Origin of the sequence: Streptomyces diastatochromogenes (assembly GCF_002242805.1) — a bacterium.
GTDB lineage: Bacteria > Actinomycetota > Actinomycetes > Streptomycetales > Streptomycetaceae > Streptomyces > Streptomyces diastatochromogenes.
This window is the reverse complement of the sequence record NZ_MCGQ01000012.1, coordinates 56,620-283,696: the sequence shown is the minus strand read 5'-3', so window position 1 is coordinate 283,696 and position 227,077 is coordinate 56,620. Positions and strand designations below refer to the sequence as shown.

Annotated in this window: 203 protein-coding genes, 1 tRNA gene and 5 pseudogenes (2 of these 209 running past the window's edge); 86 read left to right on the top strand and 123 right to left on the bottom strand. The window is 71.4% G+C overall.

Annotation, left to right across the window (positions count from 1 at the left end):
* From BEK98_RS14315 to infC, 10 genes are all read right to left on the bottom strand, one after another.
* Positions 1 to 129, bottom strand: partial view of an NUDIX hydrolase gene (locus BEK98_RS14315; protein ID WP_208643101.1) — the start only. 408 nt of this gene lie to the left of the window's left edge; only the first 129 of its 537 coding nucleotides appear in the window; its start codon is at positions 127 to 129; its stop codon lies beyond the left edge, outside the window.
* Between the two features lie 65 nt (positions 130 to 194).
* Positions 195 to 1,535 carry an NsdA family TPR-like regulatory protein gene (locus BEK98_RS14310; RefSeq protein ID WP_094216874.1) on the bottom strand — a complete coding sequence of 447 codons (1,341 nt, stop codon included), beginning with the start codon at positions 1,533 to 1,535 and terminating at the stop codon, positions 195 to 197.
* Positions 1,536 to 1,700: 165 nt separating this feature from the next.
* Positions 1,701 to 2,744 (bottom strand): PP2C family protein-serine/threonine phosphatase, encoded by a 1,044-nt coding sequence (locus BEK98_RS14305; RefSeq protein ID WP_094216873.1) that lies wholly within the window; start codon positions 2,742 to 2,744, stop codon positions 1,701 to 1,703.
* Between the two features lie 274 nt (positions 2,745 to 3,018).
* Positions 3,019 to 5,532: a phenylalanine--tRNA ligase subunit beta gene (pheT, locus tag BEK98_RS14300; protein ID WP_094216872.1), complete on the bottom strand. Its 2,514-nt coding sequence runs from the start codon at positions 5,530 to 5,532 to the stop codon at positions 3,019 to 3,021.
* On the bottom strand, positions 5,532 to 6,653 hold the full coding sequence (gene pheS, locus BEK98_RS14295) for a phenylalanine--tRNA ligase subunit alpha (protein ID WP_094216871.1): 1,122 nt from the start codon (positions 6,651 to 6,653) through the stop codon (positions 5,532 to 5,534). Before pheS ends, pheT begins: the two co-directional genes overlap by 1 nt.
* 128 nt (positions 6,654 to 6,781) lie before the next feature.
* Positions 6,782 to 7,927, bottom strand: a complete 1,146-nt coding sequence (locus BEK98_RS14290; protein ID WP_094216870.1) for a sensor histidine kinase — start codon at positions 7,925 to 7,927, stop codon at positions 6,782 to 6,784.
* A gap of 50 nt (positions 7,928 to 7,977) precedes the next feature.
* The gene (locus BEK98_RS14285) at positions 7,978 to 8,838 is read right to left on the bottom strand and encodes a TrmH family RNA methyltransferase (protein WP_094216869.1); all 861 of its coding nucleotides are present in this window, start codon (positions 8,836 to 8,838) and stop codon (positions 7,978 to 7,980) included.
* A 173-nt stretch (positions 8,839 to 9,011) separates the two neighbouring features.
* The gene (gene rplT, locus BEK98_RS14280; RefSeq protein ID WP_018549117.1) at positions 9,012 to 9,395 is read right to left on the bottom strand and encodes a 50S ribosomal protein L20; all 384 of its coding nucleotides are present in this window, start codon (positions 9,393 to 9,395) and stop codon (positions 9,012 to 9,014) included.
* Between the two features lie 98 nt (positions 9,396 to 9,493).
* Complete coding sequence (rpmI, locus tag BEK98_RS14275; RefSeq protein ID WP_004933563.1) at positions 9,494 to 9,688, bottom strand: 50S ribosomal protein L35; 195 nt, start codon at positions 9,686 to 9,688, stop codon at positions 9,494 to 9,496.
* 110 nt (positions 9,689 to 9,798) lie between these two features.
* Positions 9,799 to 10,482, bottom strand: a complete 684-nt coding sequence (infC, locus tag BEK98_RS14270; protein ID WP_094216868.1) for a translation initiation factor IF-3 — start codon at positions 10,480 to 10,482, stop codon at positions 9,799 to 9,801.
* Positions 10,483 to 10,866: 384 nt separating this feature from the next.
* Here infC and BEK98_RS14260 point away from each other — a divergent pair, with 384 nt between their 5' ends.
* A complete protein-coding gene (locus BEK98_RS14260) occupies positions 10,867 to 11,223 on the top strand; it encodes a DUF1844 domain-containing protein (RefSeq protein ID WP_094216867.1) in 357 nt (118 codons plus the stop codon).
* 15 nt (positions 11,224 to 11,238) lie between these two features.
* Here the strand turns inward: BEK98_RS14260 and BEK98_RS14255 are convergent, their stop codons facing one another.
* Positions 11,239 to 11,970 carry an SseB family protein gene (locus BEK98_RS14255; RefSeq protein ID WP_094216866.1) on the bottom strand — a complete coding sequence of 244 codons (732 nt, stop codon included), beginning with the start codon at positions 11,968 to 11,970 and terminating at the stop codon, positions 11,239 to 11,241.
* 150 nt (positions 11,971 to 12,120) lie between these two features.
* On the opposite strand from BEK98_RS14255, the gene BEK98_RS14250 reads away from it, so the two are divergent.
* Positions 12,121 to 13,071: a serine hydrolase gene (locus tag BEK98_RS14250; RefSeq protein WP_094216865.1), complete on the top strand. Its 951-nt coding sequence runs from the start codon at positions 12,121 to 12,123 to the stop codon at positions 13,069 to 13,071.
* Here BEK98_RS14250 and mycP read toward each other — a convergent pair.
* Positions 13,068 to 14,219: a type VII secretion-associated serine protease mycosin gene (mycP, locus tag BEK98_RS14245; protein ID WP_094216864.1), complete on the bottom strand. Its 1,152-nt coding sequence runs from the start codon at positions 14,217 to 14,219 to the stop codon at positions 13,068 to 13,070. The two genes, BEK98_RS14250 and mycP, sit on opposite strands and share 4 nt — an antisense overlap.
* 5 nt (positions 14,220 to 14,224) lie before the next feature.
* Entirely contained in the window at positions 14,225 to 15,106 is an 882-nt protein-coding gene (locus BEK98_RS14240; RefSeq protein WP_244201856.1) for a hypothetical protein, read from the bottom strand.
* A gap of 1,494 nt (positions 15,107 to 16,600) precedes the next feature.
* Between BEK98_RS14240 and BEK98_RS14235 the strand changes: the two genes are divergently transcribed.
* Positions 16,601 to 17,803, top strand: coding sequence for an amino acid deaminase/aldolase (locus BEK98_RS14235; RefSeq protein WP_094216863.1), 1,203 nt, complete (start codon positions 16,601 to 16,603; stop codon positions 17,801 to 17,803).
* Between the two features lie 7 nt (positions 17,804 to 17,810).
* Here the strand turns inward: BEK98_RS14235 and BEK98_RS14230 are convergent, their stop codons facing one another.
* The 4 genes from BEK98_RS14230 to BEK98_RS14215 are packed head-to-tail and all read right to left on the bottom strand — an operon-like array spanning position 17,811 to position 22,588.
* On the bottom strand, positions 17,811 to 19,043 hold the full coding sequence (locus BEK98_RS14230; protein WP_094216862.1) for an HAD family hydrolase: 1,233 nt from the start codon (positions 19,041 to 19,043) through the stop codon (positions 17,811 to 17,813).
* A 25-nt stretch (positions 19,044 to 19,068) separates the two neighbouring features.
* Positions 19,069 to 19,851 (bottom strand): 3-oxoacyl-ACP reductase, encoded by a 783-nt coding sequence (locus tag BEK98_RS14225; protein ID WP_094216861.1) that lies wholly within the window; start codon positions 19,849 to 19,851, stop codon positions 19,069 to 19,071.
* On the bottom strand, positions 19,848 to 21,221 hold the full coding sequence (locus tag BEK98_RS14220) for an aldehyde dehydrogenase family protein (RefSeq protein WP_094216860.1): 1,374 nt from the start codon (positions 21,219 to 21,221) through the stop codon (positions 19,848 to 19,850). The genes BEK98_RS14225 and BEK98_RS14220 overlap by 4 nt, the downstream gene beginning before the upstream one ends.
* Before the next feature lie 8 nt (positions 21,222 to 21,229).
* Positions 21,230 to 22,588 carry a glutamine synthetase family protein gene (locus tag BEK98_RS14215; RefSeq protein WP_094216859.1) on the bottom strand — a complete coding sequence of 453 codons (1,359 nt, stop codon included), beginning with the start codon at positions 22,586 to 22,588 and terminating at the stop codon, positions 21,230 to 21,232.
* 95 nt (positions 22,589 to 22,683) lie between these two features.
* Between BEK98_RS14215 and BEK98_RS14210 the strand changes: the two genes are divergently transcribed.
* Positions 22,684 to 23,421, top strand: coding sequence for a FadR/GntR family transcriptional regulator (locus BEK98_RS14210; protein ID WP_094216858.1), 738 nt, complete (start codon positions 22,684 to 22,686; stop codon positions 23,419 to 23,421).
* 52 nt (positions 23,422 to 23,473) lie between these two features.
* The gene (locus BEK98_RS14205) at positions 23,474 to 24,160 is read left to right on the top strand and encodes a gamma-glutamyl-gamma-aminobutyrate hydrolase family protein (RefSeq protein ID WP_094216857.1); all 687 of its coding nucleotides are present in this window, start codon (positions 23,474 to 23,476) and stop codon (positions 24,158 to 24,160) included.
* A gap of 2 nt (positions 24,161 to 24,162) precedes the next feature.
* On the opposite strand, the gene BEK98_RS14200 is transcribed toward BEK98_RS14205, so the two are convergent.
* Positions 24,163 to 25,092 carry a LysR family transcriptional regulator gene (locus BEK98_RS14200; protein WP_094216856.1) on the bottom strand — a complete coding sequence of 310 codons (930 nt, stop codon included), beginning with the start codon at positions 25,090 to 25,092 and terminating at the stop codon, positions 24,163 to 24,165.
* A gap of 70 nt (positions 25,093 to 25,162) precedes the next feature.
* On the opposite strand from BEK98_RS14200, the gene BEK98_RS14195 reads away from it, so the two are divergent.
* Complete coding sequence (locus BEK98_RS14195) at positions 25,163 to 26,320, top strand: TDT family transporter (protein ID WP_094216949.1); 1,158 nt, start codon at positions 25,163 to 25,165, stop codon at positions 26,318 to 26,320.
* Here BEK98_RS14195 and BEK98_RS14190 read toward each other — a convergent pair.
* The 4 genes from BEK98_RS14190 to BEK98_RS14175 form a co-directional block, all read right to left on the bottom strand.
* Positions 26,232 to 26,951, bottom strand: coding sequence for a helical backbone metal receptor (locus tag BEK98_RS14190; RefSeq protein ID WP_094216855.1), 720 nt, complete (start codon positions 26,949 to 26,951; stop codon positions 26,232 to 26,234). The genes BEK98_RS14195 and BEK98_RS14190 overlap by 89 nt on opposite strands.
* A gap of 6 nt (positions 26,952 to 26,957) precedes the next feature.
* Positions 26,958 to 27,530, bottom strand: a complete 573-nt coding sequence (locus BEK98_RS14185; protein WP_094216854.1) for a helix-turn-helix domain-containing protein — start codon at positions 27,528 to 27,530, stop codon at positions 26,958 to 26,960.
* Between the two features lie 413 nt (positions 27,531 to 27,943).
* Complete coding sequence (locus tag BEK98_RS14180) at positions 27,944 to 29,758, bottom strand: ABC transporter permease/substrate binding protein (protein ID WP_094216853.1); 1,815 nt, start codon at positions 29,756 to 29,758, stop codon at positions 27,944 to 27,946.
* Positions 29,751 to 30,827 carry a quaternary amine ABC transporter ATP-binding protein gene (locus BEK98_RS14175; RefSeq protein WP_094216852.1) on the bottom strand — a complete coding sequence of 359 codons (1,077 nt, stop codon included), beginning with the start codon at positions 30,825 to 30,827 and terminating at the stop codon, positions 29,751 to 29,753. The genes BEK98_RS14180 and BEK98_RS14175 overlap by 8 nt, the downstream gene beginning before the upstream one ends.
* 139 nt (positions 30,828 to 30,966) lie before the next feature.
* Between BEK98_RS14175 and BEK98_RS14170 the strand changes: the two genes are divergently transcribed.
* From BEK98_RS14170 to BEK98_RS14160, 3 genes are all read left to right on the top strand, one after another.
* Entirely contained in the window at positions 30,967 to 31,887 is a 921-nt protein-coding gene (locus BEK98_RS14170; protein WP_094216851.1) for a 5'-3' exonuclease, read from the top strand.
* Positions 31,888 to 31,999: 112 nt separating this feature from the next.
* Positions 32,000 to 32,848, top strand: a complete 849-nt coding sequence (locus tag BEK98_RS14165; protein WP_094216850.1) for a siderophore-interacting protein — start codon at positions 32,000 to 32,002, stop codon at positions 32,846 to 32,848.
* Positions 32,849 to 33,038: 190 nt separating this feature from the next.
* The gene (locus BEK98_RS14160) at positions 33,039 to 34,562 is read left to right on the top strand and encodes an amino acid permease (protein WP_244201855.1); all 1,524 of its coding nucleotides are present in this window, start codon (positions 33,039 to 33,041) and stop codon (positions 34,560 to 34,562) included.
* Between the two features lie 6 nt (positions 34,563 to 34,568).
* Here the strand turns inward: BEK98_RS14160 and BEK98_RS14155 are convergent, their stop codons facing one another.
* Positions 34,569 to 35,240 carry an HAD family hydrolase gene (locus tag BEK98_RS14155; protein WP_094216849.1) on the bottom strand — a complete coding sequence of 224 codons (672 nt, stop codon included), beginning with the start codon at positions 35,238 to 35,240 and terminating at the stop codon, positions 34,569 to 34,571.
* Between the two features lie 53 nt (positions 35,241 to 35,293).
* Between BEK98_RS14155 and BEK98_RS14150 the strand changes: the two genes are divergently transcribed.
* A complete protein-coding gene (locus BEK98_RS14150) occupies positions 35,294 to 36,250 on the top strand; it encodes a pseudouridine synthase (protein WP_094216848.1) in 957 nt (318 codons plus the stop codon).
* A 15-nt stretch (positions 36,251 to 36,265) separates the two neighbouring features.
* On the opposite strand, the gene BEK98_RS14145 is transcribed toward BEK98_RS14150, so the two are convergent.
* The 6 genes from BEK98_RS14145 to BEK98_RS14120 all read right to left on the bottom strand — a co-directional run bounded on the left by BEK98_RS14145 (position 36,266) and on the right by BEK98_RS14120 (position 41,810).
* A complete protein-coding gene (locus tag BEK98_RS14145) occupies positions 36,266 to 37,750 on the bottom strand; it encodes a cytochrome P450 (protein WP_094216847.1) in 1,485 nt (494 codons plus the stop codon).
* A gap of 46 nt (positions 37,751 to 37,796) precedes the next feature.
* On the bottom strand, positions 37,797 to 38,417 hold the full coding sequence (locus BEK98_RS14140; protein WP_094216846.1) for a GTP-binding protein: 621 nt from the start codon (positions 38,415 to 38,417) through the stop codon (positions 37,797 to 37,799).
* Positions 38,398 to 38,814 (bottom strand): DUF742 domain-containing protein, encoded by a 417-nt coding sequence (locus tag BEK98_RS14135; protein WP_094216845.1) that lies wholly within the window; start codon positions 38,812 to 38,814, stop codon positions 38,398 to 38,400. The genes BEK98_RS14140 and BEK98_RS14135 overlap by 20 nt, the downstream gene beginning before the upstream one ends.
* Complete coding sequence (locus tag BEK98_RS14130) at positions 38,811 to 39,215, bottom strand: roadblock/LC7 domain-containing protein (RefSeq protein WP_094216844.1); 405 nt, start codon at positions 39,213 to 39,215, stop codon at positions 38,811 to 38,813. The genes BEK98_RS14135 and BEK98_RS14130 overlap by 4 nt, the downstream gene beginning before the upstream one ends.
* Complete coding sequence (locus tag BEK98_RS14125; RefSeq protein WP_107428272.1) at positions 39,212 to 40,873, bottom strand: ATP-binding protein; 1,662 nt, start codon at positions 40,871 to 40,873, stop codon at positions 39,212 to 39,214. Before BEK98_RS14125 ends, BEK98_RS14130 begins: the two co-directional genes overlap by 4 nt.
* A gap of 301 nt (positions 40,874 to 41,174) precedes the next feature.
* Positions 41,175 to 41,810, bottom strand: coding sequence for a TetR/AcrR family transcriptional regulator (locus BEK98_RS14120; RefSeq protein ID WP_094216843.1), 636 nt, complete (start codon positions 41,808 to 41,810; stop codon positions 41,175 to 41,177).
* A 159-nt stretch (positions 41,811 to 41,969) separates the two neighbouring features.
* Here BEK98_RS14120 and BEK98_RS14115 point away from each other — a divergent pair, with 159 nt between their 5' ends.
* The 4 genes from BEK98_RS14115 to atzF are packed head-to-tail and all read left to right on the top strand — an operon-like array spanning position 41,970 to position 48,599.
* On the top strand, positions 41,970 to 42,794 hold the full coding sequence (locus tag BEK98_RS14115) for an urea amidolyase associated protein UAAP1 (protein ID WP_094216842.1): 825 nt from the start codon (positions 41,970 to 41,972) through the stop codon (positions 42,792 to 42,794).
* Entirely contained in the window at positions 42,791 to 43,405 is a 615-nt protein-coding gene (locus BEK98_RS14110) for an urea amidolyase associated protein UAAP2 (RefSeq protein ID WP_094216841.1), read from the top strand. Before BEK98_RS14115 ends, BEK98_RS14110 begins: the two co-directional genes overlap by 4 nt.
* The gene (locus tag BEK98_RS14105; protein ID WP_094216840.1) at positions 43,402 to 46,950 is read left to right on the top strand and encodes a 5-oxoprolinase/urea amidolyase family protein; all 3,549 of its coding nucleotides are present in this window, start codon (positions 43,402 to 43,404) and stop codon (positions 46,948 to 46,950) included. The genes BEK98_RS14110 and BEK98_RS14105 overlap by 4 nt, the downstream gene beginning before the upstream one ends.
* Positions 46,947 to 48,599: an allophanate hydrolase gene (gene atzF / locus BEK98_RS14100; protein WP_094216839.1), complete on the top strand. Its 1,653-nt coding sequence runs from the start codon at positions 46,947 to 46,949 to the stop codon at positions 48,597 to 48,599. The genes BEK98_RS14105 and atzF overlap by 4 nt, the downstream gene beginning before the upstream one ends.
* 106 nt (positions 48,600 to 48,705) lie before the next feature.
* Here the strand turns inward: atzF and BEK98_RS14095 are convergent, their stop codons facing one another.
* The 11 genes from BEK98_RS14095 to BEK98_RS14045 all read right to left on the bottom strand — a co-directional run bounded on the left by BEK98_RS14095 (position 48,706) and on the right by BEK98_RS14045 (position 60,083).
* The gene (locus BEK98_RS14095; RefSeq protein WP_094216838.1) at positions 48,706 to 51,558 is read right to left on the bottom strand and encodes a DEAD/DEAH box helicase; all 2,853 of its coding nucleotides are present in this window, start codon (positions 51,556 to 51,558) and stop codon (positions 48,706 to 48,708) included.
* A gap of 84 nt (positions 51,559 to 51,642) precedes the next feature.
* Entirely contained in the window at positions 51,643 to 52,593 is a 951-nt protein-coding gene (gene tatC, locus BEK98_RS14090; protein ID WP_094216837.1) for a twin-arginine translocase subunit TatC, read from the bottom strand.
* A gap of 47 nt (positions 52,594 to 52,640) precedes the next feature.
* Entirely contained in the window at positions 52,641 to 52,919 is a 279-nt protein-coding gene (gene tatA / locus BEK98_RS14085; protein WP_094216836.1) for a Sec-independent protein translocase subunit TatA, read from the bottom strand.
* 257 nt (positions 52,920 to 53,176) lie between these two features.
* Positions 53,177 to 53,371 (bottom strand): hypothetical protein, encoded by a 195-nt coding sequence (locus BEK98_RS14080; RefSeq protein ID WP_094216835.1) that lies wholly within the window; start codon positions 53,369 to 53,371, stop codon positions 53,177 to 53,179.
* A 20-nt stretch (positions 53,372 to 53,391) separates the two neighbouring features.
* Positions 53,392 to 53,652, bottom strand: a complete 261-nt coding sequence (locus BEK98_RS14075) for a hypothetical protein (protein ID WP_094216946.1) — start codon at positions 53,650 to 53,652, stop codon at positions 53,392 to 53,394.
* A 29-nt stretch (positions 53,653 to 53,681) separates the two neighbouring features.
* On the bottom strand, positions 53,682 to 54,722 hold the full coding sequence (locus BEK98_RS14070; protein ID WP_094216834.1) for a helix-turn-helix transcriptional regulator: 1,041 nt from the start codon (positions 54,720 to 54,722) through the stop codon (positions 53,682 to 53,684).
* An 18-nt stretch (positions 54,723 to 54,740) separates the two neighbouring features.
* Positions 54,741 to 55,694 carry a helix-turn-helix transcriptional regulator gene (locus tag BEK98_RS14065; protein ID WP_094216833.1) on the bottom strand — a complete coding sequence of 318 codons (954 nt, stop codon included), beginning with the start codon at positions 55,692 to 55,694 and terminating at the stop codon, positions 54,741 to 54,743.
* Positions 55,695 to 55,840: 146 nt separating this feature from the next.
* Positions 55,841 to 56,212 carry an FKBP-type peptidyl-prolyl cis-trans isomerase gene (locus tag BEK98_RS14060; protein WP_094216832.1) on the bottom strand — a complete coding sequence of 124 codons (372 nt, stop codon included), beginning with the start codon at positions 56,210 to 56,212 and terminating at the stop codon, positions 55,841 to 55,843.
* 95 nt (positions 56,213 to 56,307) lie between these two features.
* A complete protein-coding gene (locus BEK98_RS14055; RefSeq protein ID WP_094216831.1) occupies positions 56,308 to 57,309 on the bottom strand; it encodes an FKBP-type peptidyl-prolyl cis-trans isomerase in 1,002 nt (333 codons plus the stop codon).
* Positions 57,310 to 57,452: 143 nt separating this feature from the next.
* Complete coding sequence (pafA, locus tag BEK98_RS14050) at positions 57,453 to 58,814, bottom strand: Pup--protein ligase (RefSeq protein ID WP_094216830.1); 1,362 nt, start codon at positions 58,812 to 58,814, stop codon at positions 57,453 to 57,455.
* 9 nt (positions 58,815 to 58,823) lie between these two features.
* Positions 58,824 to 60,083, bottom strand: a complete 1,260-nt coding sequence (locus BEK98_RS14045) for an MFS transporter (protein ID WP_094216829.1) — start codon at positions 60,081 to 60,083, stop codon at positions 58,824 to 58,826.
* An 88-nt stretch (positions 60,084 to 60,171) separates the two neighbouring features.
* Here BEK98_RS14045 and BEK98_RS14040 point away from each other — a divergent pair, with 88 nt between their 5' ends.
* On the top strand, positions 60,172 to 61,188 hold the full coding sequence (locus BEK98_RS14040; RefSeq protein ID WP_167444157.1) for a LacI family DNA-binding transcriptional regulator: 1,017 nt from the start codon (positions 60,172 to 60,174) through the stop codon (positions 61,186 to 61,188).
* A 60-nt stretch (positions 61,189 to 61,248) separates the two neighbouring features.
* Here BEK98_RS14040 and prcA read toward each other — a convergent pair whose 3' ends face one another.
* From prcA to arc, 6 genes and pseudogenes are all read right to left on the bottom strand, one after another.
* Complete coding sequence (gene prcA, locus BEK98_RS14035) at positions 61,249 to 62,001, bottom strand: proteasome subunit alpha (protein ID WP_094216827.1); 753 nt, start codon at positions 61,999 to 62,001, stop codon at positions 61,249 to 61,251.
* 60 nt (positions 62,002 to 62,061) lie between these two features.
* On the bottom strand, positions 62,062 to 62,907 hold the full coding sequence (gene prcB, locus BEK98_RS14030; RefSeq protein WP_094216826.1) for a proteasome subunit beta: 846 nt from the start codon (positions 62,905 to 62,907) through the stop codon (positions 62,062 to 62,064).
* Positions 62,859 to 63,047: pseudogene (locus BEK98_RS14025) on the bottom strand (endonuclease domain-containing protein); the annotation flags it as partial. The gene prcB and the pseudogene BEK98_RS14025, both read right to left, overlap by 49 nt.
* A gap of 148 nt (positions 63,048 to 63,195) precedes the next feature.
* Positions 63,196 to 63,414, bottom strand: a complete 219-nt coding sequence (locus BEK98_RS14020; RefSeq protein ID WP_020939002.1) for a ubiquitin-like protein Pup — start codon at positions 63,412 to 63,414, stop codon at positions 63,196 to 63,198.
* Between the two features lie 172 nt (positions 63,415 to 63,586).
* Complete coding sequence (dop, locus tag BEK98_RS14015; RefSeq protein WP_341868971.1) at positions 63,587 to 65,098, bottom strand: depupylase/deamidase Dop; 1,512 nt, start codon at positions 65,096 to 65,098, stop codon at positions 63,587 to 63,589.
* A 232-nt stretch (positions 65,099 to 65,330) separates the two neighbouring features.
* Entirely contained in the window at positions 65,331 to 67,097 is a 1,767-nt protein-coding gene (arc, locus tag BEK98_RS14010) for a proteasome ATPase (RefSeq protein WP_094216824.1), read from the bottom strand.
* Positions 67,098 to 67,615: 518 nt separating this feature from the next.
* Here arc and BEK98_RS14000 point away from each other — a divergent pair.
* The gene (locus BEK98_RS14000) at positions 67,616 to 67,918 is read left to right on the top strand and encodes a ferredoxin (RefSeq protein WP_094216823.1); all 303 of its coding nucleotides are present in this window, start codon (positions 67,616 to 67,618) and stop codon (positions 67,916 to 67,918) included.
* 18 nt (positions 67,919 to 67,936) lie between these two features.
* Here BEK98_RS14000 and BEK98_RS13995 read toward each other — a convergent pair whose 3' ends face one another.
* The 3 genes from BEK98_RS13995 to BEK98_RS13985 all read right to left on the bottom strand — a co-directional run bounded on the left by BEK98_RS13995 (position 67,937) and on the right by BEK98_RS13985 (position 71,211).
* Positions 67,937 to 68,518, bottom strand: coding sequence for a hypothetical protein (locus BEK98_RS13995; protein WP_094216822.1), 582 nt, complete (start codon positions 68,516 to 68,518; stop codon positions 67,937 to 67,939).
* A gap of 234 nt (positions 68,519 to 68,752) precedes the next feature.
* The gene (locus BEK98_RS13990) at positions 68,753 to 69,655 is read right to left on the bottom strand and encodes a tRNA (adenine-N1)-methyltransferase (RefSeq protein ID WP_067031713.1); all 903 of its coding nucleotides are present in this window, start codon (positions 69,653 to 69,655) and stop codon (positions 68,753 to 68,755) included.
* 38 nt (positions 69,656 to 69,693) lie between these two features.
* Positions 69,694 to 71,211 (bottom strand): site-2 protease family protein, encoded by a 1,518-nt coding sequence (locus BEK98_RS13985; protein ID WP_094216821.1) that lies wholly within the window; start codon positions 71,209 to 71,211, stop codon positions 69,694 to 69,696.
* A 177-nt stretch (positions 71,212 to 71,388) separates the two neighbouring features.
* Between BEK98_RS13985 and BEK98_RS13980 the strand changes: the two genes are divergently transcribed.
* Together BEK98_RS13980 and BEK98_RS13975 are read left to right on the top strand one after the other, a co-directional pair.
* Positions 71,389 to 72,321, top strand: coding sequence for a RecB family exonuclease (locus BEK98_RS13980; protein WP_094216820.1), 933 nt, complete (start codon positions 71,389 to 71,391; stop codon positions 72,319 to 72,321).
* 65 nt (positions 72,322 to 72,386) lie between these two features.
* Entirely contained in the window at positions 72,387 to 73,058 is a 672-nt protein-coding gene (locus BEK98_RS13975) for a response regulator (protein ID WP_094216819.1), read from the top strand.
* 72 nt (positions 73,059 to 73,130) lie between these two features.
* Here BEK98_RS13975 and BEK98_RS13970 read toward each other — a convergent pair whose 3' ends face one another.
* The 4 genes from BEK98_RS13970 to metH form a co-directional block, all read right to left on the bottom strand.
* Positions 73,131 to 74,711, bottom strand: a complete 1,581-nt coding sequence (locus tag BEK98_RS13970; protein ID WP_094216818.1) for an ABC transporter substrate-binding protein — start codon at positions 74,709 to 74,711, stop codon at positions 73,131 to 73,133.
* 66 nt (positions 74,712 to 74,777) lie between these two features.
* Positions 74,778 to 76,382 (bottom strand): ABC transporter substrate-binding protein, encoded by a 1,605-nt coding sequence (locus BEK98_RS13965; protein WP_094216817.1) that lies wholly within the window; start codon positions 76,380 to 76,382, stop codon positions 74,778 to 74,780.
* A 432-nt stretch (positions 76,383 to 76,814) separates the two neighbouring features.
* Positions 76,815 to 77,516, bottom strand: a complete 702-nt coding sequence (locus tag BEK98_RS13960) for an HAD family hydrolase (protein WP_094216816.1) — start codon at positions 77,514 to 77,516, stop codon at positions 76,815 to 76,817.
* 129 nt (positions 77,517 to 77,645) lie between these two features.
* Entirely contained in the window at positions 77,646 to 81,161 is a 3,516-nt protein-coding gene (gene metH / locus BEK98_RS13955) for a methionine synthase (protein WP_094216815.1), read from the bottom strand.
* 297 nt (positions 81,162 to 81,458) lie between these two features.
* Between metH and BEK98_RS13950 the strand changes: the two genes are divergently transcribed.
* The 4 genes from BEK98_RS13950 (at position 81,459) to BEK98_RS13935 (ending at position 86,656) form a co-directional block, all read left to right on the top strand.
* Positions 81,459 to 82,223: an IclR family transcriptional regulator gene (locus BEK98_RS13950; RefSeq protein ID WP_094216814.1), complete on the top strand. Its 765-nt coding sequence runs from the start codon at positions 81,459 to 81,461 to the stop codon at positions 82,221 to 82,223.
* Between the two features lie 366 nt (positions 82,224 to 82,589).
* Entirely contained in the window at positions 82,590 to 83,384 is a 795-nt protein-coding gene (locus BEK98_RS13945; protein ID WP_094216813.1) for an MIP/aquaporin family protein, read from the top strand.
* A gap of 69 nt (positions 83,385 to 83,453) precedes the next feature.
* Complete coding sequence (glpK, locus tag BEK98_RS13940; protein WP_094216812.1) at positions 83,454 to 84,992, top strand: glycerol kinase GlpK; 1,539 nt, start codon at positions 83,454 to 83,456, stop codon at positions 84,990 to 84,992.
* 47 nt (positions 84,993 to 85,039) lie between these two features.
* Positions 85,040 to 86,656 carry a glycerol-3-phosphate dehydrogenase/oxidase gene (locus BEK98_RS13935; RefSeq protein WP_094216811.1) on the top strand — a complete coding sequence of 539 codons (1,617 nt, stop codon included), beginning with the start codon at positions 85,040 to 85,042 and terminating at the stop codon, positions 86,654 to 86,656.
* Between the two features lie 149 nt (positions 86,657 to 86,805).
* On the opposite strand, the gene mtnK is transcribed toward BEK98_RS13935, so the two are convergent.
* From mtnK to BEK98_RS13915, 4 genes are read right to left on the bottom strand one after another with little or no spacing between them, the layout of a single operon-like run.
* The gene (gene mtnK / locus BEK98_RS13930; RefSeq protein ID WP_094216810.1) at positions 86,806 to 87,978 is read right to left on the bottom strand and encodes an S-methyl-5-thioribose kinase; all 1,173 of its coding nucleotides are present in this window, start codon (positions 87,976 to 87,978) and stop codon (positions 86,806 to 86,808) included.
* Positions 87,979 to 87,993: 15 nt separating this feature from the next.
* The gene (locus BEK98_RS13925) at positions 87,994 to 89,040 is read right to left on the bottom strand and encodes an ABC transporter permease (RefSeq protein ID WP_094216809.1); all 1,047 of its coding nucleotides are present in this window, start codon (positions 89,038 to 89,040) and stop codon (positions 87,994 to 87,996) included.
* A 37-nt stretch (positions 89,041 to 89,077) separates the two neighbouring features.
* Entirely contained in the window at positions 89,078 to 90,601 is a 1,524-nt protein-coding gene (locus tag BEK98_RS13920) for a sugar ABC transporter ATP-binding protein (protein WP_094216808.1), read from the bottom strand.
* Positions 90,588 to 91,685, bottom strand: coding sequence for a substrate-binding domain-containing protein (locus BEK98_RS13915; protein WP_094216807.1), 1,098 nt, complete (start codon positions 91,683 to 91,685; stop codon positions 90,588 to 90,590). Before BEK98_RS13915 ends, BEK98_RS13920 begins: the two co-directional genes overlap by 14 nt.
* A 523-nt stretch (positions 91,686 to 92,208) precedes the next feature.
* On the opposite strand from BEK98_RS13915, the gene BEK98_RS13910 reads away from it, so the two are divergent.
* The 4 genes from BEK98_RS13910 to BEK98_RS13895 all read left to right on the top strand — a co-directional run bounded on the left by BEK98_RS13910 (position 92,209) and on the right by BEK98_RS13895 (position 94,675).
* A complete protein-coding gene (locus BEK98_RS13910; protein ID WP_094216806.1) occupies positions 92,209 to 92,808 on the top strand; it encodes a 1,2-dihydroxy-3-keto-5-methylthiopentene dioxygenase in 600 nt (199 codons plus the stop codon).
* Positions 92,805 to 93,524 (top strand): acireductone synthase, encoded by a 720-nt coding sequence (gene mtnC / locus BEK98_RS13905; protein ID WP_094216805.1) that lies wholly within the window; start codon positions 92,805 to 92,807, stop codon positions 93,522 to 93,524. Before BEK98_RS13910 ends, mtnC begins: the two co-directional genes overlap by 4 nt.
* Positions 93,521 to 94,129, top strand: coding sequence for a methylthioribulose 1-phosphate dehydratase (gene mtnB / locus BEK98_RS13900; RefSeq protein ID WP_094216804.1), 609 nt, complete (start codon positions 93,521 to 93,523; stop codon positions 94,127 to 94,129). Before mtnC ends, mtnB begins: the two co-directional genes overlap by 4 nt.
* Positions 94,130 to 94,222: 93 nt before the next feature.
* Positions 94,223 to 94,675 carry a phospholipase gene (locus BEK98_RS13895; RefSeq protein WP_094216803.1) on the top strand — a complete coding sequence of 151 codons (453 nt, stop codon included), beginning with the start codon at positions 94,223 to 94,225 and terminating at the stop codon, positions 94,673 to 94,675.
* Positions 94,676 to 94,748: 73 nt separating this feature from the next.
* Here BEK98_RS13895 and mtnA read toward each other — a convergent pair whose 3' ends face one another.
* A complete protein-coding gene (gene mtnA / locus BEK98_RS13890; protein WP_094216802.1) occupies positions 94,749 to 95,780 on the bottom strand; it encodes an S-methyl-5-thioribose-1-phosphate isomerase in 1,032 nt (343 codons plus the stop codon).
* A gap of 333 nt (positions 95,781 to 96,113) precedes the next feature.
* Here mtnA and BEK98_RS13885 point away from each other — a divergent pair, with 333 nt between their 5' ends.
* From BEK98_RS13885 to BEK98_RS13850, 8 genes are all read left to right on the top strand, one after another.
* Complete coding sequence (locus BEK98_RS13885; protein ID WP_094216801.1) at positions 96,114 to 97,166, top strand: BMP family ABC transporter substrate-binding protein; 1,053 nt, start codon at positions 96,114 to 96,116, stop codon at positions 97,164 to 97,166.
* Entirely contained in the window at positions 97,147 to 98,670 is a 1,524-nt protein-coding gene (locus tag BEK98_RS13880) for an ABC transporter ATP-binding protein (protein ID WP_094216800.1), read from the top strand. The genes BEK98_RS13885 and BEK98_RS13880 overlap by 20 nt, the downstream gene beginning before the upstream one ends.
* Position 98,671: 1 nt before the next feature.
* Positions 98,672 to 99,712, top strand: coding sequence for an ABC transporter permease (locus tag BEK98_RS13875; protein WP_094216799.1), 1,041 nt, complete (start codon positions 98,672 to 98,674; stop codon positions 99,710 to 99,712).
* Positions 99,712 to 100,581, top strand: a complete 870-nt coding sequence (locus BEK98_RS13870) for an ABC transporter permease (protein ID WP_094216798.1) — start codon at positions 99,712 to 99,714, stop codon at positions 100,579 to 100,581. Before BEK98_RS13875 ends, BEK98_RS13870 begins: the two co-directional genes overlap by 1 nt.
* Positions 100,578 to 101,339: a phosphorylase family protein gene (locus BEK98_RS13865; RefSeq protein ID WP_094216797.1), complete on the top strand. Its 762-nt coding sequence runs from the start codon at positions 100,578 to 100,580 to the stop codon at positions 101,337 to 101,339. The genes BEK98_RS13870 and BEK98_RS13865 overlap by 4 nt, the downstream gene beginning before the upstream one ends.
* Positions 101,336 to 102,655 (top strand): amidohydrolase, encoded by a 1,320-nt coding sequence (locus tag BEK98_RS13860; protein ID WP_094216796.1) that lies wholly within the window; start codon positions 101,336 to 101,338, stop codon positions 102,653 to 102,655. Before BEK98_RS13865 ends, BEK98_RS13860 begins: the two co-directional genes overlap by 4 nt.
* Before the next feature lie 55 nt (positions 102,656 to 102,710).
* Positions 102,711 to 103,382 (top strand): FadR/GntR family transcriptional regulator, encoded by a 672-nt coding sequence (locus tag BEK98_RS13855; protein WP_094216795.1) that lies wholly within the window; start codon positions 102,711 to 102,713, stop codon positions 103,380 to 103,382.
* 245 nt (positions 103,383 to 103,627) lie between these two features.
* Positions 103,628 to 104,692: a PAC2 family protein gene (locus BEK98_RS13850; RefSeq protein ID WP_094216794.1), complete on the top strand. Its 1,065-nt coding sequence runs from the start codon at positions 103,628 to 103,630 to the stop codon at positions 104,690 to 104,692.
* A 100-nt stretch (positions 104,693 to 104,792) separates the two neighbouring features.
* Here BEK98_RS13850 and mshC read toward each other — a convergent pair whose 3' ends face one another.
* The 4 genes from mshC to BEK98_RS13830 all read right to left on the bottom strand — a co-directional run bounded on the left by mshC (position 104,793) and on the right by BEK98_RS13830 (position 108,266).
* Positions 104,793 to 106,022, bottom strand: a complete 1,230-nt coding sequence (mshC, locus tag BEK98_RS13845; protein ID WP_094216945.1) for a cysteine--1-D-myo-inosityl 2-amino-2-deoxy-alpha-D-glucopyranoside ligase — start codon at positions 106,020 to 106,022, stop codon at positions 104,793 to 104,795.
* A gap of 93 nt (positions 106,023 to 106,115) precedes the next feature.
* The gene (locus tag BEK98_RS13840) at positions 106,116 to 106,934 is read right to left on the bottom strand and encodes an SCO1664 family protein (protein WP_094216793.1); all 819 of its coding nucleotides are present in this window, start codon (positions 106,932 to 106,934) and stop codon (positions 106,116 to 106,118) included.
* Positions 106,898 to 107,488: a DUF3090 domain-containing protein gene (locus tag BEK98_RS13835; protein WP_094216792.1), complete on the bottom strand. Its 591-nt coding sequence runs from the start codon at positions 107,486 to 107,488 to the stop codon at positions 106,898 to 106,900. The genes BEK98_RS13840 and BEK98_RS13835 overlap by 37 nt, the downstream gene beginning before the upstream one ends.
* Positions 107,489 to 107,579: 91 nt before the next feature.
* On the bottom strand, positions 107,580 to 108,266 hold the full coding sequence (locus BEK98_RS13830; RefSeq protein WP_094216791.1) for a histidine phosphatase family protein: 687 nt from the start codon (positions 108,264 to 108,266) through the stop codon (positions 107,580 to 107,582).
* 62 nt (positions 108,267 to 108,328) lie between these two features.
* Between BEK98_RS13830 and corA the strand changes: the two genes are divergently transcribed.
* Entirely contained in the window at positions 108,329 to 109,324 is a 996-nt protein-coding gene (gene corA, locus BEK98_RS13825) for a magnesium/cobalt transporter CorA (protein WP_167444156.1), read from the top strand.
* A 7-nt stretch (positions 109,325 to 109,331) separates the two neighbouring features.
* On the opposite strand, the gene BEK98_RS13820 is transcribed toward corA, so the two are convergent.
* Complete coding sequence (locus BEK98_RS13820) at positions 109,332 to 110,120, bottom strand: hypothetical protein (protein ID WP_094216789.1); 789 nt, start codon at positions 110,118 to 110,120, stop codon at positions 109,332 to 109,334.
* A gap of 237 nt (positions 110,121 to 110,357) precedes the next feature.
* The gene (locus BEK98_RS13815) at positions 110,358 to 111,413 is read right to left on the bottom strand and encodes an LLM class F420-dependent oxidoreductase (RefSeq protein ID WP_094216788.1); all 1,056 of its coding nucleotides are present in this window, start codon (positions 111,411 to 111,413) and stop codon (positions 110,358 to 110,360) included.
* 197 nt (positions 111,414 to 111,610) lie between these two features.
* On the opposite strand from BEK98_RS13815, the gene BEK98_RS13810 reads away from it, so the two are divergent.
* Complete coding sequence (locus tag BEK98_RS13810; protein ID WP_094216787.1) at positions 111,611 to 112,594, top strand: aldo/keto reductase; 984 nt, start codon at positions 111,611 to 111,613, stop codon at positions 112,592 to 112,594.
* Positions 112,591 to 114,867 (top strand): helix-hairpin-helix domain-containing protein, encoded by a 2,277-nt coding sequence (locus BEK98_RS13805; protein ID WP_107428271.1) that lies wholly within the window; start codon positions 112,591 to 112,593, stop codon positions 114,865 to 114,867. The genes BEK98_RS13810 and BEK98_RS13805 overlap by 4 nt, the downstream gene beginning before the upstream one ends.
* A gap of 67 nt (positions 114,868 to 114,934) precedes the next feature.
* Here BEK98_RS13805 and BEK98_RS13800 read toward each other — a convergent pair whose 3' ends face one another.
* The gene (locus BEK98_RS13800; protein WP_094216786.1) at positions 114,935 to 115,645 is read right to left on the bottom strand and encodes a hypothetical protein; all 711 of its coding nucleotides are present in this window, start codon (positions 115,643 to 115,645) and stop codon (positions 114,935 to 114,937) included.
* 47 nt (positions 115,646 to 115,692) lie between these two features.
* On the opposite strand from BEK98_RS13800, the gene BEK98_RS13795 reads away from it, so the two are divergent.
* On the top strand, positions 115,693 to 115,881 hold the full coding sequence (locus BEK98_RS13795) for a DUF5703 family protein (protein WP_014671721.1): 189 nt from the start codon (positions 115,693 to 115,695) through the stop codon (positions 115,879 to 115,881).
* 69 nt (positions 115,882 to 115,950) lie between these two features.
* Here the strand turns inward: BEK98_RS13795 and BEK98_RS13790 are convergent, their stop codons facing one another.
* From BEK98_RS13790 to BEK98_RS13780, 3 genes are all read right to left on the bottom strand, one after another.
* Positions 115,951 to 116,796 carry a chaplin family protein gene (locus BEK98_RS13790; RefSeq protein ID WP_094216785.1) on the bottom strand — a complete coding sequence of 282 codons (846 nt, stop codon included), beginning with the start codon at positions 116,794 to 116,796 and terminating at the stop codon, positions 115,951 to 115,953.
* Between the two features lie 141 nt (positions 116,797 to 116,937).
* The gene (chpH, locus tag BEK98_RS13785) at positions 116,938 to 117,171 is read right to left on the bottom strand and encodes a chaplin ChpH (protein ID WP_094216784.1); all 234 of its coding nucleotides are present in this window, start codon (positions 117,169 to 117,171) and stop codon (positions 116,938 to 116,940) included.
* Positions 117,172 to 117,318: 147 nt separating this feature from the next.
* Positions 117,319 to 118,644 carry a M20/M25/M40 family metallo-hydrolase gene (locus BEK98_RS13780; RefSeq protein WP_094216783.1) on the bottom strand — a complete coding sequence of 442 codons (1,326 nt, stop codon included), beginning with the start codon at positions 118,642 to 118,644 and terminating at the stop codon, positions 117,319 to 117,321.
* Between the two features lie 197 nt (positions 118,645 to 118,841).
* On the opposite strand from BEK98_RS13780, the gene BEK98_RS13775 reads away from it, so the two are divergent.
* The 3 genes from BEK98_RS13775 to BEK98_RS13765 all read left to right on the top strand — a co-directional run bounded on the left by BEK98_RS13775 (position 118,842) and on the right by BEK98_RS13765 (position 124,529).
* A tRNA-Leu gene (locus tag BEK98_RS13775) sits at positions 118,842 to 118,929 on the top strand.
* A 321-nt stretch (positions 118,930 to 119,250) separates the two neighbouring features.
* Positions 119,251 to 123,111, top strand: a complete 3,861-nt coding sequence (locus tag BEK98_RS13770) for a Pls/PosA family non-ribosomal peptide synthetase (protein ID WP_094216782.1) — start codon at positions 119,251 to 119,253, stop codon at positions 123,109 to 123,111.
* Positions 123,112 to 123,185: 74 nt separating this feature from the next.
* On the top strand, positions 123,186 to 124,529 hold the full coding sequence (locus tag BEK98_RS13765) for a M1 family metallopeptidase (protein ID WP_094216781.1): 1,344 nt from the start codon (positions 123,186 to 123,188) through the stop codon (positions 124,527 to 124,529).
* Here the strand turns inward: BEK98_RS13765 and BEK98_RS13760 are convergent.
* From BEK98_RS13760 to BEK98_RS13745, 4 genes are read right to left on the bottom strand one after another with little or no spacing between them, the layout of a single operon-like run.
* A complete protein-coding gene (locus tag BEK98_RS13760; protein ID WP_094216780.1) occupies positions 124,526 to 125,551 on the bottom strand; it encodes an L-idonate 5-dehydrogenase in 1,026 nt (341 codons plus the stop codon). The two genes, BEK98_RS13765 and BEK98_RS13760, sit on opposite strands and share 4 nt — an antisense overlap.
* Before the next feature lie 14 nt (positions 125,552 to 125,565).
* Positions 125,566 to 126,330, bottom strand: coding sequence for a glucose 1-dehydrogenase (locus BEK98_RS13755; RefSeq protein WP_094216779.1), 765 nt, complete (start codon positions 126,328 to 126,330; stop codon positions 125,566 to 125,568).
* Between the two features lie 13 nt (positions 126,331 to 126,343).
* Positions 126,344 to 127,741, bottom strand: a complete 1,398-nt coding sequence (locus tag BEK98_RS13750; RefSeq protein WP_094216778.1) for a GntP family permease — start codon at positions 127,739 to 127,741, stop codon at positions 126,344 to 126,346.
* A gap of 39 nt (positions 127,742 to 127,780) precedes the next feature.
* The gene (locus tag BEK98_RS13745; RefSeq protein ID WP_094216777.1) at positions 127,781 to 128,299 is read right to left on the bottom strand and encodes a gluconokinase; all 519 of its coding nucleotides are present in this window, start codon (positions 128,297 to 128,299) and stop codon (positions 127,781 to 127,783) included.
* Positions 128,300 to 128,441: 142 nt separating this feature from the next.
* Between BEK98_RS13745 and BEK98_RS13740 the strand changes: the two genes are divergently transcribed.
* On the top strand, positions 128,442 to 129,143 hold the full coding sequence (locus BEK98_RS13740) for a FadR/GntR family transcriptional regulator (protein WP_094216776.1): 702 nt from the start codon (positions 128,442 to 128,444) through the stop codon (positions 129,141 to 129,143).
* A 32-nt stretch (positions 129,144 to 129,175) separates the two neighbouring features.
* Here BEK98_RS13740 and BEK98_RS13735 read toward each other — a convergent pair whose 3' ends face one another.
* Positions 129,176 to 129,550, bottom strand: a complete 375-nt coding sequence (locus BEK98_RS13735) for a YchJ family protein (protein ID WP_094216775.1) — start codon at positions 129,548 to 129,550, stop codon at positions 129,176 to 129,178.
* A 114-nt stretch (positions 129,551 to 129,664) separates the two neighbouring features.
* Between BEK98_RS13735 and BEK98_RS13730 the strand changes: the two genes are divergently transcribed.
* Genes BEK98_RS13730 through BEK98_RS13720 form a run of 3 tightly spaced genes read left to right on the top strand, consistent with a single transcriptional unit; the run spans position 129,665 to position 132,418 of the window.
* Entirely contained in the window at positions 129,665 to 129,976 is a 312-nt protein-coding gene (locus BEK98_RS13730) for a dsRBD fold-containing protein (protein ID WP_094216774.1), read from the top strand.
* A 12-nt stretch (positions 129,977 to 129,988) separates the two neighbouring features.
* Positions 129,989 to 131,293 carry a phosphoribosyltransferase gene (locus BEK98_RS13725; protein ID WP_094216773.1) on the top strand — a complete coding sequence of 435 codons (1,305 nt, stop codon included), beginning with the start codon at positions 129,989 to 129,991 and terminating at the stop codon, positions 131,291 to 131,293.
* A 9-nt stretch (positions 131,294 to 131,302) separates the two neighbouring features.
* Positions 131,303 to 132,418 (top strand): CapA family protein, encoded by a 1,116-nt coding sequence (locus BEK98_RS13720; protein WP_094216772.1) that lies wholly within the window; start codon positions 131,303 to 131,305, stop codon positions 132,416 to 132,418.
* A gap of 36 nt (positions 132,419 to 132,454) precedes the next feature.
* On the opposite strand, the gene polX is transcribed toward BEK98_RS13720, so the two are convergent.
* The 4 genes from polX to BEK98_RS13700 all read right to left on the bottom strand — a co-directional run bounded on the left by polX (position 132,455) and on the right by BEK98_RS13700 (position 136,659).
* Complete coding sequence (gene polX / locus BEK98_RS13715) at positions 132,455 to 134,182, bottom strand: DNA polymerase/3'-5' exonuclease PolX (RefSeq protein ID WP_094216771.1); 1,728 nt, start codon at positions 134,180 to 134,182, stop codon at positions 132,455 to 132,457.
* Positions 134,183 to 134,225: 43 nt separating this feature from the next.
* Positions 134,226 to 134,852 (bottom strand): cytochrome b/b6 domain-containing protein, encoded by a 627-nt coding sequence (locus BEK98_RS13710; RefSeq protein WP_094216770.1) that lies wholly within the window; start codon positions 134,850 to 134,852, stop codon positions 134,226 to 134,228.
* Entirely contained in the window at positions 134,836 to 135,564 is a 729-nt protein-coding gene (locus tag BEK98_RS13705) for a molybdopterin-dependent oxidoreductase (RefSeq protein ID WP_094216769.1), read from the bottom strand. The genes BEK98_RS13710 and BEK98_RS13705 overlap by 17 nt, the downstream gene beginning before the upstream one ends.
* A gap of 93 nt (positions 135,565 to 135,657) precedes the next feature.
* On the bottom strand, positions 135,658 to 136,659 hold the full coding sequence (locus BEK98_RS13700; protein WP_094216768.1) for a hypothetical protein: 1,002 nt from the start codon (positions 136,657 to 136,659) through the stop codon (positions 135,658 to 135,660).
* A gap of 271 nt (positions 136,660 to 136,930) precedes the next feature.
* Between BEK98_RS13700 and BEK98_RS13695 the strand changes: the two genes are divergently transcribed.
* Genes BEK98_RS13695 through BEK98_RS13680 form a run of 4 tightly spaced genes read left to right on the top strand, consistent with a single transcriptional unit; the run spans position 136,931 to position 139,113 of the window.
* Positions 136,931 to 137,839, top strand: coding sequence for a DMT family transporter (locus BEK98_RS13695; RefSeq protein WP_208643100.1), 909 nt, complete (start codon positions 136,931 to 136,933; stop codon positions 137,837 to 137,839).
* A gap of 33 nt (positions 137,840 to 137,872) precedes the next feature.
* Entirely contained in the window at positions 137,873 to 138,388 is a 516-nt protein-coding gene (locus BEK98_RS13690) for an NUDIX hydrolase (RefSeq protein WP_094216767.1), read from the top strand.
* Between the two features lie 21 nt (positions 138,389 to 138,409).
* Positions 138,410 to 138,802 carry a YidH family protein gene (locus BEK98_RS13685; protein WP_094216766.1) on the top strand — a complete coding sequence of 131 codons (393 nt, stop codon included), beginning with the start codon at positions 138,410 to 138,412 and terminating at the stop codon, positions 138,800 to 138,802.
* Positions 138,790 to 139,113 carry a DUF202 domain-containing protein gene (locus BEK98_RS13680; protein ID WP_094216765.1) on the top strand — a complete coding sequence of 108 codons (324 nt, stop codon included), beginning with the start codon at positions 138,790 to 138,792 and terminating at the stop codon, positions 139,111 to 139,113. Before BEK98_RS13685 ends, BEK98_RS13680 begins: the two co-directional genes overlap by 13 nt.
* Before the next feature lie 19 nt (positions 139,114 to 139,132).
* Here BEK98_RS13680 and BEK98_RS13675 read toward each other — a convergent pair whose 3' ends face one another.
* The gene (locus BEK98_RS13675) at positions 139,133 to 140,083 is read right to left on the bottom strand and encodes an NADP-dependent oxidoreductase (protein ID WP_094216764.1); all 951 of its coding nucleotides are present in this window, start codon (positions 140,081 to 140,083) and stop codon (positions 139,133 to 139,135) included.
* Positions 140,084 to 140,197: 114 nt separating this feature from the next.
* Here BEK98_RS13675 and BEK98_RS13670 point away from each other — a divergent pair, with 114 nt between their 5' ends.
* From BEK98_RS13670 to BEK98_RS13660, 3 genes are all read left to right on the top strand, one after another.
* Positions 140,198 to 140,497 carry a hypothetical protein gene (locus BEK98_RS13670; RefSeq protein WP_094216763.1) on the top strand — a complete coding sequence of 100 codons (300 nt, stop codon included), beginning with the start codon at positions 140,198 to 140,200 and terminating at the stop codon, positions 140,495 to 140,497.
* Positions 140,498 to 140,665: 168 nt separating this feature from the next.
* On the top strand, positions 140,666 to 141,688 hold the full coding sequence (locus BEK98_RS13665; protein ID WP_094216762.1) for a phosphotransferase family protein: 1,023 nt from the start codon (positions 140,666 to 140,668) through the stop codon (positions 141,686 to 141,688).
* A 6-nt stretch (positions 141,689 to 141,694) separates the two neighbouring features.
* Positions 141,695 to 142,909, top strand: a complete 1,215-nt coding sequence (locus BEK98_RS13660; protein ID WP_094216761.1) for an acyl-CoA dehydrogenase family protein — start codon at positions 141,695 to 141,697, stop codon at positions 142,907 to 142,909.
* Between the two features lie 58 nt (positions 142,910 to 142,967).
* On the opposite strand, the gene BEK98_RS13655 is transcribed toward BEK98_RS13660, so the two are convergent.
* From BEK98_RS13655 to BEK98_RS13645, 3 genes are read right to left on the bottom strand one after another with little or no spacing between them, the layout of a single operon-like run.
* Entirely contained in the window at positions 142,968 to 143,561 is a 594-nt protein-coding gene (locus tag BEK98_RS13655; protein WP_094216942.1) for a TetR/AcrR family transcriptional regulator, read from the bottom strand.
* Between the two features lie 23 nt (positions 143,562 to 143,584).
* Complete coding sequence (locus tag BEK98_RS13650; RefSeq protein WP_094216760.1) at positions 143,585 to 145,270, bottom strand: class I adenylate-forming enzyme family protein; 1,686 nt, start codon at positions 145,268 to 145,270, stop codon at positions 143,585 to 143,587.
* Complete coding sequence (locus tag BEK98_RS13645; protein ID WP_094216759.1) at positions 145,267 to 146,040, bottom strand: SDR family oxidoreductase; 774 nt, start codon at positions 146,038 to 146,040, stop codon at positions 145,267 to 145,269. The genes BEK98_RS13650 and BEK98_RS13645 overlap by 4 nt, the downstream gene beginning before the upstream one ends.
* A 158-nt stretch (positions 146,041 to 146,198) precedes the next feature.
* Here BEK98_RS13645 and BEK98_RS13640 point away from each other — a divergent pair, with 158 nt between their 5' ends.
* Both BEK98_RS13640 and BEK98_RS13635 read left to right on the top strand, forming a co-directional pair.
* Positions 146,199 to 147,419 carry an exo-beta-N-acetylmuramidase NamZ family protein gene (locus BEK98_RS13640; RefSeq protein ID WP_094216758.1) on the top strand — a complete coding sequence of 407 codons (1,221 nt, stop codon included), beginning with the start codon at positions 146,199 to 146,201 and terminating at the stop codon, positions 147,417 to 147,419.
* 80 nt (positions 147,420 to 147,499) lie between these two features.
* Positions 147,500 to 148,774 carry a serine-threonine protein kinase gene (locus tag BEK98_RS13635; protein ID WP_167444155.1) on the top strand — a complete coding sequence of 425 codons (1,275 nt, stop codon included), beginning with the start codon at positions 147,500 to 147,502 and terminating at the stop codon, positions 148,772 to 148,774.
* Between the two features lie 32 nt (positions 148,775 to 148,806).
* Here the strand turns inward: BEK98_RS13635 and BEK98_RS13630 are convergent, their stop codons facing one another.
* Complete coding sequence (locus BEK98_RS13630; RefSeq protein ID WP_094216757.1) at positions 148,807 to 151,596, bottom strand: penicillin acylase family protein; 2,790 nt, start codon at positions 151,594 to 151,596, stop codon at positions 148,807 to 148,809.
* Positions 151,597 to 151,852: 256 nt separating this feature from the next.
* Between BEK98_RS13630 and BEK98_RS13625 the strand changes: the two genes are divergently transcribed.
* On the top strand, positions 151,853 to 152,455 hold the full coding sequence (locus BEK98_RS13625) for a hypothetical protein (protein ID WP_094216756.1): 603 nt from the start codon (positions 151,853 to 151,855) through the stop codon (positions 152,453 to 152,455).
* A gap of 122 nt (positions 152,456 to 152,577) precedes the next feature.
* Complete coding sequence (locus BEK98_RS13620; RefSeq protein WP_167444154.1) at positions 152,578 to 153,312, top strand: 3-keto-5-aminohexanoate cleavage protein; 735 nt, start codon at positions 152,578 to 152,580, stop codon at positions 153,310 to 153,312.
* Here the strand turns inward: BEK98_RS13620 and BEK98_RS13615 are convergent.
* Positions 153,258 to 153,839, bottom strand: coding sequence for a hypothetical protein (locus BEK98_RS13615; protein ID WP_094216755.1), 582 nt, complete (start codon positions 153,837 to 153,839; stop codon positions 153,258 to 153,260). The two genes, BEK98_RS13620 and BEK98_RS13615, sit on opposite strands and share 55 nt — an antisense overlap.
* Positions 153,840 to 153,990: 151 nt before the next feature.
* On the opposite strand from BEK98_RS13615, the gene BEK98_RS13610 reads away from it, so the two are divergent.
* On the top strand, positions 153,991 to 155,058 hold the full coding sequence (locus tag BEK98_RS13610) for an RNA ligase (ATP) (protein ID WP_094216754.1): 1,068 nt from the start codon (positions 153,991 to 153,993) through the stop codon (positions 155,056 to 155,058).
* 265 nt (positions 155,059 to 155,323) lie between these two features.
* Here the strand turns inward: BEK98_RS13610 and soxR are convergent, their stop codons facing one another.
* The gene (soxR, locus tag BEK98_RS13605; RefSeq protein WP_094216753.1) at positions 155,324 to 155,782 is read right to left on the bottom strand and encodes a redox-sensitive transcriptional activator SoxR; all 459 of its coding nucleotides are present in this window, start codon (positions 155,780 to 155,782) and stop codon (positions 155,324 to 155,326) included.
* A gap of 118 nt (positions 155,783 to 155,900) precedes the next feature.
* Between soxR and BEK98_RS13600 the strand changes: the two genes are divergently transcribed.
* A complete protein-coding gene (locus BEK98_RS13600) occupies positions 155,901 to 156,362 on the top strand; it encodes a MaoC family dehydratase (protein WP_094216752.1) in 462 nt (153 codons plus the stop codon).
* 13 nt (positions 156,363 to 156,375) lie between these two features.
* On the opposite strand, the gene BEK98_RS13595 is transcribed toward BEK98_RS13600, so the two are convergent.
* From BEK98_RS13595 to BEK98_RS13585, 3 genes are all read right to left on the bottom strand, one after another.
* Positions 156,376 to 156,999 carry a TetR/AcrR family transcriptional regulator gene (locus BEK98_RS13595; protein ID WP_094216751.1) on the bottom strand — a complete coding sequence of 208 codons (624 nt, stop codon included), beginning with the start codon at positions 156,997 to 156,999 and terminating at the stop codon, positions 156,376 to 156,378.
* Positions 157,000 to 157,092: 93 nt separating this feature from the next.
* Positions 157,093 to 157,380 carry a YiaA/YiaB family inner membrane protein gene (locus tag BEK98_RS13590; RefSeq protein WP_094216750.1) on the bottom strand — a complete coding sequence of 96 codons (288 nt, stop codon included), beginning with the start codon at positions 157,378 to 157,380 and terminating at the stop codon, positions 157,093 to 157,095.
* Positions 157,381 to 157,440: 60 nt separating this feature from the next.
* Complete coding sequence (locus BEK98_RS13585) at positions 157,441 to 158,592, bottom strand: acyl-CoA dehydrogenase family protein (RefSeq protein ID WP_094216939.1); 1,152 nt, start codon at positions 158,590 to 158,592, stop codon at positions 157,441 to 157,443.
* A gap of 90 nt (positions 158,593 to 158,682) precedes the next feature.
* Between BEK98_RS13585 and BEK98_RS13580 the strand changes: the two genes are divergently transcribed.
* Positions 158,683 to 159,324, top strand: a complete 642-nt coding sequence (locus BEK98_RS13580; RefSeq protein WP_094216749.1) for a TetR/AcrR family transcriptional regulator — start codon at positions 158,683 to 158,685, stop codon at positions 159,322 to 159,324.
* A gap of 46 nt (positions 159,325 to 159,370) precedes the next feature.
* A complete protein-coding gene (locus BEK98_RS13575) occupies positions 159,371 to 160,084 on the top strand; it encodes an ArsR/SmtB family transcription factor (RefSeq protein ID WP_094216748.1) in 714 nt (237 codons plus the stop codon).
* Between the two features lie 155 nt (positions 160,085 to 160,239).
* Here BEK98_RS13575 and BEK98_RS13570 read toward each other — a convergent pair whose 3' ends face one another.
* From BEK98_RS13570 to BEK98_RS13520, 11 genes are all read right to left on the bottom strand, one after another.
* Positions 160,240 to 161,322, bottom strand: coding sequence for a Zn-dependent alcohol dehydrogenase (locus tag BEK98_RS13570; protein ID WP_094216747.1), 1,083 nt, complete (start codon positions 161,320 to 161,322; stop codon positions 160,240 to 160,242).
* Positions 161,323 to 161,337: 15 nt separating this feature from the next.
* A complete protein-coding gene (locus BEK98_RS13565) occupies positions 161,338 to 162,726 on the bottom strand; it encodes an aldehyde dehydrogenase family protein (protein WP_094216746.1) in 1,389 nt (462 codons plus the stop codon).
* A 92-nt stretch (positions 162,727 to 162,818) separates the two neighbouring features.
* On the bottom strand, positions 162,819 to 163,268 hold the full coding sequence (locus BEK98_RS13560) for a DUF3574 domain-containing protein (protein ID WP_094216745.1): 450 nt from the start codon (positions 163,266 to 163,268) through the stop codon (positions 162,819 to 162,821).
* Positions 163,269 to 163,286: 18 nt separating this feature from the next.
* Complete coding sequence (locus BEK98_RS13555) at positions 163,287 to 164,627, bottom strand: ABC transporter ATP-binding protein (RefSeq protein ID WP_094216744.1); 1,341 nt, start codon at positions 164,625 to 164,627, stop codon at positions 163,287 to 163,289.
* Between the two features lie 237 nt (positions 164,628 to 164,864).
* Entirely contained in the window at positions 164,865 to 165,566 is a 702-nt protein-coding gene (locus tag BEK98_RS13550; RefSeq protein WP_094216743.1) for a class F sortase, read from the bottom strand.
* On the bottom strand, positions 165,553 to 166,302 hold the full coding sequence (locus BEK98_RS13545; RefSeq protein ID WP_094216742.1) for a hypothetical protein: 750 nt from the start codon (positions 166,300 to 166,302) through the stop codon (positions 165,553 to 165,555). The genes BEK98_RS13550 and BEK98_RS13545 overlap by 14 nt, the downstream gene beginning before the upstream one ends.
* A 102-nt stretch (positions 166,303 to 166,404) precedes the next feature.
* Positions 166,405 to 167,649 (bottom strand): MFS transporter, encoded by a 1,245-nt coding sequence (locus BEK98_RS13540; protein ID WP_094216741.1) that lies wholly within the window; start codon positions 167,647 to 167,649, stop codon positions 166,405 to 166,407.
* 21 nt (positions 167,650 to 167,670) lie between these two features.
* Positions 167,671 to 169,059, bottom strand: coding sequence for a CitMHS family transporter (locus BEK98_RS13535; protein WP_094216740.1), 1,389 nt, complete (start codon positions 169,057 to 169,059; stop codon positions 167,671 to 167,673).
* Positions 169,060 to 169,182: 123 nt separating this feature from the next.
* On the bottom strand, positions 169,183 to 171,423 hold the full coding sequence (locus BEK98_RS13530; RefSeq protein WP_094216739.1) for a molybdopterin oxidoreductase family protein: 2,241 nt from the start codon (positions 171,421 to 171,423) through the stop codon (positions 169,183 to 169,185).
* A 115-nt stretch (positions 171,424 to 171,538) separates the two neighbouring features.
* Positions 171,539 to 172,156 carry a TetR/AcrR family transcriptional regulator gene (locus BEK98_RS13525; RefSeq protein ID WP_094216738.1) on the bottom strand — a complete coding sequence of 206 codons (618 nt, stop codon included), beginning with the start codon at positions 172,154 to 172,156 and terminating at the stop codon, positions 171,539 to 171,541.
* Positions 172,157 to 172,237: 81 nt separating this feature from the next.
* The gene (locus BEK98_RS13520; protein ID WP_094216737.1) at positions 172,238 to 172,753 is read right to left on the bottom strand and encodes a hypothetical protein; all 516 of its coding nucleotides are present in this window, start codon (positions 172,751 to 172,753) and stop codon (positions 172,238 to 172,240) included.
* A gap of 178 nt (positions 172,754 to 172,931) precedes the next feature.
* Here BEK98_RS13520 and hmgA point away from each other — a divergent pair, with 178 nt between their 5' ends.
* From hmgA to BEK98_RS13505, 3 genes are all read left to right on the top strand, one after another.
* On the top strand, positions 172,932 to 174,245 hold the full coding sequence (gene hmgA, locus BEK98_RS13515; protein WP_094216736.1) for a homogentisate 1,2-dioxygenase: 1,314 nt from the start codon (positions 172,932 to 172,934) through the stop codon (positions 174,243 to 174,245).
* A gap of 45 nt (positions 174,246 to 174,290) precedes the next feature.
* The gene (locus BEK98_RS13510; RefSeq protein WP_094216735.1) at positions 174,291 to 175,037 is read left to right on the top strand and encodes a GntR family transcriptional regulator; all 747 of its coding nucleotides are present in this window, start codon (positions 174,291 to 174,293) and stop codon (positions 175,035 to 175,037) included.
* A gap of 144 nt (positions 175,038 to 175,181) precedes the next feature.
* Positions 175,182 to 176,336: a type ISP restriction/modification enzyme gene (locus BEK98_RS13505; protein ID WP_167444153.1), complete on the top strand. Its 1,155-nt coding sequence runs from the start codon at positions 175,182 to 175,184 to the stop codon at positions 176,334 to 176,336.
* Positions 176,337 to 176,385: 49 nt separating this feature from the next.
* On the opposite strand, the gene BEK98_RS13500 is transcribed toward BEK98_RS13505, so the two are convergent.
* Positions 176,386 to 177,096: a TetR/AcrR family transcriptional regulator C-terminal domain-containing protein gene (locus BEK98_RS13500; RefSeq protein ID WP_094216734.1), complete on the bottom strand. Its 711-nt coding sequence runs from the start codon at positions 177,094 to 177,096 to the stop codon at positions 176,386 to 176,388.
* A gap of 63 nt (positions 177,097 to 177,159) precedes the next feature.
* Between BEK98_RS13500 and BEK98_RS13495 the strand changes: the two genes are divergently transcribed.
* Genes BEK98_RS13495 through BEK98_RS13485 form a run of 3 tightly spaced genes read left to right on the top strand, consistent with a single transcriptional unit; the run spans position 177,160 to position 180,136 of the window.
* Positions 177,160 to 178,116, top strand: a complete 957-nt coding sequence (locus BEK98_RS13495; RefSeq protein ID WP_094216733.1) for an ATP-binding cassette domain-containing protein — start codon at positions 177,160 to 177,162, stop codon at positions 178,114 to 178,116.
* Positions 178,113 to 178,895: an ABC transporter permease gene (locus BEK98_RS13490; protein ID WP_094216732.1), complete on the top strand. Its 783-nt coding sequence runs from the start codon at positions 178,113 to 178,115 to the stop codon at positions 178,893 to 178,895. Before BEK98_RS13495 ends, BEK98_RS13490 begins: the two co-directional genes overlap by 4 nt.
* A 44-nt stretch (positions 178,896 to 178,939) precedes the next feature.
* Entirely contained in the window at positions 178,940 to 180,136 is a 1,197-nt protein-coding gene (locus BEK98_RS13485) for a CaiB/BaiF CoA transferase family protein (RefSeq protein WP_094216731.1), read from the top strand.
* A gap of 53 nt (positions 180,137 to 180,189) precedes the next feature.
* Here BEK98_RS13485 and BEK98_RS13480 read toward each other — a convergent pair whose 3' ends face one another.
* From BEK98_RS13480 to BEK98_RS13470, 3 genes are all read right to left on the bottom strand, one after another.
* Positions 180,190 to 180,459, bottom strand: a complete 270-nt coding sequence (locus BEK98_RS13480; RefSeq protein ID WP_094216730.1) for a hypothetical protein — start codon at positions 180,457 to 180,459, stop codon at positions 180,190 to 180,192.
* A gap of 126 nt (positions 180,460 to 180,585) precedes the next feature.
* On the bottom strand, positions 180,586 to 181,404 hold the full coding sequence (locus BEK98_RS13475) for an anti-sigma factor (RefSeq protein ID WP_094216729.1): 819 nt from the start codon (positions 181,402 to 181,404) through the stop codon (positions 180,586 to 180,588).
* On the bottom strand, positions 181,401 to 181,943 hold the full coding sequence (locus tag BEK98_RS13470) for a sigma-70 family RNA polymerase sigma factor (RefSeq protein ID WP_094216728.1): 543 nt from the start codon (positions 181,941 to 181,943) through the stop codon (positions 181,401 to 181,403). The genes BEK98_RS13475 and BEK98_RS13470 overlap by 4 nt, the downstream gene beginning before the upstream one ends.
* Before the next feature lie 211 nt (positions 181,944 to 182,154).
* Here BEK98_RS13470 and BEK98_RS13465 point away from each other — a divergent pair, with 211 nt between their 5' ends.
* The 4 genes from BEK98_RS13465 to BEK98_RS13450 all read left to right on the top strand — a co-directional run bounded on the left by BEK98_RS13465 (position 182,155) and on the right by BEK98_RS13450 (position 188,770).
* A complete protein-coding gene (locus BEK98_RS13465) occupies positions 182,155 to 183,696 on the top strand; it encodes a DUF4331 domain-containing protein (protein ID WP_094216727.1) in 1,542 nt (513 codons plus the stop codon).
* Between the two features lie 98 nt (positions 183,697 to 183,794).
* Entirely contained in the window at positions 183,795 to 185,450 is a 1,656-nt protein-coding gene (locus BEK98_RS13460) for a tetratricopeptide repeat protein (RefSeq protein ID WP_094216726.1), read from the top strand.
* Complete coding sequence (locus BEK98_RS13455) at positions 185,447 to 187,123, top strand: HoxN/HupN/NixA family nickel/cobalt transporter (protein ID WP_094216725.1); 1,677 nt, start codon at positions 185,447 to 185,449, stop codon at positions 187,121 to 187,123. The genes BEK98_RS13460 and BEK98_RS13455 overlap by 4 nt, the downstream gene beginning before the upstream one ends.
* A 27-nt stretch (positions 187,124 to 187,150) precedes the next feature.
* Positions 187,151 to 188,770, top strand: coding sequence for a serine/threonine-protein kinase (locus tag BEK98_RS13450; protein ID WP_094216724.1), 1,620 nt, complete (start codon positions 187,151 to 187,153; stop codon positions 188,768 to 188,770).
* 3 nt (positions 188,771 to 188,773) lie between these two features.
* On the opposite strand, the gene BEK98_RS13445 is transcribed toward BEK98_RS13450, so the two are convergent.
* Positions 188,774 to 189,580: an SGNH/GDSL hydrolase family protein gene (locus BEK98_RS13445; protein WP_094216723.1), complete on the bottom strand. Its 807-nt coding sequence runs from the start codon at positions 189,578 to 189,580 to the stop codon at positions 188,774 to 188,776.
* A 326-nt stretch (positions 189,581 to 189,906) separates the two neighbouring features.
* On the opposite strand from BEK98_RS13445, the gene BEK98_RS13440 reads away from it, so the two are divergent.
* From BEK98_RS13440 to BEK98_RS13415, 6 genes and pseudogenes are all read left to right on the top strand, one after another.
* Positions 189,907 to 191,115, top strand: a complete 1,209-nt coding sequence (locus BEK98_RS13440; RefSeq protein WP_094216722.1) for a S8 family peptidase — start codon at positions 189,907 to 189,909, stop codon at positions 191,113 to 191,115.
* An 84-nt stretch (positions 191,116 to 191,199) separates the two neighbouring features.
* Positions 191,200 to 191,703: a hypothetical protein gene (locus BEK98_RS13435; RefSeq protein ID WP_244201854.1), complete on the top strand. Its 504-nt coding sequence runs from the start codon at positions 191,200 to 191,202 to the stop codon at positions 191,701 to 191,703.
* Between the two features lie 389 nt (positions 191,704 to 192,092).
* The gene (locus BEK98_RS13430) at positions 192,093 to 192,914 is read left to right on the top strand and encodes a glycosyltransferase family 2 protein (protein ID WP_094216721.1); all 822 of its coding nucleotides are present in this window, start codon (positions 192,093 to 192,095) and stop codon (positions 192,912 to 192,914) included.
* A pseudogene (locus BEK98_RS13425) lies at positions 192,911 to 193,888 on the top strand (glycosyltransferase family 2 protein); the annotation flags it as partial. The gene BEK98_RS13430 and the pseudogene BEK98_RS13425, both read left to right, overlap by 4 nt.
* 549 nt (positions 193,889 to 194,437) lie before the next feature.
* Positions 194,438 to 195,238, top strand: coding sequence for a polysaccharide deacetylase family protein (locus BEK98_RS13420; protein ID WP_094216720.1), 801 nt, complete (start codon positions 194,438 to 194,440; stop codon positions 195,236 to 195,238).
* Positions 195,231 to 198,998 (top strand): lipopolysaccharide biosynthesis protein, encoded by a 3,768-nt coding sequence (locus BEK98_RS13415; RefSeq protein WP_094216719.1) that lies wholly within the window; start codon positions 195,231 to 195,233, stop codon positions 198,996 to 198,998. Before BEK98_RS13420 ends, BEK98_RS13415 begins: the two co-directional genes overlap by 8 nt.
* A 19-nt stretch (positions 198,999 to 199,017) precedes the next feature.
* Here the strand turns inward: BEK98_RS13415 and BEK98_RS13410 are convergent, their stop codons facing one another.
* Positions 199,018 to 200,436 carry a GH39 family glycosyl hydrolase gene (locus tag BEK98_RS13410; RefSeq protein WP_094216718.1) on the bottom strand — a complete coding sequence of 473 codons (1,419 nt, stop codon included), beginning with the start codon at positions 200,434 to 200,436 and terminating at the stop codon, positions 199,018 to 199,020.
* A 110-nt stretch (positions 200,437 to 200,546) separates the two neighbouring features.
* Between BEK98_RS13410 and BEK98_RS13405 the strand changes: the two genes are divergently transcribed.
* Entirely contained in the window at positions 200,547 to 201,656 is a 1,110-nt protein-coding gene (locus tag BEK98_RS13405; protein ID WP_094216717.1) for a DUF5925 domain-containing protein, read from the top strand.
* Positions 201,657 to 201,729: 73 nt separating this feature from the next.
* Positions 201,730 to 202,503 (top strand): DUF72 domain-containing protein, encoded by a 774-nt coding sequence (locus BEK98_RS13400; protein WP_094216716.1) that lies wholly within the window; start codon positions 201,730 to 201,732, stop codon positions 202,501 to 202,503.
* 7 nt (positions 202,504 to 202,510) lie between these two features.
* Here BEK98_RS13400 and BEK98_RS13395 read toward each other — a convergent pair whose 3' ends face one another.
* On the bottom strand, positions 202,511 to 202,879 hold the full coding sequence (locus BEK98_RS13395) for a GntR family transcriptional regulator (RefSeq protein ID WP_094216715.1): 369 nt from the start codon (positions 202,877 to 202,879) through the stop codon (positions 202,511 to 202,513).
* A gap of 72 nt (positions 202,880 to 202,951) precedes the next feature.
* On the opposite strand from BEK98_RS13395, the gene BEK98_RS13390 reads away from it, so the two are divergent.
* Both BEK98_RS13390 and BEK98_RS13385 read left to right on the top strand, forming a co-directional pair.
* Positions 202,952 to 203,881 (top strand): GNAT family N-acetyltransferase, encoded by a 930-nt coding sequence (locus BEK98_RS13390; protein WP_094216714.1) that lies wholly within the window; start codon positions 202,952 to 202,954, stop codon positions 203,879 to 203,881.
* Positions 203,862 to 204,362, top strand: coding sequence for a ribonuclease FAU-1 family protein (locus BEK98_RS13385; protein WP_094216713.1), 501 nt, complete (start codon positions 203,862 to 203,864; stop codon positions 204,360 to 204,362). The genes BEK98_RS13390 and BEK98_RS13385 overlap by 20 nt, the downstream gene beginning before the upstream one ends.
* A gap of 20 nt (positions 204,363 to 204,382) precedes the next feature.
* Here the strand turns inward: BEK98_RS13385 and BEK98_RS13380 are convergent, their stop codons facing one another.
* Entirely contained in the window at positions 204,383 to 205,003 is a 621-nt protein-coding gene (locus tag BEK98_RS13380) for a class I SAM-dependent methyltransferase (RefSeq protein ID WP_094216712.1), read from the bottom strand.
* 138 nt (positions 205,004 to 205,141) lie between these two features.
* Between BEK98_RS13380 and BEK98_RS50845 the strand changes: the two genes are divergently transcribed.
* Complete coding sequence (locus BEK98_RS50845; protein ID WP_094216711.1) at positions 205,142 to 205,276, top strand: hypothetical protein; 135 nt, start codon at positions 205,142 to 205,144, stop codon at positions 205,274 to 205,276.
* 21 nt (positions 205,277 to 205,297) lie between these two features.
* On the opposite strand, the gene BEK98_RS13370 is transcribed toward BEK98_RS50845, so the two are convergent.
* The 5 genes and pseudogenes from BEK98_RS13370 to BEK98_RS13350 form a co-directional block, all read right to left on the bottom strand.
* Positions 205,298 to 205,747, bottom strand: a complete 450-nt coding sequence (locus BEK98_RS13370; RefSeq protein WP_094216710.1) for a GNAT family N-acetyltransferase — start codon at positions 205,745 to 205,747, stop codon at positions 205,298 to 205,300.
* A gap of 233 nt (positions 205,748 to 205,980) precedes the next feature.
* Positions 205,981 to 206,229, bottom strand: a pseudogene (locus BEK98_RS13365) (DUF3626 domain-containing protein); the annotation flags it as partial.
* Between the two features lie 497 nt (positions 206,230 to 206,726).
* Positions 206,727 to 207,068: a hypothetical protein gene (locus BEK98_RS13360; RefSeq protein ID WP_341868968.1), complete on the bottom strand. Its 342-nt coding sequence runs from the start codon at positions 207,066 to 207,068 to the stop codon at positions 206,727 to 206,729.
* A gap of 58 nt (positions 207,069 to 207,126) precedes the next feature.
* Positions 207,127 to 207,309, bottom strand: a pseudogene (locus BEK98_RS51580) (tyrosine-type recombinase/integrase); the annotation flags it as partial.
* A gap of 86 nt (positions 207,310 to 207,395) precedes the next feature.
* Positions 207,396 to 209,402, bottom strand: a complete 2,007-nt coding sequence (locus BEK98_RS13350; RefSeq protein ID WP_341868967.1) for a YncE family protein — start codon at positions 209,400 to 209,402, stop codon at positions 207,396 to 207,398.
* A 478-nt stretch (positions 209,403 to 209,880) separates the two neighbouring features.
* On the opposite strand from BEK98_RS13350, the gene BEK98_RS13345 reads away from it, so the two are divergent.
* From BEK98_RS13345 to BEK98_RS13335, 3 genes and pseudogenes are all read left to right on the top strand, one after another.
* Entirely contained in the window at positions 209,881 to 210,156 is a 276-nt protein-coding gene (locus BEK98_RS13345; RefSeq protein ID WP_244201853.1) for a DUF4265 domain-containing protein, read from the top strand.
* Positions 210,157 to 210,639: 483 nt separating this feature from the next.
* Positions 210,640 to 210,744 (top strand): annotated as a pseudogene (locus tag BEK98_RS49955) (Ku protein); the annotation flags it as partial.
* A gap of 405 nt (positions 210,745 to 211,149) precedes the next feature.
* The gene (locus tag BEK98_RS13335; RefSeq protein ID WP_094216708.1) at positions 211,150 to 211,494 is read left to right on the top strand and encodes a hypothetical protein; all 345 of its coding nucleotides are present in this window, start codon (positions 211,150 to 211,152) and stop codon (positions 211,492 to 211,494) included.
* A 533-nt stretch (positions 211,495 to 212,027) separates the two neighbouring features.
* Here BEK98_RS13335 and BEK98_RS13325 read toward each other — a convergent pair.
* Positions 212,028 to 212,306, bottom strand: coding sequence for a hypothetical protein (locus BEK98_RS13325; RefSeq protein WP_094216706.1), 279 nt, complete (start codon positions 212,304 to 212,306; stop codon positions 212,028 to 212,030).
* A gap of 192 nt (positions 212,307 to 212,498) precedes the next feature.
* Positions 212,499 to 212,765 carry a DUF6959 family protein gene (locus tag BEK98_RS13320; RefSeq protein WP_094216705.1) on the bottom strand — a complete coding sequence of 89 codons (267 nt, stop codon included), beginning with the start codon at positions 212,763 to 212,765 and terminating at the stop codon, positions 212,499 to 212,501.
* Positions 212,766 to 213,721: 956 nt separating this feature from the next.
* Between BEK98_RS13320 and BEK98_RS13315 the strand changes: the two genes are divergently transcribed.
* On the top strand, positions 213,722 to 214,684 hold the full coding sequence (locus BEK98_RS13315) for a lytic polysaccharide monooxygenase auxiliary activity family 9 protein (RefSeq protein ID WP_094216704.1): 963 nt from the start codon (positions 213,722 to 213,724) through the stop codon (positions 214,682 to 214,684).
* Positions 214,685 to 214,739: 55 nt separating this feature from the next.
* Here BEK98_RS13315 and BEK98_RS13310 read toward each other — a convergent pair whose 3' ends face one another.
* On the bottom strand, positions 214,740 to 215,603 hold the full coding sequence (locus BEK98_RS13310; RefSeq protein ID WP_094216703.1) for an esterase/lipase family protein: 864 nt from the start codon (positions 215,601 to 215,603) through the stop codon (positions 214,740 to 214,742).
* A gap of 170 nt (positions 215,604 to 215,773) precedes the next feature.
* Complete coding sequence (locus BEK98_RS13305) at positions 215,774 to 216,220, bottom strand: MarR family winged helix-turn-helix transcriptional regulator (RefSeq protein ID WP_094216702.1); 447 nt, start codon at positions 216,218 to 216,220, stop codon at positions 215,774 to 215,776.
* Positions 216,221 to 216,304: 84 nt separating this feature from the next.
* On the opposite strand from BEK98_RS13305, the gene BEK98_RS13300 reads away from it, so the two are divergent.
* Positions 216,305 to 216,679 carry a cupin domain-containing protein gene (locus BEK98_RS13300; protein WP_094216701.1) on the top strand — a complete coding sequence of 125 codons (375 nt, stop codon included), beginning with the start codon at positions 216,305 to 216,307 and terminating at the stop codon, positions 216,677 to 216,679.
* Positions 216,680 to 216,697: 18 nt separating this feature from the next.
* Here the strand turns inward: BEK98_RS13300 and BEK98_RS13295 are convergent, their stop codons facing one another.
* The 8 genes from BEK98_RS13295 to BEK98_RS13260 all read right to left on the bottom strand — a co-directional run.
* Positions 216,698 to 217,705, bottom strand: a complete 1,008-nt coding sequence (locus tag BEK98_RS13295; RefSeq protein ID WP_094216700.1) for a DNA polymerase Y family protein — start codon at positions 217,703 to 217,705, stop codon at positions 216,698 to 216,700.
* The gene (locus tag BEK98_RS13290) at positions 217,702 to 221,142 is read right to left on the bottom strand and encodes a DNA polymerase III subunit alpha (protein ID WP_094216935.1); all 3,441 of its coding nucleotides are present in this window, start codon (positions 221,140 to 221,142) and stop codon (positions 217,702 to 217,704) included. The genes BEK98_RS13295 and BEK98_RS13290 overlap by 4 nt, the downstream gene beginning before the upstream one ends.
* A 286-nt stretch (positions 221,143 to 221,428) precedes the next feature.
* Positions 221,429 to 222,511: a S1 family peptidase gene (locus BEK98_RS13285; protein WP_094216699.1), complete on the bottom strand. Its 1,083-nt coding sequence runs from the start codon at positions 222,509 to 222,511 to the stop codon at positions 221,429 to 221,431.
* Positions 222,512 to 222,830: 319 nt separating this feature from the next.
* On the bottom strand, positions 222,831 to 223,730 hold the full coding sequence (locus BEK98_RS13280) for a S1 family peptidase (protein ID WP_094216698.1): 900 nt from the start codon (positions 223,728 to 223,730) through the stop codon (positions 222,831 to 222,833).
* Between the two features lie 201 nt (positions 223,731 to 223,931).
* The gene (locus tag BEK98_RS13275) at positions 223,932 to 224,714 is read right to left on the bottom strand and encodes a DUF1684 domain-containing protein (RefSeq protein WP_094216697.1); all 783 of its coding nucleotides are present in this window, start codon (positions 224,712 to 224,714) and stop codon (positions 223,932 to 223,934) included.
* Between the two features lie 33 nt (positions 224,715 to 224,747).
* Positions 224,748 to 225,950 (bottom strand): NtaA/DmoA family FMN-dependent monooxygenase, encoded by a 1,203-nt coding sequence (locus BEK98_RS13270; RefSeq protein WP_094216696.1) that lies wholly within the window; start codon positions 225,948 to 225,950, stop codon positions 224,748 to 224,750.
* Complete coding sequence (locus tag BEK98_RS13265) at positions 225,947 to 226,930, bottom strand: LLM class flavin-dependent oxidoreductase (RefSeq protein WP_094216695.1); 984 nt, start codon at positions 226,928 to 226,930, stop codon at positions 225,947 to 225,949. The genes BEK98_RS13270 and BEK98_RS13265 overlap by 4 nt, the downstream gene beginning before the upstream one ends.
* 53 nt (positions 226,931 to 226,983) lie before the next feature.
* Positions 226,984 to 227,077 carry the 3' portion of an amino acid ABC transporter ATP-binding protein gene (locus tag BEK98_RS13260; protein ID WP_094216694.1) on the bottom strand. 668 nt of this gene lie beyond the right edge of the window, so the window shows 94 of its 762 coding nt (coding positions 669-762); its start codon lies beyond the right edge, outside the window — the gene reads right to left on this strand; its stop codon occupies positions 226,984 to 226,986.

Genomic DNA, 227,077 nt, shown 5'->3' with positions numbered 1-227,077 from the left:
GGCGACCGGCCGCAGCCGGATCAGGAAGTGGTCGAGGTGCCGGCCGTCCGGCAGCTCGACATCTGCGAGGTTGACGCTGAACCAGCGGTTTTCATACACAGTTTGTTCGTTCTGTTTCGTCCACTGCACGGTTCTGCCACCTTCCGACGAGTAAGTGGCAATATCGCAGCAGGGACTGGGTACCCACAGTGGGTCTACAGCGGTACGCGCAGTGCTCCGTCGATGAGTTCGGCGGCTTCGGCGGTCCCGGCCGAGCCGCAGTTCACCAAGTGCTCGCGCACCGCGCGGAGTCTGTCGCGCAGCCGCTGGGACTCCATCCCGCGCGCCTGCTCGGCCATCTGCACGGCGGTGACCACCGCCTTGTCCGCATTGCCCTGGCGCAGTTCGATGGTGCTGAGCATGGCGAGCCGGTGCACCCGGCCCCGGTCGTGGGCGGGGTTGTCGACCGCGGCCGCCGCGTGCTCCCGCGCGGCGGCGAGTTCACCGAGGCTGAGCAGCGCCTCGGCCACCTGGACGTTGACCAGGCCGGGCTGGACATAGCCGGTCTCGTCGGGTTCGTACCCGCGCCGGATGCGGTCGGCGGCCGTCTCGGCCCGGCGGATGCAGGACAGGGCGCTGCTGCTGTCGCCGAGGTGGGCGTACGCCTTCGCCTGCATCGCGTACAGGTCGGAGGCGAGGGCCGGGGTGATGTGCGGGCCCGCGGCGCGCAGCGCGGCCTCGGCGAAGGCGACGGCCTGCCGGTACTCCTTCATGAACAGCGCCTGGTTGACGAGCAGCGCGATCACGTACGCGCCAAGCCCTCGGTCCCCGCTGGCCTTTGCCAGCCGGAGCGCCTGGTGGAAGTAGCGCTGGGCGAGACCGTGCGCGTCGGAGTCGTACGCGCAGATGCCCGCGATCGCCACCAACCCGCCGGTGGCCCGGTGCAGTTGGCGGCCGGTGGCGTCGGTGTAGCTGCCGCGCAGCAGCGGAGCGGCCTCGGCGTTGAGGAACCCGACGATCCGGGTGCGGGTCGCGATACCGCCCGCCTTCCGGTACATCTGCTCGTAGTGCGTCCGGGCGGCGCGCAGCATCTCGATGTCGGCCGCGGTGACCCGGTGCCGGCCGCCGCGGGAGACGTCCACGTCCTCGGGCGGGTTCTCCCACTCCCACACCGGCATCACGGCCGGGGTGCCGGTGACCGCGGGAGCGCCGAGCACATGTGGGCGCTGCTGTTCGTCGGAGCGCCACAGGGCGGTGGCCCGCTCCACGAAGCCGGAGAGCGAGCCGGTGTGCGGGGTGCTGGGCTCGCCGGGCACCCCGAGGCCGATGTCGTCCAGGGTGACCGGCCGGTGCAGCCGTCCGGCGAGCACCTCGCAGATCAGGTCGGGCACCTGGCCGCGTGGCCGCTGCCCCTTCAACCACCGTGCCACGGCGGTGTGTTCGTACCGGAGCGCGAGGCCCCGTCGCCGGCCCGCCTGGTTGACGTGGGCGGCGAGACCGGCGTGCGAGATCCCCGCCTCGTCCAGGATCGCGTCGAGCAGAGTGTTGGGCTGCATGGATTGCCCCCCGAGTGGCCTGGTGCCGTCAGCGTAGTGCGTCCGCTTTCACACGGGGTGTGAACGGAGTGCGCGCATCCGCAGCGTGTGCACGCTATTGCGGAGCGTGTTCTGCCGGTTGACTGAGAGTCCTCGCAAGAGGCCGGCCAAGCCGCCGGCTCCCCCTCAGAAAGCGGCGGCTTGGCCGTTTGCGCGCGCCCCTGAGAACTCGAATTTTCTTCGGTCGTTCCGTAGGACCAGTACCGCTACGTCGTCCGTGGGTCGGCCGGCTGTGTGGTGCAGAAGGGACGTGAAGACCGTGCGGAGGACCGTCTGGGCCGTCATCGGGTGATCGTGCACCGCCTCCCTCAGCGCTGTCGGCAGTGAGAAGAACCGGCCGTGGGCATCCCTGGCGTCCTCCGCCCCGTCTGTGAAGAGGACCAGGGAATCCCCGGGGAGCAACTGCCCGCACGAGTGCGCCTCCAGCTCCGCGGGGAGTGGGAACGGACCCAGGGGCGGAAGCGGATCGGCCGCGGTGAAGGGCTCCACCCGGGTGCCGCTGAGCAGGTACGGCCATGGGTGACCGCAGTTGAGGGCGCGCACCTCGCCGTCCCGGGCGATCTCCAGGAGCAGGACGGTGACGAACTCCTCGGCAACCGGGTGCTCGGGCTCCTGGGCACCGTTGCACGGGTGTTCGGTGCGGGCCCGCTCACGCAGGTGACGGGCGTGGGCCCGCTCCAACCGCCGGAGCACATGGGTGAGTTCGGCCTCGTCGTGGGCGGCCTCACGGAAGCTGCCGAGGACGGCGGCCACGGTGCCGAGGGCGGCGAGACCATGACCGCGTACGTCGCCCATGACCACGCGGACGCCGTGTTCGGTGGCGACGGCCTCGTAGAGATCACCGCCGACGGCCGCGCCGCGGTCGGCGGACAGCTGGGCGGCCGCCACGTTCAGCCCGTCGAGCCGGGGCGGCAGAGGCCGCAACAGCACGCTCTGGGCGGCGCCGGCGACCCGGCGGACCTGCCTCAGCTCGCGCAGCAGGGCATGGCGGACATGGAATATCAGTCCGGTGCCGACGGCGAAGAACACGGCGCTGGTGACGATGCGCGCACCGAGCCCCTCCTGCTGGGCGAGCGGGCAGCCGAACTTGTACGTGACCGCCACGGCTCCCCAGACCGTGGGCAGTACGGCTCCCCGCGCGGTGGGTGCCCGTGCCTTGATGCGGATCATGCCTCTGGTCCCCCATGTGGGCCTGACAGAGCAGACGGACCGACCCCGAAAGGCCGGTCCGATTCTGTCGAGAGGCATGGCCCGGGAGGGCCAGATCCCTCCCGATTCCCACCCGAACGAGTGAGAACTCCCAGGCCAACCCGCATTTATGCAGCTGCCGGCGGGGTCGACTCCCTCAGGGGCGCGGGGCTGTGTTCCCTATGCGGCTCCGCCGCTTGGGCGCGACCGGCCACGGCGAACCCGCAGCCGGCCGCAAACAGAACCCCAACGGCGATCAGCCCCGCAGAACCGCACCCGTACGCTCGCCCGCCAGGGCAACAGCCGCATCCCGAGCAGCCGAAGCCTCATCGACGGTCAGCGTCCGGTCCGCCGCGCGGAAGCGCAACGCGTACGCCAGCGACTTCTTGCCCTCGCCGAGCTGTGCAGCGTTCTCGTACACGTCGAACAGCCGAATGGACTCAAGCAGCTCCCCCGCACCGGAACGCAGCGCCGCCTCGACCTCAGCTGCGGGAACGGGCTTGTCGACCACGAGGGCGACATCCTGCGTGGCAACCGGGAAGGACGAGATGGACGGCGCCTGCGGCACACCGTCGCCCACCGCCTCCAGCGCATCCAGGTCCAGCTCCGTCGCGCAGGTGCGCTCGGGCAGCCCCAGGGCCTTGAGGACCCGCGGGTGGAGTTCTCCCGCATGGCCCACGACCCGCTCCGTGCCGTCGGCGACGACCACCAGCTCGGCGCAGCGGCCGGGGTGCCAGGGACCGTACTGCCCCTTGCGCACGACCAGCTCCGCACCGGCCTCACGGGCGACGGCGCGCGCCGCCTCGACCGCGTCGGCCCAGCCGGACGGACGGCCACCGCCCCACCAGCCGGCCTGCTCACGGGCCCCGGCGAGGACGACAGCCACATGGCGCGGCTGCTCGGGCAGCGCGCCGTTCAGCTCGGCGATCTCCTCGTCGGTGGGACGACGGTCGACGGACAGGTGGCCACCGGAGCGCTGCTCCTCGTGCGGCAGGAAGACCAGGCCGGTCTCGAAGAGCGCCAGGTCGTGCGAGCCACGGCCGGCGTTGCGCCGCAGGGCACCCAGCAGGCCGGGCAGCAGGGTCGTACGGAGCGCGGGCTCCTCGTCGTTGAGCGGGTTGACCAGCTTCACGACGCGGCGGGCCGGGTCGTCGGCCGCCAGGCCGAGGTGGTCGAAGACCTGCTCGCCGACGAACGGGTAGTTCGGCGCCTCGACGAAGCCCGCGCCGGCCAGGGCGCGGCCGACCCGGCGGTGCAGCCGCTGCCGGTGGGTGAGGCCGCGGCCCGAGGGGAGCTTGGGCAGTGTGGAGGGCAGGTTCTCGTAGCCCTCCAGACGGATGACCTCTTCGGCCAGGTCGTTCGCCTCGTAGAGGTCGGGCCGCCAGGACGGGACGGTGACGATCAGCTCGTCCTGCCCGTAGACGTCGCAGCCGATCTCCTGCAGGCGGCGGACGACGGTCTCGCGGCCGTAGTCGACGCCCGCGACCTTGTCCGGGTGGTTCGCCTGGACGGTGATCGTGTGCGGGGCGGAGGGTGCGACGACCTCGGTGACGCCGGCCTCGGCGGTACCGCCCGCGAGCAGCACCAGCAGGTCCACGGTCCGCTGCGCGGCGGCCGCGGCGGCCTCCGGGTCGACGCCCCGCTCGAAGCGGCGGGAGGCCTCCGAGGACAGCTTGTGGCGGCGGGCGGTACGGGCGATCGCGACCTCGTCGAAGTGGGCGGCCTCGATGACCACGTCGGACGTGGCGTTCTCGAGGTCGTCGTGGTCGGCGATTTCCGTGTTGGCGCCGCCCATGACGCCGGCGAGGCCGATCGGGCCGCGCTCGTCGGTGATGACCAGGTCCTCGGCGTGCAGCTTGCGCTCGACGCCGTCGAGGGTGACGAGCTTCTCGCCCTCCTCCGCCCGGCGCACGCCGATGGTGCCCTGGACCAGGCCGCGGTCGTAGGCGTGCAGGGGCTGGCCCAGCTCCATCATCACGTAGTTCGTGACGTCGACGGCGAGCGAGATCGGGCGCATGCCGACCTTCTGCAGCCGGCGCTGCAGCCAGATCGGGGAGCGTGCCTCGGGGCTCAGACCGGTGACGGTGCGGGCGGTGAAGCGGTCGCAGCCGGCCGGGTCGGAGACCTGCACCGGGTAGCCGAACGCGTTCGGGCCGGGTACGTCGAGCAGCGCCGGGTCGCGCAGCGGCAGGCCGTAGGCGATGGCGGTCTCGCGGGCGACGCCACGGATGGACAGGCAGTCGCCGCGGTTGGCGGTGACGGCGATGTCCAGGACCTCGTCGACCAGCTCCAGCAGCTCGATGGCGTCCTTGCCGACCTCGGTCTCCGGCGGCAGCACGATGATGCCGTGGTTGCCGTCGTCGCCCATGCCCAGCTCCTCGGTGGAGCAGATCATGCCGTGGGACGTCTTGCCGTAGGTCTTGCGGGCGGCGATGGAGAAGCCGCCCGGCAGGGTGGCGCCCGGGAGGACCACGACGACCTTGTCGCCGACCGCGAAGTTGCGGGCGCCGCAGACGATCTCCTGGGGCTCGCCGGTGCCGTTGGCCTGGCCGACGTTCACCGTGCAGAAGCGGATCGGCTTCTTGAAGCCCTCCAGCTCCTCGATGGTCAGCACCTGACCCACGACCAGCGGGCCCTTGAGGTCGGCGCCGAGGTGCTCGACGGTCTCGACCTCAAGACCTGCGGAAATGAGCTTGGCCTGGACGTCGCGGCCGGTCTCCGTCGCCGGCAGGTCGACGTACTCCCGCAGCCAAGAAAGCGGGACCCGCATCAGATCTCCATCCCGAACGGCCGGGTGAACCGGACGTCACCCTCGACCATGTCTCGCATGTCTTCGACGTTGTGGCGGAACATCAGCATCCGCTCGATGCCGAACCCGAAGGCGAAGCCGCTGTACTTCTCCGGGTCGACGCCGCAGGCGGCCAGCACCTTCGGGTTGACCATGCCGCAGCCGCCCAGCTCGATCCAGCCCTCGCTGGAGCAGGTGCGGCAGGGCCGGTCGGGGTTCCCGACGGACTCGCCCTTGCAGACGTAGCAGAGCATGTCCATCTCGGCGGACGGCTCGGTGAAGGGGAAGAAGTTCGGGCGCAGCCGGGTCTTCATGCCCTCGCCGAACAGCGCCTGGACCATGTGGTCCAGGGTGCCCTTGAGGTCCGACATGGTCAGGCCCTCGTCCACGGCGAGCAGCTCGACCTGGTGGAAGACCGGGGTGTGCGTGGCGTCCAGCTCGTCGGTGCGGTACACGCGGCCCGGGCAGATCACGTAGACCGGCAGCTCGCGGCCGAGCAGGGAGCGGATCTGGACGGGCGAGGTGTGGGTGCGCAGCACGACACCGGACTCGGTGCCGCCGTTCGGGCCTTCGACGAAGAACGTGTCGGCCTCGCCGCGGGCCGGGTGGTCCGGGCCGATGTTGAGGGCGTCGAAGTTGAACCACTCGGCCTCGACCTCGGGGCCCTCGGCGACCTCGTAGCCCATGGCCACGAAGACGTCCTCGATGCGCTCCGAGAGCGTGGTCAGCGGGTGCCGGGCCCCGGCCGGGACGCGGTCGTACGGCAGCGTGACGTCGACGTCCTCCTCGACCAGCACACGGGCGTCGCGCTCGGCCTCCAGCTCGCCCTGGCGGCCGGCGAGGGCCTTGTTCACGGCGCCGCGGGCCATGCCGACGCGCTTGCCGGCCTCGGCCTTGGCGTGCGGGGGCAGGGCGCCGATCTCGCGGTTGGCGAGGGCCAGCGGGGAGGCGGGGCCGGTGTGGGCGACCTTGGCCTCGTGGAGCGCGTCGAGGGAGCCCGCGGCGGCGAAGGCGGCGAGCGCCTCGTCCCGCATGCGCTCGATCTCTTCCGGTTTCAACGCCTCGACCTCGACAGGGTCGTACGACTTATTGGGTGCGGACATCTCTTCCCGTGCTTCCGATTGGCTGGCGGATGGTCCCCGTCACCGACTCGCGAGGGCCGCGTGAAGGACACAAAGGTGCCAAAGGCCGAGTCTAACGGGGTGGGGGTGGACGAATGGCCCGCGGGCCGCTAGGCGAGATACGCCGGGGCGGCCACGGGCAACGTAAATCGGAACTCGGCGCCGCCGCCGGTGGCGCGGCCGACCGTGATGGTGCCGCCGTGGGCCTCGACGATGCCCTTGACGATGTAGAGCCCCAGGCCCGTGCCGCCGCGCTTGCTGCCCCGCCAGAAGCGGGTGAAGACGCGGTTCATGGATTCCTCCGGGATGCCGGGCCCCTCGTCGCTCACCGTGACCGACGTGCCGGTTTCCTCGCCTTCGCGCGGGGATGCCGAGGGCGTGACATCAATGGTGACGGTTCCCTCGCCGTGCCGCACGGCATTTTCCAGCAGGTTGCTGAGCACCTGGTCGACCTTGTCGGGGTCGGCCCACAGGGCGGGCAGCGGCTGCTCGATGCGCAGCAGGAACCGGTCGGCGGGCTGTCCCGCGGCGACGTAGGCCTGGATGTGGCGTCCGACGGCCGCGCCGATGTCCACGGGCTGGCGCCTGACCTCCAGCCGCCCGCTGTCGATCCGGGAGATGTCCAGCAGCTCGGCGATGAGCCGGGTGACGCGGTCGGCGTCGGCGTCGACGGTCTCCAGCATCAGCCGCTTCTGGTCGTCGGTGAAGCGTTCCCACTTGGCGAGGAGCGTGGCGGTGAAGCCCTTCACGGACGTCAGCGGGGAGCGCAGCTCGTGGGCGACGGTGGCGATCAGCTCGGCGTGGCTGCGCTCGGTGCGGCGGCGGGCCTCGGTGTCGCGGAGCGACACGACGACCCGCCGCACGGGCCCGAGGGGCTCTCCGCGCACGTACCGGGCGGAGACCAGCACTTCCCTCCCCCCGGGCAGCAGCAGGTTGCGCTCGGGCTGCCGTACCCGGATGGCGAGGCCGCCGTAGGGGTCGGTGAGCTGCCACCAGCGCCTGCCCTCCAGGTCCTCCAGGGGCAGGGCCTTGTCCAGCTGCTGCCCGAGGGCGTCGGCGGCACGGAGGGCGGTGATGCGTTCGGCGGCGGCGTTGAAGCAGATCACGCGGCCGTGGTCGTCGGCGACCACGAGGCCGTCGGGCAGCTGGTCGGGGTCGATGCCGAGGCCGGTCTCGGCGCAGTCGCCGTGCCGGGGCGCGGGTGTGCGGCGCACGTCCCGCCCGTCCGGCGCAGTGCTGGTGCCGACCACACTCATCCCCGTACCCCACCTCTCAGACGGCGCAGGGCCCCGAGCTGGCCACCCTACTAGCTCTCGGTGACGGTTCGGCACCCTCCGGAGGCGCGCTGTGCACGAGCCGACGCATAGAGACATACGGCGGCGGCCGTGGCGAGGTTCAGGCTCTCGGCCTTCCCGTGGATGGGGACGCGTACGACGGCGTCGGCGAGGGCGCGGGTCTCCTCCGGGAGCCCCCAGGCCTCGTTGCCGAACACCCAGGCGGTCGGCCCGCCCATCGTTCCCTTGTCCAGCTCCTCGTCCAGGTCGCGGTCACCGGCCCCGTCGGCGGCGAGGATCCGCACACCGGCGTCCTTCAGCCCCTGCACGGCCCGCTCGACGGGCACGCCGACGGCCACCGGCAGATGGAACAGGGAGCCCACGGAGGCGCGTACGGCCTTGGGGTTGTACAGGTCGACCGAGGCGTCGGTGAGGACGACCGCCTCGGCGCCGGCGGCGTCCGCGCAGCGCAGCACGGTGCCGGCGTTGCCCGGGTCGCGGACGTGGGCGAGCACGGCGACGAGCTTCGGCCGGGCGGCGAGGACGTCCTCGAAGGGGGTGTCCAGGAACCGGCAGACACCGACCAGACCCTGCGGGGTGACGGTGGTGGAGATGTCGGCGATGACGTCCTCGGAGGCGAGATGCACCCGGGCGCCGGCGCTGCGGGCCTCCCCGATGATGTCGGCGTACCGCTCCGCGGCCTCCACGGTGGCGAACAGCTCGACGAGGGTCGCCTCCCCGCCCACCCGGTGCCCGGCGGCCTCCCGCACGGCCTGCGGCCCCTCGGCGAGGAACAGCCGGTCCTTGCCCCGGAAGTTCCGCTTGGCAAGCCGCCGCGCGGCGCTCACACGGGCGGAGCGGGGGGAGATCAGCTCGGGGCTGACGGGGGGCATGTCATTCACCTTCAGCAGTTCAAGTTCCGCATCTCTTTTCCGCCGCAACGGCGATCAGCCACGACGGCGGCCGTCGGCGGTGCCGAACCGAGCCGCACCGCACAACGCAACGGACCCGCAGGCACAAAGCCCACGGGTCCGCACAATCACGTCGGCCTAAGGCCAGCGCAGCGTCACGCGGCCTTCGGCGCGTTGACGTCCGCCGGCAGCGCCTTCTGCGCGACCTCGACGAGCGCCGCGAAGGCACCCGCGTCGTTGACGGCCAGCTCGGCGAGGATCTTGCGGTCGACCTCGACGTTCGCGGCCTTCAGACCCTGGATGAAGCGGTTGTACGTGATGCCGTTGGCGCGGGCAGCGGCGTTGATGCGCTGGATCCACAGCTGACGGAAGTCGCCCTTGCGCTTCTTGCGGTCGTTGTAGTTGTAGACCAGCGAGTGGGTGACCTGCTCCTTGGCCTTGCGGTACAGGCGCGAACGCTGACCGCGGTAGCCGGAGGCCGCCTCGAGGATCGCCCGGCGCTTCTTGTGGGCGTTGACTGCCCGCTTGACGCGTGCCACTTGTTAACTCCTTGTAGCGGGGTCGTGGTGGTCTTCACACGACCCGGAAACGATTGGGTCCCGGTCCAGACGTACGGCGCTCAGTTGGCGCCGCGACGTCACTTGCCGAGAAGCTTCTTGATCTTCGCGGCGTCGCCCGGGGCCATCTCGGCGTTGCCGGTGAGGCGGCGCGTCACGCGGGACGACTTGTGCTCGAGCAGGTGGCGCTTGCCGGCGCGCTCACGGAGCACCTTGCCGGAGCCGGTGACCTTGAAGCGCTTGCTGGCACCGCTGTGCGACTTGTTCTTCGGCATAGCGCCGTTCTCTCCTCGTCGGTGGCGTTCCGGTGCCCGGTCGCGAAACCGGGCACGGTGGAACGTCGCTCTTGTATCGGTTACATCCTGGGGACTCGCGTCCCCCGGGATCACGCCTCGGCGGATGCCTCGGCAGGGGCCTCGGCGGATGCCTCGACGCTGTCGGCGCCTTCGGCGTCCTCGAGGTCGAGGTCAGCGGCGTTCTGCGAACGACCGGGGTTGGCCTTCGCTTCCGCCTTCCGGGCCTCCTGCGCCTGGCGAGCCTCGGCCATCGCCTCGGTCTTCTTCTTGTGCGGACCGAGAACCATGATCATGTTGCGGCCGTCCTGCTTCGGGTTCGACTCCACGAACCCCAGCTCCTGGACGTCCTCCGCGAGGCGCTGCAGCAACCGGTAGCCCAGCTCGGGCCGGGACTGCTCGCGACCACGGAACATGATCGTGATCTTGACCTTGTCGCCCTGCTTGAGGAACCGAACGACGTGACCCTTCTTGGTGTCATAGTCGTGCGGGTCGATCTTCGGCCGGAGCTTCATCTCCTTGATGACCGTGTGCGCCTGGTTCTTGCGCGCCTCACGGGCCTTCATGGCCGACTCGTACTTGAACTTCCCGTAGTCCATGAGCTTGCAGACCGGCGGACGGGCGTTCGCCGCCACCTCGACCAGGTCGAGGTCGTACTCCTGCGCAAGCTCCAGGGCCTTGGCAAGCGGGACAATCCCGACCTGCTCGCCGCTGGGACCGACAAGTCGCACCTCGGGAACGCGAATCCGGTCGTTGATGCGGGGCTCGGTGCTGATGGATCCTCCTCGGTAGCACCATACGGCGGTCTGGCGGACAGCCGCGTACGTCTCTTTTCGTAGGACCTAACCGCACCGAAGCACAAAAAATGCCCCGGACGATCACAGGCGGGGCTCCCATAGCAACCGGAGCACCGCCGCGATGACCGCGGGGCGCTGTTCGGGCGGCTCCATCGTCCGTACGGAACGATGGTGGCCGCCTGACCGGGTGACCCGCCGTCCCGGAGGACAGTCAGGTGGGAGATCGGAGCCTCCACTTGTGGGCCGGACACAGTCATGTCCAGCCGGTCGCCCACCAGATTAGCAGGATCGCTTGACAAGGGCTAATTGAGGACGGGTGGGGCTGATTAAGGTGCCCACCCGGCCTCGCCTATCGTGTGGGGCATGAGTGAGACCCCTCCTGAGAACACCGACTTCGACGCGATGACCCGGGACATCGCCGAGGTCCCCGCCGTCGAGGTGATCGTGACGGTCGCCGTCAACCTGATGAGCGCCGCCGCCGTGAAGCTCGGGCTGACCGAGGAGGGCGACAAGTACAAGGACCTGGACGAGGCCCGCAAGCTGGTGACCGCGCTCGCCGGTCTGCTGGACGCGAGCGCGACCGAGATCAGCTCCTTCCACGCGGCCCCGCTGCGCGACGGCCTGAAGTCGCTGCAGCTGGCGTTCCGCGAGGCGTCGATCGTCCCGGACGAGCCGGGTCAGGGCCCGGGCGAGAAGTACACGGGCCCCGTCTACGGCTAGCCACGAGGGGCTTTTCTACTCCCGTACGAACAAGGGCTCGCCCGGAGGCGTGGTCCCGGCCGGCAGCAGTGCCAGGTCGAGACCGCGCACCAGGCGGGCCCGCAGTGTCTCGTCGGCGGCCAGCCGCTCGGCGACCGCGCGGGCGGCCTCGGCGGGCGGGACGGCCGGGTCGAGGACGAGGGCGAGGGTGCCGTCGGCCTGTCCGGGCCCGAGGTGCGCGCGCAGGACGGCGGGCTCGGCGGCCACGGCGGCACGGACGGCCTCGACGACGGCCGGGTCGGCGAGCGGGTCGCCGCTGGTACGTCCCTCGGCGAGGGCGAGCAGCGCGGGGCCGGTCAGCTCGAAGGGCACCGGGCCTGCCAGGTCCAGGACGACCGTGTCCGCCTTCTCGTGCGCGGCGGCCTGCAGCGCCTGGTGCAGGGGTACGGCGACGGGGCGGGCCGCCGGGTCCCAGCGGGCCAGGGAGTCGGTGGAGGTGAAGGCGGGCAGGGCGGTGCGGCCGCCGGCCTTCAGGGTCGGTACGGCCATGTCGCTGGTCTTCTCGCGGCGCAGCCCGTTCTCGTCCTCCTCGACCTCGCCGAGCAGGGCGACGACCGGGACGAGCAGGCGGGCCCCCTTCAGCGCCTCCAGGACAGGCGCCAGAGCGCCGCGGTCCTCGGCCCAGGCGGCGAGCGCGGCGCTCAGCCGGGGGTCGGCGGAGCCGTCGTCGTCGGAGAAGCCGGGGTCGGGAATGTTCTTGTTCGCCACGGTCACCGACCCTATAGGGGGGAAGCTGCTGGGCTTGTGCGGGGCCGGAAACCGGGCCGTCACCCGACTCACAGGAATCTCAGCATTCCCTGACGCAGATCTAACGTCCGTCTAACGGACCGCACAGTCCCCGCCCCGAGCATCGCGGGCATGGAGTCCTCCAGAGCCAGCCGTCGCCGCCGTTCCCGTCGCTCCCGCCGCCGCCCGCTTCTCTTCACCGCGCTCGCCGCGATCGCCGTCAGCGGGGTCACCGCGGGCGGGACGGTCTATGTGAAGGCGCGGGCGCACTCCGGTGCGCGGGCCGTGGCGTCGGCGTCGGCTCCGGCACCGGCGTCGGTCTCCCCCTCGACCACGGAGGCGTCGGTGGAGCCGGCGGCGGTGGACCGCAAGGCGCTGCTGTCCCAGGCGATGGCCTCGGTGAGCGTGCCGTCCGGCGCGAAGGTGTCGGCTGCGGTGCTCGAAGTGGACTCCGGCGAGAGCGCGGCGTACGGCGGGGCCGCCTTCGACACCGCGAGCATCGTCAAGGTCGACATCCTGGCCACGCTGCTGCTGCAGGCGCAGGACGCCGGGCGGCAGTTGACGGTGGCGGAGAAGGCGTACGCCACGAAGATGATCGAGAACAGCGACAACGCCTCTGCGACGGCCCTGTGGCACACGATCGGGCGGGCGGAGGGGCTGGACACGGCGAACGAGCGGTTCGGGCTTGCGGGGACCTCTGGTGGTTCGGGTGAGCTGTGGGGGCTCACGCAGACCACGGCGGCGGATCAACTCGCTTTGCTTCAGCAGGTGTTCGGGGAGGAGTCGCTGCTGAGCGCGGCTTCTCGGACGTACGTCCAGGGGCTGATGAAGGGGGTGGAGGCCGATCAGCAGTGGGGGGTCTCGGCGGCGGCCGTGGGGTCTTCGTGGGCTCTGAAGAACGGGTGGCTGGCGCGTAGTACGACCGGGCTGTGGGACGTGAACAGCATCGGGCGGGTGACGGTGGACGGGACCGACTACCTGGTGGCTGTGCTGTCCAAGGGGACCGCCAGTGAGGCGAAGGGGATTTCGCTGGTGGAGGACGCCGCGAAGGCGGCGGTGTCCTCGTTCGCCGCGCCCCTTTAGGTGGTTGTCCTTCGGTTTCTCCAAAGGACCAGCCCCGCCACCAGGAGCACTCCCCCCATGCTCCCTGCCAGGGGGCCCGCCCAGTCGGAGGTGGAACCGGTGGACTTGGGGGCGTCCGGGCCGGGGCCGAAGTACTTCTCGTCGTACGACGCCGGGCGCAGACCCCGTGGCTTCAGTTTGGCCGCCGCCTTGAGGGCCGCTGCCGGGTCGATCATGCCGAAGCCTCGGGAGTCGTCGCGGCCACCCACCGGGGCGTCCCTGGCCGTGTCCTCCAACAGCTTCTTGATCTGGGCCGGGGTCAGGGTGGGGTGGGCCGCCTTGATCAGGGCCGCGGCGCCCGAGACGAAGGCGGAGGCGGCCGAGGTGCCCCAGCCTTCGTAGTACTTGTGGTCGGGGTCGGCGATCACGACGTTCACGCCGGGTGCGCTGACCGCGGCGTACCAGCGGCGGGTGGAGAAGGAGGCGCGGGTGCCGTACTTGTCCACGGCGGTGGCGGCGATGACGCCCGGGTAGGCGGCCGGGTAGGAGACGTGGTCGCCCTTGTCGCCGCCGTTGCCCGCGGAGGCCACGACGACCACGCCCTTCTTCAGGGCGTACTGCACGGCCTCGTCCTCGCTCGGCTCCGGGTGCGCGGAGTTGGAGTCGTCGCCGAGGGAGAGGTTGATGACGTCGGCGCCGTGGTCGGCGGCCCAGCGGATGCCGTCGGCCAGGGCGTTGCCTCGGGTGGTGCGGGCCTTGGCGCGGGCGGAGTCGCCGTCCTCCAGGATGACCCGCACGGGCAGGATCTTCGCCTCGGGCGCGACGCCCATGACGCCCTCGGTGTCGCCGGGGCCGTGGCCGTGCCCGGCGATGATGCCGGCCATGGCGGTGCCGTGCCGGGCCCAGGCGCGGTCGCCGGGCTTGGCGCCGAAGCCGATCATGTCCTTGGTGGGCAGGACGTTGCCGGCCAGGTCCGGGTGGTCGGCCTCGACTCCGGTGTCCAGGACGGCGACGGTGACGCCCTGGCCCTTGGTGGTGCGCCAGGCCTCCTCGAGGTGGAGGGCGGACAGGCCCCACTGCTGGCCGCGGATGCTGTCGGCGTGGGCGGTGGCGGACGGCAGCAGGACGAGGGAGCCGGCGAGCAGGAGGCTCACCGCCGAGCCGGTCATTCGCTTCACGAGGGCTTCTCCGTGGCCGAGCTGACGGTCTGACGCAGTCGCCGTTCGACACGGTCGGCGAGGCCCTGGGCCTCGTTGCCGAGGCCGGCCTGGGCGGGTGCCGAGGTGGCACCGGAGCGGAGGGCGTCCGCGGCGGGCAGGGGCGCGTCGACGGTGCGGCCGTCGGCCCAGCCGGAGACCGAGTAGGCGACGACGGGGGCGTCGGTGAGGACGGAGAGGGTCCAGGTGGCGCGCTGCTTGGCGCCGAAGCCGGCCGCGGCGGTGCCCTTGGCGGCGTACGGCCGGGGCATCAGGTCGCCCCGGCGGTCCAGGTGTTCGTCGCGGAAGCGTGCGGCGAGCGCGGACATGGCGGCGGAGTCGGCCTTGGTGAACAGCAGGCCGACGGTGGTGACGTAGGTCTGGGTGGCGTCGGTGTAGGTGGCGCGCAGGAGCCGCTGGCAGCCGACGGGGGCGAGGACCTTGTGCAGCAGTGGGTCGAAGGCGTCGGCGCAGTTGGTGTCCGGGGCGACGGCGATCCGCGTCCAGGTCCGGTCGGCACCGCCGGGTCCGGCACCGGTGCCCTGGAGGGTGGGCGGGAAGAGCTGGTCGACGGGCACGCTGTGCCACAGGGTCGCGGCCGCGGTGAACCCGCTCCCGGCCGTGCCGTCCCCGCCGTCCCCGGTGAGCCAACTCCCGGTCACGGCACCGCCGATGAGGCCCAGCCCGAGGACCAGGCAGGCGGCGGCAGCGGCGGTCCGCGGACCTACCCGCACCCCCAGCGGCCGCGCCCGTGTCCGCTCGTCGTACCCCTCGGGCTCCCCGAACGACACGACGGGCCGAGCGGCCGCCCCCGCGCTCCAGGAGAACGCGGGATCCGGCGAAGCCGGCGGAGGGCTCACGGGGTGCGCGGGGTCGCTCGGACTCCAGGCGCCCCGGAGGTCTCGCGCGGGGGGCCTGGGGGGCGGCAGCGGGGAGGCCGGGCGGGTGGCGGCAGGGTCCTGCACGGAGGCCGGGCGGCCGGGGGCAGGCGTGGCCGCGGCCTCCTGACGGCCGGGAGCGGACTCCCCCGGACGGCCGACGGCCGGCGTGGCCGCAGAACCCGCACGGCCCGGAACCGACTCCCCCGGACGGCCGGCAGCCGGCGTGGCTGCCGGGCCAGGGCGCTGCGGCTCGCCCGCCGACCGAATCGGCCGCAGCGGGGCCGTCGTCTCCGAGAGGGACTCCGCGGGCGCCGCGGGGCGGGGCGGTGTACCCGCGTACGGCGTCGGCGCGGAATCCGAACGGCCGGGAGCGGACGGCCCCGGGCGGCCGACGGACGGCATGGCTGCAGAACCCGCACGGCCCGGAACGGACTCACCCGGACGACCAGCGGCCGACGTGGACGCGGAACCGGGACGGCCCGGAACCGACTCACCCGGACGACCAGCGACCGGCATGGACGCGGAACCAGGACGGCCCGGAACCGACTCACCCGGACGACCAGCGACCGGCATGGCTGCAGAATCCGAACGGCCCGGAACGGACTCCCCCGGACGACCAGCAGCCGACGCCGACGCGGAACGGCCCGGAGCAGACTCCCCCGCACGGCCCACGGTCGGCATAGCCGCCGGGCCAGGACGCTGCGGCTCGGTCGCCGGTCGGATCGGGCGGAGCCGGGTCGTCGTCTCGGTCAGGGACTCCGCAGGTGCTCCCGGGCTCGGCGGCACCTTCGTGCCGGCCCGCTCGGCGCGTGCCCTGCGGCCCGTGCTCGGTGCCGTGTCGGGGAGGCGGCCCGCGCTCGGCGGGGTGTCGGGGAAGCGGGCCGAGGCAGGGGGCGGCGGCGGGCTCACCGGGTCCGGGGCCTGGGGTACGGGGAAGGGCCGTCCCGCGGCGGACGGCTGCCCCGGCGCCCGCGTGGCGCGGGGTGCGAACACGGAGGGTTCGTCGTCGAGGTCCTCGGAGCCGGGAGTGGCCGGGATCGCCGCCGACCCTGCGGAAAACGTCCGGTACCCGGCCGGCTCGCGGGCGCCCGTGGCCGCCGACGGTCCGGGCGTCGCCGGTGACGGCGGTTCGGTGGTGGGGCCGGGAGGCGGATTCGTCGGGCGTGGCGGTACGGGGGCGCGGCGCGCTTCCGTGCTCATGCACCCCCCGTTTCCTCGTGCCCGGGCCGTTTCCTCGTACGCGGGCCGTCGTGCTCCTCGGCCGCGCCCGGTGCGGAGACCTCGTCCGGGCACGCATACCCGTACGGCTGGACAGGCATCCCGGTTCAGGTGAAGCGGCCGGGCGTGTTCCGCCGTACGTGCGCGTCACTCTACGGGTTGTCCGGGAGAGAGGGAGAACCAGTCCACGAGCCCGGGGCATCTGCCCGGAACGTCCCCCTACCCTGCGGTAATCCTGTCTGGCAGGCTTCCGTCATGACTGCGCGTGCCGCTGATCGGGCCCGTTACGACCGGGCCACTGCCCATCTCGACGCCCCTCTCGCGATCGTGGATCTGGACGCCTTCGACGCCAACGCGGACGATCTCGTCCGCCGTGCCGCCGGAAAGCCGGTCCGGGTCGCCAGCAAGTCGGTTCGCTGCCGGGCCCTGCTGGAACGCGTCCTGGCCAGGGACGGCTTCCAGGGGATCATGTCGTTCACCCTCGCCGAGTCGCTGTGGCTCGCGCGTTCCGGGTTCGACGACATCCTGTTGGCCTATCCGTCCGCCGACCGGTCCGGTTTCGCGGAGCTGGCCGCCGATCCCAAGCTCGCGGGCGCCGTCACCGTGATGATCGACGACGTCGCCCACCTCGACCTCATCGACGCGGCTCGCGACGGCGGGCGTGAAGTGGTGCGGGTCTGCCTGGAGTTGGACACCTCGCTGAAGCTGCTGGGCGGCCGGGTCCGGGTGGGGGCGCTGCGTTCGCCGCTGTACTCGCCCGCCCAACTCGCCGAGCTGGCCCGGGCCGTGGCCCGGCGACCCGGCTTCAAGCTGGTGGGGATCATGGCGTACGAGGGGCACATCGCCGGGGTCGGGGACTCCGTGGCCGGGCGGCCGCTGCGTTCGCGGGCCGTCCGGCTGATGCAGGCCGCCGCGCGGCGGGAGCTGGCCGAGCGGCGCGGTGCCGTGGTGCGGGCGGTCCGGGCCGTGGCGCCCGACCTGGAGTTCGTCAACGGCGGTGGCACGGGCAGCGTGCAGCACACCGCCGCCGAGGACGCGGTCACGGAGATCGCGGCGGGTTCGGGGCTGTATGTGCCGCGGCTCTTCGACAACTACACGTCCTTCAGCGGCCGTCCGGCCGCCCTGTTCGCGCAGCCCGTCGTACGGCGGCCGGGCGTGGGGGTCGTCACCGTGCTCGGCGGTGGCTATCCGGCCTCCGGCGCGGCCGGTCCCGACCGGCTGCCGGTGCCGTACCTGCCGGAGGGGCTCAGGTACGACCCGCAGGAGGGCCCCGGCGAGGTGCAGACCCCGCTGCTCGGCTCGCCCGCCGACGATCTGCTCATCGGCGACAAGGTGTGGTTCCGGCACGCCAAGGCGGGCGAGCTGTGCGAGCGGTTCGATGTGCTGCAGCTGGTCGAGGGGGACGCGGTGACCGCGACCGTGCCCACCTACCGGGGCGAGGGGCAGACCTTCCTCTGAGCGCCGTTCAGTAGACGGTGTCGGCTCGGTCCGGCACCACCGTGCCGTCGGCGCGCCGGAGCGGTCCGAGCATGCCGTCGGGATGGGTGCGGGCGGTGGTCGCGCACGGGTACGGCTCCGGCCTGCGCGGCAGCGGGGCGATGAACATGGGGTTCACCAGCCAGTGGCCGTCGGCGTCGTCGTAGGCCCGGCACATCAGCTCCGGCTTGTTGCGGTTGATCACGAGGTGGGCGCCGGTGGCGTCCCCGACGAAGGTGACGTCGGTGTCGGCGTCACCGGCCGCGAGCGCGGGCCGCCGTTTCCAGGGCTGCCGCTGCCAGGCGGCGGCGCCCTGGACGCCGTAGATCTCCTGGTTGATCCAGCAGCGCTTGCCGTCGATGTACGGGATCACCGCGCCCCGGGTCGCCGGGACGCCGCCGCAGCCCTCGTTCCGCACGGTGATCCGGCCCCGGCGGTCCAGGACCGGGCGGATGGCGATGGTGTGGGCCGCGTCGACGCCGACCGCCCGGGACCAGACCTCGGTGACGGGTTCCGCGCCGGCCGAGACGACGTACACCTCGAATCCGGCTCGCATCAGGGTGCGGATCAGGTCGCGCTGCTGGTCGTAGTAGCGGACGTAGGCGGGGACCGTGCGGGTGCCCAGGGTGCGGGTCGCGCCGACGGGGGCGGCCAGGGCCTCGCGGCGGGCGGAGCCGGCGTAGGAGGCCAGTTCGGCGGGGGTGCGGCCGGCGAAGAGCTGGGGGATCCAGGCGTACTGCGGGACCGTGCGGCGGTGGTTCCAGCGGCCGGCGAAGGCGGGGGCGCCGCTCGTCGTGGTGCCGGTCTCGCGGATCCGCACGATCTCGTCGGTGCAGCGGGGGCGGGTCGAGGTGCGCAGGGGTGCGCCCGCTCCGGTGCCGCAGGCTGCCGTGAGGGCGTGGTCGGCGGCGTCGGTCAGCCAGGCGCTGGTGTCCTTCCAGCGGACGGGGCGCAGGAGCCGGTCGTGGCGCAGGGCCCAGGAGAGGGTGGCATCGGTGACGTCGTTCTTGGTGACCGTGTTGTCCCAGTCGAACGTGGCCACCGCGCCCCGGTGACCGGAGCAGGTGCCATGACTGTCGATGACCTGCTGGAGGCGGGCACGGTTGTCGCCGTACCAGGTACCGGTCAGCCGAGGGCAGTTGTGAGGGGCCGCCGTCGATGCGGTGGGCGCGGCCGCCAGGGCGGCGGCCGCTGCCAGGGTCCACGCGAGATGCTGTCGCATACGCGCGGACCGTACACCTTTGTCCCTACAGGGGCGTGACGTACGCGCCCGAGATTCCGCCGTCCACCAGGAAGTCGGTGGCGTTGACGAAGGAGGAGTCGTCGCTGGCCAGGAAGGCGACGGCGGCGGCGATCTCCTCGGCCTCGGCGAACCGGCCGACGGGGATGTGGACGAGCCGGCGGGCGGCCCGCTCCGGGTCCTTGGCGAACAGCTCCTGGAGGAGCGGGGTGTTCACCGGGCCGGGGCACAGGGCGTTCACCCGGATGCCCTCGCGGGCGAACTGCACGCCCAGTTCGCGGGACATGGCCAGCACACCGCCCTTGGAGGCCGTGTACGAGATCTGCGAGGTGGCCGCGCCCATCCGGGCCACGAAGGACGCCGTGTTGATGATGGAGCCCTTGCCCTGGCGGCGCATGTACGGGATGGCGGCCTTGCAGCACAGGTAGACGGAGGTGAGGTTGACCTCCTGGACCCGCTTCCAGGCCTCCAGCCCTGTCTCCAGGATGGAGTCGTCGTCGGGCGGGGAGATGCCGGCGTTGTTGAAGGCGACGTCGACGCTGCCGTAGGTGTCGTACGCCGTCTTGAACAACGCCTCGACCTGCTCGGGGTCGGTGACGTCGACCTTGACGAAGATCCCGCCGACCTCGTCGGCGGCGGCCTTGCCGCGGGCCTCGTCGACGTCGCCGCAGACCACGTGCGCGCCCTCGGAGGCGAGGCGGCGGGCGGCGGCGAGGCCGATGCCGCTGCCGGCTCCGGTGACGACGGCGGTACGGCCGACCAGGCGGCGACAAACAGTTTCTGCGGTCACTGTGCGGGGCCCTCCGTGCTGATGAAGACGTTCTTGGTTTCGGTGAAGGCGGTCAGGGCGTCCGGGCCGAGTTCACGGCCGAGTCCGGACTGCTTGAAGCCGCCGAACGGGGTCGAGTAGCGGACGCTGGAGTGGGAGTTGACGGACAGGTTGCCCGCGCGCACGGCCTGCGAGACGCGCAGGGCACGGCCCACGTCCCGGGTCCAGATGGAGCCGGAGAGGCCGTAGGGGGTGTCGTTGGCGAGGCGGATCGCGTCCTCCTCGTCGGTGAAGGGGAGGAGGACGGCGACGGGGCCGAAGATCTCCTCGCGGGCGGCCTGGCTGTCGTGCCGCTCCCCCGTCAGGACGGTCGGCGGGAACCAGAAGCCGGGTCCGTCGGGTGCGCTGCCGCGCAGGGCCGAGGCGTCCTCGGGGACGTACGACCGGACGCGATCGAGCTGCTGACGGGAGATCAGCGGGCCCATCTGGGTCTTCTCGTCGGCCGGGTCGCCCACCACGACGCCGGCCAGCGCGTCGGCGAGGAAGTCGCGGGCCTCGTCGTACACCGACTCCTGGACGAGGATGCGGGTGCGGGCGCAGCAGTCCTGGCCGGAGTTGTCCAGGAAGGAGAAGGGGTCGAGGGCGGCCTTGAGGTCGGCGTCGGCGAAGACGACGTTGGGGCTCTTGCCGCCGAGTTCGAGGGTCAGGCGCTTGGTCTGGTCGGCGCAGAGCGCCATGATCCGCCTGCCGACCCGGGTGGAGCCGGTGAAGACGATCTTGCCGACGCGCGGGTTCAGCACGAGGGACTCGCCCGCGATGTCGCCACGGCCCGGCAGGACCTGGAACAGGTGCTCGGGCAGGCCCGCCTCCAGCGCGAGTTCGGCCAGGCGCAGGGCGGTCAACGGCGTGGTCTCGGCGGGCTTGAGCAGCACCGCGTTGCCCGCCGCGAGCGCCGGGGCCATGCCCCACGCGGCGATCGGCATCGGGAAGTTCCAGGGCGCGATGACCCCCACCACACCGAGCGGTTCGAGAAACGTGACGTCCAGCCCGCCGGCGACCGGGATCTGCCGACCGGTCAGCCGCTCCACTCCCCCAGCCGCGTAGTCCAGCAGATCGCGGACGTTGCCGGCCTCCCAGCGGGCGTTGCCGATGGTGTGGCCGGCCTCGCGCACCTCCAGCCGGGCGAGTTCCTCGATGTGGTCGTCGACGACGGCGGCGAAGCGGCGCAGCAGCCGGGCCCGGTCGACGGGCGCGAGTGCGGCCCAGGCCCGCTGGGCCCGTTCGGCTCGGTACGCGGCCGCGTCGACGTCCTGCTCGACGGCGCCGGGTACGGTCGCGATCACCTCTTCCGTCGCGGGGTTGAGGACGTCGAGTTCATACAGTTGCGACACGTCATGCCTCACAAGCGTTCGAAGGAGCGGCGCAGCTCCCAGTCGGTCACCGCCGCGTCGAAGGCCTCCAGCTCGACGCGTGCCATGTTGCGGTAGTGCGCGACGACCTCGTCGCCGAAGGCGGCCTTGGCGATCGGGCTGTTCTCCCAGAGTTCGGCGGCCTCGCGCAGGGTGGTCGGGACGTGCTCGAAGTCGGCGGTGTAGGCGTTGCCGGGGCAGGGCTCGGGGAGTTCCAGCTTCTGCTCGATGCCGTACAGGCCGGCCGCGACCAGTCCGGCGACGGCGAGGTACGGGTTGACGTCTCCGCCGGGGAGGCGGTTCTCGAAGCGCAGGGAGCGGCCGTGGCCGACCACGCGCAGGGAGCAGGTGCGGTTGTCGTGGCCCCAGGCGACGGCGGTGGGCGCGAAGGAGCCGGGCTGGAACCGCTTGTAGGAGTTGATGTTGGGGGCGTAGAGCAGGGAGAAGTCACGCAGGGCCGCGAGCTGTCCGGCGAGGAAGTGCCGCATCACGTCGGACATCCCCTCGGACCCGGCCATCGCGTTGTCGCCGTCGGCGTCCGCGAGCGAGAGGTGGATGTGGCAGGAGTTGCCCTCGCGCTCGTTGTACTTGGCCATGAAGGTGATCGAGACGCCTTCCTGGGCGGCGATCTCCTTGGCGCCGGTCTTGTAGAGGGCGTGCTGGTCGCAGGTGCGCAGGGCCTCGTCGTAGCGGAAGGCGATCTCGTGCTGGCCGGGGTTGCACTCGCCCTTGGCGGACTCGACGGTGAGGCCGGCGCCGGCCATGTCGTTGCGCAGCCGGCGCAGCAGGGGCTCGATGCGGCCGGTGCCGAGGATGGAGTAGTCGATGTTGTACTGGTTGGCCGGGGTCAGGCCGCGGTAGTTCGCGTCCCAGGCCTGCTCGTAGCTGTCCTTGAAGACGATGAACTCCAGCTCGGTGCCGACCTGGGCGGTGTAGCCGAGTTCGGCGAGCCGGTCGAGCTGGCGGCGCAGGATCTGGCGCGGGGCGGCGACGACCGGGGTGCCGTCGTTCCAGGCGAGGTCGGCGACGAGCAGGGCGGTGCCGGGGTGCCAGGGGATGCGGCGCAGGGTGGACAGGTCGGGGTGCATGGCGAAGTCGCCGTAACCGCGGTCCCAGGAGGACATCGCGTAACCGTCGACGGTGTTCATCTCGGTGTCGACGGCGAGGAGGTAGTTGCAGCCCTCGGTGCCGTGCTGCAGGACCTCGTCGAGGAAGAAGCGGGCGGCGAACCGCTTGCCCTGGAGACGCCCTTGCATGTCGGGGAAGGCCAGGACGACAGTGTCGATCTCACCACCGGCGACGAGGGCGTGCAGCTCCTCGACACTCAGCGGGGGTGTGCGGTCTGCCACGGGAGAACTCCTTCGGCTTCTTCACGCTTTTTCGGCCGGGCCGGGAGCCATAAGGTATTGCCGAGAACCATTGCTTGGGAAGGGGGTACGGCCGGATGTCGCAGGAGACGGACGCGTACAGCGTGAACGACCGGCTCACTCCGGTGTTGCGGCCGGTACGGGCCGGCAACGGCTTCGAGGAGGCGCTGGAGCAGATCCTCCAGGTCGTGCGGCTCGGTCTGGTGCCGGGCGGCGAGCGGCTGCCGGCCGAGCGGGAGCTGGCGGAGCGGCTCGGGATCAGCCGGGTGACGCTGCGCGAGGTGCTGAAGGTGCTGCAGGACCAGGGGCTGGTGGAGGCCCGGCGCGGGCGGTACGGCGGAACGTTCGTGCTGCCGCGCACGGACGCGGGCGGCGAGGACGAGCTGCGGCGGCGGATCGCCGAGGTCGACATCGAGGACGTGCTGCGCTTCCGCGAGGTGCTGGAGGTGGGCGCGGCCGGGCTGTGCGCGGCGCACGGGCTGACGGACGAGCAGGCCGGCCGGTTGCGGGAGGCGCTGGACCGGACCCATGAGGCGCCGCTCGCGGAGTACCGGCGGCTGGACACACTGCTGCATCTGACGCTGGCCGAGCTGTGCGGTTCGCCGTCGCTGACCGCGCAGTACGCGGCGGTGCGGGCGACCGTCAACGACCTGCTGGACTGCATCCCGCTGCTGGTGCGCAACCTGGAGCACTCGCAGCGGCAGCACATCGCGCTGGTGGAGGCGGTGCTGGACGGGGACGCGGACGGGGCGCGGGAGATGATGCGGGAGCACTGCGCGGGTACGGCGGCGCTGCTGCGGGGCTTCCTGGCGTGAGCCGGCTCTGCAAAGGTATGGGCATGGACCTTTGGATTCCTGGGAGGGCGGCATGACCGTACGACCGCTGATCGGTGTGAGCACGTACCTGGAGGCCGGTACGCGCTGGGGCGTGTGGGAGCTGGACGCGGCGCTGGTGCCGGCCGGTTATCCGCGGCTGGTGCAGCGGGCCGGGGGGCTCACCGCCATGCTGCCGCCGGACGCGCCCGAGCGGGCCGCGGATGCGGTGGAGCGGCTGGACGGGCTGGTGATCGCGGGCGGACCGGACGTGGATCCGTCCCGGTACGGCGCCGAGCGCTCACCGCGTACGGGACCGCCCGCGCCGGAGCGCGACGCGTGGGAACTCGCGCTGATCGAGGCCGCGTTGGCGGCTGGGGTGCCGGTGCTGGGGATCTGCCGGGGGATGCAGCTGCTGAACGTGGCTCTGGGCGGGACGCTGGTGCAGCACATGGACGGGCACGCGGAGGTGGTCGGCGTGTTCGGGAGCCATCCGGTGAAGCCGGTGCCGGGCACGCTGTACGCGGGGATCGTCCCCGAGGAGACCTCCGTGCCCACCTACCACCACCAGGCGGTGGAGCGGCTCGGTACGGGCCTGGTGCCCTCGGCTCACGCGGAGGACGGGACCGTGGAGGCGATCGAACTGCCGTCGAGCGAGGGATGGGTGCTCGGGGTGCAGTGGCATCCGGAGATGGGGAAGGATCTGCGCGTCATGCAGGCGCTCGTGCGGGCCGCATCCTGACCTCACCCCCTCGTCAAGGAAAGCAACTCCCGTGCCGGCCCCGTGGGCCGATGCCCCGTGGGCCACACCGCACGCAGGTCCCGGCGCAACGACACGCCTTCCACCGGGATACCCACCAGCCGCCGCATCGCCAGCTCCTCCCCGACCGCCAGTTCGCTGAGGACGGAGGGGCCCGCGCCGCTCACCGCCGAGGCCTTCACCGCCGTGGTGGAGGACAGTTCGATCAGGGGCCGGGCCAGGCCGCCCAACGCCGTGTCCAGGACCTGGCGGGTGCCGGAGCCCCGCTCGCGCAGGATCAGGGGTGTGGCGGCCAGCTCCTGAGCCGTCACGGGGCGCCGGCGGCGGGCCCAGGGGTGGCCGGGGGCCGTGACGACGATCAGGCGGTCGTGGGCGATCACCGCGGAGTCCAGGCCCGCCGGGACGGTGAGGCCCTCCACGAAGCCCAGGTCCGCCTCGTCGGCCAGCAGGAGTTCCGCGACCTTCGCCGAGTTGCCCGCGAGCAGGGACACCGCGGTGTCGGGGCGCTCGGCGTGCAGGGCGAGGAGCCAGCCCGGGAGCAGGTACTCCGCGATGGTCATGCTCGCCGCGACCCGCAGCCGGGAGTCCCGCCGGTCGCGCAGGGCCCGCGCGCCCGCGTCGAAGGCCGCCGCCGCCTCCACCACCCGGCGGGCCCAGTCCGTCACCAGGGCACCCGCGTCGGTGAGCCGGGAGCCGCGCGGGGAGCGGTCGACCAGGGCGACGCCCAGTTGCCGTTCCATGGACCGGATGCGGCTGCTGGCGGCCGGCTGGGTGATGCCGACCTCCCGCGCCGCCGCCCCGAGACTGCCCAGCCGCGCCACGGCCAGCAGCAGCTCCAGCGCGCCGAGGTCCGGCACCCGGTGCGCCAGCGGGCCGCCGGGGCGGCCGTCGTCCGTCGCGTACTCCTCGCTCATAAGACCAGCTTATGCCCTCATAGACGTGAACTCCCTGGTCAGCGCCGATCGGCGGCGCGAGGGTGAGGACATGGTCACCGCAGCCCATCCCCTGCCCGCCACACGCGCGATCCGCGTCCGGCACCTCGGTCCCAACTGGTACGCCTCCGTGATGGGAACCTCCATCGTCGGCACGGCCGGTGCCGCGCTCCCCCTGCACCTCCCCGGGCTCCGCGAGGTCTGCACGGCCGTCTGGGCGCTGGCCCTGCTCCTGCTGCTGACCCTGCTGACCGCCCGCGCCCGGCACTGGACCCACCACCGCGACCAGGCCCGCGCCGACCTCCTCGACCCCTCCATGGCCCCCTTCTACGGCTGCCTGTCCATGGCCCTGCTGGCGGTCGGCGGCGGCGCCCTGACCCTCGGCCGGGACTGGATCGGCACCGGTCCGGCCGTCGCGCTCGACACGGTCCTGTTCACCGCCGGTACCGCGGTCGGGCTCGCGGCCGCCGTGGCCGTGCCGTACCTGATGGGCGTACGCCACCGCGTCCAGGCCGCCCAGGCCACCCCGGTCTGGCTGCTGCCGCTCGTCGCGCCGATGGTCTCCGCCGCGCTCGGTCCGCTGCTGGTGCCCTATCTGCCGCCGGGGCAGCCCCGGGAGACCCTGCTGCTGGCGTGCTTCGCGCTGTTCGGGCTGAGCCTGCTGGCGACGCTGCTGATGCTGCCGCTGGTCTTCGCCCGGCTGATCACCTCGGGGCCGCTGCCGCTCGCCCTCACCCCGACCCTGTTCCTGGTCCTCGGCCCGCTCGGGCAGTCCACCACCGCCGTCGGCCTGATCGCGGACACGGCTCCCCGGGTCGTACCGGCCCCGTACGACCGCGGTTTCGCGGTGTTCGCGCTGCTCTACGGGGTGCCGGTCATGGGGTTCGCGCTGCTGTGGCTGGCGCTCGCGGCCGCGCACGTGGTGCGGGCCCGGCGGCACGGCATGGGCTTCACCATGACCTGGTGGGCGTTCACCTTCCCGCTGGGCACCTGTGTCACCGGCGCCGCCACCCTCGCCCGGCACACCGGGCTCGCCGGGTACGAGGTCCTGAGCGTCGGACTGTACGGCCTCCTGGTCACCGCGTGGCTCGCGGCCGCGTCGGGGACGGTACGGGGACTGCTCAGCGGTGAGCTGCTCGCAGGGCCTCGCCCAGCACCCGTGGCGCCTCGGCCAGCGACGGTCCGTACCAGGTCAGGTGCCGTCCGCTGACCAGGGCGCAGCTCAGTCCGGGAAACGCCTCGGGGCCGTCGTCGGCGGTGAACCGGTAGGGCTCGTCCGGCAGGACCACGACGTCCGGGGCCGCCGCCCGCAGCTCGTCCAAGGGCACGCGCGGGTAGCGGTCGGGGTGCGTGGCGTACAGGTGGTGCACGCCCAGCCGGGTCAGCACGTCACCCGCGAAGGTGTCCCGGCCCAGGACCATCCAGGGCCGGCGCCAGATCGGCACGACCGCCGTCGTACGCCTCTCCGGCTCGGGAAGCCCGCTCCAGACGGCCTCCGCCTCCTCCAGCCACGGCGGCCGGTCCGGCGCGCCGCACGCGGCCAGCACCCGCTCCAGCTCCCGAAAGGCCTGCGGCACGCTCCGCACCTCGGTGACCAGCACCTCCAGTCCCCCCGCGCGGAGTGCGTCCAGATCGGGGGCGCGGTTCTCCTCCTCGTTGGCGATCACCAGGTCAGGGGCGAGGCCGAGGATCCGCTGCACATCGGGGTTCTTGGTCCCCCCGATCCGGCCGACGTCCAGATCCACCGGATGGCCGCACCAGTCCGTGGCGCCGACGAGGACCCCGGGCAGCGTGACAGCCACCGCCTCGGTGAGGGAGGGAACCAGGGAGACGACGCGCACCCGTTCTCAGCGAGCCCTGTCCTGAACAGCCTCGATATGTTCGGCGACCGCCACCACGATGACCCGCGTGTCCGGAACCGTCGCCCGCCAGCGGTGCCGAACCCCGCCCGTCAGATACAGGGTGTCGCCGCGCCCGAGGCGATACGCCCGCCCCTCCGCCTCGATCTCGACCGCCCCGTCGGCGACGTACATCAGCTCGTCGTTACGGTGCTGGAACTCCCGCCCGGCGTCATGGTCGCCGGTGAACTCGGAGGCGTGCAGCTGATGGTGGCCGCGCACCAGGGAGCGGGTGCGCGGGTCGAAGTCGCCCTCGGCGACGGGCTCGGCGCGTACGACGTCCACGCTGGCCGCCGGGTCGGCGGCGGCGAGGAGCTCCACGGCCGTGGTGCGCAGGGCGTCGGCCAGCTTCTCCAGGGAGGTGCGGCTCGGGCGGGCCTTGTCGTTCTCGACCTGGCTGAGGAAGGGCACCGAGAGGCCGGTGCGCTCGGCCACGACGGCGAGGGTGAGTTCCAGCGCACGGCGACGCCGCCGGACGGCCGCGCCCACCCGCACGGCCTGTTGCTCTTTGTGGTCGCCCATCGCTCCGGCTCCCTCCTTCACTCGTCGTGCCGCCGACCGGGTGTCCGTCGCGGGACACACCTCTGATGAGTTGTCTGCACCCTACGCATGTTCGGCAAACCGTTTCATGCGGCTGTCACATCCCTGACACGCCGGTGGGCCCGCACCCCCATGGTTCGCGCCAGTGCGGCTGCTCGCCGTGCGGGACGGGTCTCCCCTGGTTCAAGGCCGAAGCGGGCCTCGGTGTTCCCGTCGGGGCAGGCCCATGGCGCTCCGTGGTTGGCCGGATCCAACCCGTAGGGGACTCCCGGGATTCGGCACCTGGATACGCCACGAGATCCGGCACCCGGATACGCACCGAGGGGTGGGCGGCGCCCCACGCCCACGGGCGTACGGCGCTGCCCACCCCTCGGGCGGCGGTCCGGGAGGTCAGGTCACCCGGCCGCCCGGCTCTTGGCGCCCTGCCGGGCCACCGGCGCCCACCGGTCGACCAGGCCCGGGTGCTGCTTCAGCCAGGTGCGCGCGGCGTCCTGTTCCCCGCCCTTGCCGGACTTCTGGATCTGCGCCTCCAGGCCGGTGAGCTGCTCCTCGGTCATCGAGAAGTTCTTCAGCCAGGTGCCGACCTCGGGGTTGTCGGCGGCGAAACCCTTGCGGGCGAGGGTGTGCACGCCGTCGCCCGCGCCCCAGGCGCCCTTCGGGTCCTTCAGCTTCTTCAGGTCGTAGTCGCTGTACGCCCAGTGCGGGGACCACAGGGTGACGACGACCGGCTGCTTCTTGGCGTAGGCGCGCTGCAGCTCGGCGAGCATCGCGGGCGTGGAGCCGTCGACGACGTCGTACGTGCCGTCGAGGCCGTACTCCTTGAGGACCTTGCTCTTGAGCAGGCCCATCATGCCCGCGCTGGGCTCGATGCCGACGATCTTCCCGCCGAACTCGGAGGCGTGGTCCTTCAGGTCCGCCAGGGAGTTCACGTCCTTGACATAGGAGGGGACGGTCAGCTCCAGGGAGGTGGGGCCGTACCACTTGCCGAGGTCGTCCAGTTGCTTGCCGTACTTCTTCCAGTACTCGGCGTGGGTGGTCGGCAGCCAGGAGTCGGTCTGGAAGTCGACCTGGCCGGTGGCAAGGCCGGTGTAGAGGGGGGCGGCGGTGTACTGGGTGGTCGTCACCTTGAAGCCGCGCTCCTCCAGCAGCTCCTTCCAGAGGTAGGTGGAGGCGATGCCCTCGTCCCAGGGGATGTAGCCGATCTTGATCTCCCGGCCCTTGCCGATGTTCGTGGCGGAGGCCCGGGAGGTGCCGGAGGAGGAGCCGAAGATCCCCATGCCTCCCGCGACGAGGGCGAGGACGACCACGCCGACGACGGCGACCGCCGGGCGCGGGCGGTACGACCACGCGGTCGTCCGGGCCTTCGCGGCGGCCCTGCGGCCCAGCGGGGAGAGCTGGGTACCGAGGGCGCTGGTCATGCGGTCCAGGTAGATGGCGAGGACGACGATGCCGACGCCCGCCTCGAAGCCGAAGCCGATGTCGAGCCGGCCGATGGCCTCGTTGACCGCGCCGCCCAGGCCGCCGGTGCCGACCATGCCGGCGATGACGACCATGGACAGGCCCAGCATGATCACCTGGTTGACGCCGGCCATGATGGTCGGCAGGGCGAGCGGCAGTTGGACGCGGAGCAGGGTGTCGCGCGGGGTGGTGCCGAACGCCTCGGCGGCCTCGACCAGTTCGGCGTCGACCTGGCGGATGCCCAGCTCGGTCATGCGGACGCCGGGGGCGAGCGCGAAGACCAGGGTGGCGATGACACCGGCGGCGGTGCCCAGGCCGAAGAAGAGGATGGCCGGGATCAGCAGGACCATCGAGGGCATCGTCTGGAGCAGGTCCAGGACGGGCCGTACGGCCGCGCTGACCGCCCGGGAGCGGGCGGCCCAGATGCCCAGCGGGATCGAGATCACCAGGGCGATGACGGTGGCGACCAGGACCAGCGCCAGGGTGGACATGGCCCGGTCCCACAGGTCGAGCGAGTCGACGAGGGCGAACCCGGCGAAGGCGAGGACGCCCGCGACCAGGCCGCGCAGCCACCAGGCGGCGACCGCGAGGATGCCCGCCAGCAGCAGGGGTTCGGGCGCGGTGAGGACCGCGTCGATGCCGTCGTACATGCCCTCCACGACCGCGCGGATCGCGTCGAACAGCCAGGAGAGGTGGGCGACCAGCCAGTCGACCCCTGAGTCGACCCAGTCGCCGAGGTGCAGCCTAGGCACGGGCGATCACCTTCTTCCCGCCGTTGTCACAGGCCGTGGGCACGGCCTGTTCGTCGCCGAGGAAGCCGACGAGGCGCTGCCGGGGTACGACGCCGACGAGCGCGCGGTCGGCGTCGAGGACGGCGACCGGGTGGGTCAGGCGGGCGCTGATCGCGCACAGCTCGGCGAAGGGCGTGGCGGGGGTGGCCGTCTCGCAGCCGCAGTCGGACTCGTCGCCGCGGAGATCGGTGTCCATGACGGCGGCGGCGGTCAGCACACGGGAGCGGTCGACGTCCTGGATGAAGGAGGCGACGTAGTCGTTCGCGGGGCGCAGCAGGATGTCCTCGGCGGTGCCGGTCTGCACGATGCGGCCGTCGCGCATGACGGCGACGCGGTCGCCGAGCCGCATGGCCTCGTTGAGGTCGTGGGTGATGAAGACGATGGTCTTCTTCAGGGTCTTCTGCAGCTCCAGGAGCTGGTCCTGCATGTCGCGGCGGATCAGCGGGTCCAGGGCGCTGAAGGACTCGTCCATGAGGAGCAGGTCGGCGTCGGTGGCGAGGGCGCGGGCGAGGCCCACGCGCTGCTGCATGCCGCCGGACAGCTCGTCGGGCCAGGAGTTCTCCCAGCCGGCCAGCCCGCACAGGGCGAGCGCCTCGTCGGCGCGGCGCTCGCGCTCGGCGCGGGGCACGCCCTGCACGGCGAGGCCGTAGGCGGCGTTGTCGCGGACGCTGCGGTGCGGGAAGAGCGCGAAGTGCTGGAAGACCATGCTGATCTTCTTCGAGCGCAGTTCGCGCAGGGCGCGGTCGGTGAGCGCGGTCAGGTCCTGGCCGTCGAAGCGGACCTGGCCGGCGGTCGGCTCCAGCAGGCCGTTGAGCATGCGCAGCAGGGTGGACTTGCCGGAGCCGGACAGGCCCATGACGACGAAGATCTCGCCGGCCTCGACCTCGAAGGAGGCGTCGATGACGGCGGCCGTGGTGCCGTCGGCGCGCAGTTCCTCCCGGTCGGCGCCCTGGCGCAGCCGTTCGACTGCCTGGTCCGGTCGTCTGCCGAACACCTTGAACAGGTGTTCCGCCTCAAGCCTGGATGACACGCGTACCTCTCGTCGCGATGGACAGATCAGAGGCCGCGCCTCCCCAGGACGGTCTTGGTCAAACTTTTAAGTGGCCCAGCTCACAGGGGTGGATCCGTGGCGGCAGATGACTGTCAGTGCCGTACGGCATGATGCGAGCGTGACCGGACGACTCATGCTTCTCGACACCGCCTCGCTGTACTTCCGCGCCTACTTCGGCGTTCCGGACTCCGTGCGGGCGCCGGACGGCACGCCGGTGAACGCCGTGCGGGGGCTGCTGGACTTCATCGACCGGCTGGTGCAGGACCACCGGCCGGCGAAGCTGGTGGCCTGCATGGACGCGGACTGGCGGCCGCAGTGGCGGGTGGACCTGATCCCCACGTACAAGGCGCACCGGGTCGCCGAGGAGCACGAGGGCGCCCCGGACGAGGAGGAGGTGCCGGACACGCTCACCCCGCAGGTGCCGGTCATCGAGGCCGTGCTGGACGCGGTCGGCATCGCCCGGGTCGGGGTCGCGCAGTACGAGGCCGACGACGTGATCGGCACGTTCACCGCGCGCGCCGACGGACCGGTGGACATCGTCACCGGCGACCGCGACCTGTATCAGCTCGTCGACGACAAGCGCGACATCCGCGTGCTGTACCCGCTGAAGGGCGTCGGCACGCTGCAGCTGACCGACGAGGCGGTACTGCGCGAGAAGTACGGGGTCGACGGGCCAGGGTACGCGGATCTGGCCCTGCTGCGGGGCGATCCGAGCGACGGCCTGCCGGGCGTGTCCGGCATCGGCGAGAAGACTGCCGCCAAGCTGCTCGCCGAGTTCGGTGACCTGGCCGGGATCATGGCCGCGGTCGACGACCCGAAGGCGAAGCTCACGCCGTCGCAGCGCAAGCGGCTGACCGAGGCCCGGCCGTATGTCGCGGTCGCGCCGAAGGTGGTGCGGGTGGCCGACGACGTCCCGCTGCCGGAGGTCGACACCACGCTGCCGCGGACCCCGCGCGATCCGGCGGGACTGGAGGCGCTGGCGGCACGCTGGGGGCTGGGCGGCTCCCTGCAGCGGCTGCTGACGACGCTGGGGGAGTGATCCCGACCGGAATATTCCGGCAAAACGCGTTCATCAAGCCCTCATGGAACCCGTGTTAACTGGAGAGAGATGCTAACTTAGGTAAACCTAACCAACGCAGCAGGAGGCCGTGATGGCAGAGCGTCCGGGACGAAAGCCGCGCAAGCCCCATACCGCCCAGGTGGTGCGCACCGAGCGGCTGACCCCGCACATGCAGCGTGTCGTGCTCGGCGGCGAGGGCCTCGCCGGTTTCGCCGCGGACACCTGCACGGACCACTATGTGAAGCTGCTGTTCGGCCCTCCTGGCGTGACCTACCCGGAGCCCTTCGACCTGGAGCGGATCCGTGCGGAGTTCCCCCGTGAGCACTGGCCGGTGACCCGGACGTACACCGTGCGCGCCTGGGACCCCGAGCACCGCGAGCTGACCCTGGACTTCGTGATCCACGGCGACGAGGGTCTGGCCGGGCCGTGGGCCACCCGCGTGCAGCCCGGTGAGAGCGTGCACTTCATGGGCCCCGGGGGTGCGTACGCGCCCGACCCGAGCGCCGACTGGCATCTGCTCGTGGGGGACGAGAGCGCGCTGCCCGCGATCGCCCGCGCCCTGGAGACGCTGCCGTCCGACGCCCGGGCGCACGCCTTCGTGGAGGTGTCCGGCCCCGAGGAGGAGCAGAAGATCGACTCCGAGGTGGAGGTCGTCTGGGTGCACCGCGGGGACCGGCCGGTGGGCACGGCCCTGCTGGAGGCCGTACACGGGCTTCGCTTCCCGGAGGGCCGGCCGCACGCGTTCGTGCACGGCGAGGCGGGCTTCGTGAAGGAGCTGCGCCGACTGCTCCGGGTCGAGCTGCAGTTCCCGCGCGAGGACCTGTCGATCTCCGGCTACTGGCGCCTCGGCCACAACGAGGACGGCTGGCAGGCCTCCAAGCGCGAGTGGAACGCCCGCATCGAGGCCGAGCAGGAGAGCGGCGGCGCGGCGGCAGCCTGAACACCTGGAAAGCGGCGGCACCCTGACGGGGTGCCGCCGCTTTCGCGTGCTCGCACCGACACCCTCCCTTGAGGGCGTGAGGACTTGGGCCCGTTACGGACACGCCCGTGTGACGCGGGGGAAACAGCGCGTCCCTAATTTCTGTCGCTCGACAGGAATTCACTCCCCGCGACCCCGGGCAGGTGCCGCCGTGACGACGACCGACGACCGCTCCCTGGAGGAGTTCGGCTACCGCCAGGAGCTGCACCGCAGCCTGGGCCGGTACGCCTCCTTCGCCGCCGGCTTCTCCTTCATCTCCGTCCTGACCACCGTCTTCCAGTTCTTCGCCTTCGGCTACTCCTTCGGCGGGCCGGTCTTCTTCTGGGCCTGGCCGGCCGTGCTGATCGGCCAGCTGGCGGTCGCCGCGTGCTTCGCGGAACTGGCCGCGCGCTACCCCATCTCCGGAGCGATCTACCAGTGGTCCTCGCGCCTGGCCACCCCCGCCTTCGGCTGGTTCGCCGGCTGGATCATGGTGATCGGGCAGATCGTGGTGGTCTCGGCGGCCGCGCTGGCCCTGCAGATGGTGCTGCCCGCGCTCTGGTCCGGCTTCCAGCTGATCGGCACCGACACCTCGCCCGCCTCCGCCGACGGCGCCGCCAACGCGGCGGTGCTCGGCGTGGCCCTGCTGGCGCTGACCACGCTGGTCAACCTCGTGGACAACCGTGTGATGTCCCTGGTCAACCGGGTCGGCGTGACTGCCGAGATCATCGGCGCGGTGCTGATCGTGGTCCTTCTGCTGACCCATTCCCGGCGCTCCCCCGGCATCACCTTCCACACCACCGGCGGCGCCGGGAGCGGCCTGTTCGGGGCGCTGCTGATCGGCTCGTTCACGGCGGCGTACGTGATGATCGGCTTCGACAGCGCGGGCGAGATGAGCGAGGAGACCCACCAGCCACGCCGTACGGCACCGCGCACCATCCTCACCGCCCTCGGTGCGGCCGGGCTGCTCGGCGGCCTCGTCGTCCTCGGCGGCATCCTCGCCGCGCCCAGCCTCACCGACGGGAAACTGGCGGTGGACGGGCTGAGTTACGTCCTCACCAGCAGCCTGGGCGACGGGGTGGGCCGGGTGCTGCTGGCCGACGTGGCGGTGGCGATCGCCGTGGCCACGCTCGCGATCCAGACGGCGGCCTGCCGCATGCTGTTCTCCATGGCCCGCGACGGCCGGCTGCCCTTCGCCCGCCATCTGGCCAGGGTCAACCCCCGCACGGGCATGCCCGGCACCCCCGCCCTGGTGGTCGGTGTCCTGGCCGCCGCCCTGCTGCTGCTCAACTTCGCCTCACCGGAGGCGTTCCTGGCCATCGGCACGACCTGCATCGTGATGCTGTACCTGGCCTACGCGATGGTGACGGGCCCGCTGCTGCTCAGCCGCCTGCGCGGCCGGTTCACCACGACGGGCACGGACGAGACGGGCGCCCCGCTCTTCTCCCTCGGCCGCTGGGGGATCCCGGTCAACGCCCTGGCCCTCCTCTACGGCCTCGCGATGACTCTCAACCTGGCCTGGCCCCGCGCGGCGGTGTACGACCCGGCGGGCGGGCACTGGTACTTCCAGTGGTTCACGGTGCTGTTCCTGCTGTTCACGCTGCTGTCCGGCTTCCTGTACCGGGCACGGAAGGCACATCAGCCGCACACCGCGCCGGAAGCATCAGCAGTGGCCGTACCCGCGGAATCCTCCTGACCGCACTCACCGGGCCACGGCATGCCCGTGCGATCCGGATGCGAAGGCCAGGATGTGCGGGACCGCCGCACTCAGGCTCCCGAAGTGGCGGTGCACGCCCTCCACCGCGGCAGCGGCGTTCACGCCCCACACCGTCATCCCGGCCCGCAGCCCGGACTCGACTCCGGACGGGGCGTCCTCGACGACCAGGCAGTCTTCCGGCTCGGCACCCAGCAGTGCGGCGGCCCGCAGATACGGCACGGGCGAGGGCTTGCCCTCCTCGACGGCGGCCGCGTCCACGATCAGGCCCGGCACCGGCAGGCCCGTCCGCAGGAAACGGCCGCGCACCCGGTGCTCGTAGTTCGAGGTCACCAGCGCCCAGGACCCCGGCGGCAGACCGTGCAGCAACTCCGACGCGCCGTCGAAGGCCGCGTAGACCCCGGACCGTACGTCCTCGTCCTCCAGCTCGTGCAGCGCGGCCAGGCACGCGTGCGGATCGCGGTCCGCGGCGACCTGGGCGAACGTCTCCATCGGCCGTGTCCGCAGGGCCACTTGGTACACCTCGTCGGCGTCCAGCCCGTATCGCTCGGCCCACGCTCGCCATACCTGGCGCTGGTTGCTCACCGCGTCCATCAGCGTGCCGTCGACATCGAACAGGACATACCTCGAACGGCCCGACTGCGCAGATTCCCTGGTCACACGTCGATCATGCCAGGCACCGCCCACAGACACCGCCCTCGTACCCTTGACCGGTGAGACGACGTACCCCGCCCCCGCCCGCCCCGCTCCCCCAGCGCGACGGTGTCGACCCGGTGCGGGTGCGGCTGCCGTTCGGCGGGGTGTGGGCGACCGTGCGGGAGTATCTCGTGGCGCGGCTGACGGGGGCCGGGCCCGGGGTGGTCGAGGCGATGTTCGGTGCCGGGCTGATCGTGGGCGCCGACGGGCGGGCGGTGGCGCCGGACGCGCCGTACGAGCCCGGGATGTTCGTGTGGTTCCAGCGGGAGCTGGCCCCCGAGGTGCCGGTGCCGTTCCCGGTGGAGGTGGTCCACCGGGACGCGCACATCGTCGTGGCCGACAAGCCGCACTTCCTCGCGACGACCCCGCGCGGCACCCATGTCGCCCAGACCGTGCTGGCCCGGCTGCGGAGCGAGCTGGGCATCCCGTCGCTGTCCGCCGCGCACCGGCTGGACCGGCTCACCGCGGGTCTCGTGCTGTTCACGGTGCGGCCCGAGGAGCGCGGCGCGTACCAGACGCTGTTCGCGGACCGGCTGGTCCGCAAGGAGTACGAGGCGATCGCGCCGTACGACGCCTCGCTCGCTCTGCCCCGGACCGTGCGCAGCCGGATCCTGAAGGAACGCGGAGTTCCGGCCGCGCGGGAGGTCGAGGGCGAGCCGAACGCCGTGACCCGGGTGGAGCTGGCCGAGCACCGGGCCGCGCTGGCCCGGTACCGGCTCGTCCCGGAGACGGGGCAGACCCACCAGCTGCGGGTGCACCTGAGCGCGCTGGGCGTGCCCATCCTCGGCGACCCGCTGTATCCGGAGGTGACCGCCCCCGTGCCGGACGACGACTTCCGGCGTCCGCTGCAACTGCTCGCGCGGAGGCTGGAGTTCACCGATCCGGTCACGGGGGCGGAGCACACGTTCGTCAGCGGACGGACGCTCCAGGCCTGGCACTCGCCCGAGCGGTGGGCCGCCGGCCAGGAGCCGTAGCCCCGTCCCCCGCGCTCACTCCCCGCGCCACCAGCGCAGCATCCGCTGCCACACGTTCTGGCGGCGGGGCTGCACCGGTGCCGCGGGGACGGGCTCGGGGGCGGGGCGGGGGATCTCCGGAGTGACGTCCGGCGCGGGCGTCGGTTCCGTGCGGACGCTGCCGACCTGCCACGTGGCCCGCTGGTTCGGGATGTGCGACGCGCTGGGCGGAAGTTCCACGTCCTGCTGGGGCTTCGGTTCGAAGCGCACCGGCAGGGCCACCAGGTGCCGGGAGGCGATGGAGGAGCGCCAGCGCAGGTCCTCCTCGGGGCAGTCCAGCTGGATGTCCGAGAGCCGCGTCAGCAGGGCGTCCACGCCGACGTCGGCGATGGCACGGCCGATGTCCTGGCCGGGGCACTCGTGCGGGCCGCCGCCGAACGCGAGGTGCGAGCGGTTGCCCTGCATGTTGGCCGACAGGTCGGGACGCACCCGCGGGTCCACGTTGCCCGGGGCGGGCGCCATGAGCAGCCCGTCGCCCTTGCGGATGCGCTGGCCGCCCAGCTCGGTGTCCTGCTTGGCGAAGTAGCCGAGAACGGTGCTGAACGGCGGCTCGTCCCACAGGGACTGCTCGATCGCCTCCGGCACGGTCATCTGGCCGCCGTTGAGCTGGGCACGGAAGCCCGGCTCGGTGAGGACCATGCGCAGCGCGTTGGCGAGCAGGTTGGCGGTGGCCTCGTAGGCCGCGAAGAGGACGAGGCGCAGGTGTTCGCGGACCTCGTCGTCGCTCAGTCCCGCGGGGTGCGTGATGAGGTGACTGGTGACGTCGTCGTCGGGCCGGGCGCGGCGGCGGGTGGTGAGCCGGCTCAGCGCGTCCATGACGTAGGTGTGGCTCTGGATGGCGGTCTCGGTGCCCTTGAGCGCGTCGCGGGCGGCCTGCACCATCCGGTCGTTGTACTCCTCGGGCATGCCGAGGATCTCGCACATGACGGCCATCGGCAGGTGCTCGGCGAACTGGGAGACCAGGTCGGCCCGGCCCCGCTCGCAGAAGTCGTTGACCAGTTCCTGGGTGTAACGGCCGATGTGGCGGCGCATGGTGCGGTGGTCGATGGTCGACATGGCGCCGGTGACCGCCGCGCGCAGCCGCTGGTGCTCGTCCCCCTCGGCGTGCGAGCAGATGGGCTGCCAGGCGATGTGCGGCATGAGCGGGTGGTCGGGTTTGACCATGCCCTCCTGCAGCGGGGTCCAGATCCGGCTGTCGCGGGCGTACTGGGAAGGGCTGCGGACCAGGTGCAGGTTCTCGGCGTGCCCGAGGACCACCCACATGGGTACGTCCTCGTGGAGCAGCACGGGCGCCACGGGGCCGTGCTCCTCCCGCAGCCGCTCGTAGAGGTCGCCCAGATCGGCCGCGTCGGGGCCGTAGAGCCGGTGCAGCCCCCCGGGGCCCAGGCCGTGCGCCGGGCAGCCCGGCGGCGGGCCGGCGGTGGGGTCGGTGCCGGTCAGGGATTGGGGTTCAGGCGTCACAGTGTCGCTCCGGAACGGAAGGTGTGGGGGTATGGACGGATACGGGTCAGGTGAGGGCGCCGGACAGGGCGATCGAGTGCAGGAAGCGCATCAGGGTCATCAGCACCTCCTTGCTGGAGGCCCGGCGGCGCACGTCGCAGTCGAGGATCGGGATCTCCGGGGCCAGGTCCAGCGCGGTGCGCAGTTCCTCGGTCGGGTAACGGGGCGCGTCGGGGAAGGAGTTGACGGCGACGACGAACGGAACGCCCCGTTCCTCCAGTCGTCCCATGACGTCGAAGCTGACCTCCAGGCGCCGGGTGTCGACCAGGACGACCGCGCCGAGCGCGCCCTCGAACAGGCCGTTCCACAGGAACCAGAAGCGCTCCTGGCCGGGGGTGCCGAAGAGGTAGAGCACCAGCTTGTCGGTGATGCTGATGCGGCCGAAGTCCATGGCCACGGTGGTGGCGGTCTTGGTCTCGGAGCCGTAGTTGTCGTCGACCCCGATACCGGCCTGGGTCATGGTCTCCTCGGTGGTCAGCGGTCTGATGTCGCTGACCGAACCGACCATGGTGGTCTTGCCGACGCCGAAACCGCCCACGATCACGATCTTCACCGCGGCCTGTGCCGTGTGCGGCAGATGGTCCTCGGTGCGTGGGCCGGGAATGGTGTCAGAGCCGTTGAAGTCCATGCATCACCGCTTCAAGGAGTGAACGGTCTGGGAGCGCCTTGCGGACGATCGGGGCGCGCGCCTGCACCAGTTCGGTCGTGATCAGCTCGGTGATCAGGACGGTCATCGCGCTGAACGGCAGATTGAGGTAGGCCGAGAGCTCGGCCACGGACAGGGGGGCGGTACAGAGCCGGAGCACTGCCGCCTCCTCCGGTGAGGCGGACGGCGGCGGCGCGGAACGCGCCACGATTAAGGTGACCAGGTCGAGTTCGGCCCGGCCGCCGTCGGCGCTGCCGGCGATGGTGTACAGCCGTTCCGGGTACCTGGGGTTCTCCTCGCCCTCCGCCGGTTTGGGGGGCGGCGGAGGCGGGGGCGGCAGTGGTTGCGGCTGGCGCCGTTTGCGTCGCGGAGGAGTCATACGGTCTGCCCGTTCCGCCGGGGCGGACTGGTGAGATGGGCGCCCATCCGAACGACGAGGTCGCGCATCATGCCGCTCATCCGGCCCGGCTCGCAGGTCACGTCGGCGAGCACGGCGAGGAAGGCGTTGGCACCGGCGTTCATGAGGTAGAAGTAGCCGCCCTCGATCTCGATGACGACGAGCTTCATCTCGCCGGCACCGGGCAGTTCCTGGATGATGGCACCGGCGAGGCTCTGTACGCCCGCGCAGGCGGCGGCCACCCGGTCGGCGGCGTCGGGGTCGCCTCCGTGGCGGGCGATACGCAGTCCGTCGGCGGAGAGGACCACGATCATCTCGATGCCTGGTACGCCGTCGTTCAGCTGCTTGAGCATCCAGTCCAAGTTGCCTCGCTGCTGGATCACTTGAGGTTCCCCTCGTCGTCGTCGGTAGCGCCCTCGGTGGCGGTGTCCGAATCGTTGAGCAGGTGCAGGTACGCGGTCGGGTTCAGCGTGAAGTCGGTCAGTTCGGCCGCGGTGGCGTCCTCGGGCATGCCCTTGCGCAGGCCGTTCCAGAAGTCGTCGACCCACATGCCCGGCGGCCGCTCCCGGAGCTTCTTCAGCTCGGGGTCCATCTCCGGCTCGGGCTCGGGCTTGGGCTGGGACCAGATGGTCGGCCGGCCCTCGCGCTCGGCGCGCTCGATGGCGGCCTGTTCGGCGTACCGCTGGCTGAGCGGGGTCTTCATCCGGCTGCGGCGCTGCGGCAGACCGCCCGCCGTCCACTCGGTGACCTCGGGGACGTCGTCCTCCATGGAGATCCCGGCCGGGATGCGGGGGCTGGTGGGGCGGCGCTTCTTGGGCGGGCGCTTGGGGCCCTCGACCGCGCCGAGTTCGGGCTTGGGCACGGCGGTGGCACCGATGCCGTGGGCGGCGCCGACACCGGGCTCGGTGGTGGTCATGACGCGCGGCACGATGAGGATCGCGCGGACGCCGCCGTAGGCGGAGGCGCGCAGCGAGACCTGCATGTCGAAGCTCTTGCAGAGGCGGCCCACGACGGCGAGGCCGAGCTGCGGGTTCGAGCCCAGGTTCTCCGCGTCGTCGCGCGCCATGGCGTCCGCGATCGCCTTTTCGATGCGGGCGCGGCCTTCGTCGCTGAGGCTGACTCCGGCGTCCTCGATCTCGATGACGACGCCGGTCTGCACCTCGGTGGCGGTGACGTGGACCTTGGTCGTCGGCGGCGAGTAGCGGGTGGCGTTGTCGAGGAGTTCGGCGGCCGCATGGATGATCGGCTCGACCGAGGTGCCCTTGATGTTGATGTTGACGATGGAGTTCAGCTCGATGCGCCGGTACTCCAGGATCCGGGACATGGCACCGCGCAGCACGCTGTACAGCGACACGGGCAGCGGCCACTGACGGCCGGGGCGGCCGCCGCCGAGCACGGAGATGGTGTCGGCGAGGCGGCCGATCAGCGCGGTGCCGTGGTCGATGCGCAGCAGGTCGTCGAAGACCTCGGGGTTGCGGCCGTGGTCCTCCTCCATCTCCCGCAGTTCGTTGGCCTGCTGGTGGACGATGGCCTGGATGCGGCGGGCGATGCTGACGAAGGAGCGCTCGGTGGCGTCGCGCATCGAGATCTCGTGGTCGGCGCCTTTCAGCGCCGTGCGCAGCAGGTGGCGCTGCGAGTCGGGGATGTTGCGCAGTTCGGGGTCGACGTCGACCGCCTTGCGCATCACCTCTCTGAGCGGTTCTCCGTGGCGCAGCCGGTGGAGCGCGGTGGGCAGGATCTCGGTGCCGAGGCGGACGATCTCCGCGTCATGGGCAGCGAGGCGGCGCTCCAGATACGCGGTGTGACGGGCGTGCTCGGCCTGCGCCGCGCGGAGTCTGCGTCCGCGGCGGACCACTTCGGTGGCCGTGGCGAGGACCAGCAGCAGGGCCACGGCCCCGCACCCGCCGACGGCGATCCGGGCCGAGGCCGGGGCCAGGGTGACCGCCGCCGCGGTCGCCGCGGCCATCGCTATGGCCGGGAGCAACAGCACGCGCGCGTAAGGACGTTCACGGCCGCCGGGAGGCTTTTGAACACTCACCATGGATGCCTTCTGAGACGAGTCGGCTGGGTGTCAGGGGAGCTTGCGTGGGGAAGGTTCATGGAACTGAAGGGGATCATCGGGAAGTTTGGGAACAGGCGCACGAATTCACCTCAACTCGGTGCGCCGCGGGCGAGCTTAGTCCGACCGGATCATCGCCGTGTCATATTCGGCAAGCACCTGAAATCGCCCACGCAACAGGAGTACGCTCGCCCCATTTACACGCTCGGCGATCATTCGAACACGACACGTGACGGCGTACGGGCGTACGAAAATCACTCATCGTGATGAGTGAAAAGGCGGGTCAGACCCCGACGATCCGCAGTGCCGCGTCGGCGGTGGCGCGGGCGAACTCCGCCACGGAGCGCTCCGGTTCGGAGCGGTGCACCAGGATGACGCCCTCGATCAGACCGAAGACCAGATCCGTGCGCAGATCCAGCTCGCTCTTGGCCAGCGCCCCGCCCGCGGCGGTGGCGGCCAGCAACTGCCGGTAGCCGTCCTTGAGTTCGGCCCGTACGGCATGGAAGCCCGCGAACCGCTCGGTGCGCACCTCGGGCAGCAGATAGAGCCCGCCGAGGTTGTGCGGCCCGCCGCACAGCAGCTCCACGTCGGTGCGGCACAGCTCCCACAGCCGGTCCTCGGCCGGGGCTGCGCCCTCGGCGTCCTCCGCGAGCAGCTCACGGGCCCGGGCCAGCGAGGGCGTGACGGTGGACTCCAGCAGGTCGGCGAGCAGTTCCTCCTTGCCGGAGACGTAGTGGTACATGGACGCCTGCCGCATGCCCGCGCGCTCGGCGACGGCCCGGGTGGTGGTGGCCGCGTAGCCACGGGTGGTGAACAGCTCGGCGGCCGCGGCGAGCAGTTCGGCGCGCGGTTCGAGGCCGCTGTCCGGCCGCTGCGCGGCCCTCGGCCGGCCCACCCGGCGACTGCTGCCCGTTCCCATGCGTTCGATCCTCGCACACCGCCTCCTCCGGCGATCTCCGCGGATCTCCGTGAGGGCTCGGTAACCGCCCGGCAACGCACCCGCAATGGCGGCGACCCGGCCCGCCCCTAATTTCTGTCGCACGACAGAAATCCACTCCTTCCGGCGAGAGGTCCCGCGATGGCGACAGCGACCACCCACGGAGCCCGTGCCCACGCCCGCGCCCAGGAGGGCAGCCGTGCCGAGGCCATGCCCGTCGTACCGGCCCGGGACTGGCCCGAACCGCCCTGCGAGGCGGGCCATCTGGTGTGGGCCGAGACGGTGGCGGGCGGCAACTACACGCACCGGGTGCTGGCCCGCGGCACGGAGCTGCGCCTGACCGATGTGCGCGGCGACGCCTGCGCGCATCTGCTGCTGTACGTGGCGGACCGCCCCTGGGAGCGGCTGAACGTCGCCGACACGGTGAAGGTGCAGTGGAACGCCTACCTCGGCGAGGGCGTACTGCTCCTGTCCGACCAGGGACGTGTCCTCGCCTCGGTGGTCGCCGACACCTCCGGACGGCACGACGCCCTGTGCGGCACCTCCACCCTCGTACGCAACACCGAGCGGTACGGCGACGGCACTCCCCAGTCCCCCTCCCCCTCCGGCCGCGAGCTGTTCAAGCTGGCAGCGGCCAAGAACGGGCTGGAGGCGCGCGATCTGCCGCCCTCCCTCTCCTTCTTCCAGGGCGTCGAGGTACGCGACGACGGCGCCGTGGAGTTCACCGGCTCGGCCGGACCCGGCGGCAGCGTCACGCTCCGCGCGGAGCAGGACGTGACCGTGCTGATCGCGAACGTGCCGCATCCGGTGGATCCACGCCCCGACTACGTCAGCACCCCCTTGGAGGTGCTCGCCTGGCGGGCCGCGCCGACCGCGCCCGGCGACCCGCTGTGGGACGCCACCCCCGAGGGCCGCCGCGCCTTCCTCAACACCGCCGAATTCCTCGCCGCGAGGGGGCTCGCATGAAGACCGTGGTTCCGGCCCGCGCCGCCTGGTCGTCCGTCGTCCGCGCCGGCGGCACGCTCACCATCACGGACCTGCACGGCAACCAGGCCGTCGACTTCCTCGTGTACGACGCCCAGGACCCGTCCGTGCGCTACAGCGCCCCCGACACCATCCAGGCGCAGGGCACCCTCTTCCTGACCACCGGCAGCGTGCTGCTGTCCAACGAGCACACCCCGCTGATGACGGTCGTCGCCGACGAGGTGGGCCGGCACGACACGGTCGGCGGCGCCTGCTCCAAGGAGTCCAACACCCTCCGCTACGGCCACCACACCTGGTCCCAGCACGCCTGCGTGGACAACTTCCTCGCGGAGGGCGCGAAGTACGGCCTGGGCAAGCGGGACCTGGTCTCCAACATCAACTGGTACATGAACGTGCCGGTCGAGAAGGACGGCACCCTCGGCATCGTCGACGGCATCTCGGCGCCCGGTCTCTCCCTGACCCTGCGGGCCGAGCGGGACGTCCTGGTGCTGGTCTCCAACTGCCCCCAGATCAACAACCCGTGCAACGGCTTCGAGCCGACGGCGGTGGAGATGACGATCACGGGGCCCGTCGGCGACGAGGGCACAGCATGAGTTTCCAGAAGGTACTGGTCGCCAACCGGGGCGAGATAGCCGTCCGGATCATCCGCACCGCCCGCGAACTGGGCCTGCGCACGGTCGCCGGGTACTCCGACCCGGACCGCTCGGCACCGCACGTCCGGCTGGCCGACGAGGCGGTGCGGCTCGGCCCGGCGCCCGCGAAGGAGTCGTACCTGGACGCGGACCTGGTGCTGAGGGCGGCCAAGGACACCGGGGCGGGCGCGATCCATCCCGGGTACGGCTTCCTGTCCGAGGACGCGGCGTTCGCGCGGCGCTGCGAGGACGCCGGGATCGTGTTCGTGGGGCCGACGCCCGGGCAGCTGGAGCTGTTCGGCGCCAAGCACACGGCCCGCGCCGCGGCCGAGGCGGCCGGTGTGCCGCTGGCGCCGGGGACCGGGCTGCTGAGCAGCCTGCCCGAGGCCCTGCGCGAGGCCGCCCGGATCGGCTATCCCGTCATGCTGAAGGCGACCGGCGGGGGCGGCGGTATCGGGATGTCGGCCTGTCGCTCCGCCGCCGAACTGACCGAGGCGTGGGAGCGGGTGCAGCGGGTGGCCGCCGCGTCCTTCGCCTCGGCCGGTGTGTTCCTGGAGCGCCTGGTCGAGCACGCCCGCCATGTCGAGGTGCAGGTCTTCGGCGACGGCGCGGGGAAGGTCGTCACCTTCGGCGACCGCGACTGTTCCCTGCAGCGCCGCAACCAGAAGGTGGTCGAGGAGGCCCCGGCCCCCGGGCTGCCCGACCACGTCCGTACCCGGCTCGCCTCGGCCGCCCGGGACCTGTGCGCCTCGGTGGGCTACCGCTCCGCCGGCACGGTCGAGTTCGTGTACGACGCGGCGCACGAGGAGGCGTACTTCCTGGAGGTCAACACGCGCCTCCAGGTGGAGCATCCGGTCACCGAGGAGGTCTACGGCGTCGATCTGGTCGCGTGGATGCTGCGCCTGGCGCGCGGCGAGCGGGACGTCGTCCGCGACCCCGGCCGGCCGCGTGGCCACGCCGTCGAGGCCCGCCTGTACGCCGAGGACCCCTCGCGCGGGCACCGGCCCAGCGCGGGCCTGCTGACCCGGGTGGAGTTCCCGGCCGGGGTGCGCGTCGACGGCTGGGTGGAGACCGGCACCGAGGTGACGACGTCGTACGACCCCCTGCTCGCCAAGGTGATCGCGTACGGCCCCGACCGCGCGCACGCGCTGCGCCGGCTGGACGAGGCGCTGGCCCGCACCCGCGTGGACGGCATCGAGACGAACCTGGGCCTGGTGCGGGCGGCGCTCACCGCACCGGAGTTCCGGGCTGCCGCCCACTCCACGGCCACCCTCACCGGCGTCACCGATCCCACCCCGCGCATCGAGGTGGTCTCCGGCGGGACGCTCACCACGGTCCAGGACTGGCCGGGCCGCACCGGCTACTGGCAGGTGGGCGTGCCGCCGTGCGGACCGATGGACGACCGCTCCTTCCGGCTGGGCAACCGGGCGCTCGGCAACCCCGAGGGCGCGCCCGGGCTCGAATGCACGCTCCAGGGGCCGGCGTTGCGGTTCAGCCACGCCACGACGGTCTGTGTGACCGGTGCACCGGCCCCGGTGACCGTGGACGGCACACCGGTCGGGCAGTGGGAGCCGGTCACGGTCCCCGCGGGCGCGGTCCTGGAGGTCGGCGCACCTCTCGAACACGGCCTGCGCACCTACGTCCTCTTCGCGGGCGGCGGGCTCGACGTGCCGCCGTTCCTGGGCAGCGCGAGCACCTTCACGCTGGGTCGGTTCGGCGGCCACGGCGGGCGGGCGCTGCGCACCGGCGACGTCCTGCACGGCGGGGCCGTCGCCCCGGGCACCCCCGTCACGGACCGCCCCGAGTTCACCGCGGTCTGGCACATCGGCGCCGTCGAAGGGCCACACGCTGCACCGGAGTTCTTCACCGAGGACGACATCCGCGACTTCTACGCGGCGGACTGGAAGGTCCACTTCAACTCGGCGCGCACCGGCGTCCGCCTGGTCGGCCCGAAGCCCCGCTGGGCCCGCTCCGACGGCGGCGAGGCGGGACTGCACCCGTCCAACATCCACGACACCCCGTACTCGGTCGGCGCGGTCGACTACACCGGTGACATGCCGGTGCTGCTCGGCCCGGACGGGCCCTCGCTCGGCGGCTTCGTGTGCCCCGCGACCGTACTGAGCGGCGAGCGATGGAAACTGGGGCAGCTGCGGCCGGGTGACACGGTCCGCTTCGTGCCCGTGGACGTGACGGGCGCGCCCCGCCCGGAGATCGCCGACGGCGGGGTACTGGCCCGCGACGGTGACGTCACCTACCGCCGCAGCGGCGACGACAACCTGCTCGTCGAGTTCGGCCCGATGCAGCTCGACCTGGCGCTGCGCATGCGGGTGCACGCCCTGATGGAGGCGGTGACGGCGGCCGACCTGCAGGGGGTCACGGACCTCACACCGGGCATCCGCTCACTCCAGATCCAAGTGGACCCGGGCGTCCTGCCCCAGCACGAACTCCTCACCGCCGTACGGCGGATCACGGCGGCCCTGCCCCCCACCGCCGCACTGACCGTCCCCTCCCGCACCGTCCACCTCCCGCTCTCCTGGGACGACCCGGCCACCCGCGAGGCCATCGCCCGCTACATGGCGGGGGTCCGCGACGACGCCCCCTGGTGCCCGTGGAACATCGAGTTCATCCGCCGGATCAACGGCCTCGCATCGGTCGAGGACGTGTACCGCACGGTCTTCGACGCGGAGTACCTCGTCCTCGGCCTGGGCGACGTGTACCTGGGCGCCCCGGTCGCCACCCCGCTGGACCCGCGCCACCGCCTGGTGACGACGAAGTACAACCCGGCGCGCACCTGGACCGCCGAGAACTCGGTCGGTATCGGCGGAGCCTACCTGTGCGTCTACGGCATGGAGGGCCCCGGCGGCTACCAGTTCGTGGGCCGTACGACCCAGGTGTGGTCGGGATGGCAGCAGCGGGGCGCGTTCGAGCCGGGCTCGCCGTGGCTGCTGCGCTTCTTCGACCGGATCAAGTGGTATCCGGTGGAACCGGACGAACTCCTGGACCTGCGGGCCGACATCACCTCCGGCCGCTTCGTCCCCCGCATCGAGGAGGGCACCTTCTCGCTCTCCGCGTACGAGGCCTTCCTGGACGAACACGCCGAGTCCGTCGCGGAGTTCCGGGCCCGGCAGCGGGCGGCCTTCGCGGCGGAACGGGACGCCTGGGAGGCGGCGGGCGAGTTCGCGCGGGCGGATGCGGCGGCCGCGCCGTCCGCACCGCCGGCCGAGGTAGTGGCACCGCCGGGCGGCCGACTGGTCGAGGCCGAGTTCGCCGCGTCCGTGTGGCAGGTGAACGTGGCCCCGGGCGACACGGTCACGGCGGGGCAGCCGCTCCTCGCCCTGGAAGCGATGAAGATGGAATCAAGGGTGCCCGCACCGGCCGACGGCCTGGTCGCGGAGGTCCTGGTGAGTCCGGGTGACCAGGTCGAGGCGGGCAGGGCCCTGATCGTCCTGGCCCCGGCCGTGAGCCGGGCCGAAGAGCGCACACTGGAGATCGAGGAGCACGCATGACCCCCACTGTGTCCCGGGTGCGCGCCGCGTACGACCGGATCGAGGCCGTCGACCGCCCCGAGATCTGGATCGACCTGCGGCCGCGCGAGGAGGTCGAAGCGGAGGCGCGGGCGCTCGACGCACGCGTGGCCGCCGGGGAGCACCTCCCCCTCGCCGGCCGGCTGCTGGCCGCGAAGGGCAACATCGACGTCCACGGACTGCCCACGACGGCGGGCTGCCCGGCGTACGCCTACGACCCCCCGGCCGATGCCCCGGTCGTCGCGCGGCTGCGCGCGGCGGGCGCGCTCGTCCTCGGGACGACCAACCTCGACCAGTTCGCCACGGGCCTGGTCGGCACCCGCTCCCCCTACGGCGCGGTACGCAACGCCCACGACCCGGCGAGGATCAGCGGCGGCTCCAGCTCCGGCTCGGCGCTCGCGGTGGCCCTCGGCATCGTGGACCTCGCGCTCGGCACGGACACCGCGGGCTCGGGCCGCGTGCCGGCCGCCTTCAACGGCATCGTCGGCATCAAGCCCACCCGTGGCCTGGTCCCGACGGAGGGCGTGGTCCCGGCCTGTGCCTCGATCGACTGCGTGACGGTGTTCGCCCGCACGCTCCCGGAGGCCGAGCAGGCCCTGTCCCTCATGGCGTCCCCGCCCGCCCGCACCCTGCCACCCCTCCCCCAGCGGGCCCCCGGCCCATGGCGCATCGCGGTCCCGTCCCGGGAGGACCTCGGCGAACTGGACGAGGGCTGGGCCGAGGCCTACGAGCGCGCCGTGGAGCGACTCCGTGAGGCGGGCGCGTCACTACGACAGATCGACCTCACGCCCTTCACGGAAGCGGCGGCAATGCTCTACGAGGGCGCTTTCGTGGCCGAGCGCTACACAGCGGTGGGCACCTTTGTCGACAAGTTGATCGCACAGGGCGGGGAAGGCCTGGACCCCACGGTCGCCGGCATCATCACCCGCGCCCGCGACATCCCGGCCCACCAGCTCTTCACCGACCAGACCCGCCTGGCGGACCTGCGCGCAAGGGCCCTCGCCGCGTTGGCCGACGCCGACGCCCTCCTGCTCCCGACCACACCGGGCCACCCCACCCTTTCCGAGGTGGCCGCGAACCCCCTGGGCGCCAACGCCCGCCTGGGCCGCTTCACCAACTCCACGAACCTCTTCGACCAAGCGGCGGTCGCCGTACCGGCGGGCGAGGTCGGGGGCCTCCCGTTCGGGGTGATGCTGATCGGCCCCGCCTTCACCGACGACCGCCTGGCCACCATCGCCCGCACCCTGGAGCCGGAAACCCACCTGGCCGTGGTCGGCGCCCACCTGACGGGCCAGCCCCTGAACCCCCAGCTCCTGGCATTGGGCGCCCGCCTGGACCGTACGACGACCACGGCGCCGGTCTACCGCCTGCACGCACTGCCCACCGACCCACCGAAGCCGGGCCTGGTGCACGTGGGCGAGGGCGGCGCCCCGATCGAAACGGAGATCTGGCGCCTCCCGGCCGAGGGCCTGGGCCACCTCCTGACCACGCTCCCGCGTCCCATGACGCTGGGGAGCGTGGAACTGGCGGACGGCAGCCGGGTGCCGGGCTTCCTGTGCGAGCCGGAGGCCCTGACACATGCGGAGGACATCACACGCTACGGCGGCTGGCGGGCATACCTGCGCCGTTGAAGCACCGGCGAGGGCAACTCCCCAGGGGCGCGGGGCTGAGTAGATATGCGGCTCCGCCGCGTGGGCGCGACAAGCCACAACGCACCCGCACCCGCCAGAGAACAGGTCACCCCACCGACGAGTAGGCCACCACACCCCGCAGCAACTGATCAACCGCCTTACGCGCAGCCTTCGCCACAGTCGACCCCTCCACAGGAGAAGCCGCCGAAATCTGCCCCAGCACATCGATCACCTGCTTACACCACCGCACAAAGTCCCCCGCAGGCATCTCCGCCTCACGCAGCACCTCATCGAGCCCCGTCCCCGAGGCCCACATGTACGCGGCCCAGGCGAAGCCGAGATCCGGCTCCCGCTGCCCGACACCCTCGGTCTGGTTGATCCGGAACTCCTCCTCCAGACCGTCGAGTCGGCCCCAGATCCGGACCATCTCACTGAGCGCGGCCTTCGCCTTGCCCGAGGGCAGCTTGGGCGCCATGGCGTCGTCGCCGACCCGTGCCTCGTACACCAACGCCGAGACGCACGCGGCGAGTTCGGCGGGAGCGAGCCCCTCCCAGACACCTTCCCGCAGGCATTCGCTGGCCAGCAGGTCGAGTTCGCCGTAGAGCCGGGCGAGCCGCTTGCCGTGCTCGGTGACCTCGTCGCCGCGCAGGTAGTCCAGTTCGGTGAGCAGCGCGACGATGCGGTCGAAGGTCCGCGCGATCGTGTTGGTGCGGCCCTCGATGCGCCGCTCCAGCTGCGAGGTGTCGCGGAGCAGCCGGTGGTACCGCTCGGCCCAACGGGCGTGGTCCTCCCGGTCGTTGCACCCATGGCACGGATGCGCCCGGATCGCCGTGCGCAGTCGGGCGATCTCGCGGTCGTCGGCGGCCTGCGACCGCTTCTTGCGGGCCCGCTCCGGCGGGATGTGCCCGGCCTTGCTGCGCAGCGCCGAGGCGAGGTCCCGACGGGACTGCGGCGAGCGCGGGTTGAAGCTCTTCGGGATCCGCATCCGGTCCAGCGGCTCGACCGGCACCGGGAAGTCCATCGCCGCCAGCCGCTTGACCTGCCGTTCGGCGGTCAGCACCAGCGGGCGCGGACCGTCGTTGTGGTCGAAGCCGCGGTGACCGTTGGAGCGACCGGCCGGAAGGCCCGGGTCCAGCACCAGGGCCAGCCCCGCGTACTTGCCGGTGGGCACGTGGATGACGTCGCCCGGCTTGAGCTTCTCCAGGGCGACGGCGGCCTCCGCGCGGCGCTCGTTCGCGCCCTGCCGGGCCAGCTCGGTCTCGCGGTCCTTCAGCTCGCGACGCAGCAGCGCGTACTCCTCGAAGTCGCCGAGGTGGCAGGTCATGGAGGCCTTGTAGCCCTCCAGGCCCTCCTCGTTGCGCTGCACCTGCCGGGAGATCCCGACGACCGACTTGTCGGCCTGGAACTGCGCGAAGGAGGTCTCCAGCAGCTCGCGCGAGCGGTGCCGGCCGAACTGCTGGACCAGGTTGACCGCCATGTTGTACGACGGCTTGAAGCTGGACCGCAGCGGGTACGTGCGGGTGCCCGCCAGACCGGCGAGGTGTTCGGGGCTCATCGCGCGCTGCCACAGCACCACGGCATGGCCCTCGACGTCGATGCCACGCCGGCCCGCACGTCCCGTCAGCTGGGTGTACTCACCGGGCGTGATGTCGGCATGCTGCTCGCCGTTCCACTTGACGAGCTTCTCCAGGACCACCGAGCGGGCGGGCATGTTGATACCCAGGGCGAGGGTCTCGGTCGCGAACACGGCCTTGACCAGTCCGCGCACGAACAGCTCCTCGACGACCTCCTTGAAGGTCGGCAGCATGCCCGCGTGGTGGGCGGCGATACCGCGCTCCAGACCCTCCAGCCACTCGTAGTAGCCGAGGACGTGCAGGTCCTCGGTCGGGATGGCGGAGGTGCGCTCCTCGACCAGCGCACGGACCTGCTCCCGCGCCTCGTCGTCGTTGAGCCGCAGGCCGGCGTACAGGCACTGCTGGACGGCGGACTCGCAGGCGGCGCGGCTGAAGATGAAGGTGATCGCGGGCAGCAGGCCCTCGGAGTCGAGGCGCTCGATGACCTCGGGCCGGCCCGGCGTCCACACGCGCGAGCGCTGTCTGCGCTCCCGCTCGCGGTCGGCCTCGCGCATCGCGCGGCCACGGCGGCGGTCCTGGTACGACGGCCGGGTCGACTCCATGCGGGCGAGGCGGGCGAGGTCGGGGTTGACGGCCTTCTTGTGGCCCTCGCCCTCCTCGAACAGGTCGTACATCCGGCGCCCGGCGAGCACGTGCTGGAACAGCGGCACGGGCCGGTGCTCGGAGACGATCACCTCGGTGTCGCCACGGACGGTGTCCAGCCAGTCACCGAACTCCTCGGCGTTGGACACGGTCGCCGACAGCGACACCAGGGTCACCGACTCGGGCAGGTGGATGATCACTTCCTCCCAGACGGCGCCACGGAAGCGGTCGGAGAGGTAGTGCACCTCGTCCATGACCACGTAGCCGAGGCCGAGGAGGGTCTGCGAGCCGGCGTACAGCATGTTCCGCAGCACCTCGGTGGTCATCACGACCACCGGGGCGTCGGAGTTGATGCTGTTGTCCCCGGTGAGGAGTCCGACCTTGCTGTCCCCGTAGCGGCGGCACAGGTCGGCGTACTTCTGGTTCGACAGCGCCTTGATGGGTGTCGTGTAGAAGCACTTCTTGCCCTGCTGGAGGGCGAGGTGGACGGCGAACTCGCCCACGATCGTCTTGCCCGAGCCGGTGGGGGCGGCCACCAGCACGCCCTTCCCCTCTTCGAGGGCCTGACAGGACTCGATCTGGAAGGGGTCGAGGCCGAAGTCGTACATCTCGCGGAAGGACGCGAGCGCGGTGGCCTGCTCGACTGCCCGCTTCCGGGCTGCCGCGTACCGCTCGGCCGGTGAGAGATCCTCTGTCATCGTGCTTTCGAGCGTACCGGGCGCCACTGACAACAGGACGATCATTATCCGGATCTTGGGTTGTTCAACAACGGCGGATGCCCCCGTCCTCGGGGACGGGGGCATCGCGTTCTGCGGCTCTGCGCGGACTCAGGTCACGTCGTCGTAGCCGTTGACCCGGTCCGTGCTCGTCTGCTCGGGCAGGGCCCGGTGCGCCGGAACGGGCTCGACCTCGCCGATGTCCTCGGGGGTGAGGTCCAGGTCGGAGGCCTCGTCGTCGTCGGGACCCTCGGCCTCACGACGGCGCTTGCGCTTGTCGTTGGCCAGGGAGAAGGCGACCGCGCCGAAGTACAGCACCCAGATCGGTCCGGCGAGGGCCAGCATCGACAGCGGGTCCGTGCTCGGGGTCGCGACGGCCGCGAAGACCGTGATGCCGAGGATCATGCCGCGCCACCAGCCGAGCATGCGCTGGCCGGTCAGTATCCCGGTGAGGTTGAGCATGATCAGCAGCAGGGGCAGCTCGAAGGAGAGCCCGAAGACGATCACCATGCGGGTGACCAGCTGGAGCAGATCGTCCAGCGGCAGCAGGTTGGTGATGCTGCCGCTCGGTGTGAAGTCGATCAGCACCTTGGCGGTGGTGGGCAGCACCGAGTACGCGAAGAACGCGCCGGCGAGGAACAGCGGGGCGCCGGTGAAGACGAAGGCGTAGGCGTACTTCTTCTCGTGCCGGTGCAGACCCGGTGCGACGAAGGCCCACAGCTGGTAGAGCCAGACCGGCGAGGCGAACACGACGCCGGCGGTCAGGGAGACCTGGAGGGCGAGCGTGAAGGGGGCGAGCAGACCGTCGATGGTGATCTGTGCGCACTTCTGCTCGTCGCTCGACCTGGCCAGCTGCGAGAACGTCTGGTGGCACCCGACCGAGTCGAGGATCGGCTTGGTCAGGAAGTTGATGATGTCGTTGTAGAAGAAGGCGGCGACGACCGTCACGACGACGATGGCCAACAGCGCCTTCGCGAGCCGGTTGCGGAGCTCACGAAGGTGATCCGCAAGGGGCATGCGCCCCTCGGGATCCTTCTCCGTCTTGCGGGCAGACTTGAGCAACCCACGTCCTCATCTCGTGCGGCAGGCCGGAGGGTTCCGGCGCTGCGTCAGCGCTGGGTGGTGTCCGTCGGCTCGTTGACCGGCCGCGAGCTGGTCACGTCGCCGGGGGCCGCCTGGATGGTGCGCTGGGACGGAGGCTGCTCGTTGGAGGTGGGAGCCTGGGCGGAGGCGTTGCCCTCCTCCTTCATCGCCTTGGCTTCGCTCTTGAGGATGCGCGCGGACTTGCCGAGCGAGCGAGCCATGTCCGGAAGCTTCTTCGCGCCGAACAGCAGCACGATGACGACGAGGATGAGAATGATCTCGGGGGCTCCGAGCCTTCCGAACATAAGTCTTTACCTTCTCACCGAGGCGACTGGATGGGGTGCTGTCCGACCAGTCGGACATGTGTCCGATGGTCGTGCTGGCAGCGATCGTAACGCTCGGGGGTGAACGTGAGGCAATCCCCGTGCGTACTCCCGGTCCGCGGCACGCGCCTCGTTCTCCGCACCGCGATCAGAGCGTACCTGTCCCGGTAGTCAGCATGACAGGGCGAAGTGACCCAAACCGCTGCCCCCGGCCGACTCACAGGTTCCGGCATCGCCCTTCACAGCGTGTCCACGGCGCGGGCCGCACTGACCGCCGCCCGCTCCAGGTCCTCGGCCGCCCTGTTGATACGGCGCGCGGAGGCCGAGACCTGCTCCCCGAGGCGCCGCGCCTCCAGGAAGACCCGGACGGCGAGCACCCCCAGGACGGCAAGACCCAGGAAACCCACGGCTACCGCGAACATCGGCCAGAACATGACGTCGAGCCTAGACGGTCCTACACGGTGGAGTGCAGCCGCAGGGTCCTGACACCGCCGCCGGTGAGCAGCTCGACGATGCGCTCCCCGGCGGGCTTGCGCACCGCGGTGCCGCAGTCGGGGCAGGTGAAGGAGTAGAACGTCGTCCGGCTGGTGGCACCGATGGCGAGGCGCAGCGCGCTCGCGGCGAGCTCGAAGCGGCCCCGGCAGTCCGGGCAGCCGGCCTTGAACACCACGGGGACCACTCTCTTCATCCCGGCGAATGCGGCCGCCACCGTCATCTCACCCGCACCGGACACCGGAGACTCGTTCAAAGCCCTCGCTCCTGCCTGTCGCACTGCCCGTCGTGATCACCGTGCACCGCCGTCGGCGGTGTGTCGTACGCCGCCAGGGCCTCGCGGGCCGCCCGGCGGGCGCTGTCGGCCAGCTCGGGTGGCGAGACGATCCTGCCGTCGCGGCCCAGGCGCAGGGCCAGCCGGCGCAGGGAGGTCGGATCGGGGGTGCGCAGAGTGATACGCAGCCCGCCGTCGGGAAGCTCATCGGCGCTGTCGTGCGGGTAGTACTCGGCCACCCAGCGGCCGCCGGGGCCGACCTCGATCACGACCTCGGGGTCCTCGGCGGCCGGCTGCACCAGGGCCTCGGAGAGGTCCCGCAGCTCGATCTCCGGCGGCGCGGAGGGCTCGTCCAGGATCCTGATCTCGGCGACCCGGTCGAGCCGGAAGGTGCGCCGGGCCTCGGAGCGGCGGCACCAGGCCTCCACATAGGTGTGGCCGACGCTGACCAGGCGGATCGGGTCGATCTCGCGCTCGGTGACCTCGTCACGTGCGGGTGAGTAGTAGCGGATCCACAGGCGGCGGCGCTCCGAGATCGCCCGGTCGACGTCGGCGAAGACGCCGCCCTCGGACTCGAAGGTCACCGAGAGACGGGAGCTGGCGCCGGCGGTCTCACCGGCCGCCGTCTCCACCTTGGCCGTCGCCCGCAGCAGGGCCTGGCGGTCGCTCTCCCGCAGGCCGGGCAGGGTCGACACCGCGCGGGCGGCCACCAGCAGGGCCGTGGCCTCGTCGGCGGCGAGCCGCAGCGGCTCGGCCGCCTCCTCGCCGAGCGCGGCCGGGTTGTGCCACCAGATGCGCTCGCCGTCGGTGTCGATGTCCAGCAGGTCGCCGCCGCGGAAGCTGGTGCCGCACATGGGCAGCAGATCGAGGTCGGAGACCAGCTCGTCCTCGGTGATGCCGAAGGCGCGCGCGACGTCGGCGATCCGGGCGCCGGGGCGCTCCCTGAGGTAGGTGACCAGGGAGAGCATCCGCCGGGTCTGGTCGATGGCGTTCACGGGCCTGGCCGGTTTGCCTGCCATGGTTCTGCTCCGATCCCCTCAGCCCTTGGCCACGGCGCGCAGCCGGTCCACCACGTCGGCCCGCAGCTCGGCCGGCTCCACCACGACCACGTCCGGCCCGAACTCCACCAGCCAGGCGTCCAGGCCGTGCCCGTACGGAATCTCCAACTCGTCCCAGCCGTCGCCGAGTTCCCGGACCTCGGTGGCCTTCGCCCGAAGGGGGTACCCGGCACCGGAACGCAGCCTGATCAGCGCCGAACGGTCGGCGATCTCGCCCGCCCAGCCGGCGACGGTCTCGCGCACGGTGACGACGTCGGGCACGGGCGCGGTGAAGCCCGTACCGCGCGAGCGGACCCGGCCGGTGATCCGGGAGAGCCGGAAGACGCGCTCGGCGCCCCGGTCGCGGTCCCAGCCGGCCAGGTACCAGTGGCCGCGCCAGCACTCCAGGGCCCACGGCTCGACGTGCCGGGGCTCGGGGTGGGCGGCGGAGGCCTTGCGGTAGTCGAAGACGACCGGGCGCCGGTCGCGGCAGGCCAGCATCAGCGGCTCGAAGGCGGCCTCGTGCACCGGGATGCGCGGCTCCAGGGCACCGTGGACCTCGTACGGGTCGACGTCCTCGGGCAGCCCCGCCGCACGCAGCTTCTGCAGGGCGCCGCTGGCCGCTCCGGCGAGGCGGGCCTGCTGCCAGACCTTCGCGGCGAGGCCGAGGGCGGCGGCCTCCTCGGCGTCCAGGGTGATGGGGGGCAGACGGTTGCTGTCGCGGCGGGCGAGGTAGCCGACCTCTCCGTCGAGGTTCTCGACGGTCTCGATGACCAGGCCCAGCTCGCGCAGATCGTCCTTGTCCCGCTCGAACATCCGGTTGAAGGAGTCGTCGGAGCCGGCTTCAAGGTAGGCCTCAATGGACTCGCGCAGCTCTCGCTTGCTGAGCGGCCGCCGCGTCCCGAGCAGACACAGCGCGAGGTTCATCAGCCGCTCGGCCTTGGCAATGGCCATCGACGCCCTTCGCCTTCTTATGGTGCTTACGGACGATGACCGTACCGCTCCCAAGGGGCCTGGCAAAGCCGAGGGCCCATGCCCGGACAGGCATGGGCCCCAGGTGATCGGGTCCGGTCGGAACCCGTAAACAGGCCGTACGACGATCAGACCGCGATCAGGTCCACCACGAAGATCAGGGTCTCGCCGGGCTTGATCGCCGGGGTCGGGCTCTGGTTGCCGTAGGCGAGGTGGGCGGGGATGGTCAGCTGGCGGCGGCCGCCGACCTTCATGCCCTGCACGCCCAGGTCCCAGCCCTGAATGACACGGCCGCCACCCAGCGGGAAGCGGAACGGGGTGCCCCGGTTCCAGCTGGCGTCGAACTCCTCGCCCGTGCTGAAGGCCACGCCGACGTAGTGGACGGTGACGGTCTGACCCGCCTGCGCCACCTCGCCGTCGCCCTCCCAGATGTCCTTGATCTCGAGGTCCGCCGGGGGCTCGCCGCCGGGGAAGTCGATCTCGGGCTTGTCGATGCTCACGTCAAAAGCTCCTGCTTGTGTACGACACGAAACACGGACAGTCTTTCATCCCGACTGGTCTGCCGCCCGCCATTGCCGGCGCAGCGCGGCGCCGGCTACATCGCGGCCAGGATGTCCACCGAGAACACCAGCGTGGAGCCCTTCTTGACGGCACCACCGCTCGGCGGGTTGTCCCCGTAGCCCAGCTCCGGCGGTACGACGACGAGCACCCGGCTGCCCACCTTCTTGCCGGTCAGCCCCTGGGCCAGGCCCTTGACGGCCTGCTGCATCTGCTCCAGCGAGAACTGGCTGAGCCGCCCAGAGCCGTACGTCTGCTGGAACGTCTTGCCGCCGTCCCAGACCACGGCCTTGAACTGGCACAGGATCGCCTGGTTCGCCTTGAGCTCGTCGCCGTCGCCCTCCAGGACGTAGTTCGACACCAGCTTCTTCGGCGGCTCGGACTTCGGAACGGTGATCGACGGCTCTTTGCCGTCGGTGTTGGTGCCGACCTTGGGCAGGGCGGCGTCGGTCTGCGGGACGGGCTTGCCCTTGACGGAGCTCTTGGAGTTGAAGGCATCGATCAGGTCGATGACGAAGACCAGGGTGTCGGTGCCCTTGATGCCCGCCTGCGGGTTGCCCGACTTGCCGTACCCCAGCTCCGGCGGGACGGAGAGCTCGATCCGGCTGCCCACCTTCTTGCCCGCGATCGCGTACCGCCAGCCGTCGATGATGCTGCCCTTGGCGAGCTGGATGAGCAGCGGGCGGTTGCGGTCGTAGGAGTTGTCGAAGACCTTGGCGGTGCTCCAGATCTGGCCCAGGTAGTTCGCCTGGATGAAGTCGTTCTCCGCGATCGTGCGGCCGTTGCCCGCGATGACCGTCTTGACCGCGAGGTTCTTCGAGGGCTCGCCCTGCCCCTTGGCGACGGTGGGCTTCTCGCCGAACTTCGTGCCCGCCGTGATCGCCGGCAGCGGCCCCTCCACGATCTTGGGCGGGGGCGTGGACGCCGAGGCCGACGGCGACGCCTTGGCCTTGCTGGAGTCGGACTTGTCGTCGCCGCACGCGGCGAGCGTGACCAGTCCTGCGGGAACGGCGGCCAGGAGGAGTGAGCGTCGGCGCACGGAGATGCCTCGTAATCGGTCGATCTTGTGGATTGGCGTGCGCGCAACTCTACGGCGTGAGAAGGGCGCCGTACGGGAAACGTACGGCGCCCGTGTGGCGTTCCGGCAATTCGGTGCGGAAACGCTTGACTCACATACCTTTGTCACATTCCGGCGATGAGCTTCTCCACCCGGTCGTCCACCGAACGGAACGGGTCCTTGCACAACACGGTGCGTTGTGCCTGGTCGTTGAGCTTCAGGTGCACCCAGTCGACCGTGAAGTCCCGGCGCTGTTCCTGCGCCCTGCGGATGAAGTCGCCGCGCAGCCGGGCCCGAGTGGTCTGCGGGGGAACCGACTTGCCCTCGAAGATCTTCAAGTCGTTGCAGATCCGGGCGGCTTGGCCCCTTTTCTCCAGCAGGTAGTACAGACCACGACGCCGGTGGATGTCGTGGTAGGCGAGGTCTATCTGGGCGACCCGCGGGTGCGACATGGTCATGTTGTGCTTGGCCCGGTACCGCTCGATGAGCTTGTACTTCATGACCCAGTCGATCTCGGTGCCGATCCGGTCGAGTTCCTCTGTCTCGATCGCGTCCAGGGTGCGGCCCCACAGCTCCAGGACCTGCGCGACCGTGCCCGTGCGGATGCCACGGCGGTCGCAGAAGTCCACGGCCTTGTCGAAGTACTCGCGCTGCACCTCCAGCGCGGAGGCCTCCCGGCCGCTGGCCAGGCGCACCTTGCGCCGGCCGGTGATGTCATGGCTGACCTCGCGGATCGCCCGGATCGGGTTCTCCAGGGTGAGGTCGCGCATCACGGTGCCCGCCTCGATCATGCGCAGCACCAGGTCGGTGGCGCCGACCTTGAGCAGCATCGTCGTCTCGGACATGTTCGAGTCGCCCACGATGACGTGCAGGCGGCGGTAGCGCTCGGCGTCCGCGTGCGGTTCGTCGCGGGTGTTGATGATGGGCCGGGAGCGGGTCGTCGCCGAGGAGACGCCCTCCCAGATGTGCTCCGCGCGCTGGCTGACGCAGTAGACGGCACCGCGCGGGGTCTGCAGGACCTTGCCCGCGCCGCACAGCAGCTGCCTGGTCACCAGGAAGGGGATGAGGATGTCCGCGAGCCGGGAGAACTCCCCGTGCCGTGCCACCAGATAGTTCTCGTGGCAGCCGTAGGAGTTGCCCGCCGAGTCGGTGTTGTTCTTGAAGAGGTAGACGTCGCCCGCGATTCCCTCCTCGTGCAGGCGTCGTTCCGCGTCCACCAGGAGTCCCTCGAGAATGCGCTCGCCGGCCTTGTCGTGGGTGACCAGTTCGGTCACGTTGTCACATTCGGGTGTCGCGTATTCCGGATGTGAGCCCACGTCGAGATAGAGCCGGGCGCCGTTTCGCAGAAAGACATTGCTGCTGCGGCCCCATGACACGACACGGCGGAAGAGGTACCGCGCCACCTCGTCAGGAGACAGGCGCCGCTGTCCCCTGAACGTGCACGTGACGCCGTACTCGTTCTCCAGCCCGAAAATGCGGCGGTCCATGACTGAACATTACGCCCGATCCCCTGAGCTGAAACGGGGTTCGGCAGCACGATTTGGATCATTTTCCGATGAAGCCGCAACAACCCCGCTCCGCACGGGAGCTGCGAGGACCCGTCCGGTGGCGAGCAGGACCAGCAGGGACACGGCCCCCGCGACGCCCGGAAGCGCGAATCCCCACAGCGCGCCACCGGCCTGGACCACCGGGCCCGCCAGCCCCGTTCCGACCGAGGCACCCACGGTGAACGTCGTCACAAGCCAGGAGAACGCCTCGGTGACGGTCCCCCTCGGGGCGTGCCGGTCGACGATGATGAACGCGCAGGCGATGCACGGGGCCAGGAACACTCCGGAGACCACCGTGAGCAGCACCATGGCCACCGCGCCGGGCATCAGCAGCAGCGGCAGGTAACACACCGCCAGAAGCGCCACCAGGATCCGCAGTCGCCGTTCGGGCGTACCGCTCCACTGGCGCGCGCCGTAGACGCTGCCGCCGACGAGAGCCCCGAGGCCCAGCGCGGCCATCAGCCAGCCGTAGACCGCGTCACCGCCGTGGGCGTCGGCGTAGGGCACCGAGGCCACGGTGATGGAGCCGAGCGCGATGCCCACGAACAGGAAGGCACCGAGCAGCACCAGCAGGCCCGGCGAGCGCAGGGCGCCCAACCAGTGTGCCTCACGCGGGGCCGAACGCCACGCGCGCGAGGGCGGCGAGACGACCACGGACAGGGCACCGAGCACCCCGACGACGTTGAGCACCAGCAGGGCCGCACGCTCCGACCACAGCGACACGCACAGGGTCACCAGCAACGGGCCCACCGTGAACATGACTTCCTGCGCGACGGCGTCCATGGCGTACGCGGTGTGCACCTGCTCCTCGCGGCGCAGCACGGACGGCCACAGGGCACGCAGGCCGCCCTCCAGGGGCGGGGTGAACAGGCCGGCCGCCGCGACAGTGCAGTACGCCACGGGCAGCGGGTCGGTGCCGGAGAAGGCGAAGGCCGTCATCGCGAGGGCGGACAGGACGGATGCGGGCAGCTGGACGCGCGGCTGCCCGTACAGGTCCACGAGACGGCCCAGCACCGGCTGGCCCACCGCGTTGGCGACGCCGTACACGGCCGCGAGGGCGCCCGCCAGGCTGTACGTGCCGCCCTCGGCGCGGACGAACAGCACCAGCGCGATAGCCGCGGTCGCGTTCGGCAGCCGGCCCACCAGGGTGCCGGTCAGCAGGCGGGCCGCGTGCCTCGCCCTGAGGATCTCCAGGTATCCCGCGGCCATGTCCCGCCTCCAAGTGTTACGTATAACGTCCCCTCTCATACGTACCATGTGCGCTGTTCACACGTCCACACGAAGGAGCAGGCCCACGGTGGCACGCAGCAGCACGCGCCCGACCAGCCGTGACGTCGCACAGGCGGCCGGCGTCTCCCAGGCGGCCGTCTCGCTCGTGCTGGGCGACAAGTGGCGCGGCCGGGTCTCCGAGACCACCGCAGAGCGCGTACGCGAGGCCGCACGCGAACTGGGCTACCGGCCCAACCTCGCCGCCCGCAACCTGCGCCTCGGCCGCACCCGCACCGTGCTGCTCGTCGTCCCCGCGCTCACCACCGAGTTCTTCGCCGGCGTCTACACGGGCGCCGCACGAGTCGCCGCCCGGCACGGCTTCGGCGTCGTCCTCTACCCCTCCCCCGAAGGCATCGGCCCCGCCCGCGACCCCTTCGCCTCCGCACAGGCCGCCCTGGACGGCGTCATCGCCTCCTCCATGGCCGCCGACGCCCTCACCGCCATCCGCGGCGACCAGCTCCCCCTGGTCATGCTCGACAGCGACCCCGAGGGCAGCCTCGGCGCGGCGACCGTGAACCTGGACATCGCCGACGGCGTCCGCCAGGTCGCCGAGCACCTGCTGGCCCTCGGCCACCGCCGCATCCTGCACCTCGCCGCCGACGTGCCCTCCTGGACGTTCGAGATGCGCGCCCGGGAACTGGCGGCACGCCTCGCCGCCGTACCCGGGACGGAGATCCGTACCGCCCCCGCACCCATCTCCATCGAGGGCGCCCTGACCGCCACCGAGGCCGCGCTCACCGCCCCCGGCCCCCGGCCGACCGCGGTGGTCTGCGACGACGACAAACTCGCCGCCGGCGCCTACAAGGCCCTGCGCCGCCTGGGCCTGCGCGTGCCGGACGACGTCTCCGTGACCGGCCTGGACGACCTGGCCCTGGCCACGGCCCTCGACCCCGAGCTGACGACGGTACGACTCGACGCCGAACTGTTCGGGGAACGCGGAATGGAGGCCCTGCTGGCCGTCCTGGAGGGCCGGGAGCCCGAGCACGGGGACATTCCGGTGGAACTGGTCGTACGGGCCTCCACGGCGCCGCCTCGCACGCCCTGAACGCCGTGTGCCCCGACCGGAGAACCGGACGGGGCACACCAGAGCGGGACGAGACGGGGCCTACTCCTCCTCGGAGCCCTCCTCCTCGGAGCTCTCCGCCTCCGTGGCCGCACCGTTCTCCTCCAGGAGGCGGCCGAGCTGGCGGCCGACGATGCGCTTGAACTTGCGCGACTGCGGGCGGGTGCGGTCCAGCACCGCGACCTCCAGCCGCTCGGCGGGGATCTCCCGCTGCGTGCCGTTCGACTCACGGGACAGCGCCTGCACAGCCAGCTTCAGCGCCTCCGCCAGGGTCATACCGTCCTGATGGCGCTGGTCCAGGTAGTTGCTGATCAGCTCCGCGTTGCCGCCCACCGCCACCGAGCCGTGCTCGTCGACGATCGAACCGTCGTGCGGCAGCCGGTAGATCTGGTCACCCTCGGGGGTCTCCCCCACCTCGGCGACGACCAGCTCCACCTCGTACGGCTTCTCGGCCGCGGAGGAGAAGATCGTGCCCAGCGTCTGGGCGTAGACGTTGGCCAGACCGCGGGCGGTCACGTCGTCCCGGTCGTAGGTGTAACCACGCAGGTCGGCGTACCGGACACCGCCGATCCGCAGGTTCTCGTACTCGTTGTACTTACCGGCGGCCGCGAAGCCGATCCGGTCGTAGATCTCGCTGAACTTGTGCAGCGCGCGGGACGGGTTCTCGCCGACGAACACAATGCCGTCGGCGTACTGCAGCACGACCAGGCTGCGACCGCGGGCGATGCCCTTCCGGGCGTACTCCGCCCGGTCGGCCATGGCCTGCTGGGGTGAGACATAGAACGGCGTCGACACCGGTTATCCGTCCCTTTCTGTCATGGTCACTGGATCACCTCGATAAGAACGGGCCCGCGCTCAGAGCAGGGCGGCCTTGGGGCCGTCCGGCTCCTCCAGGCGGTGCTGGAGCACCGCACGGGACAGCTCGGAGGCCTCGTCCTCGGAGAGCCGGCGGAAACCGTCCTCGGTGATCACCGTGATGATCGGGTAGATCCGGCGGGCGACATCGGGACCACCGGTCGCCGAGTCGTCGTCAGCCGCGTCGTACAGGGCCTGGACCACCAGGGTCGTGGCCTGCTCCTCGGTCAGGTCACCGCGGAACAGCTTCTTCATCGCACCCCGCGCGAAGATCGAGCCGGAGCCCGTCGCCGCGAAGTTGTGCTCCTCGGAACGACCGCCCGTGACGTCGTAGGAGAAGATGCGGCCCCTCTCCCGATCCAGGTCGTACCCCGCGAACAGCGGCACCACCGCCAAGCCCTGCATGGCCATGCCGAGGTTGGAACGGATCATGGTCGACAGCCGGTTCGCCTTGCCCTCCAGCGACAGCTGGGCACCCTCGACCTTCTCGAAGTGCTCCAGTTCCAGCTGGAAGAGCTTGACCATCTCGACGGCCAGACCGGCGGTGCCGGCGATACCGACGGCCGAGTACTCGTCCGCCGGGAACACCTTCTCGATGTCCCGCTGCGCGATCACGTTGCCCATCGTGGCCCGGCGGTCACCGGCGAGCACCACGCCACCGGGGAACGTCACGGCCACGATGGTCGTCCCGTGCGGCGCCTCGATCACGCCCTGCGTGGGCGGCAGCTGCCGGTTGCCGGGCAGTAGCTCCGGCTGGTGGTCCGACAGGAAGTCCATGAACGAAGAGGACCCAGGCGTCAGGAAGGCAGCTGGTAGACGCCCGGTGCTACGAGTGTTGGCTTCCACGCGTTTCCTTCCAGGTAGTCGGCAGCTCGGTGCATCGCTTCGGGATCGTCCCTCAACAGGCCGAGGCCGGAATTGCAGTTGAAGCACAGTACGCCAGGGACCCTACCCGTCATTCGGCAGTGATCCACATGCGTTGCGGGAGTCCCGGCAATGCCGCTGCAAGCCATCCGGGTTCGCAGCGCTTGCAGGCGAGCGTTGCGCGCGGCTTGTACTCACCACACCGCACGCAACGCTTCATACCCTCTTCGTTCACCAACCCGAGCGCCCCCGCAACCATCGAATCGAAGGTTACTCGCCGCCCTTCTGAACGAAACTACGAACGAAGTCCTCCGCATTCTCCTCGAGGACATCGTCGATCTCGTCCAGGACGGAGTCCACGTCATCGCTCAGCTTCTCGTGCCGCTCCTTGAGGTCCTCGGAAGCCTGCGCGTCCTGCGCCTGCTCCTCGACCTCCTCGGTGGAGCGCGTCGCCTTCTGCTGCCCGCCGCCGGTGTCCTTGGTCGCCATAACCCTCACCCCGCTCAGTTCGCCTGCCGATCGGTGATGATCAGACCCTACAAGCCGGGTCCGACATCGGCCCCGCAGTTTCGACAACGTACGGGGACCACCTCGATGATTCCCGGGCGGTGGGATTTCCACCCTGTCCGCCCGGGACGGTGCACGTGCCGGCTCCTCGCGCTCAGCCGCCTGACAGGACCCTGACCAGGTCTTCTGCCGTGCGACAGCGGTCCAGCAGCTCCTTGACGTGATTTCGCGTTCCGCGTAGCGGTTCCAGGGTTGGAACGCGCTGGAGGGAGTCCCGGCCGGGCAGGTCGAAGATGACCGAGTCCCAGCTCGCCGCGGCCACGTCGTCCGCGTACTGCTCCAGGCAGCGGCCGCGGAAGTACGCGCGGGTGTCCTCCGGCGGCTTGGTACGGGCCCTGTCGACCTCGGACTCGTCCAGCAGCCGCTTCATGCGTCCGCGGGCCGCCAGACGGTTGTAGAGGCCCTTCTCGGCGCGTACGTCGGCGTACTGGAGGTCGACCAGGTGCAGCCGGGCGGCGTCCCAGTCGAGGCCGTCGCGGCGGCGGTAGCCCTCCATCAGCTCTCGCTTGGCGACCCAGTCCAGCTCGCCGGCCAGGCTCATCGGGTCGTTCTCGAGCCGGTTCAGGGTGTCCTCCCAGCGGGAGAGGACGTCCTTGGTCTGCTCGTCGGCGTCCGCCCCGAAGCGCTCCTCGACGTACTTGCGAGACAGCTCGAAGTACTCCATCTGCAGTTGGACCGCTGTCAGGGTCCGGCCGCTACGCAGGATGACCAGTCGCTTCAGTGAGGGGTCGTGGGAGACCTGGTGGAGCGTGCGGACGGGCTGGTCCACTGCGAGGTCGACCGCGATGAAGCCGTCCTCGATCATGGACAGGACCAGGGCGGTCGTGCCCAGCTTCAGGTAGGTCGAGATCTCGGAGAGGTTGGCGTCGCCGATGATCACGTGCAGGCGGCGGTACTTCTCCGCGTCCGCGTGGGGCTCGTCGCGGGTGTTGATGATCGGGCGCTTGAGGGTGGTCTCCAGGCCCACCTCGACCTCGAAGTAGTCGGCTCGCTGGCTGAGCTGGAAGCCGTGCTCGTGGCCGTCCTGACCGATGCCGACGCGACCGGCGCCGGTGACGACCTGGCGGGAGACGAAGAAGGGCGTGAGGTGGCGCACGATGTCCGAGAAGGGGGTCTCCCGCTTCATCAGGTAGTTCTCGTGCGTGCCGTAGGAGGCGCCCTTGTTGTCGGTGTTGTTCTTGTAGAGGTGAATGGGCTGGGCGCCGGGGAGCTGGGCGGCTCGTTCGGCGGCCTCGGCCATGATCCGTTCGCCGGCCTTGTCCCAGAGGACGGCGTCGCGGGGGTTGGTGACCTCGGGGGCGCTGTATTCGGGGTGGGCGTGGTCCACGTAGAGGCGCGCACCGTTGGTGAGGATGACGTTGGCGAGGCCGATGTCCTCGTCGGTGAGCTGGCTGGCGTCGGCGGCTTCCCGGGCGAGGTCGAAGCCGCGGGCGTCTCGCAGCGGGTTTTCCTCCTCGAAGTCCCAGCGGGCCCGGCGAGCCCGGTGCATCGCCGCCGCGTAGGCGTTGACGATCTGGGATGAGGTGAGCATGGCATTGGCGTTCGGGTGGCCGGGGACGGAGATCCCGTACTCCGTCTCGATGCCCATTACTCGCCGTACGGTCATGCGGCCCTCCTTGCCCGGCGGCACCCTCGGTCGTGGGCGCCGCTCAAGTACCGCTGGAGCTCCGGTGCGTGTGCGGTGCCCGTCCCCGCACTGCGCGACTCGGCGGTAGGAAAGAGCCTAGAACGCCTTTGCGCTGGTGGGGAGATCATTTGCGTCATTGCCTGCTCCGGTCGTGGCCTGAAAAACAGTCGGCTGCGGGTACCCGTCGAGGGCACCCGCAGCCGCCCTGCCTTTACAGGTACTGACCGGTATTCGCCACCGTGTCGATGGAGCGGCCGGTGTCGGCGCCCTGCTTTCCGGTGATGAGGGTACGGATGTAGACGATCCGCTCGCCCTTCTTTCCGGAGATCCGGGCCCAGTCGTCCGGGTTGGTGGTGTTGGGCAGGTCCTCGTTCTCCTTGAACTCGTCCACGCAGGCCTGGAGCAGGTGGGAGACGCGGAGACCCTTCTGGTTCTTCTCCAGGAAGTCCTTGATCGCCATTTTCTTGGCGCGGCCCACGATGTTCTCGATCATGGCGCCGGAATTGAAGTCCTTGAAGTAGAGGACTTCCTTGTCGCCGTTGGCGTAGGTGACCTCCAGGAAGCGGTTCTCCTCGGTTTCGGCGTACATGTGCTCGACCGCCGTCTGGATCATGCTCTGGACGGTCGTCTCCTTGCTGCCGCCGTGCTCGCCGAGGTCGTCGGCGTGCAGCGGGAGCCGCTCGGTGAGGTACTTGCCGAAGATGTCCCTGGCCGCTTCGGCGTCGGGACGCTCGATCTTGATCTTCACGTCGAGCCGGCCGGGGCGCAGGATGGCGGGGTCGATCATGTCCTCGCGGTTGGAGGCGCCGATGACGACCACGTTCTGCAGGCCTTCGACGCCGTCGATCTCGGCGAGCAGCTGCGGGACGATGGTGTTCTCCACGTCCGAGCTGACGCCGGAGCCGCGGGTGCGGAAGAGCGACTCCATCTCGTCGAAGAAGACGATCACGGGGGTGCCCTCGCTGGCCTTCTCACGGGCACGCTGGAAGACGAGGCGGATCTGCCGCTCGGTCTCGCCGACGTACTTGTTGAGCAGCTCGGGGCCCTTGATGTTGAGGAAGAAGCTCTTGCCGGCGGCCTGGCCGGTCACTTCGGCGACCTTCTTGGCCAGGGAGTTGGCGACGGCCTTGGCGATGAGCGTCTTGCCGCAGCCGGGAGGTCCGTAGAGCAGGACTCCCTTCGGGGGCCGCAGCTCGTGCTCCTTGAAGAGGTCGGGGTAGAGGTACGGCAGCTCGACCGCGTCGCGGATCGCCTCGATCTGGTTGCCGAGGCCACCGATCTGCTCGTAGCCGATGTCGGGGACCTCTTCGAGGACGAGTTCCTCGACCTCGCTCTTGGGCACGACCTCGTAGACGTACCCGGAGCGGGGTTCGAGGAGCAGGGCGTCGCCGGGGCGGATGGTGACGTCCAGCAGCGGCTCGGCGAGCCGTACCACCCGCTCCTCGTCGGTGTGCCCGAGCACGAGGGCGCGCTCGCCGTCCTCGAGGATCTCCTTGAGGGTGACGATGTCGCCGACGCTCTCGTACTCCATGGCCTCGACCACGTTGAGCGCTTCGTTGAGCATGACCTCCTGGCCGCGCCTGAGGTCGTCGAGTTCGACGCTTGGGCTGACGTTCACCCGCAGTTTGCGGCCGCCGGTGAAGATGTCGGCCGTGCCGTCCTCGTTGGCCTGCAGGAAGACACCGAAGCCGGCCGGCGGCTGGGCGAGCCGGTCGACCTCTTCCTTGAGGGCCACGATCTGGTCGCGGGCCTCGCGGAGGGTGTTGGCCAGTCGCTCGTTCTGTGCGGAGACGCCGGCCAGGTTGGTCTGCAGTTCGACGATCCGCTCTTCGAGAATCCTCGTGTGCCGCGGAGAGTCGGCGAGCTTGCGTCGCAGGACGGCGATCTCCTGCTCAAGGTAGGCGATCTGCCCGGCCGGGTCGTCGGACCCTCGTCCCGGGCGGATGCCGCGGTTCATGTCGTCGTCGTGGGCTGCCACGGTCCTCACCTCCTCCAAGGGGAGCTGGACGCTTCCAGACCCTACCTGGGTGGGTGTCGATTGAAACCCCTAGATCACAAAGACTGTCAAGGTGTGTCGTCGGTCACCCGGTGCGCTCCCTCTCGCACGGAGGGAATACCCACTCAACGTGATTCGGAAGCGGCTTGTTCCTTGTCGGGGATGGTCAAAACCCTTCAGGACTGGCCGGAGTTGTCTGTTCCGGGCCGGTCGTCCGGTACGCGGGCAGGGCTGCGGACGCCCCCGTGTTCATCACGCAGAGCGACGGCTCGGACGGTCGGCGTCACCGTCGGGGTGGCTTGAAGTGTTCCCCCGGGCTCCGGGGTTCCCTTCCCCGGTCGGGCGGTCGTACCCGAGGGGGCCCGGGAGGAAACCCCGGACCCCGTCGAACGCGGCCGGAAAGCGGGCGGAGGTAGGGTCGAGGTGTTCAACAACCGCTGGAGCGGACCCGGCTGGCCTTCGCGCCTCGGGCACCGCCTGGCGAATCGACGGCAGGAGAGATGACCGTGCAGCAGGAGGCCCCGGGCGGGGAGGCGCTGGAGGTCTGGATCGACCAGGACCTGTGTACCGGCGACGGGATCTGCGCCCAGTACGCCCCCGAGGTGTTCGAGCTGGACATCGACGGGCTGGCCTATGTGAAGGGCGCGGACGACGAGCTGCTCGTGCACCAGGGGGCCACGACGCCGGTGCCGCTGCCGCTGCTCATGGACGTGGTGGACTCGGCGAAGGAGTGTCCCGGCGAGTGCATCCACGTACGCCGGGTTTCGGACAAGGTCGAGGTGTACGGGCCCGACGCGGAGTGAGTCCGGGCCCTCGCCGGGTCAGACGCTGTGGGCCCCGGCCGGGGTGGAGCGCAGGAACGCGGTGCCGTTCCAGCGCCACTTGGCCGGGGTCTTCACGTCGGGGCAGCAACTGGGTACGTCGGACGAGGAGTAGCCGAGCAGGGTGGCGCTGACGGACCGCGCGCGCAGCGCGAAGTCGGTGACGGTGAGGCGGTCCTTGGGGTCGACGAGGGTGGCGACCACGCGGGCCGTGCCGCTGTCCGTGCCCCGGGTGAGGACGTAGACGCCGTCGGGCGGGGTGCCCATGGGGGCGTCGCAGTGTACGACCGCGACGGTTTCCGGTCTGCCGTCCCCGTCCAGGTCGCCGGCGGCCTGCTTCACCACCAGCGCCTTGACCGGTCCGCAGTCGAGGGGGAAGTCCACGCCTGTCGTGCTGGGGGGTGCGACGACGGCGGGGGCGGACTTGGCCTCGGTGCCGGGGGCCGGCTGGGCGGCCGTGGCCGAGCCGGGCTGCACTACGGAGGACAGGGCGATCACACCGGCGACGGCAGTGGCGGTGGCGACCCAGTGGATGGGCCGGGTGTGCGTGTGGGCGAGCTCCGGAACGGCGGATTGCTGCACTAGCAGTGTCTCCTGTGAGGGCTGTGCCGGCGGGGGGTGGCCTGCATGGTGCCACACGTCACAGAGCGGGGGAACGGCGGGGTCGTTACGGATTTCCGCAGGCGAAGAGCACACGCGCACGTGGGCCGTACGCATCCCGGTGCCGTGTCAACGGACGGGCGCCGTGCCCGGGTTCCCGGGATCGATCGGGAACTCGGGCACGGCGCCCTTGCGTTGTGCTCGGTGCGGGGCCGGTCAGCGGCCGGAGCCGCCGTCGGCGTTGGGGCCGGCGTAGTCCTCGCCGTAGGCGCCCTTGGCGGGGCGGCGGCGGCGCATGGGCGGCTCGACGCCGTCGGCGAGGCGGCGGGCGGTGAGCAGGAAGCCGGTGTGGCCGATCATCCGGTGGTCCGGGCGGACGGCGAGACCCTCGATGTGCCAGTTGCGGATCATCGTCTCCCAGGCGGTCGGCTCGTTGAAGCAGCCGATCTCCCGGATGGACTCGACGGTCCGGGCGAGCTGGGTCGTGGTGGCCACGTAGCAGCACAGGATGCCGCCGGGGACGAGTGCCTTGGAGACGGCCTCCAGGCACTCCCAGGGGGCGAGCATGTCGAGGATGACGCGGTCGACGTCGGTGTCGGACAGGTTGTCCTGGAGGTCGCCGACGGTGAGCTGCCAGGCGGGGTGCGGGCCGCCGAAGTAGCGCTCGACGTTCTGCTGGGCGATCTCGGCGAAGTCCTCGCGGCGCTCGTAGGAGTGCAGCATGCCCTGGTCGCCGATGGCGCGCAGCAGGAAGCTGCTGAGCGAGCCGGAGCCGACGCCGGCCTCCACGACGCGGGCGCCGGGGAAGATGTCGGCGAAGGCGAGGATCTGCCCCGCGTCCTTCGGGTAGACGACGGCTGCCCCGCGGGGCATGGACAGGACGTAGTCGGGGAGCAGGGGGCGCAGCGCGAGGTAGGCGACGTTGCCGGTGGTGCGGACAACGCTGCCCTCGGGAGCGCCGATCAGTTCGTCGTGCGGGAAGGAGCCCTTGTGGGTGTGGAAGTTCTTCCCGGCTTCGAGCGTGAACGTGTAGTGGCGGCCCTTGGGGTCGGTCAGCTGAACCTGGTCCCCGACCTTGAAGGGCCCGCGCCTGCGGGCGGCACCGGTCGGTTCGGACATGTGACCAGCCTACCGGCACCTGAGGGGGCCGCCGACCACTAGGAGGCGGGGCGGGCCATGGCTTTCACGAAGGCGCGCTCGACGTCCGCGGCGGACAGGACGCCGTAGATCTCGCCGCTCTCCTCGACCACCAGGTACTCGGTCGCCGGGGTGGCCCGCAGGGCGTCCAGCAGCTCCTCCCCGGACAGCTCGGCGGAGACCCGCATGCCGTCGGTCAGGTCCTGGGCGAGGCCGCTGACGGCGACCCAGGGGCGGCGGTGCTCGGGTACGCCGACGATGGCGGCCTCGCGGACGAGGGAGAGGGGGTTGCCGTCGGCGTCGACGACGACCAGGGCGCGGGCGCCGGCGGCGTTGGCGCGGCGCAGGGCTTCGGAGAGCGGGGTGTCGGTCTGGACCGGTACGGCGCGTCGGGTCAGGGTGCGGGCGCGCAGCTCGGGGAGGTGTTCACGCAGCCGGGCCATGCGCAGGCTGTTGCCGGCTCCGGTCCAGATGATCGCGGCGAGGATGGCGGCGAGCAGGGCGTCGGTGACGGTGTCCATGCCGCTGATGTCCTCGTTGCCACCGCCGAGGGCGCCGGTCTGGTTGAGCAGCGGGAGGCCGATCAGGACCGAGATGGCGAGGGCGCGGCCGACCCAGGCGGCGGCGACGGTGCCGCTCATGGGCTTGCCGGTGATCTTCCAGACGACGGCGCGGAGCATACGGCCGCCGTCCAGGGGCAGGCCCGGCAGCAGGTTGAAGATGGCGACGATGAGGTTGGAGATCATCAGGCCGGCCAGCAGGACGCCCGGGACGGTGTCGGGCTCCACGGGCTTCATGGCCAGGTAGAACAGTCCGGCGAGGACGAGTGAGAGCAGCGGCCCGACGAAGGCGAGGACGAACTCCCGGCCCGGGGTCTCGGCCTCCTTCTCGATCTCGGAGACGCCGCCGAAGAACTGGAGCTGGATGCGGCGGACGGGGAGTTTGAAGCGGATCGCGGCGACCGTGTGGGCCAGCTCGTGGACCAGCACGGAGGCGTAGAAGGCGACGGCGAAGAACAGGGACACCAGGTAGCGGGCGGCACCGAGTTCGGGCAGTACGCGGTCGAGCTGGCCGCCGAAGACCCAGGTGATCAGCGCGGCGACCAGGAACCAGCTCGGCGCGACGTACACCGGCACACCGAAGGGGCGGCCCATGAGGATGCCGCCACCGGGTTCCTTGGCGGGCGGCTGGGGCGGCTCGCCCTTGGCGATCCCGGAGTGGGCGAGGGTCCGGTGCTCGCCGGATCCGGTACGGGGGCCGGTGGCGGGCGCCTCTTCGCGGGCCCCGTCGGTCCCGTCGGCCCCGGTGTCCCTGGCGTCCCCTGCGTCCTCGCCGGTCGCAGGGTCCGGGCTCTCGGTCGGGGTGTCTCCGGTGGTGTCCGGGTCCCGGTCCGCGGAAGGCGGGGGTGTCGGGGCGTCGTGGGGCTCGGGCCCGGGGTGGTCGGTGGGTCCGGTCGCCGGGGCCGTAGGACCTGCGGGGTGCTCGGCCGGCTCGTCGTTGCCGGACCGCGGCTGCCCGCTCCCGCCGCTCACGTCCACGCTGTCCCCTCGTTCGAAGCGTCCTCCGCGCCAACCGGCCGGAAGGGTCTGGGTCGATGGTATGCGGCCGTGGTGACACCTTCCGCCCCGGCACCCCCTGTGTTTGCCCCGCCGTGGCATGCCCGACGCCGCACACGGCTGGGTCACTGTCAGTGCCGGGCCGTATGGTCTGGGGTCATGGACAGCAGCATCGAGGACGCGGGGGCACGGCCCGGCGCGGTCCAGGACACAGAGGCAGCTGGCGGCAGCGGTGCGGCCGCCGGGTCGGTGGGTGAGCGTGCCGCCATGGCGCCGACCTCGTTGTCGCCGTCCCGCGCCAGTGACTTCATGCAGTGTCCGTTGCTGTACCGGTTCCGGGTGATCGACCGGTTGCCGGAGAAGCCGAGCGAGGCGGCGACCCGGGGCACGCTGGTGCATGCCGTGCTGGAGCGGTTGTTCGACGCGCCCGCCGGGGAGCGGACCGCGCCGCAGGCCAAGGCGCTGATCCCGGGCCAGTGGGACCGGCTGCGGGAGAGCAGGCCGGAGGTCGGTGAGCTGTTCGCCGACGATCCCGAGGGGGAACGGCTGGCGCGCTGGCTCGGTGAGGCCGAGCAGTTGGTGGAGCGCTGGTTCACGCTGGAGGACCCGTCGCGGCTGGAGCCCGCCGAGCGGGAGCTGTTCGTGGAGGCCGAGCTGGAGTCGGGACTGCGGCTGCGCGGGATCATCGACCGGGTGGACGTGGCGCCCACGGGTGAGGTGCGGATCGTCGACTACAAGACGGGCAAGGCGCCGCGACCGGAGTACGCCGAGGGCGCGCTGTTCCAGATGAAGTTCTACGCCCTGGTGGTGTGGCGGCTGAAGCGGGTGGTCCCGCGCCGGCTCCAGCTCGTCTATCTCGGCAGCGGGGACGTGCTGACGTACGACCCGGTCCTCGCCGACCTGGAGCGGGTGGAGCGCAAGCTGCTCGCCCTGTGGGAGGCCATCCGGCAGGCCACGGAGAGCGGTGAGTGGCGGCCCCGGCCGACGAAGCTGTGCGGCTGGTGCGATCACCAGGCGCACTGCCCGGAGTTCGGCGGCACTCCCCCGCCCTATCCGCTGCCGGTGCGGGCGCCGGAGTCCGGTGCGGGGTGAGCCCGGCGGCGGACCGCTGATCCTGCGCAGGGCAGAATGGGGCCGGACTAGCGAAGGAGTGTCACGTGGCCATCCGCGTCCTACTGGTCGATGACCAGCCACTGCTGCGTACCGGTTTCCGCATGATCCTGGAGGCCGAGCAGGACATCGCGGTCGTGGGCGAGGCCGGTGACGGCCTGCAGGCCCTCGACCAGGTGCGCGCCCTGCAGCCCGATGTCGTGCTCATGGACATCCGGATGCCGCGGATGGACGGGGTGGAGGCGACCCGGCAGATCTCCGGTCCGGGGCGGGACGGCCCGGCGAAGGTGCTCGTGCTGACCACGTTCGACCTGGACGAGTACGTGGTGGAGGCGCTGCGGGCCGGGGCGAGCGGCTTCCTGCTCAAGGACGCGCCCGCCAACGAGCTGGTGCAGGCGATCCGGGTCGTGGCGGCCGGTGAGGCCATGCTGGCGCCGAGCATCACCCGCCGTCTGCTGGACAAGTACGCCACGCATCTGCCCTCCGGCGAGGAGCCCGTGCCGGACACCCTGCACACGCTCACCGACCGCGAGGTGGAGGTGCTGAAGCTGGTGGCGCGGGGGCTGTCCAACGCCGAGATCGCCGCCGACCTGTTCGTCAGCGAGACCACCGTGAAGACGCACGTCGGGCACGTGCTGACCAAGCTGGGCCTCAGGGACCGGGTGCAGGCCGCGGTGTACGCGTACGAGAGCGGGCTGGTGCGCCCTGGCGCGCAGTAGGGGTCGGTACAGAGCACTGGGCGCTGTGTCCTCCTCCGGAGGAGGACACAGCGCCCTGCGCGTAGGTGCCGCTCAGCCCTTGCTCAGCTCCCAGAACCGGAACACCGTCGAGGCGTCCAGGCAGTACTCCAGGCCGTAGACGCCGTCACGGGCGAGCGCGTACTGCTTGGCCTGCCACACCGGCAGGACGGGCAGCTCGTCGGCGACGATGTCCTGGAGCTTCCCGAAGTCCCTGTCGGTGGCGGAGCGGTCGCGCTGCGCGGCCGTGCCGGGGATGAGGGAGCCGGTGATCGTGCTGTTGCTGTAGTTGTTGCCCAGCACGTTGTCCTTGCCGAAGAAGGGCGCCGTGAAGTTGTCGGCGTCCGGGTAGTCGGGCACCCAGCCCTTCACGTACACGCCGTACTTGCCCTGGGCGATGTCCTTCTCGTACTGGTCGAAGGCGACGGACTTGACGTCGGCCTGGAACAGTCCGCTCGCGTTGAGCTGGCCGGCGATGGCCTTCAGCTCGTCGTCGGTGGCGGGGCCGTAGCGGGACGGCGTGGACCACAGGGTGAGCTTCACCTTGCCGGTGATGCCCTCGGCGCGCAGCGCGGCGGCGGCCTTCGCCTTGGAGGGGCGGGCTCCGTAGGTGTCGAAGAAGGCCGTGTTGTGGCCCGCGATGCCGGCCGGGACGATCGAGTACAGCGGGGTGGCGGTGTCCTGGTAGACGTTCCTGACCAGGGCGTCGCGGTCGAGGAGGTAGGCCATGGCCTTGCGGACGCCGAGCTTGCCGGCGACCGGGTCCTTCATGTTGAAGACCAGGTGCTGGACCTCGGCGCTGTTGCCCTCGATGACGTCGATGCCCTTGCTGCCGTCCTGCTGGTCCAGGTCGGCGATGTCGCTCGCGGACAGGCCTCGGTAGGCGATGTCGACGTCGCCGCTCTCGAGGGCCTTCTTCAGGGCGGCCCGGTCGCCGTGGAAGAACTTCAGGGTGATGCCGGAGTTCTTGGCCTTGGCGGTGCCCCGGTAGTTGGAGTTGACGGAGAAGACCGCCTCCTCCTTGTCGAAGGAGTCCAGCTTGTACGGCCCGGAGCCGACGGCCTTGTCGTCGGTGCGCAGGCCGTTCGCGTCGTACTGGCGGTGGTCGACGATGGAGCCGGCGCCGGAGGCGACCTTGCTGGGGAAGGTGGCGTCCGGGACCTTGAGCCGGAAGACGACCGTCTTCGCGTCGGGTGTCTCGACCTTGTCGAGCATCGGGAACATGATCGCCGGGCCGGCTGCGTCGTCGATCTTCAGCGTGCGGTCGAAGGAGAACTTGACGTCCTCGGAGGTGAGGGCGTCACCGTTGCTGAACTTCAGCCCGTCCTTGAGTTCACACTTGTACACCATCGCCTGGGTGTCGGTGAAGGTGCACTGCTTCGCCGCCTCCGGCTCGGGCTCCGTGCCGCCCTTGGGGAAGCTGAGCAGCGACTGGAAGACGTTGTTGAACAACAGCCAGGAGCCGGGGTCGTAACCGGAGGCGGGGTCGGTGGCGAGGACGTCGTCGGACATCCCCATCACCAGGGAGGAGCCGGTGCCCCCGGATGCACCGTCCTCCGAGCCGCAGCCGGTCAACAGGCCGGAGGCCAGCCCCGCCACGATGGGCAGGACTGGCCACTGGTTGCGCAGGTTCACTGTGTGCCTTTGTCGTCGGTTCGTCGATCCGGGGCCCCCGTTTCGCGCCCCGGACAAGGAGGAACGTCAGCCGCTGACTCCGCGGCCGAGTTCCCACAGCTGAAGCGTCGAGGAGGAGTTGAGGGCGTAGGAGACGCCCGTGATGTCGTCCCGTGCGGCGACGTACTGCTTGCCCTGCCACAGGGGCAGTACGGGGACGTCCTCGGCGACGGTGTCCTGAATCTCGGTCAGGCTCTTGGTGGCGTTGAGCCGGTCGGCCTCGCGGCGGGACTCCGGGATCAGCGTGCGCTGGATGGTGCTGTTGGAGTACGGCGAGCCGAGGAAGTTGTCCTTGTCGAGGAAGGGCGCGACGTAGTTGTCCGCGTCCGGGAAGTCGGGGAACCAACCCATGCCGTAGACGTCGTACTGGCCCTTCTGCTCGGCGGGCCGGAAGGTCGCCCAGGGGTGGCCCTGGATGCTGACGTCGAACAGACCGCTGCCGTTGAGCTGCTTCTGCAGGATCTCGAACTCCTGCTTGGTGGCCGAGCCGTAGTGGTCGGTGGTGTAGTGCAGCGTCAGCTTCACCGGGGCGGTGACGCCGGCCTTGGCCAGCAGGTCCTTCGCCTTGGCGACGTTGGGGTCGCCGTACTTGTTGAAGAACGAGTTGGAGTGGCCGGTGAGGGTCGCCGGGACGAGCGAGTACAGCGGCTCGGCCTGGGTGCCGTAGACCTTGGAGACGAGTTCGCCGCGGTTGATGACCTGGGCCATGGCCTGGCGGACGGCCTTGTTCTTCACGGTCGGCGCGTTGGTGTTGAAGGCCAGGTAGCGGATCTCCAGGCCCGGCATGTCGACCAGGTCGACGTTCTTGTCGGAGCCGCTGTCCAGCTTGTCGATCTGCGCCGGCGACATGGTGCGGGTCATGACGTCGATGTCGCCCTTGTCGATGGCGGCGCCCATGGCGTCCGCGTCGTCGTAGGAGCGGATCACGACCTGGTCGTTGTTCACCTTCAGGCTGCCCTTGTAGGAGGCGTTCTTGGTGAAGGTGGCGCTGACGATCGCGTTGTCCTTGACGTCGGCCTTGAAGCTGTAGGGGCCGGAGCCGTCGACCTCGAAGCCGTCGCGCAGCTTGCCCTTGGCGTAGTCCTTGGGGTCGACGATGCCGGCGACCGGGGTGGACAGCTTGTACGGGAAGGTGGCGTCGGCCGTCTTGAGGTGGAAGATGACCTCGCGGTCGCCCTGGGTCTCGATCGTGTCGATGGTGTTCAGCAGAGCGGCGACACCGCTGTCGGCCTTGATGCGCAGGGCTCGCTCGATGGAGAACTTGACGTCCTCGGCGGTGACCTTGTCGCCGTTGGCGAACGACAGGCCGTCGCGCAGCTTGCAGGCGTAGCGCTCGTTGCCGCTGTCGGTGAAGGAGCAGCTCTCGGCCGCCTCGGGCACCGGGTCGCCTTCGCCCTTGGGCTGGGTCATCAGGGTCTGCACCGTCTGGCGCAGGATGTTCCAGGTGCCGACGTCGTAGGCGTAGGCGGGGTCGAGGGGCGCGGGCGCGTCACTCGTGACGGTGAACCGGTCCGTGGTGCCGACGACGATGGCGTTCCCGCTGTTGCTGCCACTGTCGGATCCGCCGCACGCGGCGAGAACCGGCGTGAGCAGGCCGGCGACTGCCGGCAGCACCAAAGTCTTGCGGTTCATGCGGGACTTTCTCCAGGACTGTTCGAATCCGTGTACCCGGCATGCATGGGTGGTGCGGCGGGTCACGGGGGTTGCGGCGATGTTCTCGCGACGAGATTAGACCGCGCCCGCAGGAGGGTTCACAGCCGCGTGAGTTGAGTCCCCATCACGGAGTGAAACCGGGTGTGGACACACCGAAAACCCGACAGCGGCAGGTTTGGTGCAGCGTTCCATCAATCGGGACACAAAGGCACGCCAGTCGACCCCAAACGGGGCCGATCTGCACACTCGGGCAACGTTGTCGAGCCCGTCACACGTGGGGAACGTCACACTTCCAACTGGGTTGGCGGTTACCGGAATTCGGCCGGGCGGCCCGCTTCGAATTCCATGCCGGTGTACTGCCCCGGATTTTTGTCCAACGCGTCCAATGGACTTTGCACGCTGGGTGAACGGCTAGCGCATTTCCGTCATCAGGCCGCGCAGAAATGCCAGGTCGACCTCTTCGAGCGAGCTGACGACCGTACGCCCGTCGGTCGGCGCGATGGGGGCCACCGAGGGCACGGCGACCACCCGGCAGCCCGCGGCCTCCGCGGCCTCTACGCCGGTCGCGGTGTCCTCGATCACCGCGCACCGGGCGGGCTCGGCGCCGAGCCCGGCGGCGGCGAGCAGATACGGGTCCGGGTACGGCTTGGTGCGCGACACCTCGTCGCCGGCCACGGTCAGGGCGAAGTGCTGGGGGCCGAGGGAGGCCAGCACGCGGTCGATGATGCGCCGGTGCGAGGCGGAGACCAGGGCGGTCGGGATCTCGTACTCGTACAGCTCGGCGAGCAGCCGGGCGGCACCCGGCATCAGCGGCAGGGAGCGGCCGATGCGCTCCTCGAACCCGTCGTTGAGCAGCGTGGTCAGCTCGGCGAGGGTGATGTCGGCGCCGGTGGCCTCGATCAGGAAGCCCGCGCTGCGGGTCATGGGGCCGCCGACCACGATGTGGCGCCAGGTCTCGTCGAGGGTGTGGCCCAGCGCGGCGAAGACGTCGACCTCCACGTCCCACCAGAAACCCTCGGTGTCCACCAGGGTGCCGTCCATGTCGAGGAGCACGGCCTGCAGGGCTGAGCCTTCGGCCGTACGGGTTCCGAGCGCGGGGACCGTACTGGTCATCCTGGCGCACCTCCTTGAGGGACGACCAGGCCGGTTCCCGGACAGGGAACCGGCCTGCGGTGGACCGACCAGTGTACGACTTATCCGATCAGTGTGCTGTGCGACGCGCCTCACGGGGCGCCGAGCACCTCACCGGGCGTTGAAGTACTTCGCCTCCGGGTGGTGGATCACGATCGCGTCCGTGGACTGCTCGGGGTGGAGCTGGAACTCCTCGGACAGGTGGACGCCGATCCGCTCGGGCTGGAGCAGTTCGGCGATCTTGGCGCGGTCCTCCAGGTCGGGGCAGGCGCCGTAGCCGAGGGAGAAGCGGGCGCCCCGGTACTTCAGGGCGAACATGTCCTCGATGTCGGCCGGGTCCTCGCCGGCGAAGCCGAGTTCGGCGCGGACGCGGGCGTGCCAGTACTCGGCCAGCGCCTCCGCCAACTGCACGGACAGGCCGTGGAGTTCGAGGTAGTCGCGGTAGGAGTTCGACTCGAAGAGCTTGGCCGTCTCCTCGCCGATGCGGGAGCCGACGGTGACCACCTGGAGGCCGACGACGTCCGTCTCCCCCGACTCCTCCGGGCGGAAGAAGTCGGCGAGGCACAGCCGGCGGCCGCGGCGCTGGCGCGGGAAGGTGAACCGGGTGCGCTCGTTGCCCCGCTCGTCCAGGATGATCAGGTCGTCGTCCTTGGAGACGCACGGGAAGTAGCCGTAGACCACGGCGGCCTCCAGCAGGTTCTCCGTCTGGAGCCGGTCGAGCAGGCCGCGCAGGCGGGGGCGGCCCTCGGTCTCCGCCAGTTCCTCGTACGTCGGCCCGTCCCCGGTGCGGGCCTGCTTGAGGCCCCACTGGCCCTTGAACAGCGCGCCCTCGTCCAGCCAGCTCGCGTACTCCTTGAGCTGGATGCCCTTGACGACGCGGGTGTCCCAGAACGGCGGGGCCGGCACGGGGTTGTCGGTGGCGACGTCGGAGCGGACGTGCCCCTCCTCCGGGCGTTCCTCGACCTGGAGGGCGGCCGCGGCCCGGACCCGGCGCTGCTTCAGCTCGGGCAGCTGCGCGCCGGGCACGCCCCGCTTGACGCCGATCAGGGCGTCCATCAGGCGCAGGCCCTCGAAGGCGTCGCGGGCGTAGCGGACCTCGCCCTCGTAGATCTCGTGCAGGTCCTGCTCGACGTAGGCGCGGGTGAGGGCGGCGCCGCCGAGGATGACCGGGAAGCGGGCGGCGAGGCCGCGCTGGTTCAGCTCCTCCAGGTTCTCCTTCATGATCACCGTGGACTTGACCAGCAGACCGGACATGCCGATGACGTCGGCCCGGTGCTCCTCGGCGGCCTCCAGGATCGCGGAGACCGGCTGCTTGATGCCCAGGTTGACGACGTTGTAGCCGTTGTTGGACAGGATGATGTCGACGAGGTTCTTGCCGATGTCGTGGACGTCGCCGCGCACGGTGGCCAGCACGATGGTGCCCTTGCCCTCGGCGTCCGACTTCTCCATGTGCGGTTCGAGGTAGGCGACGGCCGTCTTCATGACCTCGGCGGACTGGAGGACGAACGGCAGCTGCATCTGGCCGGAGCCGAACAGCTCGCCGACGACCTTCATGCCGTCCAGGAGGGTCTCGTTGACGATGTCCAGGGCCGGGCGGTCGGCCAGCGCGAGATCGAGGTCGGCCTCCAGGCCGTTGCGCTCGCCGTCGATGATGCGGCGCTTGAGGCGCTCCTCCAGCGGGAGGGCGGCCAGCTCCTCGGCCTTGCCGGCCTTCAGGGACTTGGCGGTGGCGCCCTCGAACAGGGCCATCAGCTTCTGGAGGGGGTCGTAGCCCTCGCTGCGGCGGTCGTAGATGAGGTCGAGGGCGGTGGTGACCTGCTCCTCGTCGAAGCGGGCGATCGGCAGGATCTTGGAGGCGTGGACGATCGCCGAGTCCAGGCCCGCCTTGACGCACTCGTCCAGGAAGACGGAGTTCAGCAGGATGCGGGCGGCCGGGTTGAGGCCGAAGGAGATGTTCGACAGGCCCAGCGTGGTCTGCACGGCCGGGTGCCGCTTCTTCAGCTCGCGGATCGCCTCGATGGTGGCGATGCCGTCCTTGCGGGACTCCTCCTGACCGGTGCAGATGGTGAAGGTCAGGGTGTCGATGAGGATGTCGTCCTCGAGGATGCCCCAGTTCCCGGTCAGGTCGTCGATCAGCCGTTCGGCGATCTCGACCTTCTTCTCGGGGGTGCGGGCCTGGCCCTCCTCGTCGATGGTCAGCGCGATCAGAGCGGCGCCGTGCTCCTGGGCCAGCCTGGTGACCTTGGCGAAGCGGGAGTCGGGGCCGTCGCCGTCCTCGTAGTTGACGGAGTTGATCACCGCGCGGCCGCCGAGCTTCTCCAGGCCCGCCTGGAGCACGTCGACCTCGGTGGAGTCGAGGACGATCGGCAGGGTGGAGGCGGTGGCGAAACGGCCGGCCAGCTCCTCCATGTCGGCGACGCCGTCGCGGCCGACGTAGTCCACGCACAGGTCGAGCATGTGCGCGCCCTCGCGGATCTGCTCGCGTGCCATCTCGACACAGTCGTCCCAGCGGGCGTCCAGCATGGCCTCGCGGAACTTCTTGGAGCCGTTGGCGTTGGTGCGCTCGCCGATGGCCAGGTAGGAGGTGTCCTGGCGGAACGGCACGCTCTGGTAGAGGGAGGCGGCGCCGGGCTCGGGCCGCGGCTGCCGCTCGGGCGGGGTGAGGCCCCGGACCCGCTCGACGACCTGGCGCAGGTGCTCGGGGGTGGTGCCGCAGCAGCCGCCGACCAGCGAGAGGCCGTACTCGCGGACGAACGTCTCCTGGGCGTCGGCCAGCTCCGGCGCGGTCAGCGGGTAGTGGGCGCCGTCCTTGCCGAGGACCGGCAGGCCCGCGTTGGGCATGCAGGACAGCGGGATACGGGCGGTGCGGGCGAGGTAGCGCAGGTGCTCGCTCATCTCGGCCGGGCCGGTGGCGCAGTTCAGGCCGATCATGTCGATGCCGAGGGGCTCCAGCGCGGTGAGGGCCGCGCCGATCTCGGAGCCGAGCAGCATGGTGCCGGTGGTCTCGACGGTCACCGACACGATCACCGGCACGTCCAGGCCGAGGGCGGCGAGGCCCCGGCGGGCGCCGAGGACGGCGGCCTTGGTCTGCAGCAGGTCCTGGGTGGTCTCCACGAGCAGCGCGTCGGCGCCCCCGGTGACCAGGCCCTCGGCGTTGCGCTGGAAGGCGTCGCGCAGGGTGGTGTAGGGGGCGTGGCCGAGGGTGGGCAGCTTGGTGCCCGGGCCGATGGAGCCGAGGACCCAGCGGGGCCGGCCGTCCTTGGCGGTGAACTCGTCGGCGACCTCGCGGGCGACGCGGGCGCCGGCCTCGGACAGCTCGTAAACGCGGTCGGCGATGTCGTACTCGCCGAGCGCGGAGTGGTTGGCACCGAAGGTGTTGGTCTCGACGCAGTCGACGCCCACGGCGAAGTACGCCTCATGGACGGAGCGGACGATGTCGGGCCGGGTGAGGTTGAGAATCTCGTTGCAGCCCTCGAGGTGCTGGAAGTCCTCGAGGGTCGGTTCCTGGGCCTGGAGCATCGTGCCCATCGCTCCGTCGGCGACCACCACGCGGGTGGCCAGTGCCTCTCGGAGTGCGGACGCACGGGTCCGGGTGTCGGCGGAAGGGGTCGTTGGCAACGAGGCCATGAAGGGGCTCCCTGGAGTGCGACGGCTGTCGGCTATGCGGTCTGCCCGGCGGGACCGGGCAAGGGGCACGGCGTCAGAGTAACCGGGAGTGGGCTTGGATGGGCAGCGGCGTCCACGAGGCGGACTCGAGTGGCCGAGCCCGGATGGCCGGGGCGCCACTTGCAGGCCACGGCAGATGTAACAGGTGTCGTCCGACCATTAGCGGGAGGCCGACATGGACCGGTAGTGTTCGACATTGCCGAACGGTGTCTTCGATGCTGTTCGGGACGGTCGAAGTGGACGGAGGGCAGGACGGCGATGGCACGGAACATCCAGTCGCTCGAACGGGCGGCCGCGATGCTGCGGCTGCTCGGGGGCGGCGAGCGACGGCTCGGCCTGTCGGACATCGCCTCGTCACTGGGCCTCGCCAAGGGCACCGCCCACGGCATCCTGCGCACCCTCCAGCAGGAGGGCTTCGTTGAACAGGACGACATCTCCGGGCGCTACCAGCTGGGCGCCGAGCTGCTGCGCCTGGGCACCACCTACCTCGACGTGCACGAGCTGCGGGCGCGGGCCCTGGTGTGGACCGACGACCTGGCCCGGGCCAGCGGGGAGAGCGTGTATCTGGGCGTCCTGCACCAGCAGGGCGTGCTGATCGTGCACCACGTCTTCCGGCCCGACGACAGCCGGCAGGTGCTGGAGATAGGGGCCATGCAGCCGCTGCACTCCACGGCACTGGGCAAGGTGCTGTCGGCTTATGACCCGGTGGCGCACAGCGAGGCGCTGGAGGCCGACCGCAAGCCCTTCACGGACCGCACGGTGTGCGAGCTGGCGGACTTCGAGCACATCCTCGACCTCACACGCGCGCGTGGGTACGCGTCGGACGTGGAGGAGACCTGGGAGGGCGTGGCCTCGGTCGCCGCGCCCATCCACGACCGGCGCCGGATGCCCGTGGGTGCCGTCGGCATCACGGGCGCCGTGGAACGGCTGGGCCTGGACGGCTCGTTGCGCCCCGACCTGATCGCGGCGGTACGGGACTGCGCCCGCGCGGTCTCCCGCGACCTGGGCGCGGGGCGGTTCTGAGCGGGCGGGCGATCCGCCGCTGACCAGCGGATAACCCCACGGGGACGACCGGGACGCGAGGCGGCGTTCCGGTTCTCGCCATACCCTGAAATGGACATAACGGGTGAGAAGGTACGTCAGCGCACGAAGAGCGATAACCAACAGCGATCAATAACGATCCTGTTTTCGATAACAGAACTCTTGACGCATGCGTAACGCCGAAGCAAGACTCCCGTCCATCGGTCGGCATTGTCGAACACCTACCGGCAATACGCGCTAGAGTGTGGCAACGCCAAGGGCCGGAATCGCTCTCACCCCCGAGGGCGCCAGAACCCCCGGTGGGACCCGGGGTTCGGCTTCCCTGGACGAAGGACAAAGGAGTCGCGGGTGTCCAGCTCCGACATCTTCATCGGCGAGACCATCGGTACCGCCATACTCATCCTGCTCGGTGGCGGCGTCTGCGCCGCCGTGACGCTGAAGGCCTCCAAGGCCCGTAACGCCGGTTGGCTCGCCATCACCTTCGGGTGGGGTTTCGCCGTTCTGACGGCCGTATACACCTCGGCGCCGCTCTCCGGCGCCCACCTGAACCCGGCCGTGACGCTCGCGCTCGCGATCAAGGACAAGGACTTCAGCAACCTGCCCGTCTACTGGGGCGGCCAGCTGCTCGGCGCCATGATCGGCGCCACCCTGGTCTGGGTCGCCTACTACGGCCAGTTCCACGCGCACCTCACCGACAAGGAGATCGTCGGCGGTCCGGGTGCGCAGGCCACGGAGGCCAAGGCCGTCGAGGCCCAGGAGACGGGCGCCGGCCCGGTCCTGGGCATCTTCTCCACCGGTCCGGAGATCCGGAACGTGGTGCAGAACCTCCTCACGGAGATCATCGGCACCGTGGTGCTGGTGCTCGCCGTCCTCACGCAGGGCCTGAACGACAAGGGCAACGGTCTCGGCACCATCGGCGCCCTGATCACCGCGCTGGTGGTCGTCGGCATCGGCCTCTCCCTCGGCGGCCCGACCGGCTACGCGATCAACCCCGCCCGTGACCTCGGTCCGCGCATCGTGCACGCCCTCCTGCCCCTGCCCAACAAGGGCGGCTCCGACTGGAGCTACGCCTGGATCCCGGTGGTCGGTCCGCTGATCGGCGCCGCTATCGCTGCAGGCATCTACAACGTCGCCTTTGCTTAAGAAGCACCGAGTCTTCCAGCACGCGCCGTACGTACAGCTTCATCACCACGGATCTTTCAGGAGCACACAGTGACCGACGCCCACACCGCAGGCCCGTTCATCGCGGCCATCGACCAGGGCACGACTTCCTCGCGCTGCATCGTCTTCGACAAGGACGGCCGGATCGTCTCCGTCGACCAGAAGGAGCACGAGCAGATCTTCCCGAAGCCGGGCTGGGTCGAGCACAACGCCAACGAGATCTGGACCAACGTCCAGGAGGTCGTCGCCGGAGCCATCCAGAAGGCCGGCATCACCCGCGACGACATCAAGGCCATCGGCATCACCAACCAGCGCGAGACCACCGTGCTGTGGGACAAGAACACCGGTGAGCCCGTCCACAACGCCCTGGTCTGGCAGGACACCCGCACCGACGCCCTGTGCCGGGAGCTCGGGCGCAACGTCGGCCAGGACCGCTTCCGCCGCGAGACCGGCCTCCCGCTGGCCTCGTACTTCTCCGGCCCCAAGGCCCGCTGGCTGCTCGACAACGTCGAGGGCCTGCGGGAGCGCGCCGAGGCGGGCGACATCCTCTTCGGCACCATGGACACCTGGGTCATCTGGAACCTGACCGGCGGTGTCAACGGCGGCCACCACGTCACCGACGTGACCAACGCCTCCCGCACCATGCTGATGAACCTGCACACCATGCAGTGGGACGAGAAGATCGCCGAGTCCATCGGTGTCCCGCTGGCGATCCTGCCGGAGATCCGCTCCTCCGCCGAGGTCTACGGCGAGGTCACCGGCGGCAAGCTGGGCGACCTGCTCGGCGGCATCCCGGTCGCCTCCGCGCTCGGCGACCAGCAGGCGGCCCTGTTCGGCCAGACCTGCTTCTCCGAGGGCGAGACCAAGTCCACCTACGGCACCGGCACCTTCATGGTGATGAACACCGGCGACAAGATCATCAACTCCTACGCGGGCCTGCTGACCACGGTCGGCTACAAGATCGGCGACCAGCCGACCGTGTACGCCCTCGAGGGTTCGATCGCCGTCACCGGCTCGCTGGTGCAGTGGATGCGGGACCAGATGGGCCTGATCTCCACCGCGGCCGAGATCGAGACGCTCGCGCTCTCGGTCGAGGACAACGGCGGCGCCTACTTCGTACCGGCCTTCTCCGGCCTGTTCGCTCCGCACTGGCGCTCCGACGCCCGCGGTGTGATCGCCGGCCTGACCCGGTACGTCACCAAGGCGCACCTCGCCCGTGCGGTCCTGGAGGCGACCGCCTGGCAGACCCGGGAGATCGCCGACGCGATGGTCAAGGACTCCGGCGACGAGCTGGTGGCCCTGAAGGTCGACGGCGGCATGACCTCCAACAACCTGCTGATGCAGACGCTCTCGGATTACCTGGACGCACCGGTGGTACGCCCGATGGTCGCCGAGACCACCTGCCTCGGCGCCGCCTACGCCGCCGGCCTGGCCGTCGGCTTCTGGTCCAGCACGGACGAACTGCGCGCCAACTGGCGCCGGGCCGCCGAGTGGACCCCCCAGATGGACGCGGACACCCGCGACCGTGAGTACAAGAACTGGCTCAAGGCCGTCGACCGGACCATGGGCTGGATCGAGGACGAGGACTGAGCGGCCCGGACCGCCCAGCCAACTCTGACTAGGAGTAAGAACCCGAAATGACCAGTCAGCCCACCCTGCAGTCCGTGCCTGCCCTGGGGACGCACCCGGCCTCCGGCTCCAACCCGAGCCGGGCCGAGACCAGGGAGCAGCTCTCCAAGGCGTCGTACGACCTTCTTGTGATCGGCGGCGGCATCCTGGGCATCTCCACCGCCTGGCACGCCGCGCAGTCCGGACTCAGGGTGGCGCTGGTCGACGCCGGCGACTTCGCCGGTGCCACCTCCTCCGCCTCCTCCAAGCTGCTCCACGGCGGTCTGCGCTACCTGCAGACCGGCGCGGTGAAGCTGGTGGCGGAGAACCACTTCGAGCGCCGTGCGGTCTCCCGCCAGGTGGCCCCCCACCTGGCGAACCCGCTCACCTTCTACCTCCCGGTGTACAAGGGCGGGCCGCACGGCGCGGCGAAGCTCGGCGCGGGCGTCTTCGCCTACTCCGCGCTCTCCGCGTTCGGTGACGGCGTGGGCCACCTGCTCTCCCCCGCCAAGGCGGCGCAGGACGTGCCCGAGCTGCGCACCGAGAACCTCAAGGCCGTGGCCGTGTACGGCGACGACCAGATGAACGACGCGCGCATGGCGCTGATGACGGTCCGCGCGGCCGTCGAGTCGGGCGCGGTCGTCCTCAACCACGCCGAGGTCACCGGCCTGCGCTTCACCAAGGGCCGGGTCACCGGCGCCGACCTCCGGGACCGCATATCCGGCGCGGAGTTCGGGGTCAACGCCCGCCTGGTGCTGAACGCGACCGGCCCCTGGGTCGACCACCTGCGCCGGATGGAGGACCCGAACGCGGCGCCGTCCATCCGCCTGTCCAAAGGCGCCCACCTGGTCCTCAAGCGCACCTCCCCCTGGAAGGCCGCGCTGGCGACCCCCATCGACAAGTACCGCATCACCTTCGCCCTCCCCTGGGAGGACATGCTGCTGCTCGGCACCACCGACGAGGAGTACGAGGGCGACCCGGCGGACGTCGCGGTCACCGAGAAGGACATCGCCCAGATTCTGGACGAGGCAGCTTTCTCGGTCCGCGACCAGCAGCTGCAGCGCGACCTGATCACCTACGCCTTCGCCGGCCTGCGCGTGCTGCCGGGCGGCCCCGGTGACACGGCCAAGGCCAAGCGCGAGACCGTCGTCACCGAGGGCAAGGCCGGCATGCTGTCCGTCGCCGGCGGCAAGTGGACCACCTTCCGGCACATCGGCCGCACGGTCATGCAGAAGCTGGAGGCGCTGCCGGGCCACCCGCTCGGCGACGACTTCGAGCCGATCTCCTCGCTGCCGAAGAAGCTCCCGCTGCCCGGTGTCGCCAACCCGCGCGCGGTCGCCCACCGTCTCCTGGTGGACCACCCGGCGCCCGGCCCGCGCATGGCCGCCGACACCGCCAAGCACCTGGCCACCCACTACGGCTCACTGGCCTTCGACATCGCCCGTATGGCGAACGAGAGCCCGGAGCTGGCCGAGCGCGTCCACCCGGACGCCCCGGAGATCTGGGCGCAGGTCGTGTGGGCCCGCGACCACGAGTGGGCCGAGACGGCCGACGACGTGCTGCGCCGCCGCACCACGCTGACCATCCGGGGCCTGGCCACGGACGAGGTCCGCGACAAGGTCCAGGACCTGCTCGACAAGAAGTAGGTCCCGGCCGGCCCCTCCCCCCTGACCGGGGCCGGAACGGATGAGGGACGGCTCCTCCCGCACGAGGAGCCGGAACAGCGAGAGGGGCGGCTCCACGCCGACGGAGCCGCCCCTTTCGCGTGCGCGGATGTCCGTGGGGGTGGCGGAGATCAGCCGAGCGAGTCCACGACCGCGCGTACGGCGTCCACGTCGGGCAACTGGGCACGGCCGACGATCAGTTCGCGGCCCAGCAGCAGCGCCCGCCGGGACGCCGGGACCGGGTCCGGGAGGGTCGTCAGGTCGGTCAGATGGGCGTAGCCGATGATGCGGCGGACGATCTCGGTGCCCGCGTAGCCGAGGGACTCGCTCCAGACGCGGTGCAGGAAGCGGTCCAGGTGGGCGTCGTCGAAGAAGGTATCGACGCGGGTGAGCCACAGCCGGCGGAACTCCGTCTCGAACGCCTCCCAGGAGAGGCGGAGTTGGTCGCCGTGGTCGATGAGGGTGCCGAGGGCGCGGGCGCGCTGCTCCGACACCAGCGTGTTGGCCCAGTACAGGCCGAGGTCGAAGCCGATGGGGCCGACGAAGGAGAACTCGGGGTCGAAGACCCGGACCACCGGGGCACCCGCGCGTGCGCCGACCATGACGCTGCCGGTGTGCAGGTCGCCGTGGAGGAGGGCCTGCGCGCTGGTCATGAAGGTGTGGCGGAGGTCGGCGACCTCGGTGCGCAGGCGGGCGTCGGCGCGGAAGGAGGCCGCCAGGTCGTCCAGGCCCGGGTGCCAGTGGTTGTGCTCGTGCTCGAGGTACGGCTCGGAGAGGACGACGTCCTCGGTGATCCCGCACAGTTCGGGGTTGACCGAGGCCGCGATCAGGGCCTTGCGTTCGGCCGACGGCAGGCCGAAGTCGCTGGTGGCGAAGGAGAGCCGGGCGACCAGTCGGCCGATGCCCGGCGAGGTGTGCGGGCCGTACGCGGCGCCCTCGTTCAGGACCGTGCGCAGCACCTCCAGGTCGGAGAGGTCCTCCATGACGAGGGCGTGGTTCTCGGCGTCGTAGCCGTGGATCGCCGGGATCTCGTCCGGTGCCACCTTGGCCAGCTGGGCGTACGCCCGGGCCTCCGCGTCGGAGCGGTCGGGACTCAACGGCCAGGAGGGGCCGGCCACCCGGACCCAGGGCAGCGCCTGCTTGAGGGCGAGGCCGCGGGTGCCGGCGGCGTTCGAGGCGAGGAAGACGCGGTTGACGTTGCCGTCGGAGACCTCGCGGACGTGGATGTCGGTCACGTCCTCCCAGTGGCCTCGCTCGTGCAGGTAGCCGGGGATGTCGTCGGTCTCCAGGATGCGGTAGCCCATCGGCTGTGAACTCCCTTATGCGGTGCGGCGCTCGGACCGGGTGAAGCTGAAGACCAGGGCGAGGATGAGCACGGCTCCCTCGACGACGTCCTGGGTGTAGTACGGCAGGCCCTTGATGGTCAGGCCGGTCGTGATGATGCCGATGAGAACGGCTCCGAGGGCCGTACCCCAGACGTTCGGGCGGCCCCGGCCGAGCACCGACGTACCGACGAGGGCCACCGCGACCGCCTCCAGCAGCTGGGAGGTGCCGGCGGAGACATCGCCCTGTCCGATCCGGGCGGCCAGGATCAGGCCGCCGACGGAGGCGAGGACGCCGGAGACGACGTACGCCAGGGCCCGGTACGCGCCGACGCGGATGCCCGCGAGCCGGGCGGCCTCGGGGTTGGCGCCGATGGCGTACAGCACCCGGCCCCAGCGGGTGCGGGCGAGGAAGACCCAGGCGGCGACGGTGAGACCGCCGAAGATCAGCACCGGGACGGGGATGCCGAGAACCGTGCCCCGGTCGATGCGCAGGAAGCCCTCGGTGAAGCGGCCCGGGGCGGTGGTGCCGTCGGAGCGGGTCATGCCGGGGGTGATGGACTGGCCGTCGACCAGGATGAGTTTGCTGCCCTGGATCACGAACATGGTGCCGAGGGTGGCGAGCATGTCGGGGATCTTCAGGACGACGATGAGGAGTGCGTTGAGCAGCCCGGCCAGGGCGCCCGCCGCCAGCACCGCGAGGATCGCGACCGTGCCGATCTGGTTGTAGATCACCATCGTCTGGGCGGCGACCGAGACACCGAGTCCGGCGACCGCGCCGACGGACATGTCCATTCCGCCGACGGCCATGGTGAGGGTGACACCGAGGCCGAGGATCGCGGCGACGGAGACGTATCTCAACGTGTCGAGGAGCGTCGCCGACTCGCGGAACGCGCCCTCGCTCAGCGCGAAGTACAGGAACAGCGCGACGGTCACGAGGATGAAGCCGTACTTGATGACGGCGTTCTGGACGCGCAGGGCGGTGGCGCCGGTGGGCGGGGTCGTCGACTTGGCCGGGGCCTCGGTGCTCTGGGTGCTGGTCATGGCGTGCTGCTTCCTTCGGCGGCCGGTGTCACGGGGCTCAGACGGACACGGCGATGGTCTGGATGACGCGGTCGCGCTGGGCGTCCTCGCCGTACGCGTCGAGGCGGACCTCGCCGGCCGCGAGGACGACGACCCGGTCGGCGACCTCCAGCACCTCGTCGACGTCGGCGGACAGGACGAGCACGGCGGCGCCCTCGGCGGCCAGGGCGCGGGCCCGGCGGCCGATGTCCCGGCGGGCGCCGATGTCCACGCCTCGGAACGGCTCGTCCAGGACGAGGACGCGCGGGGTCTCGGCGAGCCAGCGGCCGACGACGACCTTCTGCTGGTTGCCGCCGGACAGGTCCTCGACGGCGCTGTGCTCGTCGCGGGTGACGACACCGAGGGCGTCGATGGTGGCGCGGCCCAGCGCGTCCTCGCGGGAGTGGCTCACCAGCCCGGCCCGGGAGACGGACTTGAGGAAGGGCAGCGAGATGTTGCGCGCCACCGACCAGCCGGGGACCAGCGCGTCGGTGTGCCGGTCCTCGGGGACCAGATGGATGCCGGCGCGGATGGCGTCGGCGGGGCGGCGGGGCGCGTACGGCCTGCCGTCCAGTGCGAGGGTGCCGGTGCGGAACGGCTCGGCGCCGAACAGCCCGCGCGCCAGCTCGGTCTTGCCCGCGCCCAGCAGGCCGACGACGCCGGTGACTTCGCCGGCGCGCAGGTCGAGGTCGAGGGGTGTCCGGTCGTCGAAGAGCCGTACGCCCCGCAGGGAGAGGACGGCCTCGCCCTGTTCCCCTTCGCGCACCGGGCGGGCGGTCCGGGCCTCCTCGGCCTGGGCCAGCATGGCGCGCAGGGCCGCGTCCCAGTCGAAGGGCCTGGCCTGGTCCTCGGTGAGACGGCCGTCCCGCAGGACGACCAGCCGGTCGGCGAGCGCCTCGATCTCGCCGAGGCGGTGGGAGACGTAGAGGACGGCGATGCCGTCGTCACGCATCCGCTCGACCAGTGCGAACAGGCGCTCCGCCTCGGCGGCCGACAGGGCCGAGGTCGGCTCGTCGAGAATGAGCAGCCGCGGGCGGGTGGCCAGGGCGCGGGCGAGGACCAGCAGTTGCCGGTCGGAGATGCCGAGTTCGGTGACGTCCCGCTTCAGGACGGCGTCGCTCCAGTCCAGGCCGAGCGCGGCCTGGATCTCCCGGGCGCGGGCCAGGACGCGGCGGCCGTTCAGGAACGGGTTGCCGCGCTGCTGGGCGAGTTCCTCGAAGACCAGGTTCTCGGCGACGGTGAGTCCGGGCACCACGCCCTCGCCGATGCGCTGATGCACCGTCTGGATGCCGAGCCGGCGGGCGGCGAGGGGCGACTGGAGCGCGGCCGGGGAGCCGTCGACCAGGACCTCGCCGCCGTGGCCGGGGTGGACGCCGGACAGGATCTTGATCAGCGTGGACTTGCCGGCGCCGTTCGCGCCGAGCAGCGCCACCACGCTGCCCGGTGCGATGTCGAGGGACACGGAGGCGAGCACCGTCTTCCCGCCGAAGGCCATGCCGACGTCCCGCAGGCCGACCGCAGGGGTCACGTCAGTGGGCGACATTGGGGATCCAGTCCGCGGTGCTGACCTGGGAGAGGTTCAGCGCGGGCAGGGCGGCCCGCAGCTGGTCCATGTTCTGGATCTTCTTCTCGCGCAGGAAGTCCTGGGTGATGGCGACGGCGGGGAACTCCACGGAGGACTGGTGCAACTGGCCCGCCAGTTCGAGGGCTGCGGTACGGACGACGGCGGCGCCCACGGCGGACGGGTCGGTGCCGGCGGTGGCGGTCCAGGGGCTGTCCTCGGCGGTCATGTTCTGGATGTCGGCGTTGGAGACGTCGGCGCCGAACACCTTCACCCGGCCCTGGAGCTTCTTGTTCTGCACCGCGAGGACCGTGCCCTTGGCCAGCTCGTCGTAGGGGGCGAAGACGCCGGTCACGTCGGAGTGCTGGGTGAGTGCGGCGGAGACGAGGGGAACGTTGTCGGTGGCCGTGGAGTCGGTCACCTTGCCGACCTTGAAGCGCTGCTTCCAGCCCTGGGCGGCGACCTCCTTCGCCCAGACCTTGTCGCGGGCGTCGAGGGCCGCGTAGCCGGCCACGTTGACGTAGCCGACCTGGGCGTCTCTGCCGACCTCCTTGGCCATCACGTCGAGGACGGCCTGGGCCATGCTCGCGTCGTCCTGTTCCGTGTGCACGACGGACTCGTTGTCGACGTCGAGGTCGTAGGCGACGACCTTGATGCCCTTCTTGACGGCCTGGTCGATCTGCGACTTCAGGGTGGCCGGGAAGCCGTGGTCGACGACGATCGCCTGCGCGCCGGAGTTGATGGCGCTCGACAGGTCCGTGGCCTGCTTGGCGTTGTCGGCCTGGGCGTCGTACACGGTCAGGTCGATGCCGAGGGCCTTGGCCTGCGCCTTGGCTCCGTTGCCCCACTGCTCGAAGTAGTCGGCGGCGCCGCTCTGCCGGACCAGGGCGACCTTGACCGGGCCCTTGCTGAAGGGGGCGGGCTTCTTGCCGGTCGCGGCCGAGGCGGAGGCGGTGGTGTCGCCGGTCTGTCGCGAGGCGTCGGAGGACTGCGAGCAGGCGGAGAGGAGGAGGGCGGAGACGGAGGCCAGCGAGAGCGCGGCGAGGGAAGGGCGGACGCGGGGCATGAGGGCTCCAGGGTGCGGAGGGCGGAGAAGGGGAAGGGATGCGCGACCCGGAGCAGGGAGGGAGGAAACGGCGCCACGTCCGCGTGGCGAAATACCCGCCGCGGAACGGGCGGTGTGATGCTCCGGAGGAGGTCAGCGACAGCTGGCCGTGGTCGACCGGAGCAGGTCCACGTACAGCCGCCGCACGAGCAGCGGCGTCTTCATGCTCAGATCATGGGAACGTTTCCAGCCAATCGTCAAAGGCGTTGACATGGATTCTCAGTATTTGAAACAACAACCTCGTCACACTGGGTCGGCGGCAGGCCGGGAGTTACGATCGCGGGACCGGCATCCGACCCGGCACAGTGAGGCCCTGATGACGACACCCCGCGCCAAAGCGCTGCGCATGCCCCGCATGCGGCGCTGTACGGGCGCGCGCTGTCGCGGCTGAACCGCTGTTCGCCGACACGCTCTCTTCCTCTCCCTCCCGTCCGGTGCTTGTCTCGTTATCCGGACACCCCTTCCTTCTCCTGGAGTTGCTCCCATGACCCTGCTGACGACCTGGCCCGAGTCCGGCCCCGACACCGTGGTCCGGCGCACCGCCGACCCGGCCGAGATCGGCGAGGCGCTCAAGCCGCTCGGTGTGCGCTACGAGCAGTGGCCGGTCCGCGAGGACGTGCCGGCCGACGCCGACAGCGAGACCGTGTTCGCCGCGTACGGCCCGGAGATTGACCGGCTCAACGCCGAGGAGGGCTTCACCACCGTCGACGTCCTGGGCCTGCACCCCAGCGAGGACCCCGAGTACCCGGTGAAGGCGAAGGCCGCCCGCGAGAAGTTCCTGCAGGAGCACACGCACGACGACGATGACGAGGTCCGCTTCTTCGTCTCCGGCTCCGGCATCTTCTATCTGCACGTGAACGGCGAGGTGCACGCCGTCTTCTGCGAGAAGGGCGACCTGCTGGGCGTGCCGCGCGGCACCACGCACTGGTTCGACATGGGCACGCGGCCGTCGTTCACCGCGATCCGCTTCTTCCACGAGGAGGACGGCTGGATCGGCAACTTCACCGGCTCGGCCATCGCCTCCCGCTTCCCGGACTACGACACGATCGCCGCCGGGTACGAGCAGGACAAGAGCGCCGCGTGACACCGCACTTCGACGTGGACGCCGTGGTGCTCGACATCGAGGGCACCACGAGCGCCACGGGATTCGTCGTCGACGTGCTGTACCCGTACTCGCGCTCCCGTTTCGCCGCGCTGCTCACCGAGCGCGCGGGCGACCCGGAGGTGGCGCGGGCGGTGGCGCAGGTGCGGGAGCTGACGGGCGAGGCGGACGCCGACGCCGCACAGGTCGAGAAGACGCTGAACGCCTGGCTGGACGAGGACCGCAAGGCGACTCCGCTGAAGACGCTGCAGGGCGTCATCTGGTCCGAGGGCTTCGCGCGCGGAGACCTCGTCTCGCACTTCTACGAGGACGTCGTACCGGCGCTGCGGGCCTGGCACTCGGCGGGGCTGCGGCTGTACGTCTACTCGTCCGGGTCGGTCGCGGCCCAGCGGGCGTGGTTCTCCTCGACACCCGAGGGGGACCTGCTGCCGCTGGTCTCGGGCCTGTACGACACCGAGAACGCGGGGCCCAAGCAGGAGCCGGAGTCGTACCGGCGTATCGCCTCGGCGACCGGCGTCGAGCCGGGCCGCCTTCTCTTCCTGTCCGACCGTCCCGGGGAGCTGGACGCGGCCCGGGCGGCGGGCTGGCGGACCGTCGGGATCCGGCGGCCCGGAGAGCCGTACTACGAGCAGGGCGTCGGCGACCACGCGCAGGCGGGGACGTTCGACGAGATCAACGTTTCGAGGAGCACCACGTGACCGCCGACATCAGCGCACTCGACCTGGAGAAGGCGGGGGCGTCTCTCGCCGCCGAGTCCGCCCGTTTCGCCTCCTTCGGCTGGATGCGGGGCACCTCGGGCAACCTGTCCGTGGTGCTGTCCCGCGACCCGCTGCGGCTCGCGGTGACCGCGAGCGGCCACGACAAGGGCGAGCTGACGCCGGCCGATGTGGTGCTGGTGGACGGGCAGGGCGCCGCGGTGCGGGGCGGCAGGCCGTCGGCGGAGGCCGAACTGCACGCCCGGGTGGCCGCGCTGACGGGAGCCGGCGCGGTGGTGCACGTGCACACCGTGGCGTCGGTGGCGATGGGCCGCCGGGAGCCGGGCGGGATCGTCTTCCGGGACCTGGAGATGCTCAAGGGCGTCGGCCAGCCCACCCACGACGTCGAGGTGACCCTGCCGGTCATCGCCAACAGCCAGGACATGAAGGAACTCGGCGACCGGCTGGAGGCGGCGCGCGACCCGCGGATGCCGGCCGTGGTCGTGGCCGGACACGGGCTGTACGTGTGGGGCGAGACCCCCCGGCAGGCCCGGCATCACACCGAAGTGGTCGAGTGGCTGCTGGAGTTGGAGCTGACGCAGCGGTGAGAAAGAGGCGGTAGAGGCGGGGCATAGCCGCCACCTCCATGGTCATGAACCTGCGATCCGACGGGCGGACCGCAGGTCTCATGGAGGTGTGGGATGCACCGCAGACTCGCCACCGGCCTCGCCGCCTCGGCCCTGGCCCTGATCACCGTCACCGCCACCGCCACCGCGGCCACCGCGGCTCCGGCGGACAAGCCCCAGGTACTCTCCAACTTCACGCAGACCACCGCGTCCAGCTACAACGCCTGGGCCGCCGCGCGCGCCGACCAGTCGTCCTGGGCGTCCTACGGCTTCGACTGGTCGACCGACTACTGCTCCGACTCGCCGGACAACCCGCTCGGCTTCCCCTTCAAGATGTCCTGTGCCCGGCACGACTTCGGCTACCGCAACTACAAGGCGGCCGGCACGTTCAGCGCCAACAAGGCGCGTCTGGACAGCGCCCTGTACGAGGACCTCAAGCGGGTGTGCGCCGGCTACAGCGGGGCGACGAAGACCGCCTGCACCAGCACGGCGTGGACGTACTACCAGGCGGTCAAGGCCTTCGGCTGACCAGCCGACGAGCCGTTGCACGCGCGCGGGGGCCGGGGGCGGTACGTCGTCGCCACCCGGCCCGGGCCGCGGGTCAGCGCAGCCGCTCGCCGGGCAGTTCGCCCGCCGACACCTCGAGCACACCCCGCTCGGTCACCAGACCGGTCACCAGGCGCCCCGGCGTGACGTCGAACGCGGGGTTGTGGCCGCGGGACCCGGCGGGAGCCGTCCGCAGGCCCGCCCACTCCAGCACCTCGTCCTCGCCGCGCAGTTCGATGTGGATGTCGTCGCCGGTGGCCGTCGCCAGGTCCACCGTGGTCGTGGGCGCCGCCACCAGGAACGGGATCCCGGCGTCCGCGCAGGCCAGGGCGACGCCCACGGTGCCGACCTTGTTCGCGGTGTCACCGTTGGCCGCTATGCGGTCGGCGCCGACGATCGCCGCGTCCACCTCGCCGCGCAGGATCGTGCCGGCGGCGGCGCCGTCGGCCTGGACGTAGTGCGGGATGCCCTCCTGGACCAGCTCCCAGGCGGTGAGCCGGGAACCCTGGAGCAGGGGCCGCGTCTCGTCGGCGTACACGACCTCCAGGCTGCCCCGGGCGTGCAGTTCGCGTATCACCCCGAGTGCCGTGCCCCAGCCCGCCGTCGCCAGTGCGCCCGTGTTGCAGTGGGTCAGGATCCGCAGCGGGCGGTCCTGGTCGGCCTTCTTCAGCAGCCAGTCGGCGCCGTACGCGCCCATCGCGCGGTTGGCCTCGACGTCCTCCCGCTGGACCGCCGCGGCCTCCGCCAGCACCGCGTCGAGGCCTTCGGGGAGGCGGGCCGTGACCCGGTCCACGCAGACCATCAGGTTGACGGCGGTCGGACGCGCCTCGCGTACCCGGGAGATGGCCCGCAGGATCTCGCCGTCCGTCCAGTCCTCGCGCTCGCCCTGGAGCAGCGCCAGGGCGACGCCGTAGGCGCCCGCCGCCCCGATCGCGGGCGCGCCGCGCACCACGAGCCGCTGGATCGCATCCACCAGGGTGTCCACATCGCGGACATGCATCGTCTCGGTGCGATGCGGAAGCAGGGTCTGGTCGATGAGTGCGATACCGGTACCGGTCCAGTCGACGGTACGCAGTTCCTGGGACATAACGGGACACTCCTGATGTTCCGATGGTGTCCGCCACCGTACATGACCTCGTAGAACCACAGTTCGAGACGGTATGACGGGTGGCTGGAAACGGGTGTTACAGTCCAGCACCTGCATTCCGCAGGCCAACACCCGCATTCCGCTGGGCGAGACGGCGAAGGAGGACGCGTGCTGCTCACCAAACGCCGCTTCCTCGACTTCGGCCGCTGCGCCGGCGACGGCTGTCGACGCTGACCCGTCCCACCCTCAGCGTCCTTCTTCCCCTTCACCCTCACGCGCTCCAACGGCGGAGCGCGCCTTCCCGTATCCCGGAAGCATCCCCGGAAGGTCCCCATGCACCGCAGACACCGCCGCGCCCTGCGCCTCGCCGCCGCCACCGCGATCCTGGCCACCGCCGCCACCGCCTGCAACGCCGCCGCCAAGAACGACACTTCGGCGAGCGGCAAGAGCGGCAGCGGAACGTCGTTCACGCTGGTCACCCCGGACGCCGTGGGCCAGAACGAGTTCCTGAAGCTCGCGGTCACCGGCATCAAGGAAGCGGCCAAGGCGCACGACGGCACGCAGAAGGTGTACGAGTCCACCGACACCGCCTCGCAGCAGCAGAACGTGCAGGCCGCCGTCGAGGCGAAGCCGGACGTGATCGTGCTCGTCGGCTTCGAGTTCGCGGACCTGGTCGCCCAGCAGGCCAAGGCGCACCCGAAGCAGCGGTTCCTGATGATCGACGCCTGCACCACCAAGACCTTCGCCAACGTCGGTTGCGCGGTCTTCCGTGAGCACGAGGGTGTCTACCTCGCCGGCGCCGAGGCGGGCCTGCTCAGCAAGTCCGGCAAGGTCGGCGCGGTGGACGTGCTGGACACGCCCCAGTTCCGCCGCTACAGCGACCCGTTCGCGGCCGGCGCCGAGCAGGTCGCCGCCAAGACGCAGACGGCCACCCGCTTCGTCGGCGGCCAGTCCCCGTTCGACGACTCGGCCCGCGCCAAGGAGCAGGCCAACTCGCTGCTCGCCAAGGGCACCGATCAGCTCATGGCGGCCGCGGCGGCCGGCAACTACGGCGTCTTCGAGGCGGCCAAGGCCAAGGGTGCCTTCGCGTACGGCGTCGACGTCAACCAGTGCCCCTCCGCGCCCGGCACGGTCGTCGACAACGTGATCAAGCGCACGGACGTCGCCGTGCAGAAGGGCATCGACGCGGTGCTCGGCGGCAAGGCCGGCACGACCGTGTCGTACGGCCTGAAGGAGGGCGGCATCAGCCTCACCGGTCTGGAGGCCGGCGTCGACTCCTCCCAGTGCGTGATCGCCCGGCACAAGGACGTCCTGGAGAAGGTCAAGGCGCTGCGCGACCAGATCGTGGCCGGGAAGCTGAAGGTCGATGACCCCGCCGCAAGCTGAACCGGCGGTCGAGCTGCGGGGAATCACCAAGCGGTTCCCCGGCACGCTCGCCAACGACTCCGTCGACCTGACCGTCTCGGCCGGTGAGATCCACGCTCTGATGGGTGAGAACGGCGCGGGCAAGTCCACGCTCATGTCGGTGCTCTACGGCATGGAGCGCCCCGACGCCGGGACGATCCGCGTCGACGGGCGCGAGGTGTCCTTCGCCGGTCCGGCCGGCGCCATGGCCGCCGGACTCGGCATGGTCCACCAGAACTTCAAGCTGTTCGACTCGCTGACCGTCGCCGAGAACGTGGTGTACGCCGCCGAGCCGCGCCGCTTCGGCCTGGTGGACCGAGCCGCCGCCCGGCGCCGGGTGCGCGAGCTGGCCGAGGAGCACGGGCTCGCCGTCGATCCGGACGCCCGGGTCGGCGACCTGCCCGTGGGCCTGCGCCAGCGGGTGGAGATCCTGAAGCTGCTGCACCGGGGCGCGCGCACCCTCATCCTCGACGAGCCGACCGCCGTGCTCACGCCCGCCGAGGCCGACGCGCTGTTCGCGGTGCTCAAGTCCCTGGCCGCACAGGGCCGTACGGTGATCCTCGTCACGCACAAGCTGCGCGAGGTGCTGGAGGGCAGCGACCGGGTGACCGTGCTGCGCGACGGCCGGGTGGTGGCCCGGCTGGTCACGGCGGAGACGACGGCCGACGAGATCGCGGCCGCGATGACCGGCCGCGCGGTCGAGCTGGACCGCGTTCACGCCCCGGGCACCCCGGGTGACGTGGTGCTCGACCTGACGGGCCTGGCCACCGACGGCGTACGGGACCTCGAACTCGCCGTGCGCGCCGGGGAGATCGTCGGCATCGCGGGCGTCGCGGGCAACGGGCAGAGCGAACTGGTCGAGGCCCTGGCCGGACTGCGGCCGGTCACCGCGGGACGGGTCGCCCTGCGGGGGCGGGACATCACGCACGCCTCCGCCACCGAGCGCCGCGCACACGGGCTCGCGTACGTCCCCGAGGACCGCCATGCGGTCGGTACGGCGCCGGCGGCGTCGGTCGCGGACAACCTCGCGATGGGCCACCACCGTACGTCCCTCTCCTCCCGCGGCCTGCTGTCGCCCGCCGCCGTCCGCGCCCATGCGCGCCGGCTGGTCGAGCGGTTCGGCATCAAGGCCGCGACCGAGGAGGTGCCCGCCTCGGCGCTGTCCGGCGGCAACCTGCAGAAGCTGCTGATCGGCCGCGAACTCGCGCACGAGGCACCGCTGCTGCTCGTCGAGCAGCCGACCCGCGGAGTCGACATCGGCGCCGTCCAGAACATCCACGACCAGCTGATCGCCTACCGCGACGCCGGTCACGCGGTCCTGCTCGTCTCGGCCGAGCTGAGCGAGATCCGGGGCCTGGCGGACCGGGTGCTGGTCATGTACGAGGGCCGGATCACGGCGACGTACCAGAAGGACGAGGCCGACGAGCGGTCGCTGGGCCTCGCGATGGCGGGCGGCGGAACCGCGCCCGTGGAGGCCGTGGACTGACATGAACAACCGGATATCGGGAGCCCTGCGCTCCCCCGTCACCTTCTCCGTGCTCGCGGGCGTCGTCATCGGCGCGCTGTTCCTGCTCGGCACGGGCGCCGACCCGGTCACGGCGTACCAGGCCGTACTGACCGGCGCGCTCGGCGCCGACGGCATCGGCTCCACGCTGAGCACCGGCACCAGCGTGCTCGGCATGGCCCTCGCCCTGGCGATCCCGCTGCGCGCCGGGCTGATCAACCTGGGCGGCGACGGGCAGCTGGTCCTCGGCGGGATCACCGCGGCCGTGACCGGACTGTACGTCCCGCTGCCCGCCCCGCTCGCCGTCACCCTGGCACTGCTCGCCGGGATGGCGGCCGGTGCCGCCTACGCCGCGCTGGCCGCCCTGTGCGAGAACCACCTCGGGGTCCCGCTGCTGGTCAGCAGCCTGCTGCTGAGCTACCCGGCGGTCTCCCTCGCCTCCTACCTGGCCCGCTACCCGCTCAAGGAGCCCGGCTCCAGCCTCCCCCAGACCCGCGCGCTGCCCGAGGGCGTGGCGCTGCCCGCCTTCGGTGACTCGACGGTCACGGTCGGGCTGGTCCTGGTGCTGCTCGCGGCGGCCGGCTACTGGTTCACCGACCGGCGCACCGCGTTCGGCTACGAGATCCGGATGACCGGGCTCAACCCGCGCTTCTCCGCCTACGCGGGCGTCGAACGCCGGGGCCTGACGCTGAAGTTGATGGCGGTCTCGGGTGCGCTGTCCGGACTGGTCGGCGCCATCGGGGTGTTGAGCTTCCCGTACCGCTTCGTCGACGGCTCGCTGACCGCGCCCGGCTACACCTGGACGGGTCTGACGGCCGCGCTGCTGGCCGCCGCCGCTCCGCTGGGCACGGTGATCGCCTCGCTGTTCTTCGCCGTGCTCCAGGTCGGCGGGCTCGCGATGGAGCGGACCACCGAGGTGCCGCGCGAGCTGACCCAGGTGCTGCAGGCGATCGTGATCGTGTTCCTGGCGGCCCGGCTGCGCTTCCCGAGCCGGTTGTGGCGCAGGAGAAAGGAGGCGGTCTGATGTTCCTCGACTCCGACCTGCTGATGTCGGCGCTGCGCGCGCTGACCCCGATCCTGCTGGCCGCGCTGGGCGGTGCCCTGTGCGAGCGGGCGGGCGTGTTCAACATCGGGCTCGAGGGCATGATGCTGCTCGGCTGCTTCACCTCGGTGGCCACCAGCTGGTTCACCGGCAGCCCCTGGCTCGGTGTGCTCGCCGCGGCCCTCGCCGCGGCCGCGTACTCGCTGATCCTCGCGGTGGGCGCCGTGACCCTGCGCGGCGACGCGGTCGTGCTGGGCATCGCCATGAACCTGCTGGCCGTCGGCCTGACCAGCTTCCTGCTGCGGACGGTGTTCGGGGTGCAGGGCACCTTCGACGACCCGACGCTGGCCGGGCTGCCGCTGGTCGGCGGCTTCACCCCGCTCGCCTATCTGGCATGGGCGGCGGTCGCGGTGGCGGCGCTGCTGCTGTCGCGGCACGTGTGGGGGCTCAGGCTGCGCGGGGTCGGCGAGGCCCCGGACGCGGCGGCCACCCTCGGGGTGAGCCCGGCCAAGTACAAATACGGTGCCGTCCTGGTCTCCGGGGTGCTGTGCGGACTCGCCGGGGCCCAACTCGCCCTGGGGAACGTCACCTTGTTCTCCGAGAACATGACGGCCGGCCGGGGCTGGATCGCCGTCGTCGCGGTCATGCTGGGCCGTGCCGCCCCGCTCGGGGTGCTGCTCGCCGCGCTGCTGTTCGGGCTCGCCGAGGCCGCCGGCTTCCGCCTCCAGGGCGTGGGCCTGCCGCAGCAGGCGACCGACGCGGCGCCGTACGTCGTCACGCTCGCCGCCCTGTTCCTCTCGACGGCCCGCCGCCGTCGCCGCCGTACCCCTACCTCCGGAGTCGCCGCATGACGCAGGATCCGCTGCCCGTCACCCGCATACCGCGCACGGGGCTGCCGGCGCACGCGCTCGTGGTCGGGGACCCGGCCCGGGCGGCGGCCGTGGCCGCGCTGCTGGACGGCGCCGAGGAGGTGTCGTACCACCGCGAGTACCGGGTGTTCAGCGGCAGCTGGAAGGGCCTGCCGGTGGTCGTCGCCTCGCACGGGGTGGGGGCGCCGGGCGCGATCCTGCTGTTCCAGGAGCTGGCCGAGGCCGGCGTGCGGGCCTTCCTGCGGTTCGGTACGGCGGGTGCGATGAGGCCGGGGATCGCCGACGGCGACCTCGTCATCGCCGAGGCGGCCGTACGGGACGACGGGGTCACGCACCAGCTGCTGCCGCCGGAGTATCCGGCGTACGCGTCGCCCGAGGCGGTGTTCGCGCTCCAGCGGGCCGCGCGGGAGGCGGGTGCCCCGCACCACCGGGGGATCGTGTGGACGCGGGCGGCCTTCCAGCCGGGTCTGATCCCGCTGTTCTCGTACGAGGGTGCCGGGCTCGCCGCCATCGAGATGGAGCTGTCCGCGCTGCTGGTCACGGCCTCGCTGCGCGGGCTCGTCGCGGGCGGGGTGGTCGTCGTGGACGGGGCCAACGCCGACGAACTGGTCGACGCGGAGGCACCTTTCTCGACAGGTGGCTACAACCCCCACCGGGAAGTCGTCGCGGCGGGCGTCGAGCGGGGTGCGGTGGTGTCCCTGGAGGCGCTGCGGCTGCTGGCCGAGGGGACCTGGGCGTGAACATCGACCTGCTGGTCCACGGCGGTGACGTGCTGACCGTGGACGACGCCGGAACCGTCGTACGGGACGGGGCGGTCGCCGTACACGAAGGGGAGATCGTCGCCGTCGGACCCGCCGAGGAGCTGTGTACGCGGTTCACGGCGAACGAGTCCATCGACGCCGCGGGCTGTCTCGTCCTGCCCGGCCTCGTCAACACCCACACCCACCTCGCGATGACCCTGCTGCGCGGCCGCGCCGACGACGTCACGCTCCAGGGCTTCCTGGAGCGGGTGCTCAGGTGGGAGGTCGAACTGCTGTCGCCGGAGAACGTGACGGCGGCCGTACGGCTGGCCGTCGCCGAGAGCGTCCGGGCCGGGGTGACCTCGGCGCTGGACATGTACTGGTTCCACGAGGCGGCCGAGCGGGCGGCCCGGGAGGCGGGCTGGCGGCTGCACACCGGGCCGACCTTCATGGACGTACCGGAACCGGCCGACGGCATCGCGTACGAGGACCGGCTCGCCTGGGCGCGCCGGGACCTTCAGGCGCGCGGAGCGGCCCGGCCCGGACACCGTCCGGTGCTCTTCGCACACTCCGCCTACACCCTCTCCCCCGGCCAGCTCACCGAAGCCTTCGCCCTGGCCAGGGAGTTCGGGGCGCTGATCCACATCCACGCCGCGGAGAACGCCACCGAGGTCGCCACCGTCGAGGTGCGCTGCGGCAAGCGGCCCGTGGAACTCCTCGACTCGCTCGGGCTGCTCGGACCCGATGTGCTGCTCGCGCACGCCGTCGACCTGACGGGACCGGAGATCGCCGCGCTGGCCCGTACCGGTACGGCGGTCGCCCACTGCCCGGTCTCGAACCTGAAGCTGGGCTGCGGGATCGCCCCGGTACCCCGGCTGCTGAGCGCGGGCGTGACCGTGGGTCTGGGCACGGACGGGGCGGTCAGCTCCAACACGCTGGACGTGCTGGGCGCGGTGCGGCAGGCGGCGCTGGTGCACAAGGCGGGCGGCGACCCGACGGCGGTCGGCGCCGAGCAGGCCGTACGGATGGCGACGCTGGAGGGTGCGCGGGCGCTGGGTCTCGGCGAGCAGCTGGGCTCGCTGGAGGCGGGCAAGCGGGCCGACCTGATCGTGCTCGACCTGGACGCGCCGCATCTGCGGCCGGCGCACGACCCCTGGTCGACGCTCGCCTACGCCGCGCACGCGGCGGACGTACGGGACACGGTGGTCGACGGCCGGGTGCTGATGCGGGACCGGCGGCTGACCACGCTGGACGAGCGGGCGGTGCTGGACGCGTTCGCGCTCTCACCCGAACAGCCGCAGGTGGTGCCCGCATAATGTGCTGAGACATCCGATGTCTCGGCACATCGGGCGGGCGACAGGGAGGCCGGTCATGGCAGTCACCGACGAGGCGATCGAGAAGATCAAGGACATGATCGTCTCCGGTGCCCTGCGCCCGGGCGACCGGCTGCCCAAGGAGAGCGAACTCGCCGCCGACCTCGGCCTGTCCCGCAACTCCCTGCGGGAGGCCGTACGGGCCCTGTCGCTGATCCGGATCCTGGACGTGCGGCAGGGCGACGGCACCTATGTCACCAGCCTCGATCCGCAGTTGCTGCTGGAGGCGATGAGCTTCGTCGTGGACTTCCACCGCGACGACACGGTGCTGGAGTTCCTTGCGGTGCGCCGGATCCTGGAGCCGGCCGCGACGGCGATGGCGGCCTCGCGGATCAGCGAGCAGCAACTGGACGCGCTGTCGGCCCAGTTGGACGCGCTCGGCGCCGAGCCCTCGGTGGAGGAGCTGGTCGCCTGCGACCTGGAGTTCCACCGGGGCATCGTGCAGAGCGCGGGCAACTCGGTGCTGTGCTCGCTGCTGGACGGTCTGTCAGGGCCCACCACCCGGGCCCGGATCTGGCGGGGGCTCACCCAGGAGGACGCGGTCAGCCGCACCCTGCGCGAGCACCGGGCGATCCTGGCCGCGCTGCGCGACCGGGATGCGGAGGCGGCCCGTTCCTGGGCGACCGTGCACATCGCGAGCGTGGAGCAGTGGCTGCGGTCCACGCTGTGAGTTCGGCCGGGGGGGCGCCGTAGGGGTACGGGCCGGCTTGTCGGTGCCGGCTCGTTGTGGCTGGTCGCGCAGTTCCCCGCGCCCCTTGGGTTGGCCCACTCGCCCCCGTGAGAGCGCTGGGGTGTTCAAGGGTGGCGAACGGGGCAGTGATCCGTGCATCCCCCGGCCCAGGGGGCTGCGGACGCCCCCGCCGGACGCCGTAAGGTGGGGACGTCAGGCGAGGGCACGTCGGAAGGAGGCACTGGGTGATCGAGCTGGAGGGGGTTCCCGAGCTGATCGACCCAGTCATGGTGGCCGCGTTCGAGGGCTGGAACGATGCCGGCGACGCCGCCTCCACGGCGGTCGCGCATCTGGAACGCGAGTGGAAGGGCGAGGTGTTCGCGGCGCTGGACGCCGAGGACTACTACGACTTCCAGGTGAACCGCCCCACGGTGTTCATGGACGGCGGAGTGCGCAAGATCACGTGGCCGACGACAAGGTTGTCGGTAGTCCGGGTCGGCGGCGAGAAACCGCGCGACCTGGTGCTGGTCCGCGGCATCGAACCGTCCATGCGCTGGCGCTCGTTCTGCAACGAGCTGCTCGGCTTCGCGCACGAGCTGGGCGTGGAGCTGGTGGTCATCCTGGGCGCCCTGCTCGGTGACACCCCGCACACGCGCCCGGTGCCGGTCAGCGGGGTCACGTCCGACCCGGACCTGGCCCAGCGGATGGACCTGGAGGAGACCAAGTACGAGGGCCCGACGGGCATCGTCGGCGTCCTGCAGGAGGCGTGCACGCACGCGGGCGTCCCGGCGGTGTCGCTGTGGGCGGCCGTACCGCACTACGTCTCCCAGCCGCCCAACCCGAAGGCCACGCTGGCGCTGCTGAACCGCCTGGAGGACCTGCTCGACCTGCGCATCCCGCAGGGCGAGCTGCCCGAGGACGCGCGCGCCTGGCAGGTGGGCGTGGACCAGCTGGCGGCCGAGGACAGCGAGGTCGCCGAGTACGTCCAGACGCTGGAGGAGGCCCGGGACACCGCCGAGCTGCCGGAGGCGTCCGGCGAGGCGATCGCCCGGGAGTTCGAGCGGTATCTGCGGCGCCGGGACGTGAGCCCGCCGGGCGGGCACGCCACGGCGGACGGCGGGGACGCCTCGTACCTGCGGGACAGCCCCGGCGGCAAGGCCCGGCCGACCAGGCAGCCGCCGAAGCCGGGACCCTCCGGGGCGGCGGACGGCTCCTCGGAAGATTCTGCCGAGGATCCCGCCGAGGGCTCCGCCGAAGGTCCCGCCGAGGGCTCAGCCGAGGGCGGCGACGAGGACACGTCGGAGGACTGAGCCCGTCGGAGGACCGAGCCGACGGATCGGGACAACGAGTCGAGGCAACGAGAGAGGGGCGGTTCCCTTGCCGGGAACCGCCCCTCTGCCGTACCTGCGGCTACAGGGCCACGCCGAGCAGCGCGTCCACCGCCCGGGTCACGAGACCGGGCGCACCGGTGTCGGTGCCGCCCTCCGCCTCCTGACGGGCCGCCCAGCGGTCCACGGCGGCGAGCGCCGCGGGTGCGTCCAGATCGTTCGCGAGGGCCTCGCGGATCTCCTCCACCAGCGCGTCGGCGGACGGACCGTCGGGCCGGGAGACGGCCGCGCGCCAGCGGCCGAGACGGTCGACGGCGTCCTGGAGCACCTGGTCGGTCCACTCCCAGTCGGAGCGGTAGTGGTGGGCGAGCAGGGACAGCCGGATGGCGGCCGGGTCGACGCCGTCCCGGCGCAGCCGCGAGACGAAGACGAGGTTGCCCTTGGACTTGGACATCTTCTCGCCGTGCAGGGCGACCATGCCGGCGTGCACGTACGCCTTGGCCATGGGGAACTCGCCGGTGAGTACCTGGGCGTGCGAGGCGCCCATCTCGTGGTGCGGGAAGGCCAGGTCGGAGCCGCCGCCCTGGACGTCGAAGCCCATGCCGAGGTGGTCGAGGGCGATGGCGACGCACTCGATGTGCCAGCCGGGGCGGCCGCGGCCGAGCGAACCGCCGTCCCAGCTGGGCTCGCCCTCGCGGGCCGCCATCCACAGCATCGGGTCGACGGGGTTCTTCTTGCCCGGGCGGTCCGGGTCGCCGCCGCGCTCGGCGGACAGCAGCCGCATCGCGGCCGCGTCGAGGTTCGAGACCTGGCCGAAGTGCGGGTCGGACTCGACGGAGAAGTAGATGTCGCCGTCCAGCTCGTAGGCCGCACCCAGGTCGCGCAGCCGCTCCACGAGCGGGACGATGCCGGGTATCGCCTCGACGGCGCCTATGTAGTGCTTCGGGGGGAGCATCCGCAGGGCGGTCATGTCCTCGCGGAAGAGGGCCGTCTCCTTCTCGGCGAGGGCGACCCAGTCGACGCCGTCCCGCTCCGCGCGCTCCAGCAGCGGATCGTCGACGTCGGTGACGTTCTGGACGTAGTGAACCTGCCGCTTGGTGTCGAGCCACACGCGCTGAACGAGGTCGAACGCGTTGTAGGTCGCCGCGTGACCCATGTGGGTCGCGTCGTACGGCGTGATGCCGCAGACGTAGATACGGGCGACGGGACCGGGGTCGAGGGTGACCGGACCGTCGGTCGCGGTGTCGTGGATCCTCAGGTCGCGGCCCTGACCAGGCAGGGCGGGGACCTCGGAAGCGGGCCAGGCATGCATGTACATGAGCCTAACCGCCCACGAGCTGCGGATACGAACGGGATCAAGCCGGATGACCGGTTAGGCGTTCTTGTACATCGGCTGCGGATGTGCTTACACCGGTGGCCAGGGGATCGCCGGCCACTCCCCGCTCGGCTCCGGGTGCCGGCCGGAGGTGAGCAACGCCTCGACACGCGCGCGCGTGGCGTCGATTTCGGCCGTCGTGAGGTGTCCGGCCAGCCGCACGGCCAGCTCCCCGCCGTCGGAAAGGGTCTTCTTCAGCCTTGTGAGCACCTCGACGGCCTCCGGGGTGAGCGGCTCACCGGCCCAGCCCCACAGCAGCGTGCGCAGCTTGTTCTCGACGTTGAAGGCGACCCCGTGATCGATGCCGTAGAGCCGGCCGTCCGCGGTGGGCAGCAGATGGCCGCCCTTGCGGTCGGCGTTGTTGATCACCGCGTCCAGGACGGCCAGGCGGCGCAGCCGCTCGTCGTCGGCGTGCACCAGCAGCGCGGTACGGCCCTCACCGACCTCGGCGAACCCGATCGCCTTCCAGCCGGGTTCGGGCTCCTCGGCGTCGACCAGGGCGAGCAGCTCGGCCTCGGCGTTCACGTCGATCCACAGCTGGCACATGCCCTCGCCGTAGGGGCCGTCGCGCAGCACGGTCGGCGGGACGAGCCCCCAGCCGGTGGCCTCGGAGACCTCGTAGGCGGCCACCTCACGGCCGGCCAGGGTGCCGTCCGGGAAGTCCCACAGCGGGCGCTCGCCGGCGACCGGCTTGTACACGCAGGATGCTTCCTGCCCGTCGTTCGCGACCGTGCAGAACAGCGCCGCGTTGGACGCGTCACGGATGCGGCCGCGTACCTTCAGCTCACCGATGGTGAGCAGTTCGGCAGCGGTCACGCTCCGCGGCGGTATCCGTTCTGGCGCGGACATACGTGTCCTTCCGGGTCGAGCGGGAGGCTGCACAGCGGGCACGGCGGCCGCCCGGCGTTGACGACGTCCAGGGCGCGCTTGGCGAAGGCCCTGGCCTGCGCGCCGGTCAGCCGGACCCGCAGCATCGGGGGCCCGTTCTCCTCGTCCTGGAGCAGCCGCTCCTCGGCCTCGGCGAGGTCCTCCTCGGTGTCGGCGTCCAGCTCCACGAGAGCCTGCGCCTCCACGATCATGCGCTGTTCCTCGCCGTCCCAGGCCAGAGCCATGGTGCCGACCCTGAACTCCTCCTCGATGGGGGTGTCCAGCGGGCCGGTGTCGGCGATCTCCGTGGGGGCCACGGCGGGGACGGCGGCGCTGCCGCCACTGCGCCGTACGACCTCGTCCAGCAGTTCGTCCATGCGTTCGGCGAGCGCGGCGACCTGGGTCTTCTCCAGAGCCACGCTGGTCACCCGGGAGCCTGCGATGGCCTGGAGGAAGAACGTACGGCGTCCGGGCAGCCCGACCGTGCCGGCCACGAAGCGGTCCGGCGGATCGTAGAGGAACACCTGACGGGACACGTCCTGTCTCCATTGGATTCGAGAGTTGGTGCGGTGCGGGCGGTGCGTGAAGGCGACGGTGCGGACCGCTTCACCCTACTGCGCCCGACGATCACGGTGCGCCCGCACCGCCTCCGACCGGTGCGTCTTCCCCCGGGGGTTCCTCGCGCGGGGCAAGGGAGGCGAAATCGCCGGTGTCGCCGAGACGAACGAGAAACGGCCTGAGGCGGGTGTAGCGGATCGCGGTGACGGAGCACGGCTCCACGGAGATCCGCTGGAAGAGGTCGAGATGCAGTCCGAGGGCGTCCGCGACCAGGGACTTGATGATGTCGCCGTGCGAGCACATCAGGTAGACGGCGTCGGCCCCGTGGTCGCGCTCCACGCGCGCGTTCCACTCGCGTACGGCCTCGGCGGCGCGGGTCTGCATGGCCCGCATCGACTCGCCGCCGGGGAAGGCCGCGGCCGAGGGATGCGCCTGGACGACCTCCATCAGCGGCTCGTCCTTCAGCTCGGCGAGCTTGCGCCCGGACCAGTCGCCGTAGTGGCACTCCCCGATCCGTTCGTCGGTGTGGGCGCGTAGCCCGGGCCGGGCTTCCAGCAGCGGTCGTACGGTCTCCTGACAGCGCTCCAGGGGGCTGACGACGACCTCGGAGATCGGCAGGCCGTCGAGGCGGCCGGGCAGCGCGGCGGCCTGCGCGGCCCCCCGCTCGTCCAGGGTGACGCCTGGCGTCCATCCGGCGAGCACGCCCGAGGTGTTGGCGGTGGACCGTCCGTGCCTGACGAGGATCAACGTGGGCATGCGGCCCAGGGTAAGCGCTTCTCGACATGCGGCGGCGGGCGGGCGAAGGGAGAATGCGCTCCGTGATCGTGGACTGCGCCGTGTACCGGGACGGGCACCGTACCGAGGGCCCGGAGGACCTGTCCGACGCGCTGGAGGAGGCACGGGCGGCGGGCGGGTTCGTGTGGATCGGGTTGTACGAGCCGTCGGAGCGGGAGTTCGACCTGGTCACCGAGGAGTTCAGGCTGCATCCGCTGGCGGTCGAGGATGCCCTCAAGGCCCACCAGCGGCCCAAGCTGGACGTGTACGACGACTCGCTGTTCATGGTCCTGAAGCCGGTGATGTACGAGCCCGAGAGCGACGCCGTCACGGCCGGCGAAGTCATGGTCTTCATCGGCGACGGCTTCGTGGTGACCGTCCGGCACGGCGAGGTCCAGCCGCTGGCCGCCGTACGGCACCGGCTGGAGGAGGACCCGGAGATGCTGGCCAAGGGCCCCACCGCGGTGCTGTACGCGATCTCCGACGCCACCGTCGACCACTATCTGGACGTGGCGACGGAGCTGCAGACGGACCTGGAGGAGCTGGAGGCCGAGGTGTTCCAGCCGGAGCGCGGCGGCACTCGCCACACCGCGTCCCGGATCTACAACTTCAAGCGCCAGATCCTGGAGTTCCGCCGGGCCACCGTGCCCCTGACGGTGCCGCTGACCCGGCTGGGCGGTACCGGCGCGCTCGGCGTCGGGGTGCCCTTCGTGCACGAGAAGGCGCGGCCCTTCTTCCGTGACGTGTACGACCACCTCGCGCGCGTGAACGAGTCCGTGGAGGGCCTGGACCGGCTGGTGTCGGACATCCTGTCGGCGCATCTGGCGCAGATGAGCGTGCGGCAGAACGACGACATGCGGAAGATCTCCGCGTGGGCGGCGATGGCCGCGGTTCCCACGATGATCGCGGGGGTCTACGGCATGAACTTCGACCACATGCCCGAGCTGCACTGGCTGTGGTCCTATCCGGCGGTGATCGTGCTGATGGGTGCCCTGGAGGTGCTGCTGTACCGCACGTTCAAGGACCGCGGCTGGCTGTGAGCACGGCTCAGGCGAACTCGCGGGCGGGGGTGGCGGGCCCGCCGAGGGCGTTGCGGTGCTCGGGCATGCGCAGGGTCACCATGCGGTGCCAGCCGGCCAGGCGCTCGTAGGCGTACACGGCGTGGATACCGGCCGCGAGCGCCGACGACCTGGCCCGCGGCCAGTCGAGGATGCGGCCCATGTGGGCCATCACGGCGAGGCTGACGTCCCGGTAGACGCGGATCTCGGCGAGCGCGCACGCGCGCAGGGTGCGCTGGATGAGCCGGCCGTGCCCGGCGGCGGCGAAGCGGAGCAGTTCCTCGTGGGTGTAGGCGAGGTGGTTGTCCTCGTCGCCCGAGATCATCCGTACGGCCCTGCCGACCTCGGGATGGTCGCCGAAGTACCTGCGGAGCATCACCATCTGCTCGGCGGCGCGCTGTTCGGTGACCCGGCTGTGCGAGAGGTAGACGATGACGTCCCGCACGGTGAGCGGCTCGTCCCGCTTGAGCTTCTCGTGGGCGAGACCGATGCCCTCACGCTCCAGGAGCATCGTGTAGTCGGTCTCGGGCGGGACCGGGACCGGGGTGAGGCCGCGCTTCCTCAGCAGGGCGTTGAAGATGCGCCCGTGCTTGTCCTCGTCGGCTCCGTGCCGGGCGATCTTGGGGGCCATCGCCCGTTCGCTCCGCGGTACCAGCGCGGCGATCCGGCCGTTCTCCCAGCCGCCCTGGGACTCCCCGCTGGCGGCGATGGAGCAGAAGAGCCGGAAGGACTCGTCGTCGTCGAGGATCTCCTGGAACAGACTCTTGGCCGAAAGCATGGCAGACACCTCTCTGCACGATTCCGCTCTGCACGATCCGCAGGTTTCTGCAAAGAACGAGTCAATTGCGGACAGAGGGGAGCCGCAACAGCAGTGCGGGCCGACTCGGCCGAAAGGCGGAGCGCCGGGGTCGTAACCGCGCGGCGCCCGGCGCGTTGTTCCCCGTGACGGCCGTGGCGGGGAAGACCCCCGAGCCCCCACCACGGCCGCTGAAAACTCCCGCCGAGAACTCCCCTGTCAGGCGAGCCCGGCGCGCTCCATGGCCTCGGTGCCGGCCCGCAGGGAGGCGATCCGCTCGTCCAGCGTGAAGCCGGCGGGGGCGAGGGTGAGGGTGGTGACCCCGGCGGCGGCGTAGGCCTTCATCCGGTCGGCGATGCGCTCCACCGAGCCGAGCAGCGTGGTCTTGTCGATGAGGTCCTGCGGGATCGCGGCCGCGGCCCCCTCCTTGTCGCCGGACAGGTACTTGTCCTGGATCTCGGCGGCCTCCTTCTCGTACCCCATGCGCTGGGCGAGCTGGTTGTAGAAGTTCTGCTTGCGGCTGCCCATGCCGCCCACGTACAGCGCCGTGTAGGGGCGGAAGGTGTCGGCCAGCCGGGGCACGTCCTTGTCGTCGCCGACGGCGAGCGGCAGCGTCGGGCAGATGTCGAACCCGTCGAGGGTCTCGCCTGCCTTCTCCCGGCCCGCCCGCAGGTACTTGATGGCGGTGTCCTCGAGGTGCTCGGCCGAGGGGAAGATCAGCAGCGCGCCGTCGGCGATCTCACCGGTCTGCTCCAGGTTCTTGGGGCCGATGGCGGCGATGTACAGCGGGATGTGCTCGCGCTCCGGGTGCACGGTCAGCTTGATCGGCTTGCCCGGACCGCCGGGCAGCGGCAGCGTCCAGTGCTCGCCCTCGTACGACAGGCGCTCGCGGGTCATCGCCTTGCGTACGATCTCCACGTACTCGCGCGTGCGCGCCAGCGGCTTGTCGAACTTGACGCCGTACCAGCCCTCGGAGACCTGCGGCCCGGAGACGCCGAGGCCGAGCCGGAAGCGGCCCTTGGACAGCGAGTCCAGCGTCGCCGCGGTCATCGCCGTCATCGCCGGCTGCCGGGCCGGGATCTGGAAGATGGCCGAGCCGACGTCGATGCGCTCGGTCTGCGCGGCGACCCAGCTGAGCACCGTGGCCGCGTCGGAGCCGTACGCCTCGGCGGCCCAGCACACGGAGTAGCCCAGCCGCTCGGCCTCCTGCGCCACGGCCAGATTGTCCGCGTCCATCCCGGCACCCCAGTAGCCGAGGTTGATCCCGAGCTGCATGGCCGATTCCCCTTACCCATGAGTAACGTCCCTTGGCGGAGACCTTAGCGCGGGGGTGGGGCAAAGGGGCAGGGCATGCCGGGGATCGACGCCCGGAAGCCCGGTCCCTCGCCGTGAAGATGCCCGGTCCCTCCCTGTGAATCGGAGTTATCCACAGGCAACCCACGGCACCAGTTCTGGCCAGTAATCTCGCGCACATGGAGCAGAGGCATCTCGGCCGCACAGGCCTGCGCGTGTCCCGGATCGGACTCGGCACCCTCACCTGGGGCCGGGACACCGACGAGCACGACGCCGCGGACATGCTGAAGGCGTTCTGGGAAGCCGGCGGAACCCTCGTCGACACCGCGGACGTGTACGGCGACGGTGAGGCGGAGTATCTGCTCGGGCAGCTCATAGACGGCCTGGTGCCGCGCCGGGACCTGGTGATCTCGACCAAGGCGGGCAGCGTCCCCGACCCCGACCGCCGCTTCGACGGCTCCCGCGGCCATCTGCTCGCCGCCCTGGACGCCTCGCTGGCCCGGCTCGGCACCGACCACGTCGACGTCTGGCACATCCACGCCTTCGACCCCGACACCCCGTTGGAGGAGACGCTCCAGGCCCTCGACCTGGCGGTGAGCAGCGGCCGCGCCCGGTACGCCGGCGTCTCCAACTTCTGCGGCTGGCAGCTCGCCAAGGCGGCCACCTGGCAGCTCGCCGCACCGGGCACCCGCACCCGGCTGGCCAGCACACAGCTGGAGTACTCGCTGCTCCAGCGCGGCGTCGAGCGGGAGGTGCTGCCCGCCGCGCTCGACCTGGGCGTCGGCCTGCTGCCCTCCTCCCCGCTGGGCCGCGGCGTGCTGACCGGCAAGTACCGGCACACCACTCCCCCGGACTCGCGCGCCGCCTCCGAGCACCTGGCGCCGTTCGTCGCGCCGTACCTCGACGACACCGCGACGCGCATCGTGGACGCGGTGCAGACGGCCGCCGACGGGCTCGCGGTCACCCCGCTCCAGGTGGCCCTCGCCTGGGTCCGGGACCGGCCCGGAGTGGCCGCCCCGATCGTCGGCGCGCGCAACGCGCAGCAGCTCACGGCGGCGTTGTCAGTGGAGGCCCTTAGTCTTCCTGACGAGATCTGCCGGGCGCTCGACGATGTGTCGGCACCCCTGCACCGCTATCCCGATCACGACTGGAGCACGCTGTGAGCACGGAGCCGGAGACCACGGAGGACACCGGGCCGGGGACCCCGGAGGGCCTGGAGACCCCGGAGGCCCCGGAGGCCCTGGGGCAGGAGACGGCGCCCGAGGAGAGCGGTGGGGGCCGGGGCGCGGGGGTGGAGAAGAACGCGGAGGTTTCCGGGGACGCAGGGGCAGAGGACGCGGAGGTTTCCGGGGACGCGGGCGACGGGGCGGTGGAGAGCGGCGACGCCGCCGGCGGTGCTGCGGCAGCCGAGGGTGAGGGCGCGTCCCAGCTGTCCGAGGCCGAGGCCGAGCTGGCCGCGCAGCGGGTCGAGCGGGAGCGGATCGAGCGACGCAAGGCCGAGAAGAAGGGGACCGTCGAGAGCGGCGCCAAGCTGAGCGGCAAGGCGGCCGACCTGCTCGCCGCGATCCGCGCGGTGGAGAGCGGCGAGAAGCCGGCCGCCACGGTCTTCGCAGAGCCCGAGCCGGCCCCGCGCCGCCCCGCCCCGGAGCCCGTACGCCGGCCGCAGCCCGCCCCGGCCGCCCTCGCACCCGGCGCCCCCGCCGCCGAGGCCGTCGAGGCCGTCCGCCGTGTGCTGGGCGAAGGCGGCGCACCCGAGGCCCTCGCGCCCCAGGTGGCGGCGGCCCTCGGCGAGGGCGCCGACACCACGCTCCGGGAGGACCCCTGGCAGCTGCTGCGGATCGGCGGCGTACGGCCGGAGCAGGCCGACGGGTTCGCGCGGGCGCTGCTCGGCGCGGCCTGCGCTCCCGACGACGAGCGGCGGGTCCGCGCGGTGACGGTCTGGCTGCTGGAGCAGGCGGCGCTGGCCGGGCACACCGCCCTGGAACTGCCGGCGCTCACCGCGGCCCTGGCCCAGCGGGGCGTGCCCGACCCGGACGCGGCCGTGCAGGACACGATCGCCGAGGGCGAGGCGCTGGTCTTCCAGGACGCCCTGGAGGAGCCGGGCGCCCCGGCCCCGCACGAGGAGGACGGCGAGGAGGGCGAGGCGGAGCGCCCGGTCCGTGTCCTCGTCGGCCTGGAGCGGTACGCGCTCGCCGAGGAGAGCCTCGCCGACGGCCTGGCCCGCCTGGTCAACTCGCTGTCCGAGGAGGCCGCTGAGAGGTGGGAGGCGGCCTCGGCCGGGGCGACCGGCGGTGCCGCCGAGCTGGCCCGCGCGGTCGCCGGGCACGGCCTGGTGCTGCACACCGGCGCCGAGGCGGCCCGCGCCGAACCGGCCGCCCTGCTCGGCGCCGCCCGCGCCGCCGGCCTGCGGGCCTTCGCGGTCTGCCACACCCCCGACGGCCGCCGTCGCCTCGCCGCGCTGGTGGGCGAGGAGCCGGAGGCGGCCGTGGGCACCGTGGCCGGCCTGCTCTCCGGTGCCGAGGGCCCCGGCCGGGACGCGGACGGCGCCCTGGACCTCGATCTGCTGATCGTGCTGGACGCGCCCCAACTCGACGTGGAGAGCGCCGCGATGCTGGTGGAGTCGCTGCCCGACGGCGCCCGGCTGGTGCTGAGCGGCGACCCCGCGGTGCTGTGGTCGGCCGGACCCGGGCGGGTCTTCGCCGACCTGCTCGCGGCCCGCGCCTGCCCGCAGATCGCCTCCCGCACCCCCGACCCCGGCCCGCTCGGCGAGCTGGTCTCCGGCATCGGCGTCGGCGAGCTGCACCAGGTCGAGGCGCCCGGCAAGGAGATCGTCATCGTCCCGGTGCGGGACGCGGGCGAGGCCGTGCACCGGACCGTGCAGCTGGTCGCGGACTCGGTGCCGCGGGCCATCGGTGTGCCGCCGGAGCAGACCGTGGTGATCACCCCGGGCCACGGCGGCGCGGCGGGCTCCCGGGCGCTCAACTCCGCCCTGAAGGAACGCCTCAACCCCGGCCCCGGCCGCTTCGGCGGCTTCGACCCCGGCGACCGGATCGCCTACTCCCCCGCCCCGGGCCGTACCGTGCCGGGCCGAGTGGTGAACGCCGACGCCGACGGGCTGCACCTGGAGTGCGCGGGCGCCCCTGTCGTCGTACCGCGGGAGCGGGTGGAGCAGTGCGTGCGGCACGGCTGGGCGCTGACCGCGCACCAGGCGGTGGGCGGCCGCTGGCCGGCGGTCGTGGTGGTGCTGCCCGGCGACGCCGCGCAGACGCTCAGCAGACCCTGGGTGTACACGGCGTTCAGCCGAGCGGAGCGGCATCTGTCGGTCGTGCACGGCGTGGAGCAGGCCCTGCCGAAGGCGGTGGCGGAGATCCCGGCCAAGGCCCGCACGACGCGGCTGCAGACGCTGCTGCGCACCCAGGTCGCCGCAGCGGGCTGACCCTCTCTTTCGCTCGGTGGGGGCGGTGCCGTACCGGCCTCAGGCCGCACGGCACCCCCGCCTCACCTCACCGCTCGGCGTCCAGCGGCTCCAGGTCCTCGTCCTCGTCCCTGTCCTCGTCCCTGTCGAGTTCGAGGTCGTCCTCCTCGTCGATGTCGTCGGAGACGTCCTCGTCGAAGACCGCGCTGACGTCGAACCGGCACACGACCCGCTCCGGGTCGGCCTGCTCGAACGGTGCCTCCAGCCACTCCCCGGGATCGGCCGGCTCGTCCGCCGCGGTGACCCAGAGCGTGGAGTCGCCCTCCTCCAGGCCGAACTCCTTGTGCCGGGAGGCGATCTCGTCCGGTTCGAACTCGCCGAACAGGACGCCCAGCGCCCCGTGGACCGTACCGGCGCCGTCCTCGCCCGCGCCACCGCCGTTCTCGTACTCCACGGCCTCGACCCGCTGGGCCTGCGCCAGCAGCCGCTGGGGTTCCGCCACGGCGTAGTCGCGGCGGATCAGCACGCTGATCGCGTTCGGTTCCTCGGGGCCCGCGTACGGCGGCAGCGAGTCTTCCGCACCGGGGATCTCGAAGGGCGTGACCTCGTCGTAGCGGTCGTAGAGCAGCTCGTCGTACACCTCGGCGGCCGCGGCCAGCTGGTTGAACGCCTCGTAGACGGCGGGGTCGTCCTCCCCCGACCTGCGTTCGACCGCCGCCAGGTGACGGTCGAGCGCGGTCTTGACCGCCTCGACGGCGGCGCGTACCTCGGCAGCGGTGGGCTGCGCAGCATCAGACATAGTGCAGACGCTATCCGTACCGGGCACCAGCCCGCACAATAGATGCGATGCCGGAATACGAATTTGTCGACGTGTACGTACCGCGCGGGGTGTCCCGCAAGGAGGCGACACGTCTGCTGACCGACCATGCCGAGTACGGACACTGGGAGTTGGACCGACTGAGCCTGCTGCGCGACGGCAGCCGCAGGGTGCGGTTGCGCCGGCGGATCATCCGTCAGGTGCGGGCCACGTGGTGAAGCGGGACGCGTGAACGGAGCGGGCCCCGCCGTCCTGGCAGGGGCCCGCTCCGTTGTCCGGCTGCCGCGCTACGCCGAGGCCCGGGCCTTGCGGTACAGCACCGCGCCCGCGAGCAGTGCGCCCGCGCCCACCGGCAGCGCGAGGCCCAGCGGCACGTCACTGCCGGTGTGGGCGAGCTGCGCGGTGCTCAGGTAGGTGCTGGAGTGTCCGCCCTGCTGCTTGACCTGGGACGAGCCGTGGGAAGTGTGGCTCCCCGTGGTGGGCGGCGTGCCCTGGTGGCCCGGAGTTCCCGGGTGCCCCGGCGTACCAGGGTGACCAGGCGTACCCGGGTGGCCCGGCTGACCGGGCTGGCCCGGGTGGCCAGGCTGTCCCGGGTGACCAGGCTGACCGGGATGCCCCGGCTCGCCCGGGTGCCCCGGCTGTCCGGGCGGGTTGCCGTGCCCGTCGCCCGGCGGCTGGCTGTGGTGACCGCCGCCGTTGGCACAGTCGTTGCCCGTCGTGGCGTTGCCCGCCCCGACGACGTCCACGCTGTTGCCGCACACGTTCACCGGGACGTCGATCGGCACCTGGACGGTGTTGCCGGAGCCGACGCCGGGCGAGCCGCTGCTGTGGCCGCCCGCGTGCGAGCCGCCGGAGCCGCTCGAGTCGCCGTACCCCCCCGCGTCACTGCCACCGTGATTGGCGCATTTGTTGCCCACGGACGGGTTGAGGAGTCCGACGACGTTCACGGTGTTGCCGCAGACGTTCACCGGTGCGTGTACCGGCGCCTGCACCGTGTTGCCGGACAGTACGCCGGGCGAGCCGGTCGCGGAGCCGACCGCGCCCGAGTCGGCCTGGGCGTAGCCGCTCGCGGCGGCGATCACGCCGGTGGCGGCCGCCATCGTCATCAGGCCCTTGCGGGTGCCCTGTCGCATTTCTGTATTCCCCCCTGCCTTCGTTCTCCGTACATTTCCGCGAAAAGGATTTCCGCGGTATAAAGACCGGTCGGCCCCGGAGCGCATGGCGCGCGCTCCGAGGCCGACGGCTCGTAGAAGACGCCCCTCAGAAAGTCGGCGTCAGTCGTTGATGCAGGTGTTGCCGAAGGCGGGGTTCAGGAGCCCGATCACGTTGATCGTGTTGCCGCACACGTTCACCGGGACGTGCACGGGCACCTGGACGACGTTGCCGGAAATGACGCCGGGCGAGTGCACGGCGGCACCCTGGGCACCCGAGTCGGCGACGGCCAGGCCCGCGCCGGCGAGAACCAGACCACCGGTGGCAGCCGCAGCAGCGACGACCTTCTTGATCATTATTCCTCCTTGTAGGCAATGCGATCCCAAGATGCGGGGATCACATCATCAGTAACGAGGAGGGAGTAATGGAGCTACGAGCTTATGGTCGCATTCACTCTTCTCAGTCGATCTCGTACGGGCGCCCGAATACCTGGGCCCAAGACTTCACGACGCGTCGATGAATCGGTCGAGCACCCGCACGCCGAACTTCAGCCCGTCGACGGGCACCCGCTCGTCCACGCCGTGGAACATGCCGGCGAAGTCCAGCTCCGGCGGCAGCTTGAGCGGCACGAAGCCGAAGCCGCGGATGCCGAGGTCGTCGAAGGACTTGGCGTCGGTCCCGGCGGAGAGCGTGAAGGGGATCGCCTTGGCGGTCGGGTCCTCGGCCAGCAGCGAGGACTGCATGGCCTCGACGAGCGCCCCGTCGAAGGTGGTCTCGATCGCCTTGTCGGCGTGCACGTCCTCGCGGCGGATGTTGGGCCCGAGCAGCCGGTCGAGGTCGGCGAGGAACTCCTCCTCGTGGCCCGGCAGGAACCGTCCGTCGATGTGTGCGGTGGCCTCGCCGGGGATGACGTTGACCTTGTAACCGGCGTTCAGCTGGGTGGGGTTGGCGGTGTTGGACAGGGACGCGCCGATCAGCTTCGCGATCCCGCCGAGCTTGGCCAGGGTGGCCTCCATGTCCTCCGGGTCCAGCTCGGTGCCGAGCGCGTCGCCGAGTTCGTCGAGAAAGGCCCGGGTGGTCTTGGTGACCCGCACCGGGAACTTGTGCCGGCCGACCCGGGCGACCGCCTCGGACAGCTCGGTGATCGCGTTGTCCCGGTGGATCATCGACCCGTGCCCGGCAGTGCCGGCCACGGTCAGCTTCATCCAGTGCATGCCCTTCTGGGCTGTCTCGATCAGGTACAGCCGCCGCTGCTCGTTCACCGTGAAGGAGAAGCCGCCCACCTCGCTGATCGCCTCGGTGACGCCGTCGAAGAGGTCCGGGTGGTGGTCGACCAGGTGCCGGGCGCCGTACGTGCCGCCGGCCTCCTCGTCGGCGAGGAAGGCGAGCACGATGTCCCGCGGCGGCCGCCGCCCGCTGCGCAGCCGGTCGCGCACGACCGCGAGGGTCATGGCGTCCATGTCCTTCATGTCGACGGCCCCGCGCCCCCACACGCACCCGTCGGCGACCTCGCCGGAGAAGGGGTGGTGGGTCCAGTCGTCGGCGTTGGCCGGTACGACGTCCAGGTGGCCGTGGATGAGCAGCGCGGGCCGGGACGGGTCCTCGCCCTCGATCCGGGCCACGGTGGAGGCGCGTCCCGGGTGCGACTCGAAGATCTTCGGCTCCAGCCCGACCTCGGCGAGCTTCTCCGCGACGTATTCGGCGGCCTTGCGCTCGCCGGGGCCCGAGTGGTCGCCGTAGTTGCTGGTGTCGAACCGGATCAGCTCGCGGCAGAGGTCCACGACCTCGTCCTCGCCGGTGACGCCCTTGGCCGTGTCCGTCTCGCTCACGCTGCTTCCTCCCGCTGTCTGCTGGTGGTCGTCCTCATCCTCCCTCCGGCCCGGCCCGGGACCCAAGACCGGTCCCGGCCCGTCACACGCCGTTCACGCGGGATCGGAGGGCGGAACGGGGTGTGATCAGCCACCCCCGAAAGCCTGGTAATGTTTCCTTCGTCGCCGCGGGGGAAGCCCCGCACGACAGACACCTTGTCCGGGTGGCGGAATGGCAGACGCGCTAGCTTGAGGTGCTAGTGCCCTTTATCGGGCGTGGGGGTTCAAGTCCCCCCTCGGACACCAGCGAGGGCCCCTGTTCATCAGGGGCCCTCTGCTTTTCCCGCCTTGGCGAGGCTCTGGCTGCGCGAACTGCCCCTGAATGTCCGCTCCTTGGCGGTGTGTGTGGGGCATGTCTCGTCCCGCGCGAAGATCCGCAGGTCAGCAACCTCGGGCCGGTGCTCCGCGCACACCCGTACAGCCCTCCCGAGTGGCCCGACCAAGAGCGGAAGCCTAGCGTCGTACTAAGATTTCCGGTTTGTTACCGAGCTGGAGTCGGACAACCCCAGGCAGACCTGCGGGCCCGCCAGCGCCCCGGAGGCTTCCGGGATCGAGACGCGAGGACCGATGGCAGCCATAGACGAGAGCAGTGCTCTCGGCCTGCTCGACGAAGAGATCCGCACGCAGTTCGGCGACAGGGCACGCTTCTCCGCCGGGCCCGCCGCCTCGCCGCGCACGCTGGTCGACGTCTTCGACGCGTCCGTGCGGTCGTACCCGGAGGAACTCGCGCTGGACGACGGCACCCACCGTCTCACCTACCGTGGGCTGGCCGTGGAGGTGGAACGGCTGCGGCTGCGGCTCGCCGATGCGGGGGTCGGGCTCGGGGACCGGGTCGGGGTGCGGGTTCCCTCGGGGACCAATGAGCTGTACGTCGCGATTCTCGCCGTTCTCGCCGCCGGCGCCGCCTATGTCCCCGTCGACGCCGAGGACCCGGACGAGCGGGCCGAGTTGGTGTTCGGGGAGGCCGAGGTACGGGCCGTCATCGGGGCGGGACACCAGGTCACCGTCAAGGGCACCTCCGAGGCCCCGGCCGCCCGGCCCGGTGTCGAGAACGACGCCTGGATCATCTTCACCTCCGGGTCCACCGGGAAGCCGAAGGGCGTGGCCGTCACGCACCGCAGCGCCGCCGCGTTCGTCGATGCCGAGGCCGCGTTGTTCCTGGCCGAGGAGCCGATCGGGCCCGGGGACCGGGTCATGGCGGGGCTGTCCGTGGCGTTCGACGCGTCCTGCGAGGAGATGTGGCTGGCCTGGCGGTACGGCGCCTGTCTGGTGCCCGTGCCCCGGTCGCAGGTCAGGAGCGGTGCCGATCTGGGGCCGTGGCTGGTCGAGCAGGAGATCACCGTCGTCTCGACCGTGCCGACGCTGGCCGCGCTGTGGGAGCCCGAGACCCTCAACGACGTACGGCTGCTGATCTTCGGCGGCGAGGCCTGCCCGCCCGAGCTGGCGCAGCGGCTGGTCACGGAGGGGCGCGAGGTGTGGAACACCTACGGGCCGACCGAGGCGACCGTCGTGGCCTGTGCGGCGCTGATGACCGGTGAGGGGCCGGTGCGGATCGGGCTGCCGCTGAACGGCTGGGAGCTGGCCGTCGTCGACGAGGGCGGAGAGCCCGTTCCGATGGGCGACAGCGGGCAGTTGGTGATCGGCGGGGTCGGGCTCGCGCGGTATCTCGATCCCGAGAAGGACGCGGAGAAGTACGCGCCGCTGGAGTCGCTGGGCTGGGAGCGGGCGTACCGCAGCGGTGACCTGGTCAAGGCCGAGCCCGAGGGGCTGGTCTTCCTGGGGCGGGCCGACGAGCAGATCAAGCTCGGCGGGCGGCGGATCGAGCTGGGCGAGGTGGATGCCGCGCTGCAGGCGCTGCCCGGTGTGGCGGGGGCCGCGGCCGCCGTGCGGACCGCCCGCAGCGGCAACCAGCTCCTCGTCGGGTACGTCGTCACCCAGGACGGCTGGGACCACGCGGCCGCCGTCGAGAAGCTGCGCGCGGAGCTGCCGGCCGCGCTGGTGCCGCTGCTCGCGCCCGTCGCCGAGCTGCCGACCCGGACGTCCGGGAAGGTCGACCGGAACGCCCTGCCCTGGCCGCTGGAGGGCGTGGAGGCCCCCAAGGCCGACCTGTACGGCACCGAGGCCTGGCTCGCCGAGCAGTGGGCCGAGGTGCTGGGCATCCCGGTGACCAGCGCCTCCGACGACTTCTTCGCGATCGGCGGCGGCAGCCTGGCCGCCGCCCAGCTCACCACCCGGCTGCGCACCCGCTACCCGAGCGCCGCCGTCCTCGACATCTACCAGCAGCCCACGCTGCGCAAGCTGGCCCGGCGTCTGGAGGCCTCGGCGCAGGACGACGGCGCGCAGCGCACGATCGCGCCGGTGCCGGTGCGCGCGCAGGCCGTCCAGCTCCTGGTGCTCGTCCCGCTGGTCACGCTGCTCGGGGTGCGCTGGACGGTGGTCCTGGCCGCCGCCGGGAACCTGCTGCCCGGGTACGCCTGGCTGCCGACCGCCCCCTGGTGGCTGCTCGCGGCCGGTGCGCTGCTGTTCTTCAGCCCGCCCGGCCGGATCGCGCTCGCTGCGGGCGGGGCGCGGCTGCTGCTGCGGGGCCTTACGCCCGGGCGGTACCCGCGGGGCGGGAGCGTGCATCTGCGGCTGTGGACCGCCGAGCGGCTGGCCGAGTTCAGCGGGGCCACCTCGCTGACCGGATCGTGGCTGGAGCGGTACGCGCGGGCGCTGGGCGCCAAGATCGGGCCCGATGTGGACCTGCACTCGCTGCCGCCGGTCACCGGCCTTCTGCGGCTGGGGCGCGGGGCCGCCGTGGAGTCCGAGGTGGACCTGCGCGGGTACTGGCTGGACGGTGACCGGCTGGAGGTCGGTCCGGTGAAGGTCGGCGCGCACGCCGTCGTCGGGACGCGCAGCATGCTGTTTCCGGGCGCGCGCGTCGGCAAGCGGGCCGAGGTGGCGCCGGGGTCGGCGGTCACGGGGCAGGTGCCCACCGGTCAGCGGTGGGCGGGCGCACCCGCGGTCAAGCTCGGCAAGGCCAAGCGCAACTGGCCGAAGGAGCGGCCGCAGCGGGGTACGTACTGGCGGGTCATGTACGGCGTGACCGGCATCGCGCTCAGCGCCCTGCCGCTGCTCGCGGGCGTGGTCGCGCTGCTGGTCGCCCGGGTCTTCGTGACGCCCGGCAGCTCTCCGGCCCAGGCGCTGCGCGGGGCCGCGCTCGGGCTCGTCCCCGCCACGCTCGCCTACGGCCTGGTATACGCGCTGCTGATCCTGGTCGCCGTACGGTTGCTCAGCCTGGGGCTGCGCGAGGGCACGCATCCGACGCACAGCCGGGTCGGCTGGCAGGCGTGGACCGTGACGCAGCTGATGGACCGGTCCCGGGAGACGCTGTTCCCGCTGTACGCGGGCCTGGTCACGCCGGTGTGGCTGCGGCTGCTGGGGATGCGTGTCGGGCGGGGTGCCGAGGTGTCGACCGTGCTCGCGCTGCCGAGCCTGACCACCGTCGGCGACGGGGCCTTCCTGGCGGACGACACGCTGACCGCGCCGTACGAGCTGGGTGGCGGCTGGGTGCGGATCGGACACGCGGAGATCGGGCGGCGGGCCTTCCTCGGGAACTCGGGAATGACCGCGCCGGGGCGGAGCGTGCCGGACGGCGGTCTGGTCGGCGTGCTGTCGGCGACGCCGAAGAAGGCGAAGAAGGGCACCTCGTATCTGGGGCTGCCGCCGGTGAAGCTGCCGCGCAGCGCCGCCGGCGGGGACCAGAGCCGGACGTACGAGCCGCCCGCCCGGCTGCTGTGGGCGCGCGGTCTGGTGGAGCTGTGCCGGATCGTGCCGGTCTTCTGCTCGGCGGCGCTGGCCGTGCTGACGGTGGCGGCGCTGTGTGCGCTGGGGCCGTGGGTGCCGCTGCTGTCGGGGCTGGTGCTGCTCGCGGCCGGGGCCGCGGCCGCGCTCGCGTCGGTCGTGGCGAAGTGGCTGCTGGTGGGGCGGCACCGCGCCGGGGAGCATCCGCTGTGGAGTTCCTTCGTGTGGCGCAACGAGCTGGCGGACACGTTCGTCGAGGTGCTGGCGGTGCCGTGGCTGGCCGGGGCCGTGCCGGGGACGCCGGTGATGACGGCGTGGCTGCGCGGGCTCGGCGCCCGCATCGGCAAGGGCGTGTGGGTGGAGAGCTACTGGCTGCCGGAGGCCGACCTGGTGACGCTGGCGGACGGGTCCACCGTGAACCGCGGCTGCGTCCTGCAGACTCACCTCTTCCACGACCGGATCTTGCGGACGGATACTGTGGTCCTCCGTGAGGGCGCCACGCTGGGCCCTGGCGGGATCGTGCTGCCCGGCAGCACGATCGGGGCCCGTACGACCCTGGGTCCCGCGTCGCTCGTCATGGCCGCGGAGTCCGTCCCGGACGACACCCGCTGGCTGGGTAACCCGATCGAGGCGTGGCGTCCGTGAGCGCAGCCTTTTCGGGGCCGGTGGGCGGTCGACCGGCACGGAGTGGTGGCACAGCGCAGGGAGCGGACACAGCAGTGGCAGTTCAGCAGTCGGTCGGCCCGGACCCGTACTTCCCGGACAACGGTGACTCCCGCTACCGGGTGCACCGCTACGAGATCACGCTGGACTACCGCCCGGGTCCGAACCGGCTGGCGGGCACGGCTCGGATCAATGCGATCGCGGGGCGGACGGCGCTCACCGAGTTCCAGCTCAACCTGGCCGACTTCAAGATCGGCCGGGTGCGGGTGGACGGCCGGCAGCCGCACTACACGCACCGGGGCGGCAGGCTGCGCATCCGCCCGGCCAAGCCCGTGCGGGCCGGGGCCGCGTTCACGGTCGAGGTGCACTGGTCCGGCAACCCCAAGCCGGTGGCGACGCCCTGGGGCGGGATCGGCTGGGAGGAGCTGTCGGACGGGGCGCTGGTGGCGAGCCAGCCGATCGGGGCGCCGTCCTGGTACCCGTGCAACGACCGGCCGGCCGACAAGGCGTCGTACCTGATCTCGGTCACCACGCCGTCCGCGTACGCGGTGGTCGCGGGCGGGCGCCTGCTGACCCGTACGACGAAGGCCTCGACGACCACCTGGGTGTATGAGCAGGCCGCGCCCACGTCCAGTTATCTCGTCGGTCTGGCGATCGGCAAGTTCCAGACGGTGCTGCTGGGCGACCCGGGACCGGGCGGCATCCCGCAGCACGGGCACATCCCCGCGCATCTGCTGCCCGAGTTCTCCCGGGACTTCGCGCGGCAGCCCGCGATGATGGAGCTGTTCCAGGAGCTGTTCGGGCCGTACCCGTTCGACGAGTACGCGGTCGCGGTGACCGAGGAGGAACTCGATGTGCCCGTCGAGGCACAGGGGTTGTCGCTGTTCGGCTCCAACCACGTGGACGGCGCCCGGGGTTCGGAGCGGCTGGTGGCGCACGAGCTGGCGCACCAGTGGTTCGGCAACTGTGTGTCCATCGCCGACTGGCGGCACATCTGGCTGAACGAGGGCTTCGCCAAGTACGCGGAGTGGCTGTGGTCCGAGCGCTCGGGCGGCCGCAGCGCCCAGCAACTGGCCGCCGTCGCACACCGGTTGCTGTCCACGCTGCCGCAGGACCTCCGGCTGGCCGACCCGGGCCGCAAGTCGATGTTCGACGACCGGCTCTACGAGCGCGGCGGCCTGACCCTGCACGCGGTGCGCTGCGCGCTGGGCGACGACGCGTTCTTCCTCATGCTGCGCAGCTGGGTACGGCTGCACCGGAACGGGTCGGTGACGACATCGGTGTTCACCGCGCACGTGGCCCGGTTCGCGGACGAGCCGCTGGACGGGCTGTTCAAGGCGTGGGTGTACGGGGCGGTGCTGCCGCCGCTGCCGATGCTGGGCTCGCGGGCGGCCGTCTAGTCGCCGAACTCCAGCAGCACCTTGCACGACCGGCTCCGGTCGGCGGCCAGGGTGAACGCCGCCTCGGCCTCCTGTACCGGGACCACCGCGCTGATCAGCCCGTCGAACTCGGGGCGAGCCGCGAGCAGGTGCAGTGCCTCGTCGAACTCGGTGTCGAAGCGGAAGGCGCCGCGCAGCTCGATCTCCCGGCTCACCAGCAGGTTCCCGGGGAAGGGGCTCGGCCCCGGCGGCAGCATCCCGAGCTGGACGACCACACCGCCGCGCCGTACCAGCCGCAGGCAGGTGTCCAGGCCGGCCGCCGCCCCGGACGCCTCCACGGCCACGTCCGCCTCGGCCGGCCACCCGGTGTCGTCCGGGTCGTCGGCCCGTACGAGGGTGTCGGCCCCGGCGGCGGCCGCGTAGGCGAGGGCTTCGGGCAGCAGGTCGGTCGCCGTCACCCGTGCCGCGCCGGCCGCCTTGGCCGCCGCGACCACCAGGCAGCCGATCGGCCCGGCCCCGGTCACCAGCACATGCCGGCCGGACACGTCCCCGGCCCGCCGCACCGCGTGCAGGGCCACCGCGAGCGGCTCGGCGAGCGCCGCCCGCCGCAGCGCGAGCCCGTCCGGCAGTGGCCTCAACTGCCCGGCCGGTACGGCCACCTGACCGGCGAACCCGCCCTGCACATGCGGGAAACGGGCCGCGCTGCCGAGGTAGCGGGTGTCCCGGCACACGTTCGCCCGCCCGGCGCCGCACTCCGGGCAGCGCCCGCAGGGGGTCGCGGGGTGCACGGCGACCGCCGTACCCGGGGCCGGGCCGGTGGCTCCGGCGCCGTAGGCGACCACGGTGCCCACGACCTCGTGCCCGAGCACCATCGGCTCCCTGAGCCGGAAGTCGCCGACCCCGCCGTGCCGCCAGTAGTGCAGGTCGGAGCCGCACACACCGCCGTACCGGACGGCCACCAGGGCCTGGCCCGGCCCGGGTTCGGGGACCGGCAGCTCCGCCACCCGCAGCTCCCCCGCGCCGTGGATCACACAACCCAGCATGTCCGCCGCCCCTTTCAGAGCACGCTCGTCATACCGCCGTCGACGTACAGGACCTGCCCGCTGACGAAGTCGGCGGCGGGCGAGGCGAGGAAGAGCACCCCGCCCACCAGGTCCTCGGTACGCCCCCAGCGGCCGGCCGGGGTGCGGCGACGCACCCAGGCGCTGAACTCCTCGTCCTCGACGAGGGGTCTGGTCAGCTCGGTCTCGATGTAGCCGGGTCCGAGCCCGTTGACCTGGACGCCGTACGGGCCCCAGTCGGCGCACATGCCCTTGGTGAGCATCTTCAGCGCGCCCTTGGTGGCGGCGTAGGGCGCGATGCCCGGCCGTGCCACCTCGCTCTGCAGCGAGCAGATGTTGATGATCTTGCCGTGGCCGCGTTCCGTCATCCGCCGGGCGGTCTCCCGGCCGACCAGGAACGCGCTGGTGAGGTTGGTGTCCAGGATCCGGTGCCAGTCCGTGTCCGTGAACTCCAGCAGCGGGGCGCGCAGTTGCATGCCCGCGTTGTTGACGAGGATGTCGAGCGGGCCCACCCGCTCCTCGACGTCCGCGATGCCGGCGGCCACGGACGGACCGTCGGTCACGTCGAAGGCCGCCGTGTGCACCCGGTCGCCGGGCAGCGAGGCGGCCGCGTCGGCCAACCGGTCCGGGTCGCGCCCGTTGAGGACCACCGTGCAGCCGGCCTCCGCCAGGCCCCGGGCCAGCGCGAGTCCGATGCCGCGACTGGAGCCGGTGACCAGGGCCGTACGGCCGCCGATGTCGAAGAGAGGGTGAGCCGTCATCGCCGTACCGCTCCTAGATCACCAGGGACAACAGCAGGACCAGACCGCCGGCGACCACCGAGATGATCGTCTCCATCACCGACCAGGTCTTGACGGTCTGCCCGACGCTCAGCCCGAAGTACTCCTTGACCAGCCAGAAGCCGGCGTCGTTGACATGGCTGAAGAAGAGCGAGCCGGCGCCGATGGCGAGGACCAGCAGGGCGGTGTGGGTGGTCGACATGTCGGCCGCGAGCGGCGCGACCAGACCGGCCGCGGAGATCGTCGCCACCGTCGCCGAGCCGGTGGCCAGCCGGATCGCCACCGCGATGAGCCAGGCCAGCAGCAGCGCCGGGATCGACCAGTCCTTGGAGATGTCCAGGATCATCTGGCCGACGCCGGAGTCGATCAGCGTCTGCTTGAAGCCGCCGCCCGCGCCGACGATCAGCAGGATGCCCGCGATGGGCATCAGGCCCTTGTCGACCGTCTGCTGGAGCCGCTCCTTGCCGAACCCGGCGGCCCGGCCCAGTGTGAAGAAGCCGACCAGCACGGCGGCGAGCAGCGCGATCAGCGGCGAGCCGATGATGTCGAAGACCCGCTGGTTGATGTTCGTGGGGTCGTCGACGACGATGTCCACCAGGGCCTTGGACAGCATCAGCACCACCGGCAGCAGCATGGTGGCGAGCGTCGCGCCGAAGCCGGGCCGACGCTCCAGTTCCTCGGAGGCGCGCTGCGGGAGCATGCGGTCGGGGGCCGGGACGTCCACCCAGCGGGCGGCGAACCGGGAGAAGACGGGGCCGGCGATGATCACCGTGGGTATGGCGACGAGGATGCCGAGGGCCAGGGTGACGCCCAGGTTGGCGCCGACCGCGTCGATCGCGACCAGCGGGCCGGGGTGCGGCGGGATCAGGCCGTGCATCACGGACAGACCGGCCAGCGCCGGGATGCCGATGCGCATCACGGAGTAGTTGCCGCGCTTGGCGACCATCAGCACGACCGGGATCAGCAGCACGATGCCGACCTCGAAGAACAGCGGCAGGCCGACGACGGAGGCGATCAGCACCATCGCCCAGGGCATCGCACGCCCGCCCGCCTTGGCAAGGATCGTGTCGACGATCTGGTCGGCGCCGCCGGAGTCGGCGAGGAGCTTGCCCAGGATCGCCCCGAGCGCGATCAGGACGCCCACGCCGGCCACGGTGGTGCCGAGCCCGGTGGTGAAGCTGACGATGGCCTTGTCGAGCGGTGCCCCGGCGACGGCCCCGAGGACCAGCGACCCGATGGTCAGCGCCAGGAAGGCATGGAGCTTGAACTTGGTGATGAGCAGGACGATGGTGGCGATGCCCACCAGGACGGCGATGCCGAGCTGGACGTGGCCGGCCGAGGTGATGGGCTGGACGGTGTCCGCTGCCAGCATCTCGACGCTGAGTCTGGTCACGGGGGTTCCCTTGCAGGTACGGGGGACGGGGGTGAGGTGCTACGCGGGGATGTCGGGAAGCGCGTCGAGTGCCTTCACGGCTCGATCGGTGATCTCCTGGGGGCCGCCGCTGACGTCCACGGCGACTCCCCTCTCGTCCGGCTCCAGTGGCTGGAGCGTGGCGAACTGGGAGTCCAGCAGGGCGGTCGGCATGAAGTGACCCTGCCGGTGGGTCATCCGGTCCTCGATGAGCTTCCGGTCGCCCGTGAGGTGCACGAACACGATCCCGGGAGCCACGGACCGAAGCCGGTCGCGGTACGACCGCTTCAGCGCCGAGCTGCTGACCACCCCGCCGAGCCCGGCCCGCTGGTGCGCCCAGTGACCGATGGCCTCGAGCCACGGCCATCTGTCGGCGTCCTCCAGCGGGATCCCGGCCGACATCTTGTCGATGTTGGCCTGCGGGTGGAAGTCGTCACCCTCGGCGTACGGGACGCCCAGCCGGGCGGCGAGCAGAGGACCGATCGTGGTCTTGCCCGTCCCGGCGACGCCCATCACGACGACGACCTGGGGGGTGCGCATGACTGCCTCGCTGTCTTCCTCGACATCCGACGCCGACGTCCGGCGTCGCCACACTGAAACCCATTAGGTACGACGAATTCAAGAGTCTGTGACATATAAGTCTGACTTTTTGGCTCCGTGATCCACGCCGTACTCTGAGTGCATGAGCACACCGGGCCGGGGGCTGCACGGCCATGTACTGGACACCCTCGGTCCCGCGATCACTGCGGGCGAGTACCCTCCGGGCAGCGTTCTGCGCACCGACGAACTGGCCCAGCACTTCGAGGTGTCCCGTTCCGTGATGCGCGAGGCGGTCCGGGTCCTGGAGTCCATGCACCTGGTCGAGTCCCGCCGCCGGGTGGGCGTGACGGTCCGCCCCAAGGCCGAGTGGAACGTCTACGACCCGCAGGTCATCCGCTGGCGCCTCGCGGGCGCCGACCGCCCGCACCAGCTGCGCTCCCTGACCGTGCTGCGCTCGGCGGTCGAGCCGGTGGCGGCGGGCCTGACCGCGAAGAACGCCACGGCCGAGCAGTGCGCCGAACTCACGGAGTGCGCGCTGGGGATGGTGGCCACCTCACGCGGCCACCGGCTGGAGGAGTACCTCGTCCACGACGTCGCCTTCCACCGGGTCATCCTCATGGCCTCGGGCAACGAGATGTTCGCCCGGCTCGGCGACGTCGTCGCGGAGGTGCTGGCCGGGCGCACCCATCACGAGGTGATGTTCGAGGACCCCGACCCGGCGGCGGTGACCCTGCACGTCCAGGTCGCGGAGGCGGTACGCGCGGGCGACGCGGCCCGGGCCGAACAGCTGACCAGGGAGATCACCATGGGCGCCCTGGAGGAGCTGGACATCCTGGCGCCCTAGGCACGTCGGTCGCTTCAGTCGCTTCAGTCGCTTCAGTCCAGGAAGTCCCCGTCGACGTACACCCACGCCCCGTCCACCCGCTCGAACCGGCTGCGCTCGTGCAGCGAGCCGTCGCGGTAGGAGGCGCGGAAGGTCACGGTGCCGGTGGTGTGGAAGGCCGACCCGTCGGTGCTGCCGAGGATCTCCAGCCCCGTCCACTTCATGCCCGGGTCCAGGTCCAGCCGCTCGGGCCGGGTCCGGGGATGCCAGGTCCGCAGCAGATACCCCGCGTCCCCCTTGACGAACGCGCTGTACCGCGACCGCATCAGCGCCTCGGCGGTGGGCGCGGCGGCCGGGCCGGAGTGGAAGCGGCCACAGCAGGCGTCGTAGGACTCGGGACGGCCGCAGGGGCAGGTGCGCGTGGTCATGGCCCACATTCTGCCCGTACCAGGGGAGGCGCCGACCGCCGCCGCGGTGCACAGTGGAAGAGGAGACGCGCCGGTGCGTCCCGTTGCCTCGCACGCAGTGAGGAGAGACGGACGATGACTCGACCCTTGAGCAACCGTCCTCCGTCCGTCAAGGAATGGCGGCTGAACCTGTACCTGTCCGAACACGACCCGGACACCACGGCCCGGATCATCCTGGACACCGGGGACAACGTCCTGGAGAGCCACGCGGAGGCCCGCAGGAACCCCTACGACACGGCGGTGCCCGACATCGGTGACGAACTCGCGGCCGGACGTGCGCTGATCGCCATGGGCCGTCTGCTGCTGCGCGCGGCCGCGGGCGACATGAAGGAGATGGGCGCGACCGAGACGGAGACTCCCGCTCCGCTCTGGCCGGCCCAGGGATGACGGAGCCCTGCCGTGCTCTTCACCGACCGGATCGAGGCGGGGCGCCGGCTGGGCCTGCGCCTCGAGTACCTCAGGGGCCAGGACGTCGTGGTGCTCGGACTGCCGCGCGGCGGGGTGCCGGTCGGCGCGGAGGTCGCCGAGGCGCTCGACGCGCCGCTGGACGTCTGCCTGGTGCGGAAGCTGGGCGTGCCCGACCAGCCCGAGCTGGGGATGGGCGCGATCGGCGAGGGCGACGTACGGGTGATCAACCAGGAGGTGCTGCGCGGCACCGGCGTCGGCCAGGCGGCACTGGAGCGGGTCGAGCGGCACGAGCGCCAGGTGCTGGAGCAGCGGGCCGCCCGCTACCGGGGCGAACGCGCTCCCGTCAGCGTCGCCGGCCGGACCGTCGTGGTCGTCGACGACGGGGTGGCCACCGGCTCGACCGCGCGGGTGGCCTGCCGGATCGCCCGGGCCCGGGGTGCCGCGCGCATCGTGCTGGCGGTCCCCGTCGCACCACGCGACTTCGCCCGGCGGCTCGGCGGGGACGCCGACGAACTGGTCTGCCTGGACACCCCGGACGACTTCTTCGCCATCGGCCAGTTCTACGGCGACTTCACCCAGACCGGCGACGACGAGGTCACGGCCTGTCTGCGGCAGGCCGCCAGACGCCACGAACGGTTCGCCGGCACCGGCGCCGAGGACCGCGAGGTGGAGGTGGCGGCGGGTGCCGTACGGCTGCGCGGGCGGCTCACCCTGCCCGAGGGCGCGACCGGGGTCGTCGCCTTCGCCCACGGCAGCGGCAGCAGCCGGCACAGCCCGCGCAACCGGTTCGTGGCCGAGGGACTGAACGGGGCCGGTCTCGGCACCCTGCTGTTCGACCTGCTCACCGAGGACGAGGAGCGCGACCGGGCCAACGTGTTCGACATCGCGCTGCTGGCCGGGCGGCTGGCCGGTGCCACCGGCTGGCTGCGCGAGGAACCCGACGTCGAAGGGCTCGCCATCGGCTACTTCGGCGCCAGCACCGGCGCGGCCGCCGCCCTGTGGGCCGCCGCCGAACCGTCGGCCCGCCCCGCAGCGGTCGTCTCCCGCGGCGGCCGCCCCGACCTCGCCGGGCCGCGGCTGCCCGAGGTGACGGCGCCCACGCTGCTCATCGTGGGCGGCGCCGACATCCAGGTGCTGGGTCTCAACCGGGAGGCGCAGGCCCGACTGCGGTGCGAGAACCGGCTCGAGGTGGTCCCCGGCGCCACGCATCTGTTCGAGGAGCCCGGCACGCTGGAGCGGGTGACCGAGCTGGCCCGCGACTGGTTCACCGACCACATGGCACCCGCACACGTGTAGGTGGGGATCATGCCCGAGGGGCTCGTCACCCTGTTTCTCGCCGGTGACGTGATGCTCGGCCGGGGCGTCGACCAGATCCTCCCGCACCCCGGTGACCCCGCCCTGCGGGAGGGCTATGTGCACGACGCCCGCGACTATGTCGCCCTGGCGGAGGCGGCGAACGGCCCGGTACCGCGGCCGGTGGCGCCCTCCTGGCCCTGGGGCGAGGCGCTGCCGGTGCTGGAGCGTGCGGCGCCCGACGTGCGGGTGATCAATCTGGAGACGGCCGTCACCCGGGACGGCGACTTCGCGCCGGGCAAGGGAGTCCACTACCGGATGCACCCGGCCAACCTGCCCGCTCTCGCCGTGGCGCGGCCCGACGTCTGCGTTCTCGCCAACAACCATGTGCTCGACTTCGGGCCGCCGGGCCTCGCGGAGACGCTGGACTCGCTGGCGGCGGCCGGGCTGCGCGGCGCGGGTGCGGGCCGGGACGAGGCCGAGGCGTGGCGGCCGGCGACCGTGCCGCTGCGGTCGGGCGGACGGGTGCTGGTCTTCTCCTTCGGGATGCCGTCCAGCGGCATCCCGCACAGCTGGGCGGCCGACGCCGAGCGGTCCGGGGTGGCCCTGGTCGCGGCGCCGACGGAGGGCGCCGCGGCCGAATTCGCCGACCGCCTGCGGCAGTCCGGCCGGCCGGACGACATCGTGGTCGCCTCCGTGCACTGGGGTTCCAACTGGGGGTACGGCGTCTCCCGTGCCGAGGTCCGTTTCGCGCACGCGCTCGTCGACGCGGGCGTGAGCGTGGTCCACGGCCACTCCTCGCACCACCCGCGTCCGCTGGAGGTGTACCGAGACCGGCTCGTCCTGTACGGCTGCGGTGACCTCGTCGACGACTACGAGGGCATCGGCGGCTACGAGCGCTACCGGGACGATCTGCGGCTGCTGTACCTGGCCTCGCTCGAACCCGGCACCGGCCGGCTGACCGGCCTGCGGATGGTGCCGCTCCAGGCGCGCCGGATGCGTCTGGAGCACGCGTCGGCCGAGGACACCGCGTGGCTGCGCGCCACCCTCGACCGGTGCAGCCGCGCCCTCGGCACCCGGGTCGAGGACGCGGACGACGGCACGCTCACGGTGCGGGCCCTGCGGTGAGACCGGGGGGTCGAGTCCGCCCGGTGAGACTCGGGTTCAGGCCCGCCCGCTCTTGCGCAGGAACGTGCGCAGGCGGGTCAGGGGCCAGGTGTTGATCACGTCCTCCTTGGTGAGCCAGCCGCGCTGTGCGGTGCCGACGCCGTAGCGCAGCTGGTCGAGGTGGAGGACGGAGTGGGCGTCGGTGTCGACGGCGAACTTCACCCCGAACCGCCGGGCCCGCAGGATGTCCTCGTCACGCAGGTCCAGCCGGTCGGGCTGGGCGTTGACCTCCAGCGCGGTGCCGGTGCGGGCGCAGGCGGCGAACACCTCGTCCCAGTCGGCGTCGACACCCGGGCGCTTGCCGACGAGCCGGGTGGTCGGGTGGCCGATGACGTTGACGTACGGGTTCTCGCAGGCCCGCACGAGCCGCCGGGTCATCGCCCTGCGGTCCAGGTCGAAGTGGGAGTGCAGGGAGGCCACGCACAGGTCGAAACCGGCCAGGAAGTCGTCCGGCCAGTCCACGTCGCCGTCGGGGCCGATGTTCAGCTCCGTGCCGTGCAGCAGCCGCATCCTGCCCAAGGTGCCGTCCAGCGCCCGCAGTTGCTCCCGCTGGGCGAGGATCTTCTCGTCGGTCATGCGCTGCATGTACAGGTTGGGCGCGTGGTCGGTGACCGCGTAGTAGGCGTAGCCGCGTGTGGCGGCGGCCTCCAGCATCGTCTCCAGCGGTGCGAGGCCGTCGGTGAGGTCCGTGTGGGTGTGCAGGTCGCCGCGGATGTCCCGCTCGGTCAGCACCTCGGGCAGCTCGCCGTGCAGGGCGGCCTCGATCTCCCCGCGGTCCTCGCGCAGCGTCGGCGGGATCCAGGGCAGGCCGAGCCGGTCGTAGACCTCCTCCTCCGTGCGAGAGGCGAGCGACTCCCCGCTCTCGGCGTCGAACAGGCCGTACTCGGAGAGCTTGAGCCCCTGGTGGACGGCGATGGTGCGGGTGCGGATGTTGTGCCCCTTGGAGCCGGTGAAGTACTGCAGCCCGGCGCCCCACGAGGTGGGCGGCAGCACCCGCAGGTCCACCTGGACGCCCTTGTGGGTGCGGACCGACGTCTTCTTCTCGCCGTGGGCGATCACCTCCGCGGTCGACGGCAGCGAGACGAGGGCGTCCATGAAGGGCGCCGACCGGTTCGCCGCGACGAGGATGTCGATGTCGCCGATGGTCTCCCGCATGCGCCGCAGCGATCCGGCGTAGGCGCAGCGCTTGCAGCCGGTCACCGCGGACAGTTCGGCGACGATCTCCTCGGCGGTGTCGAGGGCCAGGTGGACCGGGATGCGGTCGCCCGCCTGCCGCAGGAGCTGGATCCCGTGCAGGATGTTCTCCTGCGTCTTCTCGCCGAACCCCTTCAGATCGGCCAGCGCGTCGGCCTCGATGGCCTTGGCCAGCTCGTCCACCGAGGAGATGTGCAGGTCCTCGTAGAGCCGCAGGGCCTTCTTCGGGCCGAGCGTGGGGATCGTGATCAGCTCCCGTACCCCGGCGGGGATCTTCGCCCGGCGCTCCTCGACCACGGCCATGGTGCCGGTGCGCAGGTACTCGATCACCTTCTCGGCGATCGACCTGCCCACGTTCGGGATCTCCTTCAGGCCGTCGGCGTCCAGCTGGGAGATGTCGGCGGGATGGCCGCCGATGGCACGCGCGGCCTTCTCGTAGGCGCGCGCCTTGAAGGCGTCGCCTCCCGTGATCGCGATGAGGTCCGCGTACTCCTGCAGGAGCGCCTCGACCTCCTCATTGGGCCGGGCCACCCTTCAAGTCTAGGGAGACCAGGAAGACACCGTTCGTGCGGCGTCACGGACGCCACAACGGGTGTTCCCGCTTGGCCCACTCCCTGCTCACCGACCCGGTCCGCAGTCCCCGGCGCGCCTCCGGGTCCCCCAGCGCCATGCCGATGTGGCCGGCCAGGACCACGCCGATGGTCAGGGCCAGCCAGTCGTGGACGAAGGTCGCCGAGGTGCGCCACATCAGCGGGGTGAGGTGGGTGAACCACATCATCAGGCCGGTGCCGAGCATGACCAGGGTGGCCCCGGCGATCCAGGCCGCGTAGACCTTCTGGCCGGCGTTGAACTTGCCCGCCGGGCGGGAGGAGCGGCGCTTGTCGCGGACGAGGGCCGCGCGCAGCCACATGCGGTCGTGCGGGCCGAAGCGGTTGAGGAACCGCAGGTCGGCTCGGAAGGCCCGGGAGGCCAGGCCCAGCAGGACGGGGACGGGCAGGGCCAGCCCGGCGCACTCGTGGATGCGTACGACCAGTTCGCGGCGCCCGACCAGCACGGCCAGCTGCGGGATGTAGAGGCAGGCCGCGGTGACCACGCACGCGCCCATCAGCGCGGCCGTGATGCGGTGCACCCACCGCTCGGCGTGGGTGAAGCGGTGGACGCGGGCGCTCGGCGGGGCCGGGGTCTCAGCTCGTAGGCTCATCGGTCCGTCCGTTCGAGCGGCCGACCCAGGCGTCGACGTCGTAGCCGAGCTCCTCCCAGTAGCCGGGCCTGACCTGGTCGGTCACGGTGATCCCGGAGAGCCACTTGGCCGACTTGTAGAAGTACATGGGGGCGACGTAGAGGCGGACCGGGCCGCCGTGGTCGTGGCCGATGTCCTTGTCCTGCATGCGCAGGGCGACCAGGACGTCCGGGCGGCGGGCCTGGTCGAGGGTGAGGCTCTCGGTGTAGGTGCCGTCGAAGCAGGTGAAGCGGATGGCCTTGCCGGCGGCCTGGACGCCCGCGGCGTCCAGCAGGTGGGAGAGCCGTACGCCCTCGAAGGGGGTGCCCGGCACCCGCCAGCCGGTGACGCACTGGACGTCCTTGACCAGCCGGGTCTGCGGCAGGGCGCGCAGGTCGGCGAGGGTGTAGGTGTGCGGGTGGTCGACCAGGCCGTCGACGGTGAGCCGGTAGTCGGCGGGGCCCTTGTGCGGGACGGACGCGGCGACCGAGTAGTAGCGGAAGCCGCCGCCGTTGGGCAGCAGGCCGGTCAGGCCCGTGGGGTCCTTGCCGGAGATGCTGCCGAGGAAGCCCTCCAGGCCACGTTGCAGCACCGGCGCGGCCGCGACGCCGAGGGCGCCCAGGCCGAGGGTGCCGAGGAAGACACGGCGGCCGATCGGCCTGCCCTCCGGTTCCTCGGTCGGTTCAGGTTTCACATAGTCATTCGAGCACTTCCGGCCCTTCCCGGGCCAGGGTGTACGGCAGCCGGTCAGACTTCCGTAATCACTTCTCACCCGTGTCTCAGGAAACTACGTCTCAGGCAACGCCCGGCCGAGTGCGCGGCAGCGGGCGGTGCGGAAGGCCTGCCACGCGTCGCGGTGCGGGTAGGACCAGGGGGCCCGGGTGGCGTGCCGGCCGATGCGCTGGAAGAGGGCCGCCGCCTCGGCCGGGCGGCCGGCGCAGGACATGGCGAACGCCAGGTGGTTGAGGTCGGTGTGGCGGCGGGGGTGGTCGTCGTGCTCCCACTCCAGCCACCAGTCGAAGGCCGCGCGCAGGATCCGGCGGGCCCGGGGGCCGGACCAGTGCCCGGAGCCGACCGGGTCGGCGGGGGCCGGCCCGGTGGCGGCCAGGACCCGGTAGCGCTCGGCGTACGCGACCACCGGCAGGACGGCCAGCGGGGAGTCGGCGGGGGCCTGGGCGGCGGCCAGCTCGGCGAGGTCGTACACCTCGTGGGACTCGGCCCGGCCGCCCTGGGGCCGCTCGGCGAGCCGGGCGACCAGCAGGTGGTGTCCGTGGTGGTGCTCGGGGTGGCGCGCGCGGAGTTCCGCGAACGTGCGCAGCACTTCGTTCTCCGGGCCCCGGGTGCGGGCCAGCCGGAGCAGGCCGAGCCAGGGGGTGGGGTCGGCGGGGGCGAGCGCGGCGGCGGTGCGGCAGGCCTCGCGGGCCCGGTCGGCGTCGTCCTTGCCGCGCAGCGTGCGCTGGACCAGGGCGAGGGCGTGCAGGGTGGCGGCGTCGGCGGAGCCGGGCTCGGCGAGCAGCCAGTCGTGGGCCCAGGCGGCGGCGTACGGCTCCCCGGCGAGCACGGTGGCCCGGTGACCCCGCCGGTCCCAGTCGTCGCCGGTGTGCAGCAGCAGCGAGCGGGCGACCTGCCAGCGGCCCTGGGTCAACGCGGCCCGGGCGGTGAGGAGTTCGGCGTCACCGAGCGCGTCGTCGAAGCCGTCCTCTAACGCGCTGGAGTCGTCCGGGGCGGTGTCGCCGGACTGGTCCGTGGGGGCCCGGCGAACGCCGAGCAGAGGCGGGAGTGGGGTCACCGCAGGACTTCCTGATTCTCGGGCTGCCATCGACCGATCACGCACAGCAAACCCCCAGCCAAGGTTTGCGTCAAGCGGAACCCGGGTGTTGCTGCGTTCAACCAACCTACGAGGAGGGGTACTTGAGCCAGGTGTGGCGTACGCCATGGCGCCGGAGGCTCGCTCGGCGCAGCATCGTGACCCAGTCAACTGCCCGGTTCCGGGCACTCTCCGGGGCAATGCGGCCCCGGGAGCGCTACAGTCGGCCACTACGCGTCCGTGGTCCGGCCGGATGATCGAGGTACGCAGCGTGTCCGTTCTGGTTCTCCTTCTCGCCGTGAGTGCGGCCTGCTGCGTCGGCTTCGGGTTCGTGCTCCAGCAGAACGTCGCCCAGAAGGCACCGCTCGGCGACTTCCTGTCGTTCCGGCTGCTGCTCGACCTGATGCGGGTGCCGCGCTGGCTCGGCGGCATCGCCCTGATGGTGGCCGGCATGGCGCTGGGTGCCGTCGCCCTGGGCAAGGGCGAGATCTCCCTGGTCGAGCCGCTGCTCGCGACGAACCTGCTGTTCGCGCTCGCCCTCTCCCGCCACCAGACCAGACAGCCCCTGGGCCGCCAGGGCTGGACCGGCCTCGCGCTGCTCGCGGGCGGCGTGACCGCGTTCATCGTGGCGGGCGAGCCGCGCGGCGGCAGCGCGGTCGCCGACCCGGTACGGCACTGGCTGATCATCGGCGCGATGCTCGGCGTGGCCATGGTGCTCACGACGTACGCCAAGCGGTCCCGGCTGAGCTGGGGTCCGGTGCTGCTGGCCACCGCCGCCGGGCTGCTGTACGGCGTGCAGGACGCGCTGACCCGGGTGAGCGGCACCCGCTTCGCCGAGGGCGGCTTCGCGGAGCTGTTCACCGGCTGGCAGCCGTACGGGGTGCTCGCCCTGGGCGTCACCGGCCTCGTCCTGGTGCAGAGCGCCTTCGAGACGGCCGAGCTGCGCATGTCGCTGCCCGCGCTCACCGCCGCCCAGCCCCTCGCCGGCATCCTGTGCGGCGTGGGCTTCCTCGGCGACCGGCTGCACACCGACACCGGGGCGCTGGCCTGGGAGGCGGCGGGGCTCGCGGCGATCGTCGGAGGCATCGTGCTGCTCGGGCTGCACCCGGCGATGCCGTGCGGCGCGGAGACGGAGCCCACGAGGGACCTCCAGGCACGCTGAGCCCCTGCCCGGGGGTCCTGCTTGGATACGGGCATGAACCCTGCTGACGAGATCCTCGACATCGTCGACGAGCACGACCGGGTCGTCGCCCAGGCCCCGCGCGGCGAGGCGTACGCCAAGGGCCTGCGCCACCGGTGCGTCTTCATCCAGGCCCGGGACGCGGCCGGACGGCTCTTCGTCCACCGCCGCACCGCGACCAAGCTGGTCTTCCCCGCCCTCTACGACATGTTCGTCGGCGGGGTCGTGGGCGCCGGCGAGTCCTACGACGAGGCGGCGCTGCGGGAGGCGGAGGAGGAGCTGGGCGTCACCGGTCTGCCCCGGCCGGCGTACCTCTTCAAGTTCCTGTACCACGACGGGGCCGGGAACAGCTGGTGGTCGGCGGTGTACGAGGTGCGGTGCGACCTTCCGGTACGGCCCCAGCCGGAGGAGGTCCAGTGGCACGAGTTCCTGCCCGAGGACGAGGTGGAGCGGCGCCTCACCGAGTGGGAGTGGGTGCCGGACGGGCTGGCGGCGTACGAGCGGCTGAGGGCGTTCCGGTCGGCCCGGTGACACCCCGATAAGGTCCTGCGCGTGATCGAATTCGTGCGGAACGTCCGGCTCTGGTTCGCCCCGGAACAGGTACGGGAAGAGGGCAGCACCCCCGACTACCGGTTCTCGCTGGCCAACGAGCGCACGTTCCTGGCCTGGCTGCGGACCGCGCTCGCGCTGATCGGCGGGGGCTTCGCGGTGGACCAGTTCCTGCCGGACCTGCGCTGGGCGTGGCGGGTCGGCCTGGCGCTCGCGCTGCTCGGCGCCGGTGTGCTGTGCTCACTGCGCGCGGTGAACCACTGGGTGCGCTGCGAGCGGGCGATGCGGCGGGGCGAGGACCTGCCGGCGTCCCGGTTCCCGGCGCTGCTGAGCCTGGTGGTCGCGGTGGTGGCCGTCGCGATGGTCGTGGTGGTGCTGGTCGGATGGGCGGGGTGAGCACCGAGGCCCGGGATCCCGGGCTGCAGCCGGAGCGCACCCGGCTGGCCTGGCGGCGTACGACACTGTCCAGCACCGTGGCGGCCGTGCTCGCCGTGAAGACAGCGCTGCACGGCGGGGCCTCGCCCCTCTCCGTCGCGCTGTGCGCCCTGTGCTGTGGCCTCTGGCTGGGCTTCCTGTGGGTGGCGCACCGCCGGATCCGGGCGCTCGCGACGAGCCCGCGCCCGGCCGCGCTGGCTCCCCGGCACGCGACGGCGGCGGTGCTGTGCACGGTGGCGATGGCCGCGTGTGCGGCCGTACTCGTGTTCTAGGCGGGTTCCGGGCGGCTTCTCAGGCGATGCCTTCCTCGGTCTCCCAGTCCATCGTGACCACGATCTTGCCGCGGGTGCGTCCCTCCTCGCTCAGCCGGTGCGCGTCCGCCGCCCGCTCCAGCGGGAAGGCCTCCTGGACGTGCACGGACACCGCGCCCAGCTCGGCCAGCTCGGCCAGCTTCCTCAGGTCCGCGGGGTCGGGGCGGACGAAGCAGTAACGGCCGCCGTAGCTCAGCACCTCGGCGTCGGCGATGGACGCCAGCCGGCCCTCGGGGGCGAGCAGGTTGGCGGAGGTCTTCAGCGTGTCGCCGCCGACGGTGTCGAAGACCGCGTCCAGGCCCTCGGGAGCCAGTCCGCGCACCCGTTCGGCCAGGCCCTCGCCGTAGGCGACCGGCTCGCCGCCCAGGCCCCGTACGAAGTCGTGGTTGTGCTCGCTGGCCGTGCCGATCATCCGGGCGCCCAGATGGACGCCGATCTGGACGGCCAGCGAGCCGACCCCGCCGGCCGCCGCGTGCACCAGCACGGTCTCGCCGCGCTTGACCTCCAGCGCCTTCACCAGGACCTGGTAGGCGGTCAGCCCGGCCAGCGGAAGTCCGGCGGCCTCCTCGAAGGACAGGTTGCGCGGCTTGCGGGCCAGCGTGCGCACGGGCGCGGCGACGTACTCGGCGAAGGTGCCCCGGGACAGGAAGTCCTCACGGACATAGCCGATGACCTCGTCGCCGACGGCGAACTCCGGCACCGCGACACCGGGCTGCACCACGACCCCGCTGACGTCCCAGCCGGGGACGACGGGGAAGACGGCGTCCAGGACGGCGTCGAGATATCCCTCGCGGCACTTCCAGTCGACCGGGTTGACCGCCGCCGCGCGCACCTTGACCAGCACCTGGTCCGGGCCGACCTTCGGGTCGCGGACCTCCCCGTACTCCAGCACCTCGGGTCCGCCGTAGCGGCTGTAGCTGATGGCCTTCATGCCCTCGACCCTCCGGGGTACTCGCACGCCACGCAACCTGTATGCCCCGATATGTACCGTTCGCGCGCGTAGCCTGTCGGTCGTCACCGTTCCGTACCCCTCGAAGGTGAACCCATGACCACCCTCCATCAGGAACACACCGAGCACGGCACCCACAGCCACGGCCCCGACTGCGGGCACACCGCCGTACCGCACCTGGACCACCTCGACTACGCACACGACGGCCATCTGCACCGCGAGCACGGCGGCCACTGGGACGAGTGCGAACCGGCCGGCCACACCGCGCACGCGGGCCACGAGCACGTGCACCACGAAGAGTGCGGGCACGCGCAGGTGCAGCACGGCGACCACGTCGACTACCTGCACGACGGGCACCGGCACGCCGAGCACGGGGACCACTGGGACGACCACTGACCCTCGTCGCACCACGGCCGACGGCTCCCCGGGCAGCGCGCGGGGAGCCGTCGGCCTATCGTGGCTCCGGTCACGTTTCGCGCCACGTTCGGCACTTGCACTGGACTACATACCGACCGGTCGGCATCATGAGTCCTGTTCTTGTTCACCCGTTCGTAGGAGTGATGTATGAGCGCCGACCACCCGCCCGGACTCGATCTCGACCGGCTGCGCGGCCTGCTCGACCATGAGCGGCCCGGTCTGGTGAACGGCCCGCTGACCGGCCGGCTGATCGAGGGCGGACGGTCGAACCTCACCTACGCGCTCTCCGACGGCACCTCGAAGTGGGTCGTACGACGGCCCCCGCTGGGCCACGTCCTGGCCACCGCGCACGACATGAAGCGCGAGCACCGGGTGATCAGCGCGCTGCACCCGACGGATGTGCCGGTCCCCCGCCCGGTGCTGCTGTGCGAGGACGAGGAGGTGCTGGGGGCGCCGTTCTACGTCATGGAGTTCGTCGAGGGCACCCCGTACCGCACCGCCCAGCAGCTCGCCCCGCTGGGCGCGGAGCGCACCCGGAACGCGGTGCTGTCCCTGGTGGACACGCTGGTCGAACTGCACGCGGTGGACCCCGCCGAGGTGGGCCTCGCGGACTTCGGCCGGCCCGAGGGCTTCCTGGACCGGCAGTTGCGCCGCTGGGGCAAGCAGCTGGACGCCTCCCGCAACCGCGAGCTGGCCGGCATCGACGAGCTGCACGCGGCCCTGGGACGCGCCCTGCCGACCTCCCCCGCGCCCGCCGTCGTGCACGGCGACTACCGGCTGGACAACGTCCTGATCGGCGACGACGACCAGATCAAGGCGATCCTCGACTGGGAGATGTCGACGCTCGGCGATCCGCTGACCGACCTGGGCCTGCTGGTGATGTACAGCCAGCCGCTCGGGATGCCCGAGTCGCCGGTGTCCACGACCGCGGAGGCTCCCGGGCACCCGTCCCCGCAGGAGCTGATCGAGCGGTACGCCGCGCGCTCCGGGCGCGATGTCTCCGCCGTCTCCTGGTACACGGCGTTCGCCTGGTTCAAGCTCGCCGTGATCCTGGAGGGCATCCACTACCGGTACACGCTCGGCCAGACGGTCGGGCGCGGCTTCGACCGCATCGGCGAACTCGTGCCCGTGTTCATCGACCACGGACTGACCACTCTTCAGGAAGGCTGACCGGACATGGACTTCGCGTTCGACGCGCGTACGGAGGAGCTGCGCGGCAAGCTGCTCGCCTTCATGGACGAGCACGTGTATCCGGCGGAGGCGGCGGCCGAGGAGCAGCGGGCCGCGCTGGCCTCCCCCTGGGACACCCCGGCCGTGGTCGAGGAACTGAAGGCGGAGGCGCGCAGGCAGGGCCTGTGGAACCTCTTCCTGCCGGACGCCGAGTACGGCGCCGGGCTGACGAACCTCCAGTACGCGCCGCTCGCCGAGATCACCGGCCGCTCCCCGCAGCTCGCGCCCACGGCGCTCAACTGCGCGGCGCCGGACACCGGCAACATGGAGGTGCTCGCCCAGTTCGGCGACGAGCAGCAGAAGAAGCAGTGGCTGGAGCCGCTGCTGGCCGGTGAGATCCGCTCGGCGTTCGCGATGACCGAGCCGGACGTGGCCTCCTCCGACGCCACCAACATCACCACGCACATCGAGCGGGACGGCGACGAGTACGTCGTCACCGGCCGCAAGTGGTACATCTCCGGGGCGATGAACCCCGACTGCAAGATCTTCATCGTCATGGGCAAGACGGACCCGGACGGGACGGACATCCGGCGCCAGCAGTCCATGATCCTGGTCCCGCGCGACACCCCGGGCGTCACCGTCCGGCGCGCGATGCAGGTCTTCGGCTACGAGGACCACTACCACGGCGGCCACGCCGAGGTGATCTTCGACCACGCGCGCGTGCCCGTCGCCAACCTGATCGGCGAGGAGGGCGGCGGCTTCGCCATCGCCCAGGCCCGCCTCGGCCCCGGCCGGATCCACCACTGCATGCGCCTGATCGGCATGGCCGAGCGGGCGATCGAGCTGATGTGCCGCCGGGCGGTGTCCCGTACGGCCTTCGGCAAGGCGCTGGCCCAGCAGGGCGTGGTCCACAACTGGATCGCGGACGCCCGGGTGACGGTCGAGCAGCTGCGGCTGCTGGTGCTGAAGACGGCCTGGCTGATGGACACGGTCGGCAACAGGGGCGCGCACGCGGAGATCCAGGCCATCAAGATCGCCACACCGCGCGCGGTGGTCGACATCATCGACCGTGCGATCCAGCTGCACGGCGCGGGCGGCGTGAGCCAGGACTTCCCGCTGGCCGAGCTGTACGCGGGGGCACGCACCCTGATGATCGCGGACGGCCCGGACGAGGTGCACCAGCGGTCGCTGGCGCGGCGGGAGTTGAAGAAGTACCTGTAGAAGGCGCGTGTAAGGGGCGGTCGCCGCGCGACCGCCCCTTACACGTGTGTCCGCGAGGCTACGGCCGCAGCGCCCGCAGCAGCAGGTCGGCGAGGTGGTCGGCGACCTGCTGGGGGGTGAGGGGGCCGTCCGGGCGGTACCACGTCGACAGGTGGTGCACGGAACCGAAGTGGTAGTCCACGACCAGGTCGGCGGGGGTCGCCGTGGAGAAGACGCCCTCGCGCTGGCCCTCCTCGATGAGCGCGCGGAACTGCTCGTGGTAGCGCCGGCGCTCGGCGCGCACCTGCTTGTTCTTCTCCGGGCTCAGATGGTGCATGGAGCGGAAGAAGATCATCGCGTCGTCGAGGTTCTCGATTGTCGTGACGACCACGTCCGCCGCGGCGCCTCTGAGCCGCTTCTCCACCGGCGCGTCCATGGTGGAGAAGTGGTCCAGCCGCTCCTGCTGGACGCGCAGCACGCGCGCGTACACCTCGTGCAGAAGGTCGTCCTTGGAGCCGAAGTAGTGGTACAGCGCCCCCTTGGTGACGCCGGCCGCCTCCACGATCTCCTGCACCGAGGTGCGGTCGTAGCCCTGCTCGGCGAAGAGGCGGGTGGCGGCGTTCAGCAGCCGCTGCGGAACGGGCGTCCCGTCTCCGTCCGTCGTCCTGGGCACTGCCGCCACCTGCCTTTCCGTCGTTACTGCTGATTGTCGTGGGCGTGATTGTCCTGGGCGCGGGAACGCAGTTCCCGACGGAGGATCTTCCCACTCGTCGTCTTGGGCAAGTCGGGCAGGATCTCCACCTGGCGCGGGTACTTGTACGCGGCCAGTCTCTCCTTGCAGTACACCGCGAGTTCATCCGGGTCCGCCTCGGCGCCCGGACGGAGGCTGACGTAGGCCCAGACGGTCTCCCCGCGATAGCCGTCGGGGGCGCCGACGACGGCCGCCTCGCGCACCGCCGGATGGGTGTAGAGGACGTCCTCGACCTCGCGCGGCCACACCTTGAAACCGGACGCGTTGATCATGTCCTTCTTGCGGTCGACGACGTAGAGCCAGCCCTGTGGGTCCATGAACCCGATGTCGCCGGTGCGCAGCTCCCCGTCCGGGAAGGTCTCGGCGGTGGCCTCGGGGCGCCGCCAGTAGCCCGGGACCACCTGGGGCCCTCGTACGACGATCTCGCCCTGTTCGCCGAAGGGCACCTCCGCGCCCTGCTCGTCCAGGATGCGCACGACGGTGTCGGCGCCGGGCAGGCCGACGGCCAGCGTCCCGGAGACGGGGTCGACCGGCGACTCCAGGCCGGGCGGGACGGCCGCGGCGGCCCCGCTGCACTCCGTCAGTCCGTAGCCGGTGCGGATGTACCGGCCGCAGCGCGCGCGGAACTTCTCGACCAGGGCGGGCGGCACGGGGGCGCCGCCCGAGGCGATGTTCACGAAGGAGGCGAAGTGCTCCGGGGTGGCGTCCGGGTGGGCGGCCAGCGCCATGTAGGCGGTGGACGGGCCGACCGTGTAGTGCGGGCGGTGCTCGGCGAAGGCGTCCAGGACGACGCCGGGCTCGAAGCGGTAGGTGAGCACCAGGGTGCCCACGCTGTTGAGGCAGGTCGCGAACTCGCTGACCATCCCGGTGATGTGGAACAGGGGCGCGAGCGCGTAGTAGACGGGTGCCTCGGGCAGCGCGAGCCCCGTCCGCTGGCGCTCGGCGTTGTGCATGATGTTGCCGTGCGTGTTGGTGGCGCCCTTCGGGGTGCCGCTGGTGCCCGAGGTGTAGCTGATCAGCGCGATGTCGCCGGGGCGCGGGTCGCGGCCCTCGGGCGCCTTGCCGCCCTGCCGGGCGACGGCCACGAGGTCGTCGGCGTCGGGGGCCTGGGGCAGCCGCTCGAAGGTGAGCACGCGCGCGTCGTCCCGCGTCTGGAAGTCCAGCTCGCACGCGGTGAGCACGATCCGCACCGGCGAGTCGGCGGCCGTGTCCCGCAGATACGACTCCCAGGCCCGGTCGGTGCAGACCAGCGCGGCGACCTCGCCGTCCCGCAGCGCATGGGCGACCTCGGCCGACTTGTACATGGGGTTGACGGGCACCACCGTCGCGCCCGCCTTCCAGGCGCCGAGGACGGCCAGGACGAAGTGCGGGGAGTTCTGCAGCAGCACGGCGACCCGGTCGCCCCGCTCCAGACCGCGCCCGGCGAGGTGGGCGGCTACGGAGTCGCTCAGCTCGTCGACCTCGCGGTAGCTCAGCCGGGCGTCGAAGTAGGTGAGGCAGGTCCGGTCGGGGGCTGCGGCGACCGCGTCACGCAGGGCGTGCACGAGCGAATCCGCGGGCTCGATCGGCCCCCGCTGGACCTCGTTGAGCAGGGCCAGCCAGGGCCGCGCCGCGTACGGGGAGTGGCTCACCGGGTGACCTCCCACTTCTGCTGGACGCGGTTCATGCCGGCGAGCCAGCGGTCGGGCGTGGTGGCCCGCGCCTGGTAGTACTCGGCGACCTCGGGGTGCGGCAGGATCAGGAAGCGGTCCTCCTCGATGCCCTGGAACAGCGCCTCGGCGACCGCCGCCGGCTCGATCGCGGTCGGCTGCAGCACCAGGTCACCGGCGCTGCCGGTGGCGGCCAGCATGTCGGTGCGGACGCCCTGGGGACAGATGGCGTGGACCTTGAGACCCCGGTGGCGGTACGTGAGCGACAGCCACTCGGCGAAGGCCAGCGCGCCGTGCTTGGTGACACTGTAGGAGGGTGCGCCGATCATGGTGAGGAGCCCGGCGGCCGACACGGTGGAGACGAAACGCCCACGGCCACGCTCCAGCCACTCCGGCAGCAGCGCGTTGGCCGCCCGGACATGGGCCATCACATTGACGTCCCAGGACAGCGCCCAGGCCTTCTCGTCGAGCGCCTCACCGGCACCCGCGTCCTCGAAGGCGACACCGGCATTGGCACAGAACACGTCCACGCTGCCACCGAGCGCGTCACGGGCGTCGCCGACGATCGCGGAGGCATCCCCCGGCACGGCGATCCCACCGATCTCGTCCGCCACCGCCTCGGCCTTGTCGGCATCCAGGTCGTTCACCACCACCCGGGCCCCCTCCGCGGCGAACCTACGGGCGAGCGCGGCCCCGATCCCCCCACCCGCCCCGGTGACGACCACTCCCGCATCCTGCACGGCTTCCACCATCGGTCTCCTTCGACACGACGCGACTCGGCTCAGCGATGACCAGACTAACCAGTCGGTATGTGTAAAAGGAAGGGTGACTGCTCCAACCTAAGGGGCGCGGGGAACTGCGCGACCAGCCACATACGGCTTGCACCTTCCACACAAACGGAGGTCACCCCATGCGTCTGTCCAGACGGAGCCTTCTCGCATCGGCCACGATGGCAGCCGTACCTGTCACACCCCAACACCGCGAACAACTGCACATCGGCTTCGAAAAACTCGCAGCCGACGGCTACTCGGCACTGAGCGGCCAGCGCATCGGCATCGTCACCAACCCCACCGGCATCACCAGAGACGCCAGCCACATCGTCGACGTCATGCACAAAGACCCCCACGTCAAGCTGACGGCAGTCTTCGGCCCGGAACACGGCTTCCGCGGCACCGCCCAGGCCGGCGGCTCCGAGGGCCGCTACGACGACCCGGCGACCGGCCTGCCGGTCTACGACACGTACCTGAAGAGCGGCCGCCCCCTCGCCGACATCTTCACCGCCTCCGGCGTCGACACGATCGTCTTCGACATCCAGGACGTGGGCGCCCGCTTCTACACGTACATCTGGACCCTGTACGACTGCATGGAGGCGGCCCAGCTCGCGGGCAAGCGGTTCGTCGTACTCGACCGCCCGAACCCGGTCACCGGCCGCTCGGCCCAGGGTCCCGTCCTGCACAAGGAGTTCGCCACCTTCGTCGGCCGGCAGCCCATCGCGCAGGCGCACGGCATGACGGTCGCCGAGCTGGCCCGGCTGTTCAACGGGGAGTTCCTGAGCGCGCCCGTCCCGCTGGAGACCGTCCTGATGACGGGCTGGAAGCGCACCCGGTTCTACGACACCTCCGGTCTGCCCTGGGTGCCGCCGAGCCCGAACATGCCGACTGCGGACACCGCGCTGGTGTACTCGGGCACCTGCATGTTCGAGGGCACCAACCTCTCCGAGGGGCGCGGCACGACCCGGCCCTTCGAACTGCTCGGCGCCGAGGACGTCGACGGGCGGTGGGCCGCCGCGGTCAACGAACTCGGGCTGCCGGGTGTGCGGTTCCGGGAGGCGTACTTCACGCCCACCTTCTCCAAGTTCCAGGGCAAGACCGTCGGGGGCGTGCAGATTCATGTGCAGGACCGGGCCGCCTACGACCCCGTGCGCACCGGGATCGCGCTGCTGGTGACCGCGCGGAAGGTCTGGGACGGCTTCGCCTGGCGGTCGGACAACTGGATCGACAAGCTCACCGGCTCCACCCGGGTGCGGACGATGATCGACGCGGGAGCGGGCACGGACGAGGTGGTCGCCGGCTGGCAGGAGGAGCTGGCGGCTTTCCGGAGCGTCCGAAAGGAATATCTGCTCTACAAGTGACCCGCGTTGTATGGCCAACTCTGCCCCGCCGCAGGACGATACGACCACATCGCATCGTTCGGGGGACGAGGGAGCCTTGCATGGCGGATCCTGGGATGAGCGTGACTCCCTACTGGGAGCTGACCTTCGATGCGGACGGGGACGTGGACGGCCCCGAACGCGACCGGCTGCTGGCGCAGGTCACGGACCAGGGCGTCCGTGACCTGATCGTCTTCGCGCACGGCTGGAACAACGACCGTTCGGGCGCCACCAGGCTGTACCGGAGCTTCTTCGCCCCGATCCCGAACCTCGCGCCGAGGGCGCGGATCGGGTACGTGGGGGTGATCTGGCCGTCGATGCGGTTCTGCGACGAGCCGATCCCGGACTTCCCCGGCGCCGCGCCGACTCTCGCGGCGGGCCCAGCGCTGGATCCGGACACCCGGCGCGCGCTGCTGAAGACCTTCCCGGACCGGGCCGACGTGCTCGACCAACTGGCCCGGATGCTGGACGAACAGCCGGGCGGGGACGAGGGGTTGGCACAGTTCGGGCAGCTGGTGCGGCAGCTGGTCGGGACACCGCAGCCGCTCGCCGCGGCGGACACCTCGCAAGAGGGCGAGCCCGTCGCGTTCAGCGGGGACACGGCGACCGCCTGCGAGGAGTTCGCCCACGCCCTGACCGGGGCGCGCGCCGACTTCAGCCTGCCGAACCCGTGGGAGGGCGCCAAGGAACTGCTGCGGCAGGCGACGTACTACACGATGAAGCGGCGGGCCGGGAAGGTCGGCGAGCACGGACTCGGGCCCCTCGTAGGGCAGTTGGCCCATGTGGCTCCCGGTGTGCGGGTGCATCTGGTCGGACACAGCTTCGGCGGTCGGCTGGTGGCGTTCGCGCTGCGCGGGCTGCCCGACGGAGTGCGCACGGTGAAGTCCGTGACGCTGCTGCAGGGAGCCTTCTCGCACTATGCGTTCGCGGCCCGGCTTCCCCAGGAGCCGGACACCGCGGGGGCGCTCAAGGACCGGCACCAGCGGATCGACGGCCCGCTGGTGTGCTGCTACTCGCACTTCGACGCGGCGCTCGGCACCTTCTATCCGCTCGCCTCGCGTCTCGCGGGGGACGACAACTCGCTCCTGGGCGTCGACATCGCGGCCGTGCTGGGCCCCGAGTGGGGAGCCATGGGGCACGACGGAGTGCAGGCGGTACCGGGCACCGCGAAGCTGGACCTCGCCGCGGCCCTGAACGGGGCGCTGCCCGGCTCGGGCTGTGTGAACGTCGACGCGTCCGCGGTCGTCCACCGCGGGGGTCCGCCGGCCGGGGCGCACAGCGACATCGTGCACCCCGAGCTGGCGCGGGTGGTGTTGGCGGCGGGCCGTATCGCCTGACCCGCCGCCGTCCGGACGTCACCGGTGTGACGTCACCGGTGTGTCGTGTACTCCACGACCTGCTGGAAGGTCGGCCGGTTCTGCCAGCTGATCTTGCCGTGCTTGATGCCGCCCAGGGTGCGCTGGACGATCGAGTCGGCGCACCACTGGTCGCCGGCCGAGCACTGGTCGTCGCCCGGGTAGACCTGGGCGGCGGTCAGGCCCGCGGCCTGCTTGAGGGTGCTGATCAGGGTGTCCCGGCAGGCGCTGAGGCTGCCGCCGCCGCAGTACTTCTGCGCGAGACCGCCCTGCACGGACTCGCCGAGCACCGCCCGGATGTCCTTGTCGACATAACTCCACCAGCCGTACTGGAAGGAGCTTCCGGCGTGCGAGCCGGTCGGGCCGTGGCCGGCGGACGGGGCCTCGTCCACGGGCAGGTTGCTGGTGAACGCCCCGTACAGATCGCTGCCCAGGCCGGGCTCGAACTCGGCCTTCACCAGCAGCGGCCACCACGCGTCCAGGATGCGGATGGCGTCGGCGTTGGCGTACGTCTTCGAACCGGCCGAGGTCTCGGTGCGCTTGGCGCCCGCGGTCACCCAGGCCTGGAGCTTGCTCACCGCGTCGGCGGCCGTCGAGTCGGTCACCGGGGAGGAGTTGACCACCTTCAGCAGCTTGGGCAGCACGTCCTCGGCGCGCAGGTCGGCGAGGGCCGCGTCCGCCATGGCCTGCACCAGCTTGGTACGCGTCACCCCGCCGGCCGCGACCAGCTTCTTGACCCGGTCCTCGAGGAGGTTGCCGCGGTGCACGGACCCGTCGCCCCAGGAGGCGGTCGTGTAGTCCTTGGCCTGCTTGTTGTTCCAGGAGATGTAGTAGTCCTGGTCGACGGAGTTGGGGTGCGCGGAGGCCGGGGTGTAGTCGGCCGTGTTGGTGGCCGGGTCCCAGTTCCGCCACTCGTACGCCTGCTGCCCCCACACCGGGAACTCGGCGTCGACACCGCTCGCCCGGACCGGGTTGTCACCGCTGTTGTAGTACGCGGTGTGCTGGGAGTCGGCGTAGAACCAGTTGAAGGTGTAGTTGATGTGCTGGGCCGCGCTCTGGAAGTCCTTCGGTCCCTTGACGTAGTCGGGGTCGTTCAGCATCTGGAAGCCGATGATCGAGTCGGCCTCGTGCAGGTAGGAGGAGCGCAGGGTGGTGTAGGCGACCTTCTTGCCGCCGACGGTGGCGCGGTACTCGACCGGGCCGTACTTCGTCCGCCACACCCGCATGGTGTACGACCCCGCCGCGGTGCCGTCGGCGGTCGTCGGCTTCCACGCGTTCTTCTGCTCGACCTTGTCCATCGCGGTGCAGGTGCCGTGGTACAGGTAGTGGTAGTCGTCCTGGCACAGCTCGACGGCGTAGGTGTCGATGATGTCCTGGCCCGAGGTGGTCGCGCTCCAGGAGTAGTCCTGGCCGCGGCCGAGTTCGACGTACATGCTCAGGCCGGCGAAGGAGGCGCCGCGGGCGCTGATGCCCGGGCCCTGGATCTCCTGCAGCATGAGCAGCTGCGGGGCGAAGTAGCCGGTCTGCGGGCCGAAGACGGCGATCGGGTGACCGCTGGCGGTGTACTTGCCGCTGACCACGAGGGCGTTGGACATCCCGCGCTTGGCCGAGCTGAGGGTGGTCTTGGCGGCCGTGGCGGACGTGCTCTTGGCACTCGCGGTGGCGGCGCTGCCCGTGCGGTCGTAGACCAGCGGCTCCTGGGTCACCGAGCCGGAGTCGGGCAGGGCCTCGCCCTGGGGGTCGTCGGGCTTGGACGCGTACGGGAAGCTCTCGCCGTTGTGGACGGTCAGAGCGGCCTCGGCGTCGTTGCGCTCGCGGAAGGACTCCCAGACCTTGGTGCCCTGCTCCACGCCGTACTTGGACTGGGCGGCGATCAGCGAGAGGGCGTTGTTGACCTCGCCGCCGCCTCCGGAGCCGAACAGCGAGCCGATGACCGAGCCGAGCGCCACCAGGTCGGTGATCTTGAAGTGGTCGATGGTGCCGGCGTTGGTGATGGAGTCCTTGTGGCCGGTCAGGACGTACTCGCCCGGGAAGTAACGGCCGCTGTCGGAGGCGTCGATGTAGGAGTTGATGCCGTCGAGGTAGGCGTTGGCGTCGGCGAGGGCCTGCTGGCCGCGGGCGCCGTTCTTCGCGATGGCGTTGTCGATCTGCGCCTGCAGGTCGGCCTCGGTGTACGGCGCGTTGCGGTAGAACTCCTGCTCAAGCCCCTGGTTGGCGGCCGCGCCGCCGGCGAACGTGGTCAGCTGGCCGCGGCCCACGTGCCGGAAGACGTCCATCAGCCACAGCCGGTCCTCGGCCGCCGCGTACCCGGCGCCGAACTCGGTGCCGTACCGGGTGGTGCCTGTGATGTGCGGCACACCGGCCTTCTTGTCGCGGACGATCGTCACGTCACTGCGGCCGGCCGGCTTCTCGGTGGAGGCGACCTGGTCGGAAGGGACCCCGAACGAGGCGTCGTTGAAGAAGGTGTTGATCTTCGCGTCGGTGAGCCCCGAGTAGCCGGTCGCCAGGTTGGCGTACGGGCCGAGCTGGTCCTCGGCATGGGAGGGCTGGGTGCCGAAGGCCTGGTTGAGCAGGATCTGGGCGAGGGTGGCGTTGCCGTTCTCGCCGGGCGGCAGGATGTCCGAACACTGGCCGCCGCAGTAGTCGTTCGAGGCCGTGGCGCTCTCCGCCGCCGCTGCCTGGGTGAGCGGGGAGAGCACTCCCGCGATCAGAACGCATACGGATGCCGTCTTCAGGAACCCGGTGAGCCTGCGGGGAGTTCTCAGTTTGTCGAACAACACGTTGCGTGGGGTGCGCCGTGGCATGGCAGCTCCTCCCGACGGGGGTGGGCCGGACGTTACCGCCGGTATCCCCGGGATTGAAGATGAACATGCGTCAAGTTTTGGAGTCACCAGGACCGGTGCCCGGCGGTCAACCCGGGGCGCCTTATGGGAGGGCATCGGAAATCGGATGGAGCCGGATCGCGTGTCGATACGTCTACTCGGCGACGTCGCGCGAAAGCCGTACGGCGACGCCGAAGTGACCGAAGTGCGGACGCAGGTGTGACGGAGGTGCAAGGCGATGGCCGGATTCCGAAGTCTGGCGAGACAGGTGCGCGATCCGCGGTGTGATCTGGCACTGCGACGCTACTCACTGCGCAAGTGCCTGGAGCGGTTCGCTCCTTACGGGCACCGGGCCACCTGGGACCATCTGTGCTCCCGGGCCGGTTTCGGCCCGGAGGACCGCTCCCCCGACCCGGCGCGGCTCGTGGCCGCACTGGAGGAGCTGGAGGAGGCGCGCGGCGTCTGGCTCGCCTACGAGGGCGAGTTCGCCGAGCGCCGCAAGAAGGAGAAGCACGACGGGCTGCGCCGGCCGGGCACCGTGGACGACTGGCACCGGCTGACCTGGGGCGGGTTCGGGGTCGCCTGGTGCGACGACCCACGGGTCCACCCCGACGAGCCCCTGGCCGAGGTGCTGCGCCGGCTGATCGCCGCCCTGGAGCGCGAGCCGGGCTCGGCCTGCCCGGTGTGCGGCGGTGAGCGCCTCGTGTGGAAGTACGACCTGGACCACGAGCCGTCGTCCGGCCCGGTCTGCACGGACTGCGGGATCCTCGTACCCCGGCCCGTACTCACGCCTCAGGCACTGGCGTGCGCCGGGCGGGGACGGCTGCTGATGTCGGCCTGATCTGCAGGGGGGGTGGAATCGGGGGGTGCGCAGGGGATGCCGCGCCCCTTGCCGGGACGTGCCGTCGGGCGTTGCGGGACATGCCACGGGTCGCTGTCAGTGGCGGCTGGCACCATCGAGGCATGGTGCAGGTGCAGGTGTGTCTCAACGGGCGCCACTCGGCCGCGGACGGCGTAGCGGTGCCGTTGTCTCCGCAGGAGTTGGCGCGGTCCGCCGCCGAAGCCGTCGCGGCCGGTGCCACGGAAGTCCATGTCCATCCGAAGACACCGTGCGGGCACGACAGTCTCTCCCCACGGGTGCTCGCCCCGACGCTGGAGGCGATACGGGCGCGGGTGCCGGTGCCGGTCGGGGTGACCACCGGCGCCTGGGCCGAGCCCGACCCGGCCGCCCGGCTCGACCGGGTGTTCAGCTGGTCGGTGCTGCCCGACTTCGCCTCGGTCAACTGGCATGAGCCGGGCGCCGAGGAGGTCGCGGCACAGCTGCTCGCCCTGGGGGTCGCGGTGGAGGCGGGCATCTGGTCCGGCACCGACGCTGCGGCCCGTTTCGCGGCCTCGCCGCTCGGGCCGAGGGTGCTGCGGGTGCTGGCGGAGGTGACCGACCCGGCCCCGGCGACGGCGGAGGCGTCGGCGCACCGCCTGCTCGCCGATCTCGGTGACGCACACGGCCGTCCGGTCCTGCTGCACGGCGAGGAGGGAGGTACCTGGCCGGTGCTGAGACTGGCCGGACGGCTGGGCCTCGCCACCCGCATAGGCCTGGAGGACACCCTGTTCCTGCCGGACGGTGAACGCGCCCTGTCCAATGCTCAGTTGGTGGTGGAGGGATCGGCCCAGTACGGGTGGGCCCAGCGGTCGTCGTAGGGCAGGCCGAGGAGTCCGGCACGGATCGCCAGATCGGGCTCGCCCTGGGCGCGCAGCCGAGCGGGGGCGTTCCGGGCCGGCCAGGACTGGAGTCCGGGTACGGCGGCCTTCGCGCCGTGCGGGAACCAGGTGAACGGCGCGTCGTCGACGAGCAGACGATCGAGCCACCAGTCCACGCACCGGACGAGGTGGGCGTCGGCCACGGGGTGCGCGGGCCGGCGGTCGAGCAGCGGAGTGACGGACCGGCCGATCGCGGCGCAGATCTCGAAGACCTCCTCCACCTGGTACGGCGGCTTCGGCGTGGCATGGACGTCCTGCCACCAGGCATGCACGAACTCCTCGACGGCGGTGGCCTGCTCGGCCGGCCAGGAGCGCCAGTCGACCTGACTCAGCCCGTGGTCACCCCAGCCGACACCTTCCAGCACGCCCTCGGCCATCGCCCGCACCCCCTGGGGCAACAGGCGGCGCATTCCGTTGAAGACCGTGTCGATGTTCGCGAGGGCAGCCTCAAGGGCGGTTGAGAGCAAGGGAGTTGAACCCGTCAGGACTCCGTGCGCGGCGTCTTGGCGCCAGCCGAAGATCCCGAACTTACCAGCCGCTAATCCGGTCGCTCCACCCCTTTGCGGTGCGGAGAGTGGGGGCCGATGAAACCGAGTTGAGCAACCAGGGAGTCCCGAGATGTCGACGCTCCGCGTCACCGCCGAAGTGCTGACCGTCCACGAGCATCCGAACGCCGATGCGCTCGAGCTGGCCCAGGTGGGCCTGTACCGGGCCGTCGTCGCCAAGGGTGCGTACCGCACCGGTGAGACCGCCGTCTACATCCCCGAGCAGTCCGTGCTCCCGACCGGGCTGATCGAGGAGCTGGGGCTGACCGGGCGGCTGGCGGGAAGCAACTCCGACCGGGTCAAGGCGGTGCGCCTGCGCGGTGAGCTGTCGCAGGGCATCGTGTGCCGGCCGAAGGCGCTGGCGGAGGTCGATCTGGCGCGGGCGGCTCAGGAGGGTACCGACTTCGCGGACGTGCTCGGCATCACCAAGTGGGTACCGCCGGTCCCGCCCACGATGAGCGGGGAGGTCGAGTCCGCGCCCGATCTGCTGCCCTGGGTCGACATCGAGAACATCCAGCGGTTTCCGGACATCTTCACACCGGGCGAGGCTGTGGTCCTGACCGAGAAGCTGCACGGTTCGGCGTGCCTGGTGACGTATGTCGCCGACGAGGGGCGGGTGTACGTGTCCTCCAAGGGCTTCGGGGGCAAGTCCCTGGCGCTGAAGGAGGACCCGCGGAACCTGTACTGGCGGGCGGTGCGGGGGCACGGGGTCGCCGAGGCTGCGGCGCGGCTCTGCGAGCGGCTGGGGGCGCGGCGGGTCGGCATCTTCGGGGAGGTGTACGGCGCGGGGGTGCAGGACCTCACGTACGGGGCCGACGGCCGGCGCGAGACGCTCGGGTACGCGGCGTTCGACGTATCGGCCGAGATCGACGGGACGGTGCGGTGGCTGGACGCGGCCGAGGTGCTGGAAGGGGAACTGCCCCTGGTGCCACGGCTCTTCTCCGGGCCGTACGACATCGAGCGGGTGCTGGAGTTCGCGAGCGGCCGGGAGACCGTGTCCGGGCGGGGGCTGCATCTGCGGGAGGGTGTGGTGATACGGCCTGCGGCGGAGCGGTACAGCGGGGTGACCGGGGGGCGGGCGATCGCGAAGGCGGTGAGTCCGGCGTATCTGACGCGGAAGGGTGGGACCGAGTACGAGTAGGCCACGGGTTGCCCGGTGCTGCAGCTGGGCGGGGTGGGTCGCGCGGCCCGGCGCTGACGGGATGCCGCTGCGCCCACCCGTGCCGCCCCAAGCGGCACGACTGCCCGCAGCTACGGCGGCCACGGCGGGGCGGCTGTCCGCAGCTACGCACGGCGCTATGCGGCCAACGGCGCTGCAACTCCCCAGGGGCACGGGGAACTGCGCGACAAGCCCCCACGCAGCCGCACCCGGCACATCACAGCACTCCCCACCCCAATAGCCCGGCTCAGCGCCCCTCCGTCATCAGACGCGACCCCGCCCGCCGCTCCCCGAACACATCGTCCGGGTTGGACAGGACGCACGTGTCCAAGGACAGGCACCCGCAGCCGATGCAGTCGGTGAGGTGGTCTCGCAGGCGATTGAGCTGCTTGATGCGTTCGTCCAGTTCCGAGCGCCACGTCTCCGACAGGCGGGCCCAGTCCTCGCGGGTCGGGGTGCGTTCCTCGGGGAGTTGGGCCAGGGCCTCGCGGATCGTGGACAGGGGGATGCCGACCCGTTGGGCCGCGCGGACGAAGGCGACGCGGCGGAGTGTGTCCCGGGTGTAGCGGCGCTGGTTGCCGGAGGTGCGACGGCTGGTGATGAGGCCCTTGGACTCGTAGAAGTGCAGGGCGGAGACGGCGGCGCCGCTGCGCGCGGACAGCTGGCCGACGGTCAGCTCGTGGATCTTCTCGGGAATCTGGGGCACTCCTCAGAGACTACCTACCCAGGGTGGCCACCCGGTCGGGCCGCCATCCGTTGACATCACCTCCGGACCCGACCATGCTAAGCAGTTGCTTAGACCTTGCGAGCGAGAGGCCGGGAACATGGCAGAACCGAGGACCTTCACCTCCCCCGACGAGCTGAAGGGCGCCGTGGGCGAGCAGCTGGGCCACACGGACTGGCTGGAGGTCGACCAGAAGCGGATCGACCTGTTCGCCGAGGCCACCGGGGACCACCAGTGGATCCATGTGGACCCGGAGAAGGCCGCGGCGGGGCCGTTCAAGACCACCATCGCGCACGGTTACCTGACCCTGTCGCTGCTCCCGCTCTTCGGGCCGCAGCTCATCAAGGTCGAGGGCGTGAAGATGGGCGTCAACTACGGGACCAACAAGGTCCGCTTCCCCTCCCCCGTCCCCGTCGGTTCCCGGGTGCGCGCCACCGCGACGATCACCGGCGTCGAGGACGTCCCGGGCGGGGTCCAGGTGACCGTCGCCTTCACCGTGGAGCGCGAGGGCGGCGACAAGCCGGTCTGCGTCGCGGAGTCGGTGTCCCGGTACTACCTCTGAGCCGCGGGGCGCCCTACTGGGCGCCCACCATCCGCAGCACGAGGTCGGCGTAGAGCGCGCCGACCTCCTCGGGGGTGCGCGGGCCGTCCAGGGTGAACCAGCGGGCCACGTCGATGCACAGCGACAGCACGGCGAGGGTGGTGCCCTTCACGTCGAGCACGTCGAACTCGCCGGAGGCCACACCGTCCTCGATGATGCCGCGCACCTCGGCGTCCACCTGGCGGCGCAGCGCGACGATCTCGGCGCGGGCCTCGGGGCCGAGCGCCTCGAGTTCGTACTGCACGACCCGCGCGGTGGTGCGCCGCCCGGCGTGCCAGCGGACGAAGGAGCTGACGGCGTCGGCGAGCCGCTCCGCGGCGGTGCCCTCGCGCCGGGCGGCCGTCCGCAGGATGTCCAAGGCCTTGTCGTGACCGATCCGGCTGATCCGGTGGAGCAGCTCTTCCTTGGTCTTGTAGTGGATGTAGAGCGCGGCCGGGCTCATGCCGGCGCGGCCCGCGATGTCGCGGGTCGTCGTCGCGTGGTAGCCGCGCTCGGCGAAGGCCTCCACGGCGGCGACCAGCAGCCGCCGGGCCGCGTCAGGGGTGACCTCTTCCCACGGCTCGACCTCGCCGCCGGTCGTCTCCTCCGCCGTACTCATCGCTCGCTCGCCCCTCTCGGTGACAGGAGCACCACCATACCGCCGAAGGTGAGCGCTCGCTTAGAGCGCCCGCTCAGAGCTTGCCGGCGCTTTTCACAGCTTCTCGAAGGGGTCGTGGTCGGCGAGCAGCTTCTCCAGGCGGGCCTGGTCGACGCGGCTGACGATCTGCCCGGCCTCCTGGCGGTCCCGGATCACCTTGGCGAGCGTGAAGGCGGACGTGACGAGGTAGAGGACGGCGATGGCCAGGAAGGCCCGGACCCAGGCGTCGGTCCTCAGCTGGTAGATGCCGATGGACGTGGCCGCCATGGCGATGGCGAAGGAGGCGACGGACTGGCCGTAGAACGCGGCCGTACTCTGCTGCTTGACCGGTGTGTCACTCATGGGAGCAAGCATCGGCGGACGTGGCCCGCGCCACATCCGCCGAGATACTCAGGCACGTACTCAGAACGCCGAAACCCCGGTCAGCGCACGCCCGATGAGCAGCTTCTGGATCTGGCTGGTGCCTTCGTAGAGGGTCATCACGCGGGCGTCGCGCAGGAGTTTGCCGGCCGGGTACTCGTCGATGTAGCCGTAACCGCCGAAGACCTGGAGGGCGTTGTTGGCGGCGCGGACGGCCGCCTCGGAGGCGAACAGCTTGGCCTTGGAGGACTCGACGGCGAACGGCTGCCCGCGGTCGATGAGATCGGCGACCCGCCAGGTGAGCAGCCGGGCCGCGTCCACGTCGACGGCGATGTCGCTGATCAGCTCCTGCACCAGCTGGTGGTGGGCGATGGACTTTCCGAACTGCTCGCGCTCACCGGCGTACCGCACGGCCGCGTCCAGCGCGGCCTGGGCTATGCCGACACAGCCCGCCGCCACCGACATCCGGCCCTTGGCCAGCGCGGACATGGCGACGGAGAAGCCCTTGCCCTCCTCGCCGAGCAGCGCGGAGGCGGGCACCCGGACATCCTCCAGGACCAGTTCGGCGGTGGTCTGGCCGCGCAGGCCGAGCTTGCCGTGGATGGTGCGGCGGGTCAGTCCGGGGGTGTCGGTGGGGACCAGGAAGGCGGAGACGCCCTTGTGTCCGGGGGCGTCGGTGGAGCGGGCGAAGAGCAGGACGACATCGGCCCAGGTGCCGTTCGTGATGAACATCTTGGTGCCGCTCAGGACGTACTCGTCGCCGTCGCGCACCGCGCGGGTGGTGAGGTTGCCCGCGTCGGAGCCGGTGCCGGGCTCGGTGAGGCCGAAGCAGCCGACGTACTCGCCCGCGGTCAAACCCGGCAGCCAGCGCCGCTTCTGCTCCTCGCTCCCCCAGGCCGCGATCGACTTGGCGACCAGCCCCAGGGACACGGACACGATCCCGCGGACCGACGAGTCCCCGCGCCCCAGCTCCTCGGTGACCAGGCAGTACGCCAGATGGTCGCCGCCCGAGCCGCCGTACTCCTCGTCGACGGTCAGACCGAGGAAGCCGACCTCGCCGAGCTTCTTCACGATGCCCCGGTCCACCTCCTCGGCCCGGTCCCAGGCGACCATGTGCGGGGCGATCTCGCGCTCCACGAAGTCCCGGGCGAGCTGCCGTACGGCGGCCTGCTCCGCGCTGAGCCCCAGGTTCACCACGAGATCACCCCACACCAGATGGTTCTTGAAAGCCGGACATTTAAATTAGCACTGCTAGTTTCCTGTTGCAGCCCTACTATGTGCGCCATGGCCCGACCGCGCAAGCCCCTCCTCAGCACCGACCGGATCGTCGAGACGGCACGGGAACTCGTGGACACGGAGGGCCTGGCGGCCGTCTCCACCCGGCGGCTCGCCGCCGAGCTGGGGGTGAGCGGGCCCTCGCTCTACAACCACTTCCGCACCAAGGACGAGATCCTGGAGGCGGTCGCCGACTCGGTGAGCGGTCTGGTGGACCTGTCGATGTTCGAGGACGGCCGGGACTGGCGGACCGCGCTGCACGACTGGGCGATCTCCTACCGCGCCGCCCTGCGCGACCACCCGAACATCGTCCCGGTCCTCGCCCGCGGGCCCGGCCGCCGCCCCGCCGCGCTGCGGCTGGCCGACGCGGTCTACGGCGCCATGGTCGCGGCGGGCTGGCCGCCGGCGCAGGCCACGTCCATCGGCGCGCTGATGCGGTACTTCATCATGGGCTCCGCGCTCGGCTCCTTCGCCGGGGGCTTCGTGGACGACGCGAGCGCGTACGACCCCGCCGACTATCCGCACCTCGGGCAGGCGCACCTCCTCGCCGAACAGCAGGAGAAGATCGACGAGCGGGCCTTCGACACGGGGCTGAGCGCGCTGCTGGACGGGCTGGCGCAGCAGTACGAGCAGGTACGGCAGAGCGTGTGAGGACACTTCGGCCGCTGCCGAAGTATCCGTACCGCATGCTGGGGGCATGACCGCCAAGGACTCCCGGGCCGCCGGCCTCGCCGCACTCGCCTCGCTGGTCGCCGACGAGACCCGGGCCGCGTGTCTGCTCGCGCTGCTGGACGGGCGGGCCTGGACCGCGGGCGAGCTGGCCCGGCATGCGGGGGTCGCCGCGTCCACACTGAGCGAACATCTGGGCAAGCTGGTCGGGGGCGGGCTGCTGGCCGAGGAGCGGCAGGGCCGGCACCGGTACGTCCGGCTGGCCGACGCGCGCGTGGCACAGCTCGTGGAGGACCTCGCCTCGCAGGTGCCCGCGGCGGCGGTACGGCCGCGCTCGCGCACCCTGCGGGAGGTGAGCGCGGGGTCGGCGATGGCCCGGGGGCGTACCTGTTACGACCATCTTGCCGGGCGGCTCGGGATCGCGGTTACGCATGCGCTGACTTCGCGGGGGCTGCTTCGGCAGGACACGGGGTTTGCGTTGACGGATGCGGGGGTGGAGTGGTTCGGCGCGGTGGGTATAGGCATCGACCGGTCGAGCAGGCGCCCTCTGGCCCGGGCGTGCCTCGACTGGACCGAGCGGCGACCTCACCTCGCGGGGGCGGCCGGGGCGGCGCTGTGCCGACATGCGATGGATGTGGGCTGGTGCGTCCGTATCGGCTCTGAGCGGGCCGTGAAAGTGACTCCGTCGGGGGAGCGGGCGCTATTTGAGCTGCTCGGCATCGAGGCGGCGGGGTTGTGCTGATTTCGGCTACGGGGTGGGGGGTTGTGTGGTGTGCCGGGTGCGGGTCTGTTGTGGCTGGTCGCGCAGTTCCCCGCGCCCCTAGGGGGTTGCAGCCCCGTCGGCCGCAATAGTGGGTCGCGGCCGGGGAGCCGCGACCCGAGCAGGTGGGCTGAACGTCAGAACACCACCAGCGAGCGCCCGCCCTTGCCCGCCAGCATGTTCTCGAAGGCCGCCGGGATGCCCTCCAGGGCGATCCGGTCGGTGACCAGGGCCGAGAGGTCGAGGCGGCCCTCCCGTACGTGTTCGGCGAGGAGCGGCAGGTCGCGGGCCGGGTCGGTGTTGCCGTAGACGCAGCCGGACAGGGTGCGGCCCCACTGGAAGATCTCCAGGGCGTTGAAGGTGACCTCCTGGTCCTTGCCGCCGATGCCGACGACCGTCGTACGGCCGCCCCGACGGGTGGACTCCCAGGCGGCGCGGATGGTGACCGCGCGTCCCACGCACTCGATGGAGACGTCGACGCCCTGTTTGTCGGTGAGGGCGCGGATCTCGCGGGGGGTGGTGTCGGAGGCGAGGACGAAGTCCGTGGCGCCGGCCGCGCGGGCCAGTTCCTCCTTCTCCGGGGAGACGTCGACCGCGATGATGCGGGACGCGCCCGCGATGCGCGCGGACTGGAGGGTGGCCAGGCCCACGCCGCCGACGCCGAACACCGCGACCGTCTCGTCCGGCCGGACCCGGGCCGAGTGATGGACGGCGCCGTAGCCGGTGAGGACGGCGCAGCCGAGGAGGGCCGCGTCGGTGAGCGGGACGCCCTCCGGGAGGGGCAGCACGCAGGCGGAGGCGACGACGGTCTCCTCGGCGAACGCGGCGACGTTCAGGCCGGGGTGGAGGTCGGTGCCGTCGGCGGTGCGGGCGTAGACGTCGGCTGCGCCGTTGAGCGCGTTGGCGCACAGCCAGACCTCGCCGAGCGTGCAGGCGTGGCAGGTGCCGCAGGAGGGCGCCCAGTTGAGGACCACGGGGGTCCCGGGTGAGACGTGGGTGACCCCCTCGCCCACGGCCACGACCGTTCCGGCGCCCTCGTGGCCGAGGACCACCGGGGCCGGTACCCGCAGGGTGCCGTTGGACAGGGACAGGTCGGAGTGGCAGACACCGGCGGCGGCGAGGCGGACGCGGACCTGTCCGGGTCCCGGGTCGGGCAGCTCGATCTCGGTGATCTTCAGGGGGGCGCCGATGGCGGGCAGGACGGCGGCTCGTACGGCCATGGGTCGTGGACTTCCTTAGAGCTGGAGGGACTTGGTCTGGAGGTACTCGGTGAGTCCGTGTGCACCGAGTTCCCGGCCGACGCCGGACTGCTTGTAGCCGCCGAAGGGGGCGAGGGGGTTGAACCGGCCGCCGTTGATGTCGACCTGGCCGGTGTCCATGCGCCGGGCGAAGGCGACCGCTTCGGCCTCGTCCCCGGCCCAGACGGCGCCGGCGAGGCCGTAGACGGTGCCGTTGGCGATGCGCAGGGCGTCCTCCTCGTCCTCGTAGCGCAGGATCGTGAGGACCGGGCCGAAGATCTCCTCCTGCGCGATCGTCATCTCCGGGGTGACGTCCGCGAAGACCGTCGGGCTGATGAACCAGCCGCTCTCGCGCGGGGATTCGGGGCCGCCGGCGACCAGGCGGGCGCCCTCCGCGATGCCCTTCTCGATGTAACCGCGCACACGTGCCTGGTGCTTGGCGCTGACGACCGGGCCGATGCGCTCGCCGTACTTGGCGGCGGCCGCGGCGGCCAGCTCGACGGCCTCGTCGTACCGGTCGCGGTGGACCAGCATCCGGGTCCAGGCGCTGCAGGTCTGGCCGGAGTTGGACATCACGTTGGCCACGCCCACGTTGACCGCCTTGGCGAGGTCGGCGCTCGGCAGGATGACGTTGGCGGACTTGCCGCCCAGCTCCAGCGCCACCCTCTTGACGGCCGCGCCGGCCACCGCGCCGATCTGCCGGCCGACGGCCGTGGAGCCGGTGAAGGAGACCAGGTCGACGCCCGGGTGCTCGGCGAGCGCCTGCCCGGCGACCGTACCGATGCCGGTGACGAGGTTGAACACACCGGCCGGGACGCCCGCCTCGTGCACCGCCTCGGCGAAGAGCTGGGCGGTGAGCGGGGTGTCCTCGGCGGGCTTGAGGACGAGCGTGCAGCCCGCGGCGAGCGCCGGGGCGACCTTGGCGACGATCTGGTGGAGCGGGTAGTTCCAGGGGGTGATCGCGCCGACGACGCCGATCGACTCGTGCAGGACGGTGGAGTTGCCGACCTTCTCCTCGAAGGAGTGGGTCGCGGCCAGCTCGGCGTAGGAGCCGGCGACGGCGATCGGCACGCCCGCGTGGACCGTCTGCGCGAACTGCGGCGGGGCGCCCAGTTCGGCGGTGACCGTCTCGGCGATCTCGTCCTTGCGGGCCGCGAGCACGTCCCGCAGCGCGGCCAGGCGCGCGGCCCGCTCGGCCGGGGGTGTGGCGGCCCAGGCCGGGAGGGCGGCGCGTGCGGCACGTACGGCGGTGTCCACGTCCAGGGCGGTCCCGGCCGGGACCCGGCCGATGACCTGCTCGTCGGCCGGGTTCACGACCTCGATCACGTCCTGGCCCTCGGCGGGGCGCCAGGCGCCGTCGATGTACAGGCCGTCGTGTGCCTTCATGCTGCTTCCTCCCGGCAGGGCTACGTCGTCCGGCACACAAACTAGCGGCGATAGTTTTCAGGCGCCATACGTGACCGGACGTCCCCGGGATATCAGAAGTCGACCTGCGCCCGTTCGTCCACCCTGCCCACGGACTCCTGGCCGAAAGTCTTCTCGTAGGCCCGCCGGATCTCCTCGATGCTGCGGTCGCTCCTGTCCGCCTGCCCCTGCGGGTACAGCAGGATCAGCTCGTACGACCGCTCCTTCTCGATGGTGCCGTGCGCGTCGCGCCACTGCCCGCGCCCGTTCTGCACGGTGAGCCCGTCCGGGAAGTCGGGCGTGACCTCCTTGTCGACGAAGGCCATGAACTGCCGGTCGGTGACGGCCGGACCGCCGTCCGGGCGCGCCGTGCCGAAGAAGAGCCGGGTCTCGATGTACGGCTTTCCGCGCGTGTGCGCGGTGGAGTCCGGGGTGGCGAGCGTGGCGTACGCGGTCGGGGCGGCGGCCAGCAGCAGACCGGCCGCGGTGAGGGCGGCCCGGGCGGGGGTGAGGTGGTTACGCATGCCCCATGCCTAGCGGCCTCACTCCTCCAGGTCGGGCAGCCGCGCCGGGGACGGGCAGATCCGCTCGCCGTGCTGATCGAAGACGAACAGGTGGGCTATGTCGACGAGCAGGGGCACCTGCATGCCGTGCCGGAGACGGATGTCCGGGGTGGTGCGCACGACCAGGTCGCCGGGCAGCCGGCCCTCCGGAGGCACGGGTGCCGGGCCGTCGTCCGGCGGGTCCTCCAGGACCACCACCGGCCCGGCGCGCAGGGCACCGGCCCGCTCCCTGAGCCGGTCCAGGACCGTGGGGCCCTCCCGGCGGCGGCGCCGCGCGGGGCGGCCGGACAGGCGCGGGGCCTCCAGCTCCGGTACGACGGCCGGGCTCGAACCGGTGTTGAAGTGGACGAGGACCTCGTGCCCCTGGAACTCGACATGCTCCACCAGGCCGCTGATCGGCACCTCGCCGGGCCGGGCGGCGGCGGGCTTGGCGATCCGGACCGCCTCCGAGCGCAGCCCGACGATCACCTCACGGCCCTGCTGGACGCGCAGCAGCCGGTGGTCGAGGGAGAGGGGTTCGGGCAGGCGCAGTGCCTGTCTGCCGAGGCTGATGGTCATGGCGCCGTCCAGCGGGGCGCGGACCAGGCCGCGCAGCAGGTTGATGCGCGGGGTGCCGATGAAGGCGGCGACGAAGACGTTGCGGGGCAGCGCGTACACCTCGCGCGGGCTGCCGACCTGCTGGAGCACCCCGCCGCGCAGCACCGCGACCCGGTCGCCGAGCGACATGGCCTCGGCCTGGTCGTGGGTGACGTACACCGTGGTGACGCCCAACTCGCGGGTGAGCTGGGATATTTCGGCCCTCAAGTGGTTGCGGAGCTTGGCGTCGAGGTTGGACAGCGGCTCGTCCATCAGGAAGGCGGAGGGGTGGCGGGCGATGGCCCGTCCCATGGCGACGCGCTGGCGTTCGCCGCCGGAGAGCTGGCCGGGGAAGCGGTCGAGCAGGTCCTCGATGCCGAGCATGCGGGCGGTCGCGTCCACGCGCGGGCGGGGGTCGGTGCCGGGGGCCTCGATGCGCAGCGGGAAGCCGATGTTGTCGCGGCTGGTCATGCTCGGGTAGAGGGCGAAGTTCTGGAAGACCATCGCGATGTTCCGGTCGGACGGCTGCCAGTCGTTGGCGTACTCGCCGTCGAGGAGCAGTTCGCCCTCGTCGATCTCCTCGAGACCGGCGATCATGCGCAGCACGGTGGACTTCCCGCAGCCGGAGGGGCCCAGCAGGACCAGGAACTCGCCGGGCACGATGTCCAGCGAGAGCCGGTCCACCACGCGGACGCCCCGCGCGTAGGACTTGCTCACGTCGTGCAGAGAGATGGCGCGTGTCATGACTGCTGCCCCCGGGGGCTGTGCGGAGCGCCGCTGCTCCGTGGGTCCGAAGGCCGCGTGCGGGTCGTACGAGGCCTGTGGGTCACGGAAGTTAACGGAATGCGCCGGGCCGGGGAAGACGGGACGCGGCATCGGACGCCGCGCCGCTGGCAGGGGCGGAAACGGAGGGCGGGATTCGGACCGCCCGGGTGGGCGTCGCCGTCCGCGCCGTGCGGTCGCCTCGTCGCGGTCGGGCGGTCACTTCGTCGCGGTCAGGTGGGCGAAGACCACCACGTTGCTCGTGTAGCCGGTGCGCCGGCTGAACAGGCCGCCGCAGGTGAGCACGCGCAACTCCGGGCGGCGGGCCGGGCCGTACACCTCCTTGTCGGGGAAGCCGGCCTTGTCGAAGACCTGCACCCGGTCCACGGTGTAGACGGCGGTACGGCCGTCCGCCCGCCCGGCCTCGATCAGTTTCCCGGGCTTCACCTGGGCGAGTGCGGCGAAGACGGCGGGGCCGGTCCTGGTGTCGCGGTGGCCGACGGCGATGGCGGTGCCCGACTCCCCCGGCGTGGGGCCGCCCTGGTACCAGCCGACCTCCTTCGGCCGGTCGAGCGGTGGTGTCTCCAGCTGCCGGTCCCGGTCGAGCCGTAGTCCGACGACCGGCGCGTCGATCCCGAGGGACCGGATACGCAGGGACGTCGGCCGGGACCGGGGCAGCGGGCGGGGCGGGGGAGTCGGGCGGGCCGGAGCGGGCTCCCCCTGGCTCGCACCCCGCGCGTCGGTGCGGGCGGAGCCCGGGACGGCGGCCGGGCCGCCCGCCTGGAGGGGGGCGGCCGGCCCGTCGTCCCCGCCGCACCGGACCCCCGTCGTCACCAGGACGGCCGCGAGCAGGGCCGTCCGGGTGAGGCGATAGGCGCGGGTCCGGTACCACGGCCTGCGTCTGCGCCTACGCGGCACCATGCGGACGCCGGCGGATCAGCCGGAGGTACGCCACTCCGCTGACCGCGACGAGTCCCACGGCAGCGGCTGCGGCCACGGGCGAGAAGGCACCCGAGGTGTCGACCATGCCGCCGCCGCCCGCGTGCACTCCGCCCTTGGGGCCGTCGCTGTGGTCGCCGCCGCCCTGGCCCCAGGCCGCGTCACTGCGCTGGTCGCTCTGCTGGTCGCCCTGCTTGTCGCCTTGCTTGTCGCCCTGCTTGTCGCCCTGCTGGTGGTCCTCGATCTGGCCCGGGCCCTGCACCCCGTCCTTCTTCTCGTCCTTCTTCTCGTCCTTCTTCTCGTCACGGCAGTTGACTCGGAAGACCTTCTCCTTGGTGGCACCCGACACCACCCAGGTGATCTTGTACTGCCCGTCCGCCAGCCCCAGCGGATCGGTGTGCCCGGCGCCGCCGGCGAGCTGGATCGTCCCGGTGACGGTGGCGGCGGTGGGCAGCGGCGGCTGCGGCGTGATGGTGTAACCGATGCCGGGCAGGACGTCGAAGTTGACGGCGTCGAGGTAGAACTTGCAGACCGCCGGGTCGTCCTTGGAGACGCCGTAGGGCACGCCCACGCGGTGGACCCTGATGTCGCCGTTCTCTCCCGCCGCCGAAGCGGGGGGCGCCGCCACCCACGACGCGCCCGCAGCGGCCAGGGCGGTGAGGACGACAGTGGCGCCCGCGCGGGAGCCGACGGCACGTGGGGGTGTCAGGGGGGCCATGTGCATTCCTCCGAGTTCAGACGATTTTCATACAAATCGCTCTTTCGCCTGGACTCTGCTGCACGTACACCGCGCCCCGCGGGATCGACGCCCGGCGCGCCGTCAGATATCGCTCGTGCGGCGCAATACCGAGCGGACCGAGCGTCTGGGCCGCTCTCGCGCCGCACTCCCGGGCCCTTCGGGCCGCCCGGGTGACCGCAGCGCCACCCCCGACGACAGCAGCAGCAACACCCCGAGCATCACGAACGGCGCGGCCACCCCCGCCACGCCCGCGACCAGGCCCGCGGCGGCCGGTGCGGCGACCTGGCCGAGCCGGTTGCCGGTCAGCCGCAGCGCGAGGGCGGTGGAGCGGGCGCCCTCCGGGGCGGCCTGGACGACCGTCGTCATGGACAGCGGCTGCCCGACACCGAGACAGAAGCCGAGGACGATGAGCATGAGTCCGAGCACCCACACCGGCACCGGCAGGGCGACCCCCGCGCACAGGACGGCCGCCAGGAAGCAGGTCACGGTCAGCAGCGCGGGCCGGCCGAGCAGCCGGAGCAGCGGGGTGAGGACGAGACGGCAGGCGATGGTGGCCCCGGCCCGCAGGCTGAGCAGGACGCCGATCACCGAGGGGGCGATGCCCCGGTGCTCGCCGACCACCGGGAGGTAGGCGGTGAGGATGTCGGTGGCGGACAGCACGGAGAGGCTGATGAGCATGCCCGCGGGCACGCCCCGGGCGCGCAGGATCCCCCCGACCGGCACCCGGCCGCCTTGCGGGGAACGGGAGTCGACGGCCGTACGGTCCTCGATGCGCCACAGCGAGGCGAACGCGACGGCGCCGCCCGCGCCCGCCACCACGAGCGCCAGCGCGCTGCTGCCCGCCATGTCGGGGCCGCCGATCAGGGCGCCCGCGGCGACCGGGCCGATGAGCTGGCCGAGGGAGGCGCCGATGGTGAAGTGCCCGAAGTTGCGGTCCTGTTCGTGCCGCGCGGACTGGCGGGCCACCAGGGACTGGGCACCGATCACGAAGCAGAGGTGGCCGAGCCCCATCACCCCGCTCCACAGGGCCATCGCCCAGAGGGAGTTCACCAGTCCGCTCAGGACGCAGCCGCCGGAGATCAGGACCACGCCCACCGGGAGCAGCGGGGCGCAGCGGCCGTGATCGGTACGGCGGCCGAGCGGTACGGCGGCGAAGAGCGGGAGCAGGGCGTACACACCCGCGATGACGCCGACCGCCCGCTCGTCGGCGCCCAGCGCGAGGGCCCGGTAGGAGACGGCGGGGCGGGCCATCGACACCGCCCCCTGCGCGAAGCCGAAGGCGATGACGAGGCGGAGCAGCCAGCCGCGGTTCCCACCGGGCGCCATGGACGTGTCCTCCTTGGGAGATCAGATGATGCCGAAGAGGATCCCGGCCCCGAGCACCACGAGGGAGGTCAGGGCGGCCCACTTCACGACGAACCGGGTGTGGTCGCCGAACTCGACCTTGGCCATGCCGACCAGGACGTACACGGCCGGGACCAGCGGGCTGGACATGTGCAGCGGCTGGCCGACGAGCGAGGCGCGGGCGATCTCCAGCGAGGAGACGCCGTGCGCCTGGCCCGCCTCGGCGAGCACCGGCAGGATGCCGAAGTAGAAGCCGTCGTTGGACATGAAGTACGTGAGCGGGATGCTCAGCACGCCGGTGACGAAGGCCATGTGCGGGCCCATGCCGTCCGGGATGTTGTCCACGAGCCACGTGGCCATGTGGTCGACCATGCCGGTGCCCTGCAGGACGCCGGTGAAGACGGCGGCGGCGAAGACCATGCCGGAGACGTTGAGGACGTTCTCGGCGTGCGCGCCCAGGCGGGCCCTCTGGTCCGGCATGTGCGGGAAGTTGACGGTCAGCGCGAGCGCGGCGCCGAGCAGGAACAGCACCGGGATCGGCAGCCACTCCATGATCATGGCGGTGAGCAGGGCGACCGTGAGCAGCGCGTTGAACCAGTAGAGCCTGGGGCGCAGGGTGGGGCGGTGGGGGTCGAGGCCCTGGAAGCCCTCGTCCTGCGGCTCGTCGGGCAGGTCCGCGCCGGTGCCGGATCCGCCGGTGGTCTTGGTGCCCTTGCCGGTACCCGCACCGACCAGCACAGTCTCCGTCTCCTCCACCAGCACCTCGTCCAGCGTCAGTACACCGAGCCGCTTGCGCTCGCGGCGGCCGAGGACGTAGGCGAGGGCGAAGACGAACAGCAGGCCCATGGCCAGGGCCGGGATCATCGGCACGAAGATGTCGCTGGCGTCCAGCTTCAGCGCGGTCGCGGCCCGGGCGGTCGGACCGCCCCACGGCAGCGTGTTCATCACGCCGTTGGCCATGGCGGCCACACCGGTCATCACGACCATGCTCATCTTCAGGCGCTTGTACAGCGGGTACATCGCCGAGACCGTGATCATGAAGGTGGTCGAGCCGTCGCCGTCGAGCGACACGATCGCGGCGAGGACGGCCGTACCGACGACGATCCGCAGCGGATCGGCCTTGCAGAACCTCAGGATCGCCCGGACGATCGGGTCGAAGAGGCCGACGTCGATCATCACACCGAAGTAGACGATCGCGAACATGAGCATCGCCGCGGTGGGGGCGAGGCCGGTGACGCCGTCGATGACGTAGTCGCCGAGCTTGGCGCCCTTTCCGACGAAGACGCAGAACAGTGCCGGGATCAGCACGAGCGCCGCGATCGGCGACATCTTCTTCAGCATGATCAGGACCAGGAAGGTCGCGATCATGGCGAAGCCGAGGATGGTCAACATGAGTGGATACCTAACGTTCGCCCTTGAACATCCCACCGGGGGCTGGCGGTGCGACGACGTTAGGTCGCGTCAAACGGCGTTAACAAGACGTTGACACGCGAGCAATAAGCGCAAAACTCCAGGTCACAGCCGTGCGGCGAGCGCGGCGACCTCGACGGGTACTCCGTTGAGGACCGCGTTGCCCGACAGCGGGTCGAGCAGGCTGCCGTCGAGGAGCTGGTTGACGTTGACTCCGGGCTCCCGGACCGCGTGGCTCATCCGGGTCCCGGGGCGGTCGTGGCCCCAGCCGTGCGGCAGGCTCACCACGCCCGGCCGGACGCCGTCGGTGACCTCGGCGGGGGCGACCACCTCTCCCCCGGCCCCCTTCACGCGTACGTCCGCCCCGTCCCGCACGCCCAGGCGCTCCGCGTCCTCGGGGTGGATGTGGAGGGTGCAGCGGTTGCTGCCGCCGGTGAGGGCGGGCACGTTGTGCATCCAGCTGTTGTTGGAGCGCAGATGGCGGCGGCCGACGAGGACGAGCCCCGCGGGCCGCTCGCGCAGGGCCGCCCGGAGCCGGGGCAGGTCGCCGGCGATCGGCTCGGGCAGCAGCTCCACCTTGCCGCTCACGGTCTTCAGCGGCTGCGGCAGCCGGGGCCGCAGCGGGCCGAGGTCGATGCCGTGCGGGTGGGCGAGCAGCCGGTCCAGGGTCAGCCCGTCGGGTCGTACGCCGAACCCGTCGCCGTAGGGGCCGAGGCGCAGCATCAGGTCGAGCCGGCGCTCGGGGCCGGTGTCCCCGGTGAGCTGTGCGGCGAGTTCCTTCGGGTCGCGGCCGTGCACCGGGGAGTGGGACTCCTGGACGGCCTTGCCGAGGGTCTGCTCGATCACCATCGCGTCCACCGCGCCGGGGTCGGCGCCGTGCATGCCGATCGCGGCCAGGGTCAGCCGGGCGAGGATCTCGGTCTCGGCCATGCGGCCGGGTTCGAGGGGGACGGCGGGGCGGCTGTAGCGGACCTGGTTGCGGACGGCAAGGGTGTTGAAGGCGAAGTCGTGGTGCGGGCTCTGCGAAGGCGGCGGCGGGGGCAGTACGACGTCGGCGTGGCGGGAGGTCTCGTTGAGGTAGGGGTCGACGCTGACCATGAAGTCCAGCGAGTCCAGGGCCTTGTCGAGGCGCCGGCCGTCGGGCGCGGACAGCACCGGGTTGGCCGCGACCACGACGAGCGCGCGGATCGGCTCGCCCGCCTCGGTGGCGGTGTCGATCTCCTCGGCGAGCGCGGAGAGCGGCAACTCGCCCTTGGCCTCGGGCAGGTGCCGTACCCGGGAGTGCCAGCGGCCGAGCGCGAAGCCGTGTCCGGGGCCCGCCGGGCGGGGTGTCTTGTCGGTGGCGGCCTGCGGGAACAGGGCGCCGCCCGGCCGGTCCAGGTTGCCGGTGAGGATGTTGAGGACGTCGACGAGCCAGCTGGCCAGGGTGCCGTGCGGGACGGTGCAGCTGCCGATGCGGGCGTAGACGGCGGCGGTGGGGGCGGCGGCGAGTTCGCGGGCGAGGGTGCGGATGAGACCGGCGTCGACGTCGCATGCCTCGGCGACGGCTTCGGGGGTGAACTCGCGCAGGGCGTCCCGGAGTTCGGGCAGCCCTTGGATGTGCGGGGCGAGGTCCCCGAGGTCGACCAGGCCCTCCTCGAACAGCACCGTGGCCATCGCGGCGAGCAGCAGGGCGTCGGCGCCGGGCCGGATGGCGATGTGCCGGTCGGCGAGCTTCGCGGTGCGGGTGCGGCGCGGGTCCACGACGGTGAGCCGGCCGCCGCGGGCCTTGAGGGCCTTGAGCTTGCCGGGGAAGTCGGGCGCGGTACACAGACTGCCGTTGGACTCCAGGGGGTTGGCGCCGATGAGGAGCAGATGGCCGGTGTGGTCGAGGTCCGGCACCGGGATGCCGTGGGCGTCGCCGAAGAGCAGCCCGCTGGAGACGTGCTTGGGCATCTGGTCGACCGTGGAGGCGGTGAACAGGCTGCGGGTGCGCAGCGCGCCGAGCAGCACCGGCGGGTAGAGGGCGCCGGCCATGGTGTGCACGTTGGGGTTGCCGAGGACGACGCCGAGGGCGTCGGGGCCGTACCGCTCCACCACCGGGCGCAGGCCCGTGGCGACCGCGTCGAAGGCCTCCTCCCAGGTGGCCTCGCGCAGGGTGCCGTTCTCCCGGACGAGCGGGGTGCGCAGCCGGTCGGGGTCGCCGTCGACGGCGCCGAAGGAGGCGCCCTTGGGGCAGATGAACCCCTGGCTGAAGACGTCCTCGCGGTCGCCGCGGGCGCCGGTGACACGGGTGCCCTCGATGGTGAGGGTCAGCCCGCAGGTCGCCTCGCACAGGGGGCAGATTCGCAGGGCGGTGCGGGACACGGGTCCTCCCGGAGGGTCGGCGGCGGTGCCGGGCGAGCACAGGCGGGCTCGCGGCCGAGCATACCGACCGGTAGGCATGGAGGGGAGCCCTCTGTCGCCCCGGGGACCGCCGGGCTCAGTCGAGCACGCGCGCCAGATACGCCCGCAGCAGCTCGCGCGTCTCATGGATGATCGCCTCGTCGCCCTGGGGGTCGATCCGGAAGGCCAGGGCAACGAGGGTGTCCGCGCTCTCCACGGCGACCAGGAAGACGCGCCGCAGCTCGTCGTCCGGGGCGCGGCCGAGGTAGCCGGAGAGCAGGTCGGTGAGGCGGTCGGCGACCCGGGTGTTGGGCTCGGCCTGGCGGACGCCGACCGGGATCTGGTTGCCGAAGTCCACGAGGGAGAAGCCGGGTGCGGTGCGCTTCATGCTCAGGTACTCGTCGAGCACGGCGTCCATGGCACCCCGCCAGTCGCCCCGCCGCGCCTCCTTGAGCCGCTGGGTGACGCGCTCGGTGTACCGCTCCAGGTTGCGCTGGGCGAGGGCGTCGGCCATCTGCCGCTTGTTGCCGAAGAAGCGGTAGACCGAGCCGATGGGCACTCCGGCGCGCAGGGCCACCGCGCGGGTGCTCAGCGCGTCGTAACCGACCTCGTCGAGGAGGTCGGCGCAGGCGTCCAGGATCCTGGTCAGCCGTTCGGCGCTGCGCCGCTGGACGGGCGCGCGGCGAAGCGATGTCGCGTGGGGCACGGACTTCATGATGCCTTTCCGCCGGGGTCCGGTGAACCTCGCCCCCCAGTACGGAAAAGGGTGCCTCTTGCACTCATCGGCGGGTCGCACTCATCGGCCGGAGGTCTCCACGCCGGACGCCGTGATGTCGGCGGTGCTCTCGACCGGCTTGCCGTGCACGGCCCACACCGTGCCGTCGTCGGCGTACAGGCGGGCGGTGACGTGGTGGGTGCCGTGCGGGACCAGGCGGGGAGCCAGGTGGTACTCGGGTGCGCGCAGCCGGGTCACCGGGCGGCCATCGACGAAGAGGTACGCGAGCCCGTGCCCGGGGTCCGCCTTCCACCGCGCGCCGGCGGGCGAGAACCGGAAGTGGCGCAGCGTCAGCCGCACGTCCCAGCCGCCGCCGGCGTCCGGGGTCACCTCGACACCGACCTCCGGCGCGTCCTTCTTGGCGACCTCGCGCAGATGCCGGCCGGTCTCGTCCGTGTCGTCCAGGACCTTGCCCACCGGCGAGGGCGAGACGGCACCGGCGCCCCCGTGCGCCTCGCCGGTCCCGCAGCCCTGCGCCCCGAGCGGCAGCAGGGCGCAGACCACGAGCCCGATGACAGTTCTGCGCGTCCACGACATGCCCCGGAGGTTAGTGAAACGCTCCGCCACCCGAATCCCCCTGAAGTCTGGTTCCGGCCCTACCCCGGAGGGAGGACGACGACCCTAGGCGGAGGGAGGACGGCCCGAGGCCCTCTTGCGTCCGCCCCCGCTCATTCCTACGGTGATGCATAGGAATGAGGAGCGCAAGGGAGCGATCATGAGCGGGGACGCACGGAAGACCGCCGAGGGACTGTCGTATCTGTCCGGGTTCGGCAACGAACACGCCTCGGAGGCGGTGCCGGGCGCCCTGCCCGAGGGCCGCAACTCGCCGCAGCGCGCGCCGCTCGGCCTGTACCCGGAGCAGCTGAGCGGTACGGCGTTCACCGAGCCGCGGGCGCACAACCGCCGCTCCTGGCTGTACCGGATCCGCCCGTCGGCCGCGCACCCGGCATTCACCCGTACCGGCAACGGCGCGATCCATACGGCTCCCTTCACCGAGACGGTGCCCGACCCCAACCGGCTGCGCTGGAACCCGCTGCCCGAGCCGCCGGCCGGCACGGATTTCCTGGCGGGCCTGTGGACCCTGGGTGGCAACGGCGACGCGACCCAGCGCACCGGCATGGCCGTGCACCTGTACCACGCCAACTCCTCGATGGAGCGGGTCTTCTCCGACGCCGACGGGGAGCTGCTGATCGTGCCGGAGCGCGGCGGGCTGCTGCTGCACACCGAGTTCGGCAGGCTCCATGTGGAACCGGCCCATGTGGCGCTGATCCCGCGTGGGGTGCGCTTCCGTGTGGAGCTGCTGGACGAGTCTGCGCGCGGCTATGTGTGCGAGAACTATGGGGCGCCGTTCCAGCTCCCCGACCTCGGACCCATCGGCGCCAACGGTCTCGCCAACGCCCGGGACTTCCAGGCACCGGTCGCCGCGTACGAGGACATGGAGGGCCCGGTGGAGGTGGTGAACAAGTTCTGCGGCAACCTCTGGTCGGCCACCTACGACCACTCCCCCCTCGATGTGGTCGCCTGGCACGGCAACCATGTGCCGTATATCTACGATCTGCGCCGTTTCAATGTGATCGGCACCATCTCGTACGACCACCCGGACCCCTCCATCTTCACGGTCCTGACCTCCCCGTCGGACACCCCGGGCCTGGCCGGCGTCGACTTCGTGGTCTTCGCGCCGCGCTGGCTGGTGGGCGAGGACACCTTCCGGCCGCCGTACTTCCACCGGAACGTGATGAGCGAGTACATGGGGCTCGTCGAGGGCGCCTACGACGCCAAGGCGGAGGGCTTCGTGCCGGGCGGCGGCTCGCTGCACAACATGATGTCGGCGCACGGCCCGGACCGGGAGACCTTCGACAAGGCCAGCGCCGCGGAGCTGAGGCCGCAGAAGATCGACGACGGGCTCGCGTTCATGTTCGAGACGCGCTGGCCGGTGACGCTCGCCCCGCACGCGGCCGAGGCGGACCACCTCCAGCAGGGGTACGACGACGTGTGGCGGGGACTCGAACGTCACTTCCGCGCGCTGTGACGCCCGCGTTGCACTGAACGTTCTTCAACAGGTACGGATAGCCATGTGACCTCCTTCGCTCCCGATTCGATCGTCCTGAACCGCAAACTGCCGCTGTGGTACCAGGTGTCGCAGTCACTGCGCGCCTCGATACTCGGCCGCTCGCCACGGGACCCGTTGCGCCTGCCCACCGAGGAGCAGCTGGCCGAGCACTACGGGGTCAGCGTGCTGACCATGCGGCAGGCGCTGAAGGAGCTGGAGGACGAGGGGCTGATCAGCCGGCACCGGCGGCGCGGCACGTTCATCGAGCCGAGTGTCCGGCGCGGTGCTCCGGTGCGGCTCCTCGGCTCCGTGGACGCGATCGTGGCCCAGCAGTCCGGTATGACGACCGAGCTGCTGGACCACGGCAGCGTCCCCGTGCCGGCCGATCTCGCCGAGCACTTCCCGGACCTGACGGAGGTGGCGACGTACCACCGCCTGCGCAGCGACGAGAAGACCGGCGAGCCGACCAACCACGCCCTCAACCACGTACGCCCCGAACTGGCCGCACGCATCGACCTGGACGACCTGGTCCGCTGGCCGATGACGAAGGTGCTGCGGGACGTCGTCAGGGCGGACATCAGCCGCATCACGGACACCGTGGAGGCACGGCTCGCCGACCCGGAGACCGCCCGCCTCCTGGAGGTGCCCCTGCTCAGCCCGATCCTGCACTACACGGGCGTGACGTACGACGCCGACGGCCGGGTCCTGGACGTGGCGGTCATCCACTACCGGGGCGACCGCTTCTCCTTCACGGTGACCTTGGACGCGTGAGCGCTCCGCTGCGAGTGCCGCGATGGGAGGTGCCGTGAACTGTCGTCGATCGTCTGCGGCTACGCCGTGGCTGGTCGCGCAGTTCCTCGCGCCCCTTTGGGGCGCTGCCGAGCAGGGCGCTGCCGAGCAGGGCGCTGCCGTACCATGCCCAGCGTGACGCACGACGACGCTCCGCTGCTCGCGGACCTCATGCCGTGGTCCGTCGCACCGCTGCGGCCCGGCCGCGCCTGGCCGACGGCACCCGACGCGGCTTCCCTCAAGGCCCGCTGGGACGCCCTGCTCAAGGCCGAAGGGCCGGACCGCGAGGCCCTGTTCGAGCCGACCCGCTCCCGCACGCTGCAGTCCGCGGTGGGGCAACTGCCCGGCCAGCCCACCGGCACCGAGCGGCTGGCGCGCGCCGAAGGCCCCTGCGCCGAGCCGGTACGGGTCCTGGCGGCGCCCTTCGACGAGCAGTGGCTGATCCCGGACCACCGGCTGATCGACACGGCCCGCCCGGAGTTGTGGCGGGTGGCGGACGAGCACCAGGTGTTCGTGGTGGAGACGGCCGAAGACGCTGCCCCGCTCCTGGCGACCTCCCTCCTTCCCACCCTTCGCACCGGCCGCATCCGCCCGCTGTACCGCCGCCCGGACGGCACGGAACCGAACCTGGCCCCGGGCCTGCTGGACCACCTCTCCGACCGCCTCGCCACCCGCCCCACCCCACCGGACGTCCTGGCCTGGATCCTGGCGACGGTCCGCCCCGACCTCACCGTGCCGCTCACCGAGGACACCGGACTCTGGTCCCGGGGCGTCCGGCTGGGCCACCGCATGCTGTGGCTGATGCGCCGCGACGGCGAGCGCCCCAAGCTCCCGGGCGGCCGCCGCCCCTACGTCCGCGCACCCCTGCCCACCCTCCCCGCGACCCTCGATTACGACCGCGACGAGGAGACCCTCCACCTCGACGAGGGCCGCATCTCCCCCGTCCCGCCGGAGGCCTGGGACTACGAGGTGTCCGGAGCCCGCGTCCTGGAATCCTGGTTCGCGACCCGCACGACCCCGCCCGAGCCGGGCACCCTGGCCGCGATCCGCCCCGCCACCTGGCCGCAGCCCCGGACATCGGAGCTGCTGGAGCTGATCACGGTCCTGTCCCTGCTGGCGGAACTCCGCCCCCAGCGGGCCGACTTGAACCCCACCTCGACGATCACCGCGACCGACCTCCGCCAGGCCGCCGTCCTCCCGCCCCCGGACTCGTCCCACCGCCCCGCCTCGGTCCTGAACCACCACGAGGAGGGCCCGGAGGGCCAGTTCGCGCTGCTCTAGCGCCGGTTGTCCAGGGCGGCCCTCAGCCGCACCCGCCACACCCGCCCAGCTAGCCCAGCGCAAACGCGTCCAGCAGCCGCTCCAACGACCGCTGGAACACCGCCTCCAGATCGATCGGCCCCGGATCCTCGCTGAACGCCGCCGCCATCCTCGGGTACGCGCCGGAGGCCAGCCGGCCGCTCAGGTAGGCAGCACGCGCCGCGTTCTCCTCGGTCTCCGACCACGGCAGTGCCCGCGTCCGCTCGGCCGTGTCGAGTTCGTTGCGGACGTATGTGGTCACCACACCGTTCAGCATCGCGATCAGCTCGAGCTTGGTGCCGTTGGACGCCTCCAACGGGTCCAGGCACGCCAGGCAGTGCTCCAGATAGCGAAGAGCCTGCGGGCTGAAGCCGTACACCGGGGACATCAGGCGCGGCACCCACGGATGCCGATGCATCAGCGCGCGCGTCTCGTGCGCCACCCGGAGCAGGTCCGCCCGCCAGTCCCCGCTCGGCTCCCACGGGACGTGCTCCGCGCTGACCGCGTCCATCATCAGCTCGTACAGGTCCTCCTTGCGGGGGACGTAGTTGTAGAGCGACATGGTGCCGCAGCCCAGCTCGGCCGCGACATGTCGCATGGACACGGCGTCGAGCCCCTGCGCGTCGGCGATCCGGACGGCCGCTGCCGCGATGTCGTCGCGCGTGTAGGAGGGCTTCGGGCCCCGGCCCGTGCGCTCAGGGCGCGCCCAGATCACTTCGGGGACGGCCCCTCGGACTGCCATCGATCATCACCTCGGCCACCATCCTAGTTACGTACGGCGTACGCAGTGCGCTATGGTCGCCCCATGAATACTACGTACGCTGTACTTAGTGAGGGTCTGGAGAAGCGCTTCGGCGCTGTGCACGCCCTGCGCGGGCTGGATCTGGCGGTGCCCCAGGGGACGGTCTGCGGGCTGCTGGGCCCGAACGGGGCCGGGAAGACGACGGCCGTACGGCTGCTGACCACGCTGCTGCGGCCCGACGCGGGCTCGGCGCGGGTCGCGGGCCACGACCTGGTGCGCGAGGCGGCCGCCGTACGGCGCCGCATCGGCGTCACGGGCCAGTACGCCTCGGTCGACGGGGACCTCACGGGCCGGCAGAACCTGCGGCTGTTCGCGCGGCTGCACCGGGTGCGGGGCCCCGCCGGACGCGCCGACGAGCTGCTGGAGCAGCTCGGGCTGACCGAGGCCGCGGACCGCCGGGCGTCCACCTACTCGGGCGGCATGCGGCGCCGCCTGGACCTCGCGGCGAGCCTGATCCGGCAGCCCGACGTGCTCTTCCTCGACGAGCCGACCACCGGACTCGACCCGGCCAGCCGCACCCGCATCTGGGAGGCGGTGCGCGAGCTGCAGACGGACGGCACGACGGTGCTGCTCACCACGCAGTACCTGGAGGAGGCCGACCAACTCGCCGACCACATCGCCCTGGTGGACCGGGGCCAGGTCGCGCACACCGGGTCGCCCGCCGAGCTCAAGGCGCTCATCGGGTCGTACGCCGAGGCCGTCGTCGCGCACGCCGACGGGCTGCCGGACGCGGCCGCCGTGCTCGACCAGCTCACCGGCTCCGCACCCGTGTTCGACCATGAGCGGGGCGCGGTCGGCGCGGTCACCACCGACCCGACCCTCACCCTGCCCCGCCTGGTGCGCGAACTCGACGCGGCCGGGGTGCCGTTGCTCGACGTGAGTCTGCGGCCGCCGACCCTCGACGATGTCTTCCTCCGGCTCACCGGGGAGCCGGCCGACAGCAAGGAGCTCGCGGCATGAGCGCACTGGCCCACGACGGACTGGCGATGGCGGGCCGGCAGCTGCGCCGGGTCCGCAACACGCCCGGCCTCACCGTCCTGACCCAGCTGATGCCGGTCAACATGCTGCTGTTCTTCGGCTACGTCTACGGCAGCGCCCTGGCGATGCCCGGCCGCGAGTACCGCTCCTTCCTGGTGCCCGGACTGCTCGTCGCGACCGCGGCCGGCGGCCTGATGACCGGCATGTTCCAGGCCGCCGCGGACACGCACCGGGGCGTGATGGACCGCTTCCGCACCATGCCGGTGAGCCGGGCCGCCGTACCGCTCGGGCAGGCGTTCGCCGACCTGGTCGTCACGGCCCTCGGTACCGTGCCCCTGCTGCTGGTGGGGCTCGCGGTGGGCTGGCGGATCGAGGGCTCCGCGCTCGCGGCCGCCGGAGCCGTGGGGCTGCTGCTGCTCTTCCGGTTCGCCTGCACCTGCGCCGGGATCTTCCTGGGGCTGCTCACCCGCAGCGAGGACGCCGCCGGACAGCTCGGCGCCTCCTCCTTCGTGCTGCCGCTGCTGTCCAACGCCTACATCCCCACCGGGAACCTGCCCGGCTGGCTGCGCACGCTCGCCGAGTGGAACCCGATCAGCGCGGTGACCACCGCCCTGCGCAAGCTGTTCGGCAACGCTTCGGTCCCGGGCGACTCCGCCTGGCCGGTGGCCCACCCGGTCGCCGGGGCGCTGCTGTGGAGCCTCGTGCTGACCGCGGTGTTCCTGCCCCTCGCCGTACAGCGGTACGCACACGGCGAGGGGTGACCCCCTGCTGACAGAGCCGCCGGTCAGGGGAGATCATCCACCCCATGGATCTTCTCCCGCTGCCCCTGGAGGGCATCACCGTCGTCGCCGTCGAACAGGCCGTGTCCGCGCCCTTCGCGACCCGGCAGCTCGCCGACCTGGGCGCCAGGGTCATCAAGGTGGAGCGGATCGACGGCGGCGACTTCGCGCGCGGGTACGACACCGCGGCCGGAGGTCTCGCCTCGCACTTCGTGTGGTGCAACCGGGGCAAGGAGTCCATCGCCCTCGACCTCAAGGACCCGCGCGGTCTGGACGTCGTACGGCGGCTGGTCGCGGACGCCGACGTGTTCGTGCAGAACCTCGCGCAGGGGGCCGCGGCCCGGCTGGGGCTCGACGCGGCCACGCTGTGCGCGGCGCACCCGCGGCTGATCGCCGTGGACATCTCGGGCTACGGCAGCTCGGGGCCGTACGCGGACAAGCGGGCCTACGACATGCTCGTGCAGTGCGAGGCGGGTCTGGTGTCGGTGACCGGTACGCCCGGGCAGCCCGTCAAGGCGGGGATTCCGGCGGCGGACATCGCGGCGGCCATGTACGCGTTCTCGGGTGCGCTGGCCGCCCTGGTGCGGCGCGGTACGACCGGGCGGGGCGGGCCGGTGGAGGTGTCGATGCTGGAGGCGCTGGCCGAGTGGATGGGGCATCCGCTGCACCACGCCATGCACGGGGGTGAGCCCCCGGCCCGCACCGGGCTCGCGCATGCCGTCATCGCGCCCTACGACGCCTATGCGACGGCGGACGGCGGGCGGGTGCTGCTGTCGGTGCAGAACGACCGGGAGTGGCGACGGCTGGCCGAACAGGTCATAGGACAGCCTGAACTCGGGTCGGACCCGGCATACGCGACGAATGCCGCCCGGGTGGCGAACCGGGAGCGCACCGATGAGCTGGTCGCCGGGGCGCTCGGCGCACTGGACGCCGACGAGGCGCTGGCCCGGCTGGAGCGGGCGGGCATCGCCTGCGCACGCCTCAGGGACCTGCACGAGCTGGCGGAGCACCCGCAACTGGCGGCCAGGGAGCGGTGGCGTCAGGTGGGTTCGCCGGTCGGGCCGCTGAGGGCACTGCTGCCGCCCATCACACTGCCGGGTGGGGACGACGCACGGATGGGCGATGTGCCCGCGCTCGGTCAGCACACCGAGGCGCTGCTGCGTGCCGTGGGGATGACGGACGACGAGATCGCAGCGGTGCGCCGGGACGGCGTGACGGCCTGAGCGCGGGCCTCCCGGAGAAGACTCCAGGTACTGCCGGTTCGCTCAGTGACCGCTCAGCGTCCGCCGAACAGCGAGCGGCGCAGCCGGCGCAGCGGCGCGAAGAGGGAGACGCGGCTGACCCGCGCACCCCGGTCGCTACGCTCGTGCGCGGTGTCACGTGCCGTCAGCTCAAGCATCAGCGAAGTCGCCTCGGCCGCCTTCTGCTGCGGTATGGCAGGACCCGCCAGCACCGACAGATGGCGGTCGAGGCGCGAACTGGTCGCGCTGCTCCCGCAGGTGATAGCAGGGACCCTCGCCCTGCTGCGCACTGTTATCTGCTCCATGTCACTCCCCACCCGTACGAGTCCACCCGGCCCGGGCAGAGTAACCCTATCTCCCATGTGGGGCACGCGTGTATCGCACCCACAGGATTCACCTTCTCCGCAAGGCGGTTGACCATCCCGAGATGACTACTCTCCGAATCCGACCGATTTCAGGGTGAGTTGGACAAGCGGCTGGCCGGTGGGCTGGGCTGAGCCGCCGCCAGGCTCGACGGTTACGGCGAGTGACGTCGAGGACTTGCCGATCCCCTTGGCGACCAAGGGCGTGTCGGCCGCGAAGAGCCCGAGGGAGCGCGGTTGCACATGGGGGCGCATGAGCCAGAGCTGGTGCACGCGGCCGCCGGACGGGGTGCCGTATCCGCTGAGGGTGACGACGGCCTGCCCCTCCGATGCGGAGGCGATTACTCCGATACTCCGGCCCCGGGCGTCCTCACTGCTCGCGGCGCGGGCGTCGCGAGCGGCCAGAACGTGGGCGATCTCACGTGCCCGGTCCCGCTCGGCGTCGAGTTGGTCCCGGGTGCGGTTCGCCTGGACCGCGAAGAGGGAGGCGACGACCAGGGCCGCGGCGGCGGTCGCCGTGGCGAAGGGGACGAAGAGGGGGCGCCCGCGCGGCGTACGGGTGCGTGACGGCGGGGGCTGAGTGCCCCAGACGTGCGGCGGCAGCTGGGGTGCGCGCTCCCGGGCCGGCGCGGGCGCCTGCTCCTGCGGGAGGGTGCGGACGGCGGCCAGGACCCGGTCGCGCAGGGCGGCCGGTGCGGGGGCGGCCGTGGACCAGGCGAGGCGCACCGCGTCCTCCGACAGGGCCCGCACCTCGGCGGCGCAGCGGTCGCAGCCCTTGAGGTGCTTCTCGAAGCGGCGCCGCTCGCCGTGGTCGAGGGCGTCGAGCGCGTAGGGAGCGGCGAGGGAGTGCAGGTCCTCGCGGCCCAGCAGGCGGCCGAGGATGCTCATGCGGCACCTCCCAGGCACTCGCGCAGCCGGGTGAGTCCGTCGCGCATCCGCGTCTTGACCGTGCCCAGCGGCAGCTTGAGCCGCTCGGCCACCTCACGGTACGTGTAGCCGTCGTAGTAGGCGAGGGTCACCGACTGGCGCTGCAGCGCGGTGAGCCGGTCCAGGCAGCGGCGCACCCACTCGCGCTCCAGACCTGCCTCGACCTCCTCGGCCACGTGGTCGAAGGCGGGTTCCCCGGCGCGCAGGGCCTCGCGCTGTTCGCGTTCGCCGGCCGCGCGGGCGCTGCGCACCCGGTCGACGGCGCGGCGGTGGGCGAGGGTGAGGACCCAGGACAGGGCGCTGCCCCTGCGGGGGTCGAACCGGCCTGCGGAGCGCCACAGTTCGAGCAGCACCTCCTGGGCGACCTCCTCGGACTGGGCGGGGTCGCGCACCACCCGCCGTACGAGCCCGAACACCGGTCCGGAGACCAGTCCGTACAGATCCTCGAAGGCCTGCTGATCACCGCCCGCCACGAGCACGAGAAGCTCGTCCGCCTCCACCCCGGTCCCCCTTCCGTGGCCGCAGCCGGCCGCCCTGCCTCTGACCCCACGCATCCGCACGAGCGCACACCTCCGGCAGGTGATACGGATCGGCGGGCCGAAAACGCGGGTCTGAAACGTCGGAAAAAAATCTTCCGTCAGACCAATCCGATCGGCTCCTCCGCTCCGTATACCCGTCCGTCAAGGCAAGTTGGCACTGAGGACGGACGGCATGACACCTCTCTTCTCCAGGAGCGGCACGGGACGCAAGGGCCTGGTCTCGCTCATCTGTGGTGCGCTGGCCGCCGGAGGGCTCGCAGCCGCCGGCGTCGCCACGCTGGAACCCGGGGCGGCCTCCGCCTCCTCCCACCGGGAGGCCCCGCTGATCTCGGGGACCCCGCAGTACGACAACACGGACCTGTACGCCTTCGTGAGCCCGGACAAGCCGGACACCACGACGATCGTGGCCAACTGGATCCCCTTCGAGGAGCCGGCCGGCGGACCGAACTTCTACACGTTCGCGGACGACGCCCAGTACGACATCCACATCGACAACAACGGTGACGCGCAGGGCGAGCTGCTGTTTCGCTACACCTTCAAGACGCACGTCAAGAACAAGAACACCTTCCTCTACAACACGGGGGCGGTGAAGAGCCTCGACGACCCGAACCTGAACATCACGCAGACCTACGACATCGACCTGGTCAAGCTGCACAACCAGAAGGTCGTCTCCAAGACACGGCTCGCGGACAACGTGCCGGTCGCGCCGTCGAACGTCGGCAAGGCGTCGATGCCGGACTACGCCAAGCTGCGGTCCCAGGCCATCTACAAGACGGCGGGCGGTGGCGCGACCTTCGCCGGGCAGGCCGACGACCCGTTCTTCGCCGACCTGCGCGTCTTCGACCTGCTCTACGGCGGGAACCTCTCCGAGGTCGGACGGGACACGCTCAAGGGCTACAACGTCAATACGATTGCGCTGCAGGTGCCCAACGACCTGATCCGCGAGTCGTCCAAGCAGCCGATCGTCGGCATCTGGTCGACGACGCAGCGAAGGAACGCGCAGGGGTACTACGAGCAGGTCTCGCGCCTGGGCAACCCGCTGGTGAACGAGGTCGTCAACCCGCAGAAGGACAAGGACAAGTTCAACGCGTCCCAGCCCTGGTACGACGCTCAGTTCCTGAAGAACGTGACCAACCCCGAGCTGCCGAAGCTCATCGAGTCGATCTACAAGATCAAGGCACCCGCCGAGCCGCGCAACGACCTGGTCGACGTGTTCCTCAAGGGCGTCAAGGGCCTCAACCAGCCGCCGTACGTGAAGCCTGCGGAGGAGCTGCGGCTGAACACCTCGATCAAGCCGAGCATGCACCCCAAGCGGCTGGGCGTCCTCGACGGTGACAACGCGGGCTTCCCGAACGGCCGTCGCCTGTCGGACGACGTGATCGACGCCTCCCTCCAGGTGGTCGAGGGCGAACTGGTCGGCTCCAAGAACGACTTGGGCGACGCGGTCGACAAGAACGACAAGGGCTTCGACAAGTACTTCCCGTACGTGGCCGAACCGACGGCCGGTTCCCGCGGCGCCCTGGCCAAGGGCACGTCCGGCAACGCCGACGTCCGCAGCCAGCTCGGCGACGCCCTGCAGCCGGCCGGGTCCTCCTCCGACGGCTCCGGCAACACGGTGCTGATCGCCGCCTCGGCGGCCTCGGGCGCGGCCGGAATCCTGCTGATCGGCACCGCCTTCGCCTGGTGGCGCCGCCGGATGCAGCGCCCGTACTGATCCACACCCCCACCGACCGGCGCGGCCCGTATCCCCCTCCCCCACGGCGGGCCGCGCCTTTCCCCTTCCGAACATGACCAGGCGACCGAGGAGAGGGCATGCCCCCGCGCACCAACGACGACGAGGCCGAAACCCGGCCGACGATCCCTGGCGGGGATACCGCCTTGGCCTCTGCCACACCCGAAGCGGAACTGACCGGCCCGGACGCGGGGGCGCTGGGGGCGGGGGCCGAGCCGGGTGGATCCGGGGCGGAGGCCGAGGCCGAGCAGGCCGCGTCCAAGACCGAGTCGGACAGGCCCGAGGCCGAGTCAGGCGCATGTGGGTCGGATGCCGCTGTGCCGGAAACCGCACACGTCGTGCCCCACTCGCATGCCTCCCCCTCCGGCACCGACCACCGCGTCGCCGCCGTCCGTCGGGTCGGCGCCAGTGGGCGGCGCTGGCGGGCGGCTCAACTGGTCGGCTGTGCCGCTCTGTTGGCCGTCGCGCTGACGGGTGGTGCGATTGCCGTCGGGGCGGCGCGGGATGGTGGGTCCGCGGTGGCGGTCGCCTCCAGTGCTGTCGATCCCGGGGTGCTGGGCAGCGGGAATCTGGACGCGAGCATCGCCGCGCTGCAGGCGCATCTGCGGTCCCAGCCACGGGACTTCGGCAGTTGGGCCACCCTCGGCCTGGCCTACGTCGAGCAGGCGCGGACCAAGGGGGACCCGGCGCGGTATCCGCAGGCCGAGAAGGCTCTGAAGCGGTCGCTGGCGCTGAATCCCCGCAATGACCAGGCCCTGGCCGGCCGGGCCGCGCTCGCCGCCGCGCGGCACGACTTCAAGGACGCGCTGACCTACGCGGACCAGGCCCTGAAGCAGAACCCGTACAGCGAGCGCGCCCTGTCCTCGCGCATCGACGCCCTGGTCGAACTGGGCCGGTACGCCGAAGCGGACGGGGCCGCCAAGACCGCCGACACGCGCAAGCCGGGCGTGCCGGTCTTCACGCGGTACGCGTACGTGCACGAGCTGCGCGGCGACGTGACGACCGCCCGGCGCGTGCTCAAGCAGGCCCTGGCCGTGGCCACTTCCCGGGGCGATGTCGCCTACGTGGCCGCCCAGCTCGGCCAACTCGCGTGGAACCAGGGCGAGTACACGACCGCGCTCACCTACTACGCCCGGGCCCTGGCCGCCGACGAGAACTACCTCCCCGCGCTGGAGGGCCGGGCCCGTGCCCAGGCGGCCGACGGTCACCGGGACGAGGCGATCAAGGGTCTGGAGACCGTCGTCTCCCGCTATCCGCTGCCCGGACCGCTCGTCGAACTCGGCGAGTTGTACGAGGCCCGCGGTGCCGCCGGCGACAAGGCCAGGGCCCGCGACCAGTACGCGCTCGTGGACGCCTGGATCGCCCTCGCCCGCGCCAACGGCGTCAACGCCGACCTCGACACCGCGCTGGCCGCCGCCGACCACGGCGACAAGGCCTCGGCCCTGCGCGCGGCCCGAGCCGAGTGGGCGCGCCGCCACACCGTGCACACCGCGGACGCCCTCGCCTGGGCGCTGCACGTGAACGGCCGTGACAAGGAAGCCCTCCCGTACGCCCGCCGGGCCACGGCGACCGGCTACCGCAGCGCCGCCTTCCTCTACCACCGCGGCATGATCGAGCTGGCCACGGGCCACACCGAGGACGGCCGCGCCTCCCTGAGGGCGGCCCTGAAGCTGAACCCCGGCTTCTCTCCCCTGGGCGCGGCTCGGGCCCGTAAGGCACTGGAGGCTGCCCGGTGAACCTCCGTCGCCCCCTCGCCTCGGCGGCAGCGGTCCTCACCGCCGCCTGCGCCCTCGCGCTCACCCCGGCCGCGGCCGCGAGCGCGCACCCCCTCGGCAACTTCACCGTCAACCGCTACGACGGTCTCGTCGCCGCCCCCGGACAGCTCCGCGTCGACCATGTGGAGGACCTCGCCGAGATCCCGGCCACCCAGGCCAAGCCCGACATCAAGCGGCTGGGCCTGTCCACATGGGCCGAGCAGCGGTGCGCCGAGGCCGCGCGGGGCAGCAGGCTCACCGTCGGGGGACACTCCGCCACGCTCACCCCCGGCTCCGCCCACGCGAACCTGCGGCCCGGGCAGGCCGGGCTCAACACGCTGCGCGTGGAGTGCCGGTTCACCGCACCGCTCCCCCAGGGGAAGTCCGTCGCGCTCGGTTTTCACAGCGCGGGTACCACCAGCGGGCCCGGCTGGCGGGAGATCACCGCCCGCGGCGACCGCATGACGCTCACCGCGACGGACGTACCGAAGACGTCGGTCTCGCACGAACTCACCAGCTATCCCAAGGACTTGCTGTCCTCCCCGGCCGACACCGCCACCGCCTCCCTGCGGGTGCGCCCCGGCGGCCCGGCCCTCGCAGAGGAGCGACAGGACGCCCCGGGCGCCTCCGTACTGCCCCGGGGCGCCGACCGCTGGACCCGCGCCCTCGACGACCTCGTCGCCCGCCACAACCTCACTGTCGGCTTCGCCGCGCTCGCCCTGCTCATCGCCGTCGTCCTCGGCGCGATGCACGCCCTCGCACCGGGCCACGGCAAGACCCTGATGGCCGCGACGGCGGCCGCCCGCGGCGGCCGGGCCCGGCTGCGGGACGTGCTGCCCCTGGCCGCCTCGGTCACGGTGACCCACACCCTCGGCGTGGTCGCTCTGGGCCTGCTCGTCACGGCCGGTTCCGCCGCCACGCCCTCGGTGATCGCCTGGCTGGGCATCGCCAGCGGCGCCCTGGTGCTCGTGGCGGGCGCGAACCTCGTACGACGGGCCTGGCGCAACCGCGCACACGCACATCCGCACCCCCACCCCCACCCCCAACCTCACCCCCACGCGCACCCTCACGCGCACAAGGAAGCCGAAGAACGCCCGCTGGCCCTGGTGGGTGCGCACCAGGAAGCAGCCCACGCACAGCACGACCATCATCACCATCACCACGACGGCCACCACCATCACCACGGCCACGGCCACGACCACGACCACGACCACGACCACGGCCACGGCCACGGCCACGGCCACGAGCACGGCCACGAGCACGCCCTGGTCCACACCCACGGCGGCCACACCCACTCCCACTCCACCGCCCCCACCGTCCGCGGCACGATCCTGCTCGGGTTCGCCGGCGGTCTGGTGCCCAGCCCCTCCGCGGTCGTCGTGCTGGTCGGTGCCGCGGCGCTCGGGAAGGCCTGGTTCGGGCTGCTGCTCGTCGTGGCGTACGGCGCCGGTCTCGCGCTGACGCTCACGGCCGCCGGGTTCGCCGTCGTCCGGCTCGGCACGGGGATGACCCGGGTGCTGGACCGGCGCCCGCGCTGGACCGCCCACCCGGTGGCCACCCTGGTACGCCGGACCCTGCCGCTCGCGTCCGCGCTGGTCGTCGTCGCCCTGGGTGCCGGATTGGTGCTCAAGGGGGCCGCATCCGCACTCGGCTGAGCTACTTTTGTGGAGAAATCACGTGAGATGCCGTGGGGGTCGCCCGTGTCCGAAGAGCCGGGGCGTGAACGTGTGATCGCGGACCGCTACCGTCTGCTGTCGCCGCTGGGCGAGGGCGGCATGGGCACCGTGTGGCGCGCCCGTGACGAGGTGCTGCACCGCGAGGTGGCCGTCAAGGAGGTGCGGGCCCCGGCCGGGCTGCCCGCTTCGGATGTCGAGCGGATGTACGCGCGCCTGGAGCGCGAGGCCTGGGCGGCGGCCCGGGTCGCCAACCGCAACGTGGTCACGGTGTACGACGTGGCGATGGAGGGCGGCCGCCCCTGGATCGTCATGGAGCTGGTGCGCGGGCTGTCCCTCGCCGACCAGTTGGACGCCGAGGGTCCGCTGCCGCCGCAGCGGGCCGCGCACATCGGTGCCGAGGTGCTGGCCGCGCTGCGTGCCGCGCATGCCGCCGGGGTGCTGCACCGGGACGTGAAGCCGGCCAACGTGCTGCTGGCGAACGACGGCCGGGTGGTCCTCACCGACTTCGGCATCGCGACGGTCGAGGGCAGCTCGGCGCTGACCATGACCGGTGAGGTGATCGGCTCGCCCGAATTCCTGGCGCCGGAGCGGGCGTTGGGGCGTACGCCGGGTCCCGAGTCGGACCTGTGGTCGCTGGGCGTGCTGCTGTACGCGGCCGTCGAGGGCAACACCCCGTTCCGGCAGGACACACCACTGAGCACCCTGCGCGCGGTGGTGGACGAGGAACTGCCGCCGCCGCACCGGGCCGGACCGCTCACCCCGGTCATCGAGGGGCTGCTGCGCAAGGACCCCGCCGAGCGGCTGTCCGGCGAACGGGCCGAGCACGAGCTGCGGATCGTGGCGGCGGGCGGGACCCCCGGACCGGCGCGCACGGACACGACGCCGGCCTCGCCGTACGCCCCGACGGTCGCGGCCCGGCCGCAACGGCCGTCGCCCACACCGCCGATGCCCGTGCCCACCGGGTATCCGGAGCCGCGGACCACGGCCGTCGAGCCGGAACGCAACCGGCGGGCCGGCGTGGTCCTGGTGGCCGGTCTCCTCGCGGTCCTGCTGGCGGTGGCGGGACTGACGTACGCGCTGCTCGACCGGCACAACGGCGGCGGTGACGGGAACGCCGGCGCGCACACCAGCCGGGCGAGCCAGAGTGCGCACACCCCGAGCCCGAGCACCGGCACCAAGACGGACACCGCAGCGCCGCCGCCCACGCGGAGCAGCAGCGCCCCGCCGAGCACTCAGCCGGCCCAGTCCGTACGGGTCACCCTGACGGGCGCGCACACGGAGTACGACGGAAGCTGCCCGCCGCCGACCGCACAGGCGCCCGCGTTCACGGCGACGTTCACGGTGGGGCGGGTGCCCGCGCAGGTGGAGTACCGGTGGGTGCTCGCGCACGGGTCGGTCTCCGACCCGGGGTGGAAGACGCTGTCGTTCCCCGCGGACGGCGGGAAGACCCAGCAGGTGCAGGTGGTCGTGACGGCCTACTCGGACAGCGGGACGATCGACAACGAGATCAGCGTGGAGGTGCGCAGTCCGGTGCGGACCACGTCGAACTCGGTGCCGTTCACGGTGACCTGCGCAACGACGGAGACCCCGACGGACGGGGCCTCCGCTTCACCTTCGGCCTCGTGACGGTCAGGCCGCGTTCGTGAGCACCGGCAGGTAGCCGCCGGACTGGCCGGCCGCGGTGGGGTGGTACGACTCGCCGATGGAGAGCCAGTTGACGCTGTGCAGCCAGGAGTCGCCGGAGCAGATCTCGTGGCCGGTGAACGTGGTGCGGACGTCGCCGAAGACGAAGTCGTGGTCCAGGGCGCGCTTCTGGATGGCGGCGTCGATGTAGTCGGCCGCGCCGTTGATCGCGGAGCGCTTGGTCTCGGAGAGGCCGAGGCAGGTCTGGCCGAGCTTGTAGAAGCGGGGGTAGCCGAGGACGACCACCTGGGCCGACGGGGCTTTGGCGCTGATCGCGTTGTAGACGGCGTCGAGCTTGCCGGGGAGCGTGGAGTCGACGTACGCCTTGGCGCTGTTGATCTTGGAGATGCAGGCGCTGTCGGACGAGATGACACAGGTCGTCATGACGTCGGCGAAACCGGCGTCGTTGCCGCCGATGCTGATCGAGACCAGGGCGGTGGAGGAGTTGAGCGAGCCGAGCTGATTGGCGAGCACATCGTCCGTCCTGGCACCCGAGCAGGCGTTGAAGGCGAACGAGGACGGGCTGTGCGCGGCGTTCCACAGGTACGGGTACGCCTTGGTGCTGCGGTCACAACTACCGCTCGAACTGATGTAGCTGCCCGCTCCGACCCCGGAGGAGTAGGAGTCGCCCAGCGCCACATAACCGCCGTTCGCGGCAGCCGTGGAGGCCTGCGCCGTGGCGGCCCCGGTGAGGGCGAGGCCGGTGGCGAGGAGGAGCGAGGTCACGGATGCCGCAAATCGGGAACGTCTCATGGAACCTCCCTTTAGCAGGATGTCTGCCACAACTGTCGTAGCAACTACGCGTGTTGACAGGAAGTGTTCATGCCAAGACTTTTTAGGTCTCAACGACGTCTCGACGGGATCGGCCCAGGACGTTCACGCTCCGGTTATTGCGTGTGCATGTCAGATCTGTTGACAGCTCGTCAACTCCCTTGTTCTACCCCCATAGATGACCGAGGCTTTACCCAGCCCCGGAACGGAACGCAACGCTCCAGGGTCGTGCGCGCGATCCCGCGTGCACCCCCCACAGACGCGCGCCGGACCCGGGCGTGCGCCGCCAGGAGGAGGACTCCCCCGCAATGGCACAGCTGCGTACCAAGAAGCTCCGCACGGCCGCCCTCACCGGCCTGGCCTCCGCCGCCCTCGTCGGCTCACTCGCCGCGCTGCCCGCACAGGCGGCCCCGGTCGGCGGCACGGTGCTGGCCGCGAACTCCCCCACCGCCGTCAAGGGCAGCTACATCGTCACCCTGAAGAAGACCGCCGGCTTCGCGGCCTCGTCGAACACCGGCAAGGGCCTGATCCAGCACTACGGCGGCACGGTGCAGAAGACCTTCCGCGCGGCCCTGAACGGCTACACCGCCCACCTCTCGGCGGCCGAGGCCGCCAGACTCGCCGCCGACCCGGCGGTGGCCACCGTGGAGCAGGACCAGCGGGTCCACCTCGCCGACACCACGCAGTCCAGCGCCCCCTGGGGTCTGGACCGCATCGACCAGGCGAGCCTGCCGCTGTCCGGCACCTACACCTATCCGGACAGCGCGGGCAGCGGCGTGACGGCGTACGTCATCGACACCGGCGTCCGCATCACGCACTCCCAGATCAGCGGCCGTGCCTCCTACGGCTACGACGAGGTGGACAACGACACCACCGCCCAGGACGGCAACGGCCACGGCACCCATGTGGCCACCACCATCGCGGGCTCCACCTACGGCGTGGCCAAGAAGGCGAAGATCGTCGCGGTCCGGGTGCTCGACAACAGCGGCTCGGGCACGACGGCCGGGGTGATCGCCGGTGTCGACTGGGTGACCGCGAACCACAGCGGGCCCTCGGTCGCCAACCTCTCGCTCGGCGGCGGCGCCTCCACCTCGCTGGACACGGCGGTGCGCAACTCCATAGCCAGCGGCGTCACCTACGCCGTCGCGGCCGGCAACAGCAGCGCCAACGCCTCCTCGTACTCCCCGGCCCGGGTGACCGAGGCGATCACGGTCGGCGCCACCACCAGCTCGGACGCCAAGGCAAGCTACTCCAACTACGGCTCGGTGCTGGACCTGTTCGCGCCGGGTTCCTCGATCACGGCCGGCTGGAACACCAGCGACACCGCGACCAACACCATCTCCGGCACCTCGATGGCGACCCCGCACGTGGCGGGCGCGGCCGCCGTCTACCTGGCGAGCCACACCTCGGCCACCCCGGCCCAGGTCGCCACGGCCCTGGTGAACGGCGCCACCAGCGGCGTGGTCACCAGCCCGGGCAGCGGCTCGCCGAACAAGCTCCTGAAGCTCGTCCCGTAACGGCCGTACACACCCCCTGAACACCCCGTTCCCCGGAGGCCCCGAAGGCCTCCGGGGAACACATGTTTAAAGAGGGATGTCATCTTGACGGCCCCCTTGGGCCTGCGCCACATTGAAGCCCGGCATCCGGCGCGCTGGGGGGCAAAGTCGCCAATGCAGACCTTACGCATCAAGACGCCTTCGGCGGACAACACCGGAGAAGACGCCGAGCGGGCGCGGCCAGGTCCGGGGAGGGACCTGTCACCGCTGCTCGCGGGGGCGGCCACCGCCATCGGCACGGTCGGCGCGCTGCTCGCACTCACCGACGCCGACTCACCGCTGCGCGGACCGTGCACGCTGTTCTTCCTGCTCGCGGCGCCGGCCGTGGCGATCGGGGCGGCGCTGCGCGGGCTGGATCGCTTCGGCCGGGCGCTCACCGCGCTTGCGGGCGCGGTCGTCCTGGACATGCTGGTTGCCCAGGGCATGTTGGCCGTGCACCGCTGGTCGGTCCGCGGCGGGGTCGTCGCGGTGACCGCACTCAGCCTGCTCCTGCTCCTGCTCGTCGTCGGCCGGGAGAAATTCCGTTCGAAAAAACTCGGGCAAGAGTGAAGAAGCCAGGCCAAAGTTATGTAACGGCCAAACCAATAAAAACGTGAGATCTCCTTCCAGGTCTTGCCATTCTGCTTCAATCATCAATACCGTCGTACATCTCACCCGCATCGGTCCGTCAGCACACGGTTCAGGGGAGGGCTCAGGGCCGTGACGTTCCGGCGCGGGGCGCGGTAGGGGGGTGCCGTGCTCGGTGACCGCACTGGTGACCGAGTCGTGCCGCGCGACCGGCTGTCGTCTTTTTCCGGCAGACCGGCCAGCTTTGCCAGCTCGTCCGCCTGCACGGAGACCAATTCGCCGTGCCGAGGATGAGAACCCCCCTTTCGAACCGGACACAGAGCCGGGCTGCCCAGGGGCGGGCGGTCCACCGGACGAGAGGGACCACACTCATGAGTTCTGTTCTGCATCCGCCGAGTTCGGGCCAAGATCCGTTACTGGCCGCCCGCTACCGGCCCATCTCCTCTCACCTGGCGATCACTCCGCCGGTGAGCGTGGTGATTCCCGCCATGAATGAGGCGGAGAATCTCCCCTACGTCTTCAAGACCCTTCCGGACTGGATACACGAAGTGGTTCTCGTGGACGGCAATTCCACCGACGACACCGTCGAAGTGGCCCGCTCGCTGTGGCCCGAGGTGCGCGTCGTCGAACAGCAGGGCAAGGGCAAGGGGGATGCCCTGATCACCGGGTTCGAGGCGTGCACCGGCGACATCATCGTGATGGTCGACGCGGACGGCTCGGCCGACGGCACCGAGATCGTGTCGTACGTCTCCGCCCTCGTCTCCGGCGCCGACTTCGCCAAGGGCTCGCGGTTCGCCAACGGCGGCGGCACGGACGACATGACCTTCATCCGCAAGCTCGGCAACTGGGCGCTGTGCACCATCGTCAACCGCAAGTTCGGCGCCCGCTACACCGATCTCTGCTACGGCTACAACGCGTTCTGGCGGCACTGCCTCGACAAGATCGACCTCGACTGCACCGGCTTCGAGGTCGAGACGCTGATGAACATCAGAGTGGTCAAGGCGGGGCTGAAGGTGCAGGAGATCCCCAGCCACGAGTACCTCCGCATCCACGGCACGAGCAATCTGCGGGCCGTGCGGGACGGGATCCGGGTGCTGAAGGTCATCCTCGAGGAGCGCTCCAACCGGCGTGCCCTGCGCCGCCAGGCCCACCACGAACGACTGCTGAACACCGGGCGGGGAGAGGTGTCTTGAGAGATCCCGGCATCTCCGTCGTGATCTGCGTGTACACCGAGGACCGCTGGGAGGACATCCTCGCGGCGGTCTCCTCGGTGCGCGCGCAGTCGTATCCGGCGCTGGAGACGCTCCTGGTCGTGGACCACAACCAGGCCCTGCTGGACCGGCTGGCCCGCGAGTACAAGGAGGCCGGCGATGTGCGCGTGCTCGCCAACGCCGGCCCGCGCGGGCTGTCGGCCGGCCGCAACACCGGTATCGCCGCCTCCCACGGCGAGGTGATCGCCTTCCTGGACGACGACGCCGTGGCCGAGCGGGACTGGCTGTGCCGCTTCGCCGAGGGATACGCCGACCCGCGGGTGATGGCGGTCGGCGGCCGTACGATGCCCGTCTGGGCCTCGGGGCGGCGTCCCGCCTGGTTCCCGGAGGAGTTCGACTGGGTGGTGGGCTGCACCTACCGGGGGCTGCCGCCGGGCCGGGTCCGAGTCCGCAACGTACTAGGCGGAAACGCTTCTTTCCGGCGTACGGCGTTCGAGGCGGCGGGCGGCTTCGCGACCGGCATCGGCCGCGACGGCGACCGGCGCCCGCTGGGCTGCGAGGAGACGGAACTGTGCATCCGCCTCACCCGGGCCCGCCCCGACGCCGTCCTGCTCATCGACGACCGCGCGGTGATCCACCACCGGGTGCCCGCCGCCCGCGAGCACTTCGCGTACTTCCGCACCCGCGCCTACGCCGAGGGCCTGTCCAAAGCCCTGGTGTCCCGCAGCGTCGGCGCCGACAAGGGCCTCGAATCCGAACGCCGCTACACCACCCGCGTCCTGCCCGCCGGAATCGCCCGCGGCCTCCGTGACGCCCTGCTCGCCCGCCCGGGCGGCGCGGGCCGCGCGGGCGCGATCGTCGCCGGGGTACTCACCGCGGCGGGCGGCTACGTGGTGGGCAGCGTGCGGGCCCGGCGGGGCGGACCGACGTTCTCCGTCGTACGGATCGAGGGGGACACCCTCACCGATGCGGGGGTAGGGATCGGTGAGGACACCGGGAGCGATCCGGGCGGACGCGTCGACGGGGGCACCGCGAACGACCCCCGCGCACGCATCGGCGAGGGCACCACAAGCGATCCGGGCGGGCCGATCGGCAAGGACGCCGCGAACGACCCCGGCGCACGCATCGGCAAGGACACCGCAAGCGTCCCCGGCGCACGGACCGACGGAGACACCACAAGCGATCCGGGCGGGCGCATCGGCGAGGACACCGCAAGCGTCCCCGGCGCACGGACCGACGGAGACACCACAAGCGATCCGGGCGGGCGCATCGGCGGGGACACCGCGAACGATCCGGCCGCACGGATCGACGCGGACACTGCAAGCAACTTCGGCGAACGGACCGACGGGGACACCACAAGCGACCCCCGTGCACGCATCGACGGAGACACCGCAAGCGACCCCGGCGCACGCACCGAGAGGGACCCCGCATGAGCCGACCGGGCGTAGGGATGGAGGGGGAACGCCCATGAGCCGCACGGGCGTAGGGATCGAGGGGGAACGCCCATGAGTGACACCGCCGTGCCCATCCTCATGTACCACGCGGTGGCGAGCGCGCCGAACGACGCCACCCGGGCGCTGTCGGTCGCGCCGGAGGCCTTCGCCGAGCAGATGGCGCTCATCGGTGACCTGGGCCTGACCCCGGTCACCACCGCCGACCTCGCGGCGCGCTGGCGGTCCGGCCGGCCGCTGCCCGACCGGCCGGTGCTGATCACCTTCGACGACGGCTACGAGGGCGTCCACCGGCATGCCCTGCCCGTGCTCACCAAGCACGGCTTCCCGGCCACGCTGTTCGTCTCCACCGGCTGGATCAAGGGCGCGTACGACACCGGAGGCGGCCTGGACGCCATGCTCGACTGGCAGCAGGTGCGCGACCTCGCGGACAGCGGGATCGAGATCGGCGGGCACAGCCACTCCCACCCACAGCTCGACCAGCTCGACGACGCCACCCTGCGCGCGGAGCTGGTCCGCAGCACCGAGATCGTCACCGGCGAACTCGGCGCGCGGCCGGTGTCGTTCGCCTACCCGTACGGCTACTCCAGCCGCCGGGTCCGCGGGGCGGTGCGGGAGGCCGGGTACGCCCAGGCGCTCGCCGTCGGCAACGGGCTCGCCCGCCGCCGCCAGGGTCCGTACGCCCTGCAACGCGTCACCGTCCGGCGCGGCACGGACGTCGAGGAGTTCGAGCGGCTGCTCCAGGGCCGTGCCATCACCCGTAACTTCGCCAAGGACCGCGCTCTGACCAAGGGGTACGCCCTCGTCCGCAGAGCCCGTCAGGTCCGCCGGAAGGCCATCCGTTCCCGTGTCTGACACGACCACCACAACCGAGGCCGCGACGCCCGAGGACCAGGCGCCCGAGCAACCGGGGCGCCGCCTTCGCCTGCCCGGGCTGGGCCGGTCGTCCGGCGGCAACCAGCTGTTCCGCAACGCCTACGCGCTGATGCTCAACACCGGCATCTCCGCCGTGCTCGGGCTCGGCTTCTGGCTGGCGGCGGCGCGCTACTACTCCGAGTCGGCGGTCGGGCAGGGCTCCGCCGCCATCGCCGCGATGAAGCTGCTCGCCGGGCTGACCGCGGTGACCCTGACGGGCGCCCTGGCCCGCTTCATCCCGGTGGCCGGACCGCGCACCGGGCGGCTCATCTTCCTTACGTACGCGGGCAGTTCGCTGATCGTGGCGCTGGCCGCGGGCGTCTTCCTGATGACCCTGGACACATGGGGGCCGTCGTACCACTTCCTGCACGGGTCGGTGAAGGGCCTCGGCTTCATCGCGGCCGTCGTCGCCTGGAACCTGCTCACCCTCCAGGACGGCGTGCTGACCGGGCTGCGCAGCGCGCCCTGGGTGCCGGTGGGCAACACCGTGTTCTCGGCGGTGAAGCTGGGGCTGCTCGTCGCGTTCGCCGTGGCGATCCCGACCACCGGTGTCTTCGTGTCCTGGGTCGCCGCCATCGCCACCTCGGTGGTGCCGCTGGGCTGGCTGGTGTTCCGTCGGCTGGTGCCCCGGCACGTCAAGGCGACCGAGGACCACGCCAAGCCGCCGACACTGAGGGAGATCGGGCGGTTCCTGGCCGGCGACTACACCGGCTCGCTGTTCTCGCTGGCCGTGGTCTACCTCGTCCCGGTGATCATCGCCTCGCAGGTCAGCTCCGAGGACAACGCGTACTTCTACATCACCACCACCATCGGCGGCACGACCAACCTGCTCGCCATCAACATGGGCGCGTCCCTCACGGTCGAGGGCTCGCACGATCCGGGGCGCCTCGCCGCCAACACCCGCGCCGCGCTCAGGCGGATGGCCAAGATCATGCTGCCGATCGCGGGCGTACTGTTCGTCGGCGCGCCCTGGATCCTGGGCGTCTTCGGCGAGGGCTACGCGGACGCGGCGACCCCGCTGCTGCGCTGGTTCGCGGTGGGCGCGGTGCTGCGGGTCGTCATGGAGACGTACTTCGCGGTGCTGCGCGCGCAGAGCCGTACCGCCGGACTCGCCTGGCTGCAGGGCCTGTTGTGTGTGCTGGTGCTCGGCCTGACGCTGCTGCTCCTGCCCCGGATGGGCCTGACCGGAGCGGGCGTCGCCGAGATCTCCAGCCTCGCGGTGATCGTGGCGATCGCGGCGCCGAAACTGTGGCTGACCATCCGGTCCGCGCCCCCTGCCCTGCCGCCGGAGACGGCGGCACCGGACGGGGACCTCTCCGACCTGGGCGCGCGCGAGGTCCCGGCCGACTCCCCCGCGCATCGGCACAGCCCGGCCTGGGCGCTGGACAACGACACCCTCGCCCTCGGCATCCACGTCGACTTCGACCACGTCGAACGCCGGCCGGACGTCCGCCCGGGCCCCGGCACCCCGCCCGCGGGCACGCCCGTGCCGCGACCGGTCGAGGAGCCGGAACCGGGCGCGGAGGCGTCGCTGGGTCCGGCCGAGGCGGCGCTGCTGAAGGAGGCGGAGGTCGACGCGCCGTTCGAGGTGGCGGCGCCCGAGAACGCCGTAGTGCGTGAAGCTGTGGACGAGGCCGCGGACGAAACCGTGGACGAAGCCTCGGCCGAGAAGCCGCCCACCCGCCGGACGCCCACCCGCTCCGGTGTCGTCCTCGGCTGTCTGCTGATCGCCGCGCTCCTGCTGTACTGGGTGCCCGCGCTGCGGCTCGGCGAGGCCGACCTCGACGGGATGGGCGGGCTCGGCCTGGTCTCCGTGCTGCCGCTGCCGACGCTGGTGGGGGCAGCCCTGCTGGTCACGGTGTTCGCCTCGCTGCTCTGGCTGCGCCGTGAGCACCGGGCCCTGTTGCTGGTCACGCTGCTGGCGACCGTGGTGTCCCTGCACGCGCTGCCCGCGGTGCTGGAGACCGAGCCGCGGTTCCCGACGGCCTGGCAGCATCTCGGCTTCATCGACTACATCGACCGCACCGGGTCCGCCGTGCCGGACCTGGACGCCCGCTGGAGCTGGCCGGGGTTCTTCGCGGTGGCCGCGTTCGCCGCCCGGGCATGCGGGGTCGACGACTTCACGGAGATCATCCGCTGGTGGCCGACGGCCATCCAACTCGCCTATCTGGCCCCGTTGTTCCTGCTCACCCGGTCTCTGCGGGCCAGCTGGCGGGCCAAGTGGACCGGCGTGTGGCTCTTCGTGCTCAGCGGCTGGGTCGGCCAGGACTACTTCTCCCCGCAGGGCTTCACGTTCCTGCTGTACCTCGTCTTCGTGGCGATCCTGCTGGTGTGGTTCCGCGCTCCCCACGTGATCTGGGCGAAGTTCCGCCCGGGCGAGGCCGAGGTCGAACCCACCGACCGGCGCCAGCGGGCCGTGCTGCTCCTGGTGCTGATCGGCCTGTACGCGGCGAGCGTCCCGGCGCACCAGCTCACCCCGTTCGTGATGCTCGGCGTGCTCGCGGTCCTGGTGCTGCTCCGCCGGTCCGAGCTGCGCGGGCTGCCCGTCCTGTTCGCGGTGCTGGTCGCGGTCTGGGTCGGCTTCATGGCCGAGCCGTACTGGTCCGGGCACTTCAACGATCTCTTCGGCGGGGTCGGCGGGGTCGGCAGCAATGTCTCGACCTCCGTCTCCGGCCGGATCCAGGGCGGGAGTTCGACCCACAAGCTGGTCCTGTACGTCCGGGTCCTGCTGGCCGGCTCGGTGCTGGCGCTCGCCTGCTGGGGCTGGTGGCGGCGCCGCTTCCACCGGTACCGCGAGCGGTCGCTGCTGGTGCTCACCTTCGTCCCGTTCCTGGGCTTCGGCATGCAGTCGTACGGCGGCGAGATGGCGCTGCGCGTCTTCATGTTCGCGGTGCCGGGTGCGGCCCTGCTCGGCGCGCTCGCCCTGTTCCCGCGCACCGGCGTCACCGCGCGGGAGCGCGAGAAGGAGCGGGTCAGCCTCGCCCCGCTGGCCGCGCTGCTGGCCGGGCTGCTGCTGATGGGCGGGTTCCTGGTGGCCCGGTGGGGCAACGAGTCGTTCGAGCGGACCCGGCCCGGCGAGGTCGCGGCCATGGACTGGGTGTACGCCCACGACCGGCCGACGGTACGGCTGCTGTGGCTGAGCCAGGACCCGGTCAACGACGTGACCCCGGCCCTGCCGTGGGGCTCCCGGGACATGGAACGGGTGAACTACGTGCCGACGCTCGCACCCGTCGACCCGGTGCTGGTGTCCGGGCTGGTCAAGTCGCTCAAGGACGCGGGCCCGAACTCGTACCTGATGATCAACGAGAGTCAGGTCACCTATCTGGAGCTGGACGCGGGCTACTCGGCGACCTGGGAGTCCCGGCTGATCCACCACCTGGACAACCGGCAGGAGCTGACGAAGGTCCTGGTCAACGACGACGTCACCGTGTACGCGCTGCGCAAGCAGCCGGCGGGCCCGGTGCCGAAACCGGATCCGGGCCCGATCGGGCCGCAGGTGACGTGGACGCCGTGGTCGGTGGTCGGCGCGCTGGCCGCCGTGGCGCTGATCCTGCTGCTCACCGCGCGCGAGGTGGTCCGGGTCGCGACGCGGCCGAGCACCCGGCAACTGCGCCTGCTGCAGAGCAGCTTCTGGTTCTCGCTGCCGCTGCTGGCGGTGCTGCTGGCCTCGCTGGTGCAGCGGTTCCTGACCATGAAGTGAGGGGGTACGGGGTGGTGGCTCAGCGGTCGAGCCACTTCACCTCGTACGCCCGCATGTCGAACCGCTTCCCGTCGACCTGTGCGCTGATCGCCCGGTCGAGGATGTTGACCACGAGGATCTTCTTGCTGCCGGCCAGCACCCGCACGTTGGGCACGTCGTCCGGGGCGACGGACACCGTCTCGTACCGGGTGCCCGGCGGGAACGCCTGGCCGAACCGGGACACCAGGTCGTACATGGGGAGTTCCCTGCCCCCGTCGGACGCGTCCGTCGGCGTCCACAGACAGCCGGGGCAGTCGGGGCCCGTCTTCTCCTCCGGGTTCCAGTAGAAGCCGGAGTCGGCGCCGCCCTTGACCATGGCGATCATCCCGGTGGCGTGGACGGCGAGGCGGTGAGCCTCGGACCAGCCCCTGCGCTCGTCGTTGCCGTCGGCGGGCTCGACGTAGTACTCCGCCCACCACAGGGGCAGGTCACGGGTCTGCTGTCGTACCCACTCGCCCACCGCCGTGAGCTTGTCGGTGGCGGCGAACTCGTCGGGCAGCAGCTCGTCGTCGTTGGTGTAGCTGGAGCCGTCGACGACCACGAAGTCGGCGCCGGCCCTGTGCCTGCTCCAGTAGCCGAAGGCGTCGAGGACCCGCTGGTCCATGGCACCCCAGGGGCCCTTCAGCGCGGTGGAGGCCTTCGGGTCACGCGGGTCGACGCTGTCCATGACCAGGTACGGCCCGCCGACCATGATGTCCTTGTCGACCTTCTTCAGCGCCTGGTACACGAGGTTGTACATCGTCGTGTAGCCCTCGTAGTCCCAGCGGCCCTTGGCGTTGTTCCAGAAGCCCTTGAACTCGTTCCACACGATGAAGTGGCGTACGTCGGGGTAGCGCTTGGCGACGGTCGCGGCGAGGTCGGCGAAGTCCTGGTAGTGGTCCGGGGTGGGCGCGGTCTCCAGGGCGGCCTGGCTCCAGTCGGTGTTGTCGACGCCGGCCCTGCCGCCCTTCATCCAGTCCGGCGAGCAGCACAGCGTGACCACGGGGGTGCCGCCCGACCTGCGGATGAAGTCGATCCGGCGGTCCATGGCGCCGAAGTCGTAATGTCCCTTCACCGGCTCGGGGTTGTCGGCGCCCCAGCCCATCAGGGCCTGGACCTGCGGCAGCCCGGCGTCCTTCGCCAGCAGCTGCTCGACCCGGTCGGTGGCCGTGCCGCTGCCCTGGTCGGCGCTGTACTGGGTGTGGGTGAAGCCCCAGCCGACGTACGGTTCCGGGTGCTCGGGCGGGGTGGCGGGCGTGCCGTGCACCTTGTCGCCGTCGCGCGAGGTGCCGGCGGTGCTTCCGCCGCCGGGCAGCGTGTTGATCAGGGTGATCACCAGGGCCAGAGCGGCCACGCCCACCCCGAGCAGGGCGGTGAGCCGCCACCGCCGATTCCCCGTATACCACTCATGACGTCCCATCAAGGACAACAGTAACGGCGGAAACCACGTACGGGGCAGGTCTTGGGAACACCCGGAACAAGGGGTGGAAATGCCGTGCGCGGAGCCCATCGGTGCCGGATCATGGCGGCATGTCTGCGAACCCACACGACGCACTGCCGATCCGGCTCCACGTCGACGACTCCGACTCGCCGTCCGACGTCGTCGACGCGCTGTTCCTCGGCCGCTTCGCGACGGGCGAGCAGCCGTACTCGCACGCGGCGAACATCGACCGGGTGCGCTCGGGCGCGACCCTGCTGCCGGAGGAAGCCCGGGTGCTGCGGGTCGCCCGCGACGACGACCGCAGCGCGACCCTCGCGGAGGGCGACGGCTGGACCCTGCTGATCTCCCGCTGGAACCGCGGCGCGGACGTCACGGTGACCGCGACCACCGCCGAGCTGGCGAAGACGGTCCTCGACCGGGCCACGGACGGCGCGGCCGACGAGCCGGAACCGCAGCCGGAGAACGTGACCATGGGCTTCTGGTACGTCTCCCCACGGCGCGGCCCGCACCGCACCACCCGCCAGATCTCCGCGGGCACCTGGGACGAGGTCCGGCCCAACTACACGGCCCCCGTGGCGGACGCGATGGACCGCCTGATGAAGACGACCCCCGAGGACATCGCGGGCCGGCTGCTCCTGCTGCACGGCCCGCCCGGGACCGGCAAGACCTCCGCGCTGCGCACGCTCGCCCGCTCCTGGCGCGACTGGTGCCAGGTGGACTGCGTGCTGGACCCGGAGCGGCTCTTCTCCGACGTCGGCTACCTCATGGACATCGCGATCGGCGAGGAGGACAGCGCGGGCAAGGGCCGCTGGCGGCTCCTCCTCCTGGAGGACTGCGACGAGCTGATCCGCGGCGAGGCCAAGCACACCGCGGGCCAGGCCCTGTCCCGGCTGCTCAACCTCACCGACGGCCTGCTCGGCCAGGGCCGCAACGTCCTGGTCGGCGTCACCACCAACGAGGACCTGGAGCGCCTGCACCCGGCCGTGGTCCGCCCCGGCCGCTGTCTGGCCCGTATCGAGGTGGGCCCGCTGACCCGCGGCGAGGCGGTGAACTGGCTCGGCAGCGAGGCCGCGGACCGGGAGGAGGGCATCGGCCGGGACGGCGCGACCCTGGCCGAGCTGTACGCACTGCGCCGGGGCACGGCGCCGACGTCGGTGCCGGGGGCGCGGGACGGGACGGACGCGGGACTGTATCTGTAGCCGGAGGCTGCCGTATCCGTAGCCGGTCGCCGCTGTTTCTGTAGCCGGTGGCTTTCGGTGCTTTGATGGAGATATGAGCCTGTTCGTCGGCACGTCCGGGTGGCAGTACAAGGACTGGCGGGGGGTTCTGTACCCGGGCGACTGCCCGACCCGGCTGTGGCTGGAGGAGTACGCGACACGCTTCGCCACGGTGGAGATCAACAACGCGTTCTACCGGCTGCCGACGCGGGAGAACTTCGAGACCTGGCGGGAGCGGGTGCCGGACGACTTCGTCGTGGCGGTGAAGGCCAGCCGGTACCTCACGCACATCAAGCGGCTGAAGGACCCCGAGGAACCGGTGCACCGCCTGATGACCCACGCGGCGGGCCTGGGCGACCGCCTGGGCCCGGTCCTCCTCCAGCTCCCGCCCACCCTGCGCGCGGACCCGCCCCTGCTGGACGCCTGCCTCGCCTGCTTCCCCTCCGGCACGAGGATCGCGGTCGAACCGCGCCACGACTCGTGGTGGACACCCGAGGCGCGCACGGTCCTGGAGTCCCGGGGCGCGGCCCTGTGCTGGGCGGACGTCCAGGCCCACCCGGTCACCCCGCTGTGGCGCACCACCGACTGGGGTTACGTCCGCTTCCACGAGGGCCGCGCCCAGCCGTGGCCGCGCTACGGCCGACGCTCCCTGGAGACCTGGGTGGACCGCATCGCGACGACCTGGTCCGACGCGTGTGACGTGTACGCGTACTTCAACAACGATCCCGGCGGAGCTGCGGTGGAGGACGCGGTGACGTTCGGGAGGGCGGCGACGAGAGCGAGTCTTACGGTGACCCGCACGCCGGGCGCGCTTTCAGCACACCCTTAGCCACCCGTCACTCCCCATAAGCCGCGCGCAGGGCATCCCGCACCCCGGCCAACGCCTCATCCTCGGTGAGCCCCAGCCGCCGCACCCGCTCCACGTATGCCTGCGCAGCCAGGGACGCCTCACGCACCGCGGCCGAGCCGGCGGCAGCCACGAACGTTCCGTTGCGCCCCCGCGTCTCGATCACCCCGTCGCTCTCCAGGGCCCGGTACGCCTTGGCCACCGTGTTCACCGCGAGGCCCAGCGACTCGGCCAGCCCCCGCACGGTCGGCAGCCGGTAGCCCACCGGCAGCGCCCCGGACCGCGCCTGCTCGGAAATCTGCGCCCGCACCTGCTCGTACGGCGGCGCGCTGTCATCGATATGGATCTTCAGGCTCACAGGGCCGATTGTCCCGTACCCACGGGAAAATCAGAGGCACCCCCGGCTCCTCTCCCCGTACGGTGCCTGCTCATGACTGTGATCGTGCGCGACCTGCAGCCCGACGTCCAGGCCGACACCGAGGGCTTTGCCCGGGTCCGCCATCTCGCCCTCCCGTACATCCTGTTCACTTCGGACTCCGTCCGCCACATGCTCACCAACAGCCACCCCGACGCCCACTTCCGCTCGCTGATCGCGGTCGAGGACGGCGAGGTGATCGGCGCGGCCGGGGTCTCGCTGGCGCACGACAGCACAGAGCCGGGCCAGGGGTACCTCAACATCTATGTACGCCCGGACCGGACCCACCGCGGTGCCGGCCGGCTCCTCGCCCGGGCCGCCGAGGAGCATCTGGCCGCCGTGGGCGCGACCAAGCTGTACACCTGGGTCCTCGACGAGCCCGCCAACCGCGCCTTCGCCGAACAGCACGGCTACACCCAGGGCCGCCCCGCGCACTTCCTCCGCCTCGACCTGGCGAACGGTGCCCTCCCGCCGCTCCCGGAGATCCCACCGGGCGTGGAGCTGCGCACGGCCGCCGACTTCGCGGACGACCCGCGGCCGCTGTTCGAGCTGGACGCGGAGACGGTGTCGGACGAACCCGGTGAGATCGACATCGAGTTCACGGACTATGACGCCTGGCTGGAGCAGTCGTGGCGGCACCCGCTGCTGCACCCCGAGCTGACCATGGCCGCGGTCGTCGACGGCCGCCCGGTCGCCTTCAGCGTGGCCTACACCGACGGCGCCACCCGCTACTCCACCGCGATGACCGGCACCGCCCGGGCCTACCGCGGCCGCGGCCTGGCCAAGCTCGCCAAGATCCACTCCCTGCACCGGGCCCGCGCCGCCGGCCTCACCGAGGCCTTCACGGGCAACGACGCCGGCAACGACCCGATGATCGCGATCAACAAGTGGCTCGGGTACGAGATCTGCGCGACGGAGGTGCGCTATGTCCGCGAACTCGGCTGAGACCGCGGCCCGGGTGGAGGTCGTCCTGGTCAAGGGCGGCCGTACGAAGATCCGTTATCCCGCGGAGCTGCTGGCCGACGACGGTGTGCGCATCTCCGTCCGCGCCCCGTGGGCGGGCGAGGGCGCCCGCGACTTCGGCTTCGTGCGCTTCGAGGCCGGCGACGTGTTCACCGAGCACTACTGGCGGGACCGCTGGTACTCGGTGAAGGAGGTCCGGGCCGGCGACGGCACCGTCAAGGGCTGGTACTGCGACATCACCCGCCCGGCCGTCCTGTCCGGCACCGAGCTGGTCGTCGAGGACCTCGACCTGGACCTGTGGCGCTCCGCCGACGGCACGGACGTACGACGTCTGGACGAGGACGAGTTCGCCGAGAGCGGGCTGGCGGAGACGGACCCGGAGGCCGCGTCCGCCGCCGTCGCCGCCCTGGACGAACTGGAGGCACTGGCCCGCGAGGGCGACTTCGAGAAGCTGCTGGCCTGAGCCTCCGAGGGCCCGCCCGGCTACACCGTCGCGACCACCGCGTACCGCTCGTCGTCCACGGCCTTCCCCCACAACACGGGCTCGTCGGACAGCCGCTGCACGCGCACACTCCCGGCGACGGGCTCCAGGAGGGCGGTGAGCCGGTCGGCGGGTATGCCGACCGGGGTGAGGGTCCCCCAGACGCCCTCGACCAGCACGAATCGGCCTCCGGGACGCAGGAGCGTGCGCCAGTGCCGCAGGACGCGCGCGGGGTCGGGCAGCGCCCACAGCACATGCCGGACGAGGAGGACGTCGTACCGCTGCTCCCCCACCGGCGGAGCGGCGGCGTCCCCGTGCAGGACCACCGCGTCGCGCCCGGCGAGCTTGGCCCGGGCCCGCTCGACCATGGCCGGCGAACTGTCGACCCCGGTCACCCGGTGCCCCTGCTCGGCCGCGAGGAGCGACAGACTGCCGGTGCCGCAGCCGAGGTCGAGAAGGTCGGCGGGGCGCTCGGGCAGCCAGGACCGGAGCAGGGCCGCCCAGGCGGCCCTGACCTCGGGCGCACGCAGGCCATGGTCCGGCTCGTCATCAAAGGCGGCCGCCTCGGCGTCCCAGTCCACCCCGGCACCCACCGCAACCAAGTGCTCACTCTCGTTCGTCATTCCCCAAGAGTGACACCCGCCACTGACAGTCCCGACGTGACAGCCGCCACTGACAGACCGGCACCGATGAGGAACTCTCGCCCAAAGGGTCTACCTCCGTGACACCACGGATCCAGGTGGGCACTGAAGGAGGCAGCCATGCGCCGCATGACCGTGCAGAAGCCCCTGAAGAGGACCGACAGCCGCCGGATCCGCGAAGAGGCGGAGGAACGCCCCGCGGGGCGTCCGGAGGTGCGCAAGGACATCGCACGCACCTGGTGGCCGGACGCCTGACCGGACCGGCCCTTTCCCGTGTCAGACCAGCCGTTTCCGGTAGTGGATGCGGTCGTACGGCCCGTCCACGCGCCGCTCCACGACCTCGTAACCGAACCTCGGGTAGATCTTCTGGTTCTCCCACATCAGCGCGTTCGTGTAGAGCCTGACCTCGGGCAGACCGAGCGCACGCGCGCGTGCGTCCACGAACTCCAGCAGGCGCCGCCCCGCCCCCGTGCCGTGCGCGTCGGGATGGACGGCGATGCTGTCGAGGAACAGATGGTCCTCGTACGCCTCGACGACGACGAGCCCGATCACCGGCTCCCCGACCACGAACACCCTGCCCGCGGCCACGTTCGCCCCGTGGTCCGCCTCCATGGGCTGCGGCACCACCCCGATCCGCTCGATGTAGTGGTGGTACGCCGCGTCGGTCACGGCCTTCACGGCCGGCACGTCGGCGTTTCGGGCGGGCCGGATCTCGTCGTTCGTCATACCGGGAACGCTATCTACCTCAGCGGAGCCTGAGCACTCGCTTAACGCCACCGCAAGAGCCCAAAGGCCCCTCGGAACGGCTTTCGCCCAGCTCAGAGGCAGGCCTTTGTGGGCTCCTAGTCCTCGGGAGCCAAACCCGGCCTGCTTGAGAAGGGTCCGGAAGTTCCGGCACAGGTTCAGAGCACTGCGGAGTTCGCCTTTCTCCGTCGGGAAGACGAGTCGCTCATCGGTCCACGGAAGTTCAATGCCCCGTAGACGGGCCGCTCATGAGCAGGCGCCTCGTCGTATGCCCTGTTGAAGATCCGGCTTTCCCAGCGGCACCGGCCACCGCCTCGATACGCGGTCAGTCCACCGTTGCTGGTCCCAGTGACGAACTGCGAGTGGTAGACGCCGCCCTCAGCCATGGCGTCCAGGATCGGCTTGCCGTGCAGCATGCGGTCCGGGTGGAAGTTGAGAAGGGGATGTGTCCTCTTCGTCTTCATCCTCGTCGCCCTCCCAGGCAGGCAGCCCTGGTTCGTCCAGTTCGCCCGTCAGCCAGGCCACCGACGTGTCGAGGAGCCCGCCGTCCAGCCGGGCCTGGTTGTGGTTACGCGGCCAAAGCACTAGAGGCCACTCATCCGCTGGCCCATCGACAAGCCAGCAGAGGAAGTCACCGCCGGGCGACATGGCGAAGGGAAGTATGCCTCCGGCCTCAGGCCATGCGGGGAACGGGTACCTCTCCGGGAACTTCCCCTCGAGTTCCCGGTAGCCGCCGGCCATGCGCGGCCCTCCGTCCATCAATCCGACGGGGCCGTCGTCCAGCGGTGCCCAGAAGCCCAACCAGTCGCCCCAGGCGCAAACAGCGCCGACAGCCCTCAGCGGCCCTCCCCCTGACATCCACTGCTGACATCAACGACGTCGGACGGTGGCGTACTAGAGCACCCTGTCCGGTCGGCACGGCGACGGGAGATAGCGCCAGGGCCAGCCCCGAACCGAACTCCTAAAGCGGTGATCGCTCGACCCACCGCTGCAGGCGGGCGCAGGCCACCAGTGCGCTGCCGTCTTCGGTGAAGTAGAACAGGAAGGTCCATTTCTGATCGGCGGAATCGATCATCCCTCCGCGCACCGGCCGGCGATGCTCGCGGAGGAGCTGCACCATTCGTTCCAGCCCAAGAGGTTCGACTCCGCGCAGCCGCATGCGCCGAAGTCGGAGTGCGAAGACCCCAGCATGCTGCTCTGCGGGATGCGTCGTATCCCACACGCTGTAGGTGGCGCCGCTGCGGAGGGCGGCCAGAGCAGCTGCGGACGCCTCGTCGTCACCGGCCAACAGCTTCTCCAGCACATGCCGTTCCATGGTCACCCCCACCGGGATCTTGCGGTTCTTTGCTGTCTGGACCTGCCTAAGCGTCTCGCGCCCGGTGCCCCCTCGCCCGGCTGGTCAGCCGTCGCGTTGCGCTGCCCTCGGACATCCGATCCAGCCCGACCGCCACTTTCCTCTGCCGTTCAAGATCCGAGTGCTGATACATCAGCGCGGCCCGCTCCGAGGAGTGGCCGGCGCGCGCCATCGTGTCCTTGAGCGTGGCACTCGGCTGTATCGCATCCCCTGAGGAAGATGTATCCCAAGGCCCGGCGCGTCATCGGATGCGCCGGGCCTTGGGGGCGGGCGGCCTCAGCTGGTGAAGGTGAAGTACTTCCAGGAGCCGTGCGTGGTCGAGTTCACGGTGTCGTTCGAGGAGTTGTTGATGTAGGACGACCGCACGCGCATCGAGTAGCCGGTCTGGTGCGTGCCGCCCAGTTCCACCACCGACTTGCCCGTGGAGTCGAGCTTGAAGTACTGGGACCCCGCCGACCGCCAGGCGCCGGCGGAGTAGATCTGGAACTCCAACCTCTGCGAGCGGCCGGGGTAGGCCGTCATCGTGGTCGTGAGAAGCGGATTGGTCGTCTTCCGGAAGTAGTACTTGGTGTGCCCGTTGACCGTGGCCGTCTTGTAGTAGCGGCTCAGGCTCAGCGACACCCTGACCTTCGCGCCCACCCAGCTCGTGGCCGTCTTCGGGGCGGTCCGCGCGTCGCCGGAGAAGGACGCGCTCACCGTGGTGTCGCGCTTCAGGGTCAAGGTGACCGACAGGTTGCCCCCGCTGTTGACCGTGCCGGTCTTGACCAGGTACTTGCCCTTGCCGTCGCCCGCGGTGTCCGCGTAGAGCGAGAGCGTCCGGTTCTTGTACGTCGTGCCGAGGTGGGCGGTGAACGTCACGTTACTGGCGTAGGCGTAGAGGTTGCCGTTCTTGTTCACGGTCAGGGTCGGGGAGTTCCGGGAGACCTCGACCGTGTCGGAGGCGGAGGCAGCCGTGCGATCGGCGCCGCCAGCATAGGAGACCTTGTACGTGACCTTGCCGCCCGCGGGCGGGATATCGGTGAAGGAGAAGGTCCCGTCCGCCTTCACTGTCGCGGCCGGGAGCGCCTTGCCGTTCGGGGACTCCAGGTCCGTTCGGGTGACCGCGACGGTGGTCCCCGCGGGCAGCCCGAGCGTGTTCGTGACCTTGCCGGAGACGGTCAGCGACTTGGCACGGTCGGCGGTCGCCGGGGCGTTCGCCGTGACGGTGGTGACGGCCTTGCTGGGGTCGGTGACGACGCGCAGGCGGTACCTGTTGGAGAGACCGTGTGTGACCGCGAAGAGTCGGCTGCTGTCGGGCGCGAAAGCGAGGTCGCCGTGGTCGAGCAGGGCCTCTTGGGCGACTCCACCCTGTTCGTCGGTGAAATTGGCGGTCCGCCTCGGGGCCGTGCTACCCGGCTTGTAGATGGACACATGAGGGAGGTCGAAGGAGGCGTAAGTGTCGGTGCCCACCGCGACGAGGCCGTCCGGCGCGACATCCACCGACCGTTGTTCCCAGTAGCTGCTCGGATACCTGATGGTCTCCGACAGGTCCGAGGTCCGAAAGACCTGCTGGAAGTCGCCTGCTGTGGTGGCCACCACGAGCTCTGTGCCGTCCGGGGTGAGCGCCAGGTCCTCCGCGGTGTTGCCGATGGCCGCGTCCTGCCCGCCGAGGAACGCGGTCCGGCCGGCCGTGCCGGACGACACGTCATAGATGCCGAGGGTGAAGTAGTACTGGCGCGAGCCGGCCGCCAGGGTGTCGGGAGCGCCGGGTACCGAGTCCAGCAGGGGAGCGTCGTTCCACGTCCCCTCGGCCTCCTGGGCGAGCGAAACCTGCGTCTGCCCGCCGGACAGGTCGAGAGAGCCGATGTTGCCGTGACCGACGCTGCCATAGCCGAACCAAAGTTTGCCGCCCGCGAGCGCCAGGTGCTGCGGATCTGTGCCGTCACCCGTCGCGTACCGCCCAGTCTCGGTGAGCGTCGCCGTGTCGATGGCCACGATCTCATCAGTTCCTGGCACGGCGACGTAGACCGTTGCCGAGTCGGCGGAAAGCTCCAGGCCGTCAGCCTGCGGCAGCGAGGTGATCGTCCCGATGACGGTGCCGTTGTAGTCGGTGGCAACGACCTTGCCTCCCGACGGGTCACTGATGAAGACCCGCTGGTGAACGCCGTCCACGATGATGTCGCCACTGGACGTGATGGGCAGCGCGGCGCTGCTGTCGGCGACAGCAGGGCCCGCGGCCGACCCGATCAGGGCGCCAGAACTGAGAGCGACCGCGAGCGCCGTCACGGCCGAAATGCTGCGCACACGCACAGTGATGCAACCCCCACTAGGAAGACAAGACTGCCCACAAGACCCCTGGAGCCCCTTCAGGGTTGCACGGCACACCCGCGCAAGTTTCCGCAGGTCCCACGGGATGCCGCCCAGGAGCCGAGCACCTTCTATGGCAGGCGCGCACTCGGTATGGCTCGGTCCAACGGTGGTGAGTGTCCAACTGCGTGACACCGCTGGCGAACAGCCCTGGACAAGCGCGGACAGCGGCGGACCATCGCAGCAGGTCAGCGGCACACTCGCCCTACTTAAGCCCTCTTCGGGTTGCCTCGAGACGAAGAGGTCGCCATCGAAAGAGGCCCCCTCCATGTGGCCTGTTTGACGCGTGCATCCTGGCAGCATGACGAATCCCGGCGGCCCGTATGTCAAGGTGCACTTCCGGCTTGAGATAGAGGACGACTGACCTCCGGCCTCGGTGGAGAGTTTGTGGGCGATCGACCAGGGTGACGGCACCGTGCAGCTCGACAACATCCCCTGGTTCATCCGAGGCATCGCCTGCGGCGGCGTGGTGGTCACGGAGCCCGACGAGGAAGGCGTGCGATGGGCCGGCGAGGTGGTTCGGCGTTCGGAGAACTGCACCATCCGCCTCATCGTGTTCCGTGACGGCGGCTCGGGAGCTGCACGGCAAAGCGTGATCAACGCGTTTCAGCAACTTGGCGTCGACGGCGAGGGCATAGAACGGTTCGGCATGGTGGCCTGGCCTGTGGCTAGCCGCGTCGGCCGTCCCTAACGCCAGTGGCCGCGCGGCCGCGTCGGACGATTGCGGTCCTGTACGTGCCGGGCGGGCAGGACGCGTGACTGCTCGGGTGAACGGGCGGCTCGCACCTCTTTGATCATTGCGGCAACACCCATCATGAGGGTGCCAGCACCCGATACCCCGGCGATTGCCAGAGCCCAGACGGCGGTGGGATCTGTTGACGATCCCTGCCCGCCCGATGCGCCGCCGCTACGCCCGAAACTTAGGGTGAGTGCGAATGCAAGCGCCGCAATGCAGATCACCAGAGCCACAAGGGCCGCGGCCAACAGTCGGTGCGCGGAACGGACTGAAGCTGGGCGTTGGGTAGGCGGTGCGTTCTGCCGCCAGCCCTCCCACTCGGGACGATTCGGCACTCGGCTCACCCCACTCCGCTCGGCTGCGGCCTTGCCGACCAGCAGCGCACAGGCAGAGGACGGACACAGCTCCAGGTTCCTCCCGCACATCTAGTCAGGCGCCATCTCCTTCGGCCTGGTCACCGTTCCGATCAACGTGGTCAGCGCGACCGAGGACCACAGCATCCGCTTCCACCAGTACCACCTGGAGGACATGGGCCGCGTCCGAGCCTCAGGCGGGGCGGATCAGGCGGCAGCTCGGACATGTGTTCGGTTTAAGCGCTCCGGGCATCCCCGGTCGACACAGCCCTGAGTGCGACTGGGCAGCTAGTGACGGAGGAGCCACCAGAGGCCTCCTGCAACGAGCGTAACGCGCCCGAGCCCCTACACCCAGACGCTACGTTCATCAACCCACCCGCTGCTCAACACACCACAGACGACCCCAACTCACACCCCCACCAACCCCGCCAGAACCACCCCACCAGCCTTCTCAACCAACCAACAACACCCCAGGTCAATCGACACCTCGCCATCACCCGAATGGACGCACCCAAATGGCGGTACTACGCCTGGCGACTCTACGGTCGGTTCAGATCTCGGTTCCGAGACAGGTGGCTAGCCAGGGAGGTCAACCATGAACCGACTTCGCACCCTCGCCATCGCGGCCGCGCCCGCGGCATTGCTGATCGGCCTGGCGATTCCGGCTCCCGCCGCGCCCGCGCCGAAGGCGCCGACGACGCCGAACGCCAGCTGCTACACGCCGCGGGCTGACCAAGTGCTCACTGCCCAGGAAGGCATCAAGCTCGCCACCGCCTGCAAGGCTAAGAAGTCTGACCCCTCGTGGCACTGGATGGGCAACTACGGCTCGGTCTACGACGTGGTCAACGTCGCGAACAGCAGGGGCGTCGGCGTCGGCGGGCTGGTAACGATACCGAATGCCAGCGGCGGCGGACTGATCCCGACGTTCATGTACTACTGAACAGGCGGCTAAGAGCGTCCGCCGGTAGGTCATGAACGCGGCGGAGTGGCGGCACGGCGGGCAGTCTTCTGCTGATCATGGAGTTGCTTACGTTCTGTGATCCTGGGAGCAGACTCGTGCCCGTCGTGCCTGCGTCCACCATCGACCCGATCCGCGCCGAGTTCCTGGCCCTGTTGCCGGATCGTGAGGTCGATCACCGGCTTGGGTGCCACAACCCGCCGATCCCAGACGCGATCGTCTTCGACGAGCCAGCACTTGAGTTGACCTGTGGCGGTGGGTGTGGGATTTGAACCCACGGCAACTCGCGCCACGACGGTTTTAAAGATCGTGGACTATGTCTGGGGCGGAGCCGGCTTGATCCGTTTCTGCAGGCCGGAGCTCTACCCAATCGGTCAGCGCGCCCCAGATGAGCGCGATCGAATAGCACGCTTCGTCACCGTCACCCCCTGGCCACCCGAGACTAGCGAGACACAAGATCTCCAACGCCGGGTCGTACGGTGAAGCATCGCCAGACGCTGCCGACTAGCCGCACCTCAGTCCTCTTGGTCCTCGACCATGCCGATCGCGAAGGGGAACGACTCCAGGAACTCGCGCCGTGCAGGGTCCTGCTCCGCTTCGGCCAGGTCCGCGAGCCCCTGCAAGAGCCGTTGGCGTTGATCTGGGGGCAGTTGCAGGAGCACCCAGCCCACGCTCTCCAACATCTTCACCGCGGAGTCGGGATCCACTTCATCGTCCCCGCAGCTCTCCAGCCACCACACGACGTCGACGAGCAGGCTGGTGAGTGTCTGCGCAAGCGGACCCCTGTCAATCATGCGGGCAACTTAGCCGAGCCCTATGACACCGCCTCATGGGTCGGTGAGTGTCTAACTGCGTGACAACACCCGCGCACGCGGCGGACACCTGCGAACGCCCATGGATGGTCACCGCAGGTGAGAAGCGCCCTGGCCCAAGGTGGAGCGCCTGCTCAAGTTGCTTCGGGACGAAGAGGTCGTAGGTTTCGCTGCTCAATACGGCCGCGGAATCTCGTGCTCTTGCAGCGCATCCTCGTAGCGCGTCAGCAGGGCGTCGAGGCCCGCCAGGAGAAGGCCGGCGGAGTCTCGGGCCTCGGCCAGGTCGCCGCGCTCGCACGCCTCCACCACCTCGGCCAGATCGCTGCGGAGGATGCGAAGGGAGTCGCCCTGGATGAGTACGCCGGGGAACCTCCGCCCGGACAGGCGAACCACGGCGTCGTTGCCACCGTCAGTGAACAGCTCTGCCTCAACGCGCTCCATCACGCCATCCAACCTGACGCCACCAGCTGACATCAACGGCCGTGTAGGCAGGCGGTCTTGGGCGACCGCGAACGCTGGACCAGCAAGAGCGCCAGGGCTCCATGCAAGCCTTCCGATCGAACTTACAAGGCGGTGATCCCGCAGTTCCCCGTATGGCACGATCCTTGCCGTGGAGTGGACGACGCTGGTCGGGACGGGACTTGGGGCTGTACTGGGAGTGGGGGCCACCTTGGTTGGCGAACATGTGCGTTGGCGGCGCACCACCAGGGACAACAGGCTCCAAGACCGCCGGAACTTGTACGTGGACTGTCTCGTCTCCCTTCGAAGGGCGCACGAAGCCATGCGGTTGGCAGCTGACGAAGATCATGCGAGTCCGCAGGCCAGAGCGGCTAAAATCCGACAGCTATTCCAGGCGTCGGGATGTGATGAGGCACGTGAACGGCTGATCCTCACAGCAACCGACGCGGTGATGTCAGCGATCGACGCGTCATATCACTCGCTGCGAGAGGTACGCGAGATACTTGCTTCCGGTGGCACGCTGACCTCAGCGAGCTACCAAACGGCAAGGCAGGCACATGGAGACGCGACCCGAGCTGCTCGTGTCGTTCTTCGGCGTGAGCTGAGTGCACTGGACATCTGACCTGGTACTCCTTCTGATGGCTGCTTATGTGCTGCGTCCAGACGAAGCCAGGGATGCACCTTCTAAGCGCCTCCGCCCTCGCTCGGGAACTAGGCGGATCGCCGAGCATCGGGGAGCTTCGACACCTCTCGGAAGCAGGTGACGTGGGGCTCCCCACCCCTCCTTCCTGAGCCCCCAGTTAGCCCCGCCTTAACGCCACCATAAGGATCTCCATCCCCCGCCCCCAGCAGGCGATTTCGCGGTTTCTTGGGGCTAGCTTCTGATCGCCCCCACGGGATTCAGCCCATCCCCCGAGGACCGTTCCGAGGAGTTCCCCATGTCCGCACGCCGCAAGGCCGCCGTCGTCGCCGCCCTCGGCAGTACCGCGCTCGCGCTCTCCGTCGGGCCCGCCTCCGCGCACGGTTCGATGGGTGATCCGGTCAGCAGGGTGTCGCAGTGCTACGCGGAAGGTCCGGAGAGTCCCAGGTCGGCCGCGTGCAAGGCGGCGGTCGTGGCGGGCGGTACGCAGGCGCTCTACGACTGGAACGGCATCCGTATCGGTGATGCCGCCGGACGGCACCGGGAGCTGATCCCGGACGGCAAGCTGTGCAGCGCGAACAACGAGGAGTTCAAGGGGCTGGACCTGGCCCGCGCGGACTGGCCGGCGACGAGCGTGCGCAGCGGGTCGTACACCTTCAAGTACCGTGTCACCGCCCCGCACAAGGGCACCTTCAAGGTGTACGTCACCAGGCCCGGGTACGACCCGGCGAAGCCGCTGGCCTGGGGGGACCTGGATCTGGGGCACCCGGTCGCGACGGCCACCGACCCGGTTCCCTCGGGCGGCTTCTACACCTTCTCGGGCGCCCTTCCCGAGCGCACGGGCAAGCAGCTGCTGTACGCGGTCTGGCAGCGCTCGGACAGCCCGGAGGCCTTCTACTCCTGCTCCGACGTCGACTTCGGCGGCGGTACGACGGGCGGCACCGCCCCCGCCCCGAGCGCCTCCGCGCCCTCCGACGAGCAGATCGCGGACGGTGCCGACAAGTCGACGATCGAGCACCACGGGCACGGGGACGACGACGCGAGCACGTCCGCGAAGCCGTCCACCACAGAGCCCGTGGCCCCGGCGACCCCGGCCAACGAGCCGAAGGCCGCCGGGACTTCGGAGAACCTCGCCGAGACCGGCGCCTCCACCGGCACCTCGTACGTCGCGATCGGCGGCGCGGCGGCGCTGGCGCTGGGTTCGGCAGTGCTGTTCATGTCGGTGCGACGGCGTGCCGCGGGCGGCCGGCACGGGCGGTGATCCAGGACTCCGGGGCCTGTCCGGCGGCTCAGGTCGGACAGGCCCCGGCGGCGCGTCAGCTGAAGGCCGACGCGCAGGTGGTGGCCGTGGCGTGGGACGGGTCGAGGGCGTTGGCCACCTCGTGGAAGGCGATGCGGTCGAAGAGGCCGATCGCCACGTGCTCGGAGAGGTCGAGCGGGCACAGGTCCTGGAGCAGGACGTTGTGGACGTCCGAGCCGCTCAGGTACTGGTTGCGCCAGGGTGTGGCCACCTCGTCGTACTTGGTGGCGATGACCGTGTAGTGCACTCCGGGGACGGTGTCGCCGCCCGCGTTGAGCTTGGTGAGGAAGGCGGAGCCGGCGATCTGGTCGGCGAGGCCGGGGGTGCTGGCCTTGATCAGGTCCTCGGCGCCGGGGAAGTACGGCAGCAGGTTGGTGAGGCCGTCCAGGTCGGTGCCGTGGTTGTCGGGGGCGAGGCCGACGAGGGCGTTCACCTTGGCGGCCCCGCCGAGGAACTTCAGGTAGTAGCGGGGCATCATGCCGCCCTGGGAGTGCCCGACCAGGTCGGCCTTGCCGGCGCCGGTCGCGGTGAGCACCTTGTCGACGAAGGTGGACAGCTGCTCGGCCGACTTGTCGATGGGGCCGAGGCCGTAGAAGAGCGGGACGCCGGGCAGTTGGCCGTAGTCCAGGGAGTAGACGCAGTATCCGCGGGTCTTCAGATACGGAGCGAGGGACAGCCAGTTGTCGACGGAGTTGCCCAGGGTTCCGTGCACCAGGATCACCGGGCGGGGATGGGCGGTGGAGGGCTTGCAGGAGTAGTCGTTCCAGCCGCTGCTCGGAGCCGCGTCGGCGGCGTGGGCCGTGGCGGCGGGAACGGCGGCCACGGCGGCGGTCAGGAGCAGCGCGGCGAGGGGTCTGAAGACTCGCTTCCAGGGCAGCATCGTGTGATCTCCTTGCGGCTCAAGGGAGGTGCGACGGCCTAACCCTGTGATCCGGATCACGAGGATGCTGTTCACTCGTCAAGTTACGGGCGAGTAGCGCAGCTGTGAAGTTACGCGTCAGTAAAAACTTCCAGTGATAACCAGCGGCTCGTTCGGCAGCCGATGAACCGTCACCAGGCAGGCCTGATCGGACCGTAGGGCGCGATCCGCGTCAAACGCTCCCGCAACGCCCGCACTTCACCCTCGCCCAGCAGTTCGACCCACGCGCCCACGACCTCGGCCGCAGAGGCTTCCGCGGCCCGGGTGCAGGCCCACCCCTGCTCGGTGAGCACGACCAGCCGGGCCCGGGCGTCCTCGGGATGCGGACGCCGTTCGGCGTATCCCCTGCGTACGATCTCGTCCACCAGCTGACTGGCGGCCTGCTTGGTCACCCCGAGGTGTGCGGCGAGTTCGGTGACGGTGGCACCGCCCGGCGCGAGCCGCGCGAAGGCGAAGCCGTGGGCCGGCCGGATGTCCGCGAAGCCGCGGGCCACGACCCCGTCATGGATGCGCTGCGTGAGGTCGCCCGCTACGGCGAGCAGGGCGGCGGACAGGGCCATGGCTTCGGAGTTCTGCACGGAGGCATTGAAACACCCTTGACGAACTGGTCAAGCAGCTTGACCATATAGTCAAGCAGCTTGACCTCTTGAACGGAGACCAGCATGCCCGTAGTCCGCTCGTCCGAGGCCGTGACCCACGAGATCCACGGCGCCCGCTTCGTCTCGTACGCGACCCCCCTGACCGGGAGCAAGGAACTGTGCGCCTGGCGGGGCGAGATCCCCGCAGGGACCAAGGCACCCGCCCACACCGTCAACCGCGAGGAGATCTTCCTCCTGCTCATCGGCGAACTGCTGATCACCCTCGACGGCCGCACCGAACGGATCTCCGCCGGCGACACGGTGATCATCAACCCCGGCGCGACCCTGACCGTCGAGAACCCGACCGACCACACCGCGGCCTCCTGGGTCACCACCTCCGTCGGCCTCACGGCGGAACTGGCCGACGGCACGGTCATCACCCCGCCGTGGGCCAACTGACGCCGCCGGACAGGAGGGTCACGCCGCCAGCGTCCCCGGCATCACCGCTCGTGGCCCGAACTTCGCCCGGGCGCGGTCCGCGACCTCCTCGATGCGGCGGACCTTCTCGTCCACGGGGTCGAAGGTGAGCTGGTAGGAGGCCCGGTCGGCGGGGGCCAGGCCCTCGGCGCGCAGGGTGAGCGCGCGGACCCGGGCGCGCTGGAGGCCGAGCGCCTCGTACATGCCGTAGGCCGTCTTCGTGAGGGACGCCGAGTGCGCGGTCGGTTCCTTGAGGGTGCGGCTGCGGGTGGTCGAGACGGGGGTCCCCCCGCCGCCTGTTCGAGAGCGGGGAAGGTCGGCGTAGCGCACGGTGAGGGTCAGGGTGCGGCAGACCTTCTCCACCGCGCGCAGCCGGGCCCCGAGTTCCTCGGCGGCGGACAGGAGCGCCCCGCGGTGCCGGTCGGGGTCCAACTCGTCGAGGTCGAAGGGTCGTTCGACGGCGATGGACCGGGAGACCGCGTTCGGGACGACCCGGCCGCGGTCGACACCGCTCGCCTTCTCACGCAGCTCGCGCCCCGCTTTCGCGCCGATCAGCCGCTGGAGTGTGGACAGGGGCGCGGCGGCGACCAGGCCCAGGGTGTCCAGGCCGTACTCGCACAGGGTGCGGGCGGTCGCCGTGCCGACGCCGGGCAGCGCGGACACGGGCCGCTCGGCGAGGAACTCCGCGATGGCGTCCTGCTCTTCGGGCACGGCACAGGTCACCCCGGGACGGGCGTCGCGCAGCGCCACGCGGGCCAGCATCGGCCCCGGCCCGGCGCCGATCACACAGTCGACGCCGTACAGCGCGAGGGCCCGGACCCGGATCACCGAGGCCAGTTCCACAGCACTGCGCCCGAAGTACCGTTCGGCACCCCGGAGATCGGCCAGCGCCCCGTCCGGGGGCAACGCCTCCACGACCGGGGTGAACTCCTCCAGCAGCCCGAGCAGCCCGGGCAGGGCCGCCTCGTACATCGGCGGCAGCTGGAAACGTACGCACAGAATGGTCATCCCGCACTCCCCGGACTCTGGTGCCACAACTTCCGTACCATTGAGGGCCCTTGTGAGGCCTCCTGACCCGCGGGCCGCAGATCGGCCCACGGATGCATCTCGTAGCCGGTCGGCAGATGGATCCGGCGGCCACCCGTCGGATCCTCCCCGTCCGCCCCCTCCCGGACGGGCTCCGCCAGCCGGGCGGCCACCTCGTCGAGACCGCCCTCGGCGCGCAGTTCGACCAGTTCGGCGAGGTTCCAGGCGGCGGAGCCCACCACACTGAGGCTGCGCGGACCGCGCCGCTGCACCACCCCGCGCACCAGCAGCAGCCAGGAGTGGAAGACGGTGTGCGCGCAGGCGTCGTGCGAGTCGTCGAAGAAGGCGAGGTCGACCAGGCCCGTGCCGTCGTCCAGCGTGCTGAAGATGACCCGCTTGCCGGACCGGATCGGCGGGGTCTGGGTGGCCGCCTTGGCGCCCGCGACCAGCACCGTCTCCCCGTGCCGGGCCTCACGCAGCCGGCGCGCCGACACCACGCCCAGCTCCTTGAGGAACTCCCGGTGGTCGTCCATCAGATTGCGCGAGGCGTCCATGGACAGCACGCCCAGCTCGGCACTGAGCCGCTCCGCCGAGGTCAGGTCGGGCAGCCCGGCCGAGGCGGTCTTCCGGCCACCGGCGAGCGGAAGCTGACCGCCGCCCGCGCCCCGGGCACCCCGGTGCAGCTCGGTCAGATGCAGCTGCAGATCCCGGCGGTTGGCGCCGAAGGCGTCCAGCGCACCCACCTGTGCGAGCCGTTGGGCGAGGGGACGGCTCGGCCGCGCCCGCTCCCAGAAGTCGAGCAGCGAGGCATACGGCTGCCCGTCCGCGATCCGCTTCGCCTCGGCCTCACTGATGCCGTACACATCGGAGAGGGCGAGTCGCAGCCCCCACACCCCGGATTCAGACACCAGTTCGATCCTGTGTGCCACCCCCGACACGTTCACGTCCAACGGCAGGATCGGCACCCCGCGCCGCCGCGCATCAGCCAGCAGCAGCCGCTTCGGATACATCCCGGGATCATGCGTGAGCAGCCCGGCGTAGAAGGCGGCCGGGTGATGGGCCTTCAGCCACGCCGACTGGTACGTCGGTACGGCGAAAGCGACCGCATGCGCCTTGCAGAAGCCGTACGACCCGAACGCCTCGACGATCTCCCAGGTCCGCTGAATCGTTTCCGCGTCATAGCCGTTGGCCGCCGCATGCTGCGCGAACCAGACCCGGATCCGCCCCTGCGACTCCGGATCGGACAGCCCGCGCCGCACCGCGTCCGCCTCGGCCCGGCCGCAGCCGGTCATGATGTCGACGATGTGGATGATCTGCTCGTGGAAGACGACGACCCCGTACGTCTCCTTCAGCGGCCCCTCCAGATCCGGATGCGGATAGCGGATCGGCGCCCGCCCGTGCCGCGCCTCGATGAACGGCCGCACCATGTCGGCGGCGACCGGCCCCGGCCGGAACAGCGAGATGTCGACGACCAGGTCATGAAAGGTGGCCGGCTGGAGCCGCCCCACCAGATCCCGCTGCCCGGGCGACTCGATCTGGAAGCAGCCCAGAGTCTCGGCGGACCGGATGAGCCGATACGTCGCCGGGTCACCCTCCTCCACGGCATCGAGGTCGATCCGCTCCCCCGTAGCCCGCTCCACCTCGGCGACCGCGTGCGCCATCGCCGACTGCATCCGCACGCCCAGTACGTCCAGCTTGAGCAGCCCGAGGTCCTCCACGTCCTCCTTGTCGAACTGCGACATGGGGAAGCCCTCGCCGCTGGTCGGCATGACCGGCGTACGGGCGAGCAGGGAGGCATCGGACAGGAGCACCCCGCACGGATGCATGGCGACCCCGCGCGGCAGGGCGTCGAGGGCCTCGACCAGCTCCCACAGCTTGCCGTACCGCGCACCTTCCCGCTGAAGCTCCCTCGCCAGCTGCTTCAGCTCGGGCAGCTCCTCCAGCGCCGCGCGGGCGTCCCGTGCCCGGATGTGCGGGAAGGACTTGGCGATGCGGTCGATGTCGGCGGGGTCCATGGACAGGGCGGCCCCGACATCGCGGATCGCGTGCCGGACCCGATAGGTCTCGGGCATGGCGACGGTCGCGACCCGCTCGGTGCCGAACCGGCCGATGATCGCGCGGTAGACCTCCAGCCTGCGCGCGGACTCCACGTCGATGTCGATGTCGGGCAGGACGAGGCGCCGCTTGGACAGGAAGCGCTCCATCAGCAGCCCGTGCTCGACCGGGTCGGCGTGCGCGATCCCGAGCAGGTGGTTGACGAGGGAGCCGGCACCGGACCCACGGGCGGCCACCCGGATACCCATCCCCCTGACGTCATCCACCACTTGAGCGACCGTCAAGAAATAAGAAGCGAAGCCGTGGTGGGCGATGATGTCCAGCTCATCATGCATCCGCGCCCAGTAGCCCCGGCGGTCGGCGTAGCCGCGCAGCACCATGCCGGCGGCCGCCCGCGAGGCGAGCGCCCGCTGGGCGGTACGACGCCCGGCACCGACGAGATGCGCCTCGGGGAAATGAACGCTCCCCATACCGAGGTCGTCCTCGGGATCGACCAGACACTCGGCGGCCGTGGCCCGGGTCTGCTCCAGCAGCCGATGGGCGGTGTCGCGCCGATAGCCGGCGGCCTCCACCACCCGCTCGGCGACCCGCAGCATGGCCTGCGCGTCCTTCAGCCAGGCCTCACCGGAGTCCAGCTCCTTGCGGGGATCGATCGGAACCAGACGGCGGGCGGCATCCAGCACATCGGCGACCTGCCCCTGACCGGGATCGGCGTACCGGACCGCGTTGCTGAGCACAGGCCGAACCCGCTGCTCGGCGGCAAAGCCGACCGTACGGGCAGCCAGCCGCAGAGACCCGGGCCCCGTACCGTCACGACCGTGCCAGACGGCCTCCAGCCGCAGCGCGTCACCGTAGACCTCACGCCAGGGAACGAGCAGCTTCGCGGCCCGATCGGGCCGCCCCGCAGCAAGGGCACGCCCCACATCGGACCCGGGACCGAGCAACACGGTCAGACCGTCCCCATGATTACCGGCCCAGGGCAGCAAAGGCGCATCCTCACCCCCGTGCGCCGCCGTGACGATCCCGCACAGATCGGCCCAGCCACGGGCGCCGTCCCGGGCAAGGAAGGTCACCCGGGCCGCCGACTCATCGATGAAGGCACCACCACGCACCGGAGCCCGCCGCCGCTCACGTCGCGCGACCACCGGCTCACCCACCGCCAGGTTCACACCGAACAGCGGACGGACACCCGCCTTGGCACACGCCTTGGCAAAGCGAACCGCACCGGCGAGGGTGTCGCGGTCAGTCAGGGCGAGGGCATCCATACCCCGCTCGGAGGCACGCTCGGCCAGCCGCTCCGGATGCGAGGCCCCGTACCGCAAGGAGAACCCGGAGACGGTGTGCAGATGCGCGAAGCCCGGCACACGCACCTCCCGCACTCATGAGCCCCGAACAGCACTCGAACATCAGTTCCCACCCCCACCATACCCCCATTCCCGAACAAGTGTGCGACATCCGTGAGAGCGCCTCTCACCTGCGCGGATGCCACCGGCGACCCGCACTCGCGCACGGCGGGAAGGGGGGCGCGACGCAAGCCACGACGCACCGCAACGGGCCGCCGCAGGCATCCCACCCGACAAGCCGCAGGAAACCGCGAAGCCCCGCCCCTCACACCCGGGGCGGGACTCCGACGAAACCGAAAGCCGGGCGTCAGCCGATCTGCGCCCCCGTAGCCGACAGCGCCTCGGTGACAGGCTGGAAGAACGTCTCCCCACCGGAGGTGCAGTCACCACTGCCACCCGAGGTCAGCCCGATCGCGCTGCTGCCCGAGAAGAGCGAGCCACCACTGTCCCCGGGCTCGGCGCACACATCGGTCTGGATCAGACCGCTGACCGTGCCCTCGGAGTAGTTGACGGTGGCGTTGAGCCCGGTGACCGTCCCGTCGTGCACCTGGGTGGTCGAGCCACTCCGGGTGACCTTCATGCCGACGGTGGCCTCGGCCGCGCCGGTGATCTGCTGGGCGGACCCGTCGTAGAGGTCGACCTCGCTCGGGTGATCCACGGTCGAGGTGTACTTGACCAGCCCGAAGTCATTGCCCGGGAAGCTGGACTGCGCGTTCTTGCCGATGACGTTGCCGGAGGAGTCCGACCAGCTGGAGATGGCCTCGGTGCAGTGCCCCGCGGTCAGGAAGTACGGCTGCCCGTCCTTGACCACGTTGAAGCCGAGCGAGCAACGCCCACCCGATCCCGTGATGGCGTCACCGCCGGCGATGAAGGGCTTGAACTCCCCCTTCGACCGCTTCAGTTCAGCCTTGGCCCCAAGCCCGTCGACGACCTTGCCGAGCTTCGCCCACGCACCCCCGGACACCGTCCTGTCCGCCGTGACGACGACCTTGTTGGTGACCGGGTCGGTGGCCCACGAGGTACCGGGGATGGTCGCGTCCTTCTTCAGGGTCGCCCGCGCACCATCGAGTTCGGCCAGCGAGTGGGCGACGAGTCTGGCCTTGCCGCCGGCCGCCTCCACGGCCTTGGCGGCGGTGGCATCGAGCACGTTGACGACGAGGCTCTTGCTCCGGGCGTCGTAGTAGCTGCCGGCCGCGTCGGACCCGAGGTCCTTCACGAGCGCCGAGGCGAGCTTTCCGGCCGCCGGAACGGACAGAACCCGCGGTTCCGGAGCAGGCTTGGCAGGCTCGCTGGCGTTCGCAGTCTGGAAGGTGACACCCGCGGCGACCAGTGCGGAGATGCCCGCGCCGATCACGACGGCCCGCCGCCTGGGTATGCGTCGGTGCTTCAACTCACGTCCTCCTGTGGGGGGTCGGCCCGGAAGTTGTGGGGACTCCGCGGACCGGAAGGCTGGTTGACGGGCGCCCACTCTTCCGAACCGCACAGGGAGCACACAAGGTCGACTTCAGGACGCGCACACGGCAACCCCGTACGCCCCCGGCCCGCTTGACCGGGGACAGTCCCCCCAGGAAATTCGCACTGCAAACACTACGCGCGAGTAACCCATAGGCGGACAGTGACCGTTGCCCATGGCCGGAATGCACCCCTCCGGGACAACAGAAGGCCCCCGCACGCGAACCGCGCGCGGGGGCCCACCAAGACCGGACCCGTCAGGGAAGGGTCACACCGTAGTAGCTCAGCGCCTCGGTGACCGGCTGGAAGAACGTCGTGCCGCCGGAGGTGCAGTTGCCGCTGCCGCCGGAGGTCAGACCGTAGGCCACGCTGCCCCCGTAGAGCGGACCGCCGCTGTCGCCGCCCTCGGCGCAGACCGTGGTCTGGATCAGGCCGTAGACGATGTCACCGCTGCCGTAGTTGACGGTCGCGTTCAGCGCGGTGACCCGCCCGCTGTGGGTACCGGTGGTGGAACCACGCCGGTAGACGGTCGTGCCCACGGACGGGGTGGCCGCGCTGCTGATGGTCTGGTTGCCCACCGCGCTCGGGTGCGCGATGGAGGAGTTGGTGTAGCGCACCAGCGCGAAGTCGTTGCCCGGGAAGCTGTAGCCGACGTTCGTGCCCAGCACGGTCGTGTGACCGGAGTTGCTGTACCAGGTCGAGGCGACCTCGCCGCAGTGACCGGCGGTCAGGAAGTAGTACGTGCTGCCGCTGCGCACGTTGAAGCCGAGCGAGCAGCGGTAGGAGCCGCCGTAGATGGCGTCGCCGCCGCTGATCAGCTTCTTGAACTTGCCGGAGGTGTGCTTGATGGCCAGCGCGCCCGCGTTGCCGCCGGCCTGCTGCTTGATCTTGGCGATCTCGGCCTTGGAGACCGTGCTGTCGACGGTGACGACGACACGGTTGGTCTTGCTGTCCACCGCCCAGGCCGTACCGCCGATGTCGGCCTTGAGGACGGAGTCGCTCGCCTTGGTGAGCTGGGTGGCGCTGAACGTGTGGGCGTCGCTGGCGTTCGCGGTGGGGGCGGCGAACGCGGCCGCGGCCAGGAAGCCGGTGGCCACGGCGATCAGCCGGGTCCGTCTTGCGATACCGCTGCGGGGAGTGGTGCGCTTGATCCTCACGTTTCGTTCCCTCCCAGGGGAAGTCGGGGGCCCGCGTGGGGTCGGGGCCCGTGAGGCGCAGCCAGGGGCCGGTCCTGGGTTCCGAACACGCATGCCCCTGACAAGCGCTGAGGGGGAGTATTCGGCCGAACGGCCGGTAGGCACAAGAGTGCCTTTCGGCCGTCAACCTTTGAACCACCCGGGCGCAGCGGCCCCCTGACGTCAGCTCAGGACGCGCTCCCCCGCCTCGATCGCCACGTCCAGCCGGTTGCCCGGCGGCGGGAAGGGGCAGATGAAGTGGTCGGCGAAGGCGCACGGCGGGAGCTGGGCGCGGTTGAAGTCGACCGTGGTACGACCCTCGGCATCCGGTGCCTGCGGGAAGAGGAACCGGAAGCGGAAGCTGCTGTCGCCGCTGGTGGCGTCGGCGAACACCGCCCACAGCGGGCCGTCGCCCTGCCGCGCGACCTGGAGCGTGAGATCGTTTCCGGCCAGAGTGAAGGCGAGTTCCCCGGCGAGGGCGAGCCCGCGCTCCCTTCCGTCCGCGTTGCCGACCCGCACCGTGCGCGTGTCGTCGTACGGCGTGAAGCGCCCCGGCACCGACCAGCGCGGGTCGTACGCCGTGGCCTCGATGCCCCGGAAGGCGCGGCGGGCCTCGGCGGCGGGGTCGTAGACCCGCACGCCCCACACATCCTCGCGGACCAGCACGACCAGCCGCTTCTCGCCCAGCGCGACCCGCGACTCGGCCTCCGGCCCGAGGTCGGCGGCGAGGTGGACCTCCCCCGAGAACGGCCGGCCGTCCAGGGTCAGCCCGTCGCCCTCGGCAGCGCTGAGCACCACCCCGTCACCATCCGTCCCCCACGTCCCGGGAATGTCCGGAAGTCGCCCCTCCGGATGGTCCTCGATCCAGTGGGTGGCGGTCAGCGCGAGCGGTCCGTAGGGCTCCGAGACCCTCTCCACGCGCTGCTCGTGCCACTGCTTCCAGGCGTCGGGTGCGTCGCTGGTCATAGGATCCGTTCCTTTCATACGCGTCATACGCGCTCATCCCTCCCACGGCGGGTCGGGCAGCCCGAGGTGTGAGCGCAGGGTTGCGCCCTGGTATTCCGTGCGGAACGCGCCGCGCTCCTGGAGCAGCGGCACCACCCGGTCCACGAACTCGTCGAGGCCGCCGGGTGTGTGGTGCGGGACGAGGACGAAGCCGTCGGCGGCGTCCTCGCGTACGTACGCCTCCAGTTCGGCGGCGACGGTCTCGGGGGTGCCGACGACCGCCGGGCGGCCGCTCGCCTCGAGCGTGAGCCGACGGGTCCGGTGCTCGGCGGTCCCCGGCCCCGGCACCGGGTCGGTCTCCGGGAGCGGGCCGTCGGGGTCGTGACCGGAGAGGTCAACGCCCCAGGCCTGCCCCAGAAGTTGCGGCGCGCGCTGCGGGGTGATCCGCTGCCGTCGGATCTCCACGGCCCGCTCCTGGGCCTCGGCGGCGGTGTCCCCGAGGACGACGGTGACACCGGCCAGGACCTTCAGATCCTCCGGTGCCCGGCCGTACGCGGCGAGCCTGCGGGTGACGTCGGCGCGGACGGACCGGCCCGCCGCCGGCGGGCGGTGCCGGGTGAGGAGTACGTCGGCCGTGGCCGCGGCGGACTCCCGGTCCTGGTCCGAGTCCCCGGCCCGGATCACCACGGGATGGCCCTGCGGCGAGCGGGGCAGACCGAACTCGCCCGCGATGTCGAAGTGCCGGCCCTGGTGTGCGAACGGCCGGGACACCCCGTCGGCCGACCAGGAGGTCCACAGCCGCCGTGCGACGGCGACGAACTCGGCGGCGCGCCCGTACCGGTCGGCGGAGCCGTCGTGACGGAGGTCGGCGCCGGTGAAGGTGTCCGCGGAGGTCGCCACGTGCCAGGCGGCCCGGCCCCCGCTGAGATGGTCCAGGGTCGCGAGTCTGCGGGCGAGTTCGTACGGCTCGGTGAGGGCCGTGGGCACGGTGGCGGCGAGCCCCAGCCGCTCGGTGACCCCGGCGAGCGCGTTCAGCACGGTGAGCGGCTCCGGCCGGCCCGTCGCGTCGAGATCGTCGATCCGCCGCGGCCCCTCGGACAGGAGCACGAAGTCGAACAGCCCGCGCTCGGCGGTACGCGCCGGCTGCTCGAAGGAGGCGAGGGCGATCGGCGAGCCGGACGGCTGATCCGGCCGGGCGGCGGTGTCGCCGTCCCCTGGGAGGCAGACCGCCAGGCGCACCTGCCGTCGTACGGTCATGACGTTCCCCCGGTCACGGCGTACTGGTGGGCGGGGCGGGCCAGGCCCAGGTGCTCGCGCAGGGTGCTGCCCGGGTAGAAGGTGCGGAACAGGCCGCGGTGCTGGAGCAGCGCCACCGTGCCGTTGACCAGCCGCTCCAGGTCACGGCGCGGCTCGACGGGGACGAGGTGGAAGCCGTCGGTGACGTCCGCCGCGTGCCAGGCGGCGATCAGCTCCGCGAGGTCGACCGGGCCGCCCCGGTACAGCGGGCCCTGCGCGGTGGGCCGGGGACCGCCGCCGCCGTGCCCGGGCTCGGCCGCGTGCTCGCCGTCGCCTAGGTCGACGAGCAGGCTCACCAGGACCCGCAGGGCACGCGGGTCCCTGCCGGACTCCGCCGCCCGGTCCCGCAGTTGCCCGCGTACGGCGGCGGCCTGCGCGGGATCGGCGACCCGGACCAGGGCCACGTCGGCATACCGGGCCGCCGTGGGCCGGGCCTGCCCGTCGGTGGCGTCGACCACGCGGACGGGGTGGCCCTGCGGGGGCCGGGGCAGCTTGGTGCCGTCCTCCCAGCTGTCCCACAACCGCGCCGCCACCTCGGCGGCTTCGTCCGCCTCCTGCCACAGCGCGGCGGCGGGGGCGGCGTGCCTGCGGCCGAAGAGTCGGGCCTCGCCCTCGGTGGTGGACACGTCGATCCGCCAGCCGGCCCGGCCGCGGCTGGCCCAGTCGAGGGTGGCGACGGCGGCCTGGACGCGCAGGGGCTCGGTGTGTGTGGTGGTGACGGTCGGGACCAGCCCGATCCGCCGGGTGGCGGGCGCCACGCGCGACAGCACGGCGAGCGCGTCGGGCCCGGGGCGCGCGAAGGAGTCGTCCAGCGTCACGAAGTCGAGCCCGCCGCTCTCGGCGAGCTGCGCCAGCTCGACGTAGGAGACGGCGTCGAAGGAGCCCGGCCGGTCGATGGCGGCGGCGAGGTGCAACAGCCCACGCCCGTACCGCGCGCTCACGTCAGCACCCCCTGTTCGCAGGGCACCGACGCATCACAGGCAGAGGTCATCGCTCACAGCACCTTCGCCAGGAACGCCCGCGTCCGCTCCTCCCGCGGAGCGCCCAGTACCTCGCCCGGCGGCCCGGCCTCGACGATCCTTCCGTCG

Coding starts and splice junctions, on each gene's coding strand:
- BEK98_RS13875 (WP_094216799.1), top strand. CDS start 98,672: ATGAACAACCGGATATCGGGAGCCCTGCGCTCCCCCGTCACCTTCTCC.
- pheT (WP_094216872.1), bottom strand. CDS start 5,532: ATGCGGGTCCCGCTTTCTTGGCTGCGGGAGTACGTCGACCTGCCGGCG.
- BEK98_RS13960 (WP_094216816.1), bottom strand. CDS start 77,516: ATGACCAGTACGGTCCCCGCGCTCGGAACCCGTACGGCCGAAGGCTCA.
- BEK98_RS14165 (WP_094216850.1), top strand. CDS start 32,000: ATGGCAGAGCGTCCGGGACGAAAGCCGCGCAAGCCCCATACCGCCCAG.
- BEK98_RS13625 (WP_094216756.1), top strand. CDS start 151,853: ATGGCCGGATTCCGAAGTCTGGCGAGACAGGTGCGCGATCCGCGGTGT.
- BEK98_RS13745 (WP_094216777.1), bottom strand. CDS start 128,299: ATGCGCACCCCCCAGGTCGTCGTCGTGATGGGCGTCGCCGGGACGGGC.
- BEK98_RS13500 (WP_094216734.1), bottom strand. CDS start 177,096: ATGGCAGTCCGAGGGGCCGTCCCCGAAGTGATCTGGGCGCGCCCTGAG.
- BEK98_RS13270 (WP_094216696.1), bottom strand. CDS start 225,950: ATGACCGTACGACGGCAGGTGCGCCTGGCGGTCTGCCTCCCAGGGGAC.
- BEK98_RS13730 (WP_094216774.1), top strand. CDS start 129,665: ATGACTCGACCCTTGAGCAACCGTCCTCCGTCCGTCAAGGAATGGCGG.
- BEK98_RS13610 (WP_094216754.1), top strand. CDS start 153,991: ATGTCGACGCTCCGCGTCACCGCCGAAGTGCTGACCGTCCACGAGCAT.
- BEK98_RS13690 (WP_094216767.1), top strand. CDS start 137,873: ATGAACCCTGCTGACGAGATCCTCGACATCGTCGACGAGCACGACCGG.
- BEK98_RS13680 (WP_094216765.1), top strand. CDS start 138,790: ATGGGCGGGGTGAGCACCGAGGCCCGGGATCCCGGGCTGCAGCCGGAG.
- BEK98_RS14115 (WP_094216842.1), top strand. CDS start 41,970: ATGGCGACAGCGACCACCCACGGAGCCCGTGCCCACGCCCGCGCCCAG.
- BEK98_RS13540 (WP_094216741.1), bottom strand. CDS start 167,649: ATGGCGCCCGGTGGGAACCGCGGCTGGCTGCTCCGCCTCGTCATCGCC.
- BEK98_RS14140 (WP_094216846.1), bottom strand. CDS start 38,417: ATGGACTTCAACGGCTCTGACACCATTCCCGGCCCACGCACCGAGGAC.
- BEK98_RS13390 (WP_094216714.1), top strand. CDS start 202,952: ATGACTGTGATCGTGCGCGACCTGCAGCCCGACGTCCAGGCCGACACC.
- BEK98_RS13740 (WP_094216776.1), top strand. CDS start 128,442: ATGAGCACACCGGGCCGGGGGCTGCACGGCCATGTACTGGACACCCTC.
- BEK98_RS13300 (WP_094216701.1), top strand. CDS start 216,305: ATGCCCGTAGTCCGCTCGTCCGAGGCCGTGACCCACGAGATCCACGGC.
- chpH (WP_094216784.1), bottom strand. CDS start 117,171: ATGATCAAGAAGGTCGTCGCTGCTGCGGCTGCCACCGGTGGTCTGGTT.
- BEK98_RS13840 (WP_094216793.1), bottom strand. CDS start 106,934: ATGTCCGCGCCAGAACGGATACCGCCGCGGAGCGTGACCGCTGCCGAA.
- BEK98_RS13980 (WP_094216820.1), top strand. CDS start 71,389: ATGGACAGCAGCATCGAGGACGCGGGGGCACGGCCCGGCGCGGTCCAG.
- BEK98_RS50845 (WP_094216711.1), top strand. CDS start 205,142: ATGCGCCGCATGACCGTGCAGAAGCCCCTGAAGAGGACCGACAGCCGC.
- BEK98_RS13800 (WP_094216786.1), bottom strand. CDS start 115,645: ATGTCTGATGCTGCGCAGCCCACCGCTGCCGAGGTACGCGCCGCCGTC.
- BEK98_RS14120 (WP_094216843.1), bottom strand. CDS start 41,810: ATGGGAACGGGCAGCAGTCGCCGGGTGGGCCGGCCGAGGGCCGCGCAG.
- BEK98_RS13310 (WP_094216703.1), bottom strand. CDS start 215,603: ATGCTGCCCTGGAAGCGAGTCTTCAGACCCCTCGCCGCGCTGCTCCTG.
- BEK98_RS13595 (WP_094216751.1), bottom strand. CDS start 156,999: ATGAGTACGGCGGAGGAGACGACCGGCGGCGAGGTCGAGCCGTGGGAA.
- metH (WP_094216815.1), bottom strand. CDS start 81,161: ATGGCCTCGTTGCCAACGACCCCTTCCGCCGACACCCGGACCCGTGCG.
- BEK98_RS14200 (WP_094216856.1), bottom strand. CDS start 25,092: ATGAGCGAGGAGTACGCGACGGACGACGGCCGCCCCGGCGGCCCGCTG.
- BEK98_RS13670 (WP_094216763.1), top strand. CDS start 140,198: ATGACCACCCTCCATCAGGAACACACCGAGCACGGCACCCACAGCCAC.
- BEK98_RS13535 (WP_094216740.1), bottom strand. CDS start 169,059: ATGTTGACCATCCTCGGCTTCGCCATGATCGCGACCTTCCTGGTCCTG.
- BEK98_RS13475 (WP_094216729.1), bottom strand. CDS start 181,404: ATGAGCATCCTCGGCCGCCTGCTGGGCCGCGAGGACCTGCACTCCCTC.
- BEK98_RS14000 (WP_094216823.1), top strand. CDS start 67,616: ATGACCGTGCAGCAGGAGGCCCCGGGCGGGGAGGCGCTGGAGGTCTGG.
- BEK98_RS13855 (WP_094216795.1), top strand. CDS start 102,711: ATGGCAGTCACCGACGAGGCGATCGAGAAGATCAAGGACATGATCGTC.
- atzF (WP_094216839.1), top strand. CDS start 46,947: ATGACCCCCACTGTGTCCCGGGTGCGCGCCGCGTACGACCGGATCGAG.
- BEK98_RS13445 (WP_094216723.1), bottom strand. CDS start 189,580: ATGAGACGTTCCCGATTTGCGGCATCCGTGACCTCGCTCCTCCTCGCC.
- BEK98_RS14285 (WP_094216869.1), bottom strand. CDS start 8,838: ATGCCCCCCGTCAGCCCCGAGCTGATCTCCCCCCGCTCCGCCCGTGTG.
- BEK98_RS14310 (WP_094216874.1), bottom strand. CDS start 1,535: ATGCAGCCCAACACTCTGCTCGACGCGATCCTGGACGAGGCGGGGATC.
- BEK98_RS13735 (WP_094216775.1), bottom strand. CDS start 129,550: ATGACCACGCGCACCTGCCCCTGCGGCCGTCCCGAGTCCTACGACGCC.
- BEK98_RS13505 (WP_167444153.1), top strand. CDS start 175,182: ATGCCCAGCGTGACGCACGACGACGCTCCGCTGCTCGCGGACCTCATG.
- BEK98_RS13560 (WP_094216745.1), bottom strand. CDS start 163,268: ATGCGTAACCACCTCACCCCCGCCCGGGCCGCCCTCACCGCGGCCGGT.
- rpmI (WP_004933563.1), bottom strand. CDS start 9,688: ATGCCGAAGAACAAGTCGCACAGCGGTGCCAGCAAGCGCTTCAAGGTC.
- BEK98_RS14075 (WP_094216946.1), bottom strand. CDS start 53,652: ATGACGGTGGCGGCCGCATTCGCCGGGATGAAGAGAGTGGTCCCCGTG.
- mycP (WP_094216864.1), bottom strand. CDS start 14,219: ATGACCGGCTCGGCGGTGAGCCTCCTGCTCGCCGGCTCCCTCGTCCTG.
- BEK98_RS13795 (WP_014671721.1), top strand. CDS start 115,693: ATGCCGGAATACGAATTTGTCGACGTGTACGTACCGCGCGGGGTGTCC.
- BEK98_RS13460 (WP_094216726.1), top strand. CDS start 183,795: ATGCCCCCGCGCACCAACGACGACGAGGCCGAAACCCGGCCGACGATC.
- BEK98_RS13400 (WP_094216716.1), top strand. CDS start 201,730: ATGAGCCTGTTCGTCGGCACGTCCGGGTGGCAGTACAAGGACTGGCGG.
- BEK98_RS13620 (WP_167444154.1), top strand. CDS start 152,578: ATGGTGCAGGTGCAGGTGTGTCTCAACGGGCGCCACTCGGCCGCGGAC.
- BEK98_RS14080 (WP_094216835.1), bottom strand. CDS start 53,371: ATGTTCTGGCCGATGTTCGCGGTAGCCGTGGGTTTCCTGGGTCTTGCC.
- BEK98_RS13675 (WP_094216764.1), bottom strand. CDS start 140,083: ATGAAGGCCATCAGCTACAGCCGCTACGGCGGACCCGAGGTGCTGGAG.
- BEK98_RS13335 (WP_094216708.1), top strand. CDS start 211,150: ATGAACCGACTTCGCACCCTCGCCATCGCGGCCGCGCCCGCGGCATTG.
- BEK98_RS13865 (WP_094216797.1), top strand. CDS start 100,578: ATGACGCAGGATCCGCTGCCCGTCACCCGCATACCGCGCACGGGGCTG.
- hmgA (WP_094216736.1), top strand. CDS start 172,932: ATGAGCGGGGACGCACGGAAGACCGCCGAGGGACTGTCGTATCTGTCC.
- BEK98_RS13555 (WP_094216744.1), bottom strand. CDS start 164,627: ATGACACGCGCCATCTCTCTGCACGACGTGAGCAAGTCCTACGCGCGG.
- BEK98_RS13405 (WP_094216717.1), top strand. CDS start 200,547: ATGTCTGCGAACCCACACGACGCACTGCCGATCCGGCTCCACGTCGAC.
- BEK98_RS14020 (WP_020939002.1), bottom strand. CDS start 63,414: ATGGCGACCAAGGACACCGGCGGCGGGCAGCAGAAGGCGACGCGCTCC.
- BEK98_RS14205 (WP_094216857.1), top strand. CDS start 23,474: ATGACCGTACGACCGCTGATCGGTGTGAGCACGTACCTGGAGGCCGGT.
- BEK98_RS14110 (WP_094216841.1), top strand. CDS start 42,791: ATGAAGACCGTGGTTCCGGCCCGCGCCGCCTGGTCGTCCGTCGTCCGC.
- BEK98_RS13810 (WP_094216787.1), top strand. CDS start 111,611: ATGGAGCAGAGGCATCTCGGCCGCACAGGCCTGCGCGTGTCCCGGATC.
- BEK98_RS13315 (WP_094216704.1), top strand. CDS start 213,722: ATGTCCGCACGCCGCAAGGCCGCCGTCGTCGCCGCCCTCGGCAGTACC.
- BEK98_RS13520 (WP_094216737.1), bottom strand. CDS start 172,753: ATGTCGTGGACGCGCAGAACTGTCATCGGGCTCGTGGTCTGCGCCCTG.
- BEK98_RS13720 (WP_094216772.1), top strand. CDS start 131,303: ATGCCCGAGGGGCTCGTCACCCTGTTTCTCGCCGGTGACGTGATGCTC.
- BEK98_RS13410 (WP_094216718.1), bottom strand. CDS start 200,436: ATGGGACGTCATGAGTGGTATACGGGGAATCGGCGGTGGCGGCTCACC.
- BEK98_RS14105 (WP_094216840.1), top strand. CDS start 43,402: ATGAGTTTCCAGAAGGTACTGGTCGCCAACCGGGGCGAGATAGCCGTC.
- BEK98_RS13545 (WP_094216742.1), bottom strand. CDS start 166,302: ATGGCCCCCCTGACACCCCCACGTGCCGTCGGCTCCCGCGCGGGCGCC.
- BEK98_RS13830 (WP_094216791.1), bottom strand. CDS start 108,266: ATGCCCACGTTGATCCTCGTCAGGCACGGACGGTCCACCGCCAACACC.
- pafA (WP_094216830.1), bottom strand. CDS start 58,814: ATGGACCGCCGCATTTTCGGGCTGGAGAACGAGTACGGCGTCACGTGC.
- mshC (WP_094216945.1), bottom strand. CDS start 106,022: ATGCATGCCTGGCCCGCTTCCGAGGTCCCCGCCCTGCCTGGTCAGGGC.
- pheS (WP_094216871.1), bottom strand. CDS start 6,653: ATGTCCGCACCCAATAAGTCGTACGACCCTGTCGAGGTCGAGGCGTTG.
- BEK98_RS13275 (WP_094216697.1), bottom strand. CDS start 224,714: ATGACCAGCGACGCACCCGACGCCTGGAAGCAGTGGCACGAGCAGCGC.
- BEK98_RS13950 (WP_094216814.1), top strand. CDS start 81,459: ATGGCACGGAACATCCAGTCGCTCGAACGGGCGGCCGCGATGCTGCGG.
- BEK98_RS13565 (WP_094216746.1), bottom strand. CDS start 162,726: ATGAAGGCACACGACGGCCTGTACATCGACGGCGCCTGGCGCCCCGCC.
- BEK98_RS13790 (WP_094216785.1), bottom strand. CDS start 116,796: ATGCGACAGGGCACCCGCAAGGGCCTGATGACGATGGCGGCCGCCACC.
- BEK98_RS14230 (WP_094216862.1), bottom strand. CDS start 19,043: ATGCGACAGCATCTCGCGTGGACCCTGGCAGCGGCCGCCGCCCTGGCG.
- BEK98_RS13320 (WP_094216705.1), bottom strand. CDS start 212,765: ATGGAGCGCGTTGAGGCAGAGCTGTTCACTGACGGTGGCAACGACGCC.
- BEK98_RS13665 (WP_094216762.1), top strand. CDS start 140,666: ATGAGCGCCGACCACCCGCCCGGACTCGATCTCGACCGGCTGCGCGGC.
- BEK98_RS13385 (WP_094216713.1), top strand. CDS start 203,862: ATGTCCGCGAACTCGGCTGAGACCGCGGCCCGGGTGGAGGTCGTCCTG.
- BEK98_RS13380 (WP_094216712.1), bottom strand. CDS start 205,003: ATGACGAACGAGAGTGAGCACTTGGTTGCGGTGGGTGCCGGGGTGGAC.
- BEK98_RS14070 (WP_094216834.1), bottom strand. CDS start 54,722: ATGGCAGGCAAACCGGCCAGGCCCGTGAACGCCATCGACCAGACCCGG.
- BEK98_RS13440 (WP_094216722.1), top strand. CDS start 189,907: ATGGCACAGCTGCGTACCAAGAAGCTCCGCACGGCCGCCCTCACCGGC.
- BEK98_RS13635 (WP_167444155.1), top strand. CDS start 147,500: ATGGCGGATCCTGGGATGAGCGTGACTCCCTACTGGGAGCTGACCTTC.
- BEK98_RS13660 (WP_094216761.1), top strand. CDS start 141,695: ATGGACTTCGCGTTCGACGCGCGTACGGAGGAGCTGCGCGGCAAGCTG.
- BEK98_RS13570 (WP_094216747.1), bottom strand. CDS start 161,322: ATGGCCGTACGAGCCGCCGTCCTGCCCGCCATCGGCGCCCCCCTGAAG.
- BEK98_RS14195 (WP_094216949.1), top strand. CDS start 25,163: ATGGTCACCGCAGCCCATCCCCTGCCCGCCACACGCGCGATCCGCGTC.
- BEK98_RS13630 (WP_094216757.1), bottom strand. CDS start 151,596: ATGCCACGGCGCACCCCACGCAACGTGTTGTTCGACAAACTGAGAACT.
- BEK98_RS13915 (WP_094216807.1), bottom strand. CDS start 91,685: ATGCCCCGCGTCCGCCCTTCCCTCGCCGCGCTCTCGCTGGCCTCCGTC.
- BEK98_RS13990 (WP_067031713.1), bottom strand. CDS start 69,655: ATGTCCGAACCGACCGGTGCCGCCCGCAGGCGCGGGCCCTTCAAGGTC.
- BEK98_RS13295 (WP_094216700.1), bottom strand. CDS start 217,705: ATGACCATTCTGTGCGTACGTTTCCAGCTGCCGCCGATGTACGAGGCG.
- BEK98_RS14260 (WP_094216867.1), top strand. CDS start 10,867: ATGAGTGAGACCCCTCCTGAGAACACCGACTTCGACGCGATGACCCGG.
- BEK98_RS13880 (WP_094216800.1), top strand. CDS start 97,147: ATGACCCCGCCGCAAGCTGAACCGGCGGTCGAGCTGCGGGGAATCACC.
- BEK98_RS13920 (WP_094216808.1), bottom strand. CDS start 90,601: ATGTCGCCCACTGACGTGACCCCTGCGGTCGGCCTGCGGGACGTCGGC.
- tatA (WP_094216836.1), bottom strand. CDS start 52,919: ATGTTCGGAAGGCTCGGAGCCCCCGAGATCATTCTCATCCTCGTCGTC.
- BEK98_RS14250 (WP_094216865.1), top strand. CDS start 12,121: ATGGAGTCCTCCAGAGCCAGCCGTCGCCGCCGTTCCCGTCGCTCCCGC.
- BEK98_RS13815 (WP_094216788.1), bottom strand. CDS start 111,413: ATGCAGCTCGGGATCAACCTCGGCTACTGGGGTGCCGGGATGGACGCG.
- BEK98_RS13645 (WP_094216759.1), bottom strand. CDS start 146,040: ATGGTGGAAGCCGTGCAGGATGCGGGAGTGGTCGTCACCGGGGCGGGT.
- BEK98_RS13420 (WP_094216720.1), top strand. CDS start 194,438: ATGAGTGACACCGCCGTGCCCATCCTCATGTACCACGCGGTGGCGAGC.
- BEK98_RS14235 (WP_094216863.1), top strand. CDS start 16,601: ATGACTGCGCGTGCCGCTGATCGGGCCCGTTACGACCGGGCCACTGCC.
- BEK98_RS13325 (WP_094216706.1), bottom strand. CDS start 212,306: ATGATTGACAGGGGTCCGCTTGCGCAGACACTCACCAGCCTGCTCGTC.
- BEK98_RS13755 (WP_094216779.1), bottom strand. CDS start 126,330: ATGACGGCTCACCCTCTCTTCGACATCGGCGGCCGTACGGCCCTGGTC.
- BEK98_RS13485 (WP_094216731.1), top strand. CDS start 178,940: ATGGATCTTCTCCCGCTGCCCCTGGAGGGCATCACCGTCGTCGCCGTC.
- BEK98_RS13935 (WP_094216811.1), top strand. CDS start 85,040: ATGACCAGTCAGCCCACCCTGCAGTCCGTGCCTGCCCTGGGGACGCAC.
- BEK98_RS13550 (WP_094216743.1), bottom strand. CDS start 165,566: ATGGTGCCGCGTAGGCGCAGACGCAGGCCGTGGTACCGGACCCGCGCC.
- BEK98_RS13450 (WP_094216724.1), top strand. CDS start 187,151: ATGCCGTGGGGGTCGCCCGTGTCCGAAGAGCCGGGGCGTGAACGTGTG.
- BEK98_RS13925 (WP_094216809.1), bottom strand. CDS start 89,040: ATGACCAGCACCCAGAGCACCGAGGCCCCGGCCAAGTCGACGACCCCG.
- BEK98_RS14125 (WP_107428272.1), bottom strand. CDS start 40,873: ATGGTGAGTGTTCAAAAGCCTCCCGGCGGCCGTGAACGTCCTTACGCG.
- BEK98_RS13770 (WP_094216782.1), top strand. CDS start 119,251: ATGGCAGCCATAGACGAGAGCAGTGCTCTCGGCCTGCTCGACGAAGAG.
- BEK98_RS13495 (WP_094216733.1), top strand. CDS start 177,160: ATGAATACTACGTACGCTGTACTTAGTGAGGGTCTGGAGAAGCGCTTC.
- BEK98_RS14095 (WP_094216838.1), bottom strand. CDS start 51,558: ATGATCGTCCTGTTGTCAGTGGCGCCCGGTACGCTCGAAAGCACGATG.
- BEK98_RS13710 (WP_094216770.1), bottom strand. CDS start 134,852: ATGAGCCTACGAGCTGAGACCCCGGCCCCGCCGAGCGCCCGCGTCCAC.
- BEK98_RS13965 (WP_094216817.1), bottom strand. CDS start 76,382: ATGAACCGCAAGACTTTGGTGCTGCCGGCAGTCGCCGGCCTGCTCACG.
- BEK98_RS13885 (WP_094216801.1), top strand. CDS start 96,114: ATGCACCGCAGACACCGCCGCGCCCTGCGCCTCGCCGCCGCCACCGCG.
- BEK98_RS13465 (WP_094216727.1), top strand. CDS start 182,155: ATGACACCTCTCTTCTCCAGGAGCGGCACGGGACGCAAGGGCCTGGTC.
- BEK98_RS13525 (WP_094216738.1), bottom strand. CDS start 172,156: ATGAAGTCCGTGCCCCACGCGACATCGCTTCGCCGCGCGCCCGTCCAG.
- BEK98_RS14305 (WP_094216873.1), bottom strand. CDS start 2,744: ATGATCCGCATCAAGGCACGGGCACCCACCGCGCGGGGAGCCGTACTG.
- BEK98_RS13895 (WP_094216803.1), top strand. CDS start 94,223: ATGCACCGCAGACTCGCCACCGGCCTCGCCGCCTCGGCCCTGGCCCTG.
- BEK98_RS13575 (WP_094216748.1), top strand. CDS start 159,371: ATGACCGCCAAGGACTCCCGGGCCGCCGGCCTCGCCGCACTCGCCTCG.
- BEK98_RS13580 (WP_094216749.1), top strand. CDS start 158,683: ATGGCCCGACCGCGCAAGCCCCTCCTCAGCACCGACCGGATCGTCGAG.
- mtnA (WP_094216802.1), bottom strand. CDS start 95,780: ATGTCCCAGGAACTGCGTACCGTCGACTGGACCGGTACCGGTATCGCA.
- BEK98_RS13695 (WP_208643100.1), top strand. CDS start 136,931: ATGATCGAGGTACGCAGCGTGTCCGTTCTGGTTCTCCTTCTCGCCGTG.
- BEK98_RS14290 (WP_094216870.1), bottom strand. CDS start 7,927: ATGAGTGTGGTCGGCACCAGCACTGCGCCGGACGGGCGGGACGTGCGC.
- BEK98_RS14135 (WP_094216845.1), bottom strand. CDS start 38,814: ATGACTCCTCCGCGACGCAAACGGCGCCAGCCGCAACCACTGCCGCCC.
- BEK98_RS13760 (WP_094216780.1), bottom strand. CDS start 125,551: ATGCTGGGTTGTGTGATCCACGGCGCGGGGGAGCTGCGGGTGGCGGAG.
- BEK98_RS13490 (WP_094216732.1), top strand. CDS start 178,113: ATGAGCGCACTGGCCCACGACGGACTGGCGATGGCGGGCCGGCAGCTG.
- BEK98_RS13480 (WP_094216730.1), bottom strand. CDS start 180,459: ATGGAGCAGATAACAGTGCGCAGCAGGGCGAGGGTCCCTGCTATCACC.
- BEK98_RS13600 (WP_094216752.1), top strand. CDS start 155,901: ATGGCAGAACCGAGGACCTTCACCTCCCCCGACGAGCTGAAGGGCGCC.
- BEK98_RS14185 (WP_094216854.1), bottom strand. CDS start 27,530: ATGGGCGACCACAAAGAGCAACAGGCCGTGCGGGTGGGCGCGGCCGTC.
- BEK98_RS13910 (WP_094216806.1), top strand. CDS start 92,209: ATGACCCTGCTGACGACCTGGCCCGAGTCCGGCCCCGACACCGTGGTC.
- BEK98_RS13870 (WP_094216798.1), top strand. CDS start 99,712: ATGTTCCTCGACTCCGACCTGCTGATGTCGGCGCTGCGCGCGCTGACC.
- BEK98_RS14210 (WP_094216858.1), top strand. CDS start 22,684: ATGTCGCAGGAGACGGACGCGTACAGCGTGAACGACCGGCTCACTCCG.
- BEK98_RS14065 (WP_094216833.1), bottom strand. CDS start 55,694: ATGGCCATTGCCAAGGCCGAGCGGCTGATGAACCTCGCGCTGTGTCTG.
- BEK98_RS13430 (WP_094216721.1), top strand. CDS start 192,093: ATGAGTTCTGTTCTGCATCCGCCGAGTTCGGGCCAAGATCCGTTACTG.
- BEK98_RS13370 (WP_094216710.1), bottom strand. CDS start 205,747: ATGACGAACGACGAGATCCGGCCCGCCCGAAACGCCGACGTGCCGGCC.
- BEK98_RS14045 (WP_094216829.1), bottom strand. CDS start 60,083: ATGGCCGCGGGATACCTGGAGATCCTCAGGGCGAGGCACGCGGCCCGC.
- mtnK (WP_094216810.1), bottom strand. CDS start 87,978: ATGGGCTACCGCATCCTGGAGACCGACGACATCCCCGGCTACCTGCAC.
- BEK98_RS13640 (WP_094216758.1), top strand. CDS start 146,199: ATGCGTCTGTCCAGACGGAGCCTTCTCGCATCGGCCACGATGGCAGCC.
- dop (WP_341868971.1), bottom strand. CDS start 65,098: ATGACCGTACGGCGAGTAATGGGCATCGAGACGGAGTACGGGATCTCC.
- BEK98_RS13590 (WP_094216750.1), bottom strand. CDS start 157,380: ATGAGTGACACACCGGTCAAGCAGCAGAGTACGGCCGCGTTCTACGGC.
- BEK98_RS13820 (WP_094216789.1), bottom strand. CDS start 110,120: ATGCTTTCGGCCAAGAGTCTGTTCCAGGAGATCCTCGACGACGACGAG.